At 43.3% G+C, this 230686-nt stretch carries 194 protein-coding genes, 1 tRNA gene and 1 other RNA gene (1 of these 196 cut by a window edge); 117 read left to right on the top strand and 79 right to left on the bottom strand.

What is annotated here, in order from left to right:
* Window positions 1-380, bottom strand: the beginning of a protein-coding gene (locus NH399_RS01765; protein ID WP_253036693.1) for a LysR family transcriptional regulator. The gene continues 592 nt to the left of window position 1, outside the view; the window shows 380 of its 972 coding nt (coding positions 1-380); its start codon is at window positions 378-380; its stop codon lies beyond the left edge, outside the window.
* 190 nt (window positions 381-570) lie between these two features.
* Between NH399_RS01765 and NH399_RS01760 the strand changes: the two genes are divergently transcribed.
* From NH399_RS01760 to NH399_RS01720, 9 genes are all read left to right on the top strand, one after another.
* Window positions 571-1017: a Rap1a/Tai family immunity protein gene (locus tag NH399_RS01760; protein WP_253036692.1), complete on the top strand. Its 447-nt coding sequence runs from the start codon at window positions 571-573 to the stop codon at window positions 1015-1017.
* Between the two features lie 88 nt (window positions 1018-1105).
* Window positions 1106-2332: a Na+/H+ antiporter NhaA gene (gene nhaA / locus NH399_RS01755; protein ID WP_256489207.1), complete on the top strand. Its 1227-nt coding sequence runs from the start codon at window positions 1106-1108 to the stop codon at window positions 2330-2332.
* Window positions 2333-2561: 229 nt separating this feature from the next.
* Entirely contained in the window at window positions 2562-3674 is a 1113-nt protein-coding gene (locus NH399_RS01750) for an ElaD/SseL family deubiquitinase (protein WP_253036690.1), read from the top strand.
* 565 nt (window positions 3675-4239) lie between these two features.
* On the top strand, window positions 4240-4572 hold the full coding sequence (locus tag NH399_RS01745; RefSeq protein WP_253036689.1) for a hypothetical protein: 333 nt from the start codon (window positions 4240-4242) through the stop codon (window positions 4570-4572).
* Between the two features lie 134 nt (window positions 4573-4706).
* Window positions 4707-5045: a hypothetical protein gene (locus tag NH399_RS01740; RefSeq protein ID WP_253036688.1), complete on the top strand. Its 339-nt coding sequence runs from the start codon at window positions 4707-4709 to the stop codon at window positions 5043-5045.
* 78 nt (window positions 5046-5123) lie between these two features.
* On the top strand, window positions 5124-12734 hold the full coding sequence (locus tag NH399_RS01735; RefSeq protein ID WP_253036687.1) for an FG-GAP-like repeat-containing protein: 7611 nt from the start codon (window positions 5124-5126) through the stop codon (window positions 12732-12734).
* Entirely contained in the window at window positions 12727-13455 is a 729-nt protein-coding gene (locus NH399_RS01730; RefSeq protein WP_253036686.1) for an ankyrin repeat domain-containing protein, read from the top strand. Before NH399_RS01735 ends, NH399_RS01730 begins: the two co-directional genes overlap by 8 nt.
* Before the next feature lie 41 nt (window positions 13456-13496).
* Window positions 13497-13850, top strand: a complete 354-nt coding sequence (locus NH399_RS01725; protein WP_253036685.1) for a hypothetical protein — start codon at window positions 13497-13499, stop codon at window positions 13848-13850.
* A gap of 16 nt (window positions 13851-13866) precedes the next feature.
* The gene (locus NH399_RS01720) at window positions 13867-14229 is read left to right on the top strand and encodes a hypothetical protein (RefSeq protein ID WP_253036684.1); all 363 of its coding nucleotides are present in this window, start codon (window positions 13867-13869) and stop codon (window positions 14227-14229) included.
* A gap of 84 nt (window positions 14230-14313) precedes the next feature.
* On the opposite strand, the gene NH399_RS01715 is transcribed toward NH399_RS01720, so the two are convergent.
* Both NH399_RS01715 and NH399_RS01710 read right to left on the bottom strand, forming a co-directional pair.
* On the bottom strand, window positions 14314-16098 hold the full coding sequence (locus tag NH399_RS01715; protein ID WP_253036683.1) for an acyl-CoA dehydrogenase C-terminal domain-containing protein: 1785 nt from the start codon (window positions 16096-16098) through the stop codon (window positions 14314-14316).
* 97 nt (window positions 16099-16195) lie between these two features.
* Complete coding sequence (locus NH399_RS01710) at window positions 16196-17626, bottom strand: M48 family metalloprotease (protein WP_253036682.1); 1431 nt, start codon at window positions 17624-17626, stop codon at window positions 16196-16198.
* A gap of 263 nt (window positions 17627-17889) precedes the next feature.
* Between NH399_RS01710 and NH399_RS01705 the strand changes: the two genes are divergently transcribed.
* Window positions 17890-18108, top strand: a complete 219-nt coding sequence (locus NH399_RS01705; protein WP_253036681.1) for a sulfurtransferase TusA family protein — start codon at window positions 17890-17892, stop codon at window positions 18106-18108.
* Window positions 18109-18175: 67 nt separating this feature from the next.
* Window positions 18176-19261 (top strand): AI-2E family transporter, encoded by a 1086-nt coding sequence (locus NH399_RS01700; protein WP_253036680.1) that lies wholly within the window; start codon window positions 18176-18178, stop codon window positions 19259-19261.
* A 470-nt stretch (window positions 19262-19731) separates the two neighbouring features.
* On the opposite strand, the gene NH399_RS01695 is transcribed toward NH399_RS01700, so the two are convergent.
* The 3 genes from NH399_RS01695 to NH399_RS01685 all read right to left on the bottom strand — a co-directional run bounded on the left by NH399_RS01695 (window position 19732) and on the right by NH399_RS01685 (window position 22289).
* Complete coding sequence (locus NH399_RS01695; protein ID WP_253036679.1) at window positions 19732-21144, bottom strand: PhoH family protein; 1413 nt, start codon at window positions 21142-21144, stop codon at window positions 19732-19734.
* A gap of 31 nt (window positions 21145-21175) precedes the next feature.
* The gene (gene bcp, locus NH399_RS01690) at window positions 21176-21652 is read right to left on the bottom strand and encodes a thioredoxin-dependent thiol peroxidase (RefSeq protein WP_253036678.1); all 477 of its coding nucleotides are present in this window, start codon (window positions 21650-21652) and stop codon (window positions 21176-21178) included.
* 103 nt (window positions 21653-21755) lie between these two features.
* Window positions 21756-22289: a glycine cleavage system protein R gene (locus NH399_RS01685; protein WP_253036677.1), complete on the bottom strand. Its 534-nt coding sequence runs from the start codon at window positions 22287-22289 to the stop codon at window positions 21756-21758.
* A gap of 321 nt (window positions 22290-22610) precedes the next feature.
* Here NH399_RS01685 and dapA point away from each other — a divergent pair, with 321 nt between their 5' ends.
* Genes dapA through purC form a run of 4 tightly spaced genes read left to right on the top strand, consistent with a single transcriptional unit; the run spans window position 22611 to window position 26134 of the window.
* The gene (gene dapA, locus NH399_RS01680; RefSeq protein WP_253036676.1) at window positions 22611-23474 is read left to right on the top strand and encodes a 4-hydroxy-tetrahydrodipicolinate synthase; all 864 of its coding nucleotides are present in this window, start codon (window positions 22611-22613) and stop codon (window positions 23472-23474) included.
* Between the two features lie 27 nt (window positions 23475-23501).
* Entirely contained in the window at window positions 23502-24590 is a 1089-nt protein-coding gene (gene bamC / locus NH399_RS01675; RefSeq protein ID WP_253036675.1) for an outer membrane protein assembly factor BamC, read from the top strand.
* A 9-nt stretch (window positions 24591-24599) separates the two neighbouring features.
* Window positions 24600-25367 carry an MBL fold metallo-hydrolase gene (locus NH399_RS01670; protein ID WP_253036674.1) on the top strand — a complete coding sequence of 256 codons (768 nt, stop codon included), beginning with the start codon at window positions 24600-24602 and terminating at the stop codon, window positions 25365-25367.
* 56 nt (window positions 25368-25423) lie between these two features.
* The gene (gene purC / locus NH399_RS01665) at window positions 25424-26134 is read left to right on the top strand and encodes a phosphoribosylaminoimidazolesuccinocarboxamide synthase (RefSeq protein WP_253036673.1); all 711 of its coding nucleotides are present in this window, start codon (window positions 25424-25426) and stop codon (window positions 26132-26134) included.
* Window positions 26135-26826: 692 nt separating this feature from the next.
* On the opposite strand, the gene NH399_RS01660 is transcribed toward purC, so the two are convergent.
* Window positions 26827-28011 carry a TonB family protein gene (locus NH399_RS01660; RefSeq protein WP_253036672.1) on the bottom strand — a complete coding sequence of 395 codons (1185 nt, stop codon included), beginning with the start codon at window positions 28009-28011 and terminating at the stop codon, window positions 26827-26829.
* Between the two features lie 568 nt (window positions 28012-28579).
* On the opposite strand from NH399_RS01660, the gene thrC reads away from it, so the two are divergent.
* The 13 genes from thrC (at window position 28580) to NH399_RS01595 (ending at window position 51514) form a co-directional block, all read left to right on the top strand.
* The gene (thrC, locus tag NH399_RS01655; RefSeq protein ID WP_253036671.1) at window positions 28580-29959 is read left to right on the top strand and encodes a threonine synthase; all 1380 of its coding nucleotides are present in this window, start codon (window positions 28580-28582) and stop codon (window positions 29957-29959) included.
* A 91-nt stretch (window positions 29960-30050) separates the two neighbouring features.
* Window positions 30051-32651, top strand: coding sequence for a bifunctional aspartate kinase/diaminopimelate decarboxylase (locus NH399_RS01650; RefSeq protein WP_253036670.1), 2601 nt, complete (start codon window positions 30051-30053; stop codon window positions 32649-32651).
* Between the two features lie 555 nt (window positions 32652-33206).
* Window positions 33207-33824, top strand: coding sequence for a chalcone isomerase family protein (locus NH399_RS01645; protein WP_253036669.1), 618 nt, complete (start codon window positions 33207-33209; stop codon window positions 33822-33824).
* Window positions 33825-34116: 292 nt separating this feature from the next.
* Window positions 34117-35244, top strand: a complete 1128-nt coding sequence (locus NH399_RS01640; protein WP_253036668.1) for a M14-type cytosolic carboxypeptidase — start codon at window positions 34117-34119, stop codon at window positions 35242-35244.
* Between the two features lie 82 nt (window positions 35245-35326).
* Window positions 35327-36637, top strand: coding sequence for a saccharopine dehydrogenase C-terminal domain-containing protein (locus NH399_RS01635; RefSeq protein WP_253036667.1), 1311 nt, complete (start codon window positions 35327-35329; stop codon window positions 36635-36637).
* Window positions 36637-36861 (top strand): DUF2835 domain-containing protein, encoded by a 225-nt coding sequence (locus NH399_RS01630; RefSeq protein ID WP_253036666.1) that lies wholly within the window; start codon window positions 36637-36639, stop codon window positions 36859-36861. Before NH399_RS01635 ends, NH399_RS01630 begins: the two co-directional genes overlap by 1 nt.
* Before the next feature lie 244 nt (window positions 36862-37105).
* Complete coding sequence (locus tag NH399_RS01625) at window positions 37106-38998, top strand: DUF1302 domain-containing protein (RefSeq protein ID WP_253036665.1); 1893 nt, start codon at window positions 37106-37108, stop codon at window positions 38996-38998.
* Between the two features lie 13 nt (window positions 38999-39011).
* Window positions 39012-40385: a DUF1329 domain-containing protein gene (locus NH399_RS01620; protein ID WP_253036664.1), complete on the top strand. Its 1374-nt coding sequence runs from the start codon at window positions 39012-39014 to the stop codon at window positions 40383-40385.
* Between the two features lie 99 nt (window positions 40386-40484).
* Window positions 40485-41459, top strand: coding sequence for a YCF48-related protein (locus NH399_RS01615; RefSeq protein ID WP_253036663.1), 975 nt, complete (start codon window positions 40485-40487; stop codon window positions 41457-41459).
* 24 nt (window positions 41460-41483) lie between these two features.
* On the top strand, window positions 41484-43799 hold the full coding sequence (locus tag NH399_RS01610; RefSeq protein ID WP_253036662.1) for an RND family transporter: 2316 nt from the start codon (window positions 41484-41486) through the stop codon (window positions 43797-43799).
* 172 nt (window positions 43800-43971) lie between these two features.
* The gene (locus NH399_RS01605; RefSeq protein WP_253036661.1) at window positions 43972-48891 is read left to right on the top strand and encodes an NAD-glutamate dehydrogenase; all 4920 of its coding nucleotides are present in this window, start codon (window positions 43972-43974) and stop codon (window positions 48889-48891) included.
* 419 nt (window positions 48892-49310) lie between these two features.
* Entirely contained in the window at window positions 49311-51146 is a 1836-nt protein-coding gene (locus tag NH399_RS01600; protein ID WP_253036660.1) for a DUF885 family protein, read from the top strand.
* A 188-nt stretch (window positions 51147-51334) separates the two neighbouring features.
* Window positions 51335-51514, top strand: coding sequence for a hypothetical protein (locus NH399_RS01595; RefSeq protein ID WP_253036659.1), 180 nt, complete (start codon window positions 51335-51337; stop codon window positions 51512-51514).
* 19 nt (window positions 51515-51533) lie between these two features.
* On the opposite strand, the gene NH399_RS01590 is transcribed toward NH399_RS01595, so the two are convergent.
* From NH399_RS01590 to NH399_RS01560, 7 genes are all read right to left on the bottom strand, one after another.
* A complete protein-coding gene (locus tag NH399_RS01590; protein ID WP_253036658.1) occupies window positions 51534-52292 on the bottom strand; it encodes an SDR family NAD(P)-dependent oxidoreductase in 759 nt (252 codons plus the stop codon).
* Between the two features lie 159 nt (window positions 52293-52451).
* A complete protein-coding gene (locus NH399_RS01585; RefSeq protein WP_253036657.1) occupies window positions 52452-54119 on the bottom strand; it encodes a BatD family protein in 1668 nt (555 codons plus the stop codon).
* Between the two features lie 2 nt (window positions 54120-54121).
* Complete coding sequence (locus NH399_RS01580; RefSeq protein ID WP_253036656.1) at window positions 54122-55876, bottom strand: VWA domain-containing protein; 1755 nt, start codon at window positions 55874-55876, stop codon at window positions 54122-54124.
* The gene (locus NH399_RS01575) at window positions 55873-56883 is read right to left on the bottom strand and encodes a VWA domain-containing protein (RefSeq protein ID WP_253036655.1); all 1011 of its coding nucleotides are present in this window, start codon (window positions 56881-56883) and stop codon (window positions 55873-55875) included. The genes NH399_RS01580 and NH399_RS01575 overlap by 4 nt, the downstream gene beginning before the upstream one ends.
* Window positions 56876-57373, bottom strand: a complete 498-nt coding sequence (locus NH399_RS01570; protein WP_253036654.1) for a DUF4381 domain-containing protein — start codon at window positions 57371-57373, stop codon at window positions 56876-56878. The genes NH399_RS01575 and NH399_RS01570 overlap by 8 nt, the downstream gene beginning before the upstream one ends.
* Window positions 57370-58359, bottom strand: a complete 990-nt coding sequence (locus tag NH399_RS01565; RefSeq protein WP_253036653.1) for a DUF58 domain-containing protein — start codon at window positions 58357-58359, stop codon at window positions 57370-57372. Before NH399_RS01565 ends, NH399_RS01570 begins: the two co-directional genes overlap by 4 nt.
* Window positions 58360-58398: 39 nt before the next feature.
* A complete protein-coding gene (locus NH399_RS01560; RefSeq protein ID WP_253036652.1) occupies window positions 58399-59364 on the bottom strand; it encodes a MoxR family ATPase in 966 nt (321 codons plus the stop codon).
* A gap of 251 nt (window positions 59365-59615) precedes the next feature.
* Here NH399_RS01560 and fadI point away from each other — a divergent pair, with 251 nt between their 5' ends.
* The 7 genes from fadI to NH399_RS01525 all read left to right on the top strand — a co-directional run bounded on the left by fadI (window position 59616) and on the right by NH399_RS01525 (window position 66763).
* Complete coding sequence (fadI, locus tag NH399_RS01555) at window positions 59616-60902, top strand: acetyl-CoA C-acyltransferase FadI (protein WP_253036651.1); 1287 nt, start codon at window positions 59616-59618, stop codon at window positions 60900-60902.
* Window positions 60902-63073, top strand: a complete 2172-nt coding sequence (fadJ, locus tag NH399_RS01550) for a fatty acid oxidation complex subunit alpha FadJ (protein WP_253036650.1) — start codon at window positions 60902-60904, stop codon at window positions 63071-63073. The genes fadI and fadJ overlap by 1 nt, the downstream gene beginning before the upstream one ends.
* 141 nt (window positions 63074-63214) lie before the next feature.
* Entirely contained in the window at window positions 63215-64015 is an 801-nt protein-coding gene (gene ppk2, locus NH399_RS01545) for a polyphosphate kinase 2 (protein WP_253036649.1), read from the top strand.
* Window positions 64015-65181, top strand: coding sequence for a hypothetical protein (locus NH399_RS01540; protein WP_253036648.1), 1167 nt, complete (start codon window positions 64015-64017; stop codon window positions 65179-65181). The genes ppk2 and NH399_RS01540 overlap by 1 nt, the downstream gene beginning before the upstream one ends.
* Window positions 65182-65430: 249 nt before the next feature.
* Window positions 65431-65856 carry a hypothetical protein gene (locus NH399_RS01535; RefSeq protein WP_253036647.1) on the top strand — a complete coding sequence of 142 codons (426 nt, stop codon included), beginning with the start codon at window positions 65431-65433 and terminating at the stop codon, window positions 65854-65856.
* 91 nt (window positions 65857-65947) lie between these two features.
* Window positions 65948-66415 (top strand): hypothetical protein, encoded by a 468-nt coding sequence (locus NH399_RS01530; RefSeq protein ID WP_253036646.1) that lies wholly within the window; start codon window positions 65948-65950, stop codon window positions 66413-66415.
* A gap of 12 nt (window positions 66416-66427) precedes the next feature.
* A complete protein-coding gene (locus tag NH399_RS01525) occupies window positions 66428-66763 on the top strand; it encodes a hypothetical protein (RefSeq protein WP_253036645.1) in 336 nt (111 codons plus the stop codon).
* 143 nt (window positions 66764-66906) lie between these two features.
* On the opposite strand, the gene NH399_RS01520 is transcribed toward NH399_RS01525, so the two are convergent.
* From NH399_RS01520 to NH399_RS01510, 3 genes are all read right to left on the bottom strand, one after another.
* On the bottom strand, window positions 66907-67941 hold the full coding sequence (locus NH399_RS01520; RefSeq protein WP_253036644.1) for a hypothetical protein: 1035 nt from the start codon (window positions 67939-67941) through the stop codon (window positions 66907-66909).
* A gap of 108 nt (window positions 67942-68049) precedes the next feature.
* Window positions 68050-69744 (bottom strand): cation:proton antiporter, encoded by a 1695-nt coding sequence (locus NH399_RS01515; RefSeq protein ID WP_253036643.1) that lies wholly within the window; start codon window positions 69742-69744, stop codon window positions 68050-68052.
* Window positions 69745-69970: 226 nt separating this feature from the next.
* Window positions 69971-70930 carry a BsuPI-related putative proteinase inhibitor gene (locus NH399_RS01510; RefSeq protein WP_253036642.1) on the bottom strand — a complete coding sequence of 320 codons (960 nt, stop codon included), beginning with the start codon at window positions 70928-70930 and terminating at the stop codon, window positions 69971-69973.
* Window positions 70931-71566: 636 nt separating this feature from the next.
* Between NH399_RS01510 and NH399_RS01505 the strand changes: the two genes are divergently transcribed.
* From NH399_RS01505 to NH399_RS01490, 4 genes are all read left to right on the top strand, one after another.
* The gene (locus NH399_RS01505; protein ID WP_253036641.1) at window positions 71567-72841 is read left to right on the top strand and encodes a DUF4147 domain-containing protein; all 1275 of its coding nucleotides are present in this window, start codon (window positions 71567-71569) and stop codon (window positions 72839-72841) included.
* Window positions 72842-72922: 81 nt separating this feature from the next.
* The gene (locus tag NH399_RS01500) at window positions 72923-73840 is read left to right on the top strand and encodes a MoxR family ATPase (protein WP_253036640.1); all 918 of its coding nucleotides are present in this window, start codon (window positions 72923-72925) and stop codon (window positions 73838-73840) included.
* Between the two features lie 73 nt (window positions 73841-73913).
* Window positions 73914-74861 carry a DUF58 domain-containing protein gene (locus NH399_RS01495; protein WP_253036639.1) on the top strand — a complete coding sequence of 316 codons (948 nt, stop codon included), beginning with the start codon at window positions 73914-73916 and terminating at the stop codon, window positions 74859-74861.
* A gap of 4 nt (window positions 74862-74865) precedes the next feature.
* A complete protein-coding gene (locus NH399_RS01490; RefSeq protein ID WP_253036638.1) occupies window positions 74866-76845 on the top strand; it encodes a DUF3488 and transglutaminase-like domain-containing protein in 1980 nt (659 codons plus the stop codon).
* A 48-nt stretch (window positions 76846-76893) separates the two neighbouring features.
* Here the strand turns inward: NH399_RS01490 and NH399_RS01485 are convergent, their stop codons facing one another.
* Window positions 76894-77754, bottom strand: coding sequence for a hypothetical protein (locus tag NH399_RS01485; RefSeq protein ID WP_253036637.1), 861 nt, complete (start codon window positions 77752-77754; stop codon window positions 76894-76896).
* 30 nt (window positions 77755-77784) lie between these two features.
* Window positions 77785-78264 (bottom strand): type III secretion system chaperone, encoded by a 480-nt coding sequence (locus tag NH399_RS01480; protein ID WP_253036636.1) that lies wholly within the window; start codon window positions 78262-78264, stop codon window positions 77785-77787.
* Between the two features lie 388 nt (window positions 78265-78652).
* On the opposite strand from NH399_RS01480, the gene NH399_RS01475 reads away from it, so the two are divergent.
* The 11 genes from NH399_RS01475 (at window position 78653) to NH399_RS01425 (ending at window position 91603) form a co-directional block, all read left to right on the top strand.
* On the top strand, window positions 78653-80842 hold the full coding sequence (locus tag NH399_RS01475) for a TonB-dependent hemoglobin/transferrin/lactoferrin family receptor (RefSeq protein WP_253036635.1): 2190 nt from the start codon (window positions 78653-78655) through the stop codon (window positions 80840-80842).
* A 78-nt stretch (window positions 80843-80920) separates the two neighbouring features.
* The gene (locus NH399_RS01470; protein WP_253036634.1) at window positions 80921-81505 is read left to right on the top strand and encodes a MotA/TolQ/ExbB proton channel family protein; all 585 of its coding nucleotides are present in this window, start codon (window positions 80921-80923) and stop codon (window positions 81503-81505) included.
* Window positions 81492-81815 carry a DUF2149 domain-containing protein gene (locus NH399_RS01465; protein ID WP_253036633.1) on the top strand — a complete coding sequence of 108 codons (324 nt, stop codon included), beginning with the start codon at window positions 81492-81494 and terminating at the stop codon, window positions 81813-81815. Before NH399_RS01470 ends, NH399_RS01465 begins: the two co-directional genes overlap by 14 nt.
* Before the next feature lie 27 nt (window positions 81816-81842).
* Complete coding sequence (locus tag NH399_RS01460) at window positions 81843-85874, top strand: cobaltochelatase subunit CobN (protein WP_253036632.1); 4032 nt, start codon at window positions 81843-81845, stop codon at window positions 85872-85874.
* A 209-nt stretch (window positions 85875-86083) separates the two neighbouring features.
* Complete coding sequence (locus NH399_RS01455) at window positions 86084-86581, top strand: hypothetical protein (RefSeq protein ID WP_253036631.1); 498 nt, start codon at window positions 86084-86086, stop codon at window positions 86579-86581.
* Window positions 86582-86595: 14 nt separating this feature from the next.
* A complete protein-coding gene (locus NH399_RS01450) occupies window positions 86596-87450 on the top strand; it encodes a hypothetical protein (RefSeq protein WP_253036630.1) in 855 nt (284 codons plus the stop codon).
* A gap of 255 nt (window positions 87451-87705) precedes the next feature.
* Entirely contained in the window at window positions 87706-88011 is a 306-nt protein-coding gene (locus tag NH399_RS01445; RefSeq protein ID WP_253036629.1) for a hypothetical protein, read from the top strand.
* A gap of 120 nt (window positions 88012-88131) precedes the next feature.
* Window positions 88132-89211 carry a hypothetical protein gene (locus tag NH399_RS01440; protein WP_253036628.1) on the top strand — a complete coding sequence of 360 codons (1080 nt, stop codon included), beginning with the start codon at window positions 88132-88134 and terminating at the stop codon, window positions 89209-89211.
* Window positions 89212-89380: 169 nt separating this feature from the next.
* Complete coding sequence (locus NH399_RS01435; protein ID WP_253036627.1) at window positions 89381-90049, top strand: hypothetical protein; 669 nt, start codon at window positions 89381-89383, stop codon at window positions 90047-90049.
* Between the two features lie 126 nt (window positions 90050-90175).
* Entirely contained in the window at window positions 90176-90790 is a 615-nt protein-coding gene (locus NH399_RS01430; RefSeq protein ID WP_253036626.1) for a tRNA-(ms[2]io[6]A)-hydroxylase, read from the top strand.
* A 255-nt stretch (window positions 90791-91045) separates the two neighbouring features.
* Window positions 91046-91603 (top strand): dual specificity protein phosphatase family protein, encoded by a 558-nt coding sequence (locus tag NH399_RS01425; RefSeq protein ID WP_253036625.1) that lies wholly within the window; start codon window positions 91046-91048, stop codon window positions 91601-91603.
* Between the two features lie 161 nt (window positions 91604-91764).
* Here NH399_RS01425 and NH399_RS01420 read toward each other — a convergent pair whose 3' ends face one another.
* The 3 genes from NH399_RS01420 to NH399_RS01410 are packed head-to-tail and all read right to left on the bottom strand — an operon-like array spanning window position 91765 to window position 93128.
* Window positions 91765-92196 carry a hypothetical protein gene (locus NH399_RS01420; RefSeq protein ID WP_253036624.1) on the bottom strand — a complete coding sequence of 144 codons (432 nt, stop codon included), beginning with the start codon at window positions 92194-92196 and terminating at the stop codon, window positions 91765-91767.
* Window positions 92197-92233: 37 nt separating this feature from the next.
* On the bottom strand, window positions 92234-92803 hold the full coding sequence (locus tag NH399_RS01415; protein WP_253036623.1) for an SRPBCC domain-containing protein: 570 nt from the start codon (window positions 92801-92803) through the stop codon (window positions 92234-92236).
* Window positions 92784-93128: a helix-turn-helix transcriptional regulator gene (locus NH399_RS01410; RefSeq protein ID WP_253036622.1), complete on the bottom strand. Its 345-nt coding sequence runs from the start codon at window positions 93126-93128 to the stop codon at window positions 92784-92786. Before NH399_RS01410 ends, NH399_RS01415 begins: the two co-directional genes overlap by 20 nt.
* 501 nt (window positions 93129-93629) lie before the next feature.
* On the opposite strand from NH399_RS01410, the gene NH399_RS01405 reads away from it, so the two are divergent.
* Window positions 93630-94082, top strand: a complete 453-nt coding sequence (locus NH399_RS01405) for a hypothetical protein (RefSeq protein WP_253036621.1) — start codon at window positions 93630-93632, stop codon at window positions 94080-94082.
* Window positions 94083-94167: 85 nt separating this feature from the next.
* Here the strand turns inward: NH399_RS01405 and NH399_RS01400 are convergent, their stop codons facing one another.
* Complete coding sequence (locus NH399_RS01400) at window positions 94168-94920, bottom strand: UDP-2,3-diacylglucosamine diphosphatase (RefSeq protein WP_253036620.1); 753 nt, start codon at window positions 94918-94920, stop codon at window positions 94168-94170.
* A gap of 57 nt (window positions 94921-94977) precedes the next feature.
* Window positions 94978-95472, bottom strand: coding sequence for a peptidylprolyl isomerase (locus NH399_RS01395; protein ID WP_253036619.1), 495 nt, complete (start codon window positions 95470-95472; stop codon window positions 94978-94980).
* A gap of 178 nt (window positions 95473-95650) precedes the next feature.
* Here NH399_RS01395 and cysS point away from each other — a divergent pair, with 178 nt between their 5' ends.
* The 6 genes from cysS to NH399_RS01365 all read left to right on the top strand — a co-directional run bounded on the left by cysS (window position 95651) and on the right by NH399_RS01365 (window position 101052).
* Entirely contained in the window at window positions 95651-97039 is a 1389-nt protein-coding gene (cysS, locus tag NH399_RS01390; RefSeq protein WP_253036618.1) for a cysteine--tRNA ligase, read from the top strand.
* Window positions 97040-97405: 366 nt separating this feature from the next.
* A complete protein-coding gene (locus NH399_RS01385; RefSeq protein ID WP_253036617.1) occupies window positions 97406-98080 on the top strand; it encodes a TorF family putative porin in 675 nt (224 codons plus the stop codon).
* A gap of 239 nt (window positions 98081-98319) precedes the next feature.
* Window positions 98320-98844: a 3-hydroxyacyl-[acyl-carrier-protein] dehydratase FabA gene (gene fabA, locus NH399_RS01380; protein WP_253036616.1), complete on the top strand. Its 525-nt coding sequence runs from the start codon at window positions 98320-98322 to the stop codon at window positions 98842-98844.
* A gap of 17 nt (window positions 98845-98861) precedes the next feature.
* Entirely contained in the window at window positions 98862-100079 is a 1218-nt protein-coding gene (gene fabB / locus NH399_RS01375; RefSeq protein ID WP_253036615.1) for a beta-ketoacyl-ACP synthase I, read from the top strand.
* A 187-nt stretch (window positions 100080-100266) separates the two neighbouring features.
* Window positions 100267-100572, top strand: coding sequence for a hypothetical protein (locus tag NH399_RS01370; protein ID WP_253036614.1), 306 nt, complete (start codon window positions 100267-100269; stop codon window positions 100570-100572).
* Between the two features lie 3 nt (window positions 100573-100575).
* Window positions 100576-101052 (top strand): energy transducer TonB, encoded by a 477-nt coding sequence (locus NH399_RS01365; RefSeq protein ID WP_253036613.1) that lies wholly within the window; start codon window positions 100576-100578, stop codon window positions 101050-101052.
* A gap of 11 nt (window positions 101053-101063) precedes the next feature.
* On the opposite strand, the gene NH399_RS01360 is transcribed toward NH399_RS01365, so the two are convergent.
* Window positions 101064-102197 (bottom strand): response regulator, encoded by a 1134-nt coding sequence (locus NH399_RS01360; RefSeq protein WP_253036612.1) that lies wholly within the window; start codon window positions 102195-102197, stop codon window positions 101064-101066.
* Window positions 102198-102200: 3 nt separating this feature from the next.
* Window positions 102201-104588, bottom strand: a complete 2388-nt coding sequence (locus NH399_RS01355; protein ID WP_253036611.1) for a response regulator — start codon at window positions 104586-104588, stop codon at window positions 102201-102203.
* 664 nt (window positions 104589-105252) lie between these two features.
* Between NH399_RS01355 and NH399_RS01350 the strand changes: the two genes are divergently transcribed.
* On the top strand, window positions 105253-109242 hold the full coding sequence (locus NH399_RS01350) for an ATP-binding protein (RefSeq protein ID WP_253036610.1): 3990 nt from the start codon (window positions 105253-105255) through the stop codon (window positions 109240-109242).
* Between the two features lie 1024 nt (window positions 109243-110266).
* The gene (locus tag NH399_RS01345) at window positions 110267-110683 is read left to right on the top strand and encodes a DUF3995 domain-containing protein (RefSeq protein ID WP_253036609.1); all 417 of its coding nucleotides are present in this window, start codon (window positions 110267-110269) and stop codon (window positions 110681-110683) included.
* Window positions 110684-110704: 21 nt separating this feature from the next.
* Here NH399_RS01345 and NH399_RS01340 read toward each other — a convergent pair whose 3' ends face one another.
* Window positions 110705-111271, bottom strand: coding sequence for a DUF4287 domain-containing protein (locus tag NH399_RS01340; protein ID WP_253036608.1), 567 nt, complete (start codon window positions 111269-111271; stop codon window positions 110705-110707).
* A gap of 250 nt (window positions 111272-111521) precedes the next feature.
* Here NH399_RS01340 and NH399_RS01335 point away from each other — a divergent pair, with 250 nt between their 5' ends.
* The gene (locus NH399_RS01335) at window positions 111522-111725 is read left to right on the top strand and encodes a hypothetical protein (RefSeq protein WP_253036607.1); all 204 of its coding nucleotides are present in this window, start codon (window positions 111522-111524) and stop codon (window positions 111723-111725) included.
* 139 nt (window positions 111726-111864) lie between these two features.
* Here NH399_RS01335 and NH399_RS01330 read toward each other — a convergent pair whose 3' ends face one another.
* The 11 genes from NH399_RS01330 to metG all read right to left on the bottom strand — a co-directional run bounded on the left by NH399_RS01330 (window position 111865) and on the right by metG (window position 123053).
* Window positions 111865-113826, bottom strand: a complete 1962-nt coding sequence (locus NH399_RS01330; protein WP_253036606.1) for a tetratricopeptide repeat-containing sensor histidine kinase — start codon at window positions 113824-113826, stop codon at window positions 111865-111867.
* A gap of 120 nt (window positions 113827-113946) precedes the next feature.
* A complete protein-coding gene (locus NH399_RS01325; RefSeq protein ID WP_253036605.1) occupies window positions 113947-114162 on the bottom strand; it encodes a hypothetical protein in 216 nt (71 codons plus the stop codon).
* Between the two features lie 93 nt (window positions 114163-114255).
* Entirely contained in the window at window positions 114256-115032 is a 777-nt protein-coding gene (locus tag NH399_RS01320) for an SAM-dependent methyltransferase (protein WP_253036604.1), read from the bottom strand.
* Window positions 115033-115193: 161 nt separating this feature from the next.
* Complete coding sequence (locus NH399_RS01315) at window positions 115194-115928, bottom strand: electron transport complex subunit E (RefSeq protein WP_371876052.1); 735 nt, start codon at window positions 115926-115928, stop codon at window positions 115194-115196.
* Window positions 115929-116035: 107 nt separating this feature from the next.
* Complete coding sequence (gene rsxG / locus NH399_RS01310; RefSeq protein WP_253036603.1) at window positions 116036-116674, bottom strand: electron transport complex subunit RsxG; 639 nt, start codon at window positions 116672-116674, stop codon at window positions 116036-116038.
* Window positions 116674-117738, bottom strand: coding sequence for an electron transport complex subunit RsxD (rsxD, locus tag NH399_RS01305; RefSeq protein WP_253036602.1), 1065 nt, complete (start codon window positions 117736-117738; stop codon window positions 116674-116676). The genes rsxG and rsxD overlap by 1 nt, the downstream gene beginning before the upstream one ends.
* On the bottom strand, window positions 117738-119300 hold the full coding sequence (gene rsxC, locus NH399_RS01300) for an electron transport complex subunit RsxC (protein ID WP_253036601.1): 1563 nt from the start codon (window positions 119298-119300) through the stop codon (window positions 117738-117740). Before rsxC ends, rsxD begins: the two co-directional genes overlap by 1 nt.
* A 1-nt stretch (window position 119301) precedes the next feature.
* The gene (gene rsxB / locus NH399_RS01295; protein ID WP_253036600.1) at window positions 119302-119853 is read right to left on the bottom strand and encodes an electron transport complex subunit RsxB; all 552 of its coding nucleotides are present in this window, start codon (window positions 119851-119853) and stop codon (window positions 119302-119304) included.
* Between the two features lie 8 nt (window positions 119854-119861).
* Window positions 119862-120443: an electron transport complex subunit RsxA gene (gene rsxA, locus NH399_RS01290; RefSeq protein ID WP_253036599.1), complete on the bottom strand. Its 582-nt coding sequence runs from the start codon at window positions 120441-120443 to the stop codon at window positions 119862-119864.
* Between the two features lie 106 nt (window positions 120444-120549).
* Entirely contained in the window at window positions 120550-120927 is a 378-nt protein-coding gene (locus NH399_RS01285; protein ID WP_253036598.1) for a hypothetical protein, read from the bottom strand.
* 116 nt (window positions 120928-121043) lie between these two features.
* The gene (gene metG, locus NH399_RS01280) at window positions 121044-123053 is read right to left on the bottom strand and encodes a methionine--tRNA ligase (protein WP_253036597.1); all 2010 of its coding nucleotides are present in this window, start codon (window positions 123051-123053) and stop codon (window positions 121044-121046) included.
* A gap of 270 nt (window positions 123054-123323) precedes the next feature.
* Between metG and apbC the strand changes: the two genes are divergently transcribed.
* From apbC to sthA, 3 genes are all read left to right on the top strand, one after another.
* Entirely contained in the window at window positions 123324-124415 is a 1092-nt protein-coding gene (gene apbC, locus NH399_RS01275; protein WP_253036596.1) for an iron-sulfur cluster carrier protein ApbC, read from the top strand.
* A gap of 19 nt (window positions 124416-124434) precedes the next feature.
* Window positions 124435-125001, top strand: coding sequence for a dCTP deaminase (gene dcd / locus NH399_RS01270; protein WP_253036595.1), 567 nt, complete (start codon window positions 124435-124437; stop codon window positions 124999-125001).
* Window positions 125002-125208: 207 nt separating this feature from the next.
* Window positions 125209-126633 (top strand): Si-specific NAD(P)(+) transhydrogenase, encoded by a 1425-nt coding sequence (sthA, locus tag NH399_RS01265; protein ID WP_371876054.1) that lies wholly within the window; start codon window positions 125209-125211, stop codon window positions 126631-126633.
* Window positions 126634-126636: 3 nt separating this feature from the next.
* On the opposite strand, the gene NH399_RS01260 is transcribed toward sthA, so the two are convergent.
* The 3 genes from NH399_RS01260 to NH399_RS01250 all read right to left on the bottom strand — a co-directional run bounded on the left by NH399_RS01260 (window position 126637) and on the right by NH399_RS01250 (window position 131656).
* Window positions 126637-128019: a lyase family protein gene (locus tag NH399_RS01260; RefSeq protein WP_253036593.1), complete on the bottom strand. Its 1383-nt coding sequence runs from the start codon at window positions 128017-128019 to the stop codon at window positions 126637-126639.
* Window positions 128020-128030: 11 nt separating this feature from the next.
* Entirely contained in the window at window positions 128031-128408 is a 378-nt protein-coding gene (locus NH399_RS01255) for a hypothetical protein (protein WP_253036592.1), read from the bottom strand.
* Window positions 128409-128737: 329 nt separating this feature from the next.
* On the bottom strand, window positions 128738-131656 hold the full coding sequence (locus NH399_RS01250) for a hypothetical protein (protein WP_253036591.1): 2919 nt from the start codon (window positions 131654-131656) through the stop codon (window positions 128738-128740).
* 307 nt (window positions 131657-131963) lie between these two features.
* Between NH399_RS01250 and NH399_RS01245 the strand changes: the two genes are divergently transcribed.
* The gene (locus NH399_RS01245) at window positions 131964-134120 is read left to right on the top strand and encodes a serine/threonine-protein kinase (RefSeq protein WP_253036590.1); all 2157 of its coding nucleotides are present in this window, start codon (window positions 131964-131966) and stop codon (window positions 134118-134120) included.
* Complete coding sequence (locus tag NH399_RS01240; RefSeq protein WP_253036589.1) at window positions 134117-134839, top strand: helix-turn-helix domain-containing protein; 723 nt, start codon at window positions 134117-134119, stop codon at window positions 134837-134839. Before NH399_RS01245 ends, NH399_RS01240 begins: the two co-directional genes overlap by 4 nt.
* Window positions 134840-135068: 229 nt before the next feature.
* Here NH399_RS01240 and NH399_RS01235 read toward each other — a convergent pair whose 3' ends face one another.
* The 5 genes from NH399_RS01235 to purM all read right to left on the bottom strand — a co-directional run bounded on the left by NH399_RS01235 (window position 135069) and on the right by purM (window position 139404).
* Window positions 135069-136178 (bottom strand): GGDEF domain-containing protein, encoded by a 1110-nt coding sequence (locus NH399_RS01235; RefSeq protein WP_253036588.1) that lies wholly within the window; start codon window positions 136176-136178, stop codon window positions 135069-135071.
* A 163-nt stretch (window positions 136179-136341) separates the two neighbouring features.
* On the bottom strand, window positions 136342-136761 hold the full coding sequence (locus tag NH399_RS01230; protein ID WP_253036587.1) for a hypothetical protein: 420 nt from the start codon (window positions 136759-136761) through the stop codon (window positions 136342-136344).
* Window positions 136762-136966: 205 nt separating this feature from the next.
* Complete coding sequence (locus NH399_RS01225; protein WP_253036586.1) at window positions 136967-137701, bottom strand: DUF3108 domain-containing protein; 735 nt, start codon at window positions 137699-137701, stop codon at window positions 136967-136969.
* Window positions 137694-138359, bottom strand: coding sequence for a phosphoribosylglycinamide formyltransferase (purN, locus tag NH399_RS01220; RefSeq protein ID WP_253036585.1), 666 nt, complete (start codon window positions 138357-138359; stop codon window positions 137694-137696). The genes NH399_RS01225 and purN overlap by 8 nt, the downstream gene beginning before the upstream one ends.
* A 1-nt stretch (window position 138360) precedes the next feature.
* The gene (purM, locus tag NH399_RS01215) at window positions 138361-139404 is read right to left on the bottom strand and encodes a phosphoribosylformylglycinamidine cyclo-ligase (RefSeq protein WP_371876051.1); all 1044 of its coding nucleotides are present in this window, start codon (window positions 139402-139404) and stop codon (window positions 138361-138363) included.
* A gap of 558 nt (window positions 139405-139962) precedes the next feature.
* On the opposite strand from purM, the gene NH399_RS01210 reads away from it, so the two are divergent.
* The 5 genes from NH399_RS01210 (at window position 139963) to hda (ending at window position 144962) form a co-directional block, all read left to right on the top strand.
* Window positions 139963-141330: a phosphate ABC transporter substrate-binding protein gene (locus NH399_RS01210; protein ID WP_253036583.1), complete on the top strand. Its 1368-nt coding sequence runs from the start codon at window positions 139963-139965 to the stop codon at window positions 141328-141330.
* A 198-nt stretch (window positions 141331-141528) separates the two neighbouring features.
* Complete coding sequence (locus NH399_RS01205) at window positions 141529-142590, top strand: DUF2066 domain-containing protein (protein ID WP_253036582.1); 1062 nt, start codon at window positions 141529-141531, stop codon at window positions 142588-142590.
* Window positions 142587-143153, top strand: a complete 567-nt coding sequence (locus tag NH399_RS01200; protein WP_253036581.1) for a CDP-alcohol phosphatidyltransferase family protein — start codon at window positions 142587-142589, stop codon at window positions 143151-143153. The genes NH399_RS01205 and NH399_RS01200 overlap by 4 nt, the downstream gene beginning before the upstream one ends.
* Before the next feature lies 1 nt (window position 143154).
* Complete coding sequence (locus NH399_RS01195) at window positions 143155-144282, top strand: AI-2E family transporter (RefSeq protein ID WP_253036580.1); 1128 nt, start codon at window positions 143155-143157, stop codon at window positions 144280-144282.
* Window positions 144282-144962 (top strand): DnaA regulatory inactivator Hda, encoded by a 681-nt coding sequence (hda, locus tag NH399_RS01190; RefSeq protein WP_253036579.1) that lies wholly within the window; start codon window positions 144282-144284, stop codon window positions 144960-144962. The genes NH399_RS01195 and hda overlap by 1 nt, the downstream gene beginning before the upstream one ends.
* 109 nt (window positions 144963-145071) lie before the next feature.
* Here the strand turns inward: hda and NH399_RS01185 are convergent, their stop codons facing one another.
* A complete protein-coding gene (locus NH399_RS01185) occupies window positions 145072-145434 on the bottom strand; it encodes a carboxymuconolactone decarboxylase family protein (RefSeq protein WP_253036578.1) in 363 nt (120 codons plus the stop codon).
* Between the two features lie 229 nt (window positions 145435-145663).
* Between NH399_RS01185 and NH399_RS01180 the strand changes: the two genes are divergently transcribed.
* Together NH399_RS01180 and aguB are read left to right on the top strand one after the other, a co-directional pair.
* Window positions 145664-146680 (top strand): agmatine/peptidylarginine deiminase, encoded by a 1017-nt coding sequence (locus tag NH399_RS01180; RefSeq protein WP_253036577.1) that lies wholly within the window; start codon window positions 145664-145666, stop codon window positions 146678-146680.
* Window positions 146681-146710: 30 nt separating this feature from the next.
* Window positions 146711-147568, top strand: coding sequence for an N-carbamoylputrescine amidase (gene aguB / locus NH399_RS01175; protein ID WP_253036576.1), 858 nt, complete (start codon window positions 146711-146713; stop codon window positions 147566-147568).
* Window positions 147569-147615: 47 nt separating this feature from the next.
* Here aguB and NH399_RS01170 read toward each other — a convergent pair whose 3' ends face one another.
* From NH399_RS01170 to NH399_RS01160, 3 genes are all read right to left on the bottom strand, one after another.
* Window positions 147616-149766, bottom strand: a complete 2151-nt coding sequence (locus NH399_RS01170) for a hypothetical protein (RefSeq protein WP_253036575.1) — start codon at window positions 149764-149766, stop codon at window positions 147616-147618.
* Between the two features lie 32 nt (window positions 149767-149798).
* The gene (locus NH399_RS01165; RefSeq protein WP_253036574.1) at window positions 149799-150260 is read right to left on the bottom strand and encodes a CesT family type III secretion system chaperone; all 462 of its coding nucleotides are present in this window, start codon (window positions 150258-150260) and stop codon (window positions 149799-149801) included.
* A gap of 293 nt (window positions 150261-150553) precedes the next feature.
* Window positions 150554-151342: a TIGR00266 family protein gene (locus tag NH399_RS01160; protein WP_253036573.1), complete on the bottom strand. Its 789-nt coding sequence runs from the start codon at window positions 151340-151342 to the stop codon at window positions 150554-150556.
* Window positions 151343-151574: 232 nt separating this feature from the next.
* On the opposite strand from NH399_RS01160, the gene speE reads away from it, so the two are divergent.
* From speE to NH399_RS01140, 4 genes are all read left to right on the top strand, one after another.
* Entirely contained in the window at window positions 151575-152432 is an 858-nt protein-coding gene (gene speE / locus NH399_RS01155) for a polyamine aminopropyltransferase (protein ID WP_253036572.1), read from the top strand.
* Window positions 152433-152546: 114 nt separating this feature from the next.
* On the top strand, window positions 152547-154271 hold the full coding sequence (locus tag NH399_RS01150) for a pentapeptide repeat-containing protein (RefSeq protein ID WP_253036571.1): 1725 nt from the start codon (window positions 152547-152549) through the stop codon (window positions 154269-154271).
* Window positions 154272-154333: 62 nt separating this feature from the next.
* The gene (locus NH399_RS01145) at window positions 154334-155200 is read left to right on the top strand and encodes a hypothetical protein (RefSeq protein ID WP_253036570.1); all 867 of its coding nucleotides are present in this window, start codon (window positions 154334-154336) and stop codon (window positions 155198-155200) included.
* Between the two features lie 242 nt (window positions 155201-155442).
* A complete protein-coding gene (locus tag NH399_RS01140) occupies window positions 155443-156285 on the top strand; it encodes an HDOD domain-containing protein (protein WP_253036569.1) in 843 nt (280 codons plus the stop codon).
* Window positions 156286-156350: 65 nt separating this feature from the next.
* On the opposite strand, the gene NH399_RS01135 is transcribed toward NH399_RS01140, so the two are convergent.
* The 5 genes from NH399_RS01135 to NH399_RS01115 all read right to left on the bottom strand — a co-directional run bounded on the left by NH399_RS01135 (window position 156351) and on the right by NH399_RS01115 (window position 164218).
* Entirely contained in the window at window positions 156351-157895 is a 1545-nt protein-coding gene (locus NH399_RS01135) for a phosphoenolpyruvate carboxykinase (RefSeq protein WP_256489190.1), read from the bottom strand.
* 337 nt (window positions 157896-158232) lie between these two features.
* Window positions 158233-159285: a 2-oxoacid:ferredoxin oxidoreductase subunit beta gene (locus NH399_RS01130; RefSeq protein ID WP_253036568.1), complete on the bottom strand. Its 1053-nt coding sequence runs from the start codon at window positions 159283-159285 to the stop codon at window positions 158233-158235.
* A 4-nt stretch (window positions 159286-159289) separates the two neighbouring features.
* Complete coding sequence (locus NH399_RS01125) at window positions 159290-161143, bottom strand: 2-oxoacid:acceptor oxidoreductase subunit alpha (protein WP_253036567.1); 1854 nt, start codon at window positions 161141-161143, stop codon at window positions 159290-159292.
* Window positions 161131-162918 (bottom strand): FAD-dependent oxidoreductase, encoded by a 1788-nt coding sequence (locus tag NH399_RS25795; protein WP_253036566.1) that lies wholly within the window; start codon window positions 162916-162918, stop codon window positions 161131-161133. The genes NH399_RS01125 and NH399_RS25795 overlap by 13 nt, the downstream gene beginning before the upstream one ends.
* Before the next feature lie 307 nt (window positions 162919-163225).
* The gene (locus NH399_RS01115; RefSeq protein WP_253036565.1) at window positions 163226-164218 is read right to left on the bottom strand and encodes a polyprenyl synthetase family protein; all 993 of its coding nucleotides are present in this window, start codon (window positions 164216-164218) and stop codon (window positions 163226-163228) included.
* A gap of 245 nt (window positions 164219-164463) precedes the next feature.
* Between NH399_RS01115 and rplU the strand changes: the two genes are divergently transcribed.
* From rplU to cgtA, 3 genes are all read left to right on the top strand, one after another.
* On the top strand, window positions 164464-164775 hold the full coding sequence (rplU, locus tag NH399_RS01110) for a 50S ribosomal protein L21 (protein ID WP_253036564.1): 312 nt from the start codon (window positions 164464-164466) through the stop codon (window positions 164773-164775).
* 15 nt (window positions 164776-164790) lie between these two features.
* The gene (gene rpmA, locus NH399_RS01105) at window positions 164791-165048 is read left to right on the top strand and encodes a 50S ribosomal protein L27 (RefSeq protein ID WP_253036563.1); all 258 of its coding nucleotides are present in this window, start codon (window positions 164791-164793) and stop codon (window positions 165046-165048) included.
* 140 nt (window positions 165049-165188) lie between these two features.
* A complete protein-coding gene (gene cgtA, locus NH399_RS01100; RefSeq protein WP_253036562.1) occupies window positions 165189-166307 on the top strand; it encodes an Obg family GTPase CgtA in 1119 nt (372 codons plus the stop codon).
* 98 nt (window positions 166308-166405) lie between these two features.
* On the opposite strand, the gene rpsT is transcribed toward cgtA, so the two are convergent.
* Complete coding sequence (gene rpsT / locus NH399_RS01095; RefSeq protein ID WP_253036561.1) at window positions 166406-166669, bottom strand: 30S ribosomal protein S20; 264 nt, start codon at window positions 166667-166669, stop codon at window positions 166406-166408.
* Window positions 166670-166995: 326 nt separating this feature from the next.
* Here rpsT and NH399_RS01090 point away from each other — a divergent pair, with 326 nt between their 5' ends.
* The 19 genes from NH399_RS01090 (at window position 166996) to secF (ending at window position 192985) form a co-directional block, all read left to right on the top strand.
* A complete protein-coding gene (locus NH399_RS01090; RefSeq protein ID WP_253036560.1) occupies window positions 166996-168117 on the top strand; it encodes an OmpA family protein in 1122 nt (373 codons plus the stop codon).
* A 285-nt stretch (window positions 168118-168402) separates the two neighbouring features.
* Complete coding sequence (gene murJ, locus NH399_RS01085; protein ID WP_256489189.1) at window positions 168403-169941, top strand: murein biosynthesis integral membrane protein MurJ; 1539 nt, start codon at window positions 168403-168405, stop codon at window positions 169939-169941.
* 67 nt (window positions 169942-170008) lie between these two features.
* Window positions 170009-170935, top strand: coding sequence for a bifunctional riboflavin kinase/FAD synthetase (ribF, locus tag NH399_RS01080; RefSeq protein ID WP_253036559.1), 927 nt, complete (start codon window positions 170009-170011; stop codon window positions 170933-170935).
* Between the two features lie 29 nt (window positions 170936-170964).
* Window positions 170965-173775, top strand: coding sequence for an isoleucine--tRNA ligase (gene ileS / locus NH399_RS01075; RefSeq protein ID WP_253036558.1), 2811 nt, complete (start codon window positions 170965-170967; stop codon window positions 173773-173775).
* Entirely contained in the window at window positions 173775-174275 is a 501-nt protein-coding gene (lspA, locus tag NH399_RS01070) for a signal peptidase II (protein ID WP_253036557.1), read from the top strand. Before ileS ends, lspA begins: the two co-directional genes overlap by 1 nt.
* Window positions 174262-174726 carry an FKBP-type peptidyl-prolyl cis-trans isomerase gene (gene fkpB, locus NH399_RS01065; RefSeq protein WP_253036556.1) on the top strand — a complete coding sequence of 155 codons (465 nt, stop codon included), beginning with the start codon at window positions 174262-174264 and terminating at the stop codon, window positions 174724-174726. The genes lspA and fkpB overlap by 14 nt, the downstream gene beginning before the upstream one ends.
* Entirely contained in the window at window positions 174726-175658 is a 933-nt protein-coding gene (gene ispH / locus NH399_RS01060) for a 4-hydroxy-3-methylbut-2-enyl diphosphate reductase (protein WP_253036555.1), read from the top strand. The genes fkpB and ispH overlap by 1 nt, the downstream gene beginning before the upstream one ends.
* A gap of 231 nt (window positions 175659-175889) precedes the next feature.
* Window positions 175890-176357, top strand: a complete 468-nt coding sequence (locus NH399_RS01055) for a GspH/FimT family pseudopilin (protein WP_253036554.1) — start codon at window positions 175890-175892, stop codon at window positions 176355-176357.
* Entirely contained in the window at window positions 176357-176917 is a 561-nt protein-coding gene (pilV, locus tag NH399_RS01050; RefSeq protein ID WP_253036553.1) for a type IV pilus modification protein PilV, read from the top strand. Before NH399_RS01055 ends, pilV begins: the two co-directional genes overlap by 1 nt.
* Entirely contained in the window at window positions 176914-177666 is a 753-nt protein-coding gene (locus tag NH399_RS01045) for a PilW family protein (RefSeq protein WP_253036552.1), read from the top strand. The genes pilV and NH399_RS01045 overlap by 4 nt, the downstream gene beginning before the upstream one ends.
* A gap of 12 nt (window positions 177667-177678) precedes the next feature.
* Entirely contained in the window at window positions 177679-178197 is a 519-nt protein-coding gene (locus NH399_RS01040) for a PilX N-terminal domain-containing pilus assembly protein (protein WP_253036551.1), read from the top strand.
* A gap of 53 nt (window positions 178198-178250) precedes the next feature.
* Window positions 178251-182315, top strand: coding sequence for a pilus assembly protein (locus NH399_RS01035; RefSeq protein ID WP_253036550.1), 4065 nt, complete (start codon window positions 178251-178253; stop codon window positions 182313-182315).
* Between the two features lie 20 nt (window positions 182316-182335).
* A complete protein-coding gene (locus NH399_RS01030; protein ID WP_253036899.1) occupies window positions 182336-182761 on the top strand; it encodes a type IV pilin protein in 426 nt (141 codons plus the stop codon).
* A gap of 543 nt (window positions 182762-183304) precedes the next feature.
* Window positions 183305-187384 (top strand): PilC/PilY family type IV pilus protein, encoded by a 4080-nt coding sequence (locus NH399_RS01025; protein WP_253036549.1) that lies wholly within the window; start codon window positions 183305-183307, stop codon window positions 187382-187384.
* 197 nt (window positions 187385-187581) lie between these two features.
* A complete protein-coding gene (gene queA, locus NH399_RS01020) occupies window positions 187582-188616 on the top strand; it encodes a tRNA preQ1(34) S-adenosylmethionine ribosyltransferase-isomerase QueA (RefSeq protein ID WP_253036548.1) in 1035 nt (344 codons plus the stop codon).
* Window positions 188616-189737, top strand: a complete 1122-nt coding sequence (tgt, locus tag NH399_RS01015; protein WP_253036547.1) for a tRNA guanosine(34) transglycosylase Tgt — start codon at window positions 188616-188618, stop codon at window positions 189735-189737. Before queA ends, tgt begins: the two co-directional genes overlap by 1 nt.
* Before the next feature lie 28 nt (window positions 189738-189765).
* Entirely contained in the window at window positions 189766-190086 is a 321-nt protein-coding gene (yajC, locus tag NH399_RS01010; RefSeq protein ID WP_253036546.1) for a preprotein translocase subunit YajC, read from the top strand.
* 12 nt (window positions 190087-190098) lie between these two features.
* Window positions 190099-192042 carry a protein translocase subunit SecD gene (gene secD, locus NH399_RS01005; RefSeq protein ID WP_253036545.1) on the top strand — a complete coding sequence of 648 codons (1944 nt, stop codon included), beginning with the start codon at window positions 190099-190101 and terminating at the stop codon, window positions 192040-192042.
* 13 nt (window positions 192043-192055) lie between these two features.
* Window positions 192056-192985, top strand: a complete 930-nt coding sequence (secF, locus tag NH399_RS01000) for a protein translocase subunit SecF (protein WP_253036544.1) — start codon at window positions 192056-192058, stop codon at window positions 192983-192985.
* A gap of 63 nt (window positions 192986-193048) precedes the next feature.
* On the opposite strand, the gene NH399_RS00995 is transcribed toward secF, so the two are convergent.
* Window positions 193049-194188 (bottom strand): PilT/PilU family type 4a pilus ATPase, encoded by a 1140-nt coding sequence (locus tag NH399_RS00995; RefSeq protein WP_253036543.1) that lies wholly within the window; start codon window positions 194186-194188, stop codon window positions 193049-193051.
* 387 nt (window positions 194189-194575) lie between these two features.
* Between NH399_RS00995 and NH399_RS00990 the strand changes: the two genes are divergently transcribed.
* A tRNA-Ser gene (locus NH399_RS00990) sits at window positions 194576-194666 on the top strand.
* Window positions 194667-194731: 65 nt separating this feature from the next.
* Here NH399_RS00990 and NH399_RS00985 read toward each other — a convergent pair.
* From NH399_RS00985 to NH399_RS00955, 7 genes are all read right to left on the bottom strand, one after another.
* Complete coding sequence (locus NH399_RS00985) at window positions 194732-195571, bottom strand: DUF2306 domain-containing protein (RefSeq protein WP_253036542.1); 840 nt, start codon at window positions 195569-195571, stop codon at window positions 194732-194734.
* 355 nt (window positions 195572-195926) lie between these two features.
* Complete coding sequence (locus NH399_RS00980) at window positions 195927-197021, bottom strand: AraC family transcriptional regulator (RefSeq protein WP_253036541.1); 1095 nt, start codon at window positions 197019-197021, stop codon at window positions 195927-195929.
* Between the two features lie 253 nt (window positions 197022-197274).
* On the bottom strand, window positions 197275-197643 hold the full coding sequence (locus tag NH399_RS00975; protein ID WP_253036540.1) for a hypothetical protein: 369 nt from the start codon (window positions 197641-197643) through the stop codon (window positions 197275-197277).
* Between the two features lie 123 nt (window positions 197644-197766).
* Window positions 197767-198057, bottom strand: a complete 291-nt coding sequence (locus NH399_RS00970) for a transcriptional regulator (protein WP_253036539.1) — start codon at window positions 198055-198057, stop codon at window positions 197767-197769.
* Window positions 198054-198533 (bottom strand): hypothetical protein, encoded by a 480-nt coding sequence (locus NH399_RS00965; RefSeq protein ID WP_253036538.1) that lies wholly within the window; start codon window positions 198531-198533, stop codon window positions 198054-198056. The genes NH399_RS00970 and NH399_RS00965 overlap by 4 nt, the downstream gene beginning before the upstream one ends.
* Window positions 198534-198590: 57 nt before the next feature.
* The gene (locus tag NH399_RS00960; RefSeq protein WP_253036537.1) at window positions 198591-199532 is read right to left on the bottom strand and encodes a TraB/GumN family protein; all 942 of its coding nucleotides are present in this window, start codon (window positions 199530-199532) and stop codon (window positions 198591-198593) included.
* 705 nt (window positions 199533-200237) lie between these two features.
* Window positions 200238-200912 carry a DUF2306 domain-containing protein gene (locus NH399_RS00955; protein ID WP_253036536.1) on the bottom strand — a complete coding sequence of 225 codons (675 nt, stop codon included), beginning with the start codon at window positions 200910-200912 and terminating at the stop codon, window positions 200238-200240.
* Window positions 200913-201091: 179 nt separating this feature from the next.
* On the opposite strand from NH399_RS00955, the gene NH399_RS00950 reads away from it, so the two are divergent.
* Window positions 201092-201688 carry a GNAT family N-acetyltransferase gene (locus tag NH399_RS00950; RefSeq protein ID WP_253036535.1) on the top strand — a complete coding sequence of 199 codons (597 nt, stop codon included), beginning with the start codon at window positions 201092-201094 and terminating at the stop codon, window positions 201686-201688.
* Between the two features lie 446 nt (window positions 201689-202134).
* On the opposite strand, the gene NH399_RS00945 is transcribed toward NH399_RS00950, so the two are convergent.
* The 5 genes from NH399_RS00945 to NH399_RS00925 form a co-directional block, all read right to left on the bottom strand.
* Window positions 202135-202884 (bottom strand): hypothetical protein, encoded by a 750-nt coding sequence (locus tag NH399_RS00945; protein ID WP_253036534.1) that lies wholly within the window; start codon window positions 202882-202884, stop codon window positions 202135-202137.
* 114 nt (window positions 202885-202998) lie between these two features.
* The gene (locus NH399_RS00940) at window positions 202999-203373 is read right to left on the bottom strand and encodes a GntR family transcriptional regulator (RefSeq protein ID WP_253036533.1); all 375 of its coding nucleotides are present in this window, start codon (window positions 203371-203373) and stop codon (window positions 202999-203001) included.
* 310 nt (window positions 203374-203683) lie between these two features.
* The gene (locus tag NH399_RS00935; RefSeq protein WP_253036532.1) at window positions 203684-204304 is read right to left on the bottom strand and encodes a hypothetical protein; all 621 of its coding nucleotides are present in this window, start codon (window positions 204302-204304) and stop codon (window positions 203684-203686) included.
* Complete coding sequence (locus NH399_RS00930) at window positions 204291-204719, bottom strand: hypothetical protein (RefSeq protein ID WP_253036531.1); 429 nt, start codon at window positions 204717-204719, stop codon at window positions 204291-204293. The genes NH399_RS00935 and NH399_RS00930 overlap by 14 nt, the downstream gene beginning before the upstream one ends.
* Window positions 204720-204729: 10 nt before the next feature.
* Complete coding sequence (locus NH399_RS00925) at window positions 204730-205368, bottom strand: glutathione S-transferase family protein (RefSeq protein WP_253036530.1); 639 nt, start codon at window positions 205366-205368, stop codon at window positions 204730-204732.
* Window positions 205369-205463: 95 nt separating this feature from the next.
* On the opposite strand from NH399_RS00925, the gene NH399_RS00920 reads away from it, so the two are divergent.
* Window positions 205464-205889, top strand: a complete 426-nt coding sequence (locus NH399_RS00920) for a helix-turn-helix domain-containing protein (RefSeq protein ID WP_253036529.1) — start codon at window positions 205464-205466, stop codon at window positions 205887-205889.
* Window positions 205890-205933: 44 nt separating this feature from the next.
* Here the strand turns inward: NH399_RS00920 and NH399_RS00915 are convergent, their stop codons facing one another.
* The gene (locus tag NH399_RS00915) at window positions 205934-206332 is read right to left on the bottom strand and encodes a phnA protein (protein ID WP_253036528.1); all 399 of its coding nucleotides are present in this window, start codon (window positions 206330-206332) and stop codon (window positions 205934-205936) included.
* 71 nt (window positions 206333-206403) lie between these two features.
* On the opposite strand from NH399_RS00915, the gene NH399_RS00910 reads away from it, so the two are divergent.
* The gene (locus NH399_RS00910) at window positions 206404-206955 is read left to right on the top strand and encodes a SprT-like domain-containing protein (protein WP_253036527.1); all 552 of its coding nucleotides are present in this window, start codon (window positions 206404-206406) and stop codon (window positions 206953-206955) included.
* 130 nt (window positions 206956-207085) lie between these two features.
* The gene (locus NH399_RS00905; protein ID WP_253036526.1) at window positions 207086-207343 is read left to right on the top strand and encodes a glutathione S-transferase N-terminal domain-containing protein; all 258 of its coding nucleotides are present in this window, start codon (window positions 207086-207088) and stop codon (window positions 207341-207343) included.
* Between the two features lie 71 nt (window positions 207344-207414).
* On the opposite strand, the gene NH399_RS00900 is transcribed toward NH399_RS00905, so the two are convergent.
* Window positions 207415-208893, bottom strand: a complete 1479-nt coding sequence (locus tag NH399_RS00900; protein WP_253036525.1) for an FMN-binding glutamate synthase family protein — start codon at window positions 208891-208893, stop codon at window positions 207415-207417.
* 9 nt (window positions 208894-208902) lie between these two features.
* Window positions 208903-210414, bottom strand: coding sequence for a B12-binding domain-containing radical SAM protein (locus tag NH399_RS00895; protein WP_253036524.1), 1512 nt, complete (start codon window positions 210412-210414; stop codon window positions 208903-208905).
* A gap of 712 nt (window positions 210415-211126) precedes the next feature.
* Here NH399_RS00895 and NH399_RS00890 point away from each other — a divergent pair.
* Window positions 211127-211555 carry an Hsp20 family protein gene (locus NH399_RS00890; RefSeq protein ID WP_253036523.1) on the top strand — a complete coding sequence of 143 codons (429 nt, stop codon included), beginning with the start codon at window positions 211127-211129 and terminating at the stop codon, window positions 211553-211555.
* Window positions 211556-211634: 79 nt separating this feature from the next.
* On the opposite strand, the gene NH399_RS00885 is transcribed toward NH399_RS00890, so the two are convergent.
* Window positions 211635-211940 carry an STAS domain-containing protein gene (locus NH399_RS00885; RefSeq protein WP_253036522.1) on the bottom strand — a complete coding sequence of 102 codons (306 nt, stop codon included), beginning with the start codon at window positions 211938-211940 and terminating at the stop codon, window positions 211635-211637.
* Window positions 211937-212440: an ATP-binding protein gene (locus NH399_RS00880; protein ID WP_253036521.1), complete on the bottom strand. Its 504-nt coding sequence runs from the start codon at window positions 212438-212440 to the stop codon at window positions 211937-211939. The genes NH399_RS00885 and NH399_RS00880 overlap by 4 nt, the downstream gene beginning before the upstream one ends.
* Before the next feature lie 386 nt (window positions 212441-212826).
* Between NH399_RS00880 and ffs the strand changes: the two genes are divergently transcribed.
* The 9 genes from ffs (at window position 212827) to hemH (ending at window position 222469) form a co-directional block, all read left to right on the top strand.
* Window positions 212827-212923, top strand: an RNA gene (ffs, locus tag NH399_RS00875) — signal recognition particle sRNA small type.
* 162 nt (window positions 212924-213085) lie between these two features.
* Window positions 213086-215104 (top strand): DNA polymerase III subunit gamma/tau, encoded by a 2019-nt coding sequence (gene dnaX, locus NH399_RS00870; RefSeq protein ID WP_253036520.1) that lies wholly within the window; start codon window positions 213086-213088, stop codon window positions 215102-215104.
* A 117-nt stretch (window positions 215105-215221) separates the two neighbouring features.
* Complete coding sequence (locus NH399_RS00865) at window positions 215222-215542, top strand: YbaB/EbfC family nucleoid-associated protein (RefSeq protein WP_256489182.1); 321 nt, start codon at window positions 215222-215224, stop codon at window positions 215540-215542.
* Between the two features lie 119 nt (window positions 215543-215661).
* Complete coding sequence (recR, locus tag NH399_RS00860; protein ID WP_253036519.1) at window positions 215662-216264, top strand: recombination mediator RecR; 603 nt, start codon at window positions 215662-215664, stop codon at window positions 216262-216264.
* A 285-nt stretch (window positions 216265-216549) separates the two neighbouring features.
* Window positions 216550-216888 (top strand): hypothetical protein, encoded by a 339-nt coding sequence (locus NH399_RS00855; protein WP_253036518.1) that lies wholly within the window; start codon window positions 216550-216552, stop codon window positions 216886-216888.
* Window positions 216889-216969: 81 nt separating this feature from the next.
* Window positions 216970-218874 carry a molecular chaperone HtpG gene (gene htpG / locus NH399_RS00850; protein ID WP_253036517.1) on the top strand — a complete coding sequence of 635 codons (1905 nt, stop codon included), beginning with the start codon at window positions 216970-216972 and terminating at the stop codon, window positions 218872-218874.
* A gap of 347 nt (window positions 218875-219221) precedes the next feature.
* Window positions 219222-220424 (top strand): NO-inducible flavohemoprotein, encoded by a 1203-nt coding sequence (gene hmpA / locus NH399_RS00845; RefSeq protein WP_253036516.1) that lies wholly within the window; start codon window positions 219222-219224, stop codon window positions 220422-220424.
* Window positions 220425-220782: 358 nt separating this feature from the next.
* Window positions 220783-221439 (top strand): adenylate kinase, encoded by a 657-nt coding sequence (gene adk / locus NH399_RS00840; RefSeq protein WP_253036515.1) that lies wholly within the window; start codon window positions 220783-220785, stop codon window positions 221437-221439.
* 10 nt (window positions 221440-221449) lie between these two features.
* Window positions 221450-222469 (top strand): ferrochelatase, encoded by a 1020-nt coding sequence (gene hemH, locus NH399_RS00835; RefSeq protein WP_253036514.1) that lies wholly within the window; start codon window positions 221450-221452, stop codon window positions 222467-222469.
* A 62-nt stretch (window positions 222470-222531) separates the two neighbouring features.
* On the opposite strand, the gene lon is transcribed toward hemH, so the two are convergent.
* From lon to NH399_RS00810, 5 genes are all read right to left on the bottom strand, one after another.
* Window positions 222532-224937 (bottom strand): endopeptidase La, encoded by a 2406-nt coding sequence (lon, locus tag NH399_RS00830; protein ID WP_253036513.1) that lies wholly within the window; start codon window positions 224935-224937, stop codon window positions 222532-222534.
* Window positions 224938-225123: 186 nt separating this feature from the next.
* On the bottom strand, window positions 225124-225609 hold the full coding sequence (locus tag NH399_RS00825; RefSeq protein WP_253036512.1) for a DUF3106 domain-containing protein: 486 nt from the start codon (window positions 225607-225609) through the stop codon (window positions 225124-225126).
* The gene (locus NH399_RS00820; protein WP_253036511.1) at window positions 225599-225925 is read right to left on the bottom strand and encodes a hypothetical protein; all 327 of its coding nucleotides are present in this window, start codon (window positions 225923-225925) and stop codon (window positions 225599-225601) included. Before NH399_RS00820 ends, NH399_RS00825 begins: the two co-directional genes overlap by 11 nt.
* Window positions 225915-226274, bottom strand: a complete 360-nt coding sequence (locus NH399_RS00815) for a DUF3619 family protein (protein ID WP_253036510.1) — start codon at window positions 226272-226274, stop codon at window positions 225915-225917. Before NH399_RS00815 ends, NH399_RS00820 begins: the two co-directional genes overlap by 11 nt.
* Window positions 226275-226278: 4 nt before the next feature.
* Window positions 226279-226899 (bottom strand): RNA polymerase sigma factor, encoded by a 621-nt coding sequence (locus NH399_RS00810; protein ID WP_253036509.1) that lies wholly within the window; start codon window positions 226897-226899, stop codon window positions 226279-226281.
* 307 nt (window positions 226900-227206) lie between these two features.
* Here NH399_RS00810 and NH399_RS00805 point away from each other — a divergent pair, with 307 nt between their 5' ends.
* From NH399_RS00805 to NH399_RS00790, 4 genes are read left to right on the top strand one after another with little or no spacing between them, the layout of a single operon-like run.
* Window positions 227207-227662, top strand: a complete 456-nt coding sequence (locus tag NH399_RS00805) for a hypothetical protein (RefSeq protein WP_253036508.1) — start codon at window positions 227207-227209, stop codon at window positions 227660-227662.
* Between the two features lie 11 nt (window positions 227663-227673).
* A complete protein-coding gene (locus tag NH399_RS00800) occupies window positions 227674-229593 on the top strand; it encodes an ATP-dependent DNA helicase (RefSeq protein ID WP_253036507.1) in 1920 nt (639 codons plus the stop codon).
* Entirely contained in the window at window positions 229590-230291 is a 702-nt protein-coding gene (gene tsaB / locus NH399_RS00795) for a tRNA (adenosine(37)-N6)-threonylcarbamoyltransferase complex dimerization subunit type 1 TsaB (RefSeq protein ID WP_253036506.1), read from the top strand. The genes NH399_RS00800 and tsaB overlap by 4 nt, the downstream gene beginning before the upstream one ends.
* A gap of 54 nt (window positions 230292-230345) precedes the next feature.
* A complete protein-coding gene (locus NH399_RS00790) occupies window positions 230346-230672 on the top strand; it encodes a hypothetical protein (protein ID WP_253036505.1) in 327 nt (108 codons plus the stop codon).
* Window positions 230673-230686 lie beyond the last annotated feature (14 nt).

Raw genomic sequence — 230686 nt, 5'->3', positions numbered from 1 at the left:
TTTTTGCAAAATGGGCCTAAAAGATGCGGAAAAAAGTATTTTGCTGTGGTTACAACGGATAGTTTTAGCTTACCTGACTGTAATCCTGACAAACTGGAGAGACGACTTTCTAATCGGCTAACACTATCAAATATTTCTAGGGAGGATTTATATAGTTCCTCTCCAGCCTCTGTTAAATAGAGCTTTCGACCGATTTGTTCAACCAAGGTTACACCTAAGTTGTCTGCCAGTTTCTTAATTTGAATGGATACGGAAGGTTGAGCCAGGTGCAGTTCTTTGGAAGTTTGGCTAATGCTGCCTGTTTCTGCAAACTTTATAAAAATCTCTAGTTGTCTGAAGGTGCCCAGACGAGCATGAAAACGAGAGGCGGTCAGCGACATTGTTTTGCTTCCTCAAACAAGACTTTGGGTATTGCGAAACTGGGTTATTAGTATAAATCAACCTATTTATATTTGTAAATAAAATGCGGCTTTCGAATATATTATCATAAATGAGTTTTTGATGGCATATTTAACCAACAACAGACAAGTTTGGCAGTTTATTGGTGTAGTTAATACTAAGGAGTGACCCATGAAACATTTAGTTTTAATTGGATTGTTAGTCGCCATCGGCAAAGTAGCTGCAACCGCAGAAGTGAAGCCATGGGGTTCGGACGAATTGCGCTCAATGTGTTCTGAGTTCTCTTCTAAACCTTTGTCTGATGATAGCCAAAAATGCGGCAAATACATTAAAGGTGTGATTGAGGTATTAGCAATAACGCAAACCACTGCTCATAAGGGACGGCCAGGTAGAAGCATGAGCGACTTTAAAAAGAGAGCATTGCAAAATCGTGTAGGCAGTCGACTTGAGTTAAGCGATAACTCCAATGTAGACGCTATGATTTGCCTTGATGAAAATGTCTCTACCAACGAGTTAGTGCAGGAGGTTATTGGTGTGATGAATCAACAGGAAGGGGAAAGCAAAACGGCAGCGAATGAAGTTCTTGATACTTTAAAACAAGTAGCTCCTTGTCGTTAATCGTTTCTTTTTTCTATTTAGTGATTCGTTGCCATTGAAGGTCAATGGCTGTGTTTTTACGCATTTTTTGAGGCAAATATAAAAGACAATGGTCAGTCAGGTTAAATACGTTTTTAGAAGTGAGGCAGCGGGAGGCATGCTATTAGTCATCGCTGCTGTATTGGCTTTAATAGCAGCTAATTTGCCTATCAGCGATTGGTATAGTGCTTTATTAAATATTCCCGTCGCAGTTAAATTTGGTTTATTCGAAATTAACAAACCTTTACTACTTTGGGTTAATGATGGATTGATGGCTCTGTTTTTCTTTTTGGTGGGGCTAGAGATCAAACGAGAAGTGTTAGGCGGCCAGCTTTCAGATATTCGACAGCTTGTGTTGCCTCTTGTAGCAGCCGTTGCTGGCATTGTTGTGCCTGCATTGATATATGTAGGGCTCAATCATAATAGCTCGGTTGCTTTAAGTGGTTGGGCCGTACCTTCGGCAACAGACATCGCTTTTGCGTTGGGCATTTTTGTGATCTTTGGGAAGCACTTGCCCTTATCACTCAAACTGTTTTTATTATCCGTGGCTATTTTTGATGATATTGCAGCCGTTGTTATTATCGCTTTATTTTACTCGCAAGATTTATCGACGATTTCGATAGTTGTTGCTATGGGCGGATTAAGCATTTTGGCATTACTAAACTACTTTAATGTGCAATCAAAAGCGCCTTACATTTTGATTGGTTTGGTTGTTTGGGCGGCAGTGCTTAAATCGGGAGTTCACGCAACACTGGCAGGTTTTGCTGTTGCCTTATTTATTCCTGCCAATAAAACAGCATCTAACAAAGATTCTATGTTAGAGCAGATAGAACACGGGTTACATCCTTGGGTCACCTACATGATCCTACCATTGTTTGCTTTCGTTAATGCAGGAGTTGGTTTAAGTGAAGCATCGATGACGACTTTACTTAATTCGATCACAATGGGCATTGCTGCCGGGCTATTTATTGGTAAGCAAGTAGGGATTTGGGGCGCTTGTTGGTTGGCAGTTAAGCTTAAGATTGCAAAGATGCCTGAGAACAGCACTTGGGCTCAGATATATGGTGTGTCCTTGCTATGTGGTGTTGGATTTACCATGAGCTTATTTATCGGAACATTGGCTTTTGAGGGCGCTGATCCTCATTATCTTGAGAGTGTAAAGATTGGTGTTTTGCTTGGGTCGCTTTTGTCTGCGGTGGTTGGTGCGCTCGTTATTTCGCGTAGTCAGGTTAAAGTATCTAATAGCGTGGGACGTGCTGAGCGCAACCCGCTACTACTTAACGACTTGAAAACTTAAGCGAGTAACGAACAATGGGCAGGGAGGCCCTTATTAGTCTACTTCATACAAATACCAAAACAAGCTTTTGAGCTGCTTTGGTATTTTTTTGAGATTAGGGGGGCTTTCTAACAAAAAATATTTTTATTAAAAAGAAACTAATGCCTTTTATTCGTTACCTAATAATAAGATTGCCCTTACAAGGGCTAACTCAGTTTTGTTTGTTATAGGTAGCCTTGGAGTATCAATTATGCAGGTTTCTCAGATATATGGCATCAGTCAACAATCTTTTGATGAATTATTTGGTGCTCCAGAAAACATCTCTCCCAAGGCTTTCACGGAGTTAAAAGAATCAGCGAAGAGCGGGAATGTGAATAGCATCGACTTGTTGCAAAATATGGCTTTGAGAAATGACTATATGGGCTTCGCGGCAGAACAAGCTCTTTATGATGTTTATACTGGAGAAGCATATTTATCTTGTGATGAAGCGATCGACAATGAGTATATTGCCAAAGAAGTACATGATTCGATCCGTGACGATATTCAATCGTCGAGTCTCAAAATGTTTGAGTTAATGGAGTCCCCTGAGTTTAAACAGAACAATGAAAATAATCGATTGCCTAAGTCAGTGCTTTATATGGCGAGCAAAGAAGTTTCTAGCGGCAGTGAAACTCATCAACAAATTAATGAGACATTGACTGAGTCATTAGGTCTGCAGTCTCAAAATGTTTATGAGCAGGTAGGCAAAGATGACTTTAGCTGCAATGGCCGCTTTGTTACTCATGATGAGCTCGATGAAAGAACAAAAGATATGTCGTCAATTTTCGATAATATATCAATAAATTCCCCTATTTCTCTCATCGATCCTCAAACAAAAAGCAACCAGTTGGCCGATATACTATTTGAAAAGAGTCAGACGCAAGGGAACCAATTTTTGGACAAGCCAGAAGTTTTTCCGATTAATGTGGGCAATCATTGGATTTTGTGTGTTGCATCTAAAGATGAAAATGGAGAAATAGAGTTAACGGCCTTTGATTCGAAGCCTTCTTCTAATCGCTTAGCCATGGCAGAGCTTAAAGAGCGCTTGCAAGATGTGTCCGACAGTATAGGAGGACAGAAAGGAATTATCTATATAGAGAAAGACTTGCAAAGCCATGTACCTAATGGATGTGGGTTATTTGTTTCTGCGGCAATAGACGAATTGGGAGTGCATTATGATGAAGAAAAATCGCCTTCAGACGTGCTAAAAAGTATGGTCGATGATTTTCAAACCTACTCAAAAGAAGAGATGGAAACATTCAACAGAGAACAAAGAGAAGAATTGCTTAAGGGTATCTTTTTTAGTGATAATGAGCAGTTCTAGATTTTAATAAACTCTATTATTGTAAGTAGTACGTTCGTATGACTTATAAGCATGAGTCATGGTTTGATGTCGAGAGTTGTTATAGTGTTTTTTTACGAATGAATTTACTCTCGTTCTTAGTAGTAAATAAATTATTTGATTTTTAAAATCTCCATTTGAAATTTTCCAATCGTTTCTCTTCTTCGTTGATCGTCGTAAAAAATATAAGGACTAATTTGAGGTTTGATAGCCATTATATATAGGGAGGTTATTAAAATATGCCGCTACTGCGCTAATGTCATTCTGCTTAACATCAGTGTGCATTAAACATCAGATATAAATAAGAAATGGAGATGGCAGCTGTGATTTACGTGTGTTCTTTCTGTAATTCAAGCTTGTACTCTGTTGTTAATATCAGACAACACTATTACAAACCAGACAATTTTTAACATTATCAGACCAATAAATTGTGTTGTGTTGATTGTCTCTACACACTATGAGATAGTCCTGCCAAATTTGTCTCAAATAGTCAGCGAAGACAGATAAATAATAATAGAAGTTGTAGGTTTATTTTTGGGGAGGATATATGCGTGGTCTAGTGATTGGACTTTTATTTACTTTTTTATCGACGTCGATCTGGGCAGGGACTTGGTCTGAAAAGCAATACGTCAAACGTACTTTTACTGAAGATTCTGATCTGATTATTGTTTATACAGATGGCGCAAAAGAATATGCTTCTGGATGTCACAAGTCATCTTGGTCTATCAAGTTAGCCAATGACCAACGAAGAGGCAGAGCTTATAGCACGGTGATGACAGCATTGGTATCAGGGAAACCCATTGCTTTTTGGGTGAACACGGATCGATGTGGTGTATGGAATTATCACGAGGCAACGGCTATTCAAATTTATAGCGAGTAGTTCGAGTTGTTATTTTTTAATCAATTTAGATAGCTTATTTTTCTTCCGATGCGTTGGCCTTCCAGGTCACTATTTTGAGCATTGTGAATTATTAAATCGAATTATTTAATGTCTTTTAATATTAGGGATTACTAATGGAAAAAATAATAGGCGTGTTGCTCCTATTCTGTTCTGTTTCGTTATGGGCAGGAGAAGGACATGGCAAGATTAATGGTGTTATTCCTTATGCGAAATCAGGCGGGGAGAAACTTTTCTTTGTTTCTGTTGAAGATACTCAAGGTTCTTTGAGTTGTAATACCACTCGTCGATTTGTGATCTCAAGTACTAATCATGTATTTGATACAACGGTGAGTGCACTGCTGGCTGCTTATCATTCGGGTACTCATGTTCGCATTATTGGTGCTGACAGTTGCAATGCCTGGAGTAACTCAGAAGATATTCGATATGTGTGTTTTGGCGATGTTCCTTGCTAAAGGCATCAAAACACTAATTATTACAGCGTTTAAAAATTGTCTCTTTATTAAATAATAAAAATTATTTTTGGGGAAGTGATGAATAAATTACTTAAAACTGTAGGAGCTGTGTTGGCGGTTTCTAAGTTGTCGATGGCGTATGCTGCTGTTGATGGCTTCGATGAGCCGGCCCTGCTCTTTACCGATCTCACTGTTAGCCCTGCTACTTGTACATTGCCACAAGGCTCAAGTAGCAGTACATGTAATATAACCTTTACCTGGGAGTCTGAAATCTTACGTGCGGGCACGGTCAATAATAAGCCTTGCTTAAAAGTGAATGGCTCTATTATTAGCGGTACCTGTAAAACGTTTGGGACTCGTGTGGTTGCTTTGCCAGAAGGGCAACACAAAGCGATTATGACCAATCAAGCGGCTTTTCAAGAGAAAACCGTTGTTGTTCAGCGAGAAGCCTATACACCCCCATTTAGTTGGACTACATCAAGTCATAAGGAAATTGTTGGCGATTTCGATGGTGACGGTGATTCGGATATTCTGGTTCAACCATTAGTTAAAACCAGCCAGGTTGGTTTGTTCCCTAAAAGTCAAAATGATCATTTTGACTCTCGCATTCATAAAGCATGGACGAATGCCCATCCACAGATATCGGCCATTACAGATTGGTCGAATAAACAATACGGTGCTTATGCCGCTAATTTGAAGTCTTCTCCTGGTGATGAAGTTCTATTAGCTGGTCGCAAAACAATTGTATTGATCAGTGGTGATGTCATCACTCCCGTTACGCTATTCCCGAAGGTAAAAAACGCAATCGTTTCTTGGGATGCTAATCGTAACGCAAGTTACACCGAGTTTAGCTTTAAAGAAGACATTAATAAATTTAATGTTCTTTTTGGTGACTTCGATGGCGATGGTTTAGCTGAGATTTTCTTGCAGGCTAAATCGGAGCGTGGAACCAGTTATGTATTAAATAGCGATGGAAGCATCTCGCAGACGATTGGTTACAACTACCAAAATACTGACTGGTCAAGTGCAACCTATCGTTTAGAAGTTCGTGATGTTAATGGCGATGGTCGTGACGATATTGTCATGGTTAGCCTGCGCAACGGTACCGTAAATAATACGGCTTATTTTGGTACTAATGGTCGAATTGTTAGTTTAGAAACGTCTATTTCGCATATTGCAGAGAATGCCAATACGCTGTCTAGTAGTACTGGGCCACAAATTGGTAACTATCAAGAAGATAGCCTAAATGTAGGTGCGATACCTGCATCATCAATGGTATCTCCTGATGGCTCTTTTAACTATACAATGCCGATTATGACTACTGGTGCGATTGGTGAAACAGCCCCTAGTTTAAGTTTTAGCTATAACTCTTATGCTGGCGCTGGCCCTATGGGCGAGGGTTGGAGTGTTTCCGGTTTTTCTCTTGTATCAAGATGTCCTACGACGGTAGAAGCTCCTGAGCAAGCATCTGGCAGCATTCAGTTTAATGCGGATGACAAGTTATGTTTGGATGGTCAACGTTTAATCCGACAGACTAATCTATCGGGAACGAAATATAAGACAGAAACTGATAACTTTAGTTTAATCTCTGCTTTTGGTGGATCGACGGATAATCCTGATTACTTTGAAGTAACTTATACCGATGGCAGTTCGGCTATCTATGGAAAGTTGACTTCGAAAATAGTTGCTCCCAATAGCGGAAAAACTTACGCATGGGCGCTGCAAAAGTACCGTGATGTTCATGGTAACTTTATCGAGTATAAGTATATTCAAACGAGTAATGATTTAGAGTTTCATCTTAGTGAAGTTCTTTATACGGCAAACGAGCATGTGATGAACAGTGCAAAGAGCCGTATCGTCTTTAATTATTCCGATGGTGCTCCTCGTCCGCACAAAGCTTATCTCGCTGGTGAGCCGATTTCAGTAAGCAAAAGGTTGGATAGTGTCGATTCTTATTCTGATGGTTATCTACTACGTAGCTACACCATGGAGTATGACTCAACTCATAACTTATTAGATGCTATTGAAGTGTGCAATAGTTCGCAGTGTCTTCCTAAGACTCGATTTGACTGGATTGAAGGCACTATTAATCCCGATGATTATTTTGCTCAAACGAGAACCGGCGAAGCATTTTCTGATAACCGTAACAAAGGTTTCCGTGTCGCAGATGTGAATGGCGATGGTATGCAAGATATGATTGCTATTCGTAATCATCGTAACGATCCAGACGACCACATGATGGTATTTGTGTACGACCCAAGTATTGATAACTTACGTTACACGGACCGTATGAGCCAGTTCGCTGATAAAGCCTTCCGAGGAAGTTGGCAGTTTATTGATGTTAATAACGATGCTAAGCAAGATATCATCTTTGAAGACGGTGGCTATTGGCGTTACGTATTGAGCATCGGAAACGAATATAACCCAACGATTTATTCGCTGAGAGATATCAATGGTGCTCTCATTCCTGCTACAGGTCATAAATATACTCGAGTTGCAGATTTCAACTCGGATGGCTTGCCTGATATATTGACAGTAGATAACAATAAGTTTGTTATTCGTCCTATGGTACATACCACTCAAAGTGGCCAAACTTTGGTTCGTTTTGGCAATCCGATAGACGTAACGTATGACCTTAGTCGTTTACAACAGAATAATAGTGATGAGTCCAATGCCAGCTACTCTTTTGCTGTCGAAACTCGAGAGATGTCCGACAATTTGAGACTAGCAGATTATAATGGTGATGGTGTTACCGATTTACTTGTTAAAGTGACAGAAAGACGAGTTGTACATACTTGGGATGATAACTGCGATTTTGGTGATGGTGAAATCCCTAAAATGCAGCAAAAAAATTCAGCGAAGAGCTATAAACTTCAACTAGAGCCCATTCAAACTAATGGTTTCTGCAACTCTTATGTTTCAACTCGGACAGATTGGCGTGTTATTACACATGAAGGCAATGGTCTCTTTAAAGAATTTGATGTTATCGGTTCTGCTTCCTATATCAAAGAGCTCAATCCTATTGACCTTAATGTCGATGGTTATCCTGAGCTAGTTTACTTTAATAGTAGCGCATCACGTTGGTATAAGCTGGATAACAATGGCAAAGAGTTTGTTAACTTAAGTGTCATTAGTCAGCTAGACTCCGACGAAGAAGAAGTTCGTTTTGCCGATATCAATATGGATGGCTACACAGACCTGTTGTATGTAGAGTTGCGTTGTCGATACTATCAGACGGGATGTACGATAACGAATCTTCAACAGTCCTGGTTTGTTAAATACTATGATGGGACTGGTTTCTCTACAGCGACAGAGTTGGATATGTCTACTTCTGATGCATCGGTGTCGGCTTTTCACGATGTTAATGGTGACGGTGTTTCAGATTACTTCTCGTTTGATGGTGATTGGAAATATCAGGCTCGCCACAACAGAAGCTTAAAGAAAATTATCAAAGTGACTGATGGCTTGGGCATGGAAACCACCGTGAGTTATCGTCCATTGACTGATACTAGCGTATATACCAAAGGTAATTCATCAAACTTGGATTACAGCAATTGGGGCCGAGGCAGTGTTGTAAATGACTTAATGGTGCCTATGTATGTTGTTGCGACATTTAACCAAAGAGATGAACACATTGCTTATAAGTATAAGAATGGTCGCTTCCAGGTTGGTCGAGGTCCGTTAGGCTTTGGAACTATTGAAGTTGAGCATGTTAATACGGGCACTAAGGTAATTTCTGAGTATCGACAAGATCATCCATATACTGGGGCTCTTAAATCGCAAAAGACGCAATTAGTAACCTATAGCACAACACCAACCTTCAACTTCAATTGTAAGTTTGATGACTATGTTGAAGACTGTGATGATTTTATGTCTTCTACAACAGTTACTGAAACCTACACGCTATCAGATAAGACGGTGAACTATGCTGAGAAGCAGACGGGAACTGATGTTTCTTATATTTATCCCTACAAATCTGAAACCATTCATTATGATTTCCCTACTCGTGTGGAAACTCATCGAGAAGTTGATGAAGTTATTCAAATAGATAACTTTAACAATGTTACTCGTTCACGAAAAACTGTTGTCGATAAATCTCAGGATGTGGATGTTAGTTTTGTTACTAATTCTGTGTTTAATTATGACGACTACTCAATTCATTATGGTGGAAGATTAAAAAGCCAAGGGGTGACATCGTCACAAAGCAACTTAGCGGGTAATCTTGTTCGCTCAATGTCTTTCGAATATGACTCGTTGGGACGTTTAAATAAGACATATAAAGAAAAAGGTCGCCCTGAGTTTGAGATATTAACCGAAGTTGTATCGCGAGATAGCTTTGGTAATATCACCCACACTAGAGTTTCTGGCCTAGATATTGAGACTCAAAACACCAAGATGACCTATGATTCAACAGGACGATATGTTCAGTACAGCTTTAATGCTCTTAATCATGGTTCTGAGAATGTATATAGCAGCAAAGCAAAAGCGTTTGGCTATGTTGATGCTGCTATCGATGCCAAAGGTAGTCAGGTTCAGTGGGTATATTCTGACTTAGGTAGAAAGAAGTCAGAAACCAAATCGAACAATACGCAGGTTTTCATTTCTCAACGGTGGTGTTCTGGAGTACATGCCAACGCAGGTTATCAAGCAACGGATTGTCCATCGCAGGCAACTTACGTGGAGATTACAGAAGAGACGGGTAAACCTACGAAGAAAGAGTATTTTGATAAAAATGCTCGTTCAGTTCGAACATCAGTACTTGGTTTTGATGGCGAGTGGGTGCATGCAGATACGCTTTATCATTCATTAGGAATGATTGAGAAAAAATCTCAGCCGTATCGTAGTGGTGAAGTAATGTACTACACAGAGTATTACTACGATGAGCTGAACCGCCTTAAGAAGACTATTCGTCCGGATGGTAGTGAATGGAAAACTGAGTACGACAAATTTAGCTCCATCACTATTAATCCTAATGGATTACGTCATACAGAGACCAAGAATGCGATTGAGCAGCTTATAAAAGTTAACGATACGCATGCTGGTGAAGGGAAAAACTTAAGTTCTGAGTATAAATATGACTTATCTGGAAACCTGATTGAGCTAGACGGTCCGTTAGCAGGTGATCAAGATAAAGTTGTATTAGGCTATGACTCCAAAGGATACTTTAAGACCAGTATGAATGATCCTAGCAAAGGTTCATGGAGTTATAGAAATGATCCTCTTGGTAGAGTGGTATGGCAGCGCAACTCTGAGGGACAAGAAAGTACATCTGAATATGATGTACTAGGCAGAATCTCTCGACAGGTACGCTACTTTGGTAAAGAAGGACAGAGCGCTAAAGAGGCAGATACTGAATACTTCTATGACAATGCGTTCAAAGGAAGCAGTTCTATTCGCATGTCTGGAGAGAAAGAGAAAGTCATCGACCACGTGAGTGGTATGGAAAAGGTTTTTGTATATGATGACTTTGGTAGAGTAGAGGAAACAGTCACATCCATTGATGGTCGAGTATTTAGTGAGCAGGTTGTTTTCGATTCCATTGGCCGTACTCAAGATATAATTGACGCATCCGGTGGTAAAACTCGTTATTTCTATAATGAACATGGCTATCGTTATGCTTCCGCTGATATGAATTCGAAAAATGTTCATTGGCAGGCGCTTTCTAGTGATCGATATGGAAAGATTACGGAAACTCGACTGCACAATAACACGATGATTCAAACTTCTACCTATGATCCTAAAACCGGCTTAGTTCGCACTGCTCAGAGTGGTCGAACCGGAGGTACCGGACAAGAGTTTCAGGATGAAGACTATTATTGGGATGTGTTAGGTAATCTAGAGTGGCGTAAAGACTTTAGTGTATCTGGTGTTCGTCGAGAAGAGACATTCGATTACGATGCTATCAATCGTTTGACTTCTGCAACGGCGGCAGGATTTACTCCTCAGTCTGTGCGTTACGATGATAGCGGAAACATCACTTATAAATCTGATGTTGGTTATTATTGTTATACGGGAAGTGGCCCTCATGCAGTGACTCGAATTCAATCCTCTGCATGTTCTGGCGGCGAAAGTGCAGATTACCAGTACGATCAAAAAGGTAATATGCTCCAAGGACGTGGCCGGACGTTAACTTATACAACTTATGATAAGCCAAAGACGATTGCGACTTCAGGTTATAACGTTGAATTCTTCTATGGACTTGATTTATCAAGATACAAAAGAACTGAAACGAAAAGTGGTGTCACTACGACAACTCTTTATATTGGAAATACTGAGTTTGTTACCGAAAGTAACAAGTCTGGAGAAGCTATTCGTAGAAATATTGATGGTGTTGCCAGTGAGCTGACTTCTCAATCTGGTGTTAAGACTACTCAGTACTTATTTAAAGATCACTTGGGATCTTTAGTGTTTGTTGCGACATCCAGTGGAGCAGAGGTTCAGCGTAGTAGCTATGATCCTTGGGGTAAACGTCGACCTACGAATTGGTCTGCGGGAAGCAACTCCTTTACGTCTATCGCATCTCTTAACTCATTAGAACATTATAACCGCGGTTATACTGGTCAAGAGCATGTGGATGATGCTGGATTGATTCACATGAATGGACGTATCTATGACCCTATTCTCGGACGTTTCTTAAGTGCCGACCCTTACGTTCAGGCTGCATCTAATCAACAGAACTTGAATCGTTATTCTTACGTTCTTAACAATCCAATGAACGCGACAGATCCAAGTGGTTATTGGGTTCAGATTGTTGTTGCTATTATTGCCAAAATTGCTAGCTACTATGCTTACACGACTTTGGTTACCGTCTTGTACACATTGAATACCATATACAGCTATTATCAAACGATGAAAGCCATTGTTGGTGTTATTCAAGCGATTCAGGCATGGAGCCGTGGAGCCGGTGGAGGTATATTTGGCGATATGGCTAAAGGTTTTGCAAAATCTTATGTCCGAGGATTAGGGGAAAGTTTTGTCGCTGGTGCGATTTGTAATCAAGAATGTGCCAACCCTGGAACTAATTATACTGACATGGGGCGAGATCTTGATGATGCTCAAGCTTCTAGTTGTGTTTATCTAGATTCGTGTACTGGAACTGATAATCTAAGAAGGTTAACAGATAAAGATGGTAAGTTTATCAATCCACAAGATATTCAAACTTACAATCTGGGCAAATTGAAGAATATGACTTTTGTCGATTCCGATACTGGATTCCAAAGTGCTTTGTTTATCGACAAGAATACTGGAGAGTTTGTATTGGCTTATGCTGGTACCAATGATTTGACAGATGTCTGGGTTGATATTAAGCAGGCCTTTGGTCTTGAAACTAAACATTATAATCAGGGTATTGCGCTGGCTAAAAAGGTTAATTCTGTTACAGGCGGTAATGTTAGATTTACTGGCCACTCACTAGGTGGAGGATTAGCAAGTGCTGCTGCTGTTGTTACAGGCAGAAGAGCGGTGACCTTTAATGCTGCAGGTGTTCATCAGAATACTGTTGGTAAAGGTTATGATATGAGTAAAGCAAGTGTTCGCGCATATTATAATGGAACCGACCTTCTGAGTGTTTTCCAGGACAATAGCTTTTTTGCTCCCGGTGCATTAGGTGAACGAATTGCCTTACCTGCTTATAATGTTCACATGATGTCAGGTATTTGTAAGTCGTTTAAGTTTAAGTGCTATGAATAAGATAACTAAAACAACTTTAGCTTTATCTCTTATGTTTGTTAGCTCTCTTGGATTTCCAAGAGGGTTAATCTACGAAAGTGTAGATGCTCTCTTTTCTAACGATAAGAGAGCTGCTGCTTACGCTGTTGAAAAAGGGGATATCGAACAATTAGCTAAGGTAATAGAAAAGTTCGATATTGCCGAGTTAACAGGTAAGGGAGGTATTGATTTACTTTTCTTGGCATTAAGAAAAGATCGATATGATACTTTTGACTATTTGCTATCAAAAGGTGCCAATATTCATCATCAATGGGCATCAGGAAAGACGACTATGTATTGGTTAATAACTGCCAATGATAAGAAGTTTTTGAAGATAGCTAAAAAACATAAGGTGAACTTTGATATCGATGATAATGGCGGCCTCGTGCCACCCATTATCACCGCTATCGAAATGAGAGCAGAACATTCTATTCACTTTTTGCTTGATCTAGGTGTCAGGTTGAATGCCAAAGATGAATCTGGAGCCACACCATTGCTTTCTGCAGCTCTTATGGATAATTATGTGATCGCTTGGAGTATTTACAAAGCGGGAGGATGTTTGTGTACAAAAGACAGATCTGGAACCGACATATATCGTCTTACTAACTTAACTCTTTCTAATCCTGCTTTTAGGCGAGATAGTGAAGAATATCGATATTTAACTATGTTGAACGATGCTTATAAAGAGCAATGCTCTAAATAGGTATCGGTTTAACTAAGGACAAATTTATCAGGTAATAGATTATGAATAAATTTATTTTAATAGGACTAATGGCTCTGTCCATTAACGCTTTTGCATCCATAAAAAATACATCAGCTGGAAAAATAACAAAGATGTATTCCTATGATGACTTTGGAGCGGTTGCAGGAAAAGAAGGTTCTGATGTGGCCGTTTTCTTTCCTACTGGATTGACTGAATGCCCTCAAGGTGTTTGGTTGACCCCTAATGCACCAGGTTATAAAACCTTGACTTCCTTTTTATTAACGGCGTTTACAACCGATTTGAGTGTTCGCTTTCAAGTTTATACCAATCGTATATGGCCGGATTCAAGTGGTAATAAACTCTGCCAAATTGATGCGATTCGTTTTGACAAATAGTTAAAGGATTAGAACAATGACTTATACAAAAATAATAATGGCTTCTGTTGCTTTGCTTATAAGTAGCGTTGCCAGCGCAAACTCATTGTGGTGTAACGGCACGGTTTTTAATAGTTATGTCAGTTCGTCAGGTGATTTGATTATTCGCGGCAGCTGGAGAAACGACTACACTCGTTTGTGTAACTTGCAGGGAAGTGTTCACGGTATTGATGCAGTGACTTGCTCTATGTGGTCGTCGTACATTGCAGCTTCAATGACGAACGCAAAAAAGGTAATTGTTTATTATGGTAATGCGAATGGTGCTGAGTGTAATAGCTTACCAACGTATGCTGCCACACCTGCACCAGGTTATGTGATGTTAACGGCTGAAAATGGTTAGTCAATTATTAAAGCTGTAGAATATAGCAACGCAAAAAAAAAGCTCCGATTAACGGAGCTTTTTTTATGACTTAAGAAATGTTAATTAAAACAAATCTTCATCAACATCCATCAAGTTATCTGCGCCACTTTTGATACTGGCTGCATGAGTTTTCACTCGAGGCAGTATGCGCTCAAAATAAAACTTAGTTGTTGCCAGCTTGCTTTTCTGCTGCTTGCTACCTGCTTCTAATGTATTGAGTGCGGTATTAGCAAGCTGTAGCCAAATATAACCCAGATAAATATAACCCGAGTACATCAGGTAATCGAAAGCGGCTGCACCGACTTCTTCTTTATCTTTTTTCGCTGAACGAGCAATGTTAAAGGTCATAAAGAACCACTTTTTAACCAGAAGCTTAAGCTCTTTTGCGTAAGGTTTCAGCTCTTTGTGTTTTGCGGCTTCTTTGGTGAAGTCTTTGATCTGTGCCTGGATAACTCTTAATGTTTCCAAACGATCCAGCAGAACTTTTCGTCCCAGAAGATCCAGTGACTGGATACCGTTGGTGCCTTCATAAAGCTGAGTGATACGCGCATCACGAACAAACTGCTCCATACCCCACTCAGAAATAAATCCATGACCACCAAAGATTTGCACACCGTGATTAGTTGCTTCAAAACCTAACTCGGTACAGAAAGCTTTACAGATGGGGGTTAAGAAGCTGAGTTCTTTATGAGCAATAACACGTTCTTCGGTATCTTTGGCTGTACGCTCTTTATCGACCAATGTGGCTGTGTAGTAAAGCAAAGCACGACAACCTTCAGAGTAGGCTTTTTGTGACAGCAGCATACGACGAACATCAGGATGCACAATAATTGGATCGGCAGCTTTCTCTGGGTTCTTAGGACCACTCAACGAGCGCATCTGTAAGCGATCTTTCGCATAAGCCAGTGCAATTTGATAAGAAGACTCTGCTAGGGCCTGACCTTGTTGACCAGTACCTAAACGTGCAGCGTTCATCATGGTGAACATGTAGTTCAACCCTTTGTTTGGCTCACCTACCAAAAAGCCTTTTGCGCTATCAAAGTTCATGACAGCAGTAGAAGAGCCTTTGATCCCCATTTTGTGTTCAATAGAACCACACACAACGGTGTTTCGGTCGGCAATTTGCCCGTTACCATCCAAATTAAATTTGGGCACTACGAAGAGTGAAATACCTTTGGTGCCTTCTGGCGCATCAGGAAGTCGGGCCAGTGTCAGGTGAATAATATTATCAGCTAAGTCATGCTCACCAGCAGAGATAAAAATCTTGGTTCCTGTGATGTTGTAGCTGCCGTCGTCTTGTGGATCTGCTTTTGTGCGAAGAATACCTAAATCAGAACCACAGTGAGGCTCGGTAAGACACATAGTTCCTGTCCACTCACCGCTAATCAGCTGGGTCATATAGGTTTGTTTTTGCTCTTCAGTACCGTGGGCAGAAAGCGCTTCGATAACACCTTGGCTTAAGCCTGGGTACATTCCCCATGCCATATTAGAAGAGGTGACCATTTCGGATAACGCAACAGCTAAAGAATAAGGAAGGCCTTGCCCACCGTACTCAGTTTCGCCAGCAAACGAGGGCCAGCCGTTGGCTTTGTATTGCTCGTAGGCGTCTTTAAATCCTTTGGGCGTAGTCACTTCGCCATCATTAAATGTACAGCCTTCTTCATCACCCGTTTGATTAAGTGGGGCGAGTACTTCGCTGCTGAACTTTGAGCCTTCTTCGAGAATGGCATCGACTAATTCTTGATCTGCGGCTTCTTCTAAGCCACTGGCTTTGTAGTGATCGGTGATTTTTAACCAGTTATGCAGTACGAAACGAATGTCTTCTAAGGGTGCTTTATATTCAGCCATGGTCCTGACTCCTGCTAGGGTTTTATAAAACCTTAACTGGTCAGACCATTGGCGTCAAGCAAATCGAATGCAATCTAATAACGCGGTTGTGACGGGCTTATTTCTTTTTATTTTGTTCTTTCAGGGTTTTCTCTATTTTGCTGATTCTGGCTTCAATACGTTGGCTAGCATAAGGGTCATCGGAGTAGCGGTTGAGTGCGATTTCGAACTGCGCTAAGGCTCCTTTTAGGTCGCCTGTCAGGTACAAATATTGCCCTCTAGATTCATGCACTTCGTCTGTGAATCCCGCCATCTCTTGGGTTCTGGCCAATAAGTTAAGCATGCTTGGCTCGGCATTATTTGAATAGGCATGTTCCAGCAGCAGGCTACGTGCTGCAATGGGTTGATTATTAAGATTGAGTGCCTTTGAGTAGGTAATAATCAGGGGATAGCTAGAAGGCGTGTTTTTTAACTCAGCTTCTAACATGGGAATCGCTTTGGTAGGTTGTTGCGCCGCAATGTAACTTTCTGCCAATGAAACCAGATAGATTAGATTCCGAGGTGATGAATCGTGCAACTGCTTTAAGACTTTGATTGCGGTTGTATGATCACTGTTCAATTGAGCCTGCAAACCAAAAAAGTAAAGCTGCTCCTCTTTCGTAAAGCTCTTTTCTTGATAGCGTTTTGTGTTCTTTCGGTAAAGCTCGCTGTTTTTCTCATCTTCAGACAGTCTTAATCGTGCTTTGATAAGTTCAAATGCCAAAGTCGAAGACAACTTCCCATTAGGCAAAGCTCGTGCACGAGCTCGAGCGTCAGAGATTCGGGTCTGGTTGACGGGGTGAGTCATCAAGTATTCGGGAGGCTTGCGCAGGTAACGCGTGTTCAGTTGCATCTTTTCGAAGAACCCGGCCATAGCTGCTGTATCGAAGCCTGCTGCGCTTAAGGTCTGAATACCAATACGATCCGCTTCTTTTTCGTTAGAGCGGGTGTGATTAATAATGGCTTGCTGCACACCTGCTTGCGTTGTAGCCATGAGCCCAATACCTGCGCGAGCATTTTGAGTCGCCACAATAATTGAACCTAAGGTGGCTGCTAAGGCAGGAAGCGACAGCTGCTGAGCTTTTTCTAATCGACGGGCTAGGTGACGCTGCGTCACGTGGGCGATTTCGTGGCCTAATACCGCTGCCAGCTCGCTTTCTGTATCAGCTTCTGTGATTAAGCCTGTGTGTGTGCCAATGTAGCCACCCGGCATAGCAAAAGCATTTAAAGTGTCGTTTTGTACAACGAAGAAATAAAACTGGCGGTCATGGGCATCTGGGTTATTTTCGACCAGCTTAAAGCCCAAGTGCTTGATATAGTCGATGACTAAAGGATCTTGAACCAGAGGCAGGTAGCGTCGAATTTGACGCATATATTCATCACCTACGATTTGTTCCTGTAATTCTGACAATACCCGTGAGCTACTGCTGCCCATTTTGGGAAGTTCAGCATCTGCGGCAACAACAAATGTAGAAAAGCAACTAATCAGTGCAAGAATAAACTGTTTCAATCTTATATCACCATAATGCGATTTAATGTGGCTGGCAGGTCAGTATGACGATACTGGGTGTTTTTTAAACTGCTGCGGATGAGAGTGCTTTAGCCATCGTTTTAACAACCTGAACCGTAAATACTAAAGACTAACCGACTCTGACCGACTTAATTTACAAAAGTTCCTGTTCTGGGCTCTTGATTCACTGTGACGTCTCGCTCAAAATGACTATACCCCAAATTATAGTGAATGTAATGATATTGATATCATTATAAAATCTTATGCAACGACGAATCGACTTTAGTAATCTTAGGTGTCCGCTGGTTTTGGTGAAGGCGAAGCTTGAGCTAAAGCAAAGCCAACCAGGTGAAGAGTTGATTTTTCGTGTGACGGATGCCTCATTTTTTGACGACTTAGCCAAGCTGAAGCATAAGTATCATTGTGAGCTAACTCGTGAGGTTTATTCCAGTCATGAAGATATTAAAGTTGTTATGCTATAGCACAACTAGCGCCGACACTTACATTTCCAATGTTTGAATTATAAGCAAAACAAGATTACAGGACATTATGGCTAAACTATTTATGCGCTGGTTCCGACGCAATTTTTCGGACCCGCAAGCTGTTATTTTGATGGTGATACTGCTCGGTGGATTTTTAACCGTATACACTCTCAGCGAAATTTTAGCACCAGTATTTGTGGCCATTGTTCTGGCCTATCTACTTGAATGGGTGGTTGATGCCCTCGAACGCAAAAATGTAAAACGTTATTACAGTGTGGTACTGGTCTTTAGTGGATTTTGTGGCGTCTTTTTATTGCTCACTTTCGGTGTTATTCCCCTTATTTGGCAACAGCTAGAAAATCTTGTTGCCGAAGTACCAAATATGACTGAGAAAGCTCAAGCTGCTTTACAGTCACTATCACAAAAGTATCCCGGCGTTTTATCTGAAGAGCGTCTTTCAGAACTTTACACCAATATTGCAAAAAAAGTGGGTGATCAAGGAGAGTTAGTGGTAAAGGCCTCTGTCACTTCTTTAGTTAACATTGCCGCAATACTGGTCTATTTAATTCTTGTACCTCTCTTGATTTTCTTTTTTATGAAAGACAAGCGAGTCATTATTGACTGGGGGCTGCGTTGGTTACCTCGTGAACGTCAGTTAGCAAATAAAGTTTGGGATGAAGTGAATTTGCAAATTGGTAATTACATACGCGGCAAGGTTATGGAGATCTTTATTGTCGGCGCTGCCAGTTTTGCGGTGTTTTCATTTATGGGACTTAATTATGCGTTGCTACTTGGCGTATTGGTTGGGTTTTCTGTATTGATTCCTTACATTGGCGCTGCGGTAGTGACTATTCCCGTAGCCATCATTGCTTACTTCCAATGGGGATTTGAGTCTCAGTTTGTTTATTTAATGATTGCTTACTTTATTATTCAAGCACTTGATGGAAACGTCTTAGTTCCTATTTTATTTTCTGAAGCCGTTAACCTTCACCCGGTCGCTATTATTATTGCGGTACTTTTCTTCGGCGGTATCTGGGGCTTCTGGGGTGTCTTTTTTGCTATTCCACTGGCGACTCTGGTTAAAGCCGTTATTAATGGCTGGGATGATGTTAAAAAGGGCAGTGATGAGGATGAAGGGGAACCATGCCAGTAGGTTGTTTGAAGCTAGCTGCATGAATGCAGCTAGCTCGTGAATCTTCAATCTGATTCTGCTCTCATCCGGGTTGTTGCCTGACAATTCTGAGCCAAGAAAGAAAACCAAACAGAAACACAAAGTCAGAGCGAATTTTCCTTGGCACCGACAAGATCAAAAAATCCCAGCAAAATTAAGAGACATGCTTTTCACACAAAATCCCTTCTGAACAAATGCCGAGCGCAGCGGACTAGGGCGCTTTGCCCCTATTTTGTGATACAAAATGGGATCTAATGAGCTATTTACCGCTCTTGGTAAAGTATGCTCGTCAGGGGCGAAATATTTACTTTTAAAAGAGTTAAGGAAGTAACAGGTGATAATTTTAAGCTGACTAATCATTCAATTCGGCAAAATGAAAAAAGAAGCTTAAATGAAAAAGAATAGAACTAAAAACCACCACTCCTGATTATCAGAAATGATGGCCAAACACCTTATAACTCATCCGAAGCAAAATGCGCCAACCGCGAACGCTCACCCCGCTGCAACGTAATATGCCCACTGTACTTCCAGTCCTTAAACCTATCCACCACATAGGTAATCCCTGAGCTGGTATCTGTTAGGTAAGGCGTATCAATTTGAGCTACGTTACCCAAACAAATCATCTTAGTGCCGGGGCCAGCCCGAGTGATCAAAGTCTTCATTTGTTTGGGGGTTAGATTCTGAGCTTCGTCAATAATCACAAATTTATTTAAAAACGTACGGCCTCGCATAAACGACAGCGAACGCACTTTAAGCCAACGACTTAAAATATCCTGAGTCGCTTGTTGCCCCCATTCGTTATCACTTTGACTGGGTGCGAGCACTTCCAGGTTATCCATAAGCGCGCCCATCCACGGAGTCATTTTCTCTTCTTCTGTACCGGGTAAAAAGCCAATGTCTTCACCAACCGGTACAGTTACTCGAGTGACCAATACTTCTTTGTAAATTTTTTGTTCAATGGTTTGTTCTAGCGCCGCCGCTAGTGCCAATAAAGTTTTACCGGTTCCTGCGGGGCCGAGCAAAGATACAAAGTCAACTTCTGGGTCCATCAAAAGATTCAGCGCATAACTTTGTTCTCGATTACGGGCAGTGATTCCCCAGACATTATGGTTATCGGTGCGGTAGTCTTGTGCCAGTTCGATGATCGCTTCGTCGTTGTCGGTTTCGCGAACGGTAGCTTCAAAGTTATCTTCACCTTCTGAGTAAAGAAACATATTGGGATACCATTGCTTAACCAGTGGCCCTTTAACTTTGTAAAAGGTGCGGCCTTCTTCCAACCACGAATTCATTTCGCGACTGTGGGTTTCCCAAAAGTCTTCAGGCAAGCTGGCAGAACCCACAAACAATCGTTCTATTTCATCGAGCACATTGTCGTTAAAATAGTCTTCGGTATGTACACCAATGATCTTGGCTTTAATACGTAAGTTGATGTCTTTGGAAACCAGCGTTACCTGACGATCATGATGACGCTCTTTTAGTTTTAGCGCGATGTTTAAAATAGTGTTGTCGGCTTTCACTCCCGGAAGATTAGCGGGTAAGCTATCTGCGTGCTCTTTTGTTTGAAAAAAGATACGGCCTTCTCGAGTTTTTTCATCATTGACATAAGGAGAGCCTTCTAATGAAATACCCTGACTAATTTCAGTAGAATTTGCGCCGTTCATAAGTTCATCAAGGTATCGACTCACTTGACGCACATTACGAGCAACTTCGGATACGCCTTTTTTGGCGGCATCGAGTTCTTCTAAAACAACCATGGGAAGGTAAATATCATGTTCTGCGAAACGAAAGAGGGAAGTGGGGTCGTGCATTAATACGTTAGTGTCTAATACAAAGAGTCTTTTGCCTTCAACTTTTAATCGCGCCATATTGTAAAGTGTCCTCAAAGTGACTGAATGACTATGAGTTTAATTCTTGAACTGCCGCTAAAACCTCATCAACGTGACCTTTTACTCGTACTTTGCGCCACTCCTGACGGAGTTTACCTTTATCGTCGATAAGGAAAGTACTGCGTTCAATACCCATATATTCTTTGCCGTAAAGCTTCTTCAGTTTAATAACATCGTAGGCCCGGCACATGACTTCATCTTCGTCAGAAAGTAAATCAAAAGGAAACGATTGCTTTTCTTTAAAGCGCTCGTGAGATTTTATGGATTCTCGCGACACACCAAGAATGGCACAGTTTTCAGCCTCAAATTCTGCCATCAGATCACGAAAGTTCTGCCCTTCGGTTGTGCAACCGGGGGTGGCGTCTTTGGGATAAAAATAAATAACGAGATGTTGACCTTTGAAATCTTTTAGAGCGAGGGTTTGGTCGCCAGTGGCGGGAAGTTTAAAGTTGGGTGCTTTCTTTCCAACTTCTGGAAGGTTGGACAATCGAATAACTCCTTAGTTGAACATCCATGTTTTGAATCTACGACAAAGATTTGGCTCTTGCAACTGCAATTACAAGATTTTTTATCTTTGTTGCTCTAAGGAATTATGCTGTTTGAAGTGGTTCGATGTTTGCATCAAGATTACGCTTGGTACAAAGCTCTTCGAAGTCACGTTTTATTTTGGCTAAAGAAGCATCAACTGAGATGCTAACGGTCATTTTTATCTCGCCCATCAGTGTGCCAGTGTGAGGTGCGTGGTAAGTATGACAATTCATTTCTTCAATGTTGATTTTTTTCTCTGCAAAGAACTCAGTGATCTCGCTGGTTACTCCTTTATCTTCTAGCGTGATAATACGCACGCGATAAGGAGCGGCGCGTTCTTCTGTTGGAGACTCGTCTGTACGTTTGAACATGGTAATCAAGTTCAAACTCTGAGCTTTAGCAGGGAGCTGATGTTCTAATTTGGCCAAGGCGTTCCATTCTCCACCCACTTCCATAATGACGGCAAACTCGTTCCCCATGACGGTCATGCGGCTTTCCAGTATGGTGGCGCCCAAATCAGAAATCAGACGAGTAATTTTGTTTGCCATGCCCGGTTGATTCGGAGCAATGGCTGATATGACTAAACGTGACGACATAATTTATTCTTATAGTTTACAGAGACAGGCTAGTATCATTGCTTTTTGAGTTTTTGCAAGCAGATACTGAACTTTCGTCTCGTTTTTTTATCGTTTTGGTTAGGTTTTATACCATGCTTTGGATATTTAGCGGCATCCTTAATAAGGGATAGGCTAGCTGTATTTTCTTACTATATAAAGTACGTTTGATACGTGCTTTTGCTCTAGTCCTCTAACTTAGGGGGATTAAAGATTCATTAGATCGCCTTTCTATAAACAAAACTTGTTAATCCTGCGCCTCGCCAGTAACATAGCGCCTTCGATAATTTTAGGAACTCAGCTATGTTAAAGGGCAGCATCGTCGCTTTGGTGACTCCTTTTGCTGAAAATGGGGCGGTTGACCGACCCGCACTGCAAGCTTTGGTTGATTGGCATCTCGAAGCCGGCACTGAAGCTCTGGTTATCGGGGGAACGACGGGTGAGTCGTCTTCGTTATCCAGTGATGAATTATTATCCATTATCGAGCTGACTTTAGAACGGGTTCAGGGCAAGATTCCTGTGATTGTTGGCAATGGGGCTATCTCTACGGCCAAAAGCATTGAAATAACCCAACAGCTGAACCATTTACCCATCAATGGTTTTCTCTGCGTAACCCCTTATTATGTGAAACCTTCGCAAGCAGGCCTTATTGCCCACTTTCATCAGGTGGCAGAGGCAGCTCAACATCCACTGTACCTATATAATGTACCTGGACGAACCTGCTGTGATCTTATCAATGACAGCGTATTTCAGCTGGCTGAGCACGAGAATATCGTGGGTATTAAAGATGCGACAGGTGATATTGGTCGAGCAAAGGAACTAATTGAGCGTGTTGATGGTCAATTCTGTTTGTTAAGTGGTGATGATGCGACCTCGTTTGAGTTTATGCAGATGGGCGGACATGGCGTTATTTCTGTAACCTCCAACGTGGTGCCTGAGTTAATGAGCCAACGCTGTCGGTTAATCATTGAAAATCGCACCGAAGAAGCTCGCGAGATTGAGCAACAAATAGCCTCCCTGCACCAATTGTTATTCGCCGAAGCGAATCCTATTCCTGCAAAATGGGCATTGAGCTATCTGGGTAAACTAAAAAATAATTTGCGCTTGCCGTTGACTCCTCTTGTTGAGCAACGAGATGCATTGCAGGCGGCTTTGGACTCTCTGTAGTTCGGTATTAATTAGGAGAAAGATTGAATGAAGTATTGCTTGGCTGTTAGTTCTTTTGCGGCCCTGTTTTTGAGTGGCTGTAGTTGGTTGCACGGTGACAGTAGTGATGGCCAGGGATTTGATCGGGATTACCGAAATGCCAAAGAAGAAAAGCCCCTAAACGTACCCTCAGATTACGATACATCCACTTTGCGGGATGAGCTAAAGTTGCCACCAAAAGCGAACTTGGAAGGTCAGGTTGGAGATCAGCTAGATCGACGTCCTCCGCAACAGATTTTGGCCGTGGCAAAAGGTATGCGAGCTAACCGAGAGTCTGCCCACCCGGCGATTTTCTGGGAAGGTAGCCTTGAGAAAGCACAGCAAAACTTGCAAGAGTTTTTTGCTAAAAGCGACATTCAATACCAATCTGCATCACCAAATGTAGTGCGTACCGAATGGGTGGTTCAATCTAACGAGACCTGGTGGCGTTCACTGTTTGGCTCTGAGCTGCCAAAAATGATTCGCAGCAAGTTCGATATCGAAATTTCACCGGGCGTACGTAAAGGTGAAACTCAAATCGCTGTTAATCAAACTCTGTTCGAAACTATGAGCTTTGATGAAGACGTTTGGTTGAGAAAGCCAAGCAATGTTCGTGTTGCGACCCAGTTTCTGAACCGTTTTATCGCCCATATAGACCATGTTGAGCGTAAAGAAAACGCTAGCCGACTGCGTAAGTTGAATAAAGGCTTTGTGGTTACATTGGGTACCGATGCCGATGGTAACGCAGCCCTAGTTGCTGACACTCAATGGCGTACGGCCTGGTTAAAGAGTCCGGCGGTATTGGCTCCGTTTGGCTTTAAGATGAATGACCAGGACAATTCTCGTAGCACGTATTTCTTCGAGTTTGAACCTAATGAACCTGGCTTCTTTGCTTCGCTGGTGGGTGCCGACGAAGCCGTTGTTTTAGATCTTAAAGAAGGGGTTTATCAATTAGTCGTTATGGGCAAAGACGGTGGACCCGTTACCATGACGATTATTGACGATGACGGTAACCCGTTAACCGATACCAAGTTGGCTCAGCTGTTCCCTCACCTTGCTGAGGCCTTTGGACGTACTCAGAAGATATTCAAGGAATAATCACCCAAAGTGCGTTGTTGTTCTATTGGCTCTGGCAGCAAAGGGAATGGAACCCTGATTGCTGCTGGAGATACCATTCTATTGGTCGATTGTGGTTTTAGCGTTAAAGAAACGGTTGCCAGATTAGCGCAAAAAAACCTTGAGCCTGACGACTTATCTGCCATTCTTATAACTCATGAGCATGGTGATCATGCGCGAGGAGTTACGGCTTTTTCTCGAAAATTCGGTATACCTGTTTGGTTAACTCGAGGCAGCCGACTCCATTCTAGTTGTGAGAAACTTGAATCTTATCAATGGCTTGAGCCTGGGCAATCAGTCTCTATCGGCGACATTGAAGTGCTACCTTACACAGTGCCGCATGATGCCAGAGAGCCAGTGCAGTTTGTGTTTCAGTCATCTGAAGGTAAAAGCATCGGCTTGCTGACCGATACTGGGCACATTACACCTCATATCATTGAAGTGTTACAGAGCTGTCAGCTATTACTGCTAGAGTTTAATCATGACTTGGCGATGTTACAAAAGAGCAGTTATCCAGCTTCGTTAAAACGGCGTATTTCGGGACCCTTTGGTCATTTAAACAACGATCAAGCGGCTTCGTTATTACGACAACCTCTGTCACAACTGTCTTATTTAGTCGCCATGCATTTGAGTGAAGAAAATAACTGCCCAGAGCGGGTTGGTGACATCATTCAGCAGAACTTAAACGGGCGCGATATTGAGTACTTTGTAGCTAAGCAATCCGGTGGATTTGGTTGGATTACATTGGCTGACGAGTGATGTTGTACTGGTTTAAGTCATTAAACCATTGTTAACGCAGACTGTGAGCTTCTATCATGGAAAAAGTCAGTGAGTTGGTAACGGGCAAAGCTAAATCCGTGTTTTCTACCGAGCAAAATGATCGACTGGTTTTGTTGTTTCGTGACGATACAAGTGCTTTTGATGGTGCTAAAACTGAGCAGCTCGCGCGTAAAGGAAAAGTAAATAACGCGTTTAATGGCTACATCATGCAGAAGCTTGAAGCCGCAGGCATTCCTACCCACTTTGAACATATCTTAAATGACAACGAATCCATTGTTAAAAAACTGGATATGATCCCTGTCGAATGCGTTGTCAGAAACATTGCCGCTGGCAGTATTTGTAAGCGCCTTGGGGTTCAAGAAGGTCTTGAGCTTAACCCATCAACCTTTGAGTTTTTCTATAAAAGCGATGAGCTTCATGATCCTATGATCAACGAGTATCACATTCGTTCTTTCGGCTGGGCTAGTGATGACGAAATGGCCAAGATGAAAGAACTGACCTTCAAGGTGAACGATGTATTAAAACTGCTTTTCTCAGAGGCAGGAATGTTGTTGGTGGACTACAAATTAGAGTTTGGTCGTTATGAAGGAAATGTTGTTTTAGGCGATGAATTTACCCCAGATGGTTGCCGATTGTGGGACAAAGAATCGTTGAAAAAATTGGATAAAGATCGCTTTAGACAAGGACTCGGAGATGTAGTTGAGTGTTATGAAGAGGTCGCGCGGCGAATTGGGTTAGAGGTGTAGTTTTTTCGAGTTGTTTTGCTACTCTAAACGAAAGTTCTTACTTGCTTTCTGCTGCAGGTTTCGCCTCTGCCAGGCGAGTCCCTTTTGTAAGCCCACAAAAGGGACGAAAAAGGGCTATGTTCCAAAGATGAGGCCTTCGGCACCACTCCGTAAAGCCTTAGCCCTTCGACTGATCGTCTTATACGCACATCCTTGTGCGGATAAGACTCTTGCTGCGTCCGTGCAGCAAGCCAGTGCGGTCTAAGTCTTTACTCCGCTCTCATCCAGTCACAAAGGAGTCGTCTGACAATTTTGAGCTAAGAAAGAGAACGAGACAAAAAACAAAGTCAGTTCGAATCTTCCTTGGCACAGACAAGACCAAAAAATCCCTTTAGAATTAACAGACATACTCAACCTACAAAATCCCTGCTGAACAAATGCCAGCGCAGCGACCAAGGGCTCTTTGATTCCTTTACAGCTCTTGGTAAAGGAATTCGCCGTCTGGCGAAACCCAATATTTCAAAAGAGTAGGGGAGTTAAGAAAGTATTTTGAATCAAGCAAATACTTTAAGCGAAGAAATTCGCTATCTGGCGAAACCCGACATACTAAAAGAGTAGAGAAGTAACAGAAGATCTTTTGAACTAATAATAATCACCAAACAACAGACATAAAAAAACTCTCCGAAGAGAGTTTTTTTAGCAACTAAGAAACATTAAAGCTGAAACACAATCGGAACGTCAAACTCAAACTGCGGCTCTTCAAGCTCTTCTGGCACCCTTGGGAATGGTGCTGATTTACGAATCATCTTGATGACTGCTTTATCCAGCTCACGAGAACCTGTGCGCTCCAGCAACATCACTTCGATCAATTCGCCTGAACGGTCAATAATAACGTGAGCAGTACCTTCGCCTTGCTCGCCATTACGTAATGCTTTGACTGGATAGGTTTGATTTTTACGAACTTCGCTAATGAGTTCTCTAACAAAACTACCACGAATCAAGTCGGCATCAATGTAATCATCTTCAAATTCTGGCTCAGGCAGCTGAATTTTAGGACGAACCGTAGGCTTGATAACTGGCTTTTTAACCACCGCAACCTGTGTTTTTTCTGGTGTTTTCTTGGGTGGGTCTTTCTTCACCACTTTTTTCACTGGAGGCTTAGGCGTTGGTTTTGGCGTTGTCTTTTTGGGAGTCGCTGCTGGCTTTTTAGCGGGTTGAGTTTTGGCGGCAACGGTTTCTACTGGCGCTTCAACAACTTCTGGTTCAGGCAGCTTGATGCGTCCTTTGATAGGTGCCAAAGCAACAAACTTGGTTTTTAGATTTTTACTGGTTGATTGCGATGATTCGCCCAGTATCCCTTCCTTAAACGCTTTGGTTGGTGGCACGCTACCAACCCAGGCATTCATCAGAAGAGAGAAAAAGTCAGGGTTTTGAATCGTATCGAAGAGAACATCATTGATGTAAACCAAGGTTCCTTTGCCTGGAACAAAATCCAGATTTATTTCGTCACCACGAATAAAATTCTCTTTGAATAAATTAGAGAAGGTCACAATTTCTTTGGTCAATGGACGCCAAACTTCACGAGGGTTGTTCATGGCGATGCGTTCTTTCCAGTGACGGCCAATTTTTCGATTGGAGTAGTTGTCGATAACAAATCGTAGTGACATTCGTTTGGCTGTGGAGTTTTCTTTGATGACGTTAAGAGAATTAACGCCAGGAGGGACGAACAATGCGCCAATGTAGACATCGTTACGCAGTTCTTTCGCTAGCCCAATACCTTTTAACTGGACTTGGCTACCATCCTCTAAAGTGGCGGTTTCCATTCCGTAGCAGGTTAAGCTGATAAGGCTGAGCACTAAAATACTGCTCAAACGCGAAAACAACTGGCGTAGATTCATATAACTCTCCACTTACACAATACATCGGTTAAAGTGAGTATGTTTCACTAATCAGTTATCTGAGATTCAATGCTATCCTATCGAGCTTGCAATATTTTAAGCTCTTTAGTTAACGTGAAGCACAGATTGTAATCAAAAGCGCGATACGATTTTAATATTATACAACTGCTTTTTAAATTCAATAGGTACAACTCATATTACAACGGCTGGCAGAGAGTCGTTTGATTACGCTGCAACACCCTGAAAGTCTGATGAGTAGGGCGATAGCACCATAACATTACGTGGTTCTTCGCTTAGCATGGAATTTAAGCAAAAACTGCCGAGCAGTACCCAAATTCATAATCGTTTGTAATATCATCCACCATATAACCAAAAAGTTGTTGTTTTTACAAGATATTTTATCAAAATAATTGCTAGTTAATAATCTTAAAGAAGGCACTTTTTTGGTGGGAATTGGTTGTTTCTTTTGCAGCATTTCTAGCTCAGTAAAGTCAGGCTAAGTTACTGTTTTTGCGCCATTCATGCTCTTTTGCACTATGCTTAGATGTCTCGGGATATCAGAGGTTTTATGAAATACATCAGTACCAGAAACAAACATAAGCAGGCATCTTTTTCTGATGCCGTGCTGCAAGGTTTAGCCGATGATGGGGGATTGTATGTTCCGCAGCATTTTCCTCAGTTGTGGGATTCTGAGCTTCCAAATCAGTGGCCGGGCTATACATCTTTTGCTAATCAGGCTTTCTCGCACTTTATGCAGGAAGATTTTTCGTCGGCACAAATCGAGGCATTGACTGCATCGGCTTATCAGGGGTTTTCTACGCCCACGGTGACGCCCGTTGAGTCCTACGGCCGTTATCAGGTACTTGAGTTGTTTCATGGTCCCACGTTAGCGTTTAAAGACATCGCATTGCAGTTTTTAGGTCAGGTCTTTTCTCAGCTGCTTGAGCAAGAACAGCGCTCCATTAGTGTTTTAGCGGCCACATCAGGTGACACTGGCGGAGCGGCCATCGCAGGACTATCAAACTTGAGTCATTGCCAGGTATTTGTGTTGTACCCAGATCAACGGGTTTCTGAGGTTCAGGAGCTGCAGATGACTGCGGGTGTGGCAGACAATATTTTTCCACTCGTTTTGAAAGGCAGCTTCGATGATGCACAAGCCATTGTTAAGCAACTGTTTTCTGATCCCGAGTTTAACCAGCAGGTGGCGTTAGGTGCGGTTAATTCAATTAACTGGTGCCGGATTATGGCGCAAATGATTTATTACTTCTCAGCGGCTTGCCAGGTGAGCCGAGTTGATAATTTGTCTTTTGCCGTGCCGACAGGCAACTTTGGTGATGTATTGGCAGGCTATTATGCGCATCGCAGTGGTTTGCCAGTAAAGCAGTTTATCGTCGCTTGTAATGAGAATGATTTGCTGGCGCGCCTATACACTGATGGTGTTTATGCGCCCGGTCTTTCGCGGGCAACTTTAAGTCCTGCAATGGACATTCAAGTGGCCAGTAATTTTGAACGCTTGTTGTTTGAACTGGCTGATCGAGATTGCGAGTATGTGAATGCCAAGATGAAGCAGCTCGCTGAGCGAGGAGAGTATCGCCTGGAGCCTGAGCTGATGGACCGCTTTCGTGAGTTATTTGTTGTCTACTCTGTTTCTGATGAGCAAACACGAGACAAGATGCGAGAGTTGTCACAATTAGGCTGTCCTGTTGATCCTCATACTGCGGTGGGTCTGGTCGCTGCGGATCATTGCGGCGATGAGAGCACGGTGTGTTTATCGACGGCGCACCCCGTTAAATTTGAAGAAACGCTGGTTGAAGTGTGCCAGTCTCCCATTGAGTTGCCAACGTCCGTTGCTCAATTAAAAAATAAACCTCAGGTTCGATATCCTATCGAAAATGATATTCGACAGGTTAGAGAGTTTATTTTGCAGCATCAAGTATCCGTTTCTTAGATTAAAAACTGAATATCAAATAAATAATATCGTTTGTTTTGCCAATGCATAAGAATGTGCGTTGGCGGTTGAATGGAATAAAGGTAAAAGCATGACTTTAAATCAACGCTCAGTCGTAGCAAAGTTTGGTGGAACAAGTGTTTCGTCTCCAGAATCGTTAGCTAATTTAGTTACTATCGTAGGCGACTATCAGCGACAAAAGAAACAGGTGTTGATCGTTGTGTCTGCACTGAGCGGTGTGTCTAACTTGCTTGAATCTTTGATTCAGGATGAGTCAGAGGTTTCTGTTGATCAGGTGACAGCCGAGTTGCGCGAAAGACATCAGCAGTTGATGACGCCTTTGGGCATTCAAGATGCAACATTAGACGGGTTTATTGAAGATACGCTGCAGCGTTTGCCTGCGCTTTATCATAAGTTTCGTAATCATGTTCATGTTGAGCGTTATTCTGCTATTGCTGACATTATGTCGACAGGAGAGTTGTTGTCATCGCAACTAATTCGTACTTATCTGGAGCAGCAATTAAATCGAGAAGTGATATGGACGGATGCTCGAGAGTGGTTGTTTACCCATGATAATCCAGCAACATCGCTTAGTGATCGGTATTTGAACGCAGAGTGTGAAGTTGCTTATAGCGAAAAGCGCCGTAAGACACTTTCAAGTATGGGAGACGTTGTTATTACCCAGGGATTTATTGCCTGTAACTCTTGTGGTGAAACCGTCATTTTAGGGCGTGGTGGATCGGATACTTCAGCGACCTGTCTGGGAGCACTCATTGGCGCAGAACAAGTGGATATCTGGACAGATGTACCTGGCATGTTTTCGGCAAACCCAAGAGTCATACCTCAAGCACGCCAACTGTTGCAGTTGGAGTACAAAGAAGCGCAAGAAATTGCCTCAACAGGTGCAAAAGTTTTGCATCCGCGTTGTTTAAGAGCAGCGCGAAAAGAAAATATTCCCGTGTTTGTTGGTTCTACTTTTGACCCCGGCAAAGGTGGCACGCTCATCGGTCACTTCTCGCAAAACGATCCACAGGTTAAAGCGATTTCTGTGCGCAGTGGTGTGACTTTGATTTCGATGGAAACTTCGGACATGTGGAGAAAACCTGGCTTTCTTGCTCAGGCGTTTGGTTGCTTTGATGAGTTGGGTCTATCTATTGATCAGGTTTCGACATCCGAAACCAATGTTACCGTCACGCTGGATAAGTTGACTCAGGGCATTGATACTCAAAGAATTGAACAGCTCGTTTCGCGACTAGAGTCATTTTGTCGTGTTTCGATTATTCGCGATTGTGCGGCCGTCAGTATTGTAGGGCGCTCGATTCGTATGTTGTTATCGCAACTGAGTTCTGCGTTTGATGCATTCCAAAACCGTTCGGTGCACATGCTGACTCAAGCGTCTAATGACTTAAACTTTACTTTCGTAATTAACGAAAATGATGCAGCACCATTAGTTGAAAAACTGCATGACTCTTTGATTGCTACGCTCGGTGTGAATGAGCAAATGGGGCACTCTTGGCAACGAATTTTTAATTTAGCCAATAGTGATGACAACCTTAATCGCCAAGAACACTGGTGGTATGAGCAACGTTTGGAATTGATCGACATTGCTCATAAGCAAGGTGCAAGTTATGTTTATTCACTTGCCAAAGTGGAAGCACAAATTAAGCAGGTGCAACAATTGAAGAATATTGATCGCGTGTTCTACGCTATCAAAGCGAATCCTCACAAAGATATTCTTGAGGTCGCTGTCAACTCCGGCATTGGTCTGGAGTGTGTGTCCTGGAATGAAGTGGAATACGTTTTAAACTTGTTCCCAGATCTTGATCGCGAGCGTATTCTTTTTACGCCTAACTTTGCGCCCCGTGAAGAATATGAAGCTGCCATCGAGGCCGGCATTTTCTTAACACTCGATAATCTGTATCCATTACAAAACTGGAAATCACTTTTTGCTGGTCAAAAAGTTTTGTTACGGATCGACCCCGGACAAGGTGAAGGTCATCATCAACATGTAAAAACCGCAGGCAACGAAGCTAAGTTTGGTATTCCACTCAGTAGTCTGGAACAATCACTAGAGTTGATAAAAGAGTTAGAGTTGCAAGTAATCGGTTTGCATTGCCATGTAGGGAGCGGCATTTTAACGTCTGGAAACTGGCAAAAGAATGGTCTTCGGTTGGCACAGCTAGCGCGCCATTTTGCTGACTTAAAATATATTGATTTGGGAGGTGGCTTAGGTATTGTTGAACGACCTCAACAACAACCTCTGGATTTACAAAAAGTTGATGAGTCGTTAGCAACCTTAAAGCAGTCGCTAGAGGGGATCGAATTGTGGATGGAGCCCGGGCGATATATTGTTGCGCAAAGTGGTGTTTTGTTGGCTCGAGTGACGCAAACAAAAGGCAAGCAAGGATCTTTGTATCTTGGAGTTGAGACTGGGATGAATTCTTTGATTCGTCCTGCGTTATACGGTGCTTATCATCCCATTGTTAATTTATCTCGCATTGATCAGGCGGCTACCGAAAAGATGACTGTCGTTGGCCCGATATGTGAGACTGCCGACAAACTGGGGCTGGACCGAATGTTACCCGAATCTTTTGAGGGTGATGTTATGTTGATTGCTAATGCTGGGGCTTATGGAGCGGTGATGTCATCACAATACAATATGAGAGCACCCGCTAAAGAACTGACGTTGTAACTCAGTTAAATCCGTTAGCACCTGCACCTTTAAGGTGCTAACGAAGGACGAACAAAAGGGATGGATACACCCACTTATACCCGTCGCCTTTCAAGGTGCAGCGGTGTTGGATGCGCGCACTCACCCCAATCACTTAATGTATCTAAGCTCAGAGGATTCGCTTGCTGGCCGCCTACCTGCACCACGAAATACTTATGGTATATATGCAATTGATGAGCCTTGGGGCATTAGAATTCGTAATATATTCAAGGCGTATTGAGATATAGCCGTCTATTTACCTCATTTTAACTCTTTTTTTTATAAAACGATGACTTTTATAAAAAATTGATCTAAATTCGTCAGAATAAGCATGGTATAAACAACAGTTATTAATCTTTATTTTATTTAATATCGCTTATTTGAGATAAAAGTGGGCGGTTGTTAATAACTGAATGATTAAAGCTTATTGGTAGTTTGTGGCAGGCGATTGCCGCATGCGTTACCTGTTCCGAAGGACTGGACATTGAGGTTTTGGATCAGTTGTTTGTTCAGTCATACTGGGGGGTAGGAAGTAACGTGGGACAATTAACCAAAGTAGCCTTTGTTTTATTATTCATGGTTGGTGGGCTGAGTGTATCGGCTGCCGACAATCAGGCCATCTATTCATTACAAAAATCATCAGTTGATGGTAACGATGTTTTTCTTAACGGTATGGGGGCAGCCAAAAAGCTGAATGCCGACTACTATATTGCTGCACTTTACTTGCAGACAAAGTCTGGCATTGATACCGATATTATTTTCTTAAATACACCTAAACGTCTCGAAATCAAATTTTTACTTGAGCGAGTATCAGCACGAAGCTTTGGTCGTGAGTTAGCAACAGCGCTCAAAATCAATAATGACCCTTCTGAGTTGGGAGCTTATCGCAGAGAGTTGCGCGAGTTGATTGGACTGTTTCGTGGCATCTATAAACAAGGTGATAAGCTGCAGTTTGATATCATGCCAGGCAAAAGTGTTTCGATTCGTTATAACGGCGATCTATTAGGACGATTCCGCACCAAAGGATTCGATAAAGTTCTAATGAAAGCCTGGTTGGGTCAAAAACCTTCGAGTACCGCGTTTAAAGCTGGGCTTGTTGGCAACAACGATGATGAAACCGCCGTGGCTCTTCTTAAGCGTTACGTAGACTCTTAATTGTATTAGACCTTAATTAATGACTCTGATATTGGCCTTGTGGTTTGAGGCCATAGTGCCATTACTCCAGGTTACTCGCTGTTCGCATGCAGTAATCTAGCCATGCATCTCACTGTCGTTGATGGCATTTTAGACACAACAGAGGCGTTCAATCCAAAAAGTAGTCAATCCTGAGCCCTCCGACAACAGGTCGGAGCTGGCTGCTTGTTAGCGATATTGGGGATTGGGCATTTACAATGCCCGTTCGCACTATTATGCTTCTGCTTTCTGACTTGAAAGCAGTTTTCTTTTTATGATTCATATCAATGACAACTTTGCTGGCGGAAACATCCAGGTATTAGATGCTTCTGATCCTCAGCAGGTTTCTCTTTCTATCCGCAACGACAATCAATCTGAGTTTAAACAGTGGTTTTATTTCAAGGCCTTTGCTGAAGTTGGCCAGCAGGTTAACTTTAGCCTTAAAGATGCTAAAGACTGTGCGTATCCAGAAGGGTGGGAAGGTTATCAGACCCTTTGTAGCTATGACGGCCATGAGTGGTTTCGAATTCCGACAGAATACAAAGACGGCGAGCTTTCTTTTCAACTAGAGTTTGATGCCCCTGCTGCCTTTTTTGCCTATTTTGCTCCTTACACCTACGAGCGCCACATGAATCTGGTGCAGCAGGTTCAGCTACATCCTGAGTGTGAGCATCGGCTTCTGGGCTATACCTTAGATGGTCGCGAAATGAACATGTTGGTACTGGGTAACCAAGAGGCTGACAAAAACATCTGGATCATTGCGCGACAGCACCCTGGCGAGACCATGGCTGAGTGGTTCATAGAGGGAATGTTAGATCGCTTACTTGATAGCGATGATGCTTTGTCGCGAGATATGCTATCTAAAGCGACAATCTATGTTGTGCCAAATATGAACCCTGATGGGTCTGAACGTGGTCACTTGAGAACCAATGCCAAAGGCATCAACCTCAACCGTGAGTGGGACAAAGCCACCATGGAACTCAGCCCAGAAGTTTATCTGGTGCGTGAACAGATGGAAAAACTGGGCGTAGACATGTTTTTTGATGTTCATGGTGATGAAGGGTTGCCCTATAACTTTGTCGCGGGTTCTGAAGGTATTCCTTCTTACAATGAGTCTCTGGCGACTGCAGAAAAGAACTTTATCGAGCGATTTAAAGCAGCGACACCTGAGTTTCAAGATGAATATGGCTACCCGAAAGATGAGCCTGGTAAAGCCGATTTGAGTATTGCGAGCTCGTGGGTAGGCGAAACCTTTAAGTGTCTTTCGTTAACGCTAGAAATGCCCTTTAAAGACAATGCCAATCACCCAGATTTGGAGCGAGGCTGGTCAGCACAGCGCAGTCAATTGTTAGGGCAATCCATGTTGCAGCCAATTTATCAGGCACTGCTAGACACACAATAATCACTTTTGGATGCCGCTGGTTCAGCGGCGACAACCAACATGCTGCGCTCAGCAGCTCAATATGATCGAATAGAAGACCATTATGGAAAAAAGCATCTTAATATTAGGGGCTGGCTTTGTTGCTGGTCCAGCGGTTGAGTACTTAACCCGTAACGAAAACAACCAGATTACCCTTGTTTCACACATCTTGGCCGAAGCAGAAGCCTTGGCAGGTGAGCATCCGCGCATCAAGGCTATGCAGGGTGATGTTAGCGATAAGCAACAGATGGGCGCTTTGGTAGAGCAACATGATTTGGTGATCAGTCTGGTGCCGTATCTCTTCCATGTGGCGATTGCCGAACTATGCATTGAGCATAAAAAGCCAATGATCACCGCTTCTTACGTGAGCCCAGAGATGAAAGCTCTGGATGCAAAAGCGTCAGAAGCAGGTGTGCTGGTGTTAAACGAAATTGGCCTTGATCCGGGTATTGATCACCTGTCGGCGATGAAAATCATTGATGAAGTTCATGCCGAACAGGGTGAAGTGCTCAGCTTTGCCTCCTGGTGCGGCGGATTACCTGCGCCTGAGTGTAATAACAATCCACTTGGTTACAAGTTTGCCTGGGCGCCGCGTGCAGTGCTACTTGCGCTGCTCAATGAAGCACGTTTTTTGAAGTCGGGCGCTATTTCTGACATAGCTCCAGATGCCTTATTGGATAATGTAAACGATGTTTATGTTACCGATGAGTTTGATTTAGAAGGGTATCCTAATCGAGATTCCAGTAACTATCGTGAAGCTTACAATATCCCTGAAGTTCAAAATTTAATTCGCGGTACTTTACGTTATAAGGGCTTTGCAGAGATCTTTAAGGCCGCTCGTGCATTAGGGCTGTTGAGCCTTGAGCCGGTCGAGCCTTCGCAGTTGGAAGGTAAAACCTGGCAACAGTGGTTTGAAGCTCAAGTAGATGCGCTGGACTTTGGTTTTTCTGCTGAAGTGTTAGAAGCGTTAGAGTGGCTGGGCTTCTCGGCTGATGAGCCGCTGCCAGTTGCAAACACCATGCTGGACGTTTTCTGTGCCTTATTGCAGCAAAAGTTGAACTACGAAGCGGATGAGTTCGATATGATCGTGTTGCAGCATAAGTTTGAAGTGAAGAAACAAGATACCGTAGAAAACTTAACTTCGACACTGGTCGTCAAAGGCGAAGCGGGCGGCTTTTCTGCCATGGCAAAGACCGTAGGCTATCCCGTTGCTATTGCCTGTCAATTAGTTCTCGACGGTCAAATAACGGAGTCGGGTGTTAAGATTCCTGTGAGCCCAGTTTTCTATGAGCCGTTGTTGGCTGGGTTAGAAAAAGAGGGGATTATTTGTGAAGAAAAAACTGTGCCAGCTTTTCAGGAGCGCTTTTTTGATTAATGGCCAGCTACATCATTGATTTGAACATTCCTGCTCATGAATGGTTACGACTTTATCGTGGGCAGGCCACTCATCTTCATTGTGTAGCGCGCAGTGGGCAGTCTATTCGAATTGCCGCCAGGCACTTCCAGCCCCATGTTACCCACAATGGAATTAATGGTGTTTTTCGATTAGAAACCGACCAAAACCACCGTTTTATGTCATTAAATAAAATTAGCGGTTAGTTTATGTTGCGGTGCGTCAGCTTGGTTGTGACTATAACTCATTGATATACAACAATATATACGCATCAAAAAAAATGCTTTAAACTGGTCGGACGATTATGAATAATAACGTCAGAAGTAATCTGCTTTGGTGTCGGTGAATTTTGTTTCATTTTCTAAATCTGGCAGATTGTGTATTTGAATTTGTTTTGGTCAATTACAAGCCAAATACATCCATAAAATCAAACGGGGAAGGTAAAAAAAGATGATAAAAAAAGGGCTTAACCAAGGTGCTCATTCCTTATCTCCTCGATGGACCAAGGTCGCAACAGCTGTCACGATTGCACTAACAGCTGCTATGCCGAGCCAGGCCATCGATATTTCTTGGGGAGACTGGGAAGGTAGCTTCGACTCTACATTATCTGCGGGTATCAGTTGGCGTGCCGAAAAAAGAGATTTCAATCTTATCGGTCACACCAAAGATCCTAGCAACGTCGCTTTAGATCCTAACGGCATTCCTTTTGTGCCTTTGCAAAACCGAGTAGGGTCTTACTCAAACAATGGTGACGACGGTAACCTTAACTTTCATCAGTGGGATTCCTTCTCTAAAGTATTCAAAGGCAGCCATGACTTTGGTATGCAGCACTCTAGCGGCTTTGGTTTCTTTGCTCGTGGAACCTGGTTCTACGATGCAGAAATTAAAGACGACGATCGCCGTTTCCGCGCTATCGCAGAAGAGTCAAAAGACATTCAGGGTTCTGATGCCCGTATCTTAGACGCTTATATCTACCATACTTTTGAGTTTGAAGAGTCGGTATTACAATTGCGTTTAGGTGAGCAGGTTATCAACTGGGGTGAGAGTACGTTTATTCAACACAGTATTTCTGAAGCCAACGCCCTTGATGCTACCAAACTGCGTGTTCCTGGTTCTGAGCTGAAAGAAGCCTTTATCCCCGTGCAAACTTTATGGGGCTCTTTTGACCTCACCGAAAATCTAACGTTAGAAGCCTACATTCAGTTTGAGTGGGAGCATGTTCGTTTAGACGAAGCTGGCACTTATTTCTCGACAACTGATTATGCGGGTGAATATCGTGCTAACGAACAGTATATTTCATTGGGCTTTGGTATTCGTCCAGAAGACGACCCTTTCACTAATGATTTCAATCCTTTAACCACAGCTGACGACGAAAGCTTTGGCAATCGTGCTCTACGTCTAGACGATCGTGATGCGCGCGATGATGGTCAGTTTGGTATCAAATTAGGTTGGTATTCGCCAGAGTTAAATGACACTGAGTTTGGCTTTTACTACATCAATTACCATAACCGTCGTCCGGTCATTACGGCGAATGCATATAGCATCGTTCCTGTGGGTGCAGCGAACTACACTGGTGTGACAGGATTCTTCGAATACATCGAAGATATCGAGCTATATGGTATCAGCTTCAATACATCAACCGATAGCGGTCTATCGATTGCTGGTGAGTTATCTTACCGTATCGATGAGCCTCTACAGATTGACGATGTAGAAATTCTATTTAAGACCCTTGAGCCGATTGGTGCGGTACCTCCTGGTACATCGCAGATTGCAGGTTCTCCAAATATGGGCGATGAGATTTCTGGTTACCGCTTGTTCAACAACTTGCAGGGCCAGTTCACATTGACTTCGTTCTTAGGGCCTGGAATGGGTGCTTCTCAGTGGACTGCACTGGTTGAAGTGGGCTTCAACCAGATTGAAGACATGCCAAGTCAGGACGAATTGCGTTTTGAAGCTCCTGGTACTGCTCGTAGCGGTAACGTGGCTCGTGCTGAGTTTGACGCGAACGGCAATCCAACAGGTCTAGAAGGTGTAGAAACCAACGGTTTCGCGGATGATTTCTCTTGGGGTTACCGTGCGGTGTTACGTGCTGAATACCCAGATGCCATCGCAGGATGGAACTTAACACCTCGAATTATATTCCAACATGATGTAAGCGGTAATACACCTGTACCTATTGCTAACTTCATTGAAGGCCGTAAAGCCACGGCGTTGGGTGTAACTGCTGACTACCTGCAGAAGTGGAAATTTGATTTTTCCTATAATATGTTCTCAGGTGGTGGAACTCAAAACTTATTGTCTGACAGAGACTTCGTGGCTCTAACTGGCAGTTATTCATTCTAAGAAGGTTGGTGAAATGAATTTAAAAGTGATGAAAAGTATCGTAGCAGGAGCCATTGCGTTTGCATTAGCCAGTGGCACTGCTGAAGCGAAAATGACGCCTGAAGAAGCGAAACGCTTAGGCGCAGACTTGACGATGACAGGTGCCGAAAAGGCAGGCAATAAAGATGGGACTATCCCTGAGTACACTGGCGGTATTACTCAACCTCCAGCAGGCTACAAAGTAGGTGATCACCACCCTGATCCATTTGCTGACGATAAGCCGTTGTTTACTATTACTGCTCAAAATGCCAAAGAGTATGAGGCCGAGTTGTCTCCTGGCATTATGGCATTGTTTGCCCAGTATCCTGATACCTTCAAAATGCCTGTGTATCAAACTCGCCGTACAGCTTCATACCCAGAGTATGTTTATGAAGCGACACGTAAATACGCGGCAAACGCTGAGTTAGTGCAGGGCGGTAACGGTATTGCGAATATCGCCATTGGTGTTCCTTTCCCAATGCCTAAAAACGGTGTGGAAGCTATCTGGAATCACATCGTACGTTACCGTGGTGAAACCGCACTGCGTGACACTGGACAGGTGACTCCGACTCGTAGTGGTGATTACACCGTTGTTAAGTTCCGTGACGAGCTAGACCAGATCTATACTCGTGAAGGTATGACGCCTGAAGAGTTGGCCGAAGGTAACATGTTGTTCTTGTTCAAACAGTGGGTTAAATCACCTTCGCGTTTGGCTGGTACTGCATTGTTGGTTCACGAAACTCTGGATCAGGTGAAAAAACCTCGTCAAGCTTGGACTTACAACACTGGACAGCGTCGTGTTCGTCGTGCTCCTAACGTAGCTTATGATGCTCCGGGTACAGCGGCTGATGGTCTGAGAACTACTGATGACTTCGATATGTTTAACGGTGCTCCTAATCGTTACAACTGGAAGTTGATCGGCAAAAAAGAGATGTATGTACCATACAATAACTATCGTTTGCACTCAGACAGCTTAACCTATGATGACATTGTAAAACCTGGTCATATCAACCCTGATTTGGCACGTTGGGAAAAACACCGTGTTTGGGTTGTTGAGGCATCATTGAAAGATGATACACGTCATGTTTATAAGAAGCGTGTATTCTACTTGGATGAAGATAGCTGGCAGGCGCTGGTAACTGACATCTATGATAACTCTGACAATTTATGGCGCGTAGGTTTTGCTTATGCAATAAATTACTATGAAGTTCCAACTTTGTGGTCTACTCTCGATGTAATTCACGACTTAAAAGCGGGTCGTTATATTGCCATCGGTCTGGATAACGAAGACAACATGTATAACTTCGATATCAAGCGCACAGCAAAAGACTTTACGCCTGCGGCGTTACGTCGAGCTGGACGTCGATAATCAGAGCATTGATCTGATATAAAGGCCGGTTTATGCCGGCCTTTTTTTAACCTTCAAGAAAATTTACACTTATAACTAGTTGGGATTTACGGGGACACAATGGTTAAGAAAGTCACTTTGTTGTTATTAGGACTCACTGCCTTGGTTGCGAGTTCGGTTTGGGCCGAAGACGCGGTAATTGCGCGCAAAGCAGCACAATCGTTAGTGCTAGGCATTGAAGCTCTCTCTGATAATCGCTTGGTGGCGGTTGGTGAGCGCGGGCATGTATTGGTGTCCGAAGATCAAGGTAAGAGTTGGAAGCAGGTTCCAAGTCCTACCCAAGCTACTTTAACAGCCGTTACTTTTGTAAATGACAAAGTGGGCTATGCCGTAGGGCATGAACAAGTAATTATTAAAACCACTGATGGCGGTAACAGTTGGCAGCTTCAGTATCACCAAGAGCAAGATTTAGATTATCCAGCGTTGCTGGATGTTTGGTTCCATGACGAGAACCATGGTGTTGCCACTGGCGCTTATGGATTGTATCTAATGACAGAAGATGGAGGCAAAACCTGGGAGTTCGTTCCTTTAGATGATTTGGAAGATCCTGAGTTTGGTTTACCTCACTTCTATAGTTTTGATTTTGATAAGAAGAATAAGCGTTTATACATGGCTGGAGAGATTGGCTCGATCGCAGTGTCTGAAGATCTGGGCAAGTCATGGAAAGCACTTCCTTCGCCTTACGAAGGTTCTTTCTTTCGCGTTAAGGTGACAGAAGCAGGTACTGTCCATGCGATGGGATTACGCGGGAATTTGTTCCGCTCAGCCGATGGTGGCCAAACTTGGAAAGAAATTGATACTGGTTCTACGGCGTCTATCAATGATGTCGTTAATGTCACAGCGACCAAGCTGGTTTATGTGTGCAGTGATGGGGTGATCTTAGTGAGTAATAATGATGGATTGAGTGTCGTCAAACATCAAAGAAAAGATCGTTCAGCACTATCGTCAGCCGTTAAAGTTGATGATTTTAAAGTTGTCCTGGGCGGAGAGAAAGGTCTCTTCAATGCCGACGACAACGGTCTGTCTAACCCATAACCGCATTTTAGGAGTTTGAGTCAAATGCAGCAATCTACGCTCAATCAATTTATTGCTAATACCTTATTTAAAAATCGCGGTGTGGTGTTGTTTATCTTTGCCGCTATTACCGTGACGATGGTGTACTTTGCATCGCAGTTAAAAGTCGATGCCAGCTTCGAGAAAAACATCCCCCTGGAACATGAATACATGCAGACTTACCTGAAGTATCAGGATCAGTTTGGTGGGGCTAACCGCATTTTAATGGCGCTAGAAGATACGTCCGGTGATATTTTTAATCCGGAGTTCTTTGATGCTTTAAACGAAGCAACAATAAGAATCAACGCTATTTCGGCGATAAACCAGCCTTTGGTGTCATCACTCTTCACGCCGAATACTCGATATGTCGAAGTGGTAGAAGATGGTTTGACGGGCGGTCCTGTTATACCAGCAGACTTTTCTAAGACTCAGGAGTCTCTAGAAAAAGTTCGCCAGAATGTGATCAAAGGGGGCTTTGTTGGTCGCCTGGTGTCTAATGATTTTTCTTCGGCGATGGTGTCTGGCGAGTTGTTCTCTGTTGATCCAACGACCAAAGAGAAAACTGACTTTATTAAAGTCGCCAAAGAACTTGAACAGATCCGCAGCGATATTGAAGAACAGTTCCCTAATATCAAAGTGCATGTGATTGGTTTTTCCAAGATGATTGGAGACATCAGCGACGGCGCTGAAGGCGTTCTCACCTTCTTTGCTGTAGCGGTTTTGATCACGGCTATTTTGGTTTATATGTACTCTCACAGCTTGCAGTTGTCGGTATTACCTCTGCTGACTTCCATCGTGGCGGTTTTCTGGCAATTGGGACTCCTTACCATACTCGGCTTTGGTATTGATCCTATGTCGATACTGGTGCCGTTTTTGGTCTTCGCCATCGGGGTCAGTCATGGCGTACAGATGATTAATGCGGTCGGTAAGAATGTATCGGAAGGGTCGACTGCGATTGATGCAGCTTGTGCAGCCTGCTGTCGTTTGTTTATCCCTGGCATGATTGCGTTGCTCAGTGACACCGTTGGTTTCTTAACCCTGTTACTGATCAAAATCGATATCATTAAAGAGTTGGCAATCACTGCCAGTATCGGTGTCGCGGTTATTATTTTAACCAATCTTATTCTTCTCCCAATCTTGTTATCTTATGCGCGTTTTGACGAGAAGTTTGCTAAGAAGGTTGAGTCTGGTGCCCATCGCCAAGATAAGTTGTGGCGTAAGCTGGCCAGCTTTGCTCAACCAGGTCCTGCAAAAGTCACCATCCTTATCGCGGTTGTACTGGCTGTTTTAGGTAGTTTTTACGCCAGCAATATGAAAATCGGTGACTTGCATGCAGGCGCGCCAGCGCTACGACAAGAGTCGGTTTATAATCGAGATACGGCATTTATTACCGAACGTTTTTCTATCAGTACGGATGTTATATCGGTCATGGTAGAAACTAAGAAAGACGGTTGTACCGACTTCAACGTCATGAAAGCCATCGATGATTTCCAGTGGCATCTACATAATTTGCCTGGTGTGCAATCCACGATTAGTTTGAGCTCGGTATCAAAAATTCTTAATCGCGGCTTTTTTGAAGGTAACCTTAAGTGGGGAATCTTGCCTCGTGAAGAAGCAACGCTTGCTCAGTCGATACGCTACATTGAAACCTCGCAAGGACTGTTTGATAAAGATTGTGAGTTGATGCCGATTATCGTGTTTACCAATGATCATAAAGCCGAAACGATTAACGAAGTGGTTACCGCCGTTAAAAATTATATTGCGGCAAATCCTAACGAAGAAGTGAAGTTCAAGTTAGCGCTAGGTCCAGTAGGTGTTATGGCAGCTACCAACGAAGCGGTAGAAGCAGCCCAGTATCCAATGCTAATAGGGGTTTATCTGGCTGTTATCTTGCTTTGCTTGATCAGCTTCCGCTCGATTCGTTCAACCTTATGTATCGTTATCCCGTTAGCTCTGGTGTCCGTTTTGGCTCAAGCGTTAATGACCTGGTTAGAAATTGGTTTGACCGTTGCTACTTTGCCCGTTATTGCACTGGGTGTAGGAGTTGGTGTTGACTACGGTATTTATATCTTCTCGCGAATGCTCGACTTTATTCGTGATGGAGACTCGCTTCAGGATGCTTTCTACAAGACATTGAACCTGACGGGTAACGCTGTATTCTTTACTGGTTTAACATTAGCTATCGGTGTGAGCACCTGGTTGTTCTCTGCACTTCAGTTCCAGGCCGATATGGGTATTCTGTTAACCTTTATGTTCCTCTTTAACATGCTAGGAGCGGTTATTTTGTTACCTGCTCTGGCGTCTTTCCTTTACCGTCGGTAGACCAAATAACACGGGCAGTGGTTGGGCCACTGCTCCGTGTGTCTAAATTAATGCAAAAACAGTTATTTACCTGATGCGGTTTGCACATTAATAGCCTAAAATTACAGCCTATATACATTAAACACTCTACACAGCCTTGCTGCATAAAAAATTAAAGGAAGGATAAGCTTCTATGGCGCGCTCCGTCGAAGAGCATCAACCCGTATTGCTCGAAAATGTAATCAAACTTATTAATAGTAAATTTGAGCCTGCTCAGGCCGAAACCGTGAGTGACTTTGCCCGTTTTTTCTACGGCAGTATCTCTGCTGAAGATTTAAACGAGCGAGCCGCTAGCGATCTTTACGCGTCGGTTTTGAGCTTATGGAACTTCTTACAGTCCTCTTCGGAGGAACCTGTACTGGTTCGGGTATTTAATCCTGATTTTGAATCTCATGGTTGGCGTTCAAGCCATACCGTCATCGAATTAGTTCATCCAGATATGTCATTTCTGGTTGATTCGGTGCGTATGGAGTTGCACCGACTTGGGCTGGGCATTCATCTTCATATTCATCTACCCATGGCGATTAGCCGTAGTGAAGATGGATTGATCAGTTCGGTGGCGATACCTTCTGACGAAAAAACCACTAACGTTGTTACTCCAATGTACCTCGAAGTGGATCGTCAAACTGATGCCGAAGAGTTGGCAAAGATACAGCAGAATTTGGAGCGTATTCTAAATGATGTGCGTGTCTCTGTCTCTGACTGGGAGCCAATGAAAGAGCAACTCTCTCGCGTCATCGATAATGTGGAGTCAACCAAAGGGGCGATTGCCCAAGACAAACTGGATGAAACCTTAGAGTTCCTTAAGTGGATTTCTGGCAATCACTTTACCATGTTGGCTTATGCTTCTTATGATTTGGTTGAGCGTGACTCTCATCATTATCTAGTGCCAAACAATGACTCTTGTTTAGGTCTTGCTCGGTTAGATGACTGGGAACCAAGAGAATACTCGTTATCTGAACTGCCTGGTGGAGCGCGACGCTTAATTCTGGATAATGGAAACTTACTGGTACTTACTAAACTAAGCGCGATTAGTACAGTGCATCGTCCTGCTCATATTGATTACATTGGTATCAAGCGATTGGACGACAAAGGCAATGTGATTGGTGAAGATCGCTTCCTCGGTCTTTATACTTCTGCCGCATACAATGTGAACCCCATGTCGATTCCAGTACTGCGTCAGAAACTTCAGGCCGTATTGGACTGTTCTGGTTTGGCTAATGGCAGCCATGACAGTAAAGTACTCAGAAACATTCTTGAAACTTACCCCAGAGATGAATTGTTCCAGATCAGTATTCACGATCTGCTTGGAACGGCGATGGGTGTTTTGCATATCAAAGAGCGTTCATTAATTCGTCTTTTTGTACGCCGTGATCCTTACGGGCGTTTCTTCTCTTGTCTTGTGTATGTTCCTCGAGAGATTTATAACACCAAGCTGCGCTTGAAGTTCACTGATATTCTGGCAGAAACTCTGGGTGCTGAAGGTGAGATTAAGTTTACGACGACTTTCTCTGAATCGATCCTGTCGCGCATTCACTTTACTGTACCAGTAAAAAATGCCGAAGATATAGAATATGATTTGCAAGCGGTTGAGTATGAACTGCAAGAAGCCTCTCGTTCGTGGGAAGACAACCTTAAAGATGCACTAAAAACAGAGTTTGGTGAAGCACAGGGATTGTCATTATCGCGTCAGTACGGCGAAGCCTTCCCATCAGGGTATAAAGATGAAACCCTGCCGCAAACGGCGGTTCTTGATGTCACTCACATGGAAAAGCTAACACCAAAAAATGGCTTAAGCATGCTGCTGTATCGTCCACAAGAAGACTCTGACGGCATCTTGAAGTTTAAGTTATTCCATCGTGAACAACCAACGCCTTTATCAGAAGTATTGCCTATGTTAGAAAACATGGGCTTACAGGTACTTGGTGAAACACCGCATCGTATTGATCTGAAAAACCGTGTATCACGTTGGATCATGGACTTCAGTATGATGCACTCTTCTGGCCGCGACTTGGTGTTAGAAGATGTTAAAGCTAAATTCCAGGAAGCATTCTATAAAATCTGGGCAGGCCGAGCAGAAAACGACGGCTTCAATCGACTGGTTTTAGGTGCTGGTTTAGACTGGCGTGAAACCTCTATCCTACGTGCGTATGCAAAATACCTGTGGCAAATTGGCTTCACCTTTTCGCAAAGTTATATCGAAGAGACATTAGCTCGTTATCCTGACATTGCTCGTAACTTGGTTAAATACTTTTCGCTTAAGTTTGATCCCGCCATTGAGCGTGACGAAAAAGCGGTCCAAGAAGTTCGTGAGCAATTAACAGAAGCCTTTGATCAGGTCAGTAACCTGGATGAAGATAAAATCCTTAATCGTTATTTGACGGTTATTGATGCGACCATCCGTACCAACTTCTATCAGCTTGATAATGATGGTGAGATCAAAGACTACATCTCACTGAAGTTGAAGCCAGAGTTAATTCCTGAAATTCCGCTACCAGTACCCATGTTCGAAATTTTCGTCTATTCGCCTCGCGTAGAAGGCGTTCACTTGCGTGGCGGTAAGGTCGCACGAGGGGGCTTGCGTTGGTCAGATCGTCGTGAAGATTTCCGAACTGAAATTTTAGGTCTTGTTAAAGCGCAACAAGTTAAAAACACCGTGATTGTTCCTGTGGGTTCTAAAGGTGGCTTTGTGTGTAAAAAGCTGCCAACAACTGGCGGTCGCGAAGCCTTTATTAATGAAGGCGTTGCCTGTTACAAGATCTTTATTCAAAGTTTATTGGATGTAACGGATAACTATGTTGAAGGTGAAGTCGTCCCACCAACGAACGTAGTACGTTACGATGAAGAAGATCCTTACCTTGTTGTTGCAGCGGATAAGGGAACTGCAACTTTCTCTGATATTGCTAACGGTATTTCACAAGACTACGGCTTCTGGTTAGGCGATGCCTTTGCCTCTGGCGGTAGTGTGGGTTACGACCATAAGAAAATGGGAATTACCGCCCGTGGCGCCTGGGAAAGTGTTAAACGCCACTTTATGGAAATGAACCACGATACTCAAACCACCGACTTTACTGTTGTGGGTGTGGGTGATATGGCCGGAGATGTATTTGGTAACGGTATGTTGTTGTCCAAACACATTCGGTTGTTAGCCGCGTTTAACCACATGCATATCTTTATTGATCCTAATCCTGACTCAGCAACCAGTTATGTTGAGCGAGATCGCCTATTTAAATTACCGGGTTCAACCTGGAAAGATTATAACCCTGAGCTGATTTCAAAAGGCGGTGGTGTTTTCGAACGTTCAGCAAAATCGATTATCCTGTCTCCTGAGATGAAGAAAATGCTGGGTGTCAGAAAATCCAGCATGTCTCCGAATGAACTGATTAACTGTTTGCTTAAAGCTGAGTTCGATCTGTTATGGAATGGCGGTATTGGTACTTATGTCAAAGCATCATCAGAGCGCCACTCTGAGGTTGGCGATCGTGCCAATGACGGTCTGCGTGTTAACGGCGGTGAGTTACGTTGTAAAGTGGTTGGCGAAGGTGGCAACCTTGGCCTGACTCAGTTAGGTCGTATCGAATACATGCGTAATGGTGGCCGTTGTAACACCGACTTTATCGATAATGCGGGCGGTGTTAACTGTTCGGATCACGAAGTTAATATTAAGATCCTGCTGAACCAGTTGGTCGATAATGGTGACATGACTGGCAAGCAACGTGATCAGCTATTCCTTGAGATGACTGATGAAGTAGCGCAGGTGGTGCTTGACGAAAATTATCTGCAAGCACAATCCATCAGTGTTACCGAAAATCGCGCAGCCTATATGGTCAAAGAGCAAATGCGCTTTATTCATGCCCTTGAGCGTGAAGGTCGATTGAATCGGGCACTGGAGTTTTTGCCGTCCGATGAAGAAATGCTCGAACGTATTGCGCAGAGCGAAGGGCTAACTCGCGTTGAGCTGGCAGTATTGCTGGCTTACGGCAAGATGGAGCTAAAAGAATCTCTACTCAGCAAAGAGATTACAGATGAGCCCTATTACGAAAATGAACTGATCAACTACTTCCCACCTCAGTTGCGAACGGATTATGTGGATGCTATTAAACAGCACCCACTGCGAGCAGAAATTATTGCTACCGTACTAGCGAACGAAATGGTGGATTATCTGGGCAGTAACTTTGTCTATCGTATTATTGATGAGACAGGTGCAACGCCATCAGATGTGGCTATTTGCTTTACGTTAGCGAAAGAAATCTTTGCGATGCCTGAGCTATGGAGCGAGATCAAAGCTCTGGATCATAAAGTCCCTGCAGAAGCCCAGGTGCACATGTTGTATCAAACTCAACGTATGGTGCGTCGTTGTACTCGCTGGTTCCTACGTCATCGTCGTAAAAATCTGGCGATTGCCGATGGTATCCAATACTTTAAAGAGGGGGTTTCTGAGCTTCAAGACTTGGTCTCTACCGCGTTAGAAGAAAACGAACTCAAAGGGCTTGAAGCAAGCATCGATAAGATGGAAGGGCAAGGCGCTCCCCGTGAGCTTGCTGCCAGAGTGACCTATCTGAGTACCATGTTCTCGGCACTGGATATTGTTGAAATGTCGAAAATGACGGGCATGCCTATTCAGATGGTTGCTGAGGTTTACTACAAGTTGGGTGCTGAGTTGGAATTGCACTGGTTCCTGGATCAGATCGTACTGCAACCGGTTGATAATCACTGGCAAGCATTTGCTCGTGCATCTTTCCGCGAAGAGTTGGATTGGCAGCAGCGTAGCTTAACAGTAGCGGTATTGCAGTTGACGCATCAAACTGCTTCGGCGGATGAACGCATCTCGGCCTGGTTAGAACACAATCAGATATTGCTCGACCGCTGGCGCCAGATGGTGGCTGATTTCCGTAGTAGTTCAAGCCATGAGTTTGCTAAATTCTCTGTCGCTTTAAGAGAGTTGCTGATTCTGGTACAGAATTGCATACGTGCTGCCGCCGTCGCCCAAGAAGGAGAGATGGTCGACACGGCTCCCGAAAAGAAAAAGAGCAAAAAGAAAAAGGCTGGATAGCCTAATCTTTGACGTTTGAAACAAAAAGCCGTTCTTACTATTAGAGCGGCTTTTTTATGGGCGTAAGTTAAAGAAAATACTTGCGCCATGAGTGTTATACCCGTCGGCTTTCAAGTTGCAGGGGTGTTGGCTGCGCGCACTCACCCCAATCACTTAGTCTATCTAAGCTCAGGGGATTCGCTTGCTGGCCGCCTACCTGCACTTTGAAATACTTTGGGTATACCCGTCGCCTTTCAAGTTGCAGCGCTGCGCGCACTCACCCCAATCACTTAGTGTATCTAAGCTCAGGGGATTCGCTTGCTGGCCGCCTACCTGCACCTTGAAATGCTTTGGGTATATATTCATTTACAAAATAGGGCAGAGCTGTATTGAGTTTTTCATTACAATCGGTCATAACAAAAATAAAATGGGGAAAAATCATGAAGATGAAAGTATCTGCCTTAGCGTTGGTGGTGACAGGCGCTTTGTTAGCGGGGTGTGCAAACCAGCCAGAGAGTGCGGCACCAAAAGCCAGCGAAAATAAAACGGCTGTTGCTGAGCAAAACGAGTCAGCGAAAGCGAACAAAATGTTTGATGATGCCTTTATGGCTCGTGTGATGCGCAGTCCGATGTTTCAAGGATACCTTGGTATCAAGAAAGACCAAGACAAGTGGGACGATATTTCTGATGCCAATGCAAAAAAAGAACTGGCAATTACCAAGCAACAGTTAGCTGATTTAAAGAAGATCGATTACGACAAACTGGATACTCAAACCAAGCTTAGCTACGACCTGGCAAAACAAAGCATGGAAGATGAAATTGCTGATTTTAAGTGGCGTTTTCATGATTATCCTCTGAATCAAATGGGCGGTTTACACAGCCAAATTCCTGCCTTTTTAATTAACCAACATCCCATTAGTAATGTTGAAGATGCAAAAGCGTATATCAGTCGTTTGCATGGAGTACCCAAGCTGTTTGAACAGCTCAAGGTTGGTCTTGATATCCGCACAGAAAAAGGCATCATGGCGCCTAAGTTTACCTATAAGTATGTGATCAGCGACAGCAAAAACATTCTTAAAGGCGAGCCCTTTGATGAGGGTGAAGACAGTACTATCTGGGCGGACTTTAAGTCGAAAGTCGATAAGCTCGATATCGATAAAAAACAAAAAAATGCGCTCCTGTACGATGCCAAACAAGCAATGGTAAGTAGCGTTAAACCAGCGTACAACGATCTGATTGCTTATGTTGAAACATTAGCATCAAAAGCGGATGCTCGAGACGGTGCCTGGAAACTTCCGCAGGGTGCAGCGTTTTATAACAATGCACTTCAGCGAACCACTACTACTGAGTTAACCGCTGATGAAATTCATCAGATAGGTCTTGAGGAAGTCGCTCGAATTCATGATGAGATGCGCCAGATCATGAAGAAAACTGGCTTTAAGGGAACGCTGCAAGAGTTCTTTAAATTCATGCGTCATGATAAGCAGTTCTATTATCCAACAACGGAAGAAGGACGCACGGCTTATTTGAACGAAGCCACGGCGATGATTGACAACATGAAGTCTCGATTGGATGAGTTGTTTATCGTTAAGCCCAAGGCGGATCTTTTGGTTAAGCGCGTTGAAGCCTTCCGCGAAAAGTCGGTGGGTAAGGCTTTCTATCAGCCTCCATCAATGGATGGCTCACGTCCTGGTCTTTATTATGCCAACCTGTTTGATATGGCCGACATGCCAACTTATCAAATGGAAGCACTGGCCTATCATGAAGGGATCCCTGGTCACCACATGCAGATTGCCATCGCGCAGGAGCTAGAAGGTCTTCCAATGTTCCGAAAGTTTGGTCGTTATACTGCCTATACCGAAGGCTGGGGTTTGTACAGTGAGTACATTCCTAAAGAAATGGGGTTATATGAAGATCCCTATTCTGATTTTGGTCGATTGGCGATGGAGTTATGGCGCGCCTGCCGACTGGTTGTCGATACTGGTATTCATGCCAAACAGTGGACTCGTGAGCAAGCGATTAACTATCAGTTAGAGAATACGCCGAACTCTAAAACCGATACGGTTAAAGCGATTGAACGTTACATTTTGTGGCCTTCTCAAGCCACTGCCTACAAAATTGGCATGCTAAAAATACTTGAGCTGCGTGAGCAGGCAAAACAGAAGATGGGATCAAAGTTTGATATTCGCGAGTTCCATGACGTGGTACTTAAAAATGGACCAGTACCTTTAACGGTACTGGAAAGCAAAGTGAAAGCTTACATTCAAAGTAAGTAGCTTTAGCGATGCCCAAAGCATGCCTTGGTCTGCAAGGCATGCTTTTTTTATGCCTGGAATTTATCGATAAGAGTGACTGCGTCATATTGTTGCCATGATTGGGCTCATCTCTTCCATATTTGATCACCTAAGTGGACGCTCTTGTTTGGCTTAATAAGTCTTAGAGAATACAAACAGGAGCAAAGACGATGAAAGGCTTTATTGATAACAGTGATGCGCTAACTCAAGATCCAGAGGCATTTGAATATTATTTCAAGCTGGTAGAGCAGGACAAAGGAGGTGATTATTCTGAGCGGGAGCTATGGGATTATTTTCGAGCAAATTGCGAGATGATTACCGACTTAAACTATCAAAGGCTCCCCGGCTAAGCCAGAGAGCCTGAGAGTATTACTGCAAGCGAGCTGCGCCATCAAGGCGTACAACACTTCCATTCATCATCTGATTTTCGAAGATAGTGCTAACCATTGAGGCAAATTCTTCGGGCTGACCAAAGCGCGAGGGGAAGGGGACGCTGGCATAAAGGGCTTGACGGATTTCATCAGAAACACCGTCCATCATTTGAGTTTCGAACATACCAGGCGCAATCGCCATAACGCGAATACCAGAGCGAGCAAACTCTCGTGCCAGAGGCAGAACCATCCCAACGATGGCTGATTTCGTTGCTGAGTAAGCAGCCTGACCTAACTGGCCTTCGTAGGCTGCAATGGATGCTGTATGAACGATAACACCACGTTCTTGATTATCGGGTTCGTTGTTTTGCATGTGGCGAGCGGCTGCTCGTGTTAACAGAAAAGAACCGACCAGATTGATATCTACGACGCGTTGAAAAAACTCAGCAGGCATAGGGCCTTTTTTTCCTAGCACACGGCCATTACCCAAAACACCCGCACAGCCAACGGCCAGATTAATGCCGCCCATGTTAGCCGCAGCTTCATCTGCCGCATTATCAACGGCTTGTTCGTTGCTGATATCGGTTTGAATGAAAAAGGCATTATCGCCCAGTTCTTTCGCAAACGCTTCGCCTTGCTCCGCGTTGATATCTAGGATGGCAGCTTTACCGCCTGCAGCCACAATGTGTTTTACTACGGCTGCGCCGAGACCGGATGCTCCGCCGCTAACAATGGCTTTGGCATTTGCAAGTTTCATAGTTTCTTTCCTCAAATCTGGAACGGCTCATATTATCGCAATCAGCTAATGGCCTGATAAAGTGTTCGAAGTGAACGGTAATGTTGGTGTATTTTAAAGATTTGTCGTCAGGTTTTAAACGCTTTGTTGTCGAAACAATCGACCTTAGACCTGTTGGGTCTAGGTCGATTTAGCGGGATACAACTCTGGTAAACTGGTTTCGTCAGTGGTCGGGTCATCTGGACGCAGATCGGCTTCGATCTCCGCTAACCATTTTTCTAATTTGGCGCTGTCTTGCCAGCTGTCTTGCTGATTGCTGTACAAAGATTTCTCCAGTCTTTCTAGACTGTCGCGGATCTCGGTGTTACTCAGCTTTTGCGCCATGGCAGCCAGACTTGCATGTTTGTCTGATTGGGTTTCTCGCAACCACTGCAATAAGGCATTGTAGATATTTTTTTGATCTTTTGAGCGGCAAGCTTTGCGTAATCTAAATGCCGGGCTTGAACCTGTGAAGGGTTTTTTGCTGTCTTTTTTAGTTGCTTCTGATGATGCGGGCAGCAGACGACGAATATAAACCAGAGACATTAACCAGAGCAGGGCAAAAACCGCTGTGCTGATCTTCCACCATAAAGCCTGCTCTCCAGATACCTGAATCACCGGTGATGGCTGAGCGCTTTGAGTACTGGGGGTGAGTTGTTGCTCTGGATTCGGCTCAACGTGAATCTTCTGTGCTTGAACTTCGGCCATCTCATAAGATTGGGTTTCAGTATTAAACCAACGAACTTTGATCGAAGGCAGGCTAATTTCTCCGGCCTTGGTAGGCACGACAGCAATTTTTTCTACGCGCTGACCAACAATGTTTTCGGTGCTGTATTGGCGCTGTTTTTGCGGGATATCAGGATACCATTTGAGTCCTTCTACATCGGGCAATTCTAATTCAGGTAGCTGGTTTTCACTGAGTCCTGTACCCGTTAAAGTCAATGTCCACGTTGAAGGCTCACCTACAACGATAGGCCCCATCGCTGGCAGGTGTCCACTCAATTTAAGTTCTTTTGCTGGAAGCCAGGCGCCTTGGTTTGTCGTGGGAATCGGTTTTACATTTACTGTAATCGGTTCAGAAGAAATTCTAACAGGGCGCAGACGACCAAGTACTCGGCCATAGCCAGAGAAGCCTCGGCTGGCAACGGGGATATCGGCACTGAACACTAATTCTGGAATAACGATGTCACCACTTTTTTGTGGAAAGATGGCGTACTTTCGCTCGAGAATGTCGTAGTTGCGGCCATTAAGGATCGATGAATATTTAATATCATCGCCAACCTTTTCAATAATAGCGTCGTCAATATCTGGCTCTGTTAGCTTTGCGTATTGAGTCTGTGTTCCCAGATACAATTTAATGGTCAAAATAAGTTGTTGTTGTACGTAAATGCTTTGATGATCCACTTCTGTTTTTAGCAACAGACTTTTCTGTTTATCGTCTTCAGAAAATGAGTTACTGGCCTTTTTAACTGACAGAGAGATGGGCTGAGTTTTGTGACTGCCAATAGGAATAGGAGGGATAGTGTAGTCACCACTTCTTTGAGCCAGCAACTGTACTTTCCATCCTTTGTTGATGTTGGATACACCATTAATATTGGTTGAGCGATGAAAATTAGAGGTGCTCAATACGACCAGACCTTCAGGGATTACGGTCAGATCTGGTGATTCATCGGTATATTCATCCACCTGAATTCGTAGCGAAAAGGTTTCTTTTTCTCTAATGTCACTTCGATCCAGCGTCGCCGTCACTGCGGCTTGCGCGAGTTGCGTGACTAATAGAAGCATAATAGGAACTAAATAGCGTTTCATAGTTACCAAACCTTTTTCACATTTCGATTTTGATGGCCACGGCGTTTATATTTATTCAGCATTTTTTGTTTTAGCAGGCCACCGGGGTCATCATCAATTTTTCTTAGCCAGTTCTCTAGCGCTTGATCTTTTTCTTGAGTGTTGCGTTCATCTTTGAGTTCTTTGGCCAGCTTTTCTTCAGCTTCTTTGTCAGTTTCTTTGGGTTGCTGTTGCTGACCCTGTTGCTTTTCGTCTTGCTCTTGGTTTTCTTGCTGTTGCTGGTCTTTATCTTGCTGTTTTTGTTGATCTTGCTGCTCACCTTGTTGCTGTTGATTTTGCTGGTTCTGCTGCTGATCTTGTTGTTGCTGTTTATCTTGTTCGTTTTGTTTCTGTTGTTCTTGCTGCTTTTTTAACTTTTCAATCAGGTCTTTGTTAAATTGTGCATCTTCATGATCCGGTTGAAGTTTGAGTGCATCATTGTACGCCTGGATGGCTTCATCCAATTGGTTGGCTCTCGCTAAGGCATTGCCACGGTTGTAGTGGGCATTGGCTGAATCACCAGTAGCAAAGGCGTTAACCGCTTCGGAGTAGTTACCTGCACGATAATGAGCGCTGCCTTTCCATTGCTTATCGCTATACAAAGAGGCTGCGTTTTCGTGTTGTTCTTTTTTAAACGCTTTTTGAGCTTGTTGGTCTTTACTAAACCAGAGGTCATCCCAAAAGCTTGCATGAGACGATGGGCTGTTAAAGGTAATTAAAGCGACCAGTGCAATGCCAGGAATTTGTCCGTTACGCCGAAACAGCAGCAGCATTAATGGTAACAGCACGAATAAAAACCAGTATCCTTGATCCTGATGTTGCTCAATTTCTTCTTTGTTGTTGTCATCTTTTTGCAGTTCATTCATGGACACCGACATGACTTGCTCGATGTCTTGATTATCCGGTGTCATGGGAATAATGGTGGCGTTAATTTTTTGCGCCAACCTTTGAATCAGATGAAGCCTGAGCATGGGAATAACAATATTGCCGTTATCATCTTTTAGAAATCCGATATTATTTGGGCGTGGAATTGGTGCGCCTTGTTCTGTACCCACCACCATGATTTGCGTTGTGTATTGGGTATGGTCAAAACTTTCGGTCACCATATCAATATCTTCTTCATCAATACCATCAGTAATCCAGGTAATGGTGCCTGTTTTTTTGCCCGCGTTTTTGAGCAGTTCGACGGCTTTCTCAAAGGCTAAATAGGGTTGGCTGCCAAAGATGGGCATGATGGCGGGGCTGAGCTCCGGGATCATGGCGGCAATGGTGTTGGCATCGCTGGTCAGCGGGCTGACTATAAAGGCATCTCCACCATAAACGATCAAAGCCGTTTCGCCTTCTTTGCTGGCTTTGAGTATGTCGCGCAATTTATGGCGAGCACGAGTCATACGAGACGGTTTAATATCAATCGACTCCATTGACCAGCTTAAATCAAGAATGATGACACGGGCATCGCCAGTGCGATAAACGGGGATGTTATTTTTTTGCCAGCTGGGTCCTGCCATTGCAATCAATAAAAACAAAAATGCAATGCCACACAGCCACCACTTCCAGGGGCTGCTTTGTGCTTCGCCAGACTGAAGCAGAAAAGACAATAAGTGAGGATCAACAGCTTGTTGCCAGTCGCCAGAATTACGACTGCGCTGGCGGTAATAAAATAAAATAAACGCCAGCGGAATGGCAAACAACCATGCCCAAGGGCGTAACCATTCGATATTTGTCAGTGTCTCTATCATGACTCAGCCGTTTTGCGATTGATCAGCAGGGATAACAAATAGAGCAGCAAGTACAAGCCGACTCCGATAAAAACTGGATAAAAATACAGCTCAGCAATAGGGCGATAAATTTCTTTTTCGTCTTCTACCGGCTCCAATTTATCCAGTTCTTCATAAATTCGTTTTAACTCTTTTTCGTCTCTGGCTCGGAAATATTTTCCGCCAGTTATTTTGGCCACGGAGGTCAGAGTTTTTTCATCAAGATCTTCTGATGGGTTAATTTTTCGAGTGCCGAAAATCATATCTTTGATAAGCATTTCGTCTGCCCCAACACCAATAGTATAGATGCGGATACCTGCATGGGCCGCGAGCTTCGCCGCTTCAATCGGTTCTAGTTGACCAGAGTTGTTTTGTCCATCGGTTAATAAAATCAGCACTCGATTTTCTTCTGGGCGTTCTTTTAAACGTTTAACTGCAAGACCAATACTGTCACCAATCACCGTTCGCTGCTGGCCTGCCAACCCTATCTCGGCTTCCATCAACATGTGATTCACCGTTTTGGAGTCAAAAGTGAGTGGTGTTTGTAAATAAGCGCGCTCGCCAAATAAAATCATTCCCATGCGATCGCCTTTGCGGCGTTCAATAAAATCAGAAAGAATGTGTTGTACAACAAAAAGTCGTGATTCTGGGCGGTTGTTGAGTGTGAGATCTTGAACTTCCATACTGCCTGAAATATCAATACTGATTAACAGGTCTCGACCAGAAGGGGGCAGCTCTTGAGGCTCTCCTATCCATTGAGGGCGTGCCAGGGCTGTTACTAACAAAGCCCAAAAGAGGTAGCTGATCAACATGGGAAGATTTTGCCGACTATGATCATGACTCGTTTGTGTGGTCAGTTGAGTCCAACGATAAAACAGGCTGGTTCTAAGCGCTGCAGCCTGACTGTCATTCGCTTTGGGAAGTAACCAGTAAGTAATTAAAGGCAGTGGTAGTAAGGCAAAAACCAATGGCCATGCAAACTCAAACATTTTGACTCCATTGTTCATGCCTGCGTAAACGCGGAATAGATTTTACGAGTTGTTGGCTGTCATCAAGTAATTGATGCCATTCGGCAGTAGCGATAACACACTCAGGTTGATAGTGAGCTTCTGTGAGTAACTCGATGCTGCGCTCGGTTAACTGATAGTTGGCGACTTCTTGTGTCTGTTTTATCAGAGTGATCAGAGGAAGTGCTGCAACTTTGTCTCTGGGTAAATAATATAAAGAAACCCGTCGTAACAGTTGTATAAGATCCGCCAGTCTTTGTCGGTTTGGTGTAAGTTGATTCATATGGAGCAATTGCTTGAGTACTTGACGGCTGACATCGTGTTTGCGGCGACGATACAGCGTTCGAAACGCAACCACTGCACCTATTACCAGTAAACCAATGAGAATCCACCAGCCTGGAGCCAGAGGCCACCAGCTGATTTCTTGAGGTAGATGTATATCGCGCAGTTGAGCGAGTGGATCGGCATTCATCGCTGACCTCGCTTACTGGATGTGATATTAACGATTTGTTTACTGTGCTCCGAGGTTGTTAGCTGTGTTAAATGCATTCGGTGACGATTGCACAAATGTTGAAGATTATTAGAAAACGCTTCGTAACTGTCATGAAATCCTTTGCGCGTTTTATTGCGATAGGTATCAAAGATGGCTCTTTGTTTGCCATCGGTGATGGTATAGCGACCGGGTGGAGGCAGTTCTTTTTCGATGGGGTCGGATATCTGAGCCAGGTGCACGTCGTTGTGTTGAGCTAAACGGACCAGATGATGCTCGGCTTCTTCATTAAAATTAAAAAAGTCGCTGATTAAAAAAATCAAACTGCCGGGACGGGCTACATAGCGGGCCCGTGCCAGAGTGTTCACTAAACTTTTGGCTGCGACTTCATTATCGTTGGGCGCGCGTTTTGAATATAAGGTGTCGATTTGTTGGTTATGATTCTCGACAATTTTATTCAGTACTTTAAGACAGTTTTTGCGGCTGGATGCCGGTTTGTATTCAAAGTGATTGTCGTTATCGAATAACATTGCACCAAAACGATTGCCGTCAGCTAATGAACGCCACATGATGATGGAAGCAATATTGGCGGCGAGTACGCTCTTAAACTGTGTGCGAGTGCCAAACATCATACCTGGAGATTGATCGAGCAACACAAAAACAGGGCGTTCTTTTTCTTCTCGATAAATTTTTGTATGGGCTTCGCCAGTTCTGGCGGTAACGCGCCAGTCGATGCTACGAATATCATCACCTTGCTGGTAGGGGCGGGCTTCGTCAAAGTCCATCCCGCGTCCTTTAAAATGAGAGATATAGCCACCCAACAAATGCGCTTTAACTTTTTGATGGGTAGGTAGCTGCATTAAATCGGCAACCTGCTTACACTCAAGCAGTTCTTCCAGGCTGAGTTCTATGCCCACTTTATGCTGTGCATGCTGTTTGTGATCTTGATGACTACGCCGATTCTTCATAACAACTTATGACCCAAGTCCTTAGCGATGAGTTCCTGACTAAACAACAGGAACAATTTCTAACAGCTTTTTGATGACTTCATCCGGCGAAATGCCTTCGGCCTCGGCTTCATAGGTCAATAAGATACGATGACGTAACACATCATAAGCTACTTGCTGTACGTTTTCGGGAGTGACAAAGTCTTTGCCCTGTAACCAGGCGTGGGCACGAGCACAACGATCCAGCGAGATAGTGGCGCGAGGGCTGGCACCATAGTCAATCCAGCGGGCCAGTTGTTTGTCGTAAGGTTTGGGGTCTCGAGTTGCCATGACCAACTGAACGATGTATTGCTCGACTTCTTCTACCATGTGCAGATCGAGAATTTCGTCTCTGGCTTTAAACAACGCTTCTTGAGTCAACTCTGATGCTGGCTTTGATTCAGTTGTTTTCTGGTGTGCTTCTTGTCGTGTCAGGCGTAGTATTTCGCTCTCAGCCGCTGCGTCAGGGTAGTCTACCAATACATGCATTAAGAAGCGGTCAAGCTGGGCTTCTGGCAGCGGATAGGTTCCTTCTTGCTCGATAGGGTTCTGGGTTGCCATAACCATAAATAAGGGAGCAAGAGGGTAGCTGTGGCCGCCTACGGTGATTTGTCGTTCTGCCATGGCTTCGAGCAGGGCTGATTGCACTTTGGCTGGAGCTCGGTTGATTTCATCCGCAAGGATCAAGTTATGGAATATCGGGCCTTGCTGAAACTCGAAAGTCCCCGTCTGAGGACGGAAAATATCGGTACCCGTTAAATCCGCTGGTAACAGATCGGGAGTAAACTGGATACGGTGAAAATCGCCTTCAACACCTTGCGCCAGCTCTTTGATGGCACGGGTTTTGGCCAATCCTGGCGCGCCTTCGACTAATAAATGACCGTCGGCCAGTAGAGCAATCAGGATTTTCTCGATCAGCTCGTGCTGACCAATGATTCTTTGCTCAAGGAAAGACCGCAGGTTTTGAATTGAAGATCTTACATCCATAAATTTACTCAACGTCGCATCTGTTTTCGGAAAATGTGCCAGTTGTAACTAATTAATGACAAGATTTCCAGCCTTTTTCAGTGACTTAGCGCAGAAGATTGCAACAAATTGCAACTTGCCTATTTTTTCTACGCATTTAAGGATAGATCAAAACAAATATTTAAAACGCTTGTTTGAAATTGAAATGGAAATAGTTTAGAGTCCTAGGCTATCTTTAGAATGTCTATGTTATTCAAGTCGAGAAGCACGATATGTCCAATCAGGAAAGAGTTGCCATTGTTAGTGGGTTACGAACCCCTTTCGCTCGCCAGTTAACACACTATCGCGGTTTGAGCGCGATAGATTTGGGTAAATTGGTGGTTAATGAATTACTAGCCCGTACCGAAATCGCTCCTGAGTTGATTGAGCGTGTGGTATTTGGTCAGGTACTGACCTTGCCAGAAGCACCAAATATCGCTCGTGAAATTGTTTTGGGTACCGAGATGAGCATCAATACGGATGCCTACAGTGTTTCTCGTGCCTGTGCGACTAGCTTCCAGTCGGCAGCCAGTATGGCTGAGTCAATCCAGGCTGGCGCTGTAAGCGTGGGCATTGCTGGTGGTGCTGACTCTTCGTCGGTTGTGCCGATCGGTGTTACTAAGAGCATGATGCAGATTTTGCTGGATTTAAGCAAAGCCAAGACCGTTGGCCAGCGTTTACAGCTGCTTTCTAAGATTCGTCCTAAGCATTTAGCACCTGTACCGCCTTCGGTGAAAGATTACTCAACAGGATTAACCATGGGACAAAGCGCTGAGCAGATGGCTCGCGACCATGGTATTAGCCGTGAAGAGCAGGATGAGCTGGCTCATCGCTCACACAGCTTGGCGGCAGAAGCCTGGAACAGCGGCAAGCTGGATGATGAAGTCATGACGGCTTATGTTCCTCCCTACAAAAAAGCCATGAAAATCGATAACTCTGTGCGTTTTGATTCTAAGCTAGAAGGCTACGCCAAGTTACGTCCTGCGTTTGACCGTAAGCATGGTACTTTGACGGCGGCTAACAGTACTCCTTTGACAGATGGCGCTGCTGCACTTCTGATGATGAGCGAATCGCGAGCCAAAGAGTTGGGCATGGAAGTGCTTGGCTATATCAAAAGTTACGCTTTCTCTGCGACAGACGCCAAAGTAGATAACTTGATTGGTCCTTCTTATGCGACTCCTATGGCGTTAGACAAAGCGGGTATGAAGTTATCTGATCTGGATTTGGTTGATATGCACGAAGCCTTTGCTGCGCAGGCGCTTACTAATATGAAAGCTTTTGCTTCTAAGAAGTTTGCCGAAGAGCGTTTGGGTCGAAGTGAAGCTATCGGTGAAATCGATATGACGAAATTTAATGTGTTGGGTGGCAGCCTTGCTTTTGGCCATCCGTTTGCAGCAACAGGCGCACGAATGATCACGCAGACATTGCGTGAGTTAAAACGTCGTGGTGGCGGTGTTGGTTTGACCACGGCTTGTGCCGCTGGTGGTTTGGGTGCAGCAATGATCCTGGAGACTGAATAATGAGTAATACAGGTGCGTTTCAGTTTGAACTGAAGGACAACGGAATTGGCTACATCAAGATGGATGTTCCTGGTGAAGCCCAAAATACATTAAAGGCCGAGTTTGTTGGCGAAATTAGCGCTTTGTTGGACGAAATCGAAGCCAATAAAGACGTTAAAGGTTTAATCATCTTCAGTGGTAAAGACGACAGCTTTGTGGCTGGTGCTGACATTACCATGCTTAGCAATACGCAAACTGCACAAGAAGCTGCAGATTTGTCAAAAGCAGGCCAAGATATTTTCAATCGACTGGAAGATTTAAAAACGCCAGTGGTTGCTGCTATTAACGGTGCGTGTCTGGGTGGCGGTTTAGAATTAGCCATGGCATGTCATCAGCGAGTATGTACCGACTCTTCTAAAACCAAGTTAGGTTTGCCAGAAGTTCAACTGGGCGTGTTGCCTGGTAGTGGTGGTACTCAGCGTATGCCGCGTTTGGTTGGTTTGGCAACATCGTTAGACCTAATGCTTACGGGCAAGCAGTTAAATGCGCGTCGCGCGAAAAAAGCAGGATTGGTTCACGAAGTCGTTCCTGTTTCTAATCTGATGTTAGCGGCTGAAAAACGTGTGCTTAAGATGGCTAAAGCGGGTCGTTGGGCTAAGTCTTCAGATAAACCTACTGTTGAGTGGGGCAAAGCTTTCTCTTCTTCTGGTGCACAAAAGATGGCATTAGAGAGCAACAGCTTTGGTCGTAAAGTTTTGTTTGACCAAGCGCGCAAAAAGCTGCTTGCGAAAACTCATGGTAATTACCCTGCACCCGAGCGCATCATTGAATGTATCGAAATGGGCATCGAGCACGGCTTTAAAAAAGGTCTTGAAGTTGAAGCGCGTTACTTTGGTGACTTAGCGGTTTCTGCTGAAGCACAACAGTTGATGAACATTTTCTTTGCTGTTACCGACATGAAAAAAGACACGGGCGTTGATAGCGACGTCGAAATTCGCGAATTCAATCGCGTAGGTGTTCTTGGTGGCGGCTTGATGGGAGCCGGTATTGCTTATGTGACGGCTGATAATGCGGGTAAGCAGGTTCGAGTCAAAGACATTAGCGAAGAAGGCGTGAACAGTGCGTTGGGCTACAGCTGGAAGCTCATCAAGAAGAAGATGAAGCGTAAACAGTATGATGCCATTCAAGCTATGAAAGTTCAGTCTCGTGTCACGGGCAGCACTGATTACACTGGCTTTAAAAACGCTGACGTTGTTATCGAAGCGGTGTTTGAAGATCTCGATCTTAAACACAAAATGGTAAAAGAAGTTGAAGAGAATTGTTCTGAGAAAACCATCTTCGCTACTAACACTTCGTCTATTCCGATTCATAAGATCGCTGAAGCGAGCTCTCGTCCTGAGCAAGTGATCGGTTTGCATTACTTTTCTCCAGTAGAAAAAATGCCATTGTTAGAAATTATCAAAACCGATAAAACTTCTGACGAAGTCATCGCAAGTTCGGTAGAGTTTGGTAAGAAACAGGGCAAGACTGTTATCGTTGTTAACGATGGCGCTGGCTTCTATGTTAACCGAATTTTGGCTCCTTACATGAATGAAGCGGGTCAGCTGGTTGCTGCTGGCGTACCTTTTGATCGCATTGATAAAGCGTTGGTTGATGCTGGATTCCCTGTTGGTCCTATGACTTTGCTTGATGAAGTGGGCATCGATGTGGCAACTAAAGTTTCTCCTATTCTGGAAGAAGCTTTCGGTTCTCGCATGCAGCCTCCTGCAATGTTCTCTCGTCTGAAAGATGACGACCGTAAAGGCCGCAAAAATGGCCGTGGCTTCTACCGTTATGATGGTAAGAAAGGTGAAAAGCCTGTTGATGAAAGCATCTACAAACTGCTTGATATCACACCAAATAACATGATGAGCGAACATGAAATCGTTGATCGCTGTTTGCTGATGATGGTTAACGAAGCGGTTCGTTGTTTAGAAGATGATATCATTCGCAGCCCTCGTGATGGTGACATCGGTTCTATCTTTGGTATCGGATTCCCACCGTTTTTGGGCGGACCTTTCCGTTACATTGATAAGCGTGGCGCGAAAGAAATCGTTGAGCAACTACGACTCTACGCCGAGAAACACGGCGACCGATTTGAGCCAGCTCCTTTGCTGGTTGAATATGCCGAACAAGAGAAAACATTCTACTAAGATGTTAATAAGAGCCCGGTTAGTTAACCGGGCTTTTTTTTGCCTGGAACAATCGATATCATTTTTTTTGTTAAGACAATATAGTAATCATAGGTTTAATTATAAGTAATCATATAGCTTTCTAATATCAAGGACTTTCAAATGACTAATGAAAAGGGTAAAAAGAAAAAGCTCTCAAATAAGGAGTACGAAAAGCGCTTATTTGAGTTGCAGTTAGAGTTGGTAAAGATGCAGGAGTGGATTCGGGCCAAAGGATTAAAGGTCGCCGTTATTTTTGAAGGACGAGATGCCGCAGGAAAAGGAGGTGTCATTAAACGCATTACACAGCACTTAAGCCCTCGTGTGTGTCATGTGGTTGCATTGCCTGCTCCCACCGAAAGAGAGAAAACTCAATGGTATTTTCAACGTTATGTGCAACATCTACCTGCCGCTGGAGAAATGATGTTGTTCGATCGTTCCTGGTATAACCGAGCGGGAGTGGAAAAAGTCATGGGCTTTTGTAATGAAGAAGAGCACCGTGAGTTTTTGCAGACTTGTCCTGACTTTGAGCGTATGTTGATTCGGTCAGGCATTATACTCATTAAATATTGGTTTTCTGTATCTGATGAAGAGCAAGAACGACGCTTTCAAAGTCGAATTAAAGAACCTCATAAACGTTGGAAACTCAGCCCAATGGATTTAGAATCACGGGCTCGCTGGACAGAATATTCCAAAGCAAAGGATGAAATGTTTGCTCACACGGATACGGAAGATTCGCCCTGGTTTGTGGTGAACTCCGATGTAAAGAAAAGAGCTCGCTTAAATTGTATTAGCCATTTGTTAAGTCAAATTCCTTATGAAGATCTAACGCCTGATCCAATTGAGTTGCCCAAGCGCGTTATTGATCATGATTATGTTCGGCCACCCATGCAACACCAACACTTTGTGCCGGAGATATACTGATGAGACTTAGTACTATTCCTTTCGGATTTAATGTCCTATTAATTTGCGCTCTTATTATTGCGTCTTCATTTACTAATGCTGATGAAAAAGCATCAGAGGTATGCTCTGAGTCTTTATCTAAAGCGTCTTCTCTAAATGCCTATCAATTATGGAAAGGGGCAACATCTTGTTATTCAAATAATAGGAAGTTACACAGTGCTTTTTTACTGACTGCTGGGCAAGTAAGAGCCATGACTGATATGCAAGTACTAGAAGGCAGCTCTGATGAAGAAAGCAAAAAATTATCAGAGTTGTATGGTCAACTTTATTACTACTATGGCGGCTCTGGAGATATTGAAATATTCCGTGATAGGGCTCAGCTGAGTCGGCTCACAGAGTTGTTGAAAAGATGGAGTGTTAAGTTTGACAAAGAATATAATCCTGGCTGGGCCTATAAGCAAGGGGTGAGCGAAGATAAATATAAGCAGATGTTTACATGCCAGAAAGCTAGTAGAGTCAATAAGTTATTGAAGTTCTCAAAGTTAATTAACAACGATGCTTACTACAAAGCTCACCTAGAGCTAGAGCAATTAAGGCAAAAAAACTCTGGAGCTACCACCGCTGGCACCGAAGATGGTGACAAGATGATCGAGTTACTTTCCAAGACAAGCAAAATTGCTTCTAAAATTGTAATGCCTGACGAATATGTGAAAGAGTGTGAGTTTCTCTATCGATACGAGCCCGATCCTAATGCAACATATACTCAAGTTCATGATGGATATAATGGTCCTACTGAAAGTGGAGCTTTTATCTTCGATTCAAAAGAAAAGATACTAGAGTCTTGGATTTCTAAGGCTCTCACCAAGGAAGAGCTGGGGCGTTTATTAAAGCGAATTAACTTTGATAAAGAAGTATTGGTTTCTCTCAGTTTTGGGAGAAGAACTAATGTGACGGGTAGCACCTATATCTCGGATGTTGACTACAATTCTAATCAGGAGAATTTCAGTATTGCCGGGATGATTGGCGTTAACATGCGCGATTGCAAAGAACCTGATAGAGAGTCATTTCCATTTGTTTTGGCTATTGCCCCTCGTCCAGAAAAGTTTCGGAGCTTGCCAAATAAATACTCCCAGAACTTTCCTGATGGATGTAAGCCTGTTAGAAGTGGCTCAGCTTCTACTGAATAGCATTGAGTAAATCTGATAAAATCAAATCTTGTTCGCGAGCGTTGAGTATTGCCAGAAGCGTTTGCTTAAAGAAGGGTTCGGAGTTCAGGGAACCCGCTCATATTTCTGAAACATTTGGATATTACAGGGTATGGACTAACTCTGACATGCGAGGAGGAAATGTCTTAGTTGTCATTGACATTTCGGACTTATCAATTAAAGAATGTCGAATGATGCTTCGATAGAAAATCGATGTTTAGCGGAAATACTATGCCATTTCAAAAATTTACGAAAGGTCGAAATGAGACCTGTAGTTCAATATTTGCACGGAAAATGACCAGAGACGAACTATCTAGCTTAGTTAAGAATGCTAGTAAGTTTGAGTTGTTTGATGAAAAAGTAGTATTGGAGCATAAGAAGTATTTAGTCATTGGAGTTGCTATATATTCAAGAGACGATTTAGAGCTTCTTGATAGAATAATCCAGTGTGGCTGTGACATCGGATATCCAATATTTATCTATGATGTATTAAACGCAAGCGATATGGAAGATATCAATAAGGTGTTTCATGGTATAGGTAAAGTCTATCAAACCCCTATGATGATGTTGTATCAAGAGCATGCTGAACAATCCCTCTGGGGATTTGAGGCCAGAAAAAGAATTGAAGAGATATTTGAGCAATGTGGATCCTCATGACTTCCTTGAAAATTGATTTCTTCGTATTTTTTAGTCCAAACAGAATTATTTAAGAGATTTTTCGGGTTATTGTTCTAAGGTAAAGATTTTTATGCATGAAGTTTACTTTAACAACTACTTAGAGTATGAAGGCATTAGACAGCATTTAGTAAAACAGTTCTATTTCCTAAAAGAAGAGATGCTCACAGAAGGATTTAGGTATGAAGAAGAGTTAGGTGTATTAGGGATCGCATGGGGGGGAATGATAGTTATAGATGATATCATTTTACTTGTAAATCTATCTTCAAGAGAACGAAGAGTTGAGTTTATTATCGGGGTTAATGACTACTCTAAGAGAACTGAGTTTTGTTTACTAAAGAAAAGCAGACCTATCATTGATGTAATTAATTCACTATCAGGAAATAAGGTGAATTGTTCCTTGTCTACAGATCCAGAGCTATTGGTAGAAGATATTTCGTTAATATCCAAACATCTAAGGGAGTGTTTAAAAGTAGTGAGTATGGAAGAAATAAAGGCAGCTATTGAAGATGATGATTTTCAACGAATAAAAGGTAGTTAGAGAAGCTTTGTGATGAATAACAACTTATTAATGAAGGCATTCTTTCATCTATCCGTGGCTGTTTCTGTTTTCTCTATCATGGTAGTGTTCGGCTTGTTTTTTAATGGAGAGCAGTTGTTGGTCGATTATTCTGGAAAAGTTATTCGGGTGTTTGGTGGAGTAGTTGTTGAAGGGTTGTTTGTTTTTGCTTTAGTTGGATGGTTGATTTCTACTCCGATGGTTGTAGTCAGCTTTATAAAAAGCAAGAAAAGCAGTTCGAAGATACTGAAGGTGGAATATATGAATATTTTCCTATCTATCATATTATTTACTTTCTGCATTGCATGTAAACTTGTTCTGGTTTTGTGACTGGAATGGTGAATATCAATTTCCCAGCTTGGGTTTTTTTGCACAGTGCTCATTATGGGCTAGCGCCTACAAATGTGGGGCTAGCCAGAATTAACGCCTCCGTGATTACTCATAACTCATTCCGATTGGATATGCAGATCGCACTAATACCTATCCAACATCTTAGTACTCATCTTAAACAGCTTGATCGGTAGCGGGTAGTCTATATCCTTAACGAATGTTGCTCTTAACTCGGGAGAGAGCATTTCATTCATGCGTTCAAATAGTTTATTAACATCAGAGACTTTTTCGGCGGCTTTCATTAGTTGCTTTTCTTGTTGCTCTGTAACAAAGCCTCTGCCTAATAGGTATTGAATAAAGGCTGGGGAATGGGTTTTAAAGGGAACAATAAGAAAACTGTGTTCAAGGTCATAAAACTTTTCTTCTTCTATATTTTCTAACTCTCGATATTCTTCTAGCGCGGCTTCGTGCCATTGGTCCAACTCTTGTTCTTTGTATTCAAGAAAAGCTTCTTTAACGGTTTCATCAGAGCTATTAAAAGGCGCTTCATTAGAGGTGGCTACAAACTCTTTAAAGCTAACACCCCCTTTTCTGACTTTAAAGCTAATGTCTTTCTTGTAAGCTGTTTCAAAATACTCTCTGAAATTATCTTCATTGATATCAATAAAGTCATTGCCAATGGTTGATAGCAGTTTTTCTGCTTCGGCACAAACGTCTGATATGGAGGCTTCTGGATAATAGTGCTTTATTGACTCTGGCCGATTTTCCATTTGGCTACCCATTGCAGCATTTGAGAAGGTGTATTCTTTGCCTTCTTTTTCATCGACAACAATATCTACCCAGTGTCCAACGATGTTATGTTTGTAGAGAACCAGAGCTAGGGGGGCCTTGAAGAAAACTAATAGAGCCACGCCCTCCATTTCGTGGATGTTGTATGATTTGCCTTTCTGAAACCCTAGTCCTTCTAATTCTGTTATCGCGGCTTTAACGGATTTTTCATCGAGCCAGTCAGGTTCTATTTCTTCGTTTAGATGTATATGAAGTGGCTCCCCCGACGCGACATTACCATCTAAATCGAGGTATTTTCCGAACTTTCGTTTGAAATAAAAGTAGGCTAAAGCAGCCAGGATAAGGAGAGACAGTACTATGCCTCCCAAAAGTTGCAGAAAAAAAGCCATTGTTTTTTATTCCTCTATTGTAATTATAAATAACTTATATCGAGCAATTTCTTTTAGACTTATTGGCCATCATAGCAGCATAAAACATGGAACTGAATGGTGATGGCTTTATGAGGTCTTTAGCTCCTCCTTTCTAAATTGGTCGAGTTGTTCTTCTATTTCTTCTTGCTTCAAGTCAAGCAAGGTTAATAGCTGATGCCCAATGGCCAAACTGGCTTCTAACATTTCTGGAATCACATAATCTGCGCCTAGCTTTTTAAGCTCAGCAGCGTCAGCTTGCTCATAACAACGGGCAATGATTGGTGTTTTAATGCCAGCTGAACGAATATGAGAAACGGTTTCTTTTGCAATATGTGCAGAGCCAAAGGTTAAGATCGCCATCTTGGCGGTTTTAATATGGCAGCTTAGGAGCATATCAACTTTGGTACTATCGCCGTAGGCCACATTATGGTGTTTGTGTCTGGCTTGCTCTATTACGTCAATATCCATGTCGACTGCGACATAGTGAATGCCGTTGTCTTCAAGCAGCTTTGCCAAGGTTTTGCCCACACGGCCAAAGCCACCGATGATCACATGACCATCGTGAGGTAGAGAGACTGGAGCGTCGGCTTCTTTTAACTGTTCAGTATCTTGTTTCAGCTTTGACCAGAGTGTTTTACCGATGGCATGACTGTGGCGAATCAAGAAAGGACTCGCTGCCATGCTAAAGATAGCCACAAGAATAATAAACGAAGCCTGTTCTTCTGGTAGCAATTTATGCATGACGCCTAAAGAGAGTAGGGCGAGACCAAATTCACCTGCCTGAGCTAAGTTAAGTCCTGTTGCCAGTGCAGTTTCTTTTTTATGCTTAAGAACTATCACGAGTAGTGTGATCAGGGCCGCTTTAAAAGCAATTAAACAAGCAGTGAAGAAGATAATTCTGGGCCAAAATTCAAACAATACCTGTATCTGAATTTTCATACCGATAGTAACGAAAAATAGCCCTAACAGAATATCTTTGAAGGGACGTATGTCGGTATTGATTTGGTGACGGAACTGGTTTTCTCCCAACATCATACCAATAATAAAACCACCTAAGGCCATAGATAGATGGAACTGGTGAGTTACCCAGGCGGCAAGCATAACAATGACCAGAGTTGTTAATACAAAGACTTCTTCAGACTGAGTTTTTGCTACTTCTTTATAAAGTATAGGTAGCAACCACTTGCCTATGCTAAGCAGCAATGCCATCAAAGCTAATGTTTTAGCAAAGGCCCAAAATAAAGTTGAAGAAATTGAACCTTCACCACCACCCGCGAGTACCGGCACCAACAACAGAAAGATAATGGCAGCCAGATCCTGAAACAAAAGAATACCAATCGACAGCTGACCATGACGGCTATGAACTTGCCGTTGGCTGGAGAGTTCTTTAGTCACAATAGCGGTTGAAGAGAGCGTCAGCGCGCCTGCGATCACTATGGCTGCTTCGAAGCTGGTTCCCCAGAACCACACGGCACTACCAAATAGCAAACAACAACTTAGTACTTGTGTTCCACCCAGACCAAATACAGAAGAGCGGAGTTCCATCAACTTGGAGAAGGAAAATTCAAGCCCTAATGCAAAGAGTAGAAATACCACACCAAATTCGGCTAAGAAGGTGAAGTCTTCTGGATGTTTAACCCAACCAAGAAGGTAGGGACCAATCAAGGTTCCGGCAATAAGATAAGCGATAATGCTGGGTAAACGAAAGCGGTGCAAAATTACCGTCACAGCCAGTGAAGTACACATAACGGCTAACAGTTCTTCGAAAAAACGTCCTTCCATAAGATGATGGATCTTTTATTGGTTATTGTGCCTTTATTGTAGTGAGTCTGGTTATAAAAAGGTAGGTTTGAGCCTTGATAAGGATCAAGCTAGAGAGTTATTTGTATTGATTGTTAGGCAACTGGATTCGTTTGCCTGTTAAAAGTTGTAAGTTGAATAGAAATTAAGATGACTGGATATTCAGGAAAAGCCCGTAACATTGCAGTTAACGGGCTTCTCATGTCACTTAGTTAGAGTGATTAATGTACAAAGGCATTTCTGTAGCGTATGGCACATACTGGCTCATACCAAATACGGCTGCGTGATATCCTTTGATTGAAATTCGTACGCGATAGTTGCCGCTTTCTAAAGCTTGGCCATTGTCATCGCTTAATTCGATGTTTCCACCAAATGTTGCTGACTCACCGGCTTTAATTGTTGAAGACTGGAATGCCTGAATAAAGGCTTTGCCACGAGACCAGCGAGATACCACATTGTCGTTTGCGTCAATGATTTCGATTTCGAAAGTTTGGCCGCTAGGAAAAGTTAAGGCCATGTCTTCACTATTATGGTTAGTCAAAGTCAGATTGGCTGCAATCGTGTCAACAGAATTGTAGATAACATGCTCATGAGAGATGTTAGTCGCGACCGTTAAACCTGTGATTTGAGGGTAAGACACTTGAGCAATCTCTGCGCTGTTCATTTTATATTGAATGTTACCAGCGATTGACATTTCTTCCCATTCAATAACACCAACTTGTGGCGCGAAGTAAGCATAAGTTAACCCTTTATCGCGGCAGTTACCTGCAAATGACATGAGTACAACGTCATTAAAAGTGCCTGCTTTAACCGTTACCGAAAGGCCTTTTTGCTCGATAACAACCTGTCTAACACAAGCTCCCCAGTTAATGTCGAATGTGGCACCTGGCTCTGCGTCAAAGTCGGCAAATAGCTCAACATCGCTTTCGTTGAGAGTGTATACACGATTCGAGCTTTCTGAAGCCCAAACCCAACGCTCGCCATGATTTAAGAAGTTTGAATATTTTTTCCAGCTGGTTCCAATTTCATCTGAGATTTCTACTGCAATGTTGTTTCCACGGTTACTTGTGAAGTTAGCAACGTCGGATGTTTGCATCGTCACATAGTCGTTGGCAAAAGTGGCAATTGAAGCAACGGTCAAAAAAGTACTCGCGATTAAACGTTTCATTGTACGTGTCCTATAAAGGTAAAGTTGGGTATCCAGTGGTGCGAGGCGGATAATAGGCGTGAACAAAATCACTTAACAAATGAAAAATAATTGGCTTTTGGATTAGAAAATCTAATGACTTGTAGTGTGTTTCAGTGTTCTTCTGGTGTTCGAGAACTTAAGACAGTTTGGTGACAGAAAATAAAACTTTTAATATTCACAAAAAAGAAATTTATTTATCTATTCTTGTGATTATTTTCCTTTTTTGTTTTGTGGGATAGTGGTTGTAATAAAAATATACGGAAAAAATAGGGTTTTTTATAGCTTATAGATCTTTTTATGTTCTTTTTTATTGAGTGGATTTAGAGCGAGAGCTTGAAAGAAGTTCTTTTATGAATAAAAGTTTTGATCAGAAAATAAGCATGTCTATATCTTGTTTGGCTATTTTATGTTCTCAAAAAGACATAAAAAATTCTAATTCGATTTTTCATCTTGTTGAAGTGGCAATGACATAAAAACAAAGTGTATTAAAACGATTAGAAAAACGGCTACTCATTTATTAAGTATCTCATTTGCAGTTTGCAGAGTGTTAAGGCACTCTAAACACTAAGGCTATTCAACCAAGTTTATTGCAATGAGCAGGAATAACTTATTGATATGAAAAGTGATCTTCAGGAAGCTATTCACCTCACTTGGGAGCTGATGGATGCAGAGACCAGGGTAAACAACTGGTTAACTTCCCATCAAATAGGTGGTGAGGAGTCGTTGGCTTCATCCACTGAACAAAAGATCGAGCAGCCATTGTGCGTTGTTTCCATTGGTAAGGCAGCGTTACCAATGTTTGAAGGTGCAAGAAAATACCTCAGAGAGATTAAAGATTATCTGGTGATAACCGCCGAGGGATACGGGGTGTCTGATGATCCAAAGGTGTTACTGTCATCGCATCCTTTTCCTGATCATCGCGCTTTGGCCGCAGCTCAAGCTCTTGTATCTTTCTTGCAAAAGAACGAAGGCGCTGAGCTACTGTTTTTAATATCTGGGGGGAGCTCTGCTCTGGTTGAGCTTCCACTAGCAGGTATTGAGATGGGTACTATTAATGAACTCAATCAGACATTGGTTTCGAGCGGACTTGATATTGAGCAGATTAACCAGTTGCGTAGCCAATTATCTCAAATAAAAGGTGGTCAGTTACGCCGATGGATTGACTCTCCAAAAATTACGCAGCTTTCACTGTCTGATGTGGCTGGAGATAACCCTGCCGTGATTGGATCAGGGCTGCTGTTTGAATCTTCTGTAACTCGTGAACCTTCTGGCAGTCTATTTACTTTGATGCAAGACAAAGTCAACCAATTAAGCCAGCAAGGACTGAACCGACATGGGCAACCATTAACTCAAACAAGCGAAAGAAAAACATTGCCTGAAGTTGCTCATTTTTGTATCGGTAACAGTTTGTTGGCTGCTGAGTTACTCGGACAAGAGTTAGTGTTAAAAACGGAGCTTCCGTTACAGACTTTGACAGAAATAAACCTTAGTGTAGAGCATACGATTAATTGGTTTGATGAGCAGCTATCCAAAGGGGATAAAGGCATTTGGATTGCGCACGGTGAAACCACACTGGCACTACCCGCTGAGGTTCGTGGTAGCGGTGGCAGAAATTGTCATCTGGCATTATCGATGGCGCGCCAAATTGCGGGGGATGACAATCTAGTGTTTGCGAGCTTTGGCAGTGACGGGCAGGACGGATCGGCACCTGCTGCGGGCGCGTTGGTCGATGGCAATGATTGGTTACGATTGAATGATGTCGGAGTTAACCCGAATGTATTGCTATCGACGTTTAACAGCTATACTGGATTGGAGGCAATCAATGCCTGTTTGAAGCTCAAAAAAGGGCGCACCAATGTCAGAGATTTAATGGTCGCAATACGCTGGTAGTTTAAGTGATGAAATCTTGTGCTGGCAGGCCAGCAGGTCTGCTGTTTTTACCTAATAGAATAAATAAGAAGTAGATAACCTATGTTGAATAAAATTGAAGCGGTTAGCGAACGTTTAAATCAAATTATTTTAGGCAAGCAAGAACAGGTTGAGCTTGCCATTATATGTTTACTTGCCAAGGGACATTTGCTTATCGAAGATCTTCCTGGAATGGGAAAAACCACTCTGGCTCATGGTTTGTCTCGAGTCTTTGGGCTGGACTTTCAGCGTATTCAGTTTACGTCGGATTTATTACCTGCAGATATCACCGGAACCTCTATTTACGACAAGCAGCAGCAATCCTTTGTTTTTCATAAAGGGCCTATTTTTTCTCAAGTGATTCTGGCTGACGAAATCAATCGTGCAACACCCAAAACTCAAAGTGCTTTGCTCGAAGCTATGGAAGAAAGACAAGTGACGGTTGAAGGTGAAACCCGTGAACTGCCGTTGCCCTTTTTTGTAATTGCTACGCAAAATCCTTCGCATCAGGTTGGAACTTATCCGTTGCCTGAATCCCAGCTTGACCGTTTCCTAATTCGCTTATCTTTAGGTTATCCGCATCCTGATGTAGAAAAACAATTGCTACTGGGAGGAGAGCGACGACCGGTGGCTAATGTATTAGATGCTCTGTTGCAGCCTGAGCAACTGGTCGAAGTGCAGCAAGAGGTATCAAAAGTAAATGTGAGCGAAACGCTAGTGAACTATGTTTTGCAGCTGGTTCTAGAAACACGCAAAACACCAGAATTGAATCATGGATTGTCACCACGTGCAGGTCTTGCATTAATTCAAGCTGGAAAAGCCAGTGCTTGGCTGAGTAATCGTGAGTTTGCTATCCCCGAAGACATTCAAAAAGTATTTGTCGCTGCTGTTGGTCATCGATTGCAGCCTCATTCACAAAGCCAGTTGAGTGGTGAGCAGGTAGCAGAAGCCGTACTGCAATCTGTTGCGGTACCTATGTAACCATGTACATCGAAGTCGCTATTCTATCGACACCTAAAAGCAGCACTTAATTATCAATGGCCTTATGCGAAGAATGATCAAAAAATTACTCGATGAACGATGGTTACGTTGGATCCGTCGTCGTCGCCCATTAGCTCAAGAAATAACTTTATCACAACGTAGCACTTATATTTTTCCTACTCGTTATGGTTTTTTATTGCTTGCGATAGTGTTTGTGATGGCGCTTGGAGCGACTAATTATCAAAACAACATGGTGTTTATTTCAACCTTTATGGTCATTGCCATTGGCGTGATTGCCATTTTAATGACGTTTCATAATCTGGTTGGTTTGACATTCTCTGCTCACTCTCCCGAGGCTGTGTTTGCTGGACAAGTCGCTCATTTTCCTATCTCAATCACCAGTCAAAGGCACCATCAAAGTATTGGCGTTGGATTAAGAAATGCATCATTGAGTTTTGTTGACATTGTTGCGGCAGCTGAGCAAAGAGTCGAAATAGCGCAGCTATGTAAAGCCCGTGGCTATCAAATGTTAGATCCCGTACGTTGTCAGACAATTTTTCCGTTCGGCTTTTTGCAGGCGTGGGCCTGGTTGTTTTTTGATGTGAAGTGTTTAGTTTATCCCAAACCATTAAAACCAGAAACCATTGAGCAAAGTGCTGGAAGTTCCAGTGGCAAAGAGTCGGATACGCCAGTTCCTGGGGTTGAAGACTTTTATGGGTTAAGGCCTTATCAGCCTGGTGATGTGATGTCGCGAATTTATTGGAAAGGAATGGCAAAAGAAAAAGGCTTGCAAACAAAAGAGTTTGTTGAGTATCAGAGTGATCCAGATATTTTTTCTTTGTCACAATTTCCCAGTGTAGATTTGGAGTTTGGTTTGTCTTATCTAACTTATTTAGTGATTGAAGCGCATCAAGATGGGCGTGTGTTTGGTTTGCAGCTGGGAGAGCAAACCATTGCGCCACAACGAGGTGAAGAACACATGCATCAATGTTTACGTATGCTGGCATTGTATAAAGGATAAAGATATGTTGATCCTGCCCGAATCACAACGCCAGGTACAAAGTTTACTGCGAATTCGTCTGGCGATTGTTCAAATCTGTGTTTTGTTGCCCATCATATTTTCTTTGCCATTGCAGTTTGGCGTGATCATCGCGTTTGCTCCTCTATGGACGATAGTTCGCATTCATTTAAAACAATCACCTATGTTAGGTCGATGGTTACTGGTTGCCATCACGGTGATCTCTGCCGCTGCCGTTTGGTTTCATTTTGGTACGTTTCGGGGCCGTGATGCGGGTGTATCCTTGGTTGCTGTTATGTACAGTTTAAAAATACTGGAGTGTCGTCACTATCGAGATGTTAATTTATTGTTGACCTTGGCGTTTTTTATGTTGGCAATGAACTTTCTCTTTACGCAAGAAATCTGGGCCGTGTTTTATTTGCTCGCGGCTTTGTTATTGATTACACATACTCTGATGTATGCCAATGCCAATGATGTGAGCAAAGTAGAGGTAAAGAAAGGCGCGAAAATCTTGCTTTATTCTATTCCGGTAATGATGTTTTTCTTTGTCTTTTTTCCTCGGTTATCAGGGCCTCTATGGCATATCCCAAGTTCACAAAGTGCTGGTACGGGAGTCAGTGATTCTATGACGCCCGGTGATATCGGTGCTTTGCACTTAATTGATGAAGTGGCATTTCGAGTTAAGTTTTTAGATGCATCTCCTGAACCCGGCGACTTATATTGGCGGGCGCTGGTTTTCGAAAACTATGATGGTTTGAGTTGGACTCAGGACCGTCGTCGCAATGATATTCCTCTGGCTCGTCAAGAAGCAGAAGGGGATGTATTAAGATATGAAATTACGTTAGAAGCCACTAAACAACGTTGGCTGTATGGGCTTGACCTGCCTGTTTCTACTCCTCCGGGGACACGCTTAAAATCCGATGGTACTTTTAGTGCTGCCCGCCGTGTGGAAAAACGTATACGCTATCGAGGTTCATCGGTCACCCGGATGCCTTTAGAAGTAGAACTGCCACCTTTGAGTCGTACCATCAATACAGAGCTACCATCCAGTGGTAATGATGAAGCAAAACAGTGGGCCAGAGAAACCTATGCTCAATTCAACGATACGACAAACTACGTTAATTACTTATTGCGTTTTATTTATGAGCAACCCTTTTTCTATACGTTAACGCCTCCTATTTTAAAAGAAGATATGGTCGATAACTTCTGGTTTGGAACTCGACGAGGCTTTTGTGAACATTACGCCAGTAGTTTTGTGTATATGTTGCGAGCGGTGGGAATACCTGCTCGAGTGGTGGTGGGATATCATGGTGGTGATTACAACGCTCTAGGTGACTACTGGATTATTACTCAAGCAGAAGCTCATGCCTGGGCCGAGTATTGGATGGAAGGCAAAGGTTGGGTGCGTGTCGATCCAACAGCCGCTATTGCTCCTCATAGAGTTGAGCAACAGCTACTAAATCAGGTCGGGCTTAGGAATTTCTTATTTGATGATTTACCTGTAGCAGACTTCATGGCAGAAAGTGGGTTAAACATTGCCCAGCTTTGGTTGGATAATGTAAATCGTGCCTGGCAAGACTGGGTTATTGACTTTAATCAAAGCAAGCAATTTGATTTATTTAATCAGCTCAAACCAGATTCCTGGGGGCTAGGGCGCTTATTTGGTATTTCAGTGGTTGGTATTTTGTTATTTTTGGCGGTTATTGCCTGGCGTATGTCGCGCAGTAGAGAATCATTAGATCATGTCGCTAGAAGTTATTTGATTCTTACCCGTCGTCTGGCAAAAAAGGGATTTGAAAAACATCACTATGAAGGTCCACAAGATTTTGTTCACCGAGTGATTCGCGAAAAACCACAATGGAGTGGAGAGCTAAACCCAATATTGCGACTGTATTTGAAGTTGAAGTTTAGTAATGACTCTGCTCAATTCGCAAAAAAACATAAACAGCTTCGAACAATGGTCAAGCGAGTAAGGCTCGTGACATAAATAAAGGAAGCCACCGTTTAGGTGGCTTTAAAGTGATTGAAGTGATAGTTAGCGTAAGAATGTTTGACGTGATGTCATAAACGACTCGTACTCTGACGAAACTACTGCACTGACAATATTATCAAGACGTTTGCAAACTTCTTTGTTACTTAAGTCATATCCTGCTGCTTTTGCTTGCAAGAATATCTCCTTTCGTTTTTGATGACCTGCCGAATGGTAATCAGAACTTACTCCGCCTGTTTTAGGTTTGTACTCATAGTCAGAGTTTTCCTGAAACTCGCAGTTGTCGTTCTGGTAGGTTTTTAGTCCTTCCAATTGTCTTACAATTCGACTAATTTCGTTATAACGACGTTCCCCTTCTTCATCTTTTCCGTAGTTCCAGGCCTCATGATTAGGCTTAGGCACTGTTAATCCCGGCAACAGACGCTCTACTTCCTGAGGTTGTTCTTGAGGTTCATCTTCTAAGCTGACACTGTTTAATTGACTAATCTCAGGTTCATCAAGGCCATCTATGATGTCTTTTGCCTGTTTAATATGAGAACCTTTCACTATGCCAGTATGTTCAGTTCCATAGGTATTATCTTTTGTTTGTAATATATTACTAAACAGCGTATTTATCTTGCTCTCTTTAGTTGAGTTATGATTGCACAGTTTTATTAGTGATGACTTTAAATCGGTTCTGGCTTTATCGAAAGTTTCTTGTCGCTTTTGGAAACTTGTGCCAATGCTACTCTGACCCTGTTTCTTGACATCTTTTCTGTCAATTTTGTCACGACTGAATAATACTGTTGTATTGTTTGAAAACGGATTGCGAGAGCTTCTTCCTCTAATTTGGTGTTCGTCCTGAACTTTCGCTAGTTCGTTCAAATTTTCTCTGGTAAATGTTTGGGGATTGATACTAATTTGCATGATGAGTACCTCGTTAATAATAAATTCGTTTTATGCCAGTTGGTTCAAGTTTTGAAAGTTTGAATAAGAAGCTTTTGGGACTTGATGTTGCTCATTATCAAATTGAGACAGATCTGCATCTTCTATGACTTCTTTCCAGACATTGGCACGTTCCAAAAAGTTTTGAGTAATCGTTATAAGATCCGGGAGTGATAGTTCTTCTATAAAGAGATCGAAGATTTGAACTAGACTATTATCACTGTTTAAAGCAACTCGTAAGCCACCTGTTTCTTGCCATAAGCAGTTATAAGTCAATAGCATTTTGTAGAGTTCTGGAGACTGGGGGAGTGCTTTATCCAGATCACACTGTAAAGTAAGTTTGTGTTGCTCTGGCGCATAAAAAATATCGATAATTAAATTGTCTGACGATACGATACTCCAGTTGGATTCGTCGTGTTTAACAATATAACTGGCATCAATTGCAGGCCCTAGCTCGGTTAATATCAAATCAATCTGTTCAACTCTATTCATAGCGTTCACCTGTTATCTGAGAACTTTCGTTGCGTTTAAATACGTTGGCGCTACGTTGTTTTTCGTTGCTGCCTTCTTATTTATTGAGTAACAGGGAGTGGTTAAAAGTTGATCTAAAGTGTCAGAAAATTTTCCACTTTTTTGTCTTTGGCTCTGATGGCACCGTTAAAATCGTTGAGGATGGATTACGGAAATTTGAGTGTCTAGTGACATCTAGAGTAGAGGATGCTGCATGGAAGCGTTGGCGGTTTGTTAAATTTCTCTAGGAAATTCAAGAGGATAGTGAAAATGCTACATTGTATCTCCAAAATCAATACTTGATAATAAAAATAAGAATCATTATCATTCGCATGAAATTTATAGAGTTCATGTTTTCTGGGGAAAGAAGATGACATCAAAATTGTTCGCGTTAACGCTTGTTAGTTTGGCTGTACAGGGCGTTCTGGTCAGTCAGGCGTATGCCGAAGATGATAAAGCAAAGAAAGACTCCGATGGTGTAGTCACCGTTACTGCAACACGCTTAGAACGCGCAGCTGAGGACGTTGCTGCAACCGTAACTGTGATCGATGGCCAACAGCTAGAAAAAGAACTGGCAAATGATCTGGACGACCTAGTGCGTTACCAACCAGGTATTACGTTGTCTTCTTCTGCTCGTGGCGGTAACACTGGTTTTAATATTCGTGGTATTGGCGGTAACCGAGTACTGATGCTGGTCGATGGAGTTCGTAGCCGTGATATCTATTTTGCAGGCCCAAGTGCTTACGGTAGTGACTTGGTTGATGTTAGCGATTTAAGCAGTGCAGAGATTATTCGCGGTCCAGCATCGGCTTTATATGGTGCTGATGCATTAGGTGGTGTTGTTCTGTTAAATACCAAAGATCCAGTCGAGTATCTGGATAATAAAGATGACACTTATCTTCGTCTTGATGTTGGTGCTGCCAGCGCGGATGAACAAATTAATTTAGGTGTTACTGCGGCAGGTGCTAGTGGCGACTGGAGTTATCTTGCTAAGATCACTGGCCGAACGTTTAAAGAAAAAGACATTGAAGGTGGCACGGCTCAGTTGAATCCAACAGATGGCGATTCAACAAGTGCTTTATTTAAACTCGTTTATGCTCCTAATGAAACTCATAAGTTGGGTTTTGTCGTAGACTACTTCGAAGATTCAATTGATTACAATCTGTTAACAGATTTAAGCAGCTCTGTGACTGCGTCTACGGGTATGGACGACAATGAGCGTGTGCGTTTTAGTGTTGAGTATGACTGGCAGGCTGATTCAGCCTTTGCGGACACCATGTCGGCTCGTTTTTATACTCAAACCATTGATGGTTTGCAGCATACAGAACAAGATCGCCTCAGTTTTTCATTCCCATTCGCTCCGTTTGGTACTCCGGCATCGCGCGTAACAGACTTCGAGTTTAATCAAGATATTATTGGCATTAGTGCTAACTTACTTAAAACCATCGACTCTGGAAGTGTTAAGCACTCTATGGTTTATGGTTTTAGTTATGAGTCGTTCGATACCGAACGTCCACGTCATCGTTGTGACACCGATAACATGACCAATACGACGGTCTGTGATATTCGTTCTTACCCATTTGCACCGCCAGAATCTTTTCCAAACAAGACTTTCCCAGACACAGACACCACACGCATTGGCGTATTCTGGCAGGACGAAATGGTGTTAGGTGATTCTGGGTTTACGGTTATTCCAGGTGTTCGTTACGACAACTACAAGATGGATGCTGATACGGCCAACTTACAGGCCAATTTCGGTTTCCCTGTCGAGTCGTTTGACGAAAGTGAGGTGTCGACGAATCTGGGAGTCATTTATGAGTTAAACAACCAGACCTCATTCTTCTTACAGTATGCCGAAGGCTTCCGTGCTCCAAACTTTGATGAAGCCAATCAATCTTTTGTGAATCTTGGCCATGGGTATGCAATCGTACCTAATCCTGATCTAAAACCAGAAACCAGCGAAGGCGTTGAGTTAGGCTTTAAATCAAACTTAAGTCAGGGCTACCTGAGCATGAGCATCTTCGAAAACAACTACGAAGATTTCATTTCGACTCAGTTTATTGGTCAAAGTAACGGTATCAGCTTATTCCAGGATAGCAATATTGGTCGCGTAAGAATCAAAGGTTTAGAAGCTAACTTAATCTGGAACTTTAATGAACAGTGGCGTTTACGTCAGTCATTAGCTTATGCCAGCGGAACAGACAGCGTAGCGGATGTACCGTTAGATAGCATTGAGCCTTTGACTATCGTTTCTGGCGTTGGCTTTGATAATGAGTCTGGCGACTGGGGTATGGAAGCGGTGATGACTTTGGTCAATAAGAAAGATGCGGTTTCTGCACCGACTAAAGTAACCAATAACAGTTATGCACTGTTTGATGTTTTTGGTCATTACCAGATCAATAAAAAAGCAAAAGTTCAACTGGGTATATTCAACCTCTTTAATCGACAGTATGCGCGTTGGAGCAGTCTGCAAGGGGTGAATGCATCTGATAGCGATACGATAGCCCGCCGCCAAGAAGCAGGCATTGAGTATCGTGTTGGCTTTAGTTACGAGTTTTAATCTTGAGTGGGAACCACTCTTTTAATTTATTTTGATAAAGCAACCCGGCCGAGTGCCGGGTTTCAGGTGTGAGGCACAATGAATATTCAGCTGTTAGAACAATTAATGTATGAGTTAACTGATCTGTTTTTGGCGCCAGTTCTCATTTTACTCGTTATTTTGATGGGGTATTCCCTTTATGTTAGTGGCGTGTGTTTTTTTCAAACTTTACAACGCCGTGCTGCTCGTCCACGGGTAGCAAAACTCTCGTCGCACAACGACCTTGCAGAGCTTCCTGAATCTCTATTACGTGGCCATCCTTTGCTAGCTATGACCAAAGCTCAGCCAGAACTTAGTCAGGATGAACTTGATGTCGCTGCACTAAAAGAAATGGAAGGGGTACGTAATGTGAGTCGTCTTGCCCCTATGTTAGGTCTGATTGCGACCATGGTTCCGATGGGACCTGCCTTAAAAAGTTTAGCTGATGGAAACATACAAGGTATCAGTGAGAATTTAATCGTAGCCTTCTCAGCCGTTATATTTGGTTTGGTGATTGCGTCTATTACTTTCTGGATCGCTAGCGTTAAAAAACGATGGTTGGCTTCAGAACTGGTGTTAATAAGTCACCTCAAGTCACAGCAAGATAGAACACAGAAAAAGGTAGATATCCATGAGGCTGCTTGATGAAGATGAATCCATCAATCCTGCCTTGTCGGTAGTTAATCTGGTTGATGTATTTCTGGTTCTTATTGCGGCTTTGCTCATTGCGATTGCTCAAAATCCAATGAATCCTTTTTTGGAAGAAAACGTCACCGTGATTAAAAACGCTGGCCAGCCAAATATGGAGTTGATTGTCAAAGAAGGCAAGAAAATCGAAAAATACAAAAGCGAAGGCAAGATTGGTTCAGGTGAAGGTGTTAAAGCAGGCATTGCTTACAAGATGGCCGACGGCTCCATTGTCTATGTGCCAGAAAAGAAAGAACAAAGCCAATAATTTGTTATGTGTTAGTGGAGAAATGTTATGAATTCTCGATGGTTGGCCCTAATTGCGATAGTGGCCAGTTTGTTTATTAGTTTAGATCTTCATGCGCATAGCAAGAAAGTTCTATTGGTTAGTGCTGCTCACTCAAATAAAGCCAAGGTGACGGCACTGAAAAGTGTTGCAAAAGTTCATCATCTGGGTGTTGAAGCCAAGTCTGAAGCATCGCTGAAGGATGTCGCTGATCTTAATGCCATGTTCTCAAAATACGACATGGTTATTTTTGACAGTGTATCGAAGCGAGAGTCGAAACGAACTTATGCTAAGTACATTGGAAAGTTAGCATCTGTTAAAGCTAAGATGATGCTAATGCATCCTTGGCAAGAGACTGGGTTGTTTCAAGGATTAACATCAGAGCAGGCTCAACGAGTAAGAGATTACTACATTAATGGTGGCAAAGAGAACTTTGAACGTTTGACGGCTTATTTCCAGAAAAACGTTTTTTCTCGCACTCCTAAAGAAGTTGCCGAGCCGATTATTTTCCCTAAAGCAGGGATCTATCATCCTTCGTTACCTCAGCGAGTCTCTAAGTCATTGGCTGAGTATCAGCAGCAGCGACGATTAGATGGCATTGCTGGTGACCACCCGAAGGTTGCCATCTTATTCCAACGGGCATTACTCGAATCAGAACAGATGGGACTGGTTAACGAGACCATTCAACGTCTGGAAGATAAAGGCAGTATTGCTATTCCTTTTTATTTTGAGCTGAGTCCTCGTTCTGGAGATTATTCTCATCTTTTGCAGGTTGATGGAAAAACTCAAGTCGACTTGATTATTAATTTCCGCGCCATCCATTGGGCAAACAAACGCAAAAAAGAATTCGAGCGCTGGGGTGTACCTGTTGTCCAGGCGTTAACTTACTATGATGGTGAACAAACAGAGTGGGAAGAAAGCTCGCAGGGCATTTCTCCGGGTATGACGCCTTTCGTTTTCGTGCTGCCAGAAACGTCTGGCGTCATCGGTCCTATTATTGTTGCTGCTATCGATGCAAAAACAGGGCAGAGCAAAATGATCGACTATCAGTTAGATTATATGATTGAACGTTCATTGAAGCTCGCGAATTTACGTTATAAGTCTAATGCTAATAAAAAGATGACGGTGATGGTGTGGGGTGATAGAGATGCTGGGGCTTCGTTTATGAATGTGCCAGAAAGCCTGGCCTCCATCAGCCGTCGACTCAACAAAGAAGGTTATCAGGTTGAAGCTGTTCAGGACGAATATTTTACATCGCGCATTGATCGTATTCTAACGCCATTCTATCGAAACTATGAACTGGATAAGTTAGTTGAAGACGATTTGGCTGAGCTTATGCCCGTTGCAGAATACTTAAGTTGGTTTAATACATTGCCAGAAGAAGTTCGTGCTCCTATCAATAAGCACTGGGGCAAAGCAGAAGATAACTTTATGGTAGTACAGCACCAGTCAAAGCCTCACTTTGTGATTCCTCGTATTCGTAATGGAAGTATGCTTGTTATGCGTCAACCACCACGAGCGGATAATAAGGGTCAGGATGTGCTCTTGTATCATAAAGGCACTGTGCCCATGAATCATTTTTATTTGGCTGCTTATTATTATGCCAGAGCTTATTGGGGCAGCGATGCAATTGTTCACCTAGGTACTCACGGCTCGCAAGAATATCTTGCGGGTAAAGAACGTGGTCTATCACGCTATGATGACGGCAGTTTAGCGGTTGGCACTACGCCAGTTATTTATCCATTCATTATCGATGATGTGGGTGAAGCCATGCAAACCAAGCGTCGTGGTAGTGCGGTTGTGATCAGCCATTTGACACCTCCATTCGCTAGTGCGGGCTTACAGGGCGATATTGCTGATATCCACGAACTGATGCACCAGTACAAAGCTTTGGATGAGGGCGGCGTTAAAGAGCGCACTGCCGCTCAGATCACTGAGCATTGCATGAAGTCAAATATCTGCAAGGACCTGGGTTGGGAAGATCAGCGTATCAAACAGGAGTTTGAGCTGTTTCTCGAAGAGTTGCATAATTATATGGAAGAGTTAGCGACACAGCTTCAACCCTTAGGTTTACATACCTTTGGTGAGCTTTCGGAACAAAAGCTATTGATCTCAACCGTGACTCAAATGTTAGGTAAAGACTTTATGAAAGAAGTCTCTGATTTTGAGAATGAAATGTATCAGGCAGGTCACCATGACCACAGTGACGGCTCTGATCACCATCATGATGATGGTGGTGATGACCATTCTCATGGACCTGATACTCATACTCATGAAGGCTCGTCGTTACATAGTCGCTCAGAAGCGATCGAAGACACCGCGGGCTTTAAAACGGTACGTGACTATGTCGTCGCTAAACCCACAAAAGCTCTGCCTGACTCTATGAGTGAGGCTCTTAAAGAACATATAGAACGCGCCAAAGAGTACTACACCAACCTTAAAGGGATTAAAGAATTAGATTCGTTGGTGGATGCTTTATCAGGACGTTATATTCCTGTTAAAACCGGTGGAGATCCGGTACGACATCCTGAATCATTACCTAGTGGCACTAATCTTTATGGTTTTGATCCTTCAAGACTACCTACCAAAGCTGCTTATGAGCAGGGCAAAAGTCTGGTCACAGATGTTATCAATGATTATTACAAAAAGCATGGTCAGTATCCTGACAAGTTAGCTTTTTCATTATGGTCTATTGAAGCGATGCGCCATTACGGTGTGTTAGAAAGCCAGGCGCTTTATGCTTTGGGGGTTAAACCTAAGTGGAGTCCAGATGGTCGCGTGATTGGTACCGAAATTATTCCTGCTGGTGAATTAAAAAGACCACGAGTGGATGTCGTACTATCTGCAACCGGTTTGTACCGTGATGCTTTCCCTAATGTTATGCAGCGACTGGCAAAAGCCATTAAGCAAATTGCTGAATTGAAAGAAGAGAATAATTCGGTATGGAAAAACTCTCAGCGTGTTAAACGGGAGCTGATCGCCGAAGGGATAGAAGAACAAGAGGCCGAGTACTTATCGAGTGTGCGTATTTTCTCTAACGAATCCGGTCAGTACGGCTCAGGGGTTGATGGGCCAGTATTTGCTTCTGATAGCTGGGAAACCGATAAAAAAATTGCTGATAATTATTTATCTAACATGGGCTTTGCTTATGGTGCGGACCCATCGCGTTGGGGTGAGCAGGGAGACAATACGGAGCTTTACGCCAAACAGCTATCAGGTACTGATGTGGCCATGTTCTCGCGTTCATCCAATGTCTATGGCATGTTAAGTTCTGATGACCCTTTTGAGTACTTTGGCGCATTGGCTTTGGCAGTTCGTAATATCGATGGTAAAAGTCCAGAAATGAAAATTTCTAACTTGCGTAATGCGACCAATGCCAAGATGGAGTCAGCCGATCGCTTCTTGGCAAAAGAATTAAGAACTCGAGTATTTCATAAGCGTTGGATTGAAGAAATGCAAAAAGAAGGTTACAGCGGCGCTGTTGCTTTGTCTTCTCGTGTTTCTAACTTCTGGGGCTGGCAAGTTGTCGATCCTAATCTGGTACGTTCTGATCAATGGAAAGAGTTTTATGATGTGTATATCAAAGATAAACATGATCTGAAGCTTAATGAGTGGTTCGAGCAGGTTAATCCTGGCGCACAGGCTCAAATGATCGAGCGTATGTTAGAAGCTAATCGCAAAGAGTATTGGCAAGCCAGCGATGAAGTTCGCAAAGAATTGATTGAGCGCTTTGCTGAACTGGTAGAAAAGTATGATCTTTTTGTCGATAACGAAAAGCTTCAAGATTATGTCATAGAGCAAGGGAAGGGATTTGGTCTTAACATGAGTCAAGATATGTTTGCAGAGCAATCTGCAGAAACAGAAGAGGCCAATGCTTCTGAGGCGAGTGTCGAGCAAATAACTGGGCAAAAACTTGAGAAAGTTGAAGCGTCAGAGATTGATGATATTTTAAATTGGCGTTTAATCACTGTTGCTATTTTATCTCTTTTGATGTTTTTACTTGGCATGATCGTACAATCTCAAAGACGTTATAACACGTAAAAAACAGGCCGCTAAGTGCTTTTTAGCGGCCTTACGTCCTCTCCTTATTCTTTCCATAATTTCTCCTTATTGTTGTTTCTTTCTTTGCTTTTAAAACTTCTTTTGAGCTTTCTTAAAACTTTTTTATTTTTTCTGTGACTGAATTATTGAGTGTGAACGGAAAGTGTTCGTTTGCTTTTTCTACGATAGAACAATAGGAGGTCAAATTAATGAGTCACAGAAACTTCTTAAAACAAGAAGTTGATTCGCTACGAGTAAAGTATGGAATCAAAGACTTCTCTTTAGGTGATAGCGATAACGCTGCTCTTACTCTTTCTGAAGGTACTCAGTTATTTATTCAGCTTGACGATGTTAAGTCTGTATTGACCATCTACAGTGTTGTTTCTGGTATTGGTGGAACTAAAGAAGAACAACTTAGAGTGATGAAATACATCCTTTCTATGCAGTTGGATTTTAGCAAAATTAACGAGTTTTTTGTCACATATTCACAAAGCTTGTCGGAGTTTTGTATTGCCCACCAAGTGAATTTGGAAGTGTCAGGAGAAATCGGTTTAGAAACTTTGATTTCAAAAGTAAGGACAGCGAGTCTTTTATGTAAGTCTTGGCTCGAGCGTGAAGACATAGTGGATGACCACTTCCCAAAAGAGAATGATAGCAGTGGGGAATATATTGCCCCAGTAAGTCACGAACAGTTTATTAGAATTTAATAGGAGATATAATTATGCATGTTAATAATTTAGATGGCGTTCAAGGTGTACAGGGTGTTCAAAATATTGGGCAAAATGGACCATTAGATGGTGCTCAAGGTAATGAGGTTCCTCAAAATCAAGGGCTGGATTTATTGCAACAGCAACAGTTAGTTATTCAAAACTCTCAAAATTCATTGAATCAAGAATCTCCTTTGATCGTAACGTTTCTCAGCGATTTGTTTTTCGATCAAGAAACACCCATTGTGAATGGAATGGAAGTGTCTGAAAGTATTGTTTTTTCAGAGTTAATGGATGGTGCAATGGTTGATGGCCAACAGACTATCGTAGGCACCGGGGAAGAAAACGATCCTTTGAAGTGGGGAATTCAATTACCTCAAACAATTGCTGTTGTTCAAGACGAAAATGCTCGAACCTTTGTAGCTGCGCATGAATATGGACATCTGGCTACTCAGAAAGTGTTTGGAGAAGAAGCAGAAAACATTAGCCGACCTAATCAGGAAATTATGGCCGACTGTATTGGTGCGTACTATCTTCTAACCGTTAAGGGGATGGAAGCTGATGATATCGTCCAGCTTTTGCAAGATAATGAGGCAACTATCTTAGGCGTTGATGGGGATGAAGGACATCCATCCTCTGAAGATAGAATTGACGCTGTGAGAACCTTTTTAGGCTTAATGACTGTAGAGCTGGACAATGAAAAAGATCGTATGAGTGTTACCGATGCAATTGGCGCCGTGCTGATTGAAGACGATGATGAGTCAGACGATGAGGTTGATGAAGTTCAGCAGAATGTGGTTGAACAAAATGTTGAAGAGCAAAATGTTGTAGTGAATGAGGAAGCTCCCAAAGTTCAAGATGAAACTTAAACTCTCCTTGGTGTGATGAAAATGGCTGGGTTGATAACTCAGCCATTTTTTTATAGTGACATATTACCGAGTGAATATAGAAACTTTTGCGACATATTGTTACTAAATTAACACAGGGCAAAAATGTATGATACTCTTTTGAGTCAGATAGGAGTAAAAATAATAATAATCACTGTTACTTAAATCTGGTGTCAAACGTCTTCTTTAATAGAGGAGCTTAAATCGTATGATATGCCATGATATTAGGAGGTAGTGATGAAAAATAATGGTTATAAAGATATATGTTTGAAGTTCAGGTCAACGCTTCTGTTACCTGCTTTGCTTAATATGCTCTCGATAAATGCTTCAGAACAAAGTTCGCATTCTAATTTCATTTTTATTCCGCAGCCGAACTGGGGTGAGTTGGATATTCCTGAATCCTTTTTTGACGAGACAATCTTGTTGATGGGGATTGATGAAAAAATTGAGTCAATAGATGATTATCAAGAAAGTGAGGGTGAGTGGCAGCCTACATCAATCGAAAAACTTGATGCTCTGGGGCTACTGGACTCTGTTATTTAGGCGTGAACTCAAGAGCCTGTCCGGTCTTATTCAAATACTCAGTCGTTCAAGTTGTTATTGAAGAATAGCGTTTGTCCACATATAGTTAGTACTAGTGATAAGCAGGGCATCTCTATTCTTATGAAATTTTTAAAGAAATTTTTCAACCGCTTTAAAAACGAAACAGAAGATATCCACCTCTCTCGCTATTCTGGCGTAGAGCGAATAAAGCGTATTGCTGGCTATTCTGTACCTGGCTTGCTACACGACGGCAGCGATTACACCTTTTGCAATATGGATATCTATGAGGACGGGTTGGTGGACTGCGGTGAACGAGTCGATCTTGAAGGGCTCGAAGCAGGTATTAATAGCGAAAAATATGTTTTTGAGATTCCTGACCACGCCGAATTATCTTTTCCTAAGCTTGGATGTTGGAGGATTTATGAAGGACGCTGGCTTTATAACAAAGACAGCTACTATGAACATCTGGTGGAAGTCCTAAAAGTTCTTAATCCTGAGCTGGAAAACTTATACAGTTGCCATGGCAAAACGTCTATTGTTGTTGATGATGTTGAGATTCCGTCACTGGGTGAGGTTGATGGGTATCCCATTATTAAGGCCGACGAAGACGATTATTTTTCTGAGCGATTTAAAGGAGAGCGTTTTGCGGCTTTTTTAAAGCGTGGTGATGATGAATATTGTTTAACGAGTGTTTGCGTGTTTGCCGATAGCTCGATTACGCTGTCATTAACCGATCAACTCGTGAGTATTTCTATTGAAGAATTTTTGGCTAAAGTGACAAATGGAGACATTGTTTCTAACATTCCGTTAGAGTCTAAAGTCATTATTTTTGGTTTGGGAGAGTTTCGAGTCAGTGAGTGCATTGACTGTGGCAATATTCAAGAAGTCGCTGATGAGCTTATTGACTGGGTCAGTAAACTCAATGGAGAAAAAACACGGACCATGCGTTGTTATGACGCTTTTATCGAATATATGACGACACCTACGGTGGCAACGCGCGAGGCACTTAAGACTCGATATGAGCTTGTTCCTGGTCATCTTCGAGGGTATACCACAGGGAATATTGAGTATAGAGACATTCCTATTCGGATTATTTTGTATGGAGAGCAAGAGATCGAACTGTGGGATGAATATGTGATTGCCAAGTCGGAGGAGAGGGAGCTGCCGACTATTACGGTGCCTAGACCGGTTGATGAGTGATTGATTTTTTGATCTTGTCTGTGCCAGAGAAGCTTCGATCTTGCTTAGTGTTTTTGTTTCGTTCTTTTCTCTTGGCACTTAACTATAAAGCGACGTCTCCCAATAGATTTATCCATAACAATTAATTTATACTTCGAAAAACAAGTCTGTTTTAACCAAGGTGTACCTGATGAGTTTTAGAGTTATTTTTCTGGCGATTGTGATTTTATTTTTGGCTAGTTCAGCTAATGCTGAGCCTTCGGCTAAGGGTGTTCACGGTATGGCTTTGGTGAAGGTGGGTGAGCACTGGGTAGCTTCTCACATGCCTTTGCATGGCTCTATTCACGCACATCAGGTTGTTATGAAGATAAAAGCTGCTTCCAGCGAGTCGGCCCGATCTGTTAATCAGCTGCTTGAAAAAGAGTCTTTGGTTTCTCTTCGACCACAGGTGTTTGATTTGCATGATCTCATGAGTGGAAAGTTACATTCTTTTAACGCTGATGTTTATGCCGGGCACTTTGAGCGTGAGGGTAAGAAAACATTCAAGCAACTGGGTTTTGTTGTAGAAGAGATGTTGTTAATCGAGCCTATTGAAGAAGGTGCTAATGGGAGTTTCTATCGAGTTGATCTCGATGAGACTTTCACTTTATTGATTCACAAGCTGGCAAAAAAGCCTAGCTTTGACCAAATCATCTGGTTAGAGAAGGGAAAGAGTGCTGAGCAATCCACTAAGTTGAACGATAGAGTGACCTTGGATACGCGAATTCCTCTTAATAAAAAGTCGTTTCATCAACATCCTCAGTTAAAAGGTTTTAATTGGCGGCAAATGCTCTATTTGGAGACACAGGATTTTCAATAAATTCCCAACACTGAATGCGATGAAAATGTGGCTTTGGTGGCTGTCAATTAAGAAGTTTCTGCGCATAGTCTGTTTTCGGGCTATAATGCGCGCCATTCAGAACTAATAGATTCCATCCTAGAGAATATGACCACGGATATTAGCCCCGTTAAATCGTTTCTGCATTGTGAAACACCTGCTGCTTGGCTAGATAAAGCCTTGGAAAATAAAGAAATTTTGTTGATCGACCATGCCCGATGTGAGAAAAAAGCCGCATCTACCGCATTGAGTTTGATGTTTAAATATCCTGAGCGTGAGCAGTTATTGCATAAACTGTCGCGTTTGGCTCGTGAAGAGTTGCGCCATTTTGAGCAGGTATTTGATCTTATGCGTGAGCGTAAAGTTGAATATCAGCATCTATCGGCCTCTCGTTACGCTGCGGGAATGCGTAAAGAAATGCGAACGGGTGAAGAAGGCGCTTTAACGGATGTGCTAGTGGTTGGCGCTTACATAGAGGCGCGCTCTTGCGAGCGATTTCATGCCCTGGCGCCATTGTTTGATGAATCGGATCCAAAACTGGCTCGTTACTATCGATTCTTATTAAAGTCAGAAAGCCGGCACTTTACGGATTACCTGGCCCTTGCTGAAGAGTATTCCGACGAACCTATTGATGACCGAGTGCGTGTGTTTGGTGAATTAGAAGCAGAACTTATTAATCGTCCTGACTCTGTTTATCGCTTTCACAGCGGAATACCGCAATAAATTTCTCTGCGATCTACTCGTCAGTAGGTCGCTTTTGCTAAAGTATAAAGCCTGGACATTGGATTAATCGACTCGACTGGCTGTTGGTGATGATCCTGCTCCAGAAACCTATGCTTTGCGTCTCACAATCACGACAGAAATAATCACCAAAGCTCAGTCGTCTTAAAGTTTATCATTATTGATTTAGTATCTTTTAACATTCTCAACTAGCATTAATTTAACTAGAAACTCCCGATAACATGGATTGGTATTTAAATGGCAAAGTTTGAAGATAGCAATATCACCTTTTATTATTGGCCTGTTGAAGAGGGAAAGCTAATTGCTGGTTCGACTCCAGTCAGTTACGAAAGTTATGCTAGTAAGCAGTACATTAAACACCTGCTGGATATGGGGGTGAGAACCTTTATTAGCTTGCAAGAAGAAGATGAAGTGGCAAGAAAGCCGTTTGCTTTTTATCACGATGCTTTGCAGCGTCTTGCCGAAGAAAGAGGCGTAGAAACGACTTTTATTCGAGTGCCTGTTATGGATGGAACTGTCTTCAATGATGCATCGATTGTTCATTTGTTGGATATGATCGATGCTGCAAATAAGCGAAATCAAATTGTTTATATACACTGTTTAGCTGGCCATGGCAGAACAGGAACCATTGTCGGCTGTTGGTTGGCAAGACACGGACTTAGAGGTGAAGACGCCTTGAATAAGATCACCGAGCTTCGCAGCCATGATCCTTACTTGAGAGAGAAAAAGTGCCCTCAAAAACCGGCACAGACGAATAAGGTTCGCTCTTGGTCAGAGAAGACCTCTGCTCTTTAGTGCCCAGAAAGTTAGACAAGCCGTCTGAGTTTTTTATCAAGCTCTGGGCGAAATGGATATTTCTATGTCAGGCAGTTTTTGTTTATCATCGGGGCAACTTTCTTATAAGTTTTCATTCATGCGAAAGCTTATTGATGTTGCCCCTGATGTTTGTTTTCTTTTTAGTTTAACCAGCCTTTATTCGTACTCATGTGACTAAATCCAACTAATGCGAGTGCGATGATTATAACAACAATGGGCATGGTCATCGCTTGTTTGCCCATCACTTCAAAAGTATTACTTAAGAAAAAGTTATAAGTCATTTGGGCTAGCACGCCTGCAAGAGAAGCAATGAGTATCATTTTGGCCAGAGACTTTTTTAACAAGAGTAACAAGCTGCCAATGGCTCCGCCAAATACGGCAACAGCAAAGGCAATCGTTACCCAGGCTGGCATTACCCGATAAAGTTCTTGATGGGCTTCTGGCAGGGCTGCCATCTGTTCGGGCGTCATGGACATTTGCACAACAAAAGCGGCGACTCCTGCCAGATTCCATAACAAAGCAATTACACTGATGATCCAAAACCATACCGCAGGCTTAGTTGATGAGTTCATTGATTAGTCCTCTTTAGTTGATGAGTTCATTGAGGCCCTAGTCCTCTTGTTCTGAAGGTTGAAAATCGGCGTCGTTGTAATCGCCTTTTTTATCGAATGGCCAGTTTTCGCTCAGGCAAACTTTTGGGGTCATAAAGGCTGTCATGCCAATGACTGAAAGCAACAGGCGTTGTTTAAAAGTAGGGCGACCTGTTTCCACAACGGCTTTGAGTGTTTCGGTAATAAAGGTTCCACCCTGATCCATGTAGTCGGCAGTTTTGGTTCCTGCAGGGACATTTTCGTTGATTAAAGTAAATTCCGTGCCGCCTTCGACTTCTTTCAGTTTGTAAGTGACTTTGCAGTAGGGATCGTCGAGGTTGGTAAATTTAAAACTGTGAGAATAGGTATAGGGTGGATCCCACTCGAGTACTTCTCCTACCACAGAGGTGTATTTGCCATCTTTACTGCGCATACGTACGGGTGCATCCACTTGCAAACCCGGTGTGTCCAGTCGAGCATTAAAAAAGTGGGAACACAGGCCATCTTGTTTCGTTAGCTCTTTCCAGACCTTTTCTATTGGTGCGTTAATGACAACGCGATAAACGTTTTTAGGCAGTCTTTTCATCATTGCTCTCTTGTTGTTCTTCTCGTTCAAGTTGTTGTTTAAATAAATTAATTTTGGGGGCAAAAAACTGGCTGTACTCATCGGTCCAGCGCTCGTAAATAGCTTGAATAGGCATGGGATTGAAATAGTGCAGGCGATGGCGGCCTGACTTTTCTATCACGAGCAGCGAAGCCTGCTCGAGAATTTTAATATGCTTGCTGATGGCAATACGGCTAACGTCAAAATACTCGCAGATATCGCCGCTGTGGCAGCCTGGATTCTCTTTCACGATATCCAGAATCTGTCGTCTTATTTCGTGGGCCAATGCTTGAAAAATTGAATCCATCATCAGAATTTAATATGTAACTACTTGGTTACATATTAATGTAGCGCTTTTCGGTGGGATTCGTCAAGTTGGTCGTCCATCTGGTTTGAGTGAGCTGTGGATAATGGGCGTTAAAAGCCATGGTTTTTATGAGGGCACAAGAGAGCTCAGCGTTCCAAAAGTACTTCATTATGAGATAGTTATTCTAAATTTATGAGATTCTGCCTTAAGAGATGGGGATCTGATGCAAATAGCGGTGTCTTTTGTTGCCGACTTTTGTTAAATTGGTAAATGTTTCGCGAGACCACTTTATCCTGTGCCTTAATGAGCCTATTAAGTGGATGAAACATTTAATAATTCATTTTTATATCTTTCTAAGTCGTTAAAAAACACCTTACTGGTAACCTCCGGTTATTTGTCAGTAAGCGGTGCTTGGCTATTGGAAAATAAAAAATGGACTCATAAAAGGGAATCGCCATTCGCTTGTTGGCGCAATCTATTCGATTAAATAGAGTGGTAGTAGTAATGAATGCAGTTTTAAGCCTGAAAAAGTCGCAAAAGAGCACTTGCTTGTTTGCAGACACTGATTTTATACAATTGATGCCCGCTGAGCAGGCTTCAGCACTGGCCAATGGCTCAATGAAAGCAACCTTGATTGCCGCCGAAAGTGATAATTGCCGTATTATTTTAAATCCTGGCGGAGGAATTCAATACCATATTATCAATTCTGATCACATGTTATACGATGTGTTTAGAGAGCGTCTTGAGACTCGTCCGTTGCCTTTCCATACCTTCGATATGCACATCGGTCAAAGCTTGATCGTTAATTATCATGATGATGTTCATCCCGAAGAAGCCATGCATGATCTAGAAAACAACGGTTTTCTTATTAAGGTGGTTGAAGGCAGCTACAGTAATGACTATCAGGCAACACTGGCAGTCAGTGCGTCGGATTTGTGGCGTATTGATATTGTGTAGTTTATGAGCCTTATTGGAGCGGTCTTATTAAGGAACGCTCCAGTAAGTGTTTGATAGACGTTTTGTTTGATTGTGCTCAATAATGTCAGAACAATTGAGTTCTGATGGCTTCGTCTTCTCTGAGCTGATCGGTATCAAAATAGAACATTCTAATCGTTGAATCGTTGATACTGACAAAATTCCCTTCTTTTCCCCAATCACTTAGCACGATACGTTGTTTATTGCCCATCGGGTGTAAAGCTGGGCGGTGAGTATGACCGTGGATCATCGTATTGACGTTAAAACGTTCAAAGACCTCTGCGACGGCCTGTTGATTGACATCCATAATATCAAGCGTTTTGTTAGCCTGTGCTGCTTTGCTTTGTTCACGATATCCTCTGGCAATAGTGATGCGTTGCTCCAGTGGTAGGGACAAAAACTGATGTTGCCAAGCTTGCGAACGGGACTCTTTTCGAAATGCCATAAAGGCATCATCATCGGTACACAGGCTGTCACCGTGGCATAACAGAACATCGGTAGAGCCGATACGGTGAGGTTGGTGTTCTTCCATCAGTTTGATGTTGGCACTTTGAGCAAAGGTTTCGCCAACGAGAAAATCTCGATTGCCATGACAAAAATAAACATCGGTACCTTGCTGGGTCAGGCTTAATAAACGTTGGCGAATCGATTCTATCCACTCAATCCGATGATCGTCGCCAACCCAGACTTCAAAGAAATCGCCCAGAATAATCAGCTGATCGAGTTGTTGCGCGTGGTGAGTTAGATAGTGTTGGAACAGTTGCAGCAAATGCGGTTCATCATCACATAAGTGCAAATCAGAAATAAGGTGAATGGTCATAACGGTCTGGTTATTGGCTGGTTGAACAGGGCAGTGAGCTGCCCTGCATCCAAGATATTACTCTGTGATCTCTACCGAGGTAATTACAATGTCTTCTTTAGGAACATCGCCGTGACCGCCCAGATTACCTGTAGCGACCCCTTTGATCTGGTTAACTACTTCCATGCCTGCAACGACTTTGGCAAATACGCAATAACCCCAGCCATTAGGCGTTTCGCTTTTAAAATCTAAGAAAGTATTGTCGCTTACATTGATAAAGAACTGGCAAGAAGCGGAGTGTGGGTCCATGGTACGTGCCATTGCCACTGTACCTGTTTCGTTAGAAACGCCATTGTTGGCTTCGTTTTTGATCGGTTTTTGTGTCGATTTTTGAATTAAACCAGGCTCAAATCCACCGCCTTGAATCATAAAGCCATCGATAACTCGATGAAAGATGGTATTGTCATAGTGCTTAGCTTTTACGTAGTCCAAAAAGTTCTCTACGGTGGCAGGGGCCTTATCTGCCATCATTTCCAGGGTGATATCGCCCATGCTTGTATGAATAATAACCATTGCTTGTACTCTTACTGTGTTAAGTTGTTTCTAATTATGCCACAAATTTGCCATCTATCATGGCTAATTCGCTTATCGCAGTGCTTTATCATAGATCGGCGCTACGCAAAAAGAGTTGGAAGCAGTATAATGCGGGCTGTTTTTATTTCAATTGACCCAATGGTGAAGGAAACCGAACATGCTGAAAATTTACAATAACTTAACCCGCCAAAAAGAAGCGTTTAAACCGCTGGTTGAAGGTAAAGTCGGCATGTATGTGTGTGGTGTGACTGTTTACGATCTCTGTCATGTGGGCCATGGTCGTACTTATGTTGCCTTCGACGTGATGCAGCGTTATTTCCGTTTTCGTGATTATTCTGTTAACTACGTGCGTAATATCACAGATATCGACGATAAGATCATTAATCGAGCGAACGAAAATGGCGAAGAGTTTTCTGATCTGACACAACGCTTTGTTGAAGAAATGTACAAAGATTTTGATGCTTTGGGCATTGGGCGACCCGATATTGAACCGACGGCGGTTCAGTCAATGAGTGAAATCATTGAGTTTATTGAGACCTTGATTGCTAAAGATTTTGCCTATGTGGGTGAAGAAAGCGGCGATGTTTATTATGCGGTTTCTCAATTCGAAGACTATGGAAAACTGAGCAAACAGAGCATTGAAGATCTTAATTCTGGTAGCCGAGTTGAGGTGGTGAATGATAAACGAGATCCATTAGATTTCGTGTTATGGAAAAAAGCCAAACCTGGTGAGCCTTCATGGGCATCTCCTTGGGGGGATGGACGTCCTGGCTGGCACATCGAATGTTCTGCGATGAGCAAAAAGTGCTTGGGAGAACATTTTGATATTCATGGCGGTGGTTCTGATTTGCAGTTCCCGCACCACGAAAATGAAATTGCTCAGTCAGAAGCTGGCAATGGCTGCACCTTTGCGAACTTCTGGATTCATACGGGCATGGTTCAAGTTGATAAAGAAAAAATGTCTAAGTCTTTAGGCAACTTCTTTACTATTCGCGAAGTACTCAAGCAGTACCGCGCTGAGTCTGTTCGATTCTTTATGGTATCCAGTCATTATCGCAGCCAACTGAATTATTCAACCGATAATCTTGCTGCTGCAGATGCATCTTTAGAGCGTTTGTACACGGCACTAAGAGACGTTGATATTCCAGCTGACGCACAACTTGTTGGTTCTTACGTTGATAATTTTAAAAACGTAATGGATGATGATTTTAATACTTCAGAAGCGATTGCAGTGTTGTTTGAATTGGCCAAAGAGATTAACTTGTTGAAAAAAGATAATGCAGCAGAGTTGGTCAATTACGCTTATACCTTAAAACATTTGGGTGCAGTACTCGGATTGCTTCAACAGTCTCCTGCGGAGTTTTTGCAATCTGCCAGCGGAGAAGATGCCTTTGATGCCGAAGCGATTGAGCAACTGATTGCAGATCGTAATCAAGCTCGAGCGGATAAAAACTGGGCGCGTGCCGATGAAGTTCGTGATCAGCTAACAGCGATGGGGATTGCGTTAGAAGATGGTGCCGGAGGTACCACTTGGCGTAAGCTTTAAAAGGTTGTTCTGCCGCATTAAAATAAACGGGACTTTGCTTTAAGTCCCGTTTTATTTTCAAAACATTATTTATCTTTTCTGTTCATTTTATCGCTTATATCCAATATTAAATCTTACTTTTGCTCTTTGTTAACACTCTTTGTTTTTCTATTGGGCAATAGGCCCTATTGCAGTGCATTGTTTATAAAAAAAATTTATGTTGCGCTATGACAGTGCATATCTCTTATAAAGAAGCCTCTCAATGTGTGATTGAAACCTGGTGTATTCTCGCTATTATTGTTTTATCTAAAGTTGGCACAAGCTTTGCGACAAGGTTGTTGATGTTGCTGTTTTACTTTACAACAATAAAATGAATGAGGAGTTCTTATGCGTTATTTGGGTCTAGCAATGTTTGCCGGTATGTTGTCCATGCCTTCGTCTGCAGAAGTATCTGCTAATCTGACTTTTGTCAGTGATTATCTATTTGCCGGTGTGTCGCAAACCTCAGGAACGCCCGCGTTGCAAGGGGGCATTGAGTATGCTCATGACTCTGGATTTAGTATAGGAACCTGGGCTTCTACTGTTGATTTTAAGGATGGCAGCAGTGCGGATGCAGAAGTCGACATCTATATTGGCTACAGTGGCGAAACAGATTCATTCAGTTACTCTGCAACTTTGCTTCAGTATATTTATCCGGATTTAGTTAGTGGTGCTGATTATGACTATGCTGAGTTATTGTTATCTCTGGAAACAAAGCAAGGATTTTCAGTTGCCTTAGGTTATTCGAATGATGAGTTTGCTTCTGATGAAGCCGGGGTTCGTTTAGAGCTAGGTTATAGTATTGAGCTGGCTGATGATGTGGCAGTAAGTTTTGGGCTTGGTCATTTCGATCTTGATGATGTATCCGGTGACTCGTATCAATACTTTTCTACGGGCATATCGAAGAGTTGGGATAATTTCTCAGGCTCATTTACCATTCATAAAAATAGCTCCAATGCAGAGACAATGTTTGGCAAGAATGGTGAAGACCGAGCAGTGCTTTCGGTGGGTTACTCTTTCTAGACTTAATCGTGTCATAATTCTCTCATAGAATGCAGATCATCGGATCTGCATTTTTTATGCTCTGCTGATCATTATTGAGCGTAAAACAAGGTCATACCAGTTTTTGCTTTTCTCATAGGCATAATACGCGCTCACACTGGCTTATTGGACAGTCCTTGATTTGGAATCAACGTGCTTATTGTTACCGTGATTCTGTTAAGGCAACCATCGCCAGGCTCAAAAAACATACAGGGTATTCCATGTTACAAACAAGTCAGTATTCGCGAGAAGATCTCATTGCCTGTGGACAAGGTGAATTGGTTGGACCAACCGGAAACACCATTGCACGTTTGCCACTTCCTGATATGCTCATGATGGACCGCATCACGACGATTTCCAACGAAGGGGGAGTCGAGGGTAAAGGGTTTATCGAAGCGGAATTAGATATTCGACCTGATTTATGGTTTTTTGGTTGTCACTTTCAAACTGACCCGGTGATGCCTGGTTGTTTAGGTTTGGACGCTATGTGGCAGCTAACTGGCTTTTTCCTATCATGGATTGGCGCGCCAGGACGTGGTCGTGCATTAGGCTCTGGAGAGATCAAGTTTTTTGGTCAAGTGTTGCCAGATGCCAAGAAAGTGACATATCGCATTGATATTAAGCGGGTAATTCAGCGAAAATTAAAGCTGGTGATTGCTGACGGCACCATGAGTGTCGATGGGCGCGAAATATACACCGCAAAAGATTTACGAGTCGGGTTGTTTGAGTCGACTGAAGACTTTTAGTTCGAATGGGAACCATTATGAAACGAGTTGTAGTGACAGGCATGGGCATCGTTTCTTGCCTAGGAAATGATGTTGAAGCTGTACTTGAATCACTAAAGACTGGAAAGTCAGGTATCAAGTTTAAAGAAGAATACAAAGAAAATGGCTTGCGCAGTCAAGTGGCTGGCAGACCTGATATTGAGCTTAAAGAGCATATTGATCGTAAGGTTTTTCGTTTTATGGCGCAGGCGGCGGGCTATGCGTATATCTCGATGAAGCAGGCGATTGACGATGCCGGTTTAAGTGATGAGTTGGTTTCTAATGTACGCACTGGCTTAATCATGGGCTCAGGTGGTGGTTCACAGGGGACTCAGGTAGAAGCCGTTGAGATTGCTCGAGCACGTGGTGTGAAGCGTGTGGGGGCTTATGCCGTTCCAAAAACCATGGCAAGTACAACGTCTGCTTGCTTGGCAACACCTTTCAAAATCAAAGGGGTTAATTACACCATTTCTTCAGCCTGTGCGACCAGCGCGCACTGTATTGGCAATGCCTATGAGCAGATTGCCATGGGCAAACAAGATATTATGTTTGCGGGTGGTGGTGAAGAAGAAGATTGGCGCTTAGCTCTGCTGTTTGATGCCATGGGCGCGTTATCGTCAAAGTATAACGATACCCCAGAAACTGCTTCTCGACCTTATGACGCAACCCGCGACGGTTTTGTTATTTCTTCTGGTGGCGGTACTTTGGTTTTAGAAGAATTAGAGCATGCGAAAGCTCGTGGTGCGAAGATCTACGCCGAAGTCGTTGGCTACGGTGCCACGTCTGATGGTTATGACATGGTGGCTCCTTCTGGTGAAGGTGCTGTTCGTTGTATGCAACAGGCCATGACTAACGTTTCCGGCGGGATTGATTATGTAAACACTCACGGTACCAGTACGCCTGTTGGTGATGTTGCTGAGTTGAAAGCTTTGAAAGAAGTGTTTGGCAACGATATGCCAAAAATCAGTTCAACAAAATCTTTGGCTGGTCACTCGTTAGGTGCAACGGGTGTTCATGAGGCAATTTACAGTTTGCTTATGATGCAGCATAACTTTATTGCTGGCTCAGCCAATATTAATGAAATTGACGAAGGTGCGGCAGATTTACCTGTTGTTCAAAGTTGTGAAGAAGGCGTTACTCTGGATCGCATTTTGTCCAATAGCTTTGGTTTTGGTGGCACTAACGCTTGTTTGGTCTTTGAGCGTTTTAAAGACTAACGGTGTATCTTTTAAAAAAAGCCGATCAGGTTAGCCTGATCGGCTTTTTTTTGTGGCTGCCGAAAAGTCCTGAATAGCAGTGCAAGTTGACTTCGTTTTACAAAAATAATTCGGCGAAAAGCTGGCCTTGTTTGCTCCCTCAGCGTTATGATGCACATTATAATTTAAGGCTATCAGGTTTCGATTTATGAAAATTAACCGATTGTTATTGCTTATCAGTGGGTTGGCGGTGTGTTTGCTGTTGTCGGCATGTTCAGAAGAGTCTCGCAACAAATGGTCGCGTCAGGCCGATAATCTATTAGGAAAAGATCTTAAAGTTTCTTACATTGACGGCGGCACTGTTGTGAAGTCCTGGACGGTTAAGGATGGTAAGGTTACGAGTGGAAAAGACGAGAAAGGTAATGCAACTGGGTATTACTATTTCTGGAGTGTTGAAAGTGGCTATGTTCAATTGCCTATTGAACGTACGGTGATTGAAGAAATAAAAAAGTAGCCAATGATGAAGGGAATTAACGTTTTTATTTTGACCGGGTGTCTGGTTGCTTTGCTGAATGGGTGTAAAAACGCAGATGTGCGTGCCGACTCTGCTATTGTGAAGGCCAGAGCTGAGTTTGAGTCTGGGTGTGATACCTTGTACCGAAATGCAGAGTCTCGCAAACAAACCTTAAGTTTTGCACGTCAGGTTCGGCAGCGAGCCAATATTCGGCCATTAGAAATTGTTGATACCGTTTATCCTCCCTACGCATTGAATATTGGTCTGGAAGGACAGGTTCGACTCTCCTTTGACATCGATACTCAAGGAATACCTACCAATATTAAAGTGATAGAATCGAAGCCATTAGGCGTATTCGATTGTTCGGCTATTGGTGCTGTTGAGCATTGGCGCTACCCTGTTTATATTGAGAATGGCCGACCAGCGCGGGTAAAAAACTGGGAGTTGGTGTTGAACTTTAATTTATCACCTGACTTATAAAGTTAAAGGTGTTATTTGTTTTTTAACTGAGCCAGCTTAACCAAAATACGTTTAAGCTGTGCGTCAGTTTTTAGGCTGTCCTCAAAAACTGATAGAAAATCGTCGATTGCCTGGTTATAGATGTTTAGTATTTTATTTTCCTGATTTTCTGTAAGGTGAAGTTCCGACATTACTCCTTCAAACTCGCGCTTCATGTTATCCATGATTTCAACGCTTTTTTCTTTTTGCTCTTTATTGGCGGTACGAAAAAACTGCAATGTGAGCTCGGTGTCTTTTACCAGTTCAATAAGTTCTTTTGATACGTTTTCAGTATTTCTTTTAATGGATTCCAGGCGTTCCTTCTTAAGCGAGGCACACTCGATGAGCGTCATTAGATAGTCTTTTAGCCGTCCTTCTCGAGTATCATCTGTTGGCATATTTTTGATCAATAGAGTAATGTCTTTATAGTTGATAAAAAGGCGCTTACCGAATTGAAAGAAACGTTCATAGGTTTCTTTTATTCGATTGAGCAGCTCAAGTTCGACGGGAGAAACTTCGCCACTATCACTTAAGTTGATATCATTTTGATGACAGCGGATCTGAATGCTGCTCTCTAACCCATATTCTTTAGTGGCATCTATCAGTCCATGAGCCAAGCTTTGCAAGTTATCAATGGCGACACTTTCGCGCAGAAAGTTGAGTACAACACTTAATTCTCCAGAACTGCATAAAGCGGTCATGGCTATTTCGTTAGCTTTATCTTTAGCTTCATGGAGGTGGGTGCGTTCATTATGGATTTTTAAAGCATGTTGAATTTTGTGGCTAAGTACGGCAGGAGAGAAGGGCTTGACCACATAGTCCATACCTCCCGCAGAATATCCTTGCAAAATTTCTTCGGTGGATTCATTGCCAGAAACAAATATAATACTGATGTCATCATTATGTTTTTTTATCTGCTCACAAGCTTCATATCCACTCATTTGTGGCATGTTAACGTCCATTAATATCACCGTTGGCGGTTCATCTGCTGTGGCCATTTTTACGGCCATTTCACCGGAAGTTGCGGCGGTTACGGCGTAGTCTTCTTTCAAAAACTCAAGTGCAATGCGTAAGTCTTCAGAACTGTCATCGACAATCAGTATTTTTTCTTTGGGCGTGTCTGGCATAGGTTATTGTTCTCTTTCTAAATCTTCCAGTTGCTCCACAAGCTGGTCAATTCTTTGGCTGGTTTTATCGAAGTCGAACTGGCACAGGGCTTCATCTATACTTTCTGCTGGCACTCGTGCTTCACTCTTATAACAAAGTGACAATACGATCTTGAGCAGGTCCTGGGCTCTACCAAGATCAGAAAACATACTTTCTTTAAGCAGCAACAACAGGTTTTTGACTTCTTGTATTTTTGCGAGATCGAGTTCTTCTAGCGCTTCGTTAGAGTCATTCTTATCTTTTAGCAACAAGATTGAGTTCATGGTTTTTTCTATACTGCTGGATAGCGGAGCTAACTGCAGTAGAGCGGCTTTGTGATCGTCGGATTTGAGACTCGCTTCTATTTTTCTCGCTTGTCTTGATATAGCGTTAGCTCCAACATTGGCGCTACTGCCTTTTAGGGTGTGAGATAGATGTATGGCACTGTCGATTTGTTTGTTCTCAATCAAGTTTTGTAACTTGTTTGCATCATCGTGATGCTGTTCTGCAAAGGAGAGCAAAATCTTTTTAAGCGCTGGCCAGTTTCCTCGTACACGGGCTAATGCATCTTCTACATCGACATCACAAATTTCTGGCAGTGTCTCTGTGTTATTTGCGGAGGGATCTTTAGACTCCAAAGTATTGCTCACCTCATCAGAGGGCATGTATTGGCTAATTTTATCAAACAGGGTACTGGGGTTGATGGGTTTAGTGATATGTTCATTCATGCCCGCGTCGATGCTTTTTTCTCGGTCGCCAGTTAGTGCATGGGCGGTCATGGCAAAGATCGGTGTTTTTTCGAAATGAATACCTAGAGCGCGTATTTTTTTTGCGGCTTCTATTCCGTCCATAACGGGCATCTGAATATCCATCAGAATAATATCAAAGCTTTTTTGTTGAACGATTTGGTAGGCCTCGAGACCATTGTTAACAACGGTCACATTAAAGCCTACATGTTGGAGCATATTCAGTGCGACTTCTTGATTGACAATATTGTCTTCGACCAGCAAAAGCTGTTTGTTAGAGAATGAGTAGTTGGCTGGTTTTACACTGGCCTGACGTTTTGATAAAGCCGCTGCTTTGTTAGTAAAGTGCAGTAAGGCGTTATAAAGCTCAGAATGTTTTATTGGCTTATTTATCCAGTACTCTTTGTTGTTTGGCGATTTAAGATGGACCTGTTGAGTCAGCAAAATGTATTTGGTTTTGCCCGAAGCATCGTGGCTTTCTACATATTCGCGAAGATTTAAATTTCGGTCACTGAGCATTTCGACATCGAGAATAACAATATCAAATGGGCAATGACGCGCTTCGGTACATATAATATCGTTGACCAGATCCGTCGCCGTATAGACTCGGTGGTATCCGTGAATTCCCCAGGCATCGAGTAGTTGGCTGATAACATCAGAACAAGCTTGATTGTCTTCAGCAACAAGAATGCGCTTCTCTGCCAGTAGAGATGGAATATCATACTGTGTTGAGGCTTTTTCATGGATGTGCAGTGGTAAGCAGACTTTAAAGTAACTCCCTTTGCCTTTTTGGCTTTCGACAATGATGTCGCCTTGCATAACATCGGCAAGACGCTTACATATTGCTAGGCCTAAGCCGGTGCCACCGTACTTTCGTGTTGTGGTTTCATCCGCCTGGGTAAACTCGTTAAAGATACAGGCCTGCTGTTTCGAGGTCATTCCTATGCCCGTGTCTTTAACCGAAAAAATAAACGTCTCATCTTGGTAATCACAGCTGACGGTGACATCACCGCTTTCGGTAAACTTGATGGCGTTGGATATCAGGTTGGTGAGTATTTGTTGTATTCGCGTAGGATCGCCAAGCAGTCGTTTAGGCATGCTGTGGTTTGAGCGGCAGACGAGTTCGACACTTTTGCGAAAAGCATCGTTGGCAAAGGTCTCTGTTGTAATCTCAATTAATTCCAGAGGATTAAAAGGGATTGATTCGAGCGAGATTTTTTGTGCTTCCAGTTTGGTAAAATCAAGAATATCGTTTATGAGAAGCATCAGTAATTCGCCAGACTGTTTCGCTGTATTTAGAAACTTGCGCTGTTGCGCATTCAGTTGGCTATTATTCAACAGATGCAACATCCCAAGTACGCCATTCATCGGAGTGCGCAGCTCATGGCTCATGTTGGCAAGAAAGTTGTTTTTGGATTGAGCGTTTTCTATGGCTTCGTCTCGTGCTTCTGTTAACTCGCGTGTTCTTTCTTTGACCGTATCTTCTAACTGTTCTGCTAATTCACGCAGTTGAGCATTAGATCGATAGAGCTCGTCACTTTTACTCTTTAGCAGCGCTTCTGCTTCTTCTCGTGCAAGCTTTTCTTTTTCGTATGCCTGTTGTAGATCGGTGGTTATATCGTTCATGAATCGGCCGTCTCTTTTGCTTCATCCGGGTTAGACAGTCCGGCTATCTTAGATACGATAATCTCTGGTTGTGATGTGGATGAGAGAGAAGGGCGGCCATCAACACATTTTCTGGTAAGTCCAGTCTTTAAAGAAACCAGTGGGGAGGTAAAAGTTGGCCTGCTATGTGATTCCATGATACTGCTCATTTAGGCGAATTTGAGTTCAAAAGTTTCAAGTGGTTGACTGCCACTGCTAGTGATTAAATTGTAGAACAGCAGAGGGATTTTGCTATGCTGTGGTGGTTATCGCTTCTATTAAATGGGTATTAGAGTCAACCTCTATCTCTATTGTGTTAGATCGATTCTGATGCTTTATATGAGTATTGCGTTATGGCTTATATTTTGTGTTGTAAAGGGAAGAGATTTTAAGTGAAGTCCTTGACCGATCGACTAAAAAGGCAGCTTGCTGACGCTTTTATCGACGATGTTAAGACTGCGATGGATTGAAATATTCATTTTTTCTAATAAATCATATCTCACTAGTGGAACCTTGTTTGTTTTCGCCTATAATGGGCCTTTCAGTTTAATGTCATGAACAATTCGTGAAGCGCTTCTTATTTTTTATACTGGTTTTTAGCTGTTTTCTCAGCTCGGCTTTTTCGCATTCGGCCCAACTTCCGGCAATGGATACTTTGGTATTTAAGCACTTCACAACATTAGATGGTCTTGGTTCCAATATTATTCGAGCTTTGTATCAAGACGAAAAGGGAATGATTTGGATCGGCACTGATTCGGGTATCTATCGCTATAACGGGCGGTCATTCCAGGCTATTTATTCTGAGCAGATTGAAGCATCGAAAAGTGCCATTATTTGGGATATCGCTCAAACGCCCAATGGAGATCTCTGGTTCGCTACACAAAATGATGGTGTTTTTCGTTATTCTCCTCGCAGTGGTCATTTTAAGCAGTACTCTGCCGATGTAACACCGAGCTTTCAAACGAACACTGTGCGCGGACTACTGGTTGATCGCTCTGGTCAGTTATGGCTCGGAACGCGCAAAGGGTTGCATCGTTTTGATAAGCAAACAGAGACCTTTTTGCAAATACTGGATAAAGATGAACATTCAGAGGCGGCTTTTTACGCCAATTTCTTTACCAAAATGGTGGAGGCTCCCGATGGTACTTTATGGATGGGTACTGGTCAGGGACTGGTTCACTTCAATCCTGTTGATCAATCGATGCAACGATTCGTTCATGACGAGAATGATCCTCATTCGGTCATGGATAATGCCATTTATGCTTTGCACTTGGACGGGCATAAGTTGTGGTTGGCTAATGATACTGGCTTAGGTTTTATGGATCTGAACACCCTACGTTTTCAACGGGTGCGTAAAAAAGGAACTCCGCAAGATAAGTATGACTGCAATAGTGCCACCACGGCACTGATGGCCGATAACTCATTGTTATGGGTGGGGAACTACAATGGCTCATTATGTTTGCTTGATCCCGAAACATTAGAGTCTCGCTATTTTGGCATTGATAAGAGCGATAAGCTGAAGCTACAAAGTTCTAATGTTTCTGACATATTAAAAACTCGAGATGGAGATATCTGGTTAGCAACACACAGCGGTATTTCGGTCGTTAACCACGCCATGAAAGGAGTGGAAGTTTTTTCGCTAAAAGATAAAACTGAGCTGCGTCAGGTTTTGGATATCAATTTTGAGCAGCAACCGATTATTTTTACTCCTCAAGGACGTTATCGATTTGATAACAACCACCAACTGGTTGAACATCAGTCGTTGGGAGATGTAATAGAAACGGTTATCTCTCATCCCACTCAGGGCTCTTACTTTACTTATTATGGCGCTGGACGCTCTTTGTATCATTATGATCCTCAGAGTCATGCCGTGACTTTAGTTGCCGATCTGTCAAAACGCCTGCGTTATCCCTTGATCAAAAACTTTATGTTTTTTGTGAACCGTGATGGCAAGGACAAACTTTGGTTGTACTCCAGTAGAGTGTTAATAGAAGTCGATTTGCAAACTCATACCGTTACCGAGTTAACCCAAACCATCCCAGACGATACGACGTTATTTTCTGTTGCGCAGGCTGGTGAAGGGATTTGGATGTGTTCGTTTCGGGGGCAGTTACATCAATTGAGTCAACAAGGTCACTTTGAGCCTGTGACAGTTCATGCGTTACCAGAGCAGTCGAGAACGTGTGATATTGTTGGCGCTGGTGACGGTGGTACTTTGTGGTTGCATCGACAGCATGAATTTTATCAGTTGAATACCGATGATTTATCCGTTTTATCGAGTTTTCGTACGGAGCGTAAAGCGGATGTTTTATACGATTCTGGTGATGATGTATGGTTGGTTAGTGATGGCGATATGAGCCGTTATTACAAGAAAGATCAACGCTTGTTGCATTATTATTTAAGCGAATACGATGTATTCAAAAATAACAGTTATAACTTTCGTTGGCTTGATGCGAGCAATACGATGATGGTGCCTTATGATGATCGTTTGGTACGTATTGATGCGGATGTTGTGCCCAAGCCGTGGCCACCGATTGAAGTGAATCTGGTCGACTTTGATATCAATGGACGTCATGTGGATCTGTTGAAGAGTGAGCAAGCTTCGGCGGACGCGCAAATAACCTACACTCAATCGATTACGCTCCCATATCAACGGAGTAAGTTGCAAGTTGATTTTTCGGGTATGTACCTTAACCATCCAGAGAGTTTATATTATCGATACACTTTAGATGGCTTTTTTGACGAGTGGATTGAAACGACTCACCAAGAAACCTTTGCTATTTTTACAGGACTTATAGAAGGGGAATATCTGTTTCGCGTACAAGCAACACTCGATAAAAATAATTGGTCGGGGCCTGAGCGACAACTCAAGATTACGGTTTACCCTCCGCTTTGGCGAACTTGGTGGGCTTATCTCACTTATGCCTTGTTATTGCTGCTGGGCATTTATGGCTGGATGCGCTATCGGTTGCGCAAAGTGAATGAACATACAGCGACCTTAAAGCACCTGGTATCAGAGCGAACGCAGGAGATTGAGCAACAAAAGCAAACGATAGAAGCATTACTTGAACGAAAAAATGTAATGTTCGCTAATATTTCTCACGAATTTCGAACGCCGTTAACGCTTATTATTGGTCCTCTTAGCCAACTGACTGCACAACGCAAAGAGTTGGGAGAGATTTTGAGCCCAGTGGTTAATAACGCTAAACGCATGTTGCGAATGGTTGAGCAATTGTTGGATGTTTCGCGCTTGGATGCGGCGGTTAAGATGGAAGCCAGCGTGATCGATATGAGTCATCTGGTTCATAAAACCCTGGTTAATATGAATTCATTGTTTGCAGACCATGAGCTCAACTTGGAGATTGATGTTGATGATGAGTTATATATCTTAATTCCGCAGGATTCCGCAGAAAAAATACTGGTTAATTTGCTTTCTAATGCGGTGAAATTTACCAAGTCGGGCGGAGTTATTCGTGTCTCATTAAAGCAACACAATAATAGAGTGAACTTGGTTGTTGAAGATACGGGTTGCGGCATTGAGCTTGATGACCAACAACGAATCTTTGAACGTTTTACGCGACTAGAACAGACTGCCAGTGGTGTGTCTGGTACTGGCATTGGCCTGGCCTTAGTCAAGGAGTTGGTCCAAGCTTGTGATGGTACTATTCAGCTGACCAGTGAGCCAGAAGTCGGTAGTCGTTTTGAAGTTTCCTTTGCCTGTCAGTCTCAACCTGGATCAGGAGTGCTTGAACATTGGACTGAGTCAGGCAATAGCCTTCGAATCGAAATGGATGCTTTGCAGACGCATTCAATTGAAGCTTCTGCTGATACCGATAATGAAGATAAAGCTGCTGACTTACCAAAGGTACTAGTGATTGAAGATCATCATGAAATGCGGTCTTATCTGCATAATATTTTGCGGTCAAAATTCCACTGTGAAATGGCTGTCGATGGTCAAGAAGGTGTTCAGAAAGCAATTGAGAGTACACCCGACTTAATCATTACTGACCTGATGATGCCTAACAAATCAGGGCTAGAAGTTGCGCAGATCCTACGACAAGACATTAGAACCTCTCATATTCCCATTGTTTTGTTGACAGCGAAAGGGGATCAAGAGAGCCGTATGGATGCATGGCGTACCGAAATCGATGAGTTTATCGAGAAGCCTTTTGATCATCAGGAACTGTTGCTTCGATGTCGTAATCTGTTAAGTATTCGCAAACTGCTCAGTCAACGTTGGCAGACAGAGGTGGGAGATTCATCTGAGCCAAGTTATGTGGGACTGCGTTCTCGCGACAAGCATTTTATTGAGCAGTTGCAGCAAGTCGTGGAACAGGAGTTTAGCAATTCCGAATTGAATGCTGGCCTCTTAAGTCATTTGATGAATGTGAGTGAAAGCCAACTGCAGCGCAAGATCAAAGCACTGTTAAACCAGAGCATTCCAGAGTACGTGCGTCTGTTTCGTATTCGCAAAGCTGCTGCATTGCTGCAAGAGGGGGCACAGATTTCACAGGTGGCTTTTGATGTGGGCTTTTCGTCCGCTAGCTATTTTAGCTCCTGTTTCAAAGCGCATTATGGTTTAACACCGCGTCAGTATCACCAAAAGCACAAAGTGCCTCATCATAGCGAAAGCTAGTGGTTCTTTGCCACAAAAGTCCAAATCCTGAATAAGCCTCGCTTTTGCGTGGCTTGTCTTTTTTCTGTTACAACATTCTGCTTAGGTCATCGTTTATTACCAAAATATTATCGTGATAGCAGTCACAAATCTGTCAATTTGTCTGTCTACTTCATTTATGGATAACAAAAACACATCACGGAATTTTTGGCTGGTCATGAGGCTACTTGGATAGCTTTGGTTGTTTATTGAGCATATTTGTTGAATTTGTAAGATTATTGTTAGTTTTATTCTGGGAATTCTAGTGAATCAGAAAATTTGTCCGTTTTTTTATAGATTTAGGCGGATATTTGAAAGAGATTTTCAGAGGGTTTTATTACTATGAACAGGCTTTCGCAACAGAGTGATTGCCGTTTTACGAATTGATTCGTAGCAGTGTGAACTCTGAAGCGTTGGTTTTAAAACGCGACTTTTAAGGCCATGGAGTGATTTGTGCCAACAGATCTTAGGCCTTTTTATACATCAGCGGAGAGTTCTGTGCCAAGGCTTCTTCGCTGATTTTTTATGCTTAAATCCCTAGAGCATGTTGTATTTTTAAGCGTTGTTTTTGTCATAGAGAACACGAACTTTGTCGCTATCTTCCATCTATTTGCCAAAGCCTTTACAAGAAGTCGTTAGATAAAGCGTCATATTTATGAGCGATTATGTTGTTGGGTGCCGTGGTTTTGTTGGTGCCTGTAGATACCCGTTCTGGCTTGGCGAATGGTGCTGAATCTTTGATATTTGTAACCTCGAGAGGGGCATCAACGAGCACTGGCGTAAATAGGGTATCTCGGGCGTTATTCTGGTGTTTAATATGTGCTGCAAATGGTTCGGGTTGATTATTCTGAGGTATCTCGTTCCTTTGAATATGATCGTAAATAATGCAAAATTTGCCCCACTTTGGTGATATTCAACTTGTTTTGTTGCACTGCTGATTTAATATACCGCTGTCTTCATTGGTGGCTGATGGTCTTTGTCCACCACCTATTATTCAGGTTGTAGTATGCAGTTGTTGTATATACTGATTATATTTTTATTGTTCGTCATTTCTTCATGGCATTTTTATTGGGCTGCTGGTGGACGATTGGGTCTGGAAGCGGCAATCCCCACTGTTGATGGAGAACCTATTTTTCAGCCAACTGCGTTAATTACCGCCGTTGTCGGCATATTGATATTAGGGCTCGCAGTGTTATTTTTTGGCCTGACCTTTGACAATATTGTTCGTAGTCGATTTGGCGATGTCTTACAGTATATGGGGCTTTTTGCTGCCGCCGCTTTTATGTTGCGAGCGATTGGCGACTTTCATGTTGTAGGTTTTTTTAAACACGAAAAAAGCGGTAAGTTTGCCCGCTTCGATTCACTACTTTATTCACCACTTTGTTTGGCACTGGGTGTAGCCTTTAGCTTTGCGTCTTTTTAAAACGCAAAGTCAGGCTTGTCATTAACTCTCTTCGTAAGCTTCTTTTAACCAGCTAATCAGTTCTTTATCGACTTCTTTCGGACTGGTGAGGCTCACCTTGTGGCTAACCATTTGATTAAAGCTTCCAGAGAGCACTAAGCGTTCAGTGGTCTCGTGTTCTTTCAGGTTAATGCCCACATCAACGCGTGTCTTTGTTGAGGCTTTTACCAAAGCAAATTGCTTGTTGCGGCGAAAGCTGACATAGGATTTTTTGGGAGCGACTTCTACATCTTTTCCCAGTTTTGTTAGCGCTTTTTGTAATTTATCATAAATAGGCTTCAGATCGCTTTTGGCACCCGCATATTGCGCATCAACCAGATCGCTTTCGCTATCGGTTTTTCCTTCTCGTTGAGCGCGTGTTTCATGAGCAATTAAATTGGCAAATCCATGAGTCACACCATGTTCGGTTTTCAGCCACTTAACTAACTCGCCATGTTTTTCGAAGGATTGTTTTAGCGTTAACTCAAGCCATTGAGGTAAAGACTTTCCAGTTTTTTCTGGCATATTGGCAATCATACTGGCTGCCATTTCTTCGGGAGATGAAGGCATTGTCGGTTCCTTATTGGCAATGGTATGAACAAAGACTAGATGAAAATAGCTGTAGATGCTAGAGCGCTTTTATCGTTCATTTGGCTTTTTGTGGTTGACAGAGTGTTTCGGTTTTTCTATCCTAGCCGCGATTTTAACCAATGCTCTCAAACATCGGCCCCTTGAGAGGTTCCTTATCTATCGGCCGTTATGAATGTATCTATGTGATGTTTGTTTTTGTTGTACCCCCGCCCATACACCCTTAAATCTTGTGACTGTAAAAAGTCGAATCAAACACTATCCAGCTCGTATTAAAGTCAATGCCTTTGTTGATCGCGACGGTCGTCATCGTCAAAGTGATGATCCTGGCGGACAGGGAGTTGAACTTGTTAGGCAAATAAAAGTGTGCCCAGATTGCGCTGAGTCATCTGTTAATCATTCGCATCTACCCGATAAGCTAAGTAGGCTAAGATAACATAGTTGGAAGCTGAGCCACCTGTAGGGATGACATTATCGAGAGATGGTTGCTAATGTTCTCGACAACTTAGGTGGCTGCATCTGTTAATTTTTTTTTATCGTGGTTATTTAGCAAAATTAATAAGAAAGCAACATTCCTAGTTCTTTGCTAAGGGTATTGCAATGGTTACTTGCGTACCCATTTCTAATCGAGACTCTACTTCTATGTAGCCACCGTGCAGCTCAACAATATTTTTTGAAAGCTGCAAGCCAATACCAATGCCCGCGACTTTTATTTCAAACAGGTTACCGGGATGGTTGAGGTAGTCATTAATTTGTTCCAGCAGGCGAGCGTCGATGCCTTCGCCAGTGTCGACAATGCTGATACGTAAGTAATCTTCAAGCTCGCTGGCTCTTATGCAGATGTGCCCGTAGTGAGTAAACTTGATCGCGTTGCTCACCAAACGATAGAGTACTTGGCTAATACGTTCTGGATCTGCATGAACCATGGAAGTATTCGACGTCAGTTCATGTTTGAGCTCGACTTTCTCCGAACTCAAATTGTTTTTGAGGTCGTGAAAGACTTCGTCGACTAATGGCTGGATCTGGGTGGGTTCTAAATGAAGTTTTAAACTGCCAATACGGATTTGCGACAAAGTTAGAATATCTAAAACCAGTCGATTAAGCTTCTGGGCATTCAACTGTACTTTATAAGCAGATTGTTTGGCGTTGTTTGGCAATGCTAAAGGATCTTTTAGCATATCGTTTATGTAATGGGTAATTTGTTGCAAAGGGCGTTGGAACTCACGCGCCGTTTTATCTTGAATCTGTTTTTTAAAGGTGTTCAGTTGTTCTGATTTGTCAGTAAAAGTAAGCTCTTGTTTGAGCTCTTTTACCCGTGCTCGCCAGACAAACATGATAGTTACCAGAAGGGCAACCAAAATGACAACGATCATGGTTAATATAAGCTGAGAGCGAGACTTTTCATATTTTAATCGAGCGTACTTTTGGGCTTCATTCATTCTTTGCAGGGCTTTTTCATTTTCGTTAACTTGCCGATCTATTCGAACAATCTCGGCAAATTGAGCGGCTTTTTTATTGTGCAGAATTTCTGTCAATATCGTGGCGCTTTCGAGATGGAATAAAGCTTTAGCATAGTCTTGTGCGTACTTATAATAGGTGACCAGAAGCTTATGAGCATTGAGTTCTTTTTGACGATATCCTTGCTGTCGCGCATTGTTCACAGCAAGCAGGGCAAACTCTTCGGCTAGAGCAAATTTGCCTTCGTCAAAGTAAACTTGTGCCAGATCAAGTTGACTGGCCATGAGTTGTCCCGAATACTTTGTTTGTTGTGCAATACTGTGAGCTTGGCGGTAGTGTTCTAGTGCTGATTCATAGTCTTTACGTTGCATCGCTGCTTTGCCCTGAATACGATAGAAAAAAATCAGGGTGAATTCGTCTTCGATATGGCTCACGTAGTTGTTGACTTCGTCAAACAAGAGTTGTGCCTTGTCATGTTCCTTTAGTAACGCATGGGCTAAAGCTAGATTGATAATCAGTTGTGTTCGCGTTGTCTGTGTGTTTTCTGGCGCATTAACGTCAAGTGCTTTTTGATAGTAATCTTGCGCTTCCAGATAATAGTCTTTAGCTTCTTGATAGGTCTGTTTGTTATTCTTTTTATGTTTGCTTTCGTCGTTGTTTCCTAGCTCGATATAAAGATTACCGATGTTGGTCAGTGCTCTTTCTTCGCCCCAGGCATCGCCATTTTGTTGAGTAACCGTTAGTGATTGGCGCAGGTAGCGAAGTGCTGATTCAAAGTCTCCTACATAACGTAAGCTGGCACCCATATTAGATAGTGCACGAGCCAGCTCTCCTTGATTGTTGAGTCGAATAGACCAATCGCGGGCAGTATCGGCGAGTTGAAAAGCAAGATTGTATTCGCCAGCTTTAATTTTTTCGTAAGCCAGTTTATTTAATTCTATTGGTGATTGTTGGCTGGATTCTGCACTTGTTTGCTTTTCTGCACCGGTGGAAGATTCTTGTGAATAAAGAGGAGAGCACAGCATGCTCAGAATCAAGATGCTGAAAAGCAAAATACTGCGTGTGAAGAATAACTTCATACTAATTAACCTGTCCCTGTTGAAAGATAGACTCACATTCGATGAGTCTATCTATACCCGTCGCCTTTCAAGATGCAGCGATCATGGCTGCATCTTAAAATACTTTGGGTATGTAATTGATTACTTGTAAATTCGTGTAAAGCCGTTGGTGGCCATTTTTACATCGGTCCCCAGTTTCGAACGAATACCATCATAATTTTTTTGTCGAACAAGATCGCGCTCTGACTCTTCGATACCATATTTATCCATGACTGCTTCAGGATCTTTTTTGTAGGCTGCTTGCAGATCGAGATTTTCGCCTAAATCAGATAGCATTTCTGTCAGTTGCTTTGACATGGTGATTTCCCTCCATTTTTATTGTTAGGGTAGTTCATTAACTGTTCCCAGATCCATGGCTAATCTGAAAACAGACACTTGATTCAATCTTGTTCAGGGCTGTACTTGCCAACGTTCGCAAAACTCATGATCGATGGGCGGAAAGCTTACCGCCGGAACAAATAATGTTGATATTTCTCGCACCTTGGTTTCGCTCAATTCCGATAGGGCAACTTCTTCTATGCGCGGCGGTATGATGGGCAAGGTGGCTGCTTCATAAACGGTGACCTTATGGTCGGCTGGATAGAGTGTTAGTAACTTATCTTGCAACATCGCCATGCCGTTGTCGGCTGGTCGAAACAATTTTAAACTGGTATCGCCTACAACACCCAGTTGCCACAATATCAGGCTCGAATAGGAATTGATACTGTGTTGATAAAACAAAAATTGGGAAGCTTCATAAGCTTGGCAGCCGTGGCTGGCAGGGTCGATGCCGAGATCGGCAAACAAGCAATCTTCTGCGGAAATAGCGGGGAGTAAGTTGGCTTCAAAACCTTCTTCTCGTGCCAGCTTAATGGCTTTATGCGCGGCGTAAACAAAAATGCCGGGATGGCCATAATAGATAGCGCAGACTCGCTGTCCTTCTCGTACAGCGTTTAGGATTCGGGTGACCATCATTTCATAAGTATCAACGCGATCTTCGCCAGCCTCGTAAAGATCACCCATGGATACCACATTGGTATTAAGTTTTTGAACATAGTGCATGCTCAAAGGATCGGGAATGGTGGCAAATACAACATCAGAACTCTGTATATGTCGTATGGCTTCCTGACTAATGTGGGCAGGAGCAAAAATCCCTGTGCCAACGATAGTAAGCTGGCCTTTGCTCATATCTCATATCCTTGTTATTTAACGCTATTTTGGCGACAGTTTGCCTTTTTCCGCTGCGTTAGTCCAGCGTTTAATAGCGCTTTATTAGACATCCTTCTAGTAAAAATATCACATATTGCTACTCAATGCGTAGTACAACCGTTTTATAAGTTTATTTTTGTTTATGCGGCATCCATTGCGGCCGAACCTGTAAGCGCTTGCTGGGCTTTTTGCAGACGCTTTTGGTCAATATAATTTTTTAACGCGATGAGCAAGCCCAAACCAAAAAATGCGCCTGGCGGTAAGATCGCAAACAAAAAGGAGTGTTCACTCTGATACACGTGAATCGTTAGCACTTTAGCCCAATCGCCAAGCAATAGGTGAGCACCGTCAAACAGAGTTCCCTGACCCATCACTTCACGTAAAGCGCCTAAAAGTACCAATACGCTAGAAAAACCTATCCCTTGTGTCAAACCATCAACAAACGAAGGAATAATGGTGTTTTTGGATGCGAAGGCTTCAGCTCGTCCAATAATGACGCAGTTAGTCACAATCAGCGGAATAAAAATGCCCAGCACCAGATACAACTCGTAGGTAAAGGCATTCATTAACAGCTGGGTGTTAGTTACAAAAGATGCAATCATCATAACAAAAACTGGGATACGAATTTCTTTAGGTACCCAGTGTCTTACCAGTGATACCGAAACATTAGAACCCACCAACACCATGGTGGTTGCGATCCCTAAACCAAGACCATTAATTAAAGTATTGCTCACAGCCAGGAGCGGACAAAGACCCAACAGTTGCACCAAAGCTGGGTTGTTGTTCCAAAGGCCATCGATACTGATTTGTTTGTATTCAACACTCATAGACTTTTCGCCTTTAAAGGTGCAGCGGTGTTGGCTGCGCACACTCATTGCAATCACTTAGTACAGCTAAGCCCAGGGAATTCGTTTGCTGACCGCCTGGCTGTACTTTGAAATACTTTGGGTATAAAGCCATTTCTTGTGGCTGGTATAAGCGGTTATTGTCTTTCATTGATAGCACCGCAATTGCTTGGTTGAGTAAAGATCGCGTCTTTGTTTTCTTCGACATACTCCAGCGAACGTCGAATGGCAGACAATACGGCTCTTGGTGTTATTGTCGCACCAGTAAAGGAGTCAAAGCGGCCGCCGTCTTTTTTTACTTTCCATTGATCAGCAGGCACTGTTGCTAAAGACAGAGCTTTAAACTGCAGCATCCAGTCGCTTTTCTTTAATTCAATTTTATCACCAAGGCCGGGCGTTTCGTTATGTTCGATCACCCGGACGCCTGCAATATTATTTTCGGCGGTAATACCGATGATTAATTCGATAGCCCCCGAATAACCATCGGGAGCGGTCGTCGTAAACACGGTTGCATAAGGTTTGTTATCAACCCGCATACGATAAAAACGAATGTTCTTAGTTTTATCTTGAGAGGCTAGCAGTGTGCAATCATGATACACATCGTTGTTGTAATGGCTGGGAGGAATGAGTTCGTCAAGAGTACGAGCTAACTTGGCTTCCATTTCTGCCAAAATGCGCTCTTTCGTCAGGGTATGAAACAGGGCTATCAAGCCAATGGATAATAGAGCAAAGGCACCAAGAACCAGACTGTTTTTGTAGATGGAGCGTACCAGCATCAGTCATGAACCTCCGGTGTTTTGGATGGACTGCCGTAGACTTTAGGCTGGGTAAAATGATCGATTAATGGTGCTGCCATATTCATCAGTAAAACGGCAAATGCTACAGCGTCTGGATAGCCACCATAGTTACGGATCACCACTACAAAAATGCCGATGCCCGCACCAAAGATTAATCGTCCTTTGGTTGTGGTCGATGCGGATACCGGATCCGTTGCTATAAAAAAGGCACCCAACATGGTTGCACCACTAAAACAATGCATGATGGGGCCGATGGTCTGTCCGCTGTCATAAAGTGACATCAAAGCAGAAACCACCGCCATTGCAATCAACATCGAAACAGGAATGTGCCAGGAAATAATTTTACGTGCCAGCAAATAAATACCGCCGAGCAGGAAAGCGAGATTTACCCATTGCCAGCCAACGCCTGCAAAGTCAGTAAAAACAGGATGGCTGAGCAGCTCGTCGTTCATAAAGCCCATACTGTAGCCTGTTTTTAACTGGTCCAGTGGTGTTGCCATGGTAAAGCCATCGGCGTTGTAGCGGTAGGTATCCAGATAATAGCCATCGAGATCACGACCGGTTAAAAACAAACTCAGACTGTCAGTAAAGCTTGCACTTTGTTCGGCAAGAGGGGCGGGTGGTAACCAGGCCGTCATGGCCACCGGAAATGAAATCAGCAACAAGACATAGCCGCACATGGCAGGGTTAAAAGGGTTGTAACCCATGCCACCATAAAGTTGTTTTGCAAACACTATGGCAAAAATACTGCCTATCGCTGCTACCCACCAGGGGGCTAAAGGAGGCAGTGCCAGTCCTAAAAGAATAGCGGTCACCAGAGCGCTGTTATCTTTGAGTGCGGCAGCCGTTGGTTGCGAACGCAACTTAAGTGTAAGAGCTTCGCTAACCAGACAAAAACTGATGCAGGTGATCAGATTAAAAATCACTCCCCAACCAAAAAAGTAAAATAGCGCGGCTGCTCCAGGGATTGCTGCGTAGACAACTTGCAGCATCACATTGGACACCGAGTTTGATGCTCTCTGATGAGGGGATGAGTTAAACATTATGATGAAGAATCCTTGGCCGCTTTTTTCTTTGCTCTGGCACGCGCAATAGCATCGGCAACGGTGGCTTTTTTCTCGTCGACCTCGCCTTTGCTTTGGGCGGCGTTTTTGCGTTTTTCTGCCGCTTTTTTATGACGCTCGGCGCGTTCTTTTTTATCTCTTTCGAGGCGCATGGTGCGAAATTCATGACGTTTGCGTGCGGCATCTGCTTTACGTTTTTCTTCGTCTTGTGCACGAATTTCTGTTTTGGCAAAACGGTAGTATTGAACGAGTGGAATATGACTTGGACACACCCAGGCACAAGCGCCGCACTCAATGCAGTCAAACAGATTGTAGTCGCGCGTTTTTTCAAAATCTTTTGCGCGGCTGAACCAGTACAGTTGTTGCGGCAACAAACTGGCAGGGCAGGCATCGGCGCATTCGCCGCAGCGAATACAAGCCAGTGCCTGAGAAGGTTCGCTGAGCTCATTTTTGCCAGCGGCAATAATACAGTTGGTTGCTTTGACTACAGGGGCACTCAGATCTTTGAGCTCAAATCCCATCATCGGACCACCCATCACACAACGTTCATAAGGTTGGGTGTCTGTTTGTTCGAGTAACCAGTTTATGGGGGTTCCCAGACGCACGCGATAATTTCCGGGCTTAGTGGCGGCATCGCCCGTTAATGTGACTACTCGAGAAATTAATGGTTGGCCTAAAACAATCGCCTGATAAATCGCGTATAAAGTAGCAACGTTATGCACCAGCAATCCAAGTGCTGATGGTCGTTGATTTTGTGGAACTTGTTGTCCAGTGAGCAGTTCGATCAGTTGTTTCTCACCGCCACTAGGGTAACGTGTGGGTACCACGCCAATACGAATATCTAAATCGGTTTCTTTTTTTCTAAGCTGGATGGCTTCTTCTAGCGCGGCAATCGCTTCGGGCTTGTTGTCTTCGATACCAATGACGCATTGCTTAGCAGAGGCGAGATAAAGTACCAGTTCTATGGCGGTAATGAGTTCGCTTGCCTGTTCTCGCATCAGGCGATCATCACAAGTGATGTAGGGCTCGCATTCTGCGGCATTGACGATCAGGGTTTCTACCTGACTCGCCAGTTTGATATGACTGGGAAAAACAGCGCCACCTAAACCTGCGATACCCGCCTGGTTTATGTGTTCCAGCAACGCTTCTCGCGGTTGTTCAAAAGCTGACTTTAAAGCGGAACGAGGGGCCCACTCATCGGCACCATCAGCGGTGATAACCAAACATTGCCCTTTGTCACTTGAGGGGTGGGGCAATGAGTGCTCTTCAATAGCGCTGACAATACCGGAGGTGCCTGCGTGAAGATTGGCGCTGGTGGCTTCTTTTCCGTCAGCGATGATTTGACCTGCCAACACGCGTTCGCCTACTTCGACGGTGGGTGTCAGCGGTCGATCATTGTGCAGCAGTGGGTAAACCAGTTGAGGTGGAATGGGTAAATCCTGAATCGGTGACTGATTAGATTGCGCTTTGTTTTCTGGCGGATGAATACCGCCATGAATCTGATAGCTGCTATGAAAAATAATATCGTTGCCGCGATTCATCTCAAACTACCTGCTGTACTGGGATGCGCTGTGCTGGCTCTGGCCAGGACCAGCCTTTGTCACTGATGGGGATCATATCAATGCAATCCACCGGACAAGGAGCCACACAAAGATCGCAACCAGTGCACTCGTCAACAATGACGGTATGCATTAATTTGGGAGCGCCGAGGATGGCATCTACAGGGCAGGCCTGAATGCATTTGGTACAACCGATGCACTCGTCTTCGCGAATATAAGCGACCGTAGGGGCAGCTTCTTCGAGTGATTCATCCAGTGGGACTATGTCTTTGCCTAACAAGTCTGCGAGAGCCTTCACACCTGCTTCACCACCAGGAGGGCATTTGTTAATTTCATCACCATTGGCAATAGCTTCGGCGTAGGGGCGGCATCCTGGGTAGCCGCATTGGCCGCATTGAGTTTGCGGCAATATGGCATCGATTTGCTCGACCACAGGATCGGACTCGACCTTAAAGTGGATGGCGGCAAAGCCTAATAAGGCTCCGCAGGCAGCAGCTAACAGGACAAGAAGGACAACGGCTACAAAGGTCGACATAATGAGCCTTAGAGCTTAACCAGGCCACTAAAGCCCATAAAGGCCAGCGACATAAGACCTGCGGTGATCAAAGCAATCGCAGGACCTCTAAAGGGAGTAGGAACATCCGCTACGGCGATGCGCTCGCGCATGGATGAGAACAAAATAAGTACCATCGAAAAGCCCACCGAAGCACCGAAGCCATAAACGATGGACTGGATGAAGTTGTGATCTTCATTGACGTTGAGTAAAGCGACACCTAGCACCGCACAGTTGGTGGTGATAAGAGGTAAGAAGATCCCTAGTAAGCGATATAACAGCGGGCTGGTTTTGTGGATGACCATTTCGGTAAACTGAACCACAACGGCGATGACCAAAATAAAGCACAAGGTACGTAGATAAATGAGCCCGAGAGGCTCCAACAAATAGGTGTTGACGATATAACTGCAAGCGGATGCCAGAGTGAGTACAAAAGTGGTGGCGAATGACATACCAATTGCGGTTTCGACTTTACTCGAAACCCCCATAAAGGGACACAGCCCCAGAAACTTCACCAATACGAAGTTATTCACCAGAACTGTACTAACTAGCAGTAGCAGGTATTCAGTCACAAGCGTCTAATAATCCAGATAAAACAAACTCTTGTTATTATATATCCTGAGCATCTAATCCAACAGTAGGAAATCCGTGCTAAGGCCAATCAATGATAAGCTGACCCTATATTTTTAGCTCCGGCTCAGATTTATCTGTTTCTTTTGTGCTGCTTTTGCTGCCCATTAAATAGCGAATACCCAGAGTTAAAGCCATTAATAGGAACCAGACGACAATAATCTGAGTAGCGTAGTAGGGAACTTGCGCTCGAGTTTCAGTTTCGAACTGCAAAATAAAGGCGATCACTGTTGGACCGTAAGTCGAGTAGCCTTCGATTTGAGTAAAGCTAAAGGCACCAGCGCAGAGTGCGGTGACAACGGGTAGTTGTAGCCAAAACGGCCATTTGCGCGCTTTCCACCACACCAGAAGCATAAAGACCAGACCGCAGCCAAGGTAGAGCAGCCAAAGTTCCATGTGATTTTCGAAAGGAATGGTGTCTTGCATAAGTTCGTTCTTGCTCCGCATAACAGGCTAGGTCATTTTTTGACGGTCACCTAGATAGATTGCTGTAGAGAATATTAGTTCCGGCGAAGGCGGTAACCACGCTTCGCCAGAGGAGATTATTTTACGCGCATGCCGGGTTCTGCGCCGTCATCGGGATGCAATACCCACAGGTCTTCGCCACCTGGCCCTGCGGCCAGGACCATACCTTCGGACATGCCGAATTTCATTTTACGAGGCTTCAGGTTAGCTACCATCACAGTAAGCTTGCCTTCCAGATCTTCCGGTTTGTAGGCTGACTTGATACCTGCAAAAACCTGCTTGGTCACGCCACCTAAATCCAGTTGTAGGCGCAATAACTTATCGGCACCTTCAACATGCTCGGCTTTAGCGATTTTGGCAATACGTAGATCGATTTTTTCGAAGTCACCGAACTCAATTTCATCTTTAATCGGATCGGCTAATTGAGGGGCTGCTTCGGCTTCTGCCTCAGCTTTAGATTCTTCAATCATAGCTTCTACTTGTTTGTTATCAATACGTTGAATGGTTGGCTTCTTACGGCTCACTTCGTGATCGGCCAACACTGTTTGCGCGTCGCTCCATTGAAGTGGCTCGATCTGGAAGTAAGCTTCTACTTCTTTAGCGACTTCTGGCAATACCGGCTTTAAGAAAATCGTTAACATGCGGAAGCAGTTTAAGGATATGGTACTGATCTCTTGTACTTTGGCAGCTTGCTCTTCGTCTTTCGCCAATACCCAGGGGGCTTCGTCATTAATGTAAACGTTGGCTTTGTCGGCCAATGACATGATCAAACGAATGGCGTGATGGTATTGCTTGTTTTCATAATGCTCAGCAATGGTTTCTGCTGCTTCTTGGAACTCCTTAATCAAAGGATGTTCTGAACAATCAGCTCCCAGTTTGCCATCAAACTTTTTGCTAATAAAGTTAGCAACGCGACTGCCAATGTTGATGTATTTGTTGACCAGATCCGCGTTATTTTTTTGTACAAAGTCTTCCAGGTTAAGATCGTAATCGTCAATACGATTGTTCAACTTAGACGCCAGGTAGTAACGCAAATATTCGGGCTTAAAGTGGTTTAGATAAGTACGTGCTTTCGTGAAAGTGCCACGAGATTTCGACATTTTTTGATTATTGACGTTTAAAAAGCCGTGCGCGTGCACTTTGGTAGGTTTGCGGAAACCCGCACCTTCTAGCATGGCAGGCCAGAATAATGTATGGAAATAAACAATATCTTTACCGATAAAATGATGAACTTCGGCGTCACTGTCTTCGTTCCAAAATTCATCAAAATCTAAATCGTCTCGGCGCTCACAAAGGTTCTTGAAGCTCGCCATATAACCAATTGGCGCATCAACCCAAACGTAGAAATATTTGTTCGGAGCGCCTGGGATTTCAAAACCAAAATAAGGTGCATCACGGCTGATATCCCATTGTTGAAGTCCAGCTTCAAACCATTCATCCAGTTTGTTCGCGATTTGTTCTTGAACATGATCCTGGCGAGTCCAGGTTTTGAGCATCTCTTCAAACTCAGGCAGTTTGAAAAAGTAATGCTCTGATTCTTTTTCTACTGGCGTGGCACCTGATACTGCCGACTTTGGATTGATCAATTCTGCTGGACTGTAGGTTGCGCCACAGCTTTCGCAGTTATCACCGTATTGATCTTCGGTTTTACATTTAGGGCAGGTGCCTTTAACGAAACGATCAGGTAGGAACATTTCTTTTTCGGGGTCGAACAGCTGCTTGATGCTGCGCTGATCGATGTAGTCTTTTGCCTTTAATTCGTTATAGATGTATTCAGACAACTCACGGCATTCGTCACTGTGTGTCGAATGGTAGTTATCATACTCAACCAGAAAGTCCTGAAAGTCGTTCAGGTGTTCTTCGCGAGTCGCGGCAATAAATTCTTCTGGAGAAATCCCTTCTTTTTGAGCGCGTAGCATAATGGGGGTGCCGTGGGTGTCGTCGGCACAGACGCTGACGCACTGATGACCACGCATTTTTTGAAAGCGAGCCCAGATGTCGGTCTGGATATGCTCAAGCATGTGGCCTAGATGAATGGAACCGTTGGCATAAGGCAAGGCGCTGGTGACAAGAATTTTGCGTGTCATAAATTCAACCAAATGAAGGGATTATCTGTAAAAGCGGAACTATAGCAAATGCACCGCGCAAAATACATGTAGCCCTTTCAAATTTGCCCGAATTTTCTATAAGAGGTGAGGCTTAGTAACGCAATGAACAATAAATGCGCAATATCGCTCATTCTGGTGGCTTTAACCCTCAGTCTTTGTACACTCTGGCATACTCAACTTGATGGGAATTCGGTATAATCCAATCCACTTTCAATACAAGGTCTTAGAGACTAGCGACTGGTTTGAATAATGACTATCCAACAGAATGACGTAAAGGCGCAATTAGCGCAGATTGTATTGCCTGAACTTGGTCAAGACTTAGTCAGTAGCAACTGGGTTAAGTCGATAGAGGTGGATGCCAATCAAGTGAAAGTCAGACTTGTGGCTGGTTTTCCTTGTTCAAAAGCGGCCACTGATATTTGTCAGGGGATCGAGCAACAATTGCAAACCGCTTTATCGGCAGAGTCTGTTAGTGTTGAGCTGGACTGGCAAGTCCATAGCCATTCTCACAAAGCGGGTGTTAATGCATTACCAGAGGTTAAAAACATCATCGCCATTGCATCTGGCAAAGGCGGCGTTGGTAAATCGACAACAACGGTTAATATGGCGCTGGCGCTAGCCGCTGAGGGTGCCAGTGTGGGTATTCTGGATGCTGACATCTACGGACCAAGCCAGCCCATTATGTTGGGTAGAGAAGGTGAGCGCCCCGAAACCCTGGATCAAAAACGGATTCTACCTGTCGAAAACTATGGTATTCAGTCCATGTCCATCGGTTATCTCATAGAACCCGAGCAGGCCATGGTATGGCGCGGCCCTATGGCCAGCGGCGCGCTTCAGCAGTTGTTAAACGATACGCAATGGAAGGGGCTTGACTATTTATTGGTGGATTTACCACCCGGAACCGGCGACATTCAGTTAACGCTGGCGCAAAAAGTCCCTTTAACGGCGGCGGTCATCGTAACCACCCCGCAAGATATTGCTCTGGCTGATGCGGTAAAAGGCATTGCCATGTTCGAAAAAGTCTCCGTTCCGGTGCTGGGTGTTGTCGAAAACATGGGAGTTCATGTGTGTAGCAACTGCGGCCATGCAGAACATATTTTTGGCGCGGGTGGTGGAGAAGCGCTGGCACAAGAGAAAAACATGGTGTTCTTGGGCAGTTTACCTTTGGCCAAAAGCATCCGCGACCATGCCGATAAAGGGGAGCCGACCGTTATCGCTGAACCCGATGGCGCGATTGCAGATAGCTATCGTCAAATAGCCCGCAAGATGGCGGCACGACTGTCGCAGCAAAGTAAAGACTTTGGTCAGTCATTCCCAACGATTTCAATTTCCAATGATTAGAATAAACGAGGTTTTGTAGATGTCGATTAAGTCAGACAAGTGGATTCGCCGTATGGCCGAAAACGAAGGCATGATTGAGCCTTTTGAAGCAGGTCAGGTTCGATATGCGAATGAAGAACGCATTGTTTCTTACGGAACTTCAAGCTACGGATACGACGTACGCTGTGCCGATGAGTTTAAAATCTTTACTAATATTAACTCGGCAATTGTGGATCCTAAGCGTTTCGATCAACAAAGTTTTGTGGATGTAAAATCCGATGTTTGTATTATCCCTCCTAACTCTTTTGCGTTAGCTCGCACCGTTGAGTACTTCCGTATTCCGCGCAGTGTGTTAACGGTTTGCTTAGGTAAGTCGACCTATGCTCGCTGTGGTATCATTGTTAACGTTACGCCTCTTGAGCCAGAGTGGGAAGGGCATGTAACCCTGGAATTCTCAAATACAACGCCATTACCAGCAAAAATTTATGCCAATGAAGGTGTGGCACAAATGTTGTTCTTAGAGTCTGATGAAGTGTGCGAAACCTCGTATCGTGATCGTGGTGGTAAATATCAGGGACAAACAGGCGTTACTTTACCTAAGACATAAGCTGGCTCAGTGGATTGAGACTTCTATATCCAAAGTATTTTTAAGTGGCTGGTGTAAGTCAGCCGAACGATGAGCTTTGTTGTTGGCAACAAAGCTCATATTTTCAGACGAATAAATTTTCCGCAATATTCTTGAAGAATCCATTGATGATGGATAAGTGTGCTTTGCAAGCTCTGCAATTCCAGGGATATTGGGTATACTCATACTATCGATAACAAAGAGTATCTAAAGAAGATGGCAAAATATGATTTTGACGCGATTGTCATAGGATCGGGGCCAGCTGGCGAAGGCGCGGCGATTAATCTGGCCAAAAACAAAAAGAAAGTCGCCATTGTCGAAAAATATAAGAAAGTGGGTGGCGGCTGTACTCACTGGGGTACGATTCCATCTAAAGCATTGCGACATGCCGTTGCTCGTATTGCTGAGTTTCAATCAAGTCCGCTGTTTGAAGATCTGGAACCGTCTTCTTCCTTATCTTTTGCGCAAATTCTTAAACATGCGCAATCCGTCATCAAGAAGCAGGTGAATGTGCGTTCCAATTTTTATGAACGTAATCGCGTAACGACGATTTTTGGTGAAGCTTCTTTTGTCGATGAGCACCATTTATCCATTCTGGATCAGGAAGGTACGCGCACTACCATCAGTGCAGAAAATATTATTATTGCCACAGGTTCGCGACCTTATCGTCCTGAGCAGATCCACTTTAATCATGATCGTATCTACGACAGTGATACGATTCTGTCACTTAAACATAACCCGCGCAGCATTATTATTTATGGTGCAGGGGTCATTGGCTGTGAGTACGCCTCTATTTTTAGAGGGCTAGGTGTAAAAGTTGATTTACTGAATATGCGTGATCAATTGCTGTCCTTTCTTGACCAAGAGATCAGTGAAGCGCTTGGTTATCACTTATGGAATAGTGGTGTGGTGATCCGCAATAATGAAGAATTCGATCGCATTGAAGGTACCGACTGCGGTGTTATAGTGCACCTAAAATCTGGCAAGAAAATGAAAGCCGATTGTCTGTTATTTGCTAATGGCAGAACAGGTAACACGGATTCATTGGCTCTTGATAAGATTGGTCTGGAAGCGAATGGACGAGGGCAGTTAGAAGTGAACCCTTGTTACCAAACCTCTGTTGATAATATTTATGCGGTTGGTGATGTGATTGGCTACCCCAGTCTTGCCAGTGCGGCTATCGATCAAGGGCGAATTGCTGCAACAACCATTGTGGATGGTGTTTGTAATCAACGTTTGATCGAAGATATTCCAACTGGTATTTACACGATTCCTGAAATCAGCTCGGTAGGTAAAACCGAACAAGAGCTTACAAAAGAGCAAGTGCCTTACGAAGTGGGGCGCGCGCAATTTAAAAGTCTTGCTCGTGCCCATATTGCTGATACAACCGTTGGCAGTTTGAAAATTCTATTCCACCGCGAAACCAAAGAGATTTTAGGCATTCATTGTTTTGGTGAGCGTTCGTCAGAAATCATTCATATCGGTCAGGCCATCATGCAACAGAAAGATGGCGGCAATACTATTGAGTATTTTGCTAACACCACCTTCAATTATCCTACCATGGCAGAGGCCTATCGAGTCGCTGCTCTTAACGGGCTTAATCGACTGTTTTAACGTTTAATCATGACCTCCATCGGCGAGTTTTGTTGGCGCAAGTATTTGTTCCAGCTCGCCACGGGTCAGATCGGTCATGGCTTCTGCCACCTCGATAATAGGCCGTTGTTCTTTATAAGCGGTTTTCGCTATTTCTGCCGCTTTTAAATAACCAATCACCGGGTTTAATGCCGTCACCAGAATCGGGTTTCTATCGAGAGAACGTTTGAGGTTTGCTTCATTCACCTGAAAGGTTGCGATGGCTTTATCGGCCAACAGGCGAGCCGTATTACTTAACAGAGTCATGCTGTTGAGCAAGTTGTTGGCAATAAGTGGCAGCATCACGTTCAACTCAAAATTTCCTGCCTGACCAGCAACAGTGATCGCTGTGTCATTGCCCATTACTTGTGCAGCAACCATCGCTGCGGATTCCGGAATCACTGGGTTCACTTTTCCTGGCATAATAGAAGAGCCGGGTTGTAATGCTTCCAACTCAATCTCTCCTAAGCCTGCTAAAGGCCCTGAATTCATCCAACGCAAATCATTGGCAATTTTCATAATGGAAACCGCTGTGGTTTTGAGTTGGCCAGACAAAGCAACCGCTGTGTCTTGAGTGCTGATGGAAGTAAATAAATTCGCTGCCGGTTTAAACTGAATATTCGTTAGTAATGTCAGTTCCTGACAAAACTGATTCGAAAACCCAGGTGCTGCGTTAATGCCTGTGCCGACGGCCGTGCCACCTTGTGCGAGAGATTGTAGTGAAGGTTGCAAAGCTTTGAGTTGCTCGATATTAAAACGGATCTGCTGCGACCAGGCCGATAAAGATTGACTCATGCGAACGGGCATAGCATCCATCAAATGCGTACGTCCGGTTTTTACATGGTGGTGAACGTTCTCGGCCTTGGTATCAATAACATCGGCCAGATGATACATAGCTGGTAATAATTGTTCCGCCAACATAATGGCTGCACTCACATGAATTGCTGTGGGGATTACATCGTTACTGCTTTGGCCACAGTTAACATGATCGTTGGGGCTGACCGCTCCGCCATATTGTCCACTGGCCAGTCGAGCGATCACTTCGTTGGCATTCATATTGGAGCTGGTGCCAGAACCCGTTTGAAATACATCAACTGGAAAATGCTGTAGCAACTGCTCATCTTTTATTAGCTGACGACAAGCTGCTTCGATGGCGGCACCCATAGCACTTTCTAATTGTTGAGATTTCACATTAGCGCGAGCGGCAGCGGATTTAATCGATAATAACGCTTTAATAAAAGCAACTGGCATGGACTGCCCACTGACCGGGAAGTTATTGATGGCCCGCTGGGTTTGAGGTCCGTAAAGAGCGTCTTCTGGAATGGCCAGCTCGCCCATACTATCGCGTTCAATTCTTACTTTTGTCATTGCCTGTCTCCCTAATTCCAACTTTGCTGTCGTTCAGCTAAGAAATAATGGCTCAGTGTTGTGATTTCGTATTCAATGGATTTTAGTTGATGCTGTTCATTGGGGGATTGCATGATGCTGCGTAAACTTCGCAATGGACTATAGAGATTATCCAGGCAAAGCTGCCGCCAATGGATTGGCAAACAGCAATCGCAGACAGCTTCAAGCAATACGGACTTTTCTTTTATGTAAAGTTGTTGTTGATAATGCTTATTGTGCCGGGTGGCGATTTGCTCACCGAGCCCTAAATACTCGTACAGCAGATCCGCACGCTCAGGGTAGCTACCATGGCGGATGCTAGGTTCAATGCTTAGCCACCGTATGAAGGGTATGGTTGATGTTGGCATCATTAGGCTGTCTTTAATGTTAATGAGAATTATTATCATTAAAGGTGTTGGAATAGTCAAGGGATATGTCAGGGATATTTACTGCATTTGTGCAGCAAGCTCGAGAGCCTTCTACATGACTTTGTGTTAATGCAGTCGTGAAGGACATCCTCTGTAAGCTCTGAACCAAGAAAGAAAACTAAGCAGAAAGCATGGAGGAGCGTATCTTCTCTGAAGCTGGCAAGATCAATTAATTGTTTAAGGGAGCTCTACATTAGGACCGAGTGTTTCGAAAACTTAAAGTAGGAAAAAGCTGAGTTTGGTACTCAGCTTTTTCCTTGCTTGGCAGATGGTTAGAATTTAAATGTCTTTTTAAACGCGTTCCATCCATTCTTTATTTGATTGCCCACCGATGTGGCTGTAGAAAGGGGGGCATAGCCTAGGCTTTCTAGTTGAGACCTGGCAACTCCCCATTGGTGGGTTGCTTGGTCTGGGCTGATTAAGTGAGCTCCTACAGCTTCAATGGGTGTAATGAGGCCTTCTAGAATGGCATTATCAACTGTTTTCCAGCCTGCTTTTATGGCTTCAATGGTCGAAATACCGGCGATTGAGGTGCCTTCATTTAGAGTTAAGTAACCATCTTTAACCATTAATGCTGTATTGGCCACGTCGTTGGTTTCTATGGCTACGTCAAAATCAAGCTCCGCACCAATTAACAAAGCGAGTTCGCCATTTACGCCAAAGTGTAATGTTCCACGATTCCATCCCGCGTGACCTCCGCCAGATGCACCTGCACCTAAACCAGCAGAAACGCCTGCTCCGGCACCCGCACCAAAGCCTCCTGCACTACCAAAAGCATAACCTTCGGCTACGGCCATCATACCAATTTCGGCGCCAGCTTCACCATTTACACCATATTGTTTGTCGCCATGATAAATGCCGCCATCAGCACCGATGTAGGCCATAGTTGTCACACCCGCGGTTCCCTCACCTTCGGCATAAGTACCCGGTACATAATCCAGTTCTACACCCACTGTTACGCCAACTGATGCTGTGGCTTCAGCGCCAGCATAAGCTCGAACCTCTTGAGCATCTGGACCTAAATTTACACCTGCACTCACTTCTGCAGTTACCCGGGTCTCCGCTGAGACTTCAGACTGTGCTTCCAGCCCTCCAACTGACACGGTACCTCCTGCAGATGCCACTGCGCCTGCTTCCATATAGGCTCTGGCTTCCGCGCTGACGCCATCCGGTCCGACGGATACGGAAGCATTGGCTCCTGCTTCTGCCATAACTTCAGCATTTGCATAACCCGATACACGAGCTAAACCATTTAAAAATTCCTTTTGCCCTTCAGTTGCTACAAACGCACTGACACCCACTGAAATCTCGGCGTCTTCGCTAACAACGGGTAGATCCAGATTCACCAGACCATTCGTTATATCTTTTGCCAAAACACCATAGGCTCCATTGCCAAAAGGTATACCATTGTTAACTGTAACGTCCGAAGGAATATTGGAAAACACAATGACTGCATTGGGGTTATTACTGACGCTGTTTAAGGCGCTATTTACATTCATCGATTGTGTAAATTGTTTTCCATAAACTAGCTCATCATCAAATTGCAGTATCGGAAAGTCCACCATTCGGACGTGGGTAAAGGCTGTTTTTCTTTGCTTTAAGCTCACTCTAAAGGAATTGCCTATTCTTGAAACAGTGTAGTCACTTCGCTTCCCACTAAATTTGGCACGATGTTTATTGCCGCTTTTAATGATTTCATAAGGAAGAAAATGGATGTCACGATGAATACTTACCTGTTTGCCATATAAGCTGGTGTTTAAAGCCACTTCAACTTTACTTTCAGAGCTATCAGAGTGGATAGGTTGGGCGTATAAGTCTTTAGGCACTCCGCCTGTCGAAAAAGAAATTGAGTGACCATTACGAATGTAGATATGGCCATTTCTGTAAATATCTACGTTCCGTGCGGTAACTTTCACCGTGCCCGCTGATTGTTTTAGCTTGGGGTTAACAATGATATCCAGCTTTGATTTTTTTAATGCGGGACTGTTGTCTGACAGAGCGAGTGGTGCAGCGCCAGCCGTAGCAAATAATGCATGCTCTGCAACAGGTAGAATATTAAAGTTGAGTTCAGTAGTTGTTTCTGTTTCTGCATTATTACCCCAGAATCGGTGCAGTTTTAAGTTTAGCGATCCCATAAAGCCAGGAGCTGGAATCAGAAACAGTTTGTCGTTAATAAATGCTTGATAATCTACCATTTGAAAATAGGTACCGTCCGTTGACAGCTTGGGTTTTGTCACCTGCCCACTAAAACTAAAACCAGCGGGAAGTCCGGATACAATGGTCACTTTCGGAGGATTACTCCCATCATTAAAAACTTGTGCTGGCGCCTTGGGCGGTGGAGGTGGTATTACGTCTGGGTTGGCATGAATTCGGATAGGGTATCGAGTCGATTTAAACGAAAACTCTTCAACTTCCATAAACTCAATTTTTTCAGCCGCATTATGTTTGGCAATTAATGTAAAGCCCCCCTGCGTTTGATAATCACGGATCGGAGCTTGAGCCATGTAATCACTTAAGTCCCAGGTTCCTGTTGCACCTTGTATCTTCCAGTGATTTGGGTTAAGCCCGGTTAACTCAACACGGTCATATCCTCCATCCCCTTGAACAAGCAGTGAACGCCCTGTGTTTTCAAATTGATTGAGGTGGAGATAAATGATGTCATCATGGCTCCCTGCACTGAGCGTTTTAATGGGCGCTAACACGTATATCTTGTCATTGCCGTTACTCATCCAGACTTCATCGTCGATGCCACCTGCATAAACAGTATCATTGCCATCACCACCGCGTAGTTGGGTATTGCCCTGAGCACTCGATGCCATAATGTCGTCTCCGGCTGCTCCGTTTGCAGCGCCAGTGACACCGTTGTTAAAAATTATGATATTGCGTTCGTTATTTCCTTGTAGCCACGCAACGTTAGTTGTTTTTTCAACATAGTCACAACCCAAATTACAGGCTTTTTCTCGATACGATTTTACTCTGCCAACAACAGAAGTATACGTTGACTCAAGGCCAAGTATATTGGCACTGTTACCCGAACCCCACCCGTTGCTATATAACACATGTTTTTTTTCCAGCTCTGTCTGGATGAACTGGTTACCGATAGTTACGTAGTCATAGTACCCATCATGGGCAGTTGCTGTTTGCCCAACTAAGCTCAGGGTTATAGCCAGTGTTAACTGTTTCTTATCCATTGCACTTTCTCCTGTTGTTACAATCAATAGATGAGCACGTCTTTAGATATACCTCTGTGCTCAGTGATTCAATCACCAGGAGATTGTAAAGTTTTCGTTAAAATGCACACCTACACAGCCCGACAGATTAACCACCCAAAGCGACCAATATGCATCTTGGTTAATGCGATTGCTGAATTTGTTAGATAGATGTATTCATCTAAAATGAGAGAAAAATCTCAAATATGAGTAATAACGTTCTTTTGAGATTGAGAGAAGTCCATTATACTTTTGTATAGCGTATTAATTACTGAACAGTTTGCCGGACATGGAAGATAATCCAACGCATAACACTCGACCTTTATCAGCTCATGAACATCAGGTGATGACTAATAAATTAAAATCGCTTGGCCCTTATGAATTGCGCTCTGTGATTGGGCAAGGTGGAATGGGTACCGTCTATCTGGCCGAACAAATAATGCCGATACGGCGAGAAGTTGCGATCAAAGTTATTAGTATTGATCTCAGTTTGAATGATAATACCGCTCGTTTTCTTGCTGAGAGGCAAGTTTTAGCCAGTCTTAATCATCCTAATATTGCACAAGTATTAGATGCAGGGGAAACACCAGAAGGTCATATCTATCTGGTTATGGAATACATTGAAGGTGAGTCTTTTTTGACCTTTTGTGATCAGCAGCGTTTAACGATCCAACAGCGGCTGGCTCTTTTCAAACAGGTGTGTCAGGCGATCCAATACGCTCATCAACAAGGGATTATTCATCGAGATTTAAAATCCGAGAATATTTTGGTGAGTCTGGCAACAGGCTTTCCTGTTGTTAAACTCATCGACTTTGGAATCTCAAAATCCTTAGGACGAGAAGATAATTATAAAACTCAAACCGGCCATTATGTTGGAACTCCAGTGGTCATGAGTCCTGAACAGTTGTTAATGCCAGATAAAGTGGATACACGAAGTGACGTGTATTCATTAGGCATACTGCTTTATCAGTTATTGTCGGGGGTATTGCCCTCAACTCTAAAACCACGCACCACTACTCATCTGGCACAATTGCTACAACAACCCGCACCTCGAATGAGTAAGCGTTATGGGCTTGTTAAAACAGACCGCCAAGAAATTGCTCAAAATCGCAATCTTTCTTCCCACAAGCTGAAAAAACTGCTGTCTGTTGATCTTGACTGGATAGTTCATAAAGCGATAGAAAAGGAACCTGAGCGGCGTTATCAGTCAGCTTTCGAGTTGCTTGCAGATATTGAACGATACTTGTCAAACAATGTAGTTATGGCGCGCCCTCCAAGCAAGGGATATGAATTAAAAAAATTGATTCAACGTCAAAAGCTGGCTGCTAGTCTTATTGTTTTGCTCATCGCGGGATTAAGTTCTGCAACATTGATAAGCTTCAAGGCATTACAGGAAGAGCAGCAGGCTAAAGTCAGCGCTCAACAGGCTGAGAAAAACGCAACAATTGAAGCCCGCAAAGCGACGGCCATCAGTAAGTTTTTGTTAGATACTCTCAGAGCTGCGGATGCCAGTGAGAAAGGTATTAACGTTAAAGTGATTGATTTGTTTGACTACGCAACTCAGAACCTCTCGCAGTTTGACAATCAACCTACAGTTAAAGCTTCTGTACTACAGGTGTTGGGTGATGCCTATATGGGATTGGCACAATATCAACAGGGAGAAGAGCTAATATTGCAATCGATCGAAATTTTGCGCAAAGAACATGGTGCAGACTCCATAGAAGCGCTTGAAGCTGAAGTTAATCTGTTTGCAGATAAACTGGACTATCAACCGATTGTTGAACTACATGAAAGCATCCGCTCCTTTATACAAAAGGTTTCCACCATTCTTGATCACGAGCATGATCTCGTTCTTAAAGCACGGTTTTATCTAGCCAGTCTGTTATCCAGTATGGGAAAAGAGAATAAAGATAGTGAAGAGTTGGCCGAGGCAAAAGTAATTATCAATGAGCTGATTAATATCAGAACGCGAAAGTATGGCTCAGAAGACACCATTGCGGCGAATTATCGCCAAATTTTAGGTGGTATCCTTTTCGCGCAAGAAGATATAGAGGGCGCTTTGGAGGCATATCAAAAAGTCTTACCAATCGCCGAGAAAATATATGGGCGCGACGCTATAGCAACTTTAAGCGTCTTAGGTAATCTGGGTTATGTCCTTTTCCAAATGGAGCGATTTGACGAAGCCATTGTCATAGCAGAAGAAGTGTTACAAGGATACGTTGAGCTATATGGGGCTAATCATCCTAATGTGCTTCCTGTTCGATTGAGATTAGCTCAAATCCAATACAGACAAGGTAAACTGACTCAGGCTAAATTACATGTCGATCTCATGTTAAAACATCTTGATAGCCTTAATGACAATACTGGTAGTTTTATTGGTTTCGCCGACGCAGTAAAGCAGCTTGACGATTTTATCGAAGCTGCAGAAAAAGATAATCAGCCATGACTCCAAATGATCACACCACCGTCTTGATGAGCTCAAATGAACAGAGTGGACTGTTTGAGAAAACGCAATTGCTGATGGTGCGAGAAGACTCCACCACTCAGCGCTTCACCATCGAACAATCGGAAGTGATTATTGGACGCTCCAGTGATGCTGATATTATGATCGATAACGACTCTGTATCTCGTTATCATGCGAAAATAGTATCAACTCGAGAAGGATTTTCTATTCAGGATTTGGGGTCAACCAATGGCACCTTTGTACTTGATCAACGTGTGGTAGATTCGTTTCCACTATCGGATGGAGTCAGGTTCAATCTGGGTAATGTTCTTTTTCATTTTTTTATTGCTCGAAACAATATCTTCGATTTGTGGCCTACGGCAGAGCATTGGGATGAAAGAGATCAAGTTTTGATGGATAATGTGCTCGATTTAGCCGAAAAGTACTTGCATGAGCCAGAGTTTTCTATTGAACATATCGCAAGCGATCTCTATATGAGCTCACGACAATTGCAACGGCGAGTCAAAAGTATTTGTGGTGATACACCGAGCCAACTCATGACACTACTGAAAATGAGACGAGCAAAAGTGATGTTGCAATCCAATGCACCCATTGAAAAAGTTGCTGAAGAGTGCGGCTTTTCATGTGGAAAAAGCTTGAGTCGGGCTTTTAAGAAACATTTTCATTATTTACCCAGTGAGCTTCAATCTAAAAAAAGTTAATTATGAGTTGGAAGGGACGCATTCATTTCTTTGAAGCGACTACTATTCACATGGTCAATACGCAACTAAGTTGATGGTAGTTTTCATCAAGGTCAAAGCTGATTAAATACAGTTCTTTAAACTGACTTCGTGAAAAAGAATGGTCGCCGAACAGGCGAAATCTGATGTATCGAATGAGTAGGAAAGCAACAGAAAAACATTCGAACGAATAAACCACAACAAACAAAAACTAACTAACCAAAACCCGATCCCGCCCCTCAGACTTAGCCTTCAACAACAACCTATCAGCCTCACCAATAAGCCGATCACCCGTACTCAAAGTCTCGCAAAACTGAGTAACACCCGCACTAAAGGTAAACTGAATCTGCGGTCCGCTGGCGGATGTCGGGAACGACTCTCGCGCTAACTCTCGCTGAAACTTGGCGAGCAGTTGTTGCAAACCTACTGCATCTATGTTCGAGCAAATAACGCAAAACTCCTCACCACCATAACGCGCGACAATATCATCTTCGCGCAAATGCGAGAGCAAAAAAGTGGCAAAACTTTTGAGAATGTTGTCGCCGCATTGGTGCCCATACTTATCGTTAATTTGCTTAAAATAATCTAAATCCAGAATCGCTATCGCCATGGGTTTTTGTTCGCGTTTTGAACGTTCCATGCGAATACGTATACCTTCCCTTAAAAAGTTTCGATTGTACAAACCGGTCAAGGGATCATGGATTGCCAGCTGTAAAAGCATATTGGAGCGAGCAACGATTAAGAAGCTTAACCCTGTAGCCATGGTTAAAGCGATAAACCGGCTGATCTGATCAGGGAAGAAATAGTGCCCATAGCGTTCTGTCCAAGGATCGTTTGCTAGTACTTCGGTAGGTGTCATCTCTGCAATAACAACCATAGAGCCATAGCAACATAGCGTTAACAATCCAGCAAAAACACACATACGTTTGTCGTAGCGCAAACTGGCAGACAGTATGGCTAGATAATAAAGTTCGAAGGAACCTCGATTATTGACCGCCGCCAAAATGGAATCGCGGCTCATGGCTTCTGTGAGTAGGCCAAGGGTGATAAAAGAAATATCGATAAAGAGAGTGCTAAAGCCTAAAACAGAGCTATAGCGATGCCGTTTTAAAACGATATAGACGCCAATGGATAGCGCCAGAGCAATATGGCCGATCCAGGTTGCCCAGCTAAAATCGGAGCCAGTAATAATTTTGTAAGTGGGAACAACAATGATGCAAGAGATTGCGACGATTCTGAACTTGGCTAATAACATTTCTGCTGAGGCTGCGGCAGCGATCAGCGAGTTATCTGGCGCCTTCCAGAAAGAGTTATTCGTCATTTCATTGATTGTTTTAGATTAGTGACTGTCTTTGAAGTTTAGGTAATGGTGCCGTGCTCGTAAAGCAAAGATCTAAGTGTTTTTGACGTGCTTAAGTATCTTGTTCGATGCGATACTTCAGGAGAAACCTACCAACAAAGAAAACGCAAATAAACCACTGTATTTACGCCAGCGCGACTTGCTCTTCGCTTTCCGTTTGCTGTTGCGGCTGTTCTGTTAACCAGATAACTGCATCGTCGCGGCATTCAAATACTTTAAAGTCTTCCCGATTGATTCCGGCACTGAATGCTCCCCACAATTGGCCGTAGTAACGATCCATCTCATCAGAAATAAGCAGGGCAGAACGGTAGCCGGTATGAGCTTTGGTCGCAGCAATGGCAAATTGTTTGAGTTCTTCCATACCTTGAATAGAAAGCTCGGTGTGAGCATCAAGGAAATTGGTTAAGAAGCCTATGCCACTCTGATAGCGAGGATCATTCAGCACTTGTTCAAATGCTTCAATGATATTACTCATCTCTGTTTGTCCAGAAAATGACAATTCAACGTAGTTGTCAGCGACAAAGAAACGGATATTACAGCCCACGACATGTCTCAAAAAACAATTTATACCTGTTGTTTTTCAAAGTGCAGCGGTGTTGGCTGTGCTTTGAAATACTTAGGTATGGTCACAAAATAAGGGCGGGAATTGTACACAAAAAAATCAATTTGGGATAAGAATTTCTTTTAAAATAATAAATTGAGATGGCGACCTAAGCCTATGTGTGGATTAAGTCGCTAAAAAGGGTGGGTTAAGGCTTCTGTTCCAAACGCTCGAAGCTTTTTATTTTTAGGGTGCCTTGAACTTTTTGTTTCTTAATTTGGATCATTTGCACCAACTGGTTGCCGAACTCAGGAGACAGCCAGAGCTTTACGTGCTTGTCGTTTGGAGAGGGAACTTGTTGATCCCATTGGTAGGCCAAAATTTTGCCCATGGGCGTATCAATTTCTTTTTGTCCCTGATTAATAAAATGATATTCCAGATGACGTCCTTTATAGCTGACGGGGATCTTCAGCTCTTTAAGCTGCGGCGTCATTTTGAGACCCAACAAAAGCTGGTAGTTTAAACGATCATAAATGAGGTCAGCCAAGGGCAGCTCCCATCGATCTTTACGGTAGCTTCCCGATTCTGTTTTGCGTTCCCAATTGAAATGAGCTTTAGTTTCCCGTGGAGACTTAAAGGATTGATCGCGTAGAGAGTAGTAGTTGTGGCTTCTAAAAGATTGACCTTTCAGCTGGTCGAATTCGCTGACTTCATGATATTTGTAGCTAAACATAAAGCGGCTGATGCGCGTACCCATCGATAGCTTCCAGCGCCCATCAACAAAGTTCAGTTCGCGCTCAGCCGTTCCGACAGCATCGTTGCCGTCAAGAATGTCGTATTGAGCTTTGTAGGCGAAAAGTGGCGAGTTTGCTGATGCTGCACTGATAAAACTTAAGATTAAGCCGCTAGTGAGCATCAGGCGCCAATATTTTGCGTTAAGCAATATCAATATCCTCAGTCAATTGAATAGGTGACGCTAATGATCGCCCATCTAATATGACTGTTCCCTGAACAAAAGACAACTGTCCGTTGGCAAACCATTTGACGACCTCGGGATAGAGGGTATGTTCTGCCTTTTTGGTTTTGTCGGCCAGAGTCACCTCGGTATCATCGGCATCGATTTTGATAACCGATTGAGCGATCACTGGGCCACCATCCAGTTCTTCTGTCACCAGGTGAACCGATGAACCGTGATGTGTATCCTGATTTTCTAAAGCACGTCGATGAGTGTGAAGACCAGGGTACTTAGGTAATAGAGATGGGTGTATGTTGAGCATTTTGCCCGCAAAAGCGCCGACCAAAGCAGGTGTCATAATGCGCATGTAGCCTGCTAAAACGACCAGATCAGGAGCATAAGCCTGAATGGCTTCTCGCAGTACCTCGTCGAAGGCTTCGCGAGATTCGAATTGCGTATGGTCAATCACTTCGGCAGGGATATCTGCCTTTTGGGCTCGTTCGATACCCGCAACGCCAGGTCGGTTGCTGATAACACCCACCAGATCGATAGGCAACTCTTGACGAGCTGCGCCATCAATCAAGGCTTGTAAATTGGTCCCACTACCCGAAATTAAAACAACAGTACGGCAAAGGGTGGTGGTCATACTATTTTACCAACACCTGCTCGTCAGACGTTTTATCTTCAATGGTGCCAATTAACCAGGCTTCTTCGCCTTCGTTATTCAACAGCTCAATAACCGCGTCACTTTGGTCGGCAGGTACGATAACGACCATGCCAACACCGCAGTTAAAGGTACGGTACATTTCTTGGGCTTCGATGTTGCCTTGTTGCTGCAACCATTGGAAAATTTCTGGCAATTCCCAGCTGTTTTTATCAATGTTAGCCTGAGTGTTTTCTGGCAATACCCGTGGAATGTTCTCGAGTAAACCACCACCCGTGATGTGTGACAATGCGTGTACATCAAACTGTTTGATAGCTTTAAGAACGGATTTTACATAGATGCGAGTGGGTTCTAGTAATGCTTCGCCTAATGTCTTGTCACCAAAGGGTTGTTTTAGATCGGCGTTAGCCACTTCAATAACTTTGCGAATTAATGAATACCCATTGGAGTGAGGTCCACTGGATTTCATACCAATAATATGATCGCCAGCTTTTACTTTTGTGCCATCAATGATTTCGCTTTTTTCTACAACACCGACGCAGAAACCCGCCAAATCGTAGTCGCCTTCTTGGTACATACCAGGCATTTCAGCCGTCTCGCCACCAATAAGTGCACAAGCTGACAGCTCACAACCAGCACCAATACCGGTAACAACATCGGCAGCAACGTCAACATCCAGTTTACCTGTGGCGTAGTAATCCAGGAAAAACAGTGGTTCAGCCCCTTGAACCAACAAGTCATTAACACACATGGCAACCAAATCAATACCGATGGTATTGTGGATGTTGGTTTCCATAGCTAGCTTTAGCTTTGTTCCAACACCGTCGGTACCCGAAACAAGAACTGGCTCTTTGTAGTTTTTAGGAAGTTCGCAAAGCGCGCCGAAGCCGCCTAACCCAGCCATCACTTCTGGTCGGCGTGTGCGTTGTGCAACACCTTTAATACGATCAACCAGAGCATTACCTGCATCGATATCAACGCCGGCGTCTTTGTAGCTTAAAGAGGTTTTGTCTTGATTATTACTCACTGTTTTGTCCACGAGGCTAAATTTGGCGCGCATTTTATCACGCCTTATGACAGGAAACGAGATAGCAAGCTGCCTATTATGTGTTTATGGCAACGAAACTTTCTCTCTTGCTCATTAACTTCTTACATCATAGACGACTTTTAGCTATTAGCCTGAGCTGCGGCAATACACGTGCTTTATTTTGAGCTCTGAAAATATCGCTAAAACCCAATGTGATAATAGATCGCAATAAAATGAGAATTGGGTGCGAATTTTAAGAGTTACTCCCTTGAAAACGCTATATCTCACCTATACTGACTCTCGAATCTATCAGGCATCACCAAATTTCATTAATTGAAAGAAAGATGCACACTTGTGTAAAAAGCGTACGAAATCATTGCGAATTATCTATTAAGGTAAATATTTCACAAAGCATTATTGAAATAGTAGTGATTATTTTATTGAGTTTTCAGTAAAATGCCGCGCTTCCTAAATTTGGGGGGTGAGATAGTTCAAGATCTCATTCCATTTTTACGTTAAGTAATAGCACGTTAAGCTGTACTTTCGGAGGCAGTCGAGATGAAATCCGGTTTAATCGCAATAATCGTTGCTGCAATTTTAGCCGTCGGTGTTTTTTTCGTATTTTCGGGTATGAAATCTCAGGAAGAGGAAGAAAAAGCGGTTCAATGGAATACCACAACACTAAGGCTTCATGGTTCTAATACCGTCGGAGAGAAATTTGCTCCTGAGCTAATAGAAGGCTTTTTGAAGGGCAAAGGTTTCTCTAATGTTTCTGTGATTCAAGGCGATGTGCCTGTTGAACGTCTGTTTATCGCAGAAAAACATGCCACTAATAAACGCATGAGAATTGAACTTCATGCTCATGGTTCTAGCACAGGGTTCAAAGATCTTAAATCCAAAACGACCGACATTGCTATGTCATCTCGTCCTATTAAGGCAGAAGAGGCAACTGCATTAAGCGCTATATACCCATCGTTTTCTTCAGAAGATGTCGAGCATATTATTGCTTACGATGCGTTAGCTATCCTTGTTAACCCAGAAAATCCGGTTAATGGTCTCAGCTTGTCGCAAATCGCCGCTATTTTTTCTGGTGAGATTTCAAACTGGAACGAACTGGGTGGTCCGGATCAGGCCATTACGGTTTTGGCTCGTGACGATAACTCTGGTACCTGGGATACGTTTAAAAATCTGGTTATCAAACCTTCAGGAAAAGAACTTGTTGCTTCTGCGAGTCGTTTTGAGTCAAGTAAAGAGCTGACGTCTAAGGTAGTGGCAGATGTTGGCGCTATTGGTTTTGTCGGTGTTTCTCATACGGGAGACGCTAAAGTTCTGCGTGTAGCAAGCCAGGAAGGTAGTGAGGGTATTATCCCTGACCGTTTTTCGATTGGTACAGAAGACTATCCTTTGTCTCGTAAGCTGTATTTGTACATGCCTGCTGAGTTAAAAGAACCTATGGCAAAAGAGTTTATCGAGTTTGCTGGTTCCAATCTGGGCCAGGCATTAGCTAAGAATGCGGGTTTGATCTCGTTTTTCCCAACGCGTAGCCGCCCTAGCGTGGATTCTGATGCATTGAGTAAAAAGTATCAGAGCTTGATGAATTTTGGTCATCGTTTATCCGTTATGTTGCGTTTGTCAGAAGATAAATCGATGGACTCAAAAACACTAAGAGATATTGAGCGTTTAATCAGTTTTTCAAAGCAAAATCCGCATCGTAAGTTTGTATTGGCTGGGTTCTGGGATGATCCAACGATGAAGCAGGCAAGCAAGCAGTCTACCGACGAGTGGTTAAACTTTTTCCAACAGCAGCTCTCTTCTCGAGGTGTTGATGTGATGGAGCGAGTTCAAGGTGGTTATGTTCCTATGGAAAAGAGCCAGTCGAAAAATGGTAACCTGATGAATCGCCGTGTTGAGGTGTGGGTTTTATAAATCTCACGGAATTTAAAAAAGCCCGCTGAGTTGTCAGCGGGCTTTTTTTTGTGCTGAATATGGGCTGGCAAGTATCGTGAAATGAAGAAAAAAAGCGTCAATTTGGCGTAAAATATGATTGAAGTGATTGGTTATTCATGCTGGTTCGATTATTATAACCCGTTCTAAAAACGGCATTTTTTAAATAGTAAGGTGGATATGCGTCCAATTTTTGCCTTTTTACTTTTGAGTTGTAGCCTTCTAGGGTTCTGTGCGGAAGCCGCTCAACTTCAATACCAGGTGACCTGGCCAGTACCGGATCAATCAGCGAAAGCACGTAAGTCCGCCGAAGTCGCTGCGTTTAAAGAGGTGCTGATTCGCGCAAGCGGTACAAAAAAAGTACTGGACGCTTTTTATGTGCGCGAAAGCTACAAGAAAACATCGTCTTTTGTGCGTACTTTTCAATACTTGCGCGAAGTCGACAAAACAACGCGCGAAGTGCAGTTGTTTATTAAATTTCAGTTTGAGCAAGAGGCCATCACCAGTCTGATCAATGATGCTGGGCAACCCATGTGGAGTGGGAGTTTACCTGTCTCTTTGTTTTGGTTGGCGTATGAACAAGAAGGTCAGCGTCAGGTTTTAACCTCGACAACAGCGGATGATAATCCAGTCAAAGAAATGCTCCAAAAACAGGCCACCCGTCGTGGGTTGCCTACTATCTTGCCGCTCATGGATTTGGAAGATTCTATGCAAGTGGGCATTAGTGATATTTGGGGGCGTTTTCCTCAACCCGTAATAGATGCTTCTACACGCTATGGTAGTGAAGCTATCGTTGCTGGCCGTGTTATTGAGTCGGGTCAGCTGTGGCAAGGGCGGTTCTTTATTAATCTTGGCGGTCAGTCAGAATACAAAGATTTTGAGTCGGCAGAGCAAGAGCAACTGTTAGCAGCAATGATGGATTGGGTAGGAGAAACCCTCTGCGTTAAATACTGTGTAAAGGAGTCTGCCCAAAATATTCGCGAAAGCTGGCGCTTAATGGTGACAGATATTGGCAGCTTTGAAGCGTTTCGTGGATTGATGGATTATTTGCAGGCGCTACCCGCTATTCGTAAAGCTGAGGTATTTGAAGTGAACGGTCGTCAGGTGATTATTTCGATCGATTTGGTAGGTGAGGTTGCTTCATTAGTCCAGGCGATGGAAATTGATAACAAGCTTTATCCGATTGATGATGGGTTGCCTCAAACAGACCCCAATTTACTCATTTATCAGTGGCGCCCATGATTCAGCAATTGCCAAACCTTATAACCATTCTGCGAGTAATTCTGGTTATTCCGTTGGTCTGGCTGTTGCATCAAGAGCGTTACTACGAAGCCATCTGGATTTTCTTTATCGCTGGCATTTCTGACGGCATTGATGGTTTTTTGGCTAAAACATTTAAGTGGGAGAGTCGTTTTGGTGCGATTCTTGACCCCTTGGCCGATAAAGCATTGCTCGTCTTTACAATGCTTATGTTGTGTTTAAATCAAAAGCTTAGCTGGTGGCTGTTTGCGCTGGTTACGGCTCGTGATGTGATGATCATAACAGGCGCTTATCTCTATCATCGTGCTTTGGGGCCTTACCGAATGTCGCCCAGCCGATTATCTAAAGCAAATACTTTTCTACAAATACTATTGGTTGTTTCAATCTTGGTATCCTTAGGGCTCTATGCATTACCTGAATGGTTGCTGATGATTATCACTGCACTGGTTTACCTTTCTACCATTCTTAGCGGTATTTATTACGTTATTGTTTGGGGAGGGAGGTATCGCCGCCATAAGCGGCTGCAAGCAAAAGGAGATGAGTAGGATGAGTGATATCAAGCGTTGGTGGTGGCTCGGAGCAATCGTCTTATTAGGCTGGTTGGTTGTAGCTTTGAGCCCCATATTGAGTCCTTTTTTGTTGGGTGCGATTCTGGCCTATCTTGGCGATCCGGTCGCTGACTGGCTAGAAACAAAAAAAATACCTCGCACCTGGGCTGTGGTTATTGTTTTCACTCTGTTCTCTCTTGTTGGATTACTGTTGTTGTTGATGATGATTCCATTACTAAAACAACAGGCCGATCTATTTTCCAGTAAATCTGCTGTTGTTAGTGGGTGGTTTGAAACACAAGCAAAGCCATGGCTTGTAAGTACATTCGACCTGCCACAAGGTCAGTTGGACTTCGAGTCTCTCCATGATGCATTTGGTGAGCAAATAGGCGGAGCTTCCGGCATTGTTGCTTCTTTATTCAAATCGTTAACCTCGTCTGGTATGGCTTTATTTGGTTGGCTTGGAAATCTGGTTCTTGTTCCCGTTGTTACCTTTTATTTGCTAAGAGATTGGGATGATCTGGTTGCGCGAATCAGATCCTTGTTACCTCGTCATATGGAGCCTGTGGTTGTTCAGTTGGGCGATGAGTGCGACACCGTATTAAGTGCTTTTGTTCGTGGCCAGTTGATGGTCATGATGGCTTTGGGCCTTATTTATAGTATTGGCTTGTGGATGGTTGGACTCGATGTTGCTTTGCTCGCTGGATTTATTGCCGGGCTAGCCAGTATTGTGCCGTACCTCGGTTTTATTATCGGTATTTTGTTTGCTTCTATTGCCGCATTAATCCAGTTTGGTGATGCGAGTATTTTACTCTTTGTTGCTATCGTATTTATTGTCGGCCAAATGCTCGAAGGCATGGTGTTAACGCCTCTTTTGGTTGGTGATAAAATTGGTCTACATCCGGTCGCGGTTATTTTTGCTATCCTGGCTGGTGGCCAGCTATTTGGCTTTACGGGAGTGCTGTTGGCATTACCTGTGGCCGCAGTGATCATGGTATTGCTCAGGCATGCTCATGATAAATATTTAGGCAGTGTCCTCTACGGAGCTACTGTGCCTCTTTCGTCGGGCGAAGAGATCAAAGAACCAGAGCCCGAAGTTGTAACTAACCCAATAAAAGAAGAATAATGCAGCAGTTACCTTTAAACGTTACCCTCAACCAAGAGATTGATCTTGACTCATTTCTAGTAGGAAAGAACCACATTTTATTGGAGTTCTTACGCAGCTTGTCGATGGACTCTCACGGCGAGTTCATTTATTTATGGGGAGCGGCAGGCGTTGGTAAATCACACTTGTTGCAGGGTGTGGTCAATTCTCTTGATGATGGCGTGGCGATGTATCTGCCCATGTCCGAGCCGGGATTGGCCCCCGAAATGTTACAGGGGCTGGCGCAGTTTTCATGGGTAGTTATTGATGATTGTGATGATGTTTTGTCACAACCAGAATGGCAAGAAGCTTTATTTCATCTTTATAACCAGCTTAAAGATATTGGTGCAAATTTATTGATCGCTGCCAAAGCACCGCCTGCCGAACAGGATATTCAATTAAAGGATTTAAAATCTCGTTTAACGGCGATGACGGTTTTTAAAGTTCAACCACTTTCTGACAGTGACAAAATGGTATTGATCCAGCAAAAAGCCGCGGCCAGTGGTTTGGCTTTGGCTGATGAAGTGGCGGCTTTTATGTTAAACCGCAGCTCTCGAGATTTACGCTATTTACTTGATGCTATTGATAAGTTAGACAAGGCGTCGTTAGTTGCTCAACGACCACTTACCGTTCCTTTTGTTAAAGAAGTCTTAGGGCTATAAGTAGCGGCGCTATTGAGTCTCTATACTTAATGGTTTTCTGCATGCATCCAGTTAATACCCGTGCATTTTAAAATACAACGGGTACTTCCTGCTTGGAGTGTTTAATTGTTTAAGATTGCTCTTTGCTATGTTCTTCAAATAAAAACTCCAGACTCTCTGCTGCATGTCGTAAGTGAGGGATAACGATAGAACCACCCACCAACATGGCAACACCCATGGCTTCGTCCAGTTCGGCTTTTGTGTAACCCGCTTTTACGCAATTTTCCAGATGGTAATCGATACAATCGTTACAACGCAGCACCATAGAAGCCACCAGGCCTAACAACTCCTTGGTTTTCATATTCAGTGCGCCATCACCATAGGCTTGTTTGTCTAAAGAGAAAAATCGTTTCGTCATCAAATTATCTGTGTCTAATGCTTTTTCGTTACCTGCTTTACGCTTTTCTCTGAAGGTTTCAAAAGGATGTGTCATTGTTTTTCTCTCGTGTTGTATTCTTGCTGTGTTATTAAAACGGGATATTGCTTACGCCTGCTATGAACTAATGAGTGAGTACCTTAGTGATGCTCCCCATAAAGTCGAGAATCAAAGAGCATACCTTTGACTTGGGGCGTTTACAATCGGCCTTAACAAAACGCTTTTCATAAAATTTGATTTTGAGGGATAATGAGTCTAAAGCTTACTGTTTGTTACAAGGTTTTATATGAAAACAGTATCTATGACTATGCCAGCAGAATGGCAACAGCATGAATGCTGCTGGATGGCCTGGCCTTGTCGGCAAGATCTATGGCAAAACATCAGTGCTGCAAGAGATGCATTTGCACAGGTGGCCAAGGCAATCAGTGCGTTCGAGCCTGTGATTATGGTGTGTCATCAGTCCGACAAAGTCGATTGTGAACGGCAGGTTGGGCAGTTTGCTCAGGTTTTAGTCTGGCCTATTGATGATTCCTGGACCAGAGATTCCGGGCCTACATTTGTTCGCACCCAGGATGGTTCTTTGAGTGTTGTAAACTGGCAGTTTAATGGTTGGGGAGGGCAGTTTACTCCTTATGATCAAGACGCCGAGTTTGCTCGTCGAGTGGCGCAGCATTTGGAGCTCTCTGTTATTGAGTCTTCATTAACCACAGAAGGTGGTGCTATTCATGTGAATGGAGCAGGGCTTGCGTTGACGACGGAGCAATGTTTGCTTAATAGCAATCGAAATTCTGGTTGGAGTAAAGAACAGATAGAAGGGGAATTCTCTCGGTGTTTAGGGGTTGATAAAACCATTTGGTTGGAACGTGGTTTGACCGACGATCATACTGATGGTCATATTGATGAGTTGGCTTGTTTTGTCTCTGAGCGAGAGTTGGTTGCTTTGTACTGCGATGATAGCAGCGACAGCAATTACTCCATCTTACAGAATAATTATCAAAGATTGATTCAAGCTACTGATGTGAATGAGCAGCCCCTTAAAGTTCAAAAGATTCATCAGCCAGAAGCACGCTTTTTATCTGACCAATCGCGCATGTCACTTTCTTATATTAATTTTTATTTACCGAATAAAGGTTTAATCATGGCTGAGTTTAATCAACCAGATTATGATCGCGCTGCAAAAGAGACATTACAGCAGTGTTTCCCTGAGCGCGAAATTATTCAGCTACCTGCACTTGATATTTTTCAAGGTGGAGGGGGCATTCATTGCATTACTCAGCAACAACCTATTGCCAAAGTCGTCTAACAATAAACGACCATTAAGGAGATTGTACTCGTGAATCACGTTACTGTTGCAGCTACTCAGTTTCCATGCAGTTGGCAACTCGACGAAAACATTAAACAAGCTGACGCTATGGTGCGAGAAGCCCATGCTCAAGGCGCTCAGATTATTTTGCTACAAGAACTTTTTGCCACGCCTTATTTTTGCAAGGATCAAAAAGGCGAATACTTTGATCTGGCAGAATCCTATGAAGATAGCACACTGCTTAAGCATTTTAGTGCATTAGCCAAAGAGTTAGCTGTTGTTTTGCCGATTAGTTATTTTGAACGCAGTGGACAAAGTTATTTTAATTCATTGGCTGTGATTGATGCTGATGGAACGATCCTGGATAACTATCGTAAGTCGCATATTCCTGATGGTCCTGGCTATCAAGAGAAGTTTTATTTTTCACCAGGTGATAGCGGCTTTAAAGTTTGGCAAACACGCTATGCCAAGATAGGTGTGGCGATCTGCTGGGATCAGTGGTTTCCTGAAGCCGCTCGAGCTATGGTCTTAGAGGGCGCAGAGTTGTTGTTTTATCCAACGGCTATTGGCAGTGAGCCGCAAGATCCTACCCTGAACTCTAGAGAGCATTGGCAACGAGTAATGCAAGGACATTCTGCAGCTAATTGCACTCCGGTGATTGCATCGAATCGTATTGGAAAAGAAGAGGGTGACAGCTGTTCGATTACTTTTTATGGCTCGTCGTTTATTACTGATGGAGCGGGTGCCAAAGTGATTGAAGCAGAGCAGGAGAAAACTGCCTGCATTATTGCTTCGTTTGATCTAAAAGAATTGCATGAGCAACGTCGTAGCTGGGGACTGTTCCGTGACCGTCGTCCAGAGCATTATCATCGTTTAATGAAGTTGTGACGTGTGAAACTGGAAAGAAATTCCGGAGCTTGCGCTCCGGGGTTTTTCTAATCATATTGTTGTTTATGATCGTCTTCTGATACTACCGATGTATTACTACTAGAGCCTGTATTACTTTGAAGCTCATGAGGTTGAACATGACCTTGGTGTTTCGAGTTTGCTAAATAAATATCGGCTTGTATACCTTTTCCTTTAGTTTTGGCCTCGACTACCAGAAAGCCATTTCCTACCTCAATCACTTGAACTTTTCCGCCATCTTTCAGTGTCACAATGTCTCCCGGTTTTATTTTTCCAGAGCTCATTGGTTGAATTGAAGCACTTTTTACTTCACTGAATTTAATATGACCTTGATGCTTGTTCATTTGGTAGATTTCGTTTGAAAACCCGTTTCCAGGTTGGGTTACCTTTATCACGTAACCTTTACTATGAACATCCAGAATCTTTGCTATTCCACCATCCGTCAAGGTGATTGTATCTCCCACTTTAGGCTTTCCTGAGGATGTACTGGTAACACTAGAACTGGATTGATAGTCGATGTCTCTAATATGTTGCATTCTATCTATTGAGTCACCCAGCGATACGATATCAAGCCCTCGTTTAACATCTACACACAGAGGGACGACGGATTGATTGGTACAAGCTTCAAAGGGAAATCGATCATGAGTTGGATGAGTATCTAATGGGATAATCGGAAGATCGCCTCCCAAATTAAAGATACGCATGCCACCGGACCTCATGCCGATGATACCTGACATACCTTGGTCCTTTAACTCTTGCCCAAGATTACTCTGGAAAGTGTAAGGATTCTCGCTCGATGTATTGGCTCTCCAGTGTTCTGTTAAATTGACGACATTAATGCCATTGCTCAATAAAGCCTTCACAAGCTTGGGCGCTGCTTTTTGAGGTGAATCTCCAAGCAGTACAACGCTTTTCACTCCTTTTGCTTTTAATGACTTAATCATAACCATGGTATTTTTGTCATCGAAAGGATTGATGTCAGATGACTTAGCAGCATTCTTTTTATTTAAGAACAATCCAACTGAACCTCGGAGATCGGTGCCGTCAATTTGCGTCTTTGCCCAAGTGGCGGCTGTAGACTCGGGAGCGTGTAATTTTGATGTGAGTACTTTCCTGACGGTATCGGAGGTTTGTTTCCCAACGCAAGATAATTGCATCATCTCTTTACTGATTCCGTTTACGTTCTGTCGCATTTTTAGATGTTTACTACTGCTACCGGTTCCAGTGCAATGTTGCCAGAAGCCATCTCGGTCAGGCATTAGATCATCGGAACTATTTTCTGGAGCAACGTGGATTAGTTTTCCTTGAGCCAGAATAAATCCACTACTGTCATCGCTGAAACATTGTGCTGTGCCAATGTATCCATAGATGCCAGACATAAAGTCGCCGAACCCTTTATTTTCTCCGCTGTAAGATCGTTTGGGAATGGTTTGTATTATTTCCGTTCGTAAGTCTTCATCGCTAGCGATAGATGTATTCCTTTCTAAAGTTTGTATACCCAAGACACATGACTCTTGGGTTTTAGTCGCCATGGTTACAATTACTTCAGGGGCGTAGCCGGATAACGGATTTCTTTTCTCAAGGCCACTTATTGCTCGTTTTGCCAACTCGTTGGTAACGTTTAGTAACTCCGTTTTTTCTTTTGAGTATAATTCTCCACTTGCAACTGGTGTAGCTAAAGCTTGTCTTATCGCCCAAACTGGGCCAGCTGACTTTAACTGCTTATTTATCGACTTTCCAATTTCATTTCGTGTTTCCGCTAATTGAGTTTTAATTTCTTTCTTTAATAGAATCCGCGCTTCTCTAGTGCTAGTGTCTTTGCTAAATGTTCCTACCTCATCAAGTAGCTGAGATGTTTTTTTTGAAAGAGGTTTTTTCTTTTTCAGTTCCGCCAGAGCTGTTTCTAGAATAGCCGCTTTTTTGATATCCGCTCTCATACGTTGTGGAAGCGTCGGCGACATCGCTCGTTCTTGTTTGGTTGTCTTACCAGAATTTGTATCCAGTTTAATCGAAGAAAAACTCGATAAGTTCGAACTGGGAATCAACAAGCTGGATTCTTGCGTTCCCGGGTGACTGCTAGGGTGAGACGTTTTTCCTGATAAATCCAATAATGGGGGATTGTCTAAGCCGTTACCAATGGAAGTTATTTGGGGTGAAAGTGTTGGAGAATCTATATTCATAAGTTATTCCTCTATCTAAATGTTATGTTTTCCTAAACGCGGTGTTGCAAGTTGAAAGTAGTTGGTTGCTTCCATTGCTGATGGGGAAAATCAGTTTGTTCGAGCTTTTCTAAAAGCTTTCTGGCAACAGTCGCTAGATTGTTAAGTAAGTTAGAAAAGTCAGTAAAAGACAGCTCGCTAATATCATGAGAGTAACAAACGACTACTTTGTTAGAGATGTCATCGATAGCGAGGGTGGCTCCGTGAGTTTCCTGCTGAAACAAATTAAGTTGTAGTGCTTTCTCAAAAAAGCTTTCTCGACTAATAGATGGAACTCGCATCAGTTCTATGGTTAAAAATACTTTACTGCTGGCTTGGGGAGCGCAAACAATTAATGTAAGGTCTGTGTCGATGTGTAAAAAGCACTTATCGCTATTATCTAGCTCAAAATGATCATGCTGTTGTTGTCCTAGTTGCCTTAACCAGGTTTTAATTTTTTCATTGCCGTATGTCATTGTTTTACACTCCTGTAATAAATGAAAAGAATGTGCTCAAGACAATATTGCGAGCAAAAAATGCTGCAATATTTAATCTGCTCCTATTTAAGAAAACGTTATTTCTATTATTTCAGTAACAGATTTTTGGGATTTGTTTTTGAGATTGATGAGGTGCTAATTAGGGAGTGAATAAAAAGACAAGGTAAATCAATTGGTTAGTTGTTAAAAAAACGGAAAGGTTAATGAGAATTATTTCTATAAATAGATGGCCGCGAGAGAATGCGGCCATTTTTAACTAAGCTGAATAAGGTTTAGTCGCCGCCCACCATACGACCAATGCCACCTAGCACAGAGCCTTCACCCTGATCACTGCCACCAAAACTAGAGGCACTTTGTAAGACACGATCAGCCAGACGAGAGAAGGGCAGGCTTTGCAGCCAGACGGTTCCATGACCAGACAAGGTTGCCAGGAATAAACCTTCACCGCCAAATATCATGGATTTTAAGTTGCCGGCTCGTTGGATGTCGTAGTCTACACCTTCGGTGAAGGCCACCAATGTACCTGTGTCCACCCGCAGTGTTTCGCCTCGAAGTTCTTTCTTGATCAAGGTGCCACCTGCATGAATAAAGGCCATACCGTCGCCTTCGAGCGTTTGCAGGATAAACCCTTCGCCACCAAAAAAGCCTGCTCCCAGTCGAGTATTAAAGGTAATACTGATCCTGGTGCCCAAAGCAGCGGCCAGAAATGAGTCTTTCTGGCAGATAACACGACCGTTAACCTCGGCCATATTGAGCGGAATAATTGAGCCAGGATAAGGCGCGCCGAAGGCTACGCGGCTTTTTCCGCCGCCATGATTGGTAAAGTGAGTGGTAAACACCGACTCGCCAGTGAGCTTGCGTTTTGCGGCAGAAAACATCTTAGACATTAAACCTTCGTCAGGATTAGATCCATCGCCCATTTTGGTCTGGAAGTCGATGCCTGACTCCATGTAATTCATGGCTCCAGCTTCGGCAATGACGGTTTCGCCAGGGTCTAGCTCGACCTCTACCAGCTGCATACTGTTTCCGATAATCTCGTAGTCTACTTCATGGCAAATCATGATTATTCATCCCTTTAGATTGATATTGTTAATACCATAGTCGTTATTAGTTGATTTTTCTTAACAAATTCATTGGCTTTTATTGTCATTACAGAAATTGATTGTATCTCACTCTTTTTTCTCTTATCCCTTAAGGTTTAGTTACGAAGTGATTGATACAGCATGTTTTTTCGGGCAATCGCCCAATATCTGAATTACAATATCAGTATCCCATTAAATAGAGGTTTATCTCGTGAGTAGTAAGTATTTAGAGTCTTTGTACCCCAGTTATGGACAAAGCTTTAATATGGATAAAGTGCTGTTTGAGAGCAAAACAGAGCATCAGCATTTGGTTATTTTTGAGAATGAGCAGTTTGGACGTGTCATGGCTCTTGATGGCATTATTCAAACAACCGAGAAAGATGAGTTCATCTATCACGAGATGTTGACTCATGTCCCGCTGTTGGCGCATCAGAACCCCAAAAAAGTCTTGATCATTGGCGGTGGCGATGGGGGAATTTTGCGCGAAACTCTGAAGCACCAACAGCTCGAGAAAATCGTTCAGGTAGAAATCGATCGCGCTGTGATTGATATGTGCAAAGAATATTTTCCTAACCACTCGCAGGGGGCATTTGATGATCCTCGAGCGACCATTGTGATTGATGATGGTATTCATTTTGTTCGTGAGTGTCAGGAGAAGTTTGACATCATCATTTCTGATTCAACCGACCCTATTGGGCCTGGTGAAGTCTTGTTCACTAATGACTTTTATCGGTTGGCTAAAAACTGTCTGAACGAGGGCGGTATTATGGTCGCGCAAAATGGTGTGGTGATGATGCAGCCTGACGAAGTGGTAAACACTCGTTTGCGTATGGGGCAGTACTTCGCTGAACAAAGTTTCTACACTGTCGCGGTGCCTACCTATGTAGGTGGGGCTATGACATTAGCCTGGGGTACCGACGAACCTCAGCATCGGCAAACAGACCTGGAGACCGTACGTCAGCGTTATGTTGCCAGCGGCATTAAGACGCGCTATTACAATCCAGAAATGCACACAGCAGCGTTTGCTTTGCCACAGTATGTTATTGAACTGTTGAAAAAAACATCATAGTCGGTGTTAAAGTGCTATCGTGTGAACGGCAGCACTTTTTATTTTTTTTCCTTGTGTAAGGATTTTACCGATAATGATAATGGTATGAACCAGTGTTGAAGGGCTAATCGATTTATGGAGCAGAGTGATTTAATTAAACTGATCGATCAAGGCTGTGATGTTTGGAATAACTGGCGCAGTAGCCATCCTCAGGAGTCGATTGATTTATCGGATGTCAGTTTTGCTCACAAAAATCTGGCGGGCTTTGATTTTTCTGAATGTCAGTTAGAACGAGCTAATTTTTCAGAAGCCAACCTGGCTGGCTCGAGCTTTATATCAGCTAACTTAAAACATGTGAACTTCAGTTTTGCTAATCTGGAGAATGCTAACTTTATAGCCGCAGAGATGTTTGAAGCGAATCTCACCTCGGCTCGTGTTACCAAAGCGAATTTTTTAACCGCGCAATCTCGTGGTGCAGACTTCTCTCGAGTTGATTTTGAAGGCCATGATCTGCAAAGCATGGACCTGCGGCATGTGCGTTTGTGTGGCGCATCTTTGAGCTATCAAAAGCTTGATGGAATGGATTTTACCGGTTCTGATTTTACTGGTGCCATCATGAAAGAGGTTTCGCTGCAAAATGCTAACTTGCAGAGTGCAGTATTAAGTCATGTGAATTTGCATGGCGCCTTGCTGAATGGCGCCAATATGAAAGGGGTTGAGTTATCAGAGTCTGATCTCAGCCGCCTCAGTTTTTCAAAGGTTAATTTGTCCGAAGCCAGTTTGCTTAATTGTGATCTTCGCTACTGTAATTTAAGCCAGTCGAATTTAACCAAAGCTGACTTATCTGGCTGTAAGTTATTTGATATAAAAACCATCGGCTGGAACATTAAGTCGTTACGTTGTACTCATGCCTATTGGGATGAGTCTGGCCAAACACTTACGCGTTATCGACGCGGAGAGTTTGAAAGACTGTATTCTGATTCTATTAGCATCGAGTTACGTTACGATAACTATATTGCTGCCCATGAGTTCGCTACTTTACCTATTATGGTGGAGCATTTAGAAGCAAAGCATTGGGGAACTCGGTTAAGAGTAAAAAGCATTGAAGATGTGGCTGGTTACACTTCTGTGAAAATTCTTCTTGAGGAAACAGGCGGTAACAATGTTGAGCAGCTGGAAGCGGATTTAAAAGAAGAAGCCAGCAACCTCCTGGTGGCTCAGTTGATGATGCGTGATGATCACCATTTATTGCGTGAGTTTAAAGAATCCTTGGCCAGTATTAAAAACAAGTTTTGGCCCCGTCTGTTAGAGCTGGCGGCAGAAAACGAAAGCAATCAGATTCGAATGTTTACTGTCATCATTATGGATTTAAAAGACTTCTCTCGCTGGAAGGGAGAAGAGCGTAATGAAAAGCTAAACTTATTCCGTGGTTTAATTAAGCCAATATTAAAACGCTGGAAAGCGAATTATCCGAATATGGAAGGTGATTCGCTTCGAGCATGCTTTCAGAACGCCTCTGTGGGTGTCGCCTGTGCCTGCATGATTCGAAACGTTCTGTCTGCAGCGGGTTTTGCCTGCCGCATTGGCCTGGATATTGGCGAAGTGACTTTGCAACATAATGAAGTGACCGAGCAGATGGATTTGTCTGGTGAGGCGGTTAATTTTGCAGCTCGTTTAGAATCTTGTTGTGATGATGACAGTGTTTTGATTTCCGATCGAGTATGGCACTACATTCGAAGCCATCAGGAATATTTTGCTTATCATCCTATGACGGTTAAATTAGAAAAAGGCGTGGGAGATCTCAAAGCGGGGCAAGAAGTATCTTGCTACTACGTTAATATGATAAAACCATTAATCTAGGGAGCTATTGCTCCTTCCTTGATAACCTTAAATTAAAAATAACAATAACAGAGGATTAAACAATGAGATTGATAGCTATTGGATTAATGTGTTTGTTGAGCGTAAACGGGGCATTTGCAATCCCTGGCACTGACATTTCATTGTTTAAAATTCTTACCACTCAAAAGGGCATTGAGTTGGTATTTAGCAAACACCTGGTTAAACGCAAAGGTTACGACAACCAGCCTGCTTTTACAGCCGATTCAAACCACATTTATTTTACTCGAATGAATGATGCTGGCTCCAATACCGATAGTTGGCGGGTTAATGTATTGTCTAGTCAGATGACGCCATTAACGCGGACGACAGCCAGTGAATATTCGCCGACTCCTCGTGGTAATGATGGCGAATTTTCGGCTGTTATTGCAGAAGGAGAAAAGCAGTCACTGTGGTTAATCAAAGATGGCAAACATCATAAGCGCCTGAATGCCGAGGTAGAGCCTGTGGGGTATCATGCCTGGATTAATGCGGATGCGATCGCTATGTTTCGTCTGGCAGAACCGCATGAGTTGGTATTACTTGATCAATCAAATAAGCATCGCGTTGTGGCCAAAGATATTGGCCGCAGTATGTTGCCCAAACAAGATCAGAAAACGCTCTTTTTTGTTCAAAATGATACTGATAGTAAAGTCATTACAGAATATTCCACTGAGTCAGACAAAATGCGTAAGATACTGGCTTTAAAATCAGGTTCAGAGGACTTCACATGGCATAAAAAGCTTGGTTTTTTCCAGGGTGTTGGTAGCGAGCTTTTTGTTGCATCCAACAAGCAGCCACAGTGGATTTCACTAGGTCAATGGAAACAGCAGGGCATTGTGAACATATCACGTTTGGCAGTGAGTCCTGATGGTCAGTGGCTGGCTGTGGTTCACCAAGATTTAGGTGAATAAGGAATAAAACATAGGTTCACAAGACCTAGTTAGAATAAAAAACTATAAATAATTACTTTTGATTCTCTAATCTATTTGTGGAAAAGCAGTTTCATAAACTACTATTTTAGTGTTACATAAACATGAGCTGCGATTCCGATGTTACTCTGTTGTTATCTTATCCAAGCTTTTTCTTTAGTGAAAAGGCGACTGCTGTTTATTGTCCCCGTCATCATTTCTACATTCAATGTTAAGGAGGGGATATGAAGCCATCTGATTCTCCTTTGGTGCAAAAAATTGATGAAGCCATTGATGAGAAACGGATTTTGTTGCCTTCATTCCCAGAACAATTAATTAAGGTTCGTCAGGCGCTGGCTGATCCAGAGTTGCCGATAAAACCTTTAGTAAAAATCATTCATACGGATCCGGCATTGGTTGGCAGGATCTTATCCATTGCTGACTCGGCTGCGTATCATATTCCAGTTAATGATTTATCACTGTTTCAGGTGATTCAAAAACTTGGTGTTGGAACCATTCGATCGGTGGTTTACAACCATTGCCTCTCTCAGCTTTTTAATGACCGTCGGTTTAAAAAAGTGAATGAAATAGCATCTTGGGCCCGTAATGAAAGCCTTGAAGTGGGTGCGATAAGTTTTGTATTGGCGCGTCAATATGACCTGGGTGATCCCTCGACGGCTTTGCTGGCTGGTTTAATTCACAATGTTGGGGCTTTGGTGGTCATAGCCTATTTGGCCCATCAGAACTCCATGGTGCTTACTTTTGTTCAACAGCAAAAGTTGATTCGACATATTCAAGGGTATTTTTCGATTAAGGTGATTAGTGATTGGAACTTGCCTGAGCCACTAAAAGCCGTTGCGGAATATCAAAATCAACCCAGTTATAAAATGGATAAACCAATGAATCTGGCGCATCTTGTGAGTGCGGCTCAGTGGATTAATCGAAGCTTTAAGATAACTGAGTTGCCTGCCGTCGATGAGCATTTACAGCATGCCTTTGAATCATTACGTATGAAGCCGCAGTTGTCTCAAGAAGATAAAGACGAAATCATGGAGCAAATGATCGCAATATTAAAGACCATTCGATAAAGCTATTTTACAGGCACAAAAAAAGGAGACTTGATGTCTCCTTTTTTTATTGCATCTATTAAAGCTTATTCTACGCTAGGACCAGCGTTAACAATAGCTTCTGATACGTCAAACTTAGTGAAGTTTTCAACGAATAATTTTGCCAACTCTTTTGCTTCGGCATCATACGCGTCTTTATCTTCCCAAGTGTTTTTAGGCTGTAGCAACTGCTCATCTACACCGTTGACTGCAACAGGAACTTCCAGATTCAAGTGAGGAAGTTTTACTGTCTCAACGTCACGTAGTTCACCGCTTTGTACGGCTTTGATTACTGCACGAGTGGTTGGGATGCTAAAGCGCTTACCACCATTTGCATAAGAACCGCCAGTCCAGCCTGTGTTAACCAGGTAAACACGTGCGTCTTGAGCTTCGATACGCTTCATTAATAATTCTGCGTAAACGCCTGCTGGACGAGGGAAGAAAGGTGCACCGAAACAAGTTGAGAAAGTTGATTCGATAGCAGCACTAGAACCGATTTCTGTTGAGCCAACTTTTGCAGTGTAACCGCTTAAGAAGTGGTAAGCCGCTGCTTCTTTGCTCAATACAGAAACAGGAGGAAGAACGCCTGTTAAGTCACAAGTTAAGAAGATAATAGCGTTAGGCTCGCCTGCTTTGTTTTCTTCTACTTGTAATTCAATGTGCTCACGAGGATAAGCGGCACGAGAGTTTTGAGTCAGTTTGCAGTCCGTGTAATCAGGTACTTTTTCTTCGTTCAGGATAACGTTTTCTAAGATAGTACCGTGCTTGATGGCTTTCCAGATAACTGGCTCATTCTTTTCACTAAGATCGATACATTTTGCGTAGCAGCCGCCTTCGATGTTGAATACAGTGCCAACACCCCAACCGTGCTCGTCGTCACCAATCAGGTAGCGATCAGGATCTGCTGATAAAGTTGTTTTACCTGTACCCGATAGACCGAAGAATAAAGTCACATCGCCTTTGCCGTCAGTGTTCGCAGAACAGTGCATTGGCAGAACATCTGCATCTGGCAATAAGTAGTTCTGAACAGAGAACATGGCTTTTTTCATTTCGCCTGCGTAACGCATGCCCGCAAGCAATACTTTACGCTGTTTGAAGTTGATGATAACGCAGCCATCGCTGTTAGTGCCGTCACGCTCTGGATCACACTGGAAGCCAGCAGCATTAAGGATCTGCCACTCGTCTTTGTTTTCTGAGTTGTAATCTTCAACACGAACAAACATGTTACGACCAAACAAGTTCTGCCATGCTGTTTGAGTACGTACATTAACAGGAATGTAGTGCTCAAGACCTGCACCTACGTGCAAAGTAGACTGGAAGTATTCTTCTTGAGTGTTAAGGTGCGTTTCTACACGATCCCAAAGAGCATTGAACTTGTCTTCGTCGAATGGACGGTTGACCTTACCCCATTCGATAGAATCTGCAGTTGTGTCTTCCTTTACGATGAATCGGTCAGCAGGAGAGCGGCCAGTACGAGCGCCTGTTTCTACTACTAGAGCGCCATTGGCAGCAATGCAGCCTTCTTTGCGTTCTAGCGCTTTTTCAACGAGCTCGTCTGCAGACAGATTGAGATGCACCTTAGCTTGGGTCATTTTAATTACTTCCTCGAAACTTGATATCGAATAATAGTGATACGGCGAAAATTTGCGCGCGATTGTATCAGATGAGTGTGACGATTGCGAGTGCTTTGTCTTTTGAAAATACGATACAAAACAGCAGCTTAACTGGTGGGAGGAGTAGAGATGACAATTTTGTTAAGCTAAGTGATTGCTTTAAAAACAGTTTTCGAATTGAAGATAATTTTAGCGAAATGTGAAGAAGTTCTCCGATCAGTGGTTTTGTTTTTAAATTTTGTGAAATAGCGGGTTTTGCACGGGCTATAAAAGAGGATGCAGCAACGCCTGAGAGCGTTGCTGCAGAGTAGAGTGCTTATCGAAAACTCTCGTTAATACTCTGGAGTGCTGCGTTACCAGGACATAACTGTGTTTCGGTCAAGCTATTAAGGGCTTTGTCGGTTGTGCCGAGCAGTTCGTGAGTGTCAGGTGTCAGAGGATCCAGGTAGAGTAAGCCCGTTAATATCTGGCCTTTAGACTTATAACGCTCAATTTCATGCATCGCAGAGCTGCGATCATTTAATTTAAGCTCCTTTGACATTTTATGTAGATGAACCACAGAACCGTCGTGCAATGTCACTTCTTCGGTATCACCCGCATTATACTGGGTGATGATTTCGTCTTTCATTGGCACAAAGTCAAAAGTTCCAGTGGCTTCTGAATGCTCACGAACAAAATCATAACTCTTGGTAGAGGCGGCGTTGTTATTAAAGGTGACACAGGGCGAGACAACGTCGATAAGGGCAAATCCTTGATGAGACATGGCGGCTTTTATGAGGGGAGTCAGCTGCTGCTTGTCGCCAGAGAACGAACGTGCAACAAAGCCAGCCCCCAGTTGAATGGCCATTTCGCATAAATCAATGCCTTCGTAAGGGTTGGGCGCGCCTTTTTTGCTAGCTGAGCCTTTGTCTGCTGTGGCAGAATCTTGTCCTTTTGTCAGGCCGTAGCAGCCATTGTTCATTACCACATACACCATATTCAGATTACGTCTGACAACATGGGCAAATTGACCCATGCCTATGGACGCCGTATCACCATCGCCAGACACACCAAGGTAAATGAGATCGCGATTCGCCAGATTGGCACCTGTGGCCACCGAAGGCATACGACCATGAACTGAATTAAAGCCGTGAGAGGCACCTAAAAAGTAAGCCGGTGTTTTTGACGAACAGCCAATGCCAGAAAGTTTAGCTACCCTATGTGGCTCGATAGACAGCTCGAAGCAGGCCTGAAGAATACTGGCACCAATGGAGTCGTGTCCGCATCCTGCACACAGGGTTGAAAGGCCGCCTTCGTAATCTGCTTTGGTATAACCTATCTCGTTGGTTTTTAGATCTGGATGACGAAAATTGGGACGTAAATAGCTCATAATATTATCCTCTCCTTTTCGCTGTATCAGAGTGTAGTGGGGTAACTTTTAGTTGAGTTAATGCCTGTTGCATACACTCAGTGATAAAGTCCGCAGTGATTGGCATGCCGTCGTAGTTTAAAATTGACAGGAGCTTTTGTGGTTGCGTTTGCAGTTCGTTTATCAATAGGGTTTTCATCTGCGCATCACGATTTTGTTCAACAACGAACACTTGCTCGTGGCTGTCGATAAAGGCTTCTACATCTTTATTAAAAGGAAACGCTCTTAGTTGCAATCCATCAACGATAGCGCCTTGTTGTTTCATCTGATCGATGGCTTCTAAGGTTGCATGAGTCGAGGTGCCATAAAAGAGAACGCCCACTTTGCTTTGATTCTTCGATTGATTAGCGATAGGTGCTGGCACCATGGTTTTCGCCGTTTCCCATTTTTTATCCAGGCGTTCCATAGAGCGTACATAGGCTTCTGAACTTTCGGTATAAGCGGCGTATTCGTCGTGCGAAGAACCACGGGTAAAGAAGCTGCCTTTGGTTGGGTGAGTGCCAGGGTAGGTTCGGTAACCAACGCCATCGTTATCAACATCTTTATAACGGCCCCAACGTGCGGTCATATTATCCAGCTCTTCTGCAGATAAGACTTTGCCGCGTTTGTATTGGCGTCCGTCGTCCCACTCTAGAGAATCAGAGATGGTATCGTTCATACCCAGGTCAAGGTCACTTAAAATAATGACGGGGGTTTGCAGTGATTCGGCGAGGTCAAATGCATCGGCGGTTAAATCAAAACATTCTTTTGGATCACTGGGGATCAGCAGTACATGTCGGGTATCACCGTGAGAAGCATAGGCCGCAGCTAATACATCAGATTGTTGTGTACGTGTCGGCATACCCGTTGAAGGGCCTGCTCGTTGTACATCAACCAACACCGCTGGAATTTCGGCAAAGTAAGCGAGTCCTAAAAACTCACTCATCAAAGAAACACCGGGCCCGGATGTTGCGGTAAAGGCTCTGGCACCATTCCAGTTGGCACCAATCACCATGCCCATGGCGGCCAACTCATCTTCTGCCTGCAAGATGGCGTAGTTTTTACGGCCATCAGCAGGATCGATGCGCATGCGTTTGCAGTATTTTTCGAAGGCTTCAACCACCGACGTTGACGGCGTTATGGGGTACCAGCCTGCGACGGTGGCACCAGCATATAGCGCGCCTAAACCTGTTGCGCTATTGCCGTCGATTAGTATTTTATCTTCATTAAGATCGCGGCGTTGGATGGATAAACCACAGACGTCTGGGTAGTGCTGTTGAGCGTATTGATAGCCGAGTTCCAGGGCATGAATGTTAGGTGTGATCAGTTTTTCTTTGCCTTTAAATTGAGCTTTTACACCGTCTTTAAAGACTTCAAATTCCATATCCAGCAAATAGGCCAGTGCGCCAACATAAATAATATTTTTGAATAGCTGACGCTGGCGTGGATCAGAATATTCTTGAATGGTGATCTGCGTTAATGGAATGCCAATGCAATGAATATCATCACGCTTAAAGCCAGGTGGTAATGGTTTGCTGGAGTCGTAAAAGAAGTAACCACCGCTTAAGACTTCATGATAGTCGTCTTTCATGGTTTGCCCGTTAGTCGCTACCATCAAATCGACACCACCACGACGGCCCAGGTAACCTTTTTCATTGACTCGCACTTCGTACCAGGTGGGTAGCCCTTGAATATTCGATGGAAAAATATTCTTGGCGCACACTGGCACACCCAGGCGAAACACAGCTTTGGCAAACATGTTGTTGGCACTGGCCGAGCCCGTACCATTAATATTGGCAAACTTAATGACTAAATCGTTAACGGCTTCTATTCTGCGCATGACTGCCCCGCTTTTGTAACTGAATAAAAGAACTTCTGCATATCCCATGCGGTGGTTGGACAGCGCTCAGCGCATAAACCACAGTGCAGACAGACGTTTTCATCTTTAACCATAACGCGACCCGTTTTGAGTGCGTCAGAGACATAAAGATCTTGTTCTAGATTGTGAGAAGGGGCGCTAAGCCGCGTTCTTAAATCGTCTTCTTCGCCATTGCCAACAAAACTAATGCAGTCTGTTGGACAGACATCGGCGCAGGCATCACATTCGATGCATTTGTCATCGGTGAATACGGTTTGAACATCGCAGTTGAGACAGCGCTGTGCTTCGTCAAAAGCTTGCTGTACATCAAACCCAAGTTCGACTTCCATTTTGCGATTTTTTAGGGCTGCTTCTTTATCTGCAAGTGGCACGATAAAGCGTTCGTCGTTAGATACGGCGTTATCGTAGGTCCATTCGTGGAAGCCCATTTTTTGGCTAATTAAATTGACACCGGGAGCAGGGCGGTGATTGACGCTTTCACCCTGACAATAAAGATCGATGGATATAGCTGCTTGATGACCATGAGCAACCGCTGTGATTACATTTTTAGGACCAAAAGCGGCATCACCACCAAAGAAGACGGATTTGAGTGTCGACTGAAAAGTGGTTTCATCCACAATCGGCATGTCCCATTGACCAAAGTCCACGCCGATATCGCGTTCAATCCACGGGAAGGCGTTTTCTTGTCCAATAGCCATTAAGACATCGTCGCACTCCATAAAGACCAGATCTTCGCCCGTTGGAACCAGGCTGCGTTTGCCAGCTTCGTCATAAACGGCTTTCACTTTTTCGAAATGCATGCCCACCAACTTGCCATTATCGACAACAAATTCTTTGGGAGTGTGGTTCTCAAAGATAGGAATGTCTTCATGAAGGGTGTCTTCAATTTCCCAATGTGAGGCTTTCATTTCTGACTGGGGGCTACGCACGACGACTCTAACGTCTTCACCGCCAAGACGGCGAGCTGTTCGACAACAGTCCATAGCGGTATTTCCGCCGCCGAGTACAAGAACTTTTTTACCTATTTTGCTGGTGTGTTCAAAAGCAACATTGGCCAACCAATCGATACCAATATGAATATTGTCATCAGCCTCTTCGCGACCTGGAAGTTTGCTAAGGTCGCGTCCTCGTGGTGCACCTGTTCCAACAAAGATGGCGTCGTATTGTTTATCGACGATGGACTTTAAACTTTTTACATGATGATTAAAGTGGGTGGTAATCCCCATATCCAAAATGTAATTAACTTCTTCATTAAGCACGGATTCCGGCAAACGGAATGAGGGGATCTGGCTGCGCATAAATCCACCGCCCGCTTTTTGGTCGTCGTATAAATCGATTTCGTAACCCAGCGGTGCCAGATCTCGGGCAACCGTTAAAGAGGCTGGACCGCCGCCAATCAAGGCTACTCGTTTTCCATTTTTTTGAGCTGGGATGGTGGGAAGCTGGGAGTGAATATCGTCTTTAAAGTCTGCAGCAACTCGCTTCAATCGGCAGATAGCAACGGGGTCCTCTTCAACACGACCTCGGCGGCAAGCTGGCTCGCAGGGGCGATCACAGGTACGTCCTAAGACGCCAGGAAAAACATTGGATTCCCAGTTAAGCATATAGGCTTCGCTATAGCGTTGTTCTGCAATCAGTCGAATGTATTGAGGTACAGGGGTGTGCGCAGGGCATGCGTACTGGCAATCAACCACTTTATGAAAATATTCTGGGTTGTTTATATCGGTTGGTTTCACTCGTGTTGCTTCCTTCTCTTCTGGTCCTAACCTTGTTCAATGCCAGCTGTTCGTCGCAAGCGAAGTAAGCGTATGGCAAAGAAGGTTATTTTTATGGGTTAGCCGGAGGCTTTACATCTAGTGCCGAACCAGTTGTATCACAATTTTTCGAGATTTAATAATCCATTAATTTATGGTTTTCACAGAGTTATGGGAGGAGATTTGGAGAGAAAATAGGGTTGTTTAAAGTTTGTTCGAAGTTACAGAAAGAGGATAAGAGAAGGTAATCAGGTTGGAAGTAGAGATAAGCTTCCAACCATTGTGGGAACTAGCTTTTACGAGCTAAAGCCAGATTAGCTAACAGCTGTAAGGCCGATTTGTGAGAGCTTTCTTCTAAGCCTGAGATAGCCGCTAAGGCTCGGTCTGTGAAGACTTTTGCTTGTGCGGTGCAATATTCAATTGCATTTGTTTCTTGTATAGTAGTGAGAATCATTTGCAACTGACTTGCGTCGCCTTCTTTGATGGCATGGCGAATGGTCTCTTTTTGTTCTTCAGTGCCATGTTTTAGCGCGTGCATAAGTGGTAATGTCGGCTTGCCTTCGGCCAGGTCGTCACCCACGTTTTTGCCCATTTCTTCTGCACTGGATACATAATCCAACATATCGTCAACGACTTGAAAAGCCATGCCCAGATTCATTCCATAATCTCTTAAGGCTTCTCGCATCTGGTCCTGTTGGCTAACGATGGCGCCCAGTTCGCAGGCCGCAGCAAACAAAATTGCGGTTTTACGACGTATCACTTCGTAATAATCCTGCTCAGAAATATCAGGATCATTACAGTTCATTAGCTGTAGCACTTCACCTTCTGCAATCAGATTGGTGGTATCGGCCAGCAAGTCCATCACGGGCATGGACGCAACATTAACCATCATTTGGAATGCACGTGAGTAGAGGAAGTCTCCCGTCAAAACACTGGCTTCGTTACCAAAAAGGGCGTTGGCGGTTTCTTTTCCACGACGCAGATCTGAAGCATCAACGACATCATCATGAAGTAGGGTGGCGGTATGGATAAACTCAATGACTGCGGCCAGCTTGTGGTGAGCCTCACCAGAATAGTTAAGAGCATTGGCGCAAAGCAGTACCAGAAGAGGGCGCAGGCGCTTGCCACCACTGTTCACAATATAAAAGCCTAGCTGGTTGATAAGCGCGACATCAGATTCCAGTTCTTGTAGAATAAGCTGGTTGGTTGCGGTTAAATCCGCTTGTAAAAGGGCCTGAATGTCGGCAACTGAAGATAAAGACGGTTGTTTTGTAGCGCTCATCACAAAATAAACTATTGTACTTCAACGAATTATTTGGTCACGCATGCTAGGGACTTGTGGCCTATGGGTCAAGGAAAAATCCAACAAAGGTATTGCAGGGTATTTCGCTAAAAAGAATCGTAGGATTTTCTTTAGTTTAGGCTTGCCATGTCCTCATAAATACCGTAAAATTCGCGCCCTTTATTGGGTATCAGATCGATTCAATCCCACAGAAGAGATTCTGGGGTACAACGGAGAAACTCGCTATGTACGCGGTGATTCAAAGTGGCGGCAAACAGCACCGAGTTAAAGAAGGTCAGCTGGTTAAGCTCGAAAAATTAGATATTGAAACTGGCAGTTCTTTTGAATTTGACAAAGTATTGTTAGTTGGTAGTGGTGAAGACCTTAAAGTAGGTGCACCTTATGTCGATGGCGCAAAAGTAACGGCTGAAATCGTTAGTCATGGTCGCGGCAAGAAAGTTAACATCATTAAATTCAAGCGTCGTAAGCACCATATGAAAAAAATGGGGCATCGTCAGTGGTTTACTGAAGTAAAAATCACTGGTATCAGCGCATAATCTAGGAGATATATCATGGCTCATAAGAAGGCTGGTGGTAGTACCCGTAACGGTCGCGATTCAGAATCCAAACGCCTTGGTGTTAAGCGCTTCGGTGGTCAGTTGGTTTCAGCTGGTAGCATCATTGTTCGTCAACGTGGAACTCAATTCCACCCTGGCGACAACGTAGGTATTGGTCGCGATCACACATTGTTTGCGAAAGCAGACGGTCATGTGAAGTTCGAAGTAAAAGGCCGCCAAAACCGTAGAACAGTGACTATCGTTCCTGCGTAAGTCTCTGCAACTGGTTTTTAAGAAAAGAGCCCCGCAATTGCGGGGCTTTTTTTGTTTGCTAAGATGTGAATTCAAGTTGTCATTGTTGAGAAACGAATGACCTCACACAAATCGTTTAAATAAAAGCGGAATCACAACGTATGAAATTTGTAGATGAAGTGACCATAACTGTTGCTGCTGGTGATGGCGGTAATGGAATATGCAGTTTCCGTCGAGAGAAATATATCCCAAAAGGCGGGCCCGATGGTGGTGATGGCGGTGACGGTGGCAGCGTTTATCTGGTGGCTGATGCCGAATTGAATACTTTGGTAGATTATCGCTATGAACGCTTTTATGCCGCTGAGCGAGGTCAAAATGGCCAAAGTCGCAATTGTACTGGTGCCAAGGGCTCAAACAAGGAGCTTCGGGTTCCGGTTGGCACTATTGTGACTGACAATAACACTGATGAGGTGATAGGCGATCTGAAAGAAGATGGTCAAATGTTGTTGGTCGCTCGAGGGGGCTTCCATGGTTTAGGCAACACTCGCTACAAGAGCAGTGTGAATCGAGCCCCTCGTCAAACCAGTAATGGAACACCTGGCGAGCGACGAGAATTGCGTATGGAGCTTAAGGTGTTAGCAGACGTTGGATTGCTTGGGCTGCCCAATGCTGGTAAATCGACCTTTATTCGCTCTGTGTCTGCGGCCAAGCCAAAAGTGGCCGATTATCCCTTTACGACCTTAGTGCCTAATCTGGGTGTGGTGCGTCCTGAACCTCATCGAAGTTTTGTGATTGCAGACATTCCTGGTGTTATAGAAGGTGCAGCTGAAGGCGCTGGTTTAGGTGTTCGCTTCTTGAAACACCTGGCGCGAACAGAGTTGCTTTTACATTTGGTTGATTTGGCTCCTTTTGATGAATCTGATCCCGTCGAGAACTTTAAAGCGATTGAAGGCGAAGTAGAAAAGTTTGCTGAATCCAGTGAGCCTGAGCTCGCCGAGAAAGAGCGCTGGTTGATACTAAGTAAAATGGACTTATTGCCAGCAGAAGAGAAAGAGGAGCGCTGTAAAGCCTTTTTGGATGCTATTAATTGGCAAGGGCCCGTGTTCAGTATTTCTTCGGTGCAAAAAGAAGGTCTTCAGGAGCTAATATTTGCCATCATGGGCCATATTGAAGAGCGCCGTGAGCATTTGGTTGAAGAGGAGCTAGAAGCCACTCCAGAGGCAATAGAGCCTCCTCCGTTTACCGAAGCACAAGACTGGCAAAAGCAATCAGAAGAGTAGTTTATTACGACTTAGCTTTAGCATCCTAAAGCTAAGTCGTTTTCTGGGCATAAAAAAACCAGCTATTAAGCCGGTTTTTTTGGAATCCTGAAAAAGGATTATGCCATGGCTTTGATTTGAGCAGTCAAACGGCTCTTATGGCGAGCAGCTTTATTCTTGTGAATAAGGCCTTTGTTTGCCATGCGATCAAGGATAGGTGTTGCAGTTGCCATTGCAGTTTGTGCCGTTTCTTTATCGCCTGCCTCGATAGCCGCATTTACTTGTTTCAAGTAAGTGCGCATCATGGAACGACGGCTAGCATTGTGCTGACGGCGATCTTCCGCCTGACGTGCACGCTTTTTGGCAGATTTAATGTTAGCCAAGGTATAACTCCCGAAAAAATTAGTTACGCTACATGTAATTTAAGGCCGCGAAATATGCCTGTTTTTTGTCTCTTTGTCAAGCTTAAGGGGCATAAATTGATATTTTAAAGAGTTTATTCACGTTTTTGAAAAAGAAATGGTATGATACGCCCGACTCTCATTTGGAGGTAATTGCTTAAAAACTCTGTTATTTTACGCGGAAATTGTAGGGAGTTTGCCAAATTTTGTATACAAGCATCGATTGGCTTTCGCAGGTTCTATGCATAAACAGATAAGCAGTTGCACAAAGTGACAATAACCAAGAAAAAACTATTAAGGAATTCAGGATGAAAAAAGCACTTATCGTGGCCTTAGTCGCAACAATGGGTAGCTACGCGGTAGCTGAAGACAAAACTCGAGTAGGCTATGTGACCTTGAATGGTGGTGTCCAAGACTTTCACAGCAGTCCGTTAGATGAAAGTGATGCCTTTGGGTTAGAACTCGGCTTTATGGTGTCACAACGGTCGGCGTTACAGCTTAGCTGGACTAAAATAAATCCCGATCCCACGATGGTGCTTGGCGACGAAGACTTGTCCATGCAGTCCATTGATTACCTCTACTACATGTCTAACGATGATATGACTGGACCTTACCTGCGTTTGGGTTTAGGTCAGTACGACTTTGAAGATGCAGCGATTGAAAACTCTGACATTGCGCGAGCGGCCATGGGCTTCGAGCAAAATATTAATGATCGTTTTAGCTTCCGTGGCGAATTGGGGATCGTTAGAGATACGACTCAGAATCGCTATGACAACAACTTGTTCTTGGGCTTGACCATGAACTTTGGCGTATCAAGCACCAAAAAAGCTGCTCCAATTATCAAGAAAGATCCTGTTGTCGTTGCACCTAAGCACAAAGATTCGGATGGCGATGGTGTTTTTGATAAAGACGATCAGTGTCCAAATACTAAAGCGGGTGTCACTGTTGATGTTCGTGGTTGTGAGCTAGACAGCGATGGTGATGGTGTTGTTGATTCAGCGGATAAGTGTCCTGCAACGCCAGCTGGTGCGAAAGTTGACGCGACGGGTTGCCGAATTTATCTAGATGAAACTGTCCGTATCAGCTTAAGTGTTAAGTTTGCTACCAACAGCGACCAGTTGGTTGATTCTTACGAAGCAGAAGTGAAGCGTGTTGCAGATTTTATGCGTCAATACCCTGATACAACCGTTGTGTTTGAAGGTCATACTGATAGCATGGGTAGAGCTTCTTACAATCAGAAGCTTTCTGAGCGTCGTGCCAAGGCTGTTGCTGATATGTTAGTAGCTAACTATAACATTGATGCTTCTCGCGTAAGTTCAAAAGGTGTGGGTGAAAGTAAGCCTATTGCCGATAACGGTACTGCTGAAGGTCGTGCTCAAAACCGTCGTGTTGAAGCGGTTATCGAAACGACAGTTAAAACTGCTCAGTAATCGTTAGTATACCCAAAGCATTTCAAGGTGCAGGTAGGCGGCCAGCAAGCAAATCCACTGAGCTTAGCTGCACTAAGTGATTGGGGTGAGTGCGCGCACCTAACGCCGCTCAGCTTTGAAAGGCGATGGGTATATAAAACGGATGTATAAGTAAGTCCAAAAGCCTCTGCCAACGGCAGAGGCTTTTGTGTTTTTGTAAAAAGCCATTGCCTGCTGATAGATTCATAACGGATCGTCGGCTTATTCAAATATGAGAAAGAAAAGATAACTTTTGAGTAGTAGCGCTTGAAGAAAATTAATTTATTAAAATCTGGCATTGTTGTTAGCATTATGACGTTTTTGTCACGTATATTGGGCTTGGTACGTGATGTGGTTATGCTCGATATTTTTGGTGCCAGCGGTACAACCGATGTTTTTTTGGTCGCCCAAAAGATCCCTAATTTTTTGCGTCGATTATTTGCCGAAGGCGCTTTTGCGCAAGCGTTTGTACCAATACTCTCTGAGTATCAGCTGAAGAAAGATCATTATGTGTTGCGCCAGTTTATTAGTCGGGTTGCAGGCACACTGGGTGGTATTTTATTTTTGATGACCCTATTAGGTGTATTAGGTGCATCTGGATTAATTGCGGTCTTCAGTCCGGGGTTTGTGTCTCAACCAGAGAAGCATCAACTGGCGTCGGATCTACTGCAAATTACCTTTCCGTATATTTTCTTTATTTCGTTAACCGCTTTTGCCGGCAGTATTCTTAATAGTCTAGGTAAATTTGCGATTCCTGCTTTTACGCCGGTGCTATTGAATGTTTCTATGATTAGTTGTGCTTTGTGGCTGGCTCCGCAAATGGACACTCCCGTTTTTGCCCTTGCCTGGGGAGTTTTTATTGCGGGGATTATACAGTTTGCGTTGCAGTTACCCTTTTTGTGGAAAGAAGGGCTTTTGGTTAAACCGCAGTGGGGCTGGAAAGATTCTGGCGTACGAAAAGTACTTAAGCTGATGGCGCCAGCATTGTTTGGTGTGTCGGTTAGCCAACTCAATTTGTTGTTAGATACCATCATTGCGTCGTTATTGATCACCGGAAGCATCTCCTGGCTATATACTGCCGACCGAATGCTGGAGTTTCCTCTTGGCGTTTTTGGAATTGCCATTGCAACGGTGGTGCTACCCAGTTTGTCGCGGCAACATTTATCGGACTCTAAAGAGCTGTACAACAAAACGCTCAACTGGGGTATTCACATTGTTTTGCTGATTGGGCTGCCTGCTGCTTGCGGTTTGTTTGTCTTGTCTGAGCCTGTATTGCTGACCATCTTCCAGCACGGCGAATTCTTGCATGAAGACGCTCTGATGGCGTCTTATGCGATGCAGGCGTACATCTGTGGCTTAGTGAGCTTTATGCTGATCAAAGTTTTGGCGTCAGGGTATTTTTCTCGCCAGGATACTAAGACACCAATGAAAATTGGTGTCATCGCCATGGTGGTTAATATGGTATTTAATATTATTCTATTTAAGCCTTATGGCCATGTAGGGTTAGCAACCGCAACGGCTATTTCGGCTTTTGTTAACATGAGTCTGCTGTTAGCTGGGCTCATTCGTAGTGGTGCTTTAAGCTTTTCGAAACAGTGGTGGTGGTGGCTCACACGCATGTTGGTAGCGAATCTTGTTATGGTTGCAGCGTTGCTATGGTGGATGCCAACGTTAGAAGAGTGGCGTGCGTGGACGGCCACAGAGCGTATTCTTCCACTGGCTGTTACTATTTTGTTGGGGGCTGCTGCTTATGCAGCAGTACTGGTTTTGCTGGGTATTCGACCACGGCATTTGAAAGCTCACTAATCAAGTGCGCGTCTTATGTCAATGGGTTATAATCCAGCGCTTTTAAGTTGCAGGTATTCATATCATAATGGAGCTGATCCGAGGGCTTCACAATTTGGAGCGTCAGCCAACACCCTGTGTTGCGACCATAGGCAAGTTTGATGGTGTTCATTGCGGACATCAGCAAATTCTGGCGGCGGTGACTGCAAAAGCCAAAGAACTGGCTGTGCCTTCGTCGATTATCGTTTTTGAGCCTGATCCACAAGAATATTTTGCTCCTCAAAACTCTCCTGCAAGATTGACGCGTTTTCGTGAAAAGTGGCAGTTGCTTGAGCAAGTGGGCATAGACAAGGTCGTCTGCATGAGTTTTAATCGTCGCTTTGCCTCCATGCCTGCGCCTGATTTCATCCATAAGGTGTTGATCGAAAAGCTGCGGGTAGCTCATTTGATCGTTGGGGATGATTTTCGTTTTGGTGCTGGACGTACTGGCGATTATGCTTTGCTATCTGAACTGGGAGCAGGGCAGTTTGGGGTACAGACGACGCAATCGATCAAGCAGGGCACAGAGCGTATTAGTAGCTCGTTGATTCGCACGACCCTTGATGAAGGCAAGCTTTCAAAAGCCAAACAGCTGTTAGGGCGCGATTATGCCATCAGTGGAACCGTTGTCCATGGTCAGAAACTTGGACGACAACTAGGCTTTCCTACTTTGAATGTGCCTCTGTTACGACGTCAGTCGCCTTTGGCGGGTGTTTTTGTTGTCGCGATAGATGGTATTTCTGAACGCACTCAGTGGGGCGTGGCCAATGTCGGTAGTCGACCGACCATTGGTGGTTCAAAGCCTCGAGTGGAGGCACATGTTTTTGACTTTGATGGCGATTGTTATGGCCGCAAAGTTGAGATTACTTTTTTACACAAAATTCGTGATGAAAAGAAATTTTCATCCGTAGACGAGCTTGCTGAACAAATTCAACTGGATTCCGAAGCAGCTCGACACTTTCTTAAACAACAATGAAACTTGGGTATTAACCTGGATAAGATGTTATGACCGATTATAAGCCAACTCTAAATTTACCGAAAACTGACTTTCCTATGAAAGCCAGTCTGGCTCAGCGCGAGCCTGGCATGCTGAAACAATGGCAACAGAAAGATGTGTATCAGCAAATTCGTAAAGCGAGTGCAGGGCGTCCGAAGTTTATTCTTCATGATGGACCTCCCTATGCAAATGGCAATATTCATATTGGTCATGCAGTTAACAAAATACTAAAAGATATCATCATCAAATCACGCTCATTAGATGGGTTTGATGCGCCTTACGTGCCTGGTTGGGATTGCCACGGTTTACCCATCGAGCACAATGTCGAAAAGAAGAAAGGCAAAGCGGGGCAAAAAGTTCCTTTTGGCCAATTTCGTCAACTGTGTCGTGATTATGCGAACCGTCAGGTTGATGGGCAGAAAAAAGATTTTATCCGCTTAGGCGTGTTTGGTGAGTGGGATAATCCCTACCTCACCATGAACTATGACCAAGAAGCGAATATCGTTCGAGCATTAAGCAAGATCGTTCAGAATGGCCATCTGCATAAAGGTGTTAAGCCAGTCTATTGGAGTGTTGTCGGTGGTTCTGCATTGGCGGAAGCCGAAGTGGAATATCACGACAAAACATCAGCATCCATCGATGTGCGTTTTGCTATGTCTGCAGAAGATGTCAGCACCGTCTTCAACTACGACAATGCAGACAAATTGGCAGCTTCTATTGTTATCTGGACCACCACTCCCTGGACATTACCTGCTAATCAGGCGGTTTCTGTACACCCTGAGTTAGATTACGCTTTGGTAAAAGTTGATACTGGCAATGGTGATGAATTGCTGGTCTTTGCTCGTGATATGGTTGAAAACATCATGTCTCGTTATGACATCGAGCATTTCGAAGTCGTCGCGACGGCAAAAGGCGATTCACTGGAACTAAAAGAAGTGGCTCATCCTTTTATCGACAAAAAAGTACCTTTGTTGTTGGGTGACCACGTTACCACCGAAGCGGGTACCGGATTGGTTCATACGGCTCCAGATCATGGTGCAGACGATTTTAATATCGGTCGTAAATACGATATCGATGTTCTCAATTATGTGGGCGCTGATGGCGTTTATTCACAACAAACACCTTTCTTTGCTGGTGAGCATGTTTACAAAGTTGAAGATAAGGTATGTGAATTATTAGCTGAGAAGGGCGCACTGGTACGCCGTGAGAAACTCACTCACAGTTATCCTCATTGCTGGCGTACTAAAACACCACTTATCTTCCGTACTACACCGCAGTGGTTTGTCAGTATGGAACAAAATGGTTTACGTGATAAAGCATTAGCAGCCATCAAAGATGTGCAGTGGATCCCGGATTGGGGTCAGGAGCGTATCGAAGGTATGGTTGATGGACGTCCCGATTGGTGTATCTCTCGTCAACGTACCTGGGGTGTACCTTTATGTTTGTTGGTTCATAAAGAAACGGGCGAGTTGCATCCTGATGCGACTGCTATCATGGAAAAAGCCGCGCAAAAAATTGAGCAAGAAGGTATTCAGGCATGGTTCGACATGGAAGTATCAGAGCTACTTGATACTGATGTTGAACTGTACGAAAAGATCGACGATACCTTGGATGTTTGGTTTGACTCTGGCGTAACTCATGCTTGTGTGACAGCGGTACGTGAAGTATTGCAACATCCTGCTGATCTGTATCTTGAAGGATCGGATCAACACCGTGGTTGGTTCCAGTCATCATTACTGACCAGCATCGCGATCAACGGTGAGGCACCTTATAAGGCTGTACTGACCCACGGATTTACCGTAGACAAAGACGGTAAGAAGATGTCTAAATCAGTGGGTAACGTTGTAGCCCCGATGGAAGTCATCAATCAGTGGGGAGCGGATATATTACGTCTGTGGACTGCGTCTTCTGATTATCGCGGTGAAATCACTGTGTCTGACGATATCATCAAGCGCACCTCTGATACTTATCGTCGTATCAGAAATACTGCGCGCTTCTTGCTATCTAACATTCATGGTTTTGATCCTGCGACTGATTTGGTCAGCGCAGAAGATATGCTGCCTTTGGATCGTTGGGCTGTGAATGCTGCCTATAAAGTTCAAGAGCAAATCAAAGTTGACTACACCGATTATAAATTCTGGCAGGTAGTGCAACACATCCATCATTTCTGTGCGATGGATCTGGGCGGTTTGTATCTCGATGTCATCAAAGATCGACAGTACACCGCTAAGCGTGGCAGCTTGGCACAGCGTTCTTGCCAAACGGCGATGTATCACATCATTCAGGCTCTAGCCCGTTGGATGGCACCGGTATTGTCGTTTACTGCAGAAGAAATCTGGCAACATGTTCCTGGTCATCAGGGTAATGAAACCATCTTTGTAGAGACCTGGTATGAGCAATTGACCGCTTATGGCAGTGACGAAGTGATTTCATTGGCCGACTGGGAAAATATCCGTACAGCAAAAGAAGCGGTCAACAAAGCCATTGAAGCACTGCGTAAGGACAAAACCTTGGGTGGCTCTTTGGAAGCAGAGGTGACCTTGTACGCAGATGGTGACATGTTGGCGAGCTTACAGAAGTTAAAAGACGAGTTACGCTTTGTTTTGATTACTTCGCAAGCTAATGTGGTTTCTGGTGACGGCGGCCAACCAACTGACGTAGCTGGTTTATCATTAGAGATCAAAGCTTCGGAGCACGCAAAGTGTGATCGCTGCTGGCATCGTCGTGAAGATGTTGGTAGCCATGCTGAGCATGAAACTCTCTGTCATCGTTGTGTTGAAAACGTTGATGGCGACGGTGAAACACGAGAGTTTGCTTAATGATGTCGTTATTTAAAGACACCGGGCTACGCTGGTTGTGGCTCTCGGTGTTGGCTTTAGGGCTGGACCAATGGACCAAAACCTGGGCTGAAAACAACATGGAAGGGCGTGTCATTGAGGTGATGCCCCATTTCAACCTAATTTTGGCACACAATAAAGGAGCGGCTTTCAGCTTTTTGGCGGATGCCGGAGGCTGGCAGCTCTGGTTCTTTTCAATATTGGCGATTGCTATTAGTGTTGGATTGATAGTGTGGTTGTCGCAGCTAAAGCGTGACGAGCGTTGGCTGGGTATTGCTCTTGCTCTGGTGCTTAGTGGTGCCATCGGTAATGTGATTGATCGGCTCATCTATGGCTATGTGATTGATTTTATTGATTGGTACATAGAAGGTTACCACTGGCCTGCCTTTAATATTGCTGATTCGGCCATCGTGATTGGGGCCATTATGTTGTTAATTGATAGTTTGTTTTTTGCTGAGCGAAAAGAAAATGAGTCTAAATAATTGTATTGAAGCAGATAGTCGAGTGCTGGCTCATATTGAGCTATCGGTAGATGATGGCAGTGTCGTGGATTCAACCCGCGTTGAAGGTAAACCCAGCATTATTCAGCTGGGTAACGAATCACTTAGCCCTGAGTTAGAAAAGAACTTAATGGGTATGAAAGTGGGCGATAAAAGCAAGTTCAAGGTATCGCCAGAGGGTGCTTATGGTCATCCACAACCAGATTTGATTCATTTTCTTGATATTAATACCTTTGCCAGCGATATTGAATTAAAAGAAGGCGCTATTGTTGCTTTTGAACAACCTGGCGGAAACAATATTCCTGGTATTATTCGCGAAGTGCAAGGGGTGTCTGTTAAAGTGGATTTTAACCATCCTTTGGCAGGACAAAGTGTCACTTTTGATGTCGAAGTAGTCGCTATTAACGATTTTTCTGAAATACAGGCCGGATAATGGAAATTTTATTAGCCAATCCTCGTGGGTTTTGTGCAGGCGTTGACCGTGCAATTGAGATAGTTAACCGTGCTCTAGAAGTGTTTGGTGCACCTATCTATGTTCGGCACGAAGTCGTTCACAATAAGTTCGTTGTTGATGGGCTACGTGAAAAAGGTGCGGTATTTGTAGAAGAAGTTGAAGACATTCCAGAAAAAAGCATTTGTATCTTCAGCGCTCATGGTGTGTCGCAAGAAGTTCGCGCTCAGGCAGAAGAGAAACATCTTAAAGTATTTGATGCCACCTGTCCGTTAGTTACCAAAGTTCACATGGAAGTCGCACGCTGCAGCCGTAAAGGGCACGAATGTATCCTGATTGGCCACAAAGGACACCCCGAAGTAGAAGGTACTATGGGGCAGTACGACAATAGCGAAGCGGGTATTTATCTGGTTGATGACATTGAAGACGTAGAGAAACTTGAGGTTAAAGATACTGATAATCTCTATTACGTCACTCAAACAACACTGTCTGTAAACGATACCAAAGTTATTATCGATGCACTTAAGAATCGGTTTCCCAATATTCAGGGACCACGCAAAGATGATATTTGCTATGCCACACAAAATAGACAGGATGCTGTACAGTCGATGGCTGCGCAAACTGAGCTTATGTTGGTGGTTGGCTCCCAAAACAGCTCTAACTCTAACCGCTTAAGAGAGTTAGCTGAAACCGAAGGTACCCGCGCTTACCTCATTGATAATGCAGAAGAAATTCAATCTTCTTGGTTAGAAGGGGTGAACAAAATCGGAGTGACCGCAGGCGCATCGGCACCAGAGGTTCTGGTACAGTCGGTAATTGCCCGCTTACACCAAATGGGCGGAGTTTCGGCTGTTGAGCAGCAAGGTCGTGAAGAAGACGTTGTCTTTGTATTGCCAGCTGAGTTACGTCAGTAGTCAAAGCCATCACTATTGAAGTGATGGATTAAAAAGCGGTTTCCTAACGTTGGTGGAGGACCTCATGATATGTCCTCCACGATAGTTTTTATCAAAATGAGACTTCAAGCACAGAGTTAATTCCCTCCTCACCGCTTATCGGTTGCGGTCTGGCGCTTGTCGGTAGCGGATTGTCTATCTTACTGTTTTCATTAATAGTTATACTCAGATAAAAGTTAACTGATTAATGATATGAGACGCATCAAAGGTTTTACTTTACTGGAAGTGGTAGTGACCATCGGGTTGGTTGCTATATTGGCAGCGTTTGCTGTCCCATCATTCCGAACATCCATTCAAAACAACCAGTTGGCGGCTTGTTCTAACAAGTTTGTTTCGGCCATTCAACTGGCAAAATCAACGGCTGTAACTTCTAGAACTCGTACTCAGATTGCTCGAGTAGCTTCGACAACTGGCATAAGATTCCAGGTCACAGATGAAGGTAACAGTAGTCAGGTGCTCGAAGTTTTTGAATGCTTAGGAAATGATATTTCTATCTCTCTTTCTCCTGATGTCGCTAACATTCAGTACGGCTCTACGGGGTTTCGTGCTGACGGTAATGGTCAGGTTCAACTCACCGTATGTAATGAACTCAGCAAAGGTAAGTTGGTGACGGTGACAACTGGCGGTGGCGTATCAACAAAATCTTTAGGTAACTGCTAATGAAGTCAATACGAAAACAATTGGGTGTCTCACTCATTGAGGTGCTGGTAACTGCGGTTATTTTGGGTGTTGGGTTGCTGGGTGTAGCAGCATTACAGTTAACCAGTATTAACAGTAATCAAGAGGGTCAGTTTCGAACTCAGGCATCCGCTGTAGCAGAAGATTTGCAATCTCGGATTCGAGGCTCTCGCATGGCGTTGTACGAAAGTAACCTGGATTCTTCTGTCTTTGTTAAGAATATGATTACTGCTTACAGTGATGCTCCTTATACTTGTGGCTCCGCACCGGCTAAAAAGTGTGTGAGTTCTTCAGATTGTTCGCCTGCTGAAGTTGTTACTTATGATAAGTGGGAAATGTGCGAACTTGCTAAAGCCGAGTTACCTGAAGGCGAAGTTTATGTTCGCAGCGTGGCTGGTTCGGTTCATGCTCAAATAGCTGTGGCCTGGACACCTACCGCAGCGCGAGAAGACTTAGGCCAAAAAACTATTGTTAATTCAGCATGCACCTCCGTGGGTGTAAGCGCTTCTAAAGATTGTGTCATTTTGCAGGTGATTCCATGATTCGTTATTCGATAAAAAAATCGTCGGGCTTCTCTCTGCTTGAGCTCTTAATTGCCAGCGTTTTGGGATTGATATTGTTAGCTGGTGTTATTTCCTTGTTCTTAGGATCTCGCACCACTTTTACTATGCAAGAACAAATGGCTAATGTTCAAACGGATGGGCGCTTTGCATTAATGTTTTTAGAACGTCATATCGAAAATGCTGGATGGATAGAAGGTGACTTTGGCGGAACCATTTATGCTGTTGACTTTGATGCTGCAAAAACGACGGATGGTGGTTCTGGTGGCAATGACTCTATTACGGTATCGATGGAAGTTCCGACTGGCACACAAGATTGTACTGGGTCAACGGTTACAACCAGTGTCATGACGAATCGGTTTTATTTAGGTGGCACCGACAATACGACTTTGCTATGCGAAGGTAATGGTGGTGGTACTGCTCAACCGATTGTAGAAAATGTAGAAAGTTTTCAACTTTTATATGGTGTAGATACTGATGCCAATGGTGTTGCTAATCATTATCTTGATGCAACAACCGTTAGAAACAACGGTAGCGCGCTAAAGGTGGTCTCTGTCCAGGTTGCTTTATTAATTATGTCTGAAGACAAAACACTGCAGCAGAAAGTTTCAAAAACTTACGACGTACTGGATCAAGAAGTGACACGAGATGATTTGCGTTTACGTCGTGTTTTTCGACAAACCATATTTATGCCTAATCAAGCGTATAGCTTGATTCCTAAACAAAGTTAAGGTGGTTGACTTATGAATGTGACAATACAAAAACAGCAAGGTGCAGCCTTATTTGTTGCGCTTGTTTTTTTGGCCATTTTGATGGTGTTAGGAGTAACGGCTGTTAGAAATAGTTCGTTCCAAGAAAAAATGGCAACCAATGTTCATCAGCAAAACTGGGCTTTTGGTGCCGCAGATGCAGGTGTTAATGCTTTTAACACTTTGGCAAACGAAGGTGATGATCGCAGTGATTCTCAACATATTTTATTCCGCGCTCGTATCAATGGCAGTGTGAACTTTTGTGTTGACGAGAAAGGTGCTGAAGGTGCATGCGATTCTACTTTCTTAGACGGTACTCAAAAGTTAACTAAAGCAGAAGTTGATGTTAACAAAGAAGGTTGTTTTCAAAAGTTATGCACAGGATTCAGTTTAAGCGCTGATCCTCGTTCTGGAATCCAATGCATTGTTTATAAAGTTGATGGTACAGGCAATGCAGTCGGTGTTGAAGAAGAAGTCGAGTGGTGGGCATTTCAAATCGGTGCTCGATGCTAACTTAACGACAGTTTTTTCGATTTAAAGTAAAAACTTTGATTATGGTGAAAAAGATGAAAACCTTATTGAATAAGTTCAAGTGGATAGCGTTGGCGAGCATTTATTGCTTGGCTACCACAGGTACTGCTTTCGCAGAAGATACGGAGATCTTTTTTAGCAATCAGCAACAAACCACGACGACACCTAATATTTTATTTATTTTTGATACGTCGGGCAGTATGTCGTATGTTGCGAGTGGCTCATCTACTAATGAGTCTCGTATCAATATTATGCGTAATGTGTTGCTTGAGTATCTAGACACAGTAAACAACGTTAACATCGGTTTAGCTCGTTTTAGTGTTCCTGGTGGTCCTATTCTTCAGCCAGTGGTTGGTGTTTCTCAGCCTGCTGCTCCCGTGATAACCACTAACGTTTCTGGTTCATCAAACGACGCCACTCAAACGCTCTCTAATGGTGTAATGTCATTAACCAGTCGCGATCTTGATTTAACCACCAACAGCATGGCTGGTATTCGTTTTACCGGGGTTAATGTTCCTCAAGGTGCCACGATTACTTCTGCTACTTTAACGTTTTCTACTCGCAGTGATTCATCTGGTGCTGCGTCGTTTACCATCACAGGGCAAGACTCTGATAATGCATCAGAGTTTACCTGGAATAACAGTGACTTGACTTCTCGCGCCAAAACTTCTGCTTCCGAAACTTGGACTCCAGGAGATTGGGAAGCACCAGGTACCGATGTGAATGGTGATCCTTTGCCACCAAATGCATATACATCGACTAATGTTCGAAGCATTGTTCAAGAGATCGTTGATCGTAACGGCTGGTGTGGCGACAATAGCATGGCATTTTTTGTTAATGCTTCAACAGGTTTTAGACGCGCTTTATCTTATGATGGTGACACGGTTTATACTCCCAAGTTGACCATTGAATATGATTCAACCTTACCTCCTGGTGCTAGTGGATGTTTCGTTCGTTCTGTGTCCCGTCAGGTGAGTATGCAGGAATATGATTTTGAATATACTTCATGGTACAGCCTGGACACCTATAGCTATACATTAGATTTTTATTATCAGTCTAAGTACAGCAATTCGACCAATGCTGCTGTTGGATTGTACTTCGATGATTTAGATATTCCGCAGGGCGCTAACATTATCGACTCTTTCATTGAGTTTGTTGCTTATGATACGAATAATGCCTATGCACAAATTAATATTAGTGCTGTCAATAGTGCTAATCCTTCATCTGGTGCATCCGATATTCGATACGCCAGCAAAACTGGTAGTATATCTTGGGTACCTCCTACTTACACGCCACACCGTTCGGTGTATTCAACCAGTAGTCTAAATACTATTATTAATGGTCTTGTTTCTAAAGCTGGTTGGACGAACGGTAATAGCATGGCATTTTGGTTACGTGGTGGGGCCGGGCGCAAGCAAGTTTACAGCTTCCGTTCTCCAGTAAGAGCACCTCGTTTAGTTGTGAAATATAAAACAGTATTTGATCCAACGGTCTTTACTAAACGAGAAGTGTTGAAATCTTCTGTTAATGATTTTCAGGCTAGTGGTAATACACCTATCAGTGACACCTTGATGGAAGCGGCTCGCTATATGAGAGGTGACCCTGTTTATTATGGTGCAAAACGTGGATCCGGACGCAGCCAATATAATCGTGTTAGTAGCGTAGAAAGTTTTGAATCGTCGGGCGTGTTATTCCGTCCAGCAGGATGTTCTGATGACAACCTGAATAGCAGTAATTGTCGCTATGAAGAAATCTTCAACTCGCCGAAATATATTTCTCCTATTCAGGCAAGTTGCCAATCAAACCACGTCGTACTGTTAACGGATGGTGCTCCTACATCTCATAATTCAGCAACAGCTACCACTTACAATGGTTGGACTGGAAATACTTGTCAGCTGTGGGATGCTGGTAAAGACTGCTCGAATAAAATTGTTGCCTTTATGAAGAATGAAGATCAGGGGATTGGGGTCAGTGGCACTCAAACCGTGACGACTCATGCGATAGGTTTCGATTACTCCAGCTCATTCTTGCAGGATTTGGCAGAAGTTTATGGTGGTGGTTTGTATAAAACGGCTGATGACCGTGCTTCACTTTTAGAAGCCTTGCAAAGTATTACTGACTCGGTTTTAAAAACGAATAATACCTTTGTATCGGCTGGTGTTACGGTTAATCAGTATAATCGTTTAACACATAACGATGAGTTGTACTTCTCGTTATTTGAGCCTAGTACTTCTGCAGCTTGGCCTGGCAACATTAAGCGTTATGCACTTGACCAAGTCTCTCGTAATATTGTTGATGAAAAAGGTGATAATGCGGTAAATGCTGTGACCGGTGAGTTTGACGATTCTGCCAGCAGTTATTGGTCAACAGAAATTGACGGTAACATCGTAAAAGCTGGAGGTGTTGCTAACAAACTGGGCGTTAATCGTCGTATCTTTACTCAGTTGGGTTCAACGAAAGATTTAACAGCTAGCTCAAATCGAGTTCGTGAATCTAACTCAACGATCACTCAAGAAATGTTAGGTGCTATTGATGCCGCTGACCGTACAGGCATATTGCAATGGGCTCGTGGTTATGATGTTGATGGCAATGACCCTTCTGCTGCCCATAATAATGTTGGTGACCCTTTGCACTCGCAGCCTGTTTTATTAAGTTATTCTGATGGTTCAGGTGTTAAGTCGTCTATTTATGCAGGCACTAATCATGGTTTTGTTCACTCGTTTAATTCGGATGATGGTACCGAGAATTGGGCCTTTATCCCGCAAGAGCTACTATCAAATCTTAAGTTAGCGCGCGAAAACGAAGACGGTGCGGATCATTTCTACGGTATTGATGGTTCTGTTGCTTTATTCCATCAAGACACTGATGACGATGGTTTGGTTGACAGTGGTGAAAAAGCTTATCTTTATGTTGGTATGAGACGTGGCGGTAAGTCTTACTATGCTTTAGACATTTCTGATAGAACGGCTCCGCGTCTGATGTTTAACATTAAAGCAGGCTCCAGTGGCTTTGAAAACATGGGACAAACTTGGTCAACGCCAGTCATTGGTTATATGAAGATTGGCTCTGGTGACGCACCTAAGTTAGTGATGATGTTTGGAGGCGGTTACGACACGACTCAAGACACCGAAGACACGGTAGCTAATACTGACGCAGAAGGTAATCGTGTTTACATCGTCGACGCACTGAGCGGTACTAAGCTTTGGGATAGCTCTATGGCGACTCAGGCTGGTGGTGCTGCAGGCCCTGTATCTTCGATGAACGCTGTTCCTGGCAATGTTAAAGCGTTTGATTTGAACGGTGATAACTTGCTTGATAAGTTTTATGTATCAGATACTAAAGCTCAGATTTTCCGCTTTGATATTGATCACGATACCAAAAAGATCACGGGTGGACGTATTGCTCACTTAGGTGATGTGGATCAAGATACTGCGAGTGAAAATCGCCGCTTTTATTACAACCCCGATGTTTCGATTGTTAGAGACTCTAACTCGGGTGAGCGTTACATGTCGGTGGCTATTGGTTCAGGTTATCGAGCACATCCTTTAAATAAAAAGGTTAAAGATCACTTCTATGTATTGCGAGACAAAGGGGCTTTAACCAACTCTTGGCCTATGGATGCCAAGATTGGTGACCTACTGAACGCGACGAATGTATTAGGGGATGCTGATGCTGATGGTATTAGCGATGCCGCTGAACAAATTCAAGATAATGATTTGAAAGGTTGGTATGTGGAGTTCCCTACCACGGGCGAAAAAGTGTTAGCTGAATCCATTACGTTTAACGGCGTTATCGTGTTCACAACCTATATTCCACCAGGTGGCTCGAATGCCTCTTGCCAGCCAGCTGCAGGTAGTGGCCGTGCATTTGCTGTGAATATTCAGGATGGTTCACCTTATCGTGATACTAACTTTGATGGCAGTGTTGAAGCTAATGACCGTTATGTTGATTTAAATAGCGTTGGTATTCCTCCTGCTCCGCAAATTTTGTTACCATCTGGCAGCGGTAAACCTATTACTTTGATTGGTCGTACGCCTATTGAAGATTTGGTTCCTGAGTTACCTAAAACACTAATGCCTATTAAATGGCAACATAAATAACGCTTGGAGGTCATTGCGTGATGAAAGCAAAAGGCTTTACTTTAGTTGAGGTCATGGTGGTATTGGCTATTATTGGAATCATCGCCGCTATAGCCAATTCGAGCTATAGCGAGTCCATCGCCAAAAGTAAACGTAGTGATGGAATGGGTGCGCTAATGAATGCCGCAAATGCCATGGAGCGTCACCGAGCTGCTAATTATAAGTACTCGGGAGCAGTTGCTGGGACGACTTTTACTGCGACGGTTCCTGCAGATGGTGGTCGCCCTTACTATAACATTACCATTAGTAATCTTTCTGACACCGAGTATACTTTGACGGCGACAGCCGTTAATTCTATGGCTGATTATGATGGCAGTTTGACACTCACTAACACTGGCGTTAAAACTTGGGTGGATAAGAAAGGAACTACTCATAATTGTTGGCCTGAGAGTGGAGCTTCTTGCTAAAGCATTTTGTTCTCATTAAAAAACCGCCTTTTTAGGCGGTTTTTTAATGCCTTTCTAAAAGTGTGGTTACTCTTGTAAGGGAATACAATTAATAGGGTTTTATGGCAAATAAATATAATTTAAATGAAATAATCTTTTCATCTTTTGCTGCATTCCTGCATTTGATTCGCTTAAACGGGTAAATATTGCCAGTGTCACAGGATTTTGTTTTTGAAGTGTTACTTTGTTCGCAAATAAACTTGGATATTTAGGTACAATCCTTACCTAGTAAAGTTCTTCATTTATGTCGTTGATGGACATTATCGTAATCGGAGTTAACTGCGTTTTCTGATTACGAAGCTCAACACAATCAGTTGGGCGCTGCTTACGGAAAAGAATGTGATAGCCGTTATAGATTGTACTCGTTTTTACTCCTAGCAGAGACTTACACACTTTAAAAGATTCGTTTGTCGAAATGGGCCTGTGTTTAAAACTGGGCTCAGTGGGTTTGTTGTGCCTATCGATGAGCGACTATTAAACAGCAAACTTATGGATTCATTAACCATGAAAAATACAATGAGATGGCTGCGACTGAAGTCGCTAATGATTGTTGGCTTATACAGTTTTTTATCAATAGGGAGCGCCTATGGTGAAGATATTGAGATCTTCTATGGCAGCCGTGCTCAGCAAAAAGATACCACACCGAACATACTGTTTATTTTTGATACATCAGGCAGTATGACGAATCGACTCGCCAATTCGCAAGATACGCGAATTGAAACCATGCGAGAGGTGTTATTGGATTTTTTTGATTCATTACGAGATGTGAATGTTGGCCTGGCTCGTTTTACCGTACCGGGCGGCCCCATTTTACAACCGGTAATGGGGGTTGATGAACCTGTTGATCCACTGGTCATAAGTAATATTACTAGTTCTGAGAATGATGCTTCAGAGTCCAAGCTTCAAGGAGGACGAATGATTCTGGGAGCTGAAGAACTGAAACTTGCTAATACTCATTTGACGGGACTGCGCTTTAAAAATGTTGATATTCCGCAAGGCGCAAAAATTACTTCGGCCACTTTAACTTTTTCTGCTGCTGATGATTCTACGGGTGAGACACAGTTTTCTATTGCCGCTGAAGCTAGCGATGATGCTCAGCCATTTTTGAACAGCGCTAAAAATTTATCTAATCGCCCTAAGACTCGAGCCTCTGTTGCCTGGAAACCGGAATCTTGGGAGTTACCCTCTGGGCAAGATACAACGCCTAAGTCTTACTCTTCGTCGGATGTCACTTCGGTTATTCAGGAAGTTGTAGATCGTAATGGATGGTGTGGCGGTCACAGCATGGCGTTGTTTATTTCGGCGATTTCTGGAACCCGTGTTGCTCATGCTTATGACAGCAGCAACTCCAATGGCTTTGCACCCCGCTTACGTATTGAATTTGATCGCAATTTACCTCCCGGTGCTAATGGATGTTTTACTGTGACAGAATCCGTTGCAGTTAATAAACAAGATTATGATTTCTATTATGATTTTAATCAGAACTCTTATAACGCTACCGATTCACTATTGCGCTTCCAGGCGTCTACACGAATTGGTTTGTATTTTGATCAAGTCAATATTCCAGACAATGCGAATTTGCTCGATTCCTATATTGAGCTTGTCGCTTATCAGGATGATAACACCAATCTGAAAACCACTATTCGAGCTGTTAACTCTGGCAAACCTCCATCAAAAGCTCCTGATATTATTCGTGCTGATAAAACCTCTGCGTCTGTCGATTGGCAACTTAACGGTTTTACTCAAAACAATGAGCGTTATCGTACCGACTCGTTAAATGACATCGTTCTAAGCTTAATTAAAAAGTCAGACTGGAAACCCAAAAATGCTATGGCGTTTTGGATGGATAGTGTCACGGGCTGGCGCAATTTCCGTAGTGCTGGTAGTCCTTCTAGAGCACCCAGATTAGTGGTTCGCTATAAAACGGTATACGGTACGGATCATCAGTTTACTCGAAGAGATATTTTAAAAGCATCGGTTAACGATTTTATTGCTGATGGGTCAACACCGATCAGTGACACCTTATTGGAAGCTGGACTTTACTTCCGCGGTGAAGGGGTTCTTTATGGTAAAGATCGCGGTGCAGGCAAAAAAACCAGTAGCCGAATTAGTAGCCCAGAGGCACTTGAAGCTTCAGCTATTTTAAATCGTGGTGACGGTTGTTTCGCGGGTAATCTTGATAGCGAAGCTTGTCGAGATGAACATTATTCGAATTCACCAAACTATGTGTCGCCTATCACTGATCAATGTCAGTCCAATCATATTGTTTTGTTAACGGATGGTGAGCCAACTTCTCACAGTCAGAACACTAACTCAACTTACAATCGTTGGACGAATCAGACTTGCGAAAACTGGGATTCGGGTTCAGATTGCTCGGTAAAAATTGCTCGTTTCTTAGGTGAAGAAGATCAACGCGCTAATTTGCCAGAAAAACAAATTGTTAAAACACACACCATTGGTTTTGATTTTAGTCATGAGTTTTTAGAAAACGTCGCTTCTGCAGGCGGTGGTTCTTATGTTGAAGCAAACAGTCGGGAAGAATTACTTCAGGCTTTACAAAATTTGACGGACAGTGTTTCTAGAAGCAGTAACTCATTTGTATCAGTCGGTGTTACCGTTAACCAATACAACCGTGTGTCTCATGCAGAAGAAATCTATTTCTCATTATTCCAACCTGAGGGTACTGCGTCTTGGCCTGGTAATGTAAAACGTTATCGACTGGATCAAAAGACTCGTAAGATTGTTGATAAAGAGGGCAATGTGGCTATTGATCCTAATACTGGATACTTTAACGATGGTGTAACCAGTTACTGGTCTGGCTCTCCTGATGGCAGTGTTATTGCTCGTGGTGGTGTGGCAGGTCGATTAGAAGTTAATCGTAAGATTTATACTCAGTTGGGTGGTGAAAAAAGTCTGACTGCCGATATTAATAAAGTCGTTGAAGATAACGGTGCAATAACAGCCAACATGCTAGGTGTTGGTTCTGATGCAGAACGCACCAAAGTTATACAGTGGGCCAGAGGTTATGATGTTGATGGAGCTGATCCTGCAGTGGCTCATAAGAACATTGGTGATCCTTTGCATTCTCAACCGGTTTTGGTGGCTTATCCTAATGTTTCCGCAATTTATGCTGGAACGAATCATGGCTTTGTTCATTCATTTGATTCAACGACTGGTAAAGAGAACTGGGCGTTTATTCCTGAGGAATTATTAAAGAACTTAAATGTTGCGCGTGAGAATGAAACTGGAGCCTCGCATCTTTATGGTATTGATGGCTCTGCAACGGTTTATCATATCGATACCGATGATGACGGTGTTGTTGATTCTGGCGAGAAAGCCTACCTCTATATCGGAATGAGACGCGGTGGTGATTCTTACTATGCATTGGATATCTCGGACTACAAATCACCACGTTTGATGTTCTCGATTTCTAATGACACCGCAGGCTACGAAAAACTCGGACAAACTTGGTCAAAACCTGTGATCGGCAAAATGAAAATCGGTCGTGGTGGTGGCGAACGCTTAGTCATGGTATTTGGTGGTGGCTATGATCTAGCACAAGACACCGAAGATACCAGCGCGCACAATGATAAAGTAGGTAACCGTGTTTACATCGCAGATGCTCTGACTGGTAGCAAAATATGGGATAGCACTAAGGCCAAGAAACCTGCCAATGCCAAAGTGGGACTTGTTAGTACTATGAATGGAGTGCCCGGAGACGTTAAGATCTTCGATCTGGATGGCGACGGTCTGTTCGACAAGTTTTATGTTGCGGATACCAAAGCGCAGGTATTCCGTTTTGACATTGATAATGAAAAACGAACCATAACAGGGGGCAGAATTGCGCAGCTCGGTGACACCGATAATACTTCTGCCAAAGATAACCGCCGTTTCTTCTACAATCCTGATGCATCGATTAATCAAGACGTGTTAACGGGTCGCCGCTATATTACTCTGGCAATAGGATCGGGTTATCGAGCCCATCCATTAAATGCCAAGGTAGAAGACCGCTTCTTTGTTATTCGTGACGAAAAAGCCTTGTCGAATGAGTGGATCGATGAATTAAAGATTGATGATTTATTAGATGTTACCAACGTTTTGGGCGATGCTGATAAAGACGGCGTGAGCGACGCGGCAGAAGGGATTAAAGATAAAGATCTTAAAGGTTGGTATATCACCTTCAAAGACAAAGGTGAGAAGGTGTTGGCATCTGCGGTAACCTTTAATGGTATCGTTCAGTTTACTACCTACATTCCACCGACCAATCATATTCAGCAGTCTTGTAAGCCGCCAGAAGGGAATGGACGCGCTTATACGGTTAATATTGCTGATGGTATGCCTTTCCGTGGCGATAACTTCTCTGGCACTTTGGACCCTAATGATCGTTATATTGATTTGAATAGCAGTGGTATTCCATCGCAACCACAGATTTTGTTGCCACAAGACGGTAAGCCGCTAAATATGTTTGGCCCCGAAATCTACGAGGATCTACTGCCCGAGTTGCCCAAAACGCTGATGCCGATCCGCTGGCGTCATAAGCGTCAATGGGAGACGGCTTCTTCGAATTCAAACAGTAACCCTTAATTCTATCTATCCTACAACGGTCAGTGCATATTCTGGCCGTTGTGGCTGAATCTAAGCCTGTTGATGTCTAAATAGTCAAGATTTTCTCCTGGTACCATCAAACTCAGGTATTTTCGACATCTGTGATACCGCTTTTTGTCGAATCATGAGCCGTTTTCAGGTAAAATTGCGCCCTTTTGACGCAGTCTGTAACCTTCATGAAGTTATCTGATTTTACATTTGAATTGCCTGATGAATTGATCGCCCGTTACCCGGCCGAATCGCGCTCAGGAAGCCGTTTGCTGGTAATGAATGGCCTGACTGGCGACATTCAGCATCGGCAGTTCTCTGATTTGCTGGATGCGCTTAATCCAGAAGATTGCCTGATTTTTAACAACACACGAGTGATACCTGCTCGCCTATATGGCAAACGGGATTCTGGCGGCAAGGTGGAGTTGTTAACCGAGCGTGTTCTTGATCAGCACCAGATATTGTCTCAGGTAAAAGCGTCGAATACTCTCAAGCCCGGCACTTTGATTCACATCTCAGAGCAGTTTGCTTTTGTTGTTGAAGGGCGACAAGAGCAGTTTTATCTTCTTAAAACCGCCAGTACTGATTACTCTGTGATGGAAGTGCTCGAACAACAAGGCCATATTCCATTACCTCCCTATATTGACCGCGAAGACGAGCAATTTGACAGTGAGCGTTACCAGACCGTTTATGCAGAAGAGGCGGGGGCGGTCGCTGCACCTACGGCAGGACTGCATTTTTCTGAAGACTTAATGCAAGCTATGACCAATAAAGGAGTGGAATACGACTTTGTCACCTTGCACGTAGGTTCGGGGACTTTTGCGCCCGTTCGCGTTGATAACGTGCTAGAGCATAAAATGCACTCCGAAGTATACGAAGTACCCCAGTCAGTGGTTGATTTAGTGGCCAAAACAAAGGCCCGTGGTGGCAGAGTTGTGGCAGTAGGCACCACCAGCGTTCGATGCCTCGAAACGGCGTCAGCGAATGGAGCTCTGGAAGCAGCCTGTGGCGAGACGGATATTTTCATCTATCCAGGGTACGAATTTAAAACCGTCGACGCATTGTTAACTAACTTCCATTTGCCCGAATCAACGTTGATTATGTTGGTGAGTGCATTTGCAACCAAAGAATATACCCTCAAGGCCTATCGCGAAGCGGTAGAGCAAGCTTATCGCTTTTTCAGTTATGGCGATGCAATGTTTATCGAGCAGAGGAATCGATAGTGGAATTTCAATTACAGAAAACTGATGGCAAGGCACGTCGCGGCGAGCTTTCTTTTGCTCGTGGCAAAGTACAAACGCCTGCGTTTATGCCTGTAGGAACCTACGGCACGGTAAAAGCCATGTCTTCTCATGAAATACAGGACATTGGCGCGGAGATTGTGTTGGGAAACACTTTCCATTTGTCACTACGCCCAGGGACTGAAATTATCCAACAGCACGGCGACTTGCATGATTTTATGCAATGGCAGGGGCCTATTCTTACGGATTCTGGCGGCTTTCAAGTATTCAGCTTAGGTGAGCTACGCAAGATCACTGAAAAAGGCGTTGAGTTTAAATCACCGATTAATGGTTCCAAAATCTTTCTTGGGCCAGAAGAATCCATGCAGATCCAGCGTGAGTTGGGCTCAGATATCGTGATGATATTTGATGAATGCACGCCTTATCCTGCAACCTGGGAACAAGCAAAAGAATCCATGGAGCTGTCACTGCGTTGGGCCAAGCGCTCTAAAGACGCGCATGGTGATAACCCATCGGCGCTATTTGGCATTGTCCAGGGTGGAATGTACGAAGATTTGCGTGAAGTATCTGCAAAGGGTCTGATGGATATTGGATTCGATGGTTATGCCCTGGGTGGGCTGTCTGTTGGTGAAACCAAAGAAGAAATGAAGCGCATGCTTAATTATACCGCGCCCTTGTTGCCACAAGACAAACCTCGTTACTTGATGGGGGTTGGTAAACCGGAAGATATTGTTGAAGCCGTTCGTCGTGGTATTGATATGTTTGATTGCGTCATGCCAACTCGAAATGCGCGTAATGGTCATCTTTTTACGACCGACGGAGTTGTAAGATTGCGTAACAGTCCCCATAAAAAGGACACTGGGCCTGTTGATGCAGAGTGTGATTGCTACACATGTAAACATTACAGCCGTTCTTATTTACACCATTTGGATAAGTGTGGCGAGATTTTAGGGGCTCGTTTAACGACGATTCATAACCTGCGTTACTATCAGCGTTTGATGGCTGGATTGCGTGAAGCAATAGAGCAGGGCTCGTTAGATGATTTTGTAAAAGATTTTTATAATCGCCGTGGGTTGGATGTTCCACCCTTGGAAACTGAATAACTAAAATTAGAGTTAGGGGAAGTAAAAAATGTTATTAGCAACTCAAGCAGCAGCAGGGCAAAGTCCAATCAGCTTTTGGATCATGATGGGTTTGTTCGTCGTGATTTTCTATTTTTTGATTATTCGACCTCAGTCGAAGCGTCAAAAAGAACATAAAGAAATGATGGCTGGTATCCAAAAAGGTGACGAAGTTGTAACCGCAGGTGGTATTTTAGGTAAGGTTAAAAAGGTGACTGATCATTATGTTGTAGTGACTTTGGCTGACAATGTAGATATCAACCTACAGAAGCACTCTGTGACAGCGACTTTACCTAAGGGCACATTAAAGTCGATTAAAGAATCTAACTAAGGAATAGACATTATGCTATTGGGTCAACCACGGCAAATGCCTCTGAACACCTATCAGGGGTGGAAGTATTTTTTAATTGTCTTCGTTATTGGCTTGGGTATGTTGTTGGCACTGCCTAATCTGTTTGGTGAAGATTTTGCGTTGCAGATCTCCAACAAAAAAGGCACACCTGTTGCTGAAGAGTTAGTTGATAACATTACTAAAAAGTTAGAAGCCGAAGGGGTTAAACCTTTCAAGTCTGAAGTTGTCGATGGTCGTGGCTTGATTCGATTTAATGATCAAGACGAACAGTCTGCAGCAAAAAAGATTGCTTTTCAGTTTATAAAAAACAATGAAGACGAAAATCTTAAAAACGAAATCGTTGTTGCTATCAACTTAGCTCCGGCAACTCCTGACTGGCTACGGGATTTAGGTCTTAATCCTATGAAGCGAGGTTTGGACTTACGCGGTGGTGTGCACTTCTTAATTGAAGTAGATACCGACGACTTGTTTGAAAAAGAACAAGAAAAAGTTATCTCTGATATTAAAGCTGCGTTATTCGAAGCGGGCAAAATTTATCACGAAGGGGTTAACGCACTTAACTCTAAAACCGTGATTGCAAAGTTCAAGTCAGAAGAGATTCGTGATCAAGCGTTTGCTGCCGTCAATAACCGTATGACTGGTTATAAAATTGATGACAGAGAAGCGAACGACTTATTCAATCTTCACTTTACTATCTTACCTGCCAAAGAGCAGGAGATCCGCAATTACGCCATTGACCAGAACATCAACATCTTACGTAATCGTATTAATGCATTAGGTGTTGCTGAGCCTGTGATTCAGCGTGAAGGCGCTGAACGTATCGGTGTTCAATTGCCAGGTGTTCAAGATTCAACGACCGCTCGTACAATTATCGGTGATACTCGAACTATTGAGTTCCGTTTGGTGAATGATAAGCGTCGTGTTGAAGATGTGGTTGCCAGCGGTCGTACTCCTCGCGATTCGGAGCTGTTGTTCGAAGGTGGCGCGCGTCCTTGGTTAATCTTAAAGAAAGCCATCTTAGATGGTGAACATATTACGGGTGCAAGTACTTCTGCTGACGAAACCGGAATGCCACAAATTAATGTACGTCTTGATGGTGCTGGCGGTAAGAAGATGAGCAAAGAAACAGCAAAGAACATTGGCCGTCCTATGGCGATTGTTTTGACGGATGTTTCTCCGATTTATAAAACCGATGAGTCTGGTGACTACATTAAAGATGAACATGGACAGCTGACTGTTATCGATAAAAAAATCGATAAAGAAGTGGTTAGTGCGCCAGTTATTCAATCTCAGTTAGGTAGTCAGTTCCGTATTACTGGGCAATTCACCCAGCAAGAAGCCAGCAACCTGGCGCTGCTTTTAAAAGCAGGTTCCTTGAAAGCGCCTATTAGTATTGTTGAAGAACGTACGATTGGTCCAAGCCTGGGTAAAGAGAATATTCGTTTAGGTTTGGAATCTATTTTAATTGGGTTTGTGTTGGTTCTTGCCTTCATGTTGGTTCGCTACAAGTTCTTTGGTTTTGTGGCTAATATCGCCTTGTTGCTAAATCTGGTATTAATTGTCGGTATGATGTCGATGATTGGAGCGGTACTCACATTGCCGGGTATGGCGGGTATTGTATTAACCGTTGGTATGGCGGTTGATGCGAACGTACTGATTTTTGAGAGGATACGAGAAGAATTAGCTGAAGGTGTCTCACCAGCGCAAGCAATTCATAATGGTTATGATCGTGCTTTCTCAACCATCGCCGATGCCAACATTACCACCATGATTGCGGCACTCATATTGTTCGCGATTGGTACAGGGCCTGTTGCTGGTTTTGCGATTACTCTGTTCTTCGGTATTTTAACATCTATGTTCACGGCGATTATGGTGAGTCGTGCAATCACCAATTCTATTTACGGTGGTAAGCCCGTAAAGAAATTGATGATATAAGGAGCGACACGATATGAAAACTAAGTTTCCTTTTTTACAGTATCGAAAGATTGCCATTGTCTTTTCTATCATTCTGTTGATTGCTTCTATTGCATCATTGACAAGCCGTGGTTTGAACTTTGGTCTGGACTTTACTGGCGGTACATTGGTTCAAGTTGGATTCTCTGAAGCGGCTGATTTAGCTAAAGTACGAGAAAAGCTTGAAGAGGGCGGTTTCGGTGGTGCGGTTGTACAGAACTTTGGTACATCATCCGAAATCACTATTCGTCTGCCTATTATTGAAGGTAAGAAATCGGACGAAGTTGGCAACAACGTATTTAATCTGGTCAAACAACTGGATCCACAAGCGGTTTCATTAAGAAACGAATTTGTTGGACCTGTTTATGGTGAGCAGTTACGTGACGACGGTGGTCTAGCGTTATTAACAGCGCTTTTATGTATCATGGTCTACGTTGCCATGCGCTTTGAGTGGAAGTTTGCTGTTGGTTCTGTTATCGCCTTGGCTCACGACGTACTGATTGTAGTGGGTATCTTCTCTATGCTAGGCAAAGAGTTTGATCAAACGGTATTGGCGGCGATTTTGGCGGTCATTGGTTACTCGCTTAATGACACCATTGTTGTTTATGACCGTATTCGAGAAAACTTTTTAAGAATGCGTAAAGGCACTCCAGAAGAAGTGATGAATCGTTCTTTGAATCAGACCTTCTCGCGTACATTGATTACATCGATCACAACGTTGCTCGTGCTTCTCGCCTTGTTCTTCTTAGGCGGTGAGTTGATCAATGGCTTTGCGGTTGCATTATTGATTGGTGTACTGATTGGTACTTACTCTTCTATTTATGTTGCAAGTACATCGGCTTTACTGTTGGGTGTGACAAAAGAAGATTTGATGCCACCAGAAGTAGAGAAAGAAGGCGCCGATCAAGAAGAGTTGATGCCTTAATCTGCAAATATTCTAAGTACAAAAAAAGCCGCTTTTGCGGCTTTTTTTGTATCTGAAAGACGGTTACAACTGAGTTTTAAAGTTAGGGCCGTCACCACCTTTCTTTTTCGCCGGACCACTGCGTAAACCAGGAGTTTTAGCACCGCCTTCTGCCAAACGCATTTGTAAATTAAGGTCGGTTTTGGACTCAGCAAAATGCAAGGCGTCTTCTCGGGTAATGACTTTTTGATTATAAAGTTTGAATAAGCACTGATCGAAAGACATCATGCCATCTGCCTGATGTTTCTCAATAGACTTACGTAATTCTTCCAAGGTGCCTTTGTTAATGATTTCTACAATATCTGGAGAGTTGAGCAGGATTTCGTGGGCTGCTACTCGGTTTCCTGAAGTACTTCTAACCAAACGTTGTGAGACGATGCCTTTTAGAACGCTGGACAGTTCTTTCATGACATTCGCACGCATATCGTTGGGGAACATATTGCGGATACGCTCTAGCACTTGCTTAGAGTTGTTACCATGAATTGTGGCTAAACACAGGTGACCTGTCTGAGCATAAGAAAGTGCGTATTCCATGGCTTCTTGGTCACGTATCTCACCAATCAGGATGACGTCAGGCGCTTCTCGCATCGCATTCTTCAAAGCGTTGTGATAGTTCTTGGTATCGACGCCAATTTCTCGTTGATCAATGATGGATAGTTTATGGGGGTGAAGAAACTCAATAGGATCTTCAATGGTCAGGATATGGCCTGTTTCGCGACGGTTACGATAGTCAATCATTGCGGCCAGACTGGTTGACTTACCAGAGCCCGTTGGCCCACAAACGAGCACCAAGCCACTTCTTTCCACAACTAATCCTCTCAGAGCTTCAGGGAGCTTGAGTTTTTCGATTGTCGGAATGTCTGACTTGATATGGCGCATAACCATACCCACTTCGCCGCGCTGCAAAAAGACATTGACACGAAAACGGCCGATATCTTCAACGGATATTGCAAAATTGAGTTCCCAGTTGTCTTCAAACTCCTTTTTCTGCTGTTCATTCATCAATGAATAAGCTATGTCTTTAATGGCACCTGGCGGTAGGGCACCTTGGCCCATTGGCGTCGAAACACCTTCAATTTTCATATGAGGCGGAGCACCGGTACTAAAAAACAAATCAGATGCAGAGCGTTCTGCCATTAAACGGAGTAACAACTTGATATCCACGTGAGTTACCTTGTATTTATTGATTGAGAATGCAATGGGCCAATGGCCAAGTTTGTCATTATTATTCGTAGGAGCCCTAGGGCTGTCTATTAGTTTAGATGATTCTGGCTATAAGCGAAAATACCTATTTATCGAGAATTTATCACATTTCTGAAAATTTAAGTGCTTGTAACTTCAGCAAGTTTTCTCTTTTGTACAAAATTTGGCTGAGTAGGGCAAAGGTTTCTGTCAGATTTTGAGCGAAGGAGTAAGCGGGGTGTTGAGGGTTATAAAATTAAGGCTTTTTTGCATTAAACCATTGAAAACAAGGAGCGATTTGTATAGAGTGGGCGGCCTTCGACAGATTGCTTCAATTATCTGTCACGAGCTTAAAAGTTGCTCAATATTGGTGAGGTGGCCGAGTGGTTGAAGGCGCACGCCTGGAAAGCGTGTATAGGTTAATCGCCTATCGAGGGTTCGAATCCCTCCCTCACCGCCAGATACAAAAATGCGAACCCATGGTTCGCATTTTTTTTTGTCTGAACAGTCATTTTCGAAAGCGACCTATAGCACCCCCAATACTTTGCTGATTCTGGGTGTCCACATCATTATCACTGCTGCACTCACTCCAATCAAAGTGATTAGGATGCCGATAGTCATGACCGATGTGCCTCCCCAAACTTTGCCGCTTGAGCGTTGCCTATTGGCCCAAAAATACACCTCAGCAATAGCCATCGGTAATAGATAGCATGCGTACGACAAGAATAAATCCATAGGCCCATCAATGTTACGAGTGTTCCCATTAGGGCCTTGATTGACCATGTACCAACCCATTAAATAGAGCCGGAAGCTCCACACTCCGTTAACTAAAATAAAGGCATGAACTGCCCAGCGCTTATGCAAATTGATTTGCTTTTTGATGGCATAGTGCCAAGTAAAAAATACTGCCACGAGTATGAGCAAACCGTTTAGGGTAATTCCCAGGGAGGCAGTCACACTTTGCCATCTATCTCCGGTCCATTGTAGGTAGAGTCCTGTGGTTGCCCCAATAAAACCGAGTATTAGAAAGATCCTGCCGTTCCAGCGATGGAAGCTTTTAAATCGATTACGAATTTGAGGCACCAGCTGAAATAACCCAAACAGTGACAAATATATGGCAGGAATCACATGGCTAAAAAACAGGAAGCGATCAAATCCTTCACTGCTTTTGAGTTTGGGGGCTGGAGAGAAATCATTTACGTCCAGTCCGTTGGCCAGGGTGACGGCATAAATCATGAAGATATATAAAGCAAAGGCCCACTGCCCGACAAGGGCGATTGCCAGCCAACTCTGGGCGCTAATAGTCAGTGCCTTCTTTGCCGGCTCCAAGTGAAATAAATGAGAGAAGGTATTAGATTTTGTCATGCAAACAGCTCTATTTAACAAAAGTTAGGCTAGTTTGAATGCAAATGAATGGGTTTTCGCACCGAATTCCGATTTTGAAGCATAAATATCGGTTAATTAATGGCTTATTTGTCGTATTGAAGTTTTTTTTGCACCAGATATTGCTTACTTTAAAAAGTCGCTGCTCAAAAGAGAGATTGAGTATTTCAATTTTAGTTTTTGTCTATCAATGAGCATATTGATTCAAAGCTATTGCACCAGGAACCCAGATTCCAAATAACCAGGAATTATCGAAGGATAAGAGGTAGGAGAGAGCACGGCTTTCTAAGCAAGCTATTGTGTCTGGACAACGAATGGTCCTTGGCGAAACGACTGGCTATGCTAGCTCAAGTTCTTGAGAGAGACATTGCTGCCTGTATTGGTTTGGGGTGAGGCCTGTATTTGACTTAAAAGCTCTGGTAAATGACCCGGCAGAAGAAAAACCACTTTCAAGCCCAATCACCAGCACTGACCATTTTTGTTTGTCTGAGTCAGAGAGTAATACTTGCGCATGCTTTACACGTAACTCGTTGATGTACTGGTTAAAGTTACGAGCATCCAGATTATGTCTAACTGCATTGCTTATTCGATATTCTGGAACATCCAGTTTTCTGGCTACATCGGCCATTTTCAGATTAGGTTGTAAGAATAAAGATTCTCTCACTATCAGCTTTTCGATCTGTTCTGCTAACGGCGTTTCATCTGGGACTGATGATTTTGCTGCCTCAGGTGCTAATTCTTGTTGTTCAGGTCTCTTGTCAGAATTTGAGTTCGTAGTTAATGGATTGGATTTGAAACGCCAAACTAACAAAATTTGAGTGTTAATCAAAACAAAAAGGATGATGGCTGAAATTACCATTTCTTGTGCTGCCAGATCGGCAGAAAATACTCCCCGCGCCATTTTAGCCGTCGCCACTGCACAACCAAAAGTCGCTAGAAATAATAGGCGTTGGTATTTCTCTTGTGGGCTGCAAGAAGAGTAGCCTCGGCAGCCCTCCCAAAAAGACAGAACCAAGATATAGGATGACAATAGAACGGTCGCTTCTCGAAGTAGGTGCCGAATGAGATTATTGTCTGCATTAATACTGGAGTAAGTATAGTGAGCAAACAAATATCCTTGGTTGATCATAATGAGCAGGGCGATGGAGGCTGCCAAAAGATAGTGGCGAGCTGAGATTCCACCGTTACCCCTGAAAAGACTTCGAGATAGTAGCCAATAACAATTGCAAGTGGCACAGGCGCCTAGCCCTATTAAATACTGATATCCACCAAGGCTGCTGGCAGATAGATCCTTTGTTACAGACATGGCGATTGAGCCGCAAAAAACAGCAAACAAGATATGCGCTGTTTGTTTTCTTTTAATCAATAACTGAGCGAGCATAAAGCCCAGGCTGGTGAAAATCGTAATGACTTGAAGAGTTTGCAGCTCCATGTATTTCCACCCTAAGTTATTGATTCATTGCCCGCTAGAAAAATTATAACTTTCCATCTTTGGCGCTTCAATGTGGAAATTGTTTCAAAATAACATGGGCTAAGTTCTGCGGAGCCTACTTATGAGTGCTTCTTATGGATGTTTTAAGCATATCAAAGTTCTCATCAGAGGCTATTAGGCCTGGCTTGAGGCTTATCTCGGTATCTGTTCTTAGGTTCTATGGGCGCAGCTTGCCTGTGCCCATAGCTTATGATTAGTCTTTATCAGAACGCATTGCTGTTCCCAGTTTTCTATGCGCTTTAAATATGCTTAGTGACATTATTTCGTTGTTTTCATTTTCGTTAAATTTCAGTCTCATATAAGGCTTTCCCATAAATGTCCAAAAGCCGTCTGAGTCTGCTGGAAGTAATTCGATAATGCCTTTATTTGGCACATCTAGCATTAATTTATTTTCACGGCTTATTACTTTTAAATTGCCGTTAAAAAGTGGGGAAGGGTAGGAGCCAACATATTCTTGTAAATCTGTTTTTTGTTTCGTTTCATTATCCTTAGCTGAAGCAAAAGAAGTTAGTAGGGTTAATAACAGTATATAAAGACACATTGCTGCTTGTTTAAGTTTCATGGTTTTTCTCCATTTTGGGGGCGATAGTAAGCCGTAGGGCATAACATCTGCCTTAAAAAGTTAGGGTGTTAGGTGACGGTTAAGTTATTGCTTAGTGTTAAAAAGTTTAGACGTATTGATTCTTTACTTTAGCCCGACAATCTCTTTTAACTTATTAACGTGCTCTTCAAACGCTTTTTTCCCTTCCGTGCTTAGTGATACCCAGGTATGGTTTCTACCATTTCTTATTTTCTTTTCTACTTTGACAATACCTGCGTCTTCTAGCACTTTGATATGTTTTGAAAGCACTGAGTCACTGACCTCAAGATGATTTTTAATGACAATAAACTCCAAAGCTTCTGCGGGTGCTAGTAGAGCGCATATTTGTAATCTGTTGGGCGCGTGAATGATAGAGTTAAAACTTGAGTTACTCATTCTCCCTCCGTGATCTTAGAAAAGTCGCTAGTAGGGAAGTAATAAAGTGAAATCATTACAATCGTTGCATTAATGAGCCCTCCCACAATGGGCACCCACTCTTCTCCCGATTTATAAAGTTCCATTGAACCTATCGCAACCACTGTTAAAATCAATAGTTCTATTGAGACAAATAATCCACCTTTCATTCCGTTGGGCGTTAACTTTAGTTTCTTCCCATCTAATCGGAGAGAAACATACCGATAAGTCATTACGCATATAAACAAAACTGTCGATACAATGGTTATGAATGACCATAAGCTATTGCCACTACTATAGCTGGCTGATGTTGTCATAACCCCGAAAAGGGCCGCAGCTATTAACATGACCGATAACGTTGGTCTAAATGAAGTGATTGAATCTTTTTGGCTGTTTTCAATCATCTTTAATGCTGATTTAGCATTTTCATGGGTTATATCTTGCTCTTGATTATTCATACTTCACCACTTTAGCTTTAATGTTGATCGTTTATTCAAACTTCTACCGTTATGAACTTATTTCGCAACAGGTGTAAGTGTCAGACCTCGATCTCGTAACAGTTGAATCACTCCTTGCTTACCGCCAAGATGTCCTGCTCCAACGGCGATAAACGTAGGCTTCTTAGCAATAATAGAAGGGATCTTTTTCGCCCAGCTTTTATTACGTTTATCTAGTAGTTCTCGCTTTACTTCTTTATCGACACCCATATCATCAAATGAATGGCTTGTATAATTAAAAAGCTCTTCAGTGTCTTCAGAAAAATACAAATCTAATAATTTCTGGGTTTGTTCTGCTCCCTTTTTATATAGAGCAACTTGTTTGGAAGATAATAAGTCCCCATATTGAGGCGTCATTTTTTCAAAAGCCCTCAACTGATCGGCGACTTTCTCTAGCCCAAGAACTTCCTTATTGTTTTTCTTTGCTAATTGTAAGATTTCTTTTTCTATTGAAGTCCTTTGGGCACATTGAAATTGAGAGATGGTCATTAACCTCATTAATGAAAAAACACTCATATAATCGAATTTATCCAACTTCATCCCCGTTATATCATTAAACAGTTCTTCGAATTGTTGATACTGAGGCTTGGACATACGCTCTTTAAGTGACACGTCAGAAAACATGGCTTTATGCATTATTTGTTTCTCCGCTTTGTCATCCATGTCAATTTCTCCGACCAATTGCTCTGTATTGTTTATGCCATCCACAAAGCGCTGATCTAGCGTAAAGTCTTTATTGCAAATTACATGTATGGTTCCAGCTAAATACGAAGGTTCTGATACTTCTGGTCCTGTAATTTTCCATACCAACGATTGAGAACTGTCTGTTTTCTGTATTGGATTAATACTTGATGAATCAGCTCTGGATAGGGAGCTAAATGTCACCAGAAGCACAAAAGTAGTGGCAGCTATTAAAATGTTCCACGCAAAAGCTTTGGTGTTAAGAATGTTACCAAGCATAGTTAACTCCTTACTTGCCAATATGGAAAGTAATATTATCATCGACTTTCCGTATTGGCAAGTTAAAGCTTTCCAAGTTGGAAAGTTAGATGTGTTGAGAGCCGATATAAAGTGTTTGTTAAGAGAGAAGTGCAATCGCTAAGATATTAAGTATGTCAGCACTATAAACTTTAAAAATCTATATTGATCAGTGGTTTATGAGATAGTTGTCGCAGAGTTTAGGTAGAGCGGAAGAGGAGATTGCTATCGAAATTTAGGGAGTCATTGACAGTACACTAATTGCGGTGAGCACTATCCATCCTGGATGCTTTCCTTTGGTACCTATCAAAACCAGCAGTGCCCCCAAGAACATAGTCGCTGTGATTATTTTCATTATTATGTCTAGATGATTGATGCTATCTAATGTCGCAACAGAACATAAAATAACGCCAAGAGCCCATCCAAACAAAGTCACCAAGTGCCAGCTAACCCACAAAATTCTCACTTGTCTTGGTCTTAATAGCTTACCTCCGTGTGAAGGAATGATTTCATCCTTACGAAGAGATTTGAAAATCAGAACTTCACCTAGAATAGAGTGAACTAAGCCTAAAATGAACGATAAGATCCCTGCCGTTAGTAGCATACTCACTTCCCAGAGTTAATTTTTCCTGATTAATGCATACAAATATAATGACTCCACATAGAACTTTCCATACTGCCTGTTATTTACTGGATCTCTGGTTTGGATTTTGTTCTTAACAAAAGTGGGTTGGCATAACGGTTAAATAGCATTTTGGTTATCCAATAGATCGTGAGCAACAGCAGGAATATGAGTGGTAACCAGAGTAATTGGGCCTCTACGATCCAGCGAGGGAAAATGTCCTGTGCTAGAAACGAAGCGACCGCCATAATAAAAGCGAAAAGCATTCGCCATAAATGTCTGATTATGCGGTGCTTGCCTTGAATACCTCTGGCTACGATCATTCTTAAATCAAGCAAAGCAGAGGCCGTTGCGATAGAAGCAAAGATATAATAAGCCATGGCTGGCAAGTCGTTTAAACGACCATCTGGAGAGTTTGCTGCAGTAATACCCGATTGGATCAAGTTAAAGGCGACAACAACAATGAGCAAAAATGCGCTAATGTCTTTATAGTCGATAGTATTTTCTTGCTTACTCACTGTTAACCAAGAAGTGAGCGCCAGATAAAAAGCCAGAATGGAAATATAAACGAAGTCATTGGCATTGTAAGCAAGATAGGCTGCGCTGGCTGATGCTATCAACAAGGAAATTGAAAAGAATTTTCCGGCTTTTCGGTGTGATATTTTTCCTTTTGCAGTCGACAAGGCAATCGTGCCAAGTATGAGCGCGATAGCTCCTGAGATAACGTGAACATAGATCATTGCTGATTTCCTTGAGTTAGTGCTTTAACAGCCTTAGTCTCCAATGTCTTACTCTATCATGGTACCTAGGTGAAGAGCTTTAGCAACTATAGAGTGTAATAAATTATTTTCTTTCATTTTAAGTTGCTTGTTTTAGTTGCTACTATTCAATGACTACAAACTGCATCTAGGCCATTGTAATGTCTGAGTTTTCTATTCGTTTATTAACAAACGAAGAAGTAAGGCAAAATATTCCATCTATCGCTCGTTTGAGGATTGATATTTTTAGCGAGTATCCCTATTTGTATCAAGGTGGCTTCGATTATGAAAGCAAATATTTGAGTAAATTTAATGATACACCTGACAGTATTATAGTAACGCTTAGTCAAGACAATACTGTTGTAGGCGCTATAACGGGGTTGCCCTTGCAATATGAGGATGATGACGTTCAGTCTCCGTGGCAGAAAAAGGAAGGGGATGTGGCTTCCATGTATTATTTTAGCGAAATACTTCTTTACCCTAGGGTGAGAGGGAGGGGATATGGAAAGCGGTTATTTCAATTTGCAGAAGAAGCCATTCAGGAACTTGGTCGTTACTCTGAGTTTTTAATTGCTACGGTTATTCGAGAAGATGATCATCCTGGTAGACCAGAAAATTATTCCAGTCTGGAGCCTTTATGGCGATCGTTGGGTTACGAAAAGAGAGATGACAAAGTTTGCCACATATCCTGGAGAGAAATAGGTGAAGAGTCAGAAAGTGATAAACCTTTGGTTTTTTGGAGAAAGTCGATTCAATAAGCTAAATCGTTCTCTCAGATTAGAGTGAAAGTGATATACATAAAAGAAATACGTTGGTATATGGAAGATCGAAAATGCTACAAGTGTATTTGGGATATAGGAAAAGTGATACTGCGTATTTGATTAATATAATACTAAATGGAGAAATGTTGCTGAAAAGGATGTAGTTAATGGCTAAATAAGTGCTTACTAAAAATGAAAAAGCTACAACCGATAAGCTAAAGTTGAGTATTAACTGTAGAAGGTTACTTGTCATTTTCATACTAAAAACCTTATCTAGCAGACGAGGCGAGACCTTGCACTTATTCTGATATCAGGATAAGTGCTACTTTACTTACTTTTGGGGTGAGTTATTGGCGGCGTCGCATCCTTGACCGATGATACTCAACAGCTTATTCAGTTGTTGAGAGGAAAGCCTTTATCATCATGCCGCCATCCTTAACTAATTATTTCCGGTATACATCAAAGTTTGTCGACTTAAGGTCCATTGCTTTAATGGCTCTTCCTATAGTTAGAATGACTCCTAGCTGAACAAATAAGCTAGAGAAGCTAGGTAGCAGTAGACGCAAGTCGTAATTTTGTATAGCGAGCATTGCAACTAAGAACAGGCTGCTGACTATACTCACGATAACCAATCCAGTGATCGCAGCCTTTACCTGTTTATATCGATCTTCCGCTGCCTGGTGTGGGTCGGATTTTCTTCCGTAGAGATTCCAATAGATGATGCCAGCAAAAAACAGGTTCATAACAGTCATTGAAACTAGATTCATAACCAGTTTTCCGTCTATAGCGAAGTCGAAGTTGTAGACAAACATAACAAAGACAACAAATATCAAATAGCAAATAAATGCGGATGCTAAAAGGCTTACAGAGACATAGTCGGTTAGTTTTCTTGGTGTTAAGGTAGCAGAGCGTTTAGATGCATCATTTTGCTCGCGCATAAGCTTTAACTCTTTAAAAGTAAACAATTCAAGTAAGGCTATTGGCAGCATTTGTATGATGTAGTAAGCCATCGGGATGGCTTCCGAAATTTTCCCTTCGGTTTGTGAATCCCAATAAGCAACAGCCAGTAAGATTGCAAGACCGAGAACAGAGTTAACTCCATTAACAAACTGAAAGATGGCCAGTCTTTTTACAAAATAATCTGGGGTGTGGGTGTAGAGCTTGGGATACTCGTCTGCAGGGTAGTTTTGCAAGACATGTTTTACTCTGCTCGAAATGATTGATGGATAATAAATCGAGATCAACCAAATTTGTGCTATGAATATGGGATAAAAGATTAGATTGCTATACATAATCATTCCTCGATTTTAATTGTCGTTGACAATATTTTTGAATGCAATTCTAAGCTCGGAGTCTGTTGCTCCTACCGCTTTGAGTTCTTTAACGACGGCTTGCAGTCGCGTATGGATTAATGCGTTAATGTCGATGCCTGAATTTATCTTTGCATCGGGATGAATGTAGGTTCCTCGATAGCCTTTCGTTTCGATAACGCCATCTCTTTCTAAAAATTTAAAAGCTTTAGCTACCGTTTTATTATTCACTTCCAGATCATTAGCCAGTTGCCTGATAGAGGGTAACGGATCACCCGCTTTGAGTTGATTGTTTAGTACCGCCGATTTTATTTGTTCAATCAGTTGGGCAAAAACGGGCAGCGAGTCTTCAATGTCTATTTCGATATTCACACAGAACTTTCCTTAACTTGTTGTGCCACTTGTTCCAATGGTACAACTTGGTTTTGATTTGATCAAGCTTATGAGTTTAAATTTTCTTCAGTAAAGATAAAAAAAGGATAAAAAATCAATTAAAACAGACAGTTAAGGTTTTGCTTTGATATGCTGAAAAGTAGGAGTAAGGATGAGGGAGTTGCTTTGTCTGGGAGATGTGCCCCCCTAGTTAGAGGGGGACACCCCTGGACGATAGTAAGGTTACAAGAAGAGAATATCCACCTGATGAGAGAGAAGGGGAGCTAACAGCGTAGAACCAAACTAACGATTAACGACCACAGGTCATCATCAAGAAACCACAAAAAGCAGCGTTAGTGGATGTTAAAGTTGAATCCACTTTCTGCTTCATCGTGTGAATTGCTTGCTTGTATTTCTGATAAAAGTCCCAACTGGGTGCTGGTTTGTATTCAAGTCCCTGTAGTTCAAAATGAGCAATGACATTTTTCGCCGTCGTGGGTTTAACAAATACTTCCTCATTAGGATAAAAGTAGTTGGGAATAATGGTCGTTAATGACCACTTCGCCAGTTTCTGCCCCTGAAGTAATGTTAGAAGATCGTTAAATCCTTTTTTTTGGTCGCCATGAAGTTGATTTTTGAGTGCGTTGCTGAGTTTTCGCGTTTCTTTATCGTTGAGTGAATGTACAAAATCGCGAAACTTGGGCTTTTCAAACATAGATACCATGGATGAACGGCTGATCATTTTTATCATATTCTCCGCAATATCTTGAGGTTGACGAAAATGACTTTTCTTAAAGTGATCGTTAGCAAAAGCAATCATCGCGTCCATCTTGTGCTTTTTCCCTATGGCCTGCATATCTGGATGTAAAAAACCGCCCGGATACCGATGCAAAAATTCGTGTTCTGCTTGTTGCAATTTAGTGGTGTTCATTGAGTTTCCCTTTGGCTTGACGACGAAAAATCCAGGAGATACAAAGTCCGTAGAGTAAAAATTGAAGTAGAAGGTACAGGCTTTCTAAGGCGATGAAGAGTCCCATATCTGGAATCGTTTGCTTGGCAATAAATGCGATAACATGAGTGCTCCATAAAAACAGGCCCATAAGCAAAGAATATTTTAGTGCTTGGCCTAGAGAGTGGCCATTTACGCGAATGATCGAATATAGAGTTGATAGCACTAGCCCTTGCACAAAAATAGAAAGAAAACCCAGTGCAAAGCTAGGCTCTCCTTCAAAGTAGTTAAAAGCTTTGTAACGTTCTTCAAACAAAACAATATGCCAAAAGATGGCAAAAGGGAAGGTAACAAAAGTATAAGCCAAGGTGCCTTGAATGATCATTCTCGCAGACATGCTAATACCTTTAATTGAATGGGCTAATGTGATTGGGAAGTTTTGCCATCGCTTTTTTAACAGCGTGGCGTTCGCTCATATTGTGGTACCAGCGGTCAATATTAGAGTAGTCGTTAAAATTCAGTTGGGTGTGATGCTGCGTTTGGCAGTAAGCAAAAGCAATGATGTCGGCAATGCTTAATTGATCGTTGACTAAAAAGTTTTGTTGCTCCAGTGCATTGTTAAAAACGGGTAGCTGTTGTTGCAAAAACTCGTTGGCTTCAGCGATATTGTCTGGGTTGGCCTGGCTGTTTGGGATGTAGGACTTTATTAACTCCTCAAAATATAAAACACCCATCCAACGCCCAAGATGGAACCCAAAGAGGTCGATCCATTGATTTACTTTGGCATGATCTTTTGCTGAGTTGCCATATAATCGATTGTCATTTTCTTCTGCGAGTAAGCGGCAAATTGAGTTGCTTTCTATGTAGTAGTCGCCTTGGTATTCAATCGCAGGTATTTTGCCAAGAGGGTGTCTTTCTAAGTGTTCAGGAGACTTGTGCTCGCCTTTGGAGGCATCCAAAAGATGAAGTTCATAGTCAAGGCTCAATTCTTCTGCTGTGATTAATACTTTGGATAAATTAAATGTAGGGAAACCGTAAATGTTCATACTCACTCCTGAGATGTGTCAGTTTACTTGTTTTTTGCAAGTATAATATAGGCCTTGTACTTGTAAAATGCAAGTAACTAAATTAGAATTGAAACATGACTTCTATTGATAAAATGCGCTCGGCCTGTGCCGTTGCAAATGGCCTTGAGATTTTAGGTGATCGCTGGACTCTACTGATTATCAGAGATCTTATGTTTACCAACCGACGCGAGTTTGGCCATTTTCTCAACGCGGGGGAGGGTATCTCTACTAATATTCTCTCTGAGCGTTTGGAGCGTCTTCAATGCCATGGGATTATTAGCAAACAACCTCACCCCGATCATGGTAAGAAAAATATTTATGAGTTGACGGATCAAGGTATCGCGCTTGCGCCGACCATGATTGAGTTGACTTTGTGGGCACTAGACTCGATTCAGAATACCTTTGCACCACCTCAAGTTATTGAGCTGATGAAAAAAGATAAGGAAAAGTTGTTGCAATTGATTCGGCAGCGGACGGTGTTGGTCGAGGTGCCTTTATAAAGATAAGCAACATGTTGCCCGACTGATATTTAGGCAAGGAAAGACTAGGATACTTTCTCGGCTTTATGTACCCATTCTTCAATTTCGGGCTGGAGATAGACTTGTTCTAATAGCTCGTCACTCCAATCTGCACCGAGCTTTCGAAGCAATAGTAAAGCGGCTACCTGTACAGCTGGTACTTCACTCCATACAGAATGATTTAAAGCACGCAAATGATTGCCGTCGAGTTGTTTCGCGTTGAACTGATCGAGACAAGTTTGACAGACAAAAGCGCAATGTTCTAAGACTGGCTCATTGGGAACGGGCGGCACCTCGAATATATTCAAGCTTACACCACTAGCCTGACAAAGCTCACAATGATGTTTCGCTCGTCGCGTTAATGTTTTGCCAAACAAACTTAACTCTGAGTGTCGCTGGCGGTGTTTCTCTAAACCTTTGGCCATTATTTACTGGTTTTTAATGGAAGGGGCATGCAGAATAGCAGCCTTATAGCGGGTTAAGCAACCAAATATCAATGAACGAAACAAACCCATCTCCGAACGATCTTAAGCAACGTGTAAAGAACGCCTTTAGACAGTTACAAATCACCTATCCTGAACTAGAAGACTGGACGCTTTTTTTTGATTCGGCCCGTCGCCGTGCGGGGGCCTGTGTGCCTTCAAAGCAACGTATACAAGTGAGCCGTTACCATCTACAGCATAACTCCTGGCCAGTGGTTGAAGACACGCTGTTGCATGAAGCCGCTCATGCTCTGGCTTGGTATTACCACGAATACACCGGGCATGGTGCAATATGGAAACAATATGCTCGTCAGTTAGGCGCATCTCCGCAAGCTCGAGGCCATTTTGAAGTACCGGAGTATCCCTGGGTGGTGGTTTGGTATCAGCAAGAAAGGCAAGAGCTGGTTAAATTGGCTGGTCGCTACCGAAAGAATCGCAATATTAAGCAGTTTGCAATTAAAGGGCGCCCGGATACCAAAGGACAAATATTTTATTTGGCAACTGAGGACTATCTGCGCTGGGAGCGAGGAGAGGTCGAATTGGATAAACTCAGCCTTGTTCATTAAATCAACTGAAACAAACTGGATATTTATGACTCAGTAAGAGACAATAGCTCGGCTGTCAGCCAGGCTCTATCGGCAAGCTGATAGAGTACGAAGAAAGGCTGAATCATTGTATTTAAGGTGTTGATGTATCATGAACAAATTAGCTTTATATTATTTTCCTTCTTGTCCGTTTTGCCACTACGTTCTTGCGTCGCTGGACTCCATGAGTTTAGACATTGAACTCAAGAATATTAATCAGGATTTTGACGCTCGTAACGAGTTGATGGCAGGTGGCGGAAAAACTCAAGTTCCCTGTCTAAAAATTGAGAAGGATGGCGATACTCAGTGGATGTACGAAAGCCGCGATATCGTCGATTATTTGCTAAAAGAAAACGCGCAAACTGCGTAAGTAATGGATTCAATAAAACACCGAGTATCAAGTCAATGTGTACTCGGTGTTTTGTTATTGCCAGGCCATTTCTAGTTAGAGATCACGCTATTCACTGGTTGAGATTGTCCATCACCATTCACAATCCTTACATGTTGGCGCTCTAATCCTCTGGGTTCTTTCACTCCACAAGAGTGTGCGATCAAGCAGACACCGTATTCAATGTATTTATGATAGTTGGCCACTCGTTCCGATTTTTCCTGTGGCACCAAACCTTTTTGCAGTGTTTTATTATGGGTAGTAATGCCAGTAGGGCAGGTATTCTTATTACATTGTAATGCTTGAATACAGCCAAGAGAAAACATAAAACCACGAGCAGAGACAACAAAGTCAGCTCCCATCGATAATGCCCAGGCAACTTTTGATGGTGTAATCATTTTGCCAGATACAATCACCTTGATTCGATCTTTTAAATCTCTTTGACGCAATTCATCTACAAGCCATGGCAAACTTTCACGCACCGTTAATCCCACGTAATCCATCAAAGGTTGTGGTGCGGCTCCAGTCCCTCCGTCGGCACTATCAAGGGTGATAAAATCTGGGGCAGATTCGATGCCGCGATGTTTAATTTCTTCAAATAAGCGTTGTATCCAGTTAAGCTCACCTAATACGGCTTTAAAGCCGACGGGTTTACCCGTTGTTTCACGCACCAACTGGATCATATCTAACAGATCACTGGGAGATTTTATTTCAGGGTGTCCGTTAGGGCTGATAGATGCCGTATGAATTGGAATACTTCTGATTTTAGAAATTTCTTCCGATACTTTTTCTGCGGGTAGTAATCCGCCTTTACCCGGTTTGGCACCCTGGCTCATTTTTATTTCGAACATTTTGACTTGGTCATGAGCGGCAATCGACTTTAGCTTTTCGATATCGATAGAACCGTTTTCATTACGTACGCCATATTTAGCGGTACCTATCTGAAACACCAGATCAGCTCCACCTTCTAAGTGGTAAGAAGATAAGCCACCTTCACCAGTATTCATCCAGCAACCTGCTTTTGCTGCACCTTTTGATAGGGCCAATACTGCAGGAGCAGAAAGAGCGCCATAGCTCATTCCTGATATATTAAAAATGGATTTTGCATCGTAGGGGTGTGGGCAGTGTGGGCCAATGCGAAGTGGTTGAACAGGTGTGGCGTCTTCTTCTAGAGTCGGAAATGCGGAATTCATAAAAATGATGGTTCCTGGCATTTCCAGATTACGGGTTGAGCCAAACGCAATGGTTCTGTCTACGTCTTTGGCTGCGCGATACACCCAGCTTCGCTCTGCTCGATTAAAGGGAAGTTCTTCTCGATCCATGGCAAAAAAGTATTGACGGAAAAACTCACCCAGATGTTCAAACCAGTAACGAAAACGACCAATCACGGGATAGTTTCGACGAATCGTATGTTTGCTTTGTGTAATATCGATAAGATACAGCACGATAATGCTTAAGAAGGCAATACCGAGTAGCACTACAAAAGTTACAGCCAGATACAACAACAGTTGAAATGCGAACTGCTCAAACATAATGATTCCTTATTGTAAGTGTCGTTTTTGTCGAATCGATCGTTTATTGAGAGATGATGAGGTGTCCATCATTTCATTTTTTTGAGGGTTATATTCGAATCTTCCTTTTAGATTGGAAGCATCAAAATCTTTTTTCAGGGCAAAGATTACGGGTTCCAAAATCTCTGGGTGCAAACTTTCTACCGCCTGTGCGATGAGATCGAACCAGCGACGCAGATGAAGCTGATGAGTCTGTTGAGTTTGTTCATAAAACCAATCTGACAATATTAAAAATTGTTCAAAAGGATTGGTATTTAACAGAAGAGGTAATGTTGTGCGGAAACGTCCAGAGTTAGCCACCATGTCCCAATAGCGGGCAAAGCGATTCACCCGTTGCATGGTTAAGAAGTCCACGGAGTTATTTTGCAAAATATTGAATGGTGGTAGCGGATTAAAACGCAGATCAAAGGAGTCTGTATGTCGAATAATCGGACTGCCTTTTAGACGTTTTAATATTCCCATCTGGATTTCATGGGGCCTGCATTCATAAAGCTGGTTAAAACTGTCGGCAAAGGTTTCTAATGTTTCGCCTGGCAGTCCAAAAATGAGGTCGGCATGAATATGAGCCGTCGTGTTGTCTCGTAGCCAGGTTAAATTGTTTTTGGACTTCTCGTTATTTTGCTTACGACTGATATGGCTTTGTACTTCGCTATTAAAAGTTTGAATACCTACTTCAAACTGCAAAGTCCCTTCTGGGAATTGCTTTAGAGCTTCTTTTAACGCTTCGGGTAAATGATCGGGAATCACTTCGAAATGCAAAAACAAATCATCACTCATGCGCTCCAGAAAAAACTCCAGAATGGCGATGGTTGTTTTTATTTTTAGATTGAACGTTCGATCAACAAATTTAAAATGACGGGCACCGCGTTGATACAAATCCTCCATGGCATCCAGAAAACGCTGCAATTCAAATGGGTAGGAGGTTTTATCTAACGACGATAAGCAGAACTCACACTTAAAAGGGCAGCCTCGAGAAGCTTCCACATAAATCAATCGGTGACTCAAATCATCGTTAGAATAGTGAGAGTAGGGGAGCTCCAGTTCCGCTAACTTCACAGGTTTGGAGTTTAAGACTTTCTTATCGGGTTTTTGCTCAGCCAAAATATCTTTACATAGCTGATAAAAACTCAAATCAGCCGCACCGGTAAGTACATAATCGGCAAACTCAATCAATGGCTGCTGCTCTGTCTCGTAACTCACCTCTGGGCCACCCAACACGATAATGATATCTGGCGCTAAGGTCTTAAGCTGACTTATCACCGCCAGTGTTTCTTCAGTATTCCAGATATAAACGCCAAAACCAACGATCTTTGGTTTAAGGGAAAGAATTTCTTCTACCATATCAATGGCTTTGCCCTTAATCGTAAACTCTCGCAACAAAGTCTCCTGTTGCAGCTCTTTGAGGTTTGCGTACAGATAACGCAATCCAAGGCTGGCATGGATGTACTTAGCGTTTAACGTGGACAGAATGATATTTGGCATGGCTGATTGAGTATTCGCAAGTTTCTATCTAATGGTCTGGGGTGAATTATATAGGAAATATGGGGATGACGCAGGCATTCGGTCGAGTCTTTGTTATTTTTATGCTCTTCAGGTACTGCTGGACGAGCCCCTTTTGTAAGTCCACAAAAGGGACGGAAAAGGCCACTGTTTCAGGATAAGGCCTATAGGCACCACTCTGTAAAGCCTTATCCAGTCACGATGGAGTCATCTGACAATTCAGAGCTTAGAAGGAAAACCAAGCTAAAACACAAAATCTGATCGAATCTTCCTTGGCACGTTTAAGGTCAAAAAATCCCTTCAGAACCGACAAGCATACTCAATCCATAAAATCCTAGATGAGCAAATGCCAGCGCAGCGACCAAGGGCGTTTTGCCCCTATCTTGTAATACAAGATGGGATCTAAGGACCTTCTTTTTCGCTCTTGAAAAAGAATGGTCGCCGCATACCCGAACAGGGCATAAAGGCGAAATCTGTACTGATCAAAAATGGGAAGTTCACAAGTATTAATTTAGATCTATAAAATTACTGTTTAAAATGCTCTAAGTTCAAAGCGCTTCGAAATAATAAATAAAAAATTTTTAAAAAACTTTATTGAAAACAAAAAATCCACCCCTATATAGAACTTACGGGATGCCTAATGAGGGTCTCGAAATTAAAAACTTAAACCTTGCTTAATTTAAAGGAGGTCATTATGACTACTCGTTTTTCTTTATCACCATTATTCCGCCACTCTGTAGGCTTTGATCGCTTCAACGACTTCTTCGAAAACATCACTATGCGTGATGAAAACAACGGAGGAGGATTCCCGCCTTATAACATCGAAAAGGCCGGAGAAGACACTTATTTTATTACCATGGCTGTTGCAGGATTTCGTGAATCAGACATTGAAATTAATGTTAAAAAAGACACGCTAACAGTTACTGGACGCATTGAAGATAAAACTGACGAAACAACCACTTATTTACATCGTGGCATCGCTACTCGCGCTTTCGACCGTCAATTCCGTTTGGCGGATCACGTAGAAGTTAAAAGTGCTGAACTCAAGCACGGCTTGCTACGAATTCAACTAGTTCGAGAAACGCCAGAAGAAGAACTCGTTAAACGAATTAATATCAACTAAACCAAAAAAGCGCATGAGAATGCGCTTTTTTAATCATTAATAATCCAGCAAGAGCTGAGCTCTTGTTGGGTTTATCCAATTAACCTTCGATAATATTAAAAACTTTTTCTAATCGAGCAAGTTTAAAAACTTTTAAAGCTGGTTCGCTTACTTGCTTCAAATAAAAGTCTACGTTGTTTTTCTTGGATGCTTGCAAAGCTTCAACTAGACTTGCCACACCTGACGAATCGATATAAGAAACTTCAGACATATCAACAACAACATTTTGCCCTTTTTCTACCCATTCCAATAACACTTTACGTGCAGAAGGAGAGCGTTCCAGATCGACATCGCCGTCTAAAAATACTACGGTTTCTTCGCCGTTTTGTGCTACTTGATAACTCATTCATTGTTCCTTTTGTTGTTGCCGCTGTTCTTGTTGTTATGTGTTTTAGTCATAACTAAGCGATTTCCCGCTCCAGCTGGCGGTTTTTCGTAGGATACAGAATCCATCAGCTCATTCATAAAATGTAATCCTAAACCGCCCGGCTGTAGAGGCTCCCTCGGTTTAGGTACGCAGCAATCTGGATTGCAAGGCTGGGCGTAATCCACTAATTCAACAGAGAGTGTATTATTTGTCAAATAAAGCGCTAAATCAATCAATCCGCCTTGCTCCGACTGATAAGCATGGCGAATAATGTTCTGGCAGGCTTCATCCACGGCTAATACGACCTCATCGGCTACCTCCCGGCCAAAATCAGCGGCCTTAAGATGCTGGCACACCAAACCTCTCACCTCCTTTAAATTATGGGGATAGGCTTCAAATTGAAGTGTTAACAGCGCATCTTTGTTTTGCATCATTCTCTGGTTGGCATCAATATTTGCTATGTTTGCCCTAAAAGCCACAATTATAGGTTACCCATCGTCATTTGCCGATTACCTCAAGATAGAGAGATAGCTATAGCGCAAGTCATTTAGCTTTGGCAATAGATAAGGTTCATCAATTACTTACTATATCTGTTTTTGAGAGCATTGATGTGACAATTTTGCTTCATTTAGTGCTTATTGAGATATGTTTCGGTGGTTAAGAGCGTGCAAGGAATGAACAATGAAAACATTGAATTTCTTGAGTTGCTGCTAAGTTAACCATAATGAATAAGCTTTGAGCGACCATCTGAGTGGGGATTAATCAAAAAACTATCCTGCTGAAAAAATTATAGATTTCTTACAATCCGGGCTTTCCATTTCTTGGGAAATTGTGGATAATGCGCCCTCACCACGCTATGGGTACTTACTGGTCCCCTCGCAATGATAGGTTGTGAACCCCGCCAGGCCCGGAAGGGAGCAACGGTAGCAACTGACTCGTGTGCCGAGGTCGGGCTGGTAAGTCCCACCCAAAACTGTTTGCGCAGAACCTCTTATTTTTCTTCCTGTTTTTCATCATTTTTCTCAAACTCTTTGCTTCATTTTGTTAGAGTTCAGGGCCTGAGTCGATTATAATGAACGCCTGACGACGAATGATAAGAACAATAATCACGCGGATAAATCTGAATGTCATATACCGTATTAGCGCGCAAATGGCGGCCCAAAAACTTTTCTCAGCTGGTCGGTCAATCCCACGTACAAAAAGCGATTGTTAATGCGATCGAGCAAGATCGTCTGCATCATGCCTATTTATTTACTGGTACCCGTGGTGTTGGTAAAACAACCATCGCTCGTATTTTTTCCAAGTGCTTAAATTGTGAGCAGGGTGTTACTGCCAACCCTTGTGGTGTGTGTGGCACCTGCCGCGAAGTGGATGAGGGTAATTTTGTTGATCTCATCGAAGTGGATGCGGCTTCTCGTACTAAAGTAGAAGACACTCGCGAAATACTTGATAACGTACAATATCGTCCTACTCGGGGTCGTTACAAGGTATACCTGATTGACGAAGTACACATGCTTTCTAACAGCAGTTTTAATGCATTGCTAAAAACTCTGGAAGAACCGCCTCCCCATATTGTGTTCTTATTAGCGACCACCGATCCGCAAAAGCTCCCAGTCACGGTGTTGTCTCGTTGTTTGCAGTTTCATTTAAAACGTATGACACCTGAGTCCATTCAAGAGCATTTAGAGCAGGTACTACAAGCCGAACAAATACAGTTTGACTCCAACAGCTTAAAGCTATTATCTAAGGCTGCTGATGGCAGTATGCGTGATGCGCTTAGCCTACTGGATCAAGCCATCGCTTTTGGTGGCGGACAACTTGAGCATAGTGAAGTTGCGGATATGCTGGGCGCGGTTGATCAGCAGTTTGTATTCCAGTTGTTGCAAGCGTTTGCTCACAATGCGCCTAACGAAATTATTGAAGTGACTGAGCGCATGTCTGAGTTTGCACCTGATTACAATGCGGTGCTTGCTGATTTGTTATCGGTTTTGCACCAGTTGGCGGTCGCACAAATTGTTGGCACTACTTATTTAGATGACGAGCGTTACTCGGAGTTGGCACAGCAGCTGTCGCAACAAGACATTCAACTCTTTTATCAATTAGGTCTCAATGCACGTAAAGACCTGTCTTTGGCACCCGATGCTAAAGAAGGCTTTATTATGGCGCTGATCCGTATGCTGGTTTTCCGCCCGCAATCGGCTAAGAATCCAATGCCGCAAACGGCCCCAAAAAACTTCAGTACCCCACAGCCAACACCAGAAAAAAAAAATCGTGAAGTAGCAGCGGAACCCGTTGCTTCTCAAGCTCCGGCTCCGGCGCCAATACAAGCTCAGGCGGTGACTGCACCAATGCCGAACCCACAGGTCGCGGAGCCTCCGCCACCACCTATGCCTGTTAAGAAACCTGCGACGGTTTCTCGAGCGCAAGAGGCGATGGCGGCAATCAAAGAGCCCGCTATCGAAGCCGCGTCATCGGTTAATGGTAATCACACCAAGGCTTCTGTTGTTACTGAGCCTGTGCAAAGAGCGCCTGCCGAATCGGCTCCTGTTGAAAGTGCGCCTGTTGCCCCCATATCTGTATCAGAGACTACCGTTGAAGCGAAACCACAAAATAGCCAGGCTTTGTCTCCAGCTCAACGTATCGAGCAAGCATTAGGAAGAACTCCGGCAAAAGACGAACAAACTACGTCAGCTGCACCGCCCAGTGAAAAGCCCGTGCCTGTGAAAGAAGCGACTCCTGTTGCTAAAAATGACGTGTTAGAACCGGCTCATTGGCATCGTTGCTTACAGCAAATAGACATCACCGGACAGGCGTTTCAAGTACTTAACAACAGTCAGGTTCGGGGATGGCAAAATAGCGAGTTGCAGTTGGATATACTCTCAACGGTACAAAATTTTATTACGCCAAAAGTTCAGCAAAAGGTTAAAGAAGCATTATCTAATGTGTTTGGTGAGTCTATTGAGGTGAGCTTTACGACGGCTGAGCATGATTTGATGACTCCCAAAAAGTTATCAGAACAATTGCACCAGCAAGCGCTGGAAGAAGGCTTAAATAACTTAATGGCGAACCCCAAGTTAAGCACCATTGTTGATCAATTTTCGGTGCAACTCTCGGTTGATAACATTATGTTAAAGCCAGCGTAAATTTTTTAAGCACAGCTCCTAAACATCTTTTAAATTTGATTGGTAGATGTTTGCGCAATTTGTAACAGCTGTGCATTAACGTAACTTATTTTAAAAAATATTTGTTAGAGGTAAATTATGAAAGGCTTAGGTAATATCATGAAGCAGGCGCAGCAGATGCAAGAGAAAATGCAGCAGATGCAAGAAGAAGCTGCGTCTCTAGAAGTCACTGGTGAAGCAGGTGCCGGAATGGTAAAAGTGATCATGAATGGCCGTCATGATGTGCGTCGTGTAGAGCTGGATGATAGCTTATTGCAGGACGATAAAGAGATTTTGGAAGATTTGATTGCTGCGGCTATAAATGACGCTGTTCGCAAAGTTGAAACTCAAACACAAGATAAAATGTCTGAGTTAACATCTGGCTTACCTATTCCTCCTGGTTTTAAAATGCCATTCTAATATTCGCTATGAGTTCGTAAAAGCTGCTTATTGTTTGAGTAAGCAGCTTTTGCTTTTGTGTTAATTACAGAATTGCTTACCTGTCTAAAAATCTTCTCGCCTTTTGAGTTGCCACTATTATGAAACAATCACCGTTGTTAGAAAGTGTTATCGAAGCCTTCCGCTGTTTACCTGGTGTAGGGCAAAAGTCTGCTCAACGAATGGTTTATCATTTGCTGGAACGAGATCGTGATGGTGGTAAGCATTTGGCGAATGTATTAGCGCGTGCTATGGAAGGTATTCAACACTGCAAAAATTGTCGTAATTTTTGTGAAGATGAATTGTGTACTATCTGTTGTAGCCACAAACGCGATCATTCTCTTATTTGTATCGTCGAGTCACCCGCCGATATTTTGGCGATAGAAAACAGTGGCGGATTTAAGGGAACCTATTTTGTTTTGATGGGGCACTTATCACCGTTAGATGGCGTTGGACCAGAAGAGCTTGGGCTCGATGTGTTAGAAAAGCGCATACAAGAAGGGACGGTTGAAGAAATCATTGTCGCAACAAGTGCCACGATTGAAGGTGAAGCCACTGCTCATTATCTTCATGACTTGGTTCAGCCTTTTAATGTAAAACTAACGCGTATCGCTCAAGGAATTCCTATGGGAGGAGAGTTAGAGTATTTGGATGCAAATACCTTGGCTCGCTCTTTAACGGAGCGACGAACTCTTAATTTTTAAGCTTCTTATATAGTATTTTGAGGTGAAGGTAGGCGGCCAGCAAGCGAGTCCCCTGAGCTTAGCTTTACTAAGTGATTGGGATGAGTGCGCGCAGCGTTGCAACTTGAACAACATCGCTGCACCTTGAAAGGCGACGGGTATAGCTTAAATTATCACTTTTTCTAACATCATTTGCTTATTAAAATGATCACCAACATAATCATTTTGTTTAACAGTCCATAGGCGTAATTTTCGCTACTTGCTATATTTATAATTCAAGTTATAGGCTGTTTTCGGGTGAAGCACTTGTTGGCTTACAAAGGATTCGTTGCACAAATAGAGTATGATCCACTAACCGATTGCATTGTTGGTGAGGTCGTTAATGCGCCAGATGTGCTTATTTTTGAAGGGGTGGATTTAGACACTCTCAAGCGCAATTTTTATAAAACCGTTGATGACTATATGCATTTGTACCCCGAATATGGCGGTTCTTCTGTCCATCCTTTTGTCGGGCGTTATACGGTATGCATTTCTGCGATTGACCAGCAGCGCTTGCTATCCATGGCTGATCGAGAATCCGTCAGTGTTCACCAGTGGTTGAATCGTGAGCTACAAGTGGTTCTAAGCCGCAAAGCCGCCGGTTAATTTTTTTAATTTTCTATTGAATTTCTCCATCCTGTCACCATATTGGTACACAATCGTTTTACAATATGGGTGATTATTTCAATGACTGATACTGCAACAATGGAAAAGCACAGCTTTCAAACAGAAGTTAAGCAATTACTGCACTTGATGGTGCATTCTTTGTACAGCAACAAAGAGATCTTTTTGCGAGAGCTGGTATCAAATGCTGCTGATGCGGTGGACAAACTAAGATTTAAATCATTAGATGATGACAGCCTTCTGGCCGATGACCCTAATTTTCGTATTCGTATTACGGCTGATGAAGAAGCGGGTACTTTGACCATTAGCGATAATGGTATTGGTATGACTCGTGAAGAAGTCATGAACAATTTGGGTACCATTGCAAAATCAGGCACTGCTGAGTTTTTAAAGCAAATGACTGGCGATCAGCAAAAAGATGCGAATCTGATTGGTCAATTTGGTGTGGGCTTCTACTCTGGTTTTATCGTCGCTGATAGCGTAACGGTAGTAACACGCGCTGCAGGCTCGGCAGAAGATCAAGCCGTTGAGTGGCGTTCGGCAGGAGAAGGCGAGTTTGAAATCGCAGCGACCACTCGAAGCACTCGTGGTACTGATGTAATTCTTCATCTGAAAGAAGATGAAAAAGAGTTTTTGCAGAACTATCGTTTACGCAGCATCGTTGGCAAATATTCTGATCACATTTCTGTGCCGGTAGAAATGGAAAAACCACCACAGCCAGCGGCTGAAGGTGAAGAGAAAGAAGTCAACGCAACCCCTGAATTCGAAGCGGTCAATCGTGCGACGGCTCTTTGGACACGCTCTAAGTCCGATATCAAAGAAGAAGAGTATAAAGAATTTTATACGCATATCTCTCACGACTACGGCGAGCTTTTAACATGGGCGCACAACAAGGTAGAAGGTAAGCACGAATACACCAGCTTACTTTATATTCCTAAAAAGGCGCCTTTCGATTTATGGAATCGAGAAAAGCCTCGTGGCGTGAAGTTATATGTGCAACGCGTTTTCATTATGGATGACGCAGAGCAGTTCTTACCTGTTTATATGCGCTTTGTTCGCGGTGTGCTTGATAGCAATGACCTGCCATTAAACGTATCTCGAGAAATCTTACAAGACGGTGCGACCACATCAGCATTGCGCTCTGCTTGTGTAAAGCGTGTGTTGACTATGCTCGACGGCATGTCTAAGAAGCAGCCAGAAGACTACAAAGCATTCTGGAGTGAGTTTGGTAGCGTGTTAAAAGAAGGTCTGGGAGAAGACTTTAGCAACCGTGAAAAAATTGCTGGCCTGTTGCGTTTTGCTTCGACCGAAAACGACAGCGAAGAGCCTAGCGTTTCGCTAGAAGACTACATCCGTCGCATGAAAGATGGCCAAGATAAAATTTACTTTATCACGGCAGAGAATTTTGCAACGGCTAAAAACAGTCCTCATCTGGAAGTTTTCCGCAAGAAGGGTATCGAAGTCTTGTTAATGTCTGATCGCATTGATGAGTGGGCAATGTCTTACCTGACTGAATTTGATGGCAAGTCTTTCCAGTCTGTGACTCAAGGTGGTCTTGAGTTAGGTGAGCTGGAAGACGACGCAGAAAAAGAAGCCCGTGAGCAGGCCGAAAAAGAGAATGAGCCATTAGTTGAGCGCATTAAAGAAGCTTTGGGTGACAAAGTGAAAGAAGTTCGCATTACTAATCGCCTCACCGATTCTCCCGCTTGTGTTGTCGGTGCTGAGGGTGACATGAGTGCTCAGATGGCACGTATGATGGCTGCTGCTGGACAAGAAATGCCTGCCGTTAAACCAGTATTTGAGATTAACCCTGAGCACGCGTTGGTACAACGTGCGGCTGCTGTTGAAGGCGATGCCTTTAACGATTGGGTATTCTTGCTGTTTGACCAAGCTATTCTGGCTGAGAGCGGTTCGTTGGAAGATCCATCGGCCTTTACTCAACGCATGAATAAGCTGTTGTTGAGCTAATCGAGCACTCAGCTGATTTAAGCTAGCATCTCGCTCTTTTAGAAAGGGGCCTGAGTTTTACTCAGGCCCCTTTTTTGTTTTCTGGCTTTCATTCTTGAAGTCATTGATAAAACCTCTCTAGTCAGCCCTTTATTACTTTCTTCTATACTCGTCGCCCTTCAAGGTGCAGTGGTGCTGGCTGCACCTTGAAACACTTGGGGTATAAATGTGGCTCGATATGGCTTATTGATGCTGGCTACATCATCTCCAGAAAATTTTTCGCAAGAGGGCTAGACATTAATTCAAATGATACATATGATATGCATCATTATTAAGGTGCTTATTAAATGCATGTTTAGGAGAGAAAAATGTCATCAGGTCATCACTTACCCAAAGAAGTGTTAACAATAGTGAAGCAATCAGTGCCAGCATTGGCCGAACATGGAGAATCGATTACCCAGTGTTTCTACAAGATACTGTTTGCCAATAATCCCGAGCTTAAAAACCTTTTTAATATGGCGAATCAGCGCAATGGTAATCAAGCTCGAGCGCTGGCAGATGCTATTTTTGCCTACGCCAATCTGGCAGAAGATCCCGACCAGCTTGCTCCCTTGATTAATCGAATTGCTAATAAGCATGCGAGCCTGAACATTCTCCCGGAACATTATCCTATGGTGGGAGAAGCTTTATTATTGGCGTTATCTCAGGTGTTAAAGCTGCCCATGCATCACGAAATCATAGCAGCGTGGGGCGAGGCTTATGGCGCTTTAGCCAGTCTATTTATCGACCGAGAAAAACAAATATATCTTGAAAGCTCGAATCAAGCGGGTGGATGGAGCGGGTTTCGGCGCTTTATTGTGGCGCATATAGAAGAGGAGACACCACTCATTAAATCCTTCTATTTATGCCCTAATGATGATGAAGGATTACCATTGTTTAAAGCTGGGCAGTATGTCGGTGTTAAACCCAATATTCCTGATCATCCCCTTGAAGAAATCAGACAGTACTCTCTATCGGATCATCCCGGACAGTCTCATTATCGGATCACGGTAAAAATCGAACTGGGTAGTAAAAAAGGCATCGTCAGTAATTTTTTACATCAGAATACTCAAGTTGGTGATGAGGTTTTATTGACGGCACCTTGCGGTGATTTTGTTGTTCCAGAAAGGAAGAGAGGAAAGCTTGTTTTGATCAGTGCGGGTGTTGGCATTACGCCTATGATGAGTATGTTAAAGACTCACTTGAAGAGTGATAATCAGGATCTTGTGACCTTTATCCATTGCGCTGAAAACCAAGAACATCATTGCTTCCATAGCGAGCTCAATGCATTAAAGATGAATCACGATTTTGAGCTATACAGTGCCTATGTTAATGACTCTCGCGGTGATCATCAAGGTTTTCTAACGAGGGATGCGCTAAGTCAGTTTATTCAACATTCTGATGCAGATTTTTATTTTTGTGGTCCTATGCCGTTTATGATTATGTTGAAGCAGCAGCTTGTTGAATTAGGTGTTGATGAGTCTCGAATGCATTACGAAGTGTTTGGGCCGACGTTAACGCTGGTGGCTTAGTCTTCTTTATATAAGGTTTGAAAATGGTCGTATGGCTGCTTTGACAGGGAAGTGACCATACGCTTAGAAACCTCGCGAATTTCCTGATTATTAAGTGTTCAAGCAGTAGGTTTTTAACGGCTTCTAGATCGGCATTAGAGAATTGAGAATGAGGGAGAGATTTTGATGAAAACAGGGTATCTCTGAACGAATAATATCCATTTGCTGTGATTGTATCCTATTATCTATTAGCACGAGGTTGAAGAGCCGTGGATCCTGGCCATTATTGCGAAATTCCTCTTGTTTTGTGCTGGGTTGGACGGTATCTTTAGCGGCTAAGCCATCGATTATTTAAAAAATACCTTCTGGAGAGGAGCATATGCGAGTTATTTTGTTGGGGCCTCCTGGCGCAGGAAAAGGAACACAAGCACAATTTATTAAAGAGAAATATGAAATTGCCCATATTTCTACCGGCGATATGTTACGTGCTGCGGTTAAAGCGGGAACTCCTCTGGGACTCGAAGCAAAGAAAGTGATGGACGCTGGCCAGCTGGTATCTGATGAAATCATCATCGGTCTGGTTAAAGAGCGTGTAGCACAAGACGATTGCAAAAATGGCTATCTGTTAGACGGCTTCCCACGTACTATTCCTCAGGCTGATGCCATGAGAGAAAACGACATCTTGGTAGACTTTGTTGTAGAAATCGACGTGAGTGATGACGAAGTGGTTAAGCGTTTGTCTGGCCGTCGATCTCATCCTGCATCAGGTCGTGTTTATCATGTTGTTTACAACCCACCAAAGGTTGAAGGTAAGGACGATGTCACGGGTGAAGATTTGGTCCAACGTGACGACGATAAAGAAGAAACCATTCGCGAGCGTTTAGGCGTGTATCATGCGCAAACCAAATCTCTGGTTGAGTACTACACCAATTACGCCAATGAGGGCGGTGCAAACGCGCCTGACTACGTAAAAGTAGCTGGTATAGGCGGTGTTGACGACATTCGAGATCAGATTTTCGCAGCTTTAAATTCATAATCTCTCCTATATGACATTACGTCCATCTGTTGGGGTTCTTCTGGTTAACCTTGGAACCCCTGATGCCCCAACGCCTGGGGCAATAAGAAAATATCTGGCTGAATTTCTCCATGACCGACGTGTGGTCGATCTGACTCGTTGGTTATGGTGTCCTATCTTGCATGGCGTGATCCTGCGCATTCGTCCTGCCAAAGTTGCCAAACTGTATGATTCTATCTGGTTGCCAGAAGAAGGTTCACCATTAATGGTGGTCAGTCGCCAGCAGCAACAACAGCTTGCACTTGCTCTAGAAAAGCATTTTGGCGAGCCTGTTCCAGTTGCTTTGGGTATGACTTATGGCAATCCATCTATTGCTTCGGCTTTGTCTGAGTTAAGAGAGAAGGGCTGCGACAATATTGTGGTGCTTCCTCTTTATCCTCAGTATTCGTCGGCGAGTACTGCTTCGGTGTTTGATGTTATTGCCAAGGCGTTAAAGCAGCAAAAAGATATTCCTGGCTTGAACTTTATTCGTGATTACCATCAGCATCCACTGTATATCGAGGCCTTGGCCGACAGTGTTCGAGATTATTGGAAGAGTGCTGGGCTCGATAAGGTACAAGAAGAATACCAGTCTGGTCGTCGCCGCTTAATGATGTCGTTTCACGGTATTCCCAAGCGCTACGAAACCGAAGGCGATCCCTATCCTGAACAGTGCCGCACAACGGCCGCTTTGGTTGCTAAAGCTCTGGATTTAGAGGATGGACAGTGGGTGGCTTCTTTCCAGTCTCGTTTTGGTCGTGAAGAGTGGGTTAAACCTTATACGGATCAATTACTTGAAGAGTGGCCTAAGCAAGACATTTCTTGTGTCGATGTGATTTGCCCTGGATTTTCGGCTGATTGCCTGGAAACTCTGGAAGAAATTCAGTTTCAGAATCGTGAATTGTTTATTGAATCCGATGGCAAAGACTTCCATTACATTCCTTGCTTAAATGCGACTCCTGCGCATATCAATATGATGGTTGATATTTTGTCGAAATCCTTGTCCCAATAAAACGTTTGAGCGAATCTAAAAAAGCCTCGATGTGATTAGCATCGAGGCTTTTTTATTGCTTATCAAAAGACAATGTCGACGACATCGGCAAAGGTCGAAACAAAGTGAATTTCGATGCCTTCTTTGATGTGATCGGGTAGTTCTTTGTAATCACCTTCGCAGGCAATGGGCAATAGCACGATTTTGATTTTAGCTCGCTTAGCGGCGATGATTTTTTCTCGGATACCACCAACGGCAAGAACCTTACCTGTTAGTGTCAGCTCTCCGGTCATCGCTACGCCTTTTTTGGGAGACTTGTTGCGAGCCAATGACAGCAAGGCGGTGGCCATGGTGATCCCTGCACTTGGACCGTCTTTGGGTGTCGCGCCTTCTGGTACATGAAGATGAATCATCTTTTGATCAAGCGCTGTTTCGTCAGCCCCAAATTGACCCATGTTAGCACTGATATAAGCGTTGGCGATCTCGGCGGATTCCTTCATAACAGCACCAAGTTTGCCCGTTAATTGAAAGCCTCGGTTCTTACTGTGAACCACAGCGGCTTCAATATTTAACGTCGAACCACCTAAAGCCGTCCAGGCTAAACCAGTAACAACACCGATGCTATTGTCTGGTTGGTCTTTCTGGAACCAGGGCGTCCCCAAAAAGTCGGCGACATTCTTTTGTGTAACCGACAGTTTTTTGGCATCACCAGATACGATTTTTACCACGGCTTTTCGAGCGATACGGCCAAGTTGTTTATCAAGATTACGCACACCGGCTTCGCGCGCATAGTCTTCAATAATTTTGCTAAACGCAGTATCACTGACTTTTACCTGACTGGCTTTTAAACCGCACTTACTCCTTTGTCTGGGCCATAGATACTCGCGCGCAATGGCGACTTTTTCTTGAGTGATATAGCCAGACAGACGAATGGTTTCCATACGATCCAACAGTGGACGCGGGATTGTATCTAATTGGTTAGCAGTACAGATAAACAAGACTTTCGATAAATCAAAACCTGCATCGATATAGTGATCCAGGAAATGATGGTTTTGCTCTGGATCGAGAACTTCCAGTAATGCCGAAGCCGGATCACCTTGATAAGAAGCGCCCACTTTATCAATCTCATCAAGCATAATGACCGGGTTCGATGACTCTGTGTCTTTGAGTGCCTGGATCAATTTGCCAGGCATGGCGCCAATGTAGGTTTTACGGTGACCTTTAATTTCTGCTTCGTCACGCATGCCGCCTAAAGAGAAGCGGAAAAACTTACGACCTAATGCATTCGCAATCGAACGGCCAATCGAGGTTTTACCCACACCTGGAGGGCCAACCAGTAAAAGAATCGAACCTGCAATTTCACCAGTGAGTGCGCCTACCGCCAAAAATTCTACAATGCGATCTTTTACATCATCAAGACCCGCATGTTCTTTGTCTAATTCTTCTCGTGCTTGTTTAAGGTCGAGATGATCTTCGGTATGAATTCCCCAAGGTAGGGCTGTAATGACATCTAGATAGTTTCGGGTCACGGCATATTCTGGCGAGCCTTGTTCTAGTACCGATAGTTTTTCTATCTCTTCATTAATTTTTTTCAATGCCTGCTCAGGAACTGTGAGGGGTTTGAGGCGTTTTTGAAAACGTTCAATGTCTGCTGTTTTATCGTCTTTGGCTATGCCCAGTTCTTTTTGAATTGCTTTAAGCTGTTCGCGCAAAAAGAACTTACGCTGATGCTCGCTGAGTTTGTCTTCTACACGCTGACGAATTCGATTTTGCAGCTGTGCAACTTCGAGTTCTTTTTTGATCAAAACCAGCACTTTTTCCATGCGCTTGCGCAAATGCACTTGTTCTAAAACCAGTTGCAAATCTTCGCGGGTGGCAGTGGTTAAGCTGGCGGCAAAATCTGTAAGCGGGGAGGGCTCATTTGGGTTAAAGCGATTGAGGAAGAATTTTAGCTCTTCACTGTAAAGCGGATTGAGCGGTACCAGCTCTTTGAGCGTGTTAATAATAGCAACAGCATAAGCTTTCAACTCCGCAGGGTTGCCATACTCTGGCTCTTGAGGGTATTCGACCTTAACCAGAAAAGGAGGCTCGTCGGTTAGCCATTCAACAATACGAAAGCGTTGAACCCCTTCGGCAATAAACTGAATTTTGCCAGCGGATAAAACTGGATGGTGAATTCGAACCAGTGTGCCTATGTCGTTAAACTCATCAGGAGATGACTCTTCGGGCTGCGGATTATGGACCAGTACGAGTCCAGCCAGTTTATGTTCGGTATCGGCTATGTATTCAATAGTTTCTCGCCATACTTCTTCGTTCATCAAAATGGGGAGCGTTTGCGGCGGAAAAAAGGGGCGCTCCGACAAAGGTAATAAACATATTTCTGTGGGCAATAAATTTTGTGTAGAAGTCGATAATTCTTTTGTCTGTGATGCAGAGGTGTCTACATTGAAATCCAGATCAGACATATCAAATTCGGTGTCGTCCGCCATTTGATTCGGTTCCTAATTTAATCTTGTTTTAATAATGCTACTTATTATAGCAGTCACAGTTTAATTAGAGGAACGATTAGCAGAAGGAAAATTGGAGTAAATTTGTAGATAAATGAAGGCATTAACATCATTTTGCCGAGAAGCAAGGTAAGGCTGCAAAACAAGCCGCTTAAGCGCGGCTCAAGGTTATTGCTTCGCTGCCTTGCCTCGTTTGGCGGGGCGCACCGGGCGCTGCTGTTTAAAGTAGTAATCTCTAAGCTGCTGTCGACGTCCTTCCGGTAAGCGATTAAAGCGTCGAAAGGTGGCCAATAACTTGTCACGTTTGTGCGGAGGCAAAGCTCGGTAGCGGGCAAACATGCGGCGTAATTCACGGCGATCGGACATGCTCAAACGTCGCCAGCGTTTGTATTTACTTTTTACTGCGAGTTTCTGTTCTTTATCCAACGAATTCCAACGGGATAATCCGCGTAAGACTTTTTGCTGTTGTTTAGCGCTCAGGGAATCCCACTTTTCAGCAAAAGGGCTTAACTGTTGTTGTTGTTGGGCATTTAGTTGAGCGAAGTTAACTTTAGTTGGCTCAACATCATCATCCGCAGATAAATGCACGCTAGCTAACAGCATCAAGCCAGCGAGTAAGGGCTTGAGTAGATAACGAGTAATGTTATTGAGCATGAGTTGTTTTTCCTTCTTGCGTCGAAAGTTGCCCTGGTTTGGCGGCAGACTTTTGAGCGGGCTGTGCGGTTTTTACGGTAGTGCAATTAGCTTGTTTGGTTTTATCGCAGGATTTCTTTTTGCTTTTGATGACTTCGAAGGTGTTGGGGTCAACCACTTCACCTTCTGAGGTACTGAAGTCGGCCAAAAATTCCAAAAAAGCCAGCGATGGTACGGCTTCTTGTTGCTGAGGCTTTTTTTTAGCCTCATCGGATTCTGCATAATTTAATAGCGAGTAACTGGCGAGTAATAGGCCGCACAAACATTTAGCTTTCAAGTTGCTGCGCCCCGTCTTTATCCAACCACTCATAGAACTCTAGATTTTGAATAAACTCAAGTTCTTCATCTGCTGCCAGTAGCTCGATATCTTCCAGTATTTCTGTTTGATGGTTACTGGTAGGTGCGGTTGTTTGTTGAGTATTAAAAACAACCACGGCGGCCAGAGAAGCGGTGACCAGAAACGCCGACATGGGTTGCCAGAAACGTTTAACCATCGACTCTTTGGGTGACACCTGAAGCGCTTGCTGACGAATACGCTGTAACTTTAGTTGAGTCGCATAGTCCAGTGACTCGGTGCTGTCATCGAGTTGCTGAGCGATCTGTTTTACTAATTCATCGTCTTGCATAACACTATCCGTCAAAGGTTTGCATATTATCTTTTAAAAAGTGGATGGCTCTGGAGTAATGGGTTTTTACAGAACCTTCGCTACAGCCCATAGCATAAGCTGTTTCGGCGACATCAAAGCCTTCCCACGCCCGTAAAATAAAGGCCTGCTGCTGACGTGGAGATAGTTGGTGTAACAATGCTATCAACGCATCGGTTGCCTGAGAGCTTACCATGTTTTCAAACGGTGCCTGGCTACTATCGGGTGCAGACTCCACCAGATTGTAGTCGTTTGTGTCATCGTTTTGCTGGCGAAAAGAGGGCCATATCATCCAGCGGTTGCGTACTTTTTGACGCCGATGCCAGTCATTGATTTTGCTATTGAGTATACGATAAAACAATGGCGGCCACTCGTTTTCTGGTTTATCGCTGTAACGCTCAACTAACTTCATCATGGCTTCTTGAACCAGCTCCAGAGAATCATCAACATTGTGTGTCGAAATCTGGGCAATACGAAACGCTTTACGTTCGACCGATGCCAAAAAGTTATCGAGTTGCTGGCGCTGTTCCAGAACCTGTCTCCGCTGAATGGGCGAAGCTTTGTTATAATCCCCATCGAATGCATGTGTCAATGCCGGTGGTGTCATAAAAGATTGAATTCCTGAGAGCTTTTATTTAATAAACGCCGAGCCGAGGCAATGGTTGACAGGGTTTGTATACTCGTCGCCTTTCAAGGTGCAGCGCTGATGTTCAAGTTGCAGCGCTGCACCCACTCACCCCTATCATTAGTAAAGCTAAGCTCAGGGGATTCGCTTGCTGGCCGTCTACTCATACATTGAAACTACCCTGGCGATAGCAGAGTAGGCGAAATTTAAAAAAATATGTTAGGATTCAAACTATTAAGTCTGATTTTTTGTGACCGCAGAGTCGTCAGGACTCGTGATAGTGAGGGATATGAGCGTATATGATTTGAGTGCCCTTATGGCCGAGACCCGTAAGCTGGCAGCGAATTTTCGCGAAACCACAGGTCAAGCCTTGCCCGTGACAGTGGAGCTGGCTCGATTTGACGCTATTACTTTGCTTGGGTTAGAAGAAGTCGAAGGCAGTGATACCAAGGCAAGTTTAGTGACACCTGAGGGAGAAGTGACCTTTCAGGTAAAGGGCCGAGTTATTTTTTCGGGCAAGAAAGCCCGGGAAAGGGTGGGGCAATTAAATCTTGATGGTCACTGGGATGTCACTCTGTTAGTTATCTACGATTCCGAATATAATCCTCGCTTTATTTACCAGGCTCCTCGCACACTTCTTGTCGAACACACTCCGGCCAAAAATAAACGCGGCTCAATGACGGTCGCCAAATTTAAAGCCATTGGTGAGCTAGTGTGGCATGCGGATGACGAGCAATCCTCATAAGACCATTACCTATGCAGCAACAAACCGCAGCCGAACTGCTTTCGGACAAGGGGCCCTTTAAAGAGGCGATCAAAGGGTTCTCTGAACGTCAATCTCAACAATTGATGGCGCAAGATGTTGAGTCTGCGTTAGACGAAAAACAGGTGCTGTTAGTTGAGGCGGGGACGGGAACCGGAAAAACCTATTCTTACTTGGTGCCAGCGTTGATGTTTGATGGCCGCGTGGTTATTTCTACCGGAACCCGTAATCTACAAGATCAGCTGGTACACAAAGATCTTCCCAATGCTATCAAAGCATTAAAACGCTACCGTAAAGTCGCTCTCTTAAAAGGGCGACAAAATTATCTGTGTTTGCATCGTATGGACATCAGCATGGAGTCGGGGCGGTTTACCACTCGAGATACCTACGAGCAGCTGGTACAAATTCGTGACTGGAGCGCTAAGACAAAAGACGGCGATCTCAGTCAGGTGCATTTTTTACCCGATGACAGTCCAGCGATTCCCTTTGCGACCAGCAGTGCAGAAAATTGCCTGGGTAGTGAATGTCCCTCTTTTCAGGATTGCTTTGTTGCCAAAGCTCGCCGTCGCGCACTAGAAGCCGATATTGTTGTGGTTAACCACCATCTGCTAATGGCAGATCTGGTATTAAAAGAAGATGGCTTTGGTGAGCTGTTGCCCCATGCTAATGCTTATATTGTTGATGAAGCGCATCAACTGCCTGATGTCGCTACGGCTTATTTTGGTCAGAGTGTCACCACTCGACAGCTGATGGAGCTGGCTCGTGATAGTGATGTGATGTATCGGACCGAAGTGGGAGATAGCCGACCGCTGCTCGAAGCCGCTCAAGCGTTAGAAAAAGAAACCGCTGATTTCAGACTGGCACTGGGTGATGAAGGACAGCGACAGTTTTGGCATCGCTATTTTTCACGCGCCAAAATTAAAGATGCTTATGAGCAATTAGTGGATACCATTAAACAGCTGAAAGAGGTTTTGCTGTCGTTGGCCTCTCGCAGCAAAGAGTTAGAGAACCTGGCCGAGCGGGCGAGCGATATTTATGTTCGTGCGGAACTTTTTTGCGAGCTAGACGAAAATAATCAGGTGCAATGGGTCGAAGTGCATCGACGCAGTTTTATGTTAAATTCCACACCATTGAATGTGGCGGAGCCGTTTCAAAAGGCTATCGATATCTATCGCAATGCCGCCTGGGTGTTCACCTCGGCAACCTTGGCAATCAGTGAAAACTTCGAACACTTTCGCGATCAACTCGGTTGGCGTCACACCCATGAGGCTATTTATCCATCGCCTTTTGACTATCGTGATCAAAGTTTGTTTTACTTGCCACGTTTTATGGGCAACCCTTCTCATCAGGAATATACTCAAAACTTTATTGAACAGGTGATTCCTTTACTTAAGGCATCTGGTGGTCGAGCGTTTTTGTTGTTTACCAGCCACCGAGCTTTGCATCAGGCGGCAAAATTATTAGAACCCTATCGTGAATTCGATGTGTTGGTGCAGGGGAGTGCCGGAAAAACCTGGTTGTTAGAAAAATTTCGTCAGGCCCATGCCGGAGTGTTATTAGGCACCTATAGTTTTTGGGAAGGGGTTGATGTGGTGGGTGACGCTTTATCTTTTGTCGCCATCGATAAATTGCCTTTCGGCTCACCGGGTGATCCGGTAACTCAGGCGCGTATTAAAGCGCTACGTAATGAAGGCAAAGATCCTTTTCGTCATTATCAGCTGCCCGAAGCCATTATTGCACTCAAGCAGGGAGCTGGACGTTTGATTCGCGATGTCAGCGACAAAGGATTGCTGATGATTGGCGATCCACGTTTGTGCGCTCGTGATTATGGCCATGATTTTATTGTTAATTTGCCAGACATGACGCGAACACGTCATCAGTCGGTAGCTCAGGAGTATTTAGAAGCCTTATGACCCGTTTAGCCCTGGACACATCAACCGAAGCTTTTTCTGTTGCCATTGAACATAACGGCGAGATTCATTCTCATTTTGAAGTCGCACCGCGTAAGCATGCTGAGTTGTTGCTGCCAACCATTCAAGCGTTATTGACGCAGGTTGACACAACGATGCAAGAGGTTGATTTGGTGGTTTATGGTCGAGGTCCGGGGGCTTTTACTGGCGTTCGCATCGCTATTTCTGCCGCCCAAGGTTTGGCCCTGGGCGCTGATTGCGACACCCTTGGGGTGTCCAGTTTAATGAACCTTGCGCATCAGGCTTTTGATAAATCCGATGCCGATGTGGCCGCCTGTGCGATTGATGCCCGTATGGGAGAGGTCTACTTTGCTCTGTATGAGCGCGGCGGCGACGGATTGCCTCGTTTATGTGGCAAAGAGCAGGTGGTGGCACCGGATCAAGCAGCAGTCGCTGAACTGGGAGAACGTAAGGTCGTGGGCATTGGATCAGGCTGGTCGGTGTACCAAGACATCTTAACCTCGCGTCTGGGAGCAGAGCCTACCTTGATATTGGAGCAAAGCTTCCCTGATGCGGCTGCATCTCTGTTTTTAGCCAGTTTTGATGAGCTTCTGCAGTCACGCCATGCGCCAGAGCAGGCTGTGCCTGTCTATTTGCGAGATAATGTGGCAAAAAAGTCATCGAAACAGGTGAAAAAGTAATCAGCTGTTACTATACTTTGGGGATGGTGCGTCAACGCAGAATAGAGGGCGATTATGCCGAACGAAATCAGTGCTTCTATTAATATTCCGAATACTAATTCGGTAGAGTTGCGTGCCAGAGAACAACAGCGCCTACGTCAGCAGACAGAACAGCGCCCAGTAGAAGCCGATGTTGCTGAGCCCGTCGACAACTCTGATAACCAGGTGCGGCGAGCCGAAGCCTTGGAGCAGTTGGAAAGAGGTGAGTTGCGAGTACAAAGAGACGATAACAGTGATCTTAACTTGCAAACTCAACGAGCGTTAGCTGAGTTCAATAATATTGAACAAAACGAACAACAAAGAGACATCAGCCAGATATTAGGTATTGATACTTTTGCCTAGTTACAGGTGTTTTG

Origin of the sequence: Pleionea sp. CnH1-48 (genome assembly GCF_024124665.1) — a bacterium.
Classification (GTDB): Bacteria; Pseudomonadota; Gammaproteobacteria; order Enterobacterales; family Kangiellaceae; genus JAMXSB01.
Note: the sequence above shows the minus strand (reverse complement) of the source record. Positions and strands in the feature narration are given on the sequence as shown.

Coding starts and splice junctions, on each gene's coding strand:
- NH399_RS01760 (WP_253036692.1), top strand. CDS start 571: ATGAAACATTTAGTTTTAATTGGATTGTTAGTCGCCATCGGCAAAGTA.
- nhaA (WP_256489207.1), top strand. CDS start 1,106: ATGGTCAGTCAGGTTAAATACGTTTTTAGAAGTGAGGCAGCGGGAGGC.
- NH399_RS01750 (WP_253036690.1), top strand. CDS start 2,562: ATGCAGGTTTCTCAGATATATGGCATCAGTCAACAATCTTTTGATGAA.
- NH399_RS01745 (WP_253036689.1), top strand. CDS start 4,240: ATGCGTGGTCTAGTGATTGGACTTTTATTTACTTTTTTATCGACGTCG.
- NH399_RS01740 (WP_253036688.1), top strand. CDS start 4,707: ATGGAAAAAATAATAGGCGTGTTGCTCCTATTCTGTTCTGTTTCGTTA.
- NH399_RS01735 (WP_253036687.1), top strand. CDS start 5,124: ATGAATAAATTACTTAAAACTGTAGGAGCTGTGTTGGCGGTTTCTAAG.
- NH399_RS01730 (WP_253036686.1), top strand. CDS start 12,727: ATGAATAAGATAACTAAAACAACTTTAGCTTTATCTCTTATGTTTGTT.
- NH399_RS01725 (WP_253036685.1), top strand. CDS start 13,497: ATGAATAAATTTATTTTAATAGGACTAATGGCTCTGTCCATTAACGCT.
- NH399_RS01720 (WP_253036684.1), top strand. CDS start 13,867: ATGACTTATACAAAAATAATAATGGCTTCTGTTGCTTTGCTTATAAGT.
- NH399_RS01715 (WP_253036683.1), bottom strand. CDS start 16,098: ATGGCTGAATATAAAGCACCCTTAGAAGACATTCGTTTCGTACTGCAT.
- NH399_RS01705 (WP_253036681.1), top strand. CDS start 17,890: ATGCAACGACGAATCGACTTTAGTAATCTTAGGTGTCCGCTGGTTTTG.
- NH399_RS01700 (WP_253036680.1), top strand. CDS start 18,176: ATGGCTAAACTATTTATGCGCTGGTTCCGACGCAATTTTTCGGACCCG.
- NH399_RS01695 (WP_253036679.1), bottom strand. CDS start 21,144: ATGGCGCGATTAAAAGTTGAAGGCAAAAGACTCTTTGTATTAGACACT.
- NH399_RS01685 (WP_253036677.1), bottom strand. CDS start 22,289: ATGTCGTCACGTTTAGTCATATCAGCCATTGCTCCGAATCAACCGGGC.
- dapA (WP_253036676.1), top strand. CDS start 22,611: ATGTTAAAGGGCAGCATCGTCGCTTTGGTGACTCCTTTTGCTGAAAAT.
- bamC (WP_253036675.1), top strand. CDS start 23,502: ATGAAGTATTGCTTGGCTGTTAGTTCTTTTGCGGCCCTGTTTTTGAGT.
- purC (WP_253036673.1), top strand. CDS start 25,424: ATGGAAAAAGTCAGTGAGTTGGTAACGGGCAAAGCTAAATCCGTGTTT.
- NH399_RS01660 (WP_253036672.1), bottom strand. CDS start 28,011: ATGAATCTACGCCAGTTGTTTTCGCGTTTGAGCAGTATTTTAGTGCTC.
- thrC (WP_253036671.1), top strand. CDS start 28,580: ATGAAATACATCAGTACCAGAAACAAACATAAGCAGGCATCTTTTTCT.
- NH399_RS01650 (WP_253036670.1), top strand. CDS start 30,051: ATGACTTTAAATCAACGCTCAGTCGTAGCAAAGTTTGGTGGAACAAGT.
- NH399_RS01640 (WP_253036668.1), top strand. CDS start 34,117: ATGATTCATATCAATGACAACTTTGCTGGCGGAAACATCCAGGTATTA.
- NH399_RS01635 (WP_253036667.1), top strand. CDS start 35,327: ATGGAAAAAAGCATCTTAATATTAGGGGCTGGCTTTGTTGCTGGTCCA.
- NH399_RS01630 (WP_253036666.1), top strand. CDS start 36,637: ATGGCCAGCTACATCATTGATTTGAACATTCCTGCTCATGAATGGTTA.
- NH399_RS01625 (WP_253036665.1), top strand. CDS start 37,106: ATGATAAAAAAAGGGCTTAACCAAGGTGCTCATTCCTTATCTCCTCGA.
- NH399_RS01620 (WP_253036664.1), top strand. CDS start 39,012: ATGAATTTAAAAGTGATGAAAAGTATCGTAGCAGGAGCCATTGCGTTT.
- NH399_RS01615 (WP_253036663.1), top strand. CDS start 40,485: ATGGTTAAGAAAGTCACTTTGTTGTTATTAGGACTCACTGCCTTGGTT.
- NH399_RS01610 (WP_253036662.1), top strand. CDS start 41,484: ATGCAGCAATCTACGCTCAATCAATTTATTGCTAATACCTTATTTAAA.
- NH399_RS01605 (WP_253036661.1), top strand. CDS start 43,972: ATGGCGCGCTCCGTCGAAGAGCATCAACCCGTATTGCTCGAAAATGTA.
- NH399_RS01600 (WP_253036660.1), top strand. CDS start 49,311: ATGAAGATGAAAGTATCTGCCTTAGCGTTGGTGGTGACAGGCGCTTTG.
- NH399_RS01595 (WP_253036659.1), top strand. CDS start 51,335: ATGAAAGGCTTTATTGATAACAGTGATGCGCTAACTCAAGATCCAGAG.
- NH399_RS01590 (WP_253036658.1), bottom strand. CDS start 52,292: ATGAAACTTGCAAATGCCAAAGCCATTGTTAGCGGCGGAGCATCCGGT.
- NH399_RS01585 (WP_253036657.1), bottom strand. CDS start 54,119: ATGAAACGCTATTTAGTTCCTATTATGCTTCTATTAGTCACGCAACTC.
- NH399_RS01580 (WP_253036656.1), bottom strand. CDS start 55,876: ATGATAGAGACACTGACAAATATCGAATGGTTACGCCCTTGGGCATGG.
- NH399_RS01575 (WP_253036655.1), bottom strand. CDS start 56,883: ATGTTTGAGTTTGCATGGCCATTGGTTTTTGCCTTACTACCACTGCCT.
- NH399_RS01570 (WP_253036654.1), bottom strand. CDS start 57,373: ATGAATGCCGATCCACTCGCTCAACTGCGCGATATACATCTACCTCAA.
- NH399_RS01565 (WP_253036653.1), bottom strand. CDS start 58,359: ATGAAGAATCGGCGTAGTCATCAAGATCACAAACAGCATGCACAGCAT.
- NH399_RS01560 (WP_253036652.1), bottom strand. CDS start 59,364: ATGGATGTAAGATCTTCAATTCAAAACCTGCGGTCTTTCCTTGAGCAA.
- fadI (WP_253036651.1), top strand. CDS start 59,616: ATGTCCAATCAGGAAAGAGTTGCCATTGTTAGTGGGTTACGAACCCCT.
- fadJ (WP_253036650.1), top strand. CDS start 60,902: ATGAGTAATACAGGTGCGTTTCAGTTTGAACTGAAGGACAACGGAATT.
- ppk2 (WP_253036649.1), top strand. CDS start 63,215: ATGACTAATGAAAAGGGTAAAAAGAAAAAGCTCTCAAATAAGGAGTAC.
- NH399_RS01540 (WP_253036648.1), top strand. CDS start 64,015: ATGAGACTTAGTACTATTCCTTTCGGATTTAATGTCCTATTAATTTGC.
- NH399_RS01535 (WP_253036647.1), top strand. CDS start 65,431: ATGCCATTTCAAAAATTTACGAAAGGTCGAAATGAGACCTGTAGTTCA.
- NH399_RS01530 (WP_253036646.1), top strand. CDS start 65,948: ATGCATGAAGTTTACTTTAACAACTACTTAGAGTATGAAGGCATTAGA.
- NH399_RS01525 (WP_253036645.1), top strand. CDS start 66,428: ATGAATAACAACTTATTAATGAAGGCATTCTTTCATCTATCCGTGGCT.
- NH399_RS01520 (WP_253036644.1), bottom strand. CDS start 67,941: ATGGCTTTTTTTCTGCAACTTTTGGGAGGCATAGTACTGTCTCTCCTT.
- NH399_RS01515 (WP_253036643.1), bottom strand. CDS start 69,744: ATGGAAGGACGTTTTTTCGAAGAACTGTTAGCCGTTATGTGTACTTCA.
- NH399_RS01510 (WP_253036642.1), bottom strand. CDS start 70,930: ATGAAACGTTTAATCGCGAGTACTTTTTTGACCGTTGCTTCAATTGCC.
- NH399_RS01505 (WP_253036641.1), top strand. CDS start 71,567: ATGAAAAGTGATCTTCAGGAAGCTATTCACCTCACTTGGGAGCTGATG.
- NH399_RS01500 (WP_253036640.1), top strand. CDS start 72,923: ATGTTGAATAAAATTGAAGCGGTTAGCGAACGTTTAAATCAAATTATT.
- NH399_RS01495 (WP_253036639.1), top strand. CDS start 73,914: ATGATCAAAAAATTACTCGATGAACGATGGTTACGTTGGATCCGTCGT.
- NH399_RS01490 (WP_253036638.1), top strand. CDS start 74,866: ATGTTGATCCTGCCCGAATCACAACGCCAGGTACAAAGTTTACTGCGA.
- NH399_RS01485 (WP_253036637.1), bottom strand. CDS start 77,754: ATGCAAATTAGTATCAATCCCCAAACATTTACCAGAGAAAATTTGAAC.
- NH399_RS01480 (WP_253036636.1), bottom strand. CDS start 78,264: ATGAATAGAGTTGAACAGATTGATTTGATATTAACCGAGCTAGGGCCT.
- NH399_RS01475 (WP_253036635.1), top strand. CDS start 78,653: ATGACATCAAAATTGTTCGCGTTAACGCTTGTTAGTTTGGCTGTACAG.
- NH399_RS01470 (WP_253036634.1), top strand. CDS start 80,921: ATGAATATTCAGCTGTTAGAACAATTAATGTATGAGTTAACTGATCTG.
- NH399_RS01465 (WP_253036633.1), top strand. CDS start 81,492: ATGAGGCTGCTTGATGAAGATGAATCCATCAATCCTGCCTTGTCGGTA.
- NH399_RS01460 (WP_253036632.1), top strand. CDS start 81,843: ATGAATTCTCGATGGTTGGCCCTAATTGCGATAGTGGCCAGTTTGTTT.
- NH399_RS01455 (WP_253036631.1), top strand. CDS start 86,084: ATGAGTCACAGAAACTTCTTAAAACAAGAAGTTGATTCGCTACGAGTA.
- NH399_RS01450 (WP_253036630.1), top strand. CDS start 86,596: ATGCATGTTAATAATTTAGATGGCGTTCAAGGTGTACAGGGTGTTCAA.
- NH399_RS01445 (WP_253036629.1), top strand. CDS start 87,706: ATGAAAAATAATGGTTATAAAGATATATGTTTGAAGTTCAGGTCAACG.
- NH399_RS01440 (WP_253036628.1), top strand. CDS start 88,132: ATGAAATTTTTAAAGAAATTTTTCAACCGCTTTAAAAACGAAACAGAA.
- NH399_RS01435 (WP_253036627.1), top strand. CDS start 89,381: ATGAGTTTTAGAGTTATTTTTCTGGCGATTGTGATTTTATTTTTGGCT.
- NH399_RS01430 (WP_253036626.1), top strand. CDS start 90,176: ATGACCACGGATATTAGCCCCGTTAAATCGTTTCTGCATTGTGAAACA.
- NH399_RS01425 (WP_253036625.1), top strand. CDS start 91,046: ATGGCAAAGTTTGAAGATAGCAATATCACCTTTTATTATTGGCCTGTT.
- NH399_RS01420 (WP_253036624.1), bottom strand. CDS start 92,196: ATGAACTCATCAACTAAGCCTGCGGTATGGTTTTGGATCATCAGTGTA.
- NH399_RS01415 (WP_253036623.1), bottom strand. CDS start 92,803: ATGATGAAAAGACTGCCTAAAAACGTTTATCGCGTTGTCATTAACGCA.
- NH399_RS01410 (WP_253036622.1), bottom strand. CDS start 93,128: ATGATGGATTCAATTTTTCAAGCATTGGCCCACGAAATAAGACGACAG.
- NH399_RS01405 (WP_253036621.1), top strand. CDS start 93,630: ATGAATGCAGTTTTAAGCCTGAAAAAGTCGCAAAAGAGCACTTGCTTG.
- NH399_RS01400 (WP_253036620.1), bottom strand. CDS start 94,920: ATGACCATTCACCTTATTTCTGATTTGCACTTATGTGATGATGAACCG.
- NH399_RS01395 (WP_253036619.1), bottom strand. CDS start 95,472: ATGGTTATTATTCATACAAGCATGGGCGATATCACCCTGGAAATGATG.
- cysS (WP_253036618.1), top strand. CDS start 95,651: ATGCTGAAAATTTACAATAACTTAACCCGCCAAAAAGAAGCGTTTAAA.
- NH399_RS01385 (WP_253036617.1), top strand. CDS start 97,406: ATGCGTTATTTGGGTCTAGCAATGTTTGCCGGTATGTTGTCCATGCCT.
- fabA (WP_253036616.1), top strand. CDS start 98,320: ATGTTACAAACAAGTCAGTATTCGCGAGAAGATCTCATTGCCTGTGGA.
- fabB (WP_253036615.1), top strand. CDS start 98,862: ATGAAACGAGTTGTAGTGACAGGCATGGGCATCGTTTCTTGCCTAGGA.
- NH399_RS01370 (WP_253036614.1), top strand. CDS start 100,267: ATGAAAATTAACCGATTGTTATTGCTTATCAGTGGGTTGGCGGTGTGT.
- NH399_RS01365 (WP_253036613.1), top strand. CDS start 100,576: ATGATGAAGGGAATTAACGTTTTTATTTTGACCGGGTGTCTGGTTGCT.
- NH399_RS01360 (WP_253036612.1), bottom strand. CDS start 102,197: ATGCCAGACACGCCCAAAGAAAAAATACTGATTGTCGATGACAGTTCT.
- NH399_RS01355 (WP_253036611.1), bottom strand. CDS start 104,588: ATGAACGATATAACCACCGATCTACAACAGGCATACGAAAAAGAAAAG.
- NH399_RS01350 (WP_253036610.1), top strand. CDS start 105,253: ATGGATACTTTGGTATTTAAGCACTTCACAACATTAGATGGTCTTGGT.
- NH399_RS01345 (WP_253036609.1), top strand. CDS start 110,267: ATGCAGTTGTTGTATATACTGATTATATTTTTATTGTTCGTCATTTCT.
- NH399_RS01340 (WP_253036608.1), bottom strand. CDS start 111,271: ATGCCTTCATCTCCCGAAGAAATGGCAGCCAGTATGATTGCCAATATG.
- NH399_RS01330 (WP_253036606.1), bottom strand. CDS start 113,826: ATGAAGTTATTCTTCACACGCAGTATTTTGCTTTTCAGCATCTTGATT.
- NH399_RS01325 (WP_253036605.1), bottom strand. CDS start 114,162: ATGTCAAAGCAACTGACAGAAATGCTATCTGATTTAGGCGAAAATCTC.
- NH399_RS01320 (WP_253036604.1), bottom strand. CDS start 115,032: ATGAGCAAAGGCCAGCTTACTATCGTTGGCACAGGGATTTTTGCTCCT.
- NH399_RS01315 (WP_371876052.1), bottom strand. CDS start 115,928: ATGAGTGTGCGCAGCCAACACCGCTGCACCTTTAAAGGCGAAAAGTCT.
- rsxG (WP_253036603.1), bottom strand. CDS start 116,674: ATGCTGGTACGCTCCATCTACAAAAACAGTCTGGTTCTTGGTGCCTTT.
- rsxD (WP_253036602.1), bottom strand. CDS start 117,738: ATGTTTAACTCATCCCCTCATCAGAGAGCATCAAACTCGGTGTCCAAT.
- rsxC (WP_253036601.1), bottom strand. CDS start 119,300: ATGAATCGCGGCAACGATATTATTTTTCATAGCAGCTATCAGATTCAT.
- rsxB (WP_253036600.1), bottom strand. CDS start 119,853: ATGTCGACCTTTGTAGCCGTTGTCCTTCTTGTCCTGTTAGCTGCTGCC.
- NH399_RS01285 (WP_253036598.1), bottom strand. CDS start 120,927: ATGCAAGACACCATTCCTTTCGAAAATCACATGGAACTTTGGCTGCTC.
- metG (WP_253036597.1), bottom strand. CDS start 123,053: ATGACACGCAAAATTCTTGTCACCAGCGCCTTGCCTTATGCCAACGGT.
- apbC (WP_253036596.1), top strand. CDS start 123,324: ATGACTATCCAACAGAATGACGTAAAGGCGCAATTAGCGCAGATTGTA.
- dcd (WP_253036595.1), top strand. CDS start 124,435: ATGTCGATTAAGTCAGACAAGTGGATTCGCCGTATGGCCGAAAACGAA.
- NH399_RS01260 (WP_253036593.1), bottom strand. CDS start 128,019: ATGACAAAAGTAAGAATTGAACGCGATAGTATGGGCGAGCTGGCCATT.
- NH399_RS01255 (WP_253036592.1), bottom strand. CDS start 128,408: ATGATGCCAACATCAACCATACCCTTCATACGGTGGCTAAGCATTGAA.
- NH399_RS01250 (WP_253036591.1), bottom strand. CDS start 131,656: ATGGATAAGAAACAGTTAACACTGGCTATAACCCTGAGCTTAGTTGGG.
- NH399_RS01245 (WP_253036590.1), top strand. CDS start 131,964: ATGGAAGATAATCCAACGCATAACACTCGACCTTTATCAGCTCATGAA.
- NH399_RS01240 (WP_253036589.1), top strand. CDS start 134,117: ATGACTCCAAATGATCACACCACCGTCTTGATGAGCTCAAATGAACAG.
- NH399_RS01235 (WP_253036588.1), bottom strand. CDS start 136,178: ATGACGAATAACTCTTTCTGGAAGGCGCCAGATAACTCGCTGATCGCT.
- purN (WP_253036585.1), bottom strand. CDS start 138,359: ATGACCACCACCCTTTGCCGTACTGTTGTTTTAATTTCGGGTAGTGGG.
- NH399_RS01210 (WP_253036583.1), top strand. CDS start 139,963: ATGAAATCCGGTTTAATCGCAATAATCGTTGCTGCAATTTTAGCCGTC.
- NH399_RS01205 (WP_253036582.1), top strand. CDS start 141,529: ATGCGTCCAATTTTTGCCTTTTTACTTTTGAGTTGTAGCCTTCTAGGG.
- NH399_RS01200 (WP_253036581.1), top strand. CDS start 142,587: ATGATTCAGCAATTGCCAAACCTTATAACCATTCTGCGAGTAATTCTG.
- NH399_RS01195 (WP_253036580.1), top strand. CDS start 143,155: ATGAGTGATATCAAGCGTTGGTGGTGGCTCGGAGCAATCGTCTTATTA.
- hda (WP_253036579.1), top strand. CDS start 144,282: ATGCAGCAGTTACCTTTAAACGTTACCCTCAACCAAGAGATTGATCTT.
- NH399_RS01185 (WP_253036578.1), bottom strand. CDS start 145,434: ATGACACATCCTTTTGAAACCTTCAGAGAAAAGCGTAAAGCAGGTAAC.
- NH399_RS01180 (WP_253036577.1), top strand. CDS start 145,664: ATGAAAACAGTATCTATGACTATGCCAGCAGAATGGCAACAGCATGAA.
- NH399_RS01170 (WP_253036575.1), bottom strand. CDS start 149,766: ATGAATATAGATTCTCCAACACTTTCACCCCAAATAACTTCCATTGGT.
- NH399_RS01165 (WP_253036574.1), bottom strand. CDS start 150,260: ATGACATACGGCAATGAAAAAATTAAAACCTGGTTAAGGCAACTAGGA.
- NH399_RS01160 (WP_253036573.1), bottom strand. CDS start 151,342: ATGATTTGCCATGAAGTAGACTACGAGATTATCGGAAACAGTATGCAG.
- NH399_RS01150 (WP_253036571.1), top strand. CDS start 152,547: ATGGAGCAGAGTGATTTAATTAAACTGATCGATCAAGGCTGTGATGTT.
- NH399_RS01145 (WP_253036570.1), top strand. CDS start 154,334: ATGAGATTGATAGCTATTGGATTAATGTGTTTGTTGAGCGTAAACGGG.
- NH399_RS01140 (WP_253036569.1), top strand. CDS start 155,443: ATGAAGCCATCTGATTCTCCTTTGGTGCAAAAAATTGATGAAGCCATT.
- NH399_RS01135 (WP_256489190.1), bottom strand. CDS start 157,895: ATGACCCAAGCTAAGGTGCATCTCAATCTGTCTGCAGACGAGCTCGTT.
- NH399_RS01130 (WP_253036568.1), bottom strand. CDS start 159,285: ATGAGCTATTTACGTCCCAATTTTCGTCATCCAGATCTAAAAACCAAC.
- NH399_RS01125 (WP_253036567.1), bottom strand. CDS start 161,143: ATGCGCAGAATAGAAGCCGTTAACGATTTAGTCATTAAGTTTGCCAAT.
- NH399_RS01115 (WP_253036565.1), bottom strand. CDS start 164,218: ATGAGCGCTACAAAACAACCGTCTTTATCTTCAGTTGCCGACATTCAG.
- rplU (WP_253036564.1), top strand. CDS start 164,464: ATGTACGCGGTGATTCAAAGTGGCGGCAAACAGCACCGAGTTAAAGAA.
- rpmA (WP_253036563.1), top strand. CDS start 164,791: ATGGCTCATAAGAAGGCTGGTGGTAGTACCCGTAACGGTCGCGATTCA.
- cgtA (WP_253036562.1), top strand. CDS start 165,189: ATGAAATTTGTAGATGAAGTGACCATAACTGTTGCTGCTGGTGATGGC.
- NH399_RS01090 (WP_253036560.1), top strand. CDS start 166,996: ATGAAAAAAGCACTTATCGTGGCCTTAGTCGCAACAATGGGTAGCTAC.
- ribF (WP_253036559.1), top strand. CDS start 170,009: ATGGAGCTGATCCGAGGGCTTCACAATTTGGAGCGTCAGCCAACACCC.
- ileS (WP_253036558.1), top strand. CDS start 170,965: ATGACCGATTATAAGCCAACTCTAAATTTACCGAAAACTGACTTTCCT.
- lspA (WP_253036557.1), top strand. CDS start 173,775: ATGATGTCGTTATTTAAAGACACCGGGCTACGCTGGTTGTGGCTCTCG.
- fkpB (WP_253036556.1), top strand. CDS start 174,262: ATGAGTCTAAATAATTGTATTGAAGCAGATAGTCGAGTGCTGGCTCAT.
- ispH (WP_253036555.1), top strand. CDS start 174,726: ATGGAAATTTTATTAGCCAATCCTCGTGGGTTTTGTGCAGGCGTTGAC.
- NH399_RS01055 (WP_253036554.1), top strand. CDS start 175,890: ATGAGACGCATCAAAGGTTTTACTTTACTGGAAGTGGTAGTGACCATC.
- pilV (WP_253036553.1), top strand. CDS start 176,357: ATGAAGTCAATACGAAAACAATTGGGTGTCTCACTCATTGAGGTGCTG.
- NH399_RS01045 (WP_253036552.1), top strand. CDS start 176,914: ATGATTCGTTATTCGATAAAAAAATCGTCGGGCTTCTCTCTGCTTGAG.
- NH399_RS01040 (WP_253036551.1), top strand. CDS start 177,679: ATGAATGTGACAATACAAAAACAGCAAGGTGCAGCCTTATTTGTTGCG.
- NH399_RS01035 (WP_253036550.1), top strand. CDS start 178,251: ATGAAAACCTTATTGAATAAGTTCAAGTGGATAGCGTTGGCGAGCATT.
- NH399_RS01030 (WP_253036899.1), top strand. CDS start 182,336: ATGAAAGCAAAAGGCTTTACTTTAGTTGAGGTCATGGTGGTATTGGCT.
- NH399_RS01025 (WP_253036549.1), top strand. CDS start 183,305: ATGAAAAATACAATGAGATGGCTGCGACTGAAGTCGCTAATGATTGTT.
- queA (WP_253036548.1), top strand. CDS start 187,582: ATGAAGTTATCTGATTTTACATTTGAATTGCCTGATGAATTGATCGCC.
- yajC (WP_253036546.1), top strand. CDS start 189,766: ATGTTATTAGCAACTCAAGCAGCAGCAGGGCAAAGTCCAATCAGCTTT.
- secD (WP_253036545.1), top strand. CDS start 190,099: ATGCTATTGGGTCAACCACGGCAAATGCCTCTGAACACCTATCAGGGG.
- secF (WP_253036544.1), top strand. CDS start 192,056: ATGAAAACTAAGTTTCCTTTTTTACAGTATCGAAAGATTGCCATTGTC.
- NH399_RS00985 (WP_253036542.1), bottom strand. CDS start 195,571: ATGACAAAATCTAATACCTTCTCTCATTTATTTCACTTGGAGCCGGCA.
- NH399_RS00980 (WP_253036541.1), bottom strand. CDS start 197,021: ATGGAGCTGCAAACTCTTCAAGTCATTACGATTTTCACCAGCCTGGGC.
- NH399_RS00975 (WP_253036540.1), bottom strand. CDS start 197,643: ATGAAACTTAAACAAGCAGCAATGTGTCTTTATATACTGTTATTAACC.
- NH399_RS00970 (WP_253036539.1), bottom strand. CDS start 198,057: ATGAGTAACTCAAGTTTTAACTCTATCATTCACGCGCCCAACAGATTA.
- NH399_RS00965 (WP_253036538.1), bottom strand. CDS start 198,533: ATGAATAATCAAGAGCAAGATATAACCCATGAAAATGCTAAATCAGCA.
- NH399_RS00960 (WP_253036537.1), bottom strand. CDS start 199,532: ATGCTTGGTAACATTCTTAACACCAAAGCTTTTGCGTGGAACATTTTA.
- NH399_RS00955 (WP_253036536.1), bottom strand. CDS start 200,912: ATGATCTATGTTCACGTTATCTCAGGAGCTATCGCGCTCATACTTGGC.
- NH399_RS00950 (WP_253036535.1), top strand. CDS start 201,092: ATGTCTGAGTTTTCTATTCGTTTATTAACAAACGAAGAAGTAAGGCAA.
- NH399_RS00935 (WP_253036532.1), bottom strand. CDS start 204,304: ATGAACACCACTAAATTGCAACAAGCAGAACACGAATTTTTGCATCGG.
- NH399_RS00930 (WP_253036531.1), bottom strand. CDS start 204,719: ATGTCTGCGAGAATGATCATTCAAGGCACCTTGGCTTATACTTTTGTT.
- NH399_RS00925 (WP_253036530.1), bottom strand. CDS start 205,368: ATGAACATTTACGGTTTCCCTACATTTAATTTATCCAAAGTATTAATC.
- NH399_RS00920 (WP_253036529.1), top strand. CDS start 205,464: ATGACTTCTATTGATAAAATGCGCTCGGCCTGTGCCGTTGCAAATGGC.
- NH399_RS00915 (WP_253036528.1), bottom strand. CDS start 206,332: ATGGCCAAAGGTTTAGAGAAACACCGCCAGCGACACTCAGAGTTAAGT.
- NH399_RS00910 (WP_253036527.1), top strand. CDS start 206,404: ATGAACGAAACAAACCCATCTCCGAACGATCTTAAGCAACGTGTAAAG.
- NH399_RS00905 (WP_253036526.1), top strand. CDS start 207,086: ATGAACAAATTAGCTTTATATTATTTTCCTTCTTGTCCGTTTTGCCAC.
- NH399_RS00900 (WP_253036525.1), bottom strand. CDS start 208,893: ATGTTTGAGCAGTTCGCATTTCAACTGTTGTTGTATCTGGCTGTAACT.
- NH399_RS00895 (WP_253036524.1), bottom strand. CDS start 210,414: ATGCCAAATATCATTCTGTCCACGTTAAACGCTAAGTACATCCATGCC.
- NH399_RS00890 (WP_253036523.1), top strand. CDS start 211,127: ATGACTACTCGTTTTTCTTTATCACCATTATTCCGCCACTCTGTAGGC.
- NH399_RS00885 (WP_253036522.1), bottom strand. CDS start 211,940: ATGAGTTATCAAGTAGCACAAAACGGCGAAGAAACCGTAGTATTTTTA.
- dnaX (WP_253036520.1), top strand. CDS start 213,086: ATGTCATATACCGTATTAGCGCGCAAATGGCGGCCCAAAAACTTTTCT.
- NH399_RS00865 (WP_256489182.1), top strand. CDS start 215,222: ATGAAAGGCTTAGGTAATATCATGAAGCAGGCGCAGCAGATGCAAGAG.
- recR (WP_253036519.1), top strand. CDS start 215,662: ATGAAACAATCACCGTTGTTAGAAAGTGTTATCGAAGCCTTCCGCTGT.
- htpG (WP_253036517.1), top strand. CDS start 216,970: ATGACTGATACTGCAACAATGGAAAAGCACAGCTTTCAAACAGAAGTT.
- hmpA (WP_253036516.1), top strand. CDS start 219,222: ATGTCATCAGGTCATCACTTACCCAAAGAAGTGTTAACAATAGTGAAG.
- adk (WP_253036515.1), top strand. CDS start 220,783: ATGCGAGTTATTTTGTTGGGGCCTCCTGGCGCAGGAAAAGGAACACAA.
- hemH (WP_253036514.1), top strand. CDS start 221,450: ATGACATTACGTCCATCTGTTGGGGTTCTTCTGGTTAACCTTGGAACC.
- lon (WP_253036513.1), bottom strand. CDS start 224,937: ATGGCGGACGACACCGAATTTGATATGTCTGATCTGGATTTCAATGTA.
- NH399_RS00825 (WP_253036512.1), bottom strand. CDS start 225,609: ATGCTCAATAACATTACTCGTTATCTACTCAAGCCCTTACTCGCTGGC.
- NH399_RS00815 (WP_253036510.1), bottom strand. CDS start 226,274: ATGCAAGACGATGAATTAGTAAAACAGATCGCTCAGCAACTCGATGAC.
- NH399_RS00810 (WP_253036509.1), bottom strand. CDS start 226,899: ATGACACCACCGGCATTGACACATGCATTCGATGGGGATTATAACAAA.
- NH399_RS00805 (WP_253036508.1), top strand. CDS start 227,207: ATGAGCGTATATGATTTGAGTGCCCTTATGGCCGAGACCCGTAAGCTG.
- NH399_RS00800 (WP_253036507.1), top strand. CDS start 227,674: ATGCAGCAACAAACCGCAGCCGAACTGCTTTCGGACAAGGGGCCCTTT.
- tsaB (WP_253036506.1), top strand. CDS start 229,590: ATGACCCGTTTAGCCCTGGACACATCAACCGAAGCTTTTTCTGTTGCC.
- NH399_RS00790 (WP_253036505.1), top strand. CDS start 230,346: ATGCCGAACGAAATCAGTGCTTCTATTAATATTCCGAATACTAATTCG.